We start from the raw sequence: 222,362 nt of genomic DNA, 5'->3' as shown, positions 1-222,362 counted from the left end.
AGCGAAAGACGAGGCTCGAACTCGCGACAACCAGCTTGGAAGGCTGGAGCTCTACCAACTGAGCTACTTTCGCATTACTGTGGTGCAAATATAAATAATAAATTGAGTTAAAAACAAGTTTTTTTCGAAAAAAAATGAGACAAATTTAACTTGCGAGCGTAACGGTTTTAGAACTAAATCATTACCCATAAACTTTTTTTTAGTCCTTATCTGCTGTTAGGCATAAAATAGCAGTCTTTACCGATCCAATCATAAAATTAAATGCGAATTTTAAATCACAAAGTAGCTTAAATACTCATATAAGATCAAAGTATTTTATAAACAACAAATAAAAACAGTTCGAAATTCAATTACTATTTGAAAATCTAGTGAAAAAAATCACTTTAAAGCAGTCCATTAAAAAAGCCAATCAAAATTTTGATTGGCTTTTTTAATACTTATAAATCGTGTTCTTTTTAAGAAACTAGTTTTGATGCTATTTTATAGTTATCTGAAGGGAAATAAATGAACAAACAAGACTTATCCTTAATTGTTTGAATGATTCCACTAGTTAACTCAAGAGGTATAGCCGGACAACCTAAGCTTCTACCTAATCTTTTGTTGCTTTTTATAAATGAATTGGAAACGTAATCAGCGCCATGAATGACTACTGCTCTTTCTCTTGCATTACTATTAATACCTTTCTCAAGTCCGTCTAGTTTTAAAGACTTGCCGTGTTTCCCAACATAGATTTCTCCAGTTGCATAAAAACCAAGGCTACTTTTAAATGAAGAAGAAACATTAGAAAAGCTAGTGGCAAATTCATTACCCGTATTTCTTCCGTGTGCCACTAATGTATTATACAATATAGTATTTGTAGCTAAATCAATAACCCACAACCTGTTAGTATTAGAAGACATACTAAAATCGATAACAGTCAGCACATCTTTACGTACTAACCCTTTCTCCTTTAGCAAATTAAAACCTTTCAAAGCTTCGCTAAAAACTTCTAATTTAGGTAATGGAAATTGATTGGAATTTAATTGATTGTAAACAGTTTCTTCATTTGTCTCTGTAGTTTTAGAAACAACTTCAACATATTCTTTTTTAGTAATGTTCTTTGATTCAGTATTAAAGTTGTTTGCATGGAACACTGACAACATTATTAAGATAACAGCAGGGATTGTCTTATAAATCATTGATTATAATTAAATTACATAAATAGATTAAGGGATTGCAAATTTATAAAAATTATATTTAATCTTGTAACATCCAAGTTAAAAATAGGTTAATACTTCATTTTGTAAATATTGTATTACAATAAAAATAACATTGTATTTGCTTTTTGTGTTAATTATCTTATTTTTGCTTAATTGTATTCTTAATTTATGAAGAAATCCTACTGTTTATACGCTCTAACCTTTATTTTTTTCAACGTTTCTGCATATTGTCAGAAAAAAGTACTATTTGCTAAGCCAATTACCCAAGGACTTACTATAGATGCAAAATTAAATGAAGACCAATGGAAAAACGATTCTGAAATCGCAACAGATTTTGTGATGTTTGAACCAGATAACGGAAAACCCATTAGCGAAGATAAAAAGACAGAAGTAAAAGTTTTATATGATAATGACGCTATTTACATCTCTGCCGTGTTATACGATAACGAACCAAGCAAGATTCAACGAGAAATTACGAACCGTGATGTTTTTGGTGTTTCTGATCATTTCTCCGTTTCGATAAATGGATTCAATGACGGTCAGCAAGACTTTCGTTTTTATGTAAGCGCCGCTGGCGTGCAAATGGATTGCTTATCTACAGAGGGTGGAGATGATTATTCTTGGGATGCCATTTGGGACAGTGAAGTAGCCATTACTGACTATGGATGGGTAGTCGAAATGAAAATTCCTTACGCTGCATTACGTTTTTCTAATGCACAAAAACAAACTTGGGGAATAAATTTTAAAAGAGAAATAAAAAGAGACGTACAAACGTATACATGGAATCATGTTGATACAAAGATTGGTGCTGTAATTACTCAGGCGGGAATCCTTGAAGGTATAGAGAATATAAAAACACCTACTCGATTATTTTTTATACCGTACACATCAGCATATTACCAAGAAGATGATTTTGCATCAGACAGAACTTTTAAAGCTGGTTTAGACATTAAGTACGGAATTAATGATTCCTTTACTCTGGACGCAATTTTAGTACCTGACTTTGGGCAAACAAAATTTGACAATGCTATATTGTACTTAGATCCTTTTGAACAGAAACTGGAAGAAAACCGTCCGTTTTTTACTGAGGGAACTAATTTATTTAATATTGGTAATCTATTTTATTCGCGACGTATTGGAGGTTTTCCTTCAAGAGAACCAATACCCGAAGCAAATGAAGAAATTACCGAGTACCCTAGTACCGTAAATTTATTAAACGCAGTAAAAGTTTCTGGTCGAACGGAGAAAGGTCTAGGAATAGGGTTCTTGAATGCGGTTACCAAAAAAACATTTGCTACTATTGAAAAAACCACTCTAAACGACGATGACGAAGAAGTAATAGAAACACGCAGAGAGGTCATTGAACCTTTAACAAACTACAACATGCTTGTTCTTGACCAACGCTTCAATGGAAATTCTTCTGTTTCATTTGTTAATGCTAATACTACACGAAATGGTGATTTTAGAGATGCAAATGCCTCTGCCTTAGTTTTTGATTTAAGCACTAAAGCAAACACTTATAATCTATATGGAGACTTTAAGTACAGTACCGTAAACGATATCCAAAATTACGACGGCTTTAAAACATCGTTAAACTTTGCTAAAACCAGCGGTCAATACCGTTACACAGTCTCTGGAAAATATATTTCAAGCGATTATGACATTAATGATCTTGGTTTAGTTTTCTACACTAATTATCATAATGCCTATGTTAATGGAAGTTACAGAATTCTTAATCCTATTAAATACTTCAACACTTTCAAGGTCGAGCAAGAGCTGAATTTAGAATTGCAAAACACCACTGGAAAAATGCAAGAAGGTTGGTACAAAACGCTCATTAAAGCACGCACCAAGAAAAATCATTATATGGAATTTGCATTGGTTATAAACCCGTTTGAAACCTATGATTTTTATGAACCTCGTGTAGCTGGTAGGTATTTAGAAATTCCTAAGAGAGTTACTTCTTATTTTGGAGTAGAATTTAACCGCAATAATGCCTTTACATTTGATTTCACACCTAGCATTGCGGTGTATGATCAAGATAAAAGAGTAAGCTACGGTTTAGCACTAGGACCTAAATACCGTTTTAACGACAAATTCTCTCTTTACTTTGTGATGGATTATACAAAAAAGATCAATGATCGAGGATGGGTCGCTTTTGATAATTCAGATATTATTATTGGGCAACGTGATAGAGAAATACTGCAAAATGACTTGACAGGGAAATATGCTATCAACAATAAAATGACTCTTAATTTAACTGCACGTTACTATTGGTCATACTCTGACAATAAAAAATTCTTGACTTTACAAGACGACGGTACCGTTATTGACAACACTGCCTTCAATTTGAATAAAAACAGAAATTTCAATTCCTGGAATTTAGATCTTTCTTATTCATGGTGGTTTGCTCCTGGCAGTGAGCTGTCCATTCTATATCGTAACTATTCTCAAGAAAGCACTAGAGTTGTAGAGAGAAATTTAGGTCAAAATTTAAAAAATGTTTTCGATAGTAATATGACCAATATTCTATCGATAAGTGTTCGTTATTTTATTGATTACAACAGAGTGAAAAATAAATTCTAAAGTTTATACGTTAAAGTGTAACAATCTATTTTAAAGATAGTCTATTAATAGGAAGCTATTAATTCACAAAATAGGATGACTATTTTGTGATAAAAGGCATCTAAAACAATTGATATACCATTACATTTTCATTCATGAAGAACTCCTTTTTGCTAGCATTCTTTTTTTTTCTAAGCTTATTTGGCTACAGCCAAAAAAAAGTATTACAGACTAAATCAACAACTGAAAACATCACTATTGATGGGAAGTTAGATGAGAAGATTTGGGAATCTACTCCTGAGGCTAAAGACTTCGTGATGTTTAGACCTGATAATGGAAAACCAATCCCTGATAATAAAAAAACTACCGTTAAAGTAATCTACGATAATGACGCCGTGTATATTGCAGCATTAATGTATGATGACGAACCTAATAAAATTTTAAAAGAAATTTCTCAAAGAGATAATTTTGGAACTTCTGATTTGTTTGGTGTTTTTATCAACGGTTTTAATGATGGTCAACAAGATTTTCAATTTTATGTTTGTGCATCAGATGGCCAAGCAGATTGTATTACTACAGACGCCAATGGAGAAGATTACTCTTGGGATGCCGTTTGGAAAAGTAAAGCGTTAATAACCGACTTTGGTTGGACTGTAGAAATGAGAATACCATATGCCGCCTTGCGCTTCTCTGGTGAGAAAAAGCAAACCTGGGGACTAAATTTCTTTAGAGAAATAAGAAGAGACCGTCAAAAATATACTTGGAATTTTATCGATTCAAAGTTAGGTACGTTCACACAACAGTCTGGAGTTTTAGAAGGAATTGAAAACATCAAACCTCCTACTCGCTTGTTCCTTTTACCCTATTCTTCTTTTTATGTAAATGCTAATTCACGCCAAAAAACATACGGAACCCTTAAAGGAGGGCTAGATATTAAATACGGAATTAACGATGCCTTTACTCTAGACGCAATTTTAATCCCTGATTTTGGACAAACAAAATACGACGATCAAATATTAAACTTAGGCCCTTTCGAACAGCAATTCAATGAGAACCGATCTTTTTTTACAGAAGGAACTGACCTTTTTAGTAAAGGAGACTTATTATACTCTAGAAGAATTGGCGGAAGCCCTTCAGTATACCCAACAGCTTTAACAAATGAGGAAGTCATAGAAAACCCCTCTACAGTAAATTTAATTAATGCTTTAAAGGTTTCTGGAAGAACAAAAGGTGGATTAGGAATTGGCGTTTTAAATGCGGTAACCGAAAAAACTTACGCAACCATTCAAGATACCATCACACAAGAAAGCAGAAGAGAATTAGTGGAACCCTTAACAAATTATAATGTATTAGTTCTTGACCAGCGTTTTAGAAAAAATTCCTCTATATCTTTCATAAATACTAATGTCACTAGAAACTCTAATTTTCGTGATGCGAATGTATCTGCTTTGGTTTGGGATTTAAACACTAAAAAAAATACTTACAATTTATCTGGGAACTTCAAGTACAGCTATATCAATGCTCTAGAAGATAAAAAAGGTATTTACACTACCTTAAATTTTGCAGAGACGAGTGGAAAATACAGATACAGTTTTGGTGCTGACCTAGTTTCTAAAGATTACGACAATAACGACTTGGGAATTAACTTTGAGACCAATTATTATAGTATCTATGGAAATGCCAATTATAGAATTTTAAACCCCACAAAACTGTTTAATACTTTTAGATTAAACTACAATATGTATACACAGTTTCATAAAGAAACGGGAAAAATTCAAGGAAACAACATCAATATTAATGTAAACCTGGACACTAAAAAAAATCATTATGTTGGTTTTGGCGTCAATATCAATCCTATTGAATCTTATGATTTCTACGAAGCGAGAGTTGACAATAGGTACGTAATACTACCACAACGATACAATGCTTGGTTGTACATTTCTACCAATTACAATAATCAATTCGCCTTTGATTTCAATCCTTCTTACTCCATTTTTAACGAAACAGAAAGAAGTACTTATGAGTTCTCTTTAGGTCCAAGATACCGTTTTAACGACAAGTTTTCATTAAGTTATAATTTTGATTTTCAAAGAAGAAATAACAATAAAGGTTTTGTTGACAGTATTGATGAAGACTTAAACAACGCAACACCAGAAACTATTATTTTTGCTAATCGAAACGTTGTTACTTATGCAAATAGCATCTCTGGAAAATATTCTGTCAGCAGCAAAATGAATTTCAATTTAGCGGTGCGTCAGTACTGGTCATATGCCGAAAATAAAAATTACCTATCATTAGAACAAAACGGTAGATTAGCTAATTACAGTTCTTATACAACTAATAAAAATTCGAGTTTCTACTCTTGGAATTTTGATTTATCATACTCTTGGTGGTTTGCGCCCGGAAGTCAAGTATCTGTCCTTTATAGAAATAATGCAGCCGATTTTGAAAACCTGATTAACAAGAAGTTTGAAAAAAACATTACGAGCTTACTAAATAATGAAGCACTTAGTCACACTTTTTCAATCAGTGTAAAATATTTTATTGACTACAATAGCTTAAAAAGCAAATCTTAAAGTGCATAAATTTTAAAAAAACACGGCATACACAATTAAATTACTATTATTTTAAAGGGTTCTCTCCTGAATGTATAATAGTAACTTTGTTGACTCAGAAGATTTTATAAATACTTTATCTTTGTTTAAAATATATTAAAATGAACAAGAAAGTTATACTAATGATTTTGGACGGCTGGGGTAAATCTCCCGACCCGAAAGTATCTGCAATCGACAATGCTAATGTCCCTTTTATAAACAGCCTTTATACTAAATACCCTAGTGCACAATTACGCACTGACGGTCTCCATGTTGGTCTTCCAGAGGGACAAATGGGAAATAGTGAAGTAGGTCATATGAATCTGGGTGCTGGAAGGATTGTATACCAAGATTTAGCCAAAATTAATTTGGCTGTAGCCAATAAAACTTTAGCACAGGAACAAGTATTGAAAGATGCCTTTCAATATGCAAAAGACAATCATAGAAAAGTACATTTTTTAGGATTAGTATCTGATGGAGGTGTTCACTCCCATACCTCTCACCTGCGCGGACTGATTGATGCTACTCAAGACTACGGACTTCAGGATGTATTTGTTCACGCTTTTACGGATGGCCGTGATGTAGATCCTAAATCTGGTAAAAAATACATTCAAGATTTAGAAAATTATATCGCTAACACTTCGGTAAAATTAGCTTCCATCATTGGTCGCTACTATGCGATGGATAGAGACAAACGTTGGGAGCGCGTTAAATTAGCTTACGATTTACTAGTAAATGGAAAAGGAACTCCTTCAAAAAATGCTATTGTTAGTATCGAAAAAAGCTACCAAGATGAGGTAACGGATGAATTTATTAATCCAATTGTTATGGTTGATAATTTTGATATTCCCGTAGCAACAATACAAGAGGATGATGTTGTGATTTTCTTTAACTTTAGAACCGACAGAGGAAGAGAGTTAACCGAAGCCTTATCACAACAAGATTTCCATGAACAAAACATGCATAAATTGAACTTGTACTTCGTCACGCTCACTAATTATGACGAAACCTACAGAAATGTAAAAGTGGTCTATAACAAAGACAACATCACAGAAACATTAGGTGAAGTATTAGAAAAAAACAACAAAACCCAGATTAGAATTGCTGAAACTGAGAAATATCCTCATGTTACTTTCTTCTTTTCAGGTGGTAGAGAAATTCCTTTTAGAGGCGAACACCGCATTTTAAGAAATTCTCCGAAGGTGGCAACTTATGATTTAAAGCCAGAAATGAGCGCCTTTGAACTTACAAGCGCATTAATTCCCGAATTAGAAAAAGAAAATGTAGATTTTGTATGTTTGAATTTTGCTAATGGCGATATGGTAGGACATACTGGTATAATGACAGCCGCTATAAAAGCCTGCGAAGCTGTTGATCAATGTGTCGAACAAGTAATCACTACAGCACTTGCTCATAACTACACAACCATCGTCATTGCTGATCATGGAAATTGTGAAACAATGATTAATCCTGATGGTAGCCCTAATACGGCACATACTACAAATCCAGTTCCTTTTATCTTAGTAGACAAAGACATTAAAGTAATACACGATGGTGTACTTGGAGATATTGCTCCTACTATTTTAGAATTAATGGGCATAGAAAAGCCGGCAGTTATGACACGTCATTCTCTATTATAGTTATCCTATAATTCTTTCAAATTTTAAAGGTTGTCTTATCAAGACAGCCTTTTTTTATAAAATACATTGTTTTTAATAGTAATACTATTATATTTGCATTAAATAATATTAATTATGAAAGACTTAATTGCAACAATCAAAATACAAGTCAATGATAAAATCTTTGTAAAAGATCCTGAAACTTCAAAACTGGGCAAGAAAATCATTCAAGAAAGTATATTGTTGATAGATGCAATAGGCTTTGACAACTTTACTTTTAAAAAATTAGGCGAAAAAATAGGTTCTAATGAAAGTTCTATTTATCGTTATTTTGAAAATAAACATAAGTTATTAGTTTACCTTTCTTCATGGTATTGGAGCTGGATGGAGTACAAATTATTTTTTGCCACAAACAATATAGCAGACCCGTTTGACAAACTCAAAAAGGCAATTACTATAGTGACTGAAAAAATTGAAGATGATGAAGCCACTGAACATATTAATGAGGCGATTTTAAATAAAATAATAATTTCTGAGTTTACAAAAACACTGCACACTAAAGAAGTAGATGAAGAAAACAAAATAGGCTTTTTTCTAATATACAAAAGAGTAATTAACAGGATAATAGCATTAATTAGTGAGGTAAATCCTGACTATCCTTTTGCAAAAAGTCTTGCGTCGAATATAATTGAAGGTGCCTTGCATCAGCAATTTTTAAGAGAGCACCTAACCACCATCACTAACTGCAATAAGGAAATAAGTCCTACTGATTTTTATATCCATCTGATTACAATAGTCTTAAAAAAATAGAAAAATATGACTCCATTAAAGCGTTTTTACAATTTATTAGCTCTTGATAAAAAAGACATTACTCAACTATTCTTTTATGCCATATTTGCTGGACTAATTAGTTTATCACTTCCTCTAGGGATTCAAGCGATTATCAATTTCATACAATCGGGACGTGTGAGTGTATCTTGGATAGTATTAATCTTTCTGGTTGTGATGGGCGTTGCCTTAGTGGGTATTTTATCATTAATGCAGCTGCGAATAACAGAAAATTTACAACAAAAGATTTTTGTGCGTTCCTCCTTTGAATTTGCAGCACGATTACCCAAAATAAAGTTTGAAGAATTATACAATAGTTATCCTCCTGAACTGGCCAACCGATTTTTTGATACCATCACGATTCAAAAGGGTACCTCAAAGTTACTAATTGACTTTTCAGCTGCCTTACTGCAAATAATATTTGGGATAATTTTATTGTCGCTTTATCATCCCTATTTTATTGTATTTGGTATCATGCTGATTATATTGCTTTACTTCATTTTTAAATTATCATACAAACCTGGTTTAGAGACTAGTTTGAAGGAATCAAAAAATAAATATAAAGTAGCCAGATGGTTGCAGGAAATGGCGCGTAATAATTTCAGTTTTAGAAACCAGCTGAATTTTGATTTTGGTCTTCAAAAAAACGATCAATTAGTAAGTGACTATTTAAATTACCGTGAAAAACATTTCAATGTTATTAAAAGACAATTTACGCAGCTGATCATTTTTAAAATCATTATTACAGCAAGTTTGCTTTCGATAGGAGGCTTTCTAGTAGTTTCACAACAAATGAATATTGGACAATTCGTTGCAGCGGAAATCATTATTTTATTAGTAATTAATTCCGTAGAAAAAATAATCTTAGGGATGGAAACCTTTTATGATGTGTTGACTTCTGTAGAAAAAATAGGTCAAGTTGCCGACTTAAGTCTTGAAGAAGAATTTGATACTGAAAACACCAATTTTTGTTATGCCGATATCACATTGGAAACAGAAAAAGTAAAATTCAAATTTCCTGATTCTAAAAATGCGATTCTAAACGATATTTCTTTAAAAATTGATCAAGGCGAACGTATTATCATCACAGGAGAAAATGGTGCTGGAAAAACAACATTAATCCGAATTTTATCAGGTTTAATAAAACCAACATCGGGAAGTTTTTATATCAACGATGATACTTTTAAAAAGATAGATTTAAAACAGTACCGCTCGCAAATAGGTAGTGTAATTTATGGCGAAACCCCATTTGAAGGAACAATTTATGAAAACATTACTTATAATGATCACGCTATTAGTCAAGAGGATTTAAAATGGGCACTTGACGGCCTGCAGTTAACATCCTATATTAAATCATTAGCTGAAAGCTTAGAAACTAAAATTTTTCCAGAAGGGAGACAATTATCTTCATCGAATGCTCAAAAAATACTTTTAGCCAGAAGTATTATTCACAAACCCAGAATTCTATTTTATGAAGACCCAACAGACACTATGGATGAAAAAGTAGCAAATGAAATTATTGACTTTATTACTGCTAAAGAAAATAAATGGACCATAATTGTATCTTCTAAAAATCCATATTGGAAAACGAAATGCAACAGAGAAATCAACATGCACGAAGGACGTATTCAACTAGACTCAAAAAATTTATAAGCTATGCTAAATATATCTGACAATAATAAAACAAACTTACCCAGCTTAAAAAACTTTGAAACCATAAAAAAGCTGAATTCAGATTCGAGCTATAAGATTTTGAACAAGATCATTCTATTCTTTTTTGTTTTGGGAGTGCTTATTCTCTTTTTACCTTGGACACAAAACATATCAGGTTCTGGATCTGTAACCACTTTAAAACCCAATCAAAGACCACAATCAATACAAAGTGTTATATCTGGTCGAATAGAAAACTGGTACGTTCAGGAAGGCGATTTTGTAAATAAAGGAGATACCATCCTTTTTATATCAGAAATCAAAGAGGATTATATGGATCCAAATCTTGTTGCCAATACTCAAAAGCAGGTCAATGCAAAAAAACTTTCTCTTGAATCCTATGGCTCAAAAGTAAAAACAATGACTGGGCAAATTCAGAACATTGAAAGTGAAAAACGACTTAAATTAGAACAAGCACAAAACAAAATTAAACAGGCACTATTAAAAATTAAAAGTGACAGTATGGATCTCGTTGCCGTAAAAACGCAGTTGAAAATTGCCAATACACAGTTTGATCGCGCTGTACAGTTAAACAGTGAAGGCCTTAAACCCTTAACTGACGTAGAAGATAAAAGGTTAAAACTACAGGAAGTTGAAGCCAAAATAATTACGCAAGAAAACAAGTTTCTTACAAGTAAAAATGAATTTATCAATGCCAAAGTAGAAACAGGTAGAATTACATCAGAGTATGCTGAAAAAGTATCAAAAGCTCAAAGCGACCAATATACTGCGATGAGCAATCAATTTGATACGGAAGCACAAGTCAATAAGTTGGAAAATCAGTACGCAAATTATAGTATAAGAAACGGAATGTACTACATCAAAGCACCACAAAGTGGTTATGTAAACAGAGTGTTGCAAGCTGGAATTGGTCAAACTGTAAAAGAAGGAACTCCAATCGTTACCATAATGCCTGCTCAATATGACATTGCTGTAGAAACCTACGTAGATCCCATTGATTTGCCACTTATCAACAAAGGCGAAAAAGTTAGAATATGGTTTGATGGATGGCCTACAATCGTTTTCTCAGGATGGCCTGATGTTTCTTATGGAACTTTTGGCGGAAGGATTGTTGCTATAGAAAACTTTATTAGTGACAACGGAAAATACCGTATACTAATAGCGCCAGACAAAGAAGAAGCTGCTTGGCCTAAAAAAATTAGTATTGGTTCTGGTGCCGAAACAATTGCTTTATTAGACACCGTACCCATATGGTTTGAGGTATGGCGTATTTTAAATGGGTTTCCGCCAAATTATTACAAAACAGATGCAAAATCAGTAAAAGAGAAAAAATAATGAAACAAATTCTTATCCTTTTTCTATTCTTCGGTTGTATAGCTTTTGGGCAAGTTCCCTTGCCTAATGCTTCCAAGGAATTTACTTATAACGAATTTTTGGGCTATGTGAAAAAATACCATCCTTTAGTTAAAAATGCTAATTTAGAAATCAATAAAGCGCAGGCAAATTTGATGATGGCTCGCGGTGGATTTGATCCAAAAATTGAAGTCGATTTTAAAGAAAAGCAATTCAAAGACAAAGAATATTATTCGATACTTAATAGCAGCTTTAAAATTCCTACCTGGTACGGAATCGAAATTAAAGCGGGTTTTGACAATAATGACGGTATTTATTTAAACCCTGAAAACACCGTTCCTAATCAAGGTCTGACTTCGTTAGGAATTACAGTGCCGCTAGGACAAGGCTTGTTTATCAATCAAAGAATGGCCGATGTGCGCAAGGCAAAAATTCAGTTGAATCTGAGCCAGGCGGAACGTAAACTACAAGCCATTGCGGTTTTATACGATGCCTCATTAGCTTACTTTAATTGGAAAAAAACCTTTAACGAAGTAAAACTATACGAAACTTATAATAACAATGCGCAAATACGATTCAAAGGAATTAAATCTTTAATTAAATCGGGAGATAAACGTGCTATTGATAGTATTGAAGCAGGAATTAGCGTAAAAAATAGAATCCTAAACCTAGAAGATTCTAAATTGAAATTAAATAAAGCAAAGCTTGAATTGTCTAATTTTCTTTGGTTAGAAAACACTATCCCACTGGAATTAGCCGACAATGTTATTCCAGAAACCGATATAGAGCACAGTATACAAGAGACTTTAAAGACCAATGATTTGGTAAATGCTGATTTCTCGCTGGAAAATCATCCAAAAATGAATGCCCTTACAAGCAAAATGGATATATTGACGATAGAGAAAAAATTAAAAGCAAACATGTTATTACCTAAAGTGGACATCGGTTATTCTTATATTGCTGAACCTAGCTATTTCGATAATTATCAATTAGAAAATTATAAAGTGGGTGTTAATTTTTATTTTCCTTTGTTTTTACGAAAAGAACGCGGGAGCTTAAAACTGGCCCAATACAAAATTCAAGAATTAGAGTTCACAATGAATCTAGAACGCGTGCAGCTCTCGAATAAAATTAGCGCCCAAAAAACAGAAATCCAGTCTTTAGAAAAGCAAAATAAAATTATAAAATCACTAGCCGAAGATTATGCAGTAATGTTAAAATCAGAGGAGCGGCTATTTACATTTGGCGAAAGCTCGCTATTTTTAATAAACAGTAGAGAAAATAGTTTGATTAGTGCACAGCTTGCTTCCATAGCTTTAGAAAACAGATATTTCAATGCTAATGCTGAACTTTTTAAAATTTTGGCCAACCCTGATTAAATAATTTAAAAATCGTACTTTTGCCAACTGAAAAAAAGACAACATGATTATAGTTAAATCCCGTGAAGAAATAGAATTAATGCGCGAAAGTGCATTAATAGTATCGAAAACATTAGGAATGATTGCTTCTGAAATTAAAGAAGGAGTGACTACATTACATTTAGACAAATTAGCTGAAGAATTTATCCGTGACCATGGAGCGGTTCCAAGTTTCCTAGGTTTATACGGTTTTCCAAACTCATTGTGTATGAGTCCGAATTCTCAAGTAGTACACGGTATACCTAATAATACCCCGCTTCAAAGTGGTGATGTAATATCTGTTGACTGTGGTGCGTTTAAAAATGGCTATCATGGAGATCATGCTTATTCTTTTGAAATAGGTGAGGTAGCGCCTGAAACAAAAAAATTGTTACAAGTTACTAAGGAATCTTTGTACGTAGGTATCCGCGAATTTAAAGCTGGAAATCGCGTAGAAGATGTAGGTAATGCGATTCAAAAATATACAGAAGCTCACGGTTACGGTGTGGTTCGCGAATTAGTAGGGCACGGTTTAGGGCAAAAGATGCACGAAGATCCAGAAATGCCTAATTACGGAAAACGCGGTCGTGGAAAACTTTTTGTAGAAGGAATGGTGGTTGCTATTGAACCAATGATCAATCTTGGAACAAGAAATATTAAACAACACAAAGACGGCTGGACTATCACAACCGCTGATAACAAACCAAGTGCTCACTTTGAACATGATGTTGCTCTTGTTGATGGAAAACCAGAGATACTTTCGACATTTGCCTATGTATATCAGGCATTAGGAATAGTTAGCAATGAAGAAGATGAATTTAGAAAAGTTCCTTTAGTTTTATAATTATTTTTTGAGAAAGCAGAAAGTTAGAACTGAATCTCAAAGAAATAATAGTAAATGATTTATTAATTCAAATACAGAAATCTAAAAAATCTCTGCAAAATCTTAGCGAATCTCTGTGTAACTCATTATGAAAAAACTTTTCAAACTCGTACTTAATACCATTCCTCGTCCCATACTTATTCGTTTAAGTTATGTCGCGAGACCAGTTTTGGCTTTAGCTTTAAAAGGGACGACTTTTACTGATCCTATTGACGGGAAAAGCTTTAAAAGCTTCTTACCTTATGGATATGGAACGCAACGTAACAACGTGCTTTCACCAAGTACACTTTCGCTAGAAAGACACCGTTTGCTGTGGTTATACCTCAACGAAAAGACCGATTTTTTTAAACCTGAACCCGTTTCCGATTCCTCTGTTACAAATACAAACAGAATTAAATTACGAGGTACTGAAATAAATTCAGCATTAAAAGTATTGCACTTTGCTCCAGAACAAGCTTTTTATAAATTGTTTAGAAATCAGAAAAATCTAGATTACACTACAACCGATTTGTTTTCGCCACTGGCTGATGTAAAAGCAGATATTTGCAACCTGCCGTTTGAGGACAATCAATATGATGTTATTTTGTGCAATCACGTTCTAGAACACATTCCTGATGACACTAAAGCCATGCAAGAATTGTATCGGGTTTTAAAACCAGGCGGAATGGCAATTTTACAAATTCCTCAAGACCTCAATCGCGCAGTTACTTTTGCTGATGATACTATTACAGATCAGAAAAAACGCGCCGAGATATTTGGGCAGTACGATCATGTACGTATTTATGGTCGTGATTATTTTGACAAATTAAGAAGCATTGGCTTTACAGTACTCGAAGAAGATTACACCAATAAAATCGCACCCGAACTGGTTGAGAAATACTGTTTAGCAAAAGGAGAAATTATTCCCGTTTGCTTTAAATAAAACACAAACAAATAAAAAGCCCGCTAAATTAGATTTAGCGGGCTTTTTTTAATTTGATTACGTTAGCTTAGCTCTTAACCTCTGGCATAAGCATTGCAATAACTTTATCTTTAGTAAGGTATTTTTTAGCGACTGCTTGAATATCTTTAGCCGTAATTTTATTGATAGCTTCCTCCGTTTGAAGTACCTTATCAGGACTAGTTCCATCAATAAATGACTTAGTAAAATTACTCAACCAAAATCTATTGTCTTTAATGTCCTTCTTGTAATCTAAAAGTTCAGCTTCCTTAAATTTAGCTACATCCTTTTCATCAGGTCCATTATCGATAATTTTTTGCAGTTCTTTTAAAGCGGATGCTGTTAGTCTCTCTGCATTATCTGGTCCACAAGGAAATCCAATATTAAAACTGTAAGAACCAGTAGGAACTTTTGTCATATTCCCTCTCGCACTAATACCATAAACACCACTTTCATTTTCTCTCAGTTCTTCTATTAGCTTTATTGTTAGTACTTCGCCTAAGGCTTGCATAGCTAAATCCTCTTTTTCAGAGTAAACCGCGTCCCCATAATACATAATTGCTACTGTACTTTTAGGGTCCTTTCCTTTATTAACTACTTTTTTCAAGTCCCCTTTTAACATTTTGTAACCTAAATCAATGGCTTTTTCTTTAGTTTTAGTAGAAGGTAGAGAAGCGATGTATTTAGCAGAAAACGCTTCGATTACTTTTTCATCCACATTTCCAACAAAGAAAAACTCAAAATCTGCAGCATTAGCAAAACGTTCTTTGTACTTTTTATAAGCCAATTCATAGTCAGTTTGCGCCCAAGATTTCTCATTCGGAATCAATCCGTTGAATCTAGGATTTTCTTTCATCAGATAAGCATACAGTTCTTGTTGGAAATAAAAAGAAGGTTGAGAAGCCATATTATTATAAAAAGCAGATTGTTTTTGCTTAAATCCTTCGAATGCTTCTTTGTCTAAATTCAAATCGGTAAAATAAGCATGAACACTTTGAAATAAATATTCTAAATCCTTTGGCGTAGCAGTACCTCTAAGTCCTTCGGTAACTGCACCAATATAAGGATTCACTGAAGCTATCTTACCCGACATAAATTTATCAATATCGTTGATTTTTAGCCCTGAAAAACCTGCTTGAGCTAATGCTCCATTTGCAAACTGTGTCTTTATAGCCTCCTCATTAGAGTAGGTGTTCGTTCCTCCAAAACTAACCCCTTCCATCCTAATTTCGTCATTTTTAAAGTCAGTTTTCTTGTAAGTTACTTTTGCTCCATTAGAAAGGAATAGTGTAGTAGCACCAATTTTAGTATCAGTTTCTTTTTTTACAATAGTACCTGATTTAATTTCGTTTCTCAGTAAAGAAGTAACCGCTTTAGAATCTTCGTAAGGAGTAACTTCATCAGAATTAATATTTAAAGCATCTAAAACTTGCTTTTCTGTTACTTTTACTAAACCTTCTTTTTCAGGACCAGTAATAACCACAACGCGGTTATCTTCTTTAACTAATCCTTTAATATAACCATTTACATCAGCTAAAGTCACTTGTGGCAACAGTTGTTTAGTAGTCTTAAATTCCCATTCAATTCCAGGAGCAGGAACTTGTTCTAGAAATTGTGATTGATACTGTGCTACAAAATTATCTGAATCAGTTTTATCTTTATCGTTAAACTGTTTTTCATAACGGGCAATTATTTCAGATTTTGCACGATCTAATTCGTTTTGAGTAAAACCATATTTCTTTGCTCTTTCATTTTCTGTCGCTAATACTTTAAGTGCAGATAGTTGTTTGTCTTCTTGCACTACAGCAAAGGATTGATAAGCTTCTTTTGATCTTGCATACGTTCCTCCGTGATAAGAATACCCATATGTAAAAGGTGGCGTCGGTGAGTTAACTAACTCTCCTAACCTATTATTAAGCATTGTCGTAAACAAACCTTCTACAAGGTTGTTTCTGTAATCCTCAATAGTTTTCATTTTCTTTGGTGCACCATAATCTTTATAGATCAATTGCACTTGCGTATAAGGGGCTTCTTTATCACTTTCAATAGCTACAAATGTTTCTTTATGATTAGGTACTTCATAAATTGTTCTATCCTTCTCATTAACTGGATTTTTATACTGCGAGAAATGATCTTTGATTTTTTTCTCCATTGCAGCTACATCAATATCACCCACAACGATGACGCTAATTAGATCTGGACGGTACCAATCTTTATAAAAACTTGTAATCTTATCATATTTGAAACTTTCTAGAATTTCTTTTTCACCTATTGGTAATCGTTCAGCATAGTGAGAATTATACATCATTTTAGGCAAATAACGACTCAACATCCTTTTATTAGCCCCAAGACCGATTCTGTATTCTTCTAAAACTACACCTCTCTCTTTCTCAATTTCTTCAGCTGTCAAATCAGCATTAAAGGCCCAGTCTTCAATAATATTAAAGCCGTTTTCAAGTTTTTCTGGACTGTCTGAAGGGATGGGTAAAAAATAAACCGTTTCATCAAAACTAGTATAAGCATTTAGATGCTGTCCAAATTTGACACCGATACTTTGCAAGTAATCCACCAATTTATTTTTAGGAAAACGTTTGGTACCATTAAAATTCATATGCTCCATGAAGTGAGCTAATCCTCTTTGATCGTCATTCTCAAGAATCGAACCTGCGTTAACTACTAAACGTAAGTCAACTTTATTCTCAGGTTTGGCATTTTTCTTGATGTAATAAGTTAATCCATTTTGAAGAACTCCTGTTTTTACGCTTGGATCTGTGGGGATTTTTTTAGATAAATCAATATCTTGTGCAAAAATTGCCGTTGAAAACAAAAATGCTCCCAAGGTAACTCTAGTAAATTGTTTCATGCTGTTTGGTTTATATTTTTAATAAAACTACTTATAAAACTAGTAATTACAATAAAAAAATACATTTTTTTTAACAAAATAATTAAATACCCTCAATAATATCACTAATATACTGTTGTAAGAATAAACAAACATAATCACTATATTTACCTTATTGTAAAAGAACACTACACTATTGCACTTCAAAAAAATGAAAAAAATTTTTAGCCTCTTCTTCTTACTAATTATAAACTATTTATTTTCTCAAGTCGAAAATGAAATTGCCCCACCTTACAATATCAAAACAATTTCATTCATTCAAAACAATCAGAACAGTATACCTGTTTTCCAGTTAGGGACTGGATTTCAAATGCAGTTTGATGACCTATTTGGCAATGAAGCCGATTATTACTACGAAATAAAGCATTGCAATTACAACTGGGAGCCATCAGGAATTCCGAAAAACGAATACTTATTAGGGTTAGACAATCAAAGAATTCAGGATTACAACAACTCCTTTAACAGCTTACAAACCTATTCTCACTATACCTTATCACTACCTAATCAATTTACCCAACGTTTAAAAATTAGCGGCAACTACATTGTTAGCATTTTAAATGATGCTAAAGAAGTAGTTTTTTCCAGAAAATTCATTCTTTATGAAGAGCTTGCAAATGTGCCTATCCAAGTTAAAAGAGCACGAACTGTAGACAACTTGCAATTCAAACATAATTTGGAATTTTCAATTAATTCCAAAACAATTAATTTTCAAAACCCTTTAAAGAATATCAAGGTATTATTATTCCAAAATGGAAAAATAGAGCAAGGTATTAAGAACATTAGCCCTCAATACACTATTGGAAATGAACTGATATACAAATATGATAAAGAAACCCAGTTCTGGGCAGGAAACGAATTCCTTTATTTTGAAAACAAAGAAATCAGAGTGCCCGCAAATAATATCGCCAGAGTAGATTCTAGTAGTGATATCTATAGTAGTTATTTATTCACTAATAATGCTAGAACTAATTTTCCATATTCCTTTACTCAAGACATTAATGGCAAGTATTTAGTACTCAATAGCAATGCTCAAAACAGTGAAATCGAAGCTGATTATGCTTGGGTCTACTTTAGCCTTTCTGCACCAACATTTAGACTCAATAAAGACATTTACATTACAGGTATGTTTAACAATTTTAAAATATCTGCCGAGAATAAAATGGATTATAACCCAAAGAAGGGTATCTATGAAAAAGCGCTCTTGATAAAACAGGGATTCACTAATTATGAATACACAGTTGTCGACAATAAAGGAATTATTGATTATGAAAATGCTGTTGATGGCAACTTTTACCAGACAGAAAATGATTATACAGCCTTAATCTATTATAGAGAGAACACAGGGCGATACGATAGAGTAATTGGGAGAGGAACAGCAAATTCTTTAAATATTATCAATTAAAAAATTACAACTAAAAGTAGTCATACAAATTCAAAATTTTGTACTTTTGTTGCTATAACACACTCACTTACCCTAATTTGTATGGTTTCTCAAATAACAAGAGGCATTAAAATATCAGTTTTGACTAGTTTTGAAGGTACTTACTTTAAGAACTACAAGATTCATTTTGCTTTTAGTTACGAGATAACAATTGAGAATCATAGTAAAGATTCAGTGCAACTTACTTCCCGTCACTGGGAAATTCATGATTCATTAAATGACGTGGAAATTGTAGACGGTGAAGGCATCATTGGTAAGAAACCCGTTTTAAAACCAGGAGAATTACATACCTATAGTTCTGGTTGCTTATTAGCATCTCCTTATGGGGCAATGAGGGGGTATTTTAATATGATTAATTTCACTTCTACTAAATGTTTTAAAGTGATTATTCCAACTTTTAGATTGTGCGCTCCATTTGCACTGAATTAAATTTCAGAAATCTAAACATATTTTATTATCTTATCTTTTATTTACCAAGTTTTTAAATTATCCTTTGTACTTTTGTTGTGCAGTAAATTATTCGCAATACTTTAGCGTAACCTATTTACTTTATTAATTGTCTAATCTTATCTGTAAACTAACAGATTAACAAATTACAATATCATGCTAAAAGGATTTTTTCACGTACCAAAAGCGGTAAACGAACCAGTAAAAGGGTATGCACCAAATTCACCTGAAAAAGCAGCCGTTCAAGCAGCTTACACTAAAATGTGGAATTCTAAAATTGACGTCCCATTATATATTGGAAGCGAAGAAATTAGAACTGGAAATACAAAAAACATGTCGGCTCCTCACGACCACAAACATATCGTTGGAACCTACCACCTTGCTGAAAAATCTCACGTAGAGAAAGCTATTGCAAATGCACTAGAATCTAGAACAGCATGGGCAAATATGGCTTGGGAACAACGTGCAGCTATTTTCTTGAAAGCAGCTGAATTAATAGCAGGACCATACAGAGCAAGAATCAATGCAGCAACAATGATTGCGCAATCAAAAAATATTCACCAAGCCGAAATTGATGCTTCATGTGAGCTAATTGACTTTTTACGTTTCAACGTAGAGTTTATGACGCAAATATATGGTGATCAACCAACGTCTACTTCAGATATGTGGAACCGTTTAGAATACAGACCGCTTGAAGGTTTTGTATACGCAATTACTCCATTTAACTTTACAGCAATTGCTGCCAATCTTCCAGCGAGTGCTGCGATGATGGGTAACGTTGTAGTGTGGAAACCAAGTGATAGCCAAGTATTCTCAGCACAAATCATTATTGAAGTTTTCAAAGAAGCAGGTGTTCCTGATGGAGTTATCAATGTTGTTTTTGGAGATGCACAAATGATTACAGATACAGTACTTGCAAGCCGCGATTTCTCTGGACTGCATTTTACTGGTTCTACTCATGTATTCAAAGACATTTGGGCAAAAATTGGAACTAACATCCACCACTATAAAACTTATCCAAGAATTGTTGGAGAAACAGGAGGGAAAGATTTTATCATCGCACACTCAAGCGCAAACGCAAAACAAGTTTCTACTGGAATTGTACGTGGAGCTTTTGAATTCCAAGGTCAAAAATGTTCAGCAGCCTCTAGAGCTTATGTTCCACAAAGTTTATGGCCAGCGATTAAAGAACAAATTATCACTGATGTTAAATCAATGAAAATGGGTTCACCAGAAGATTTTAGTAACTTCATTACAGCAGTTATACACGAAGGTTCATTTGATAAATTAGCTAGTTATATTGACCAAGCTAAAAAAGATAGTGATGCAGAAATTATCGTTGGAGGAAATTACGATAAATCAGTAGGATACTTTATTGAGCCTACAGTAATCGTAACAACAAACCCCCATTACTCAACAATGGAAACTGAATTATTCGGACCAGTAATGACTATTTTTGTTTACGAAGATGCGAAATGGGAAGAAACTCTTGAATTAGTAGACACTACTTCTGAGTATGCATTAACAGGAGCTGTTTTCAGTCAAGATCGTTATGCTATTGAAGTTGCTACAGTAAAATTACAAAATGCTGCTGGTAATTTCTATATCAATGACAAACCAACAGGTGCTGTTGTAGGTCAACAACCATTTGGTGGCGCAAGAGCTTCTGGAACTAATGATAAGGCAGGTTCTCCATTGAACTTGTTGCGTTGGGCTTCTCCTAGAACAATCAAAGAAACTTTTGTTACTCCTATAGATTACAGATACCCATTTTTGGGAGAATAAATAGCAAATTTAAAAGCCGAAAGAGCTTTTATAAATAATAAAACCCACAAGAAACATAGAGTTCTTGTGGGTTTTTATTTTAAATCAAGTAGACTTTTTTACCCGTTTCAGCAGCTTCATAAATAGCTTCTATAATTCGAACATCCTTTATACCTTCTTCTCCAGTAATATGACTAGGTAATTTTTTATTTGCCAATAATACCTTACTTATTTCATCAAGTTGCGTTTGTTGCTGATTTATTTCCGGAAAATTCAATTCTCCTTTACTCGTTCTACCTTTGAACGGCCCATAACTTATAGCTGGACTTAATTCAAAAAAACCATCATCCGCCGATGCAAACAACCTATCAACTCCACAATTATTAGTACTGGCAGAGTTACTTACTGCTCCACTTGGAAAATTCATTTGCCATGTAATCGATTCTTCAACCTCGGCATATTTAATCTTATTGGTAACGGGTCCAAATTGCGCCGTTACCGAAATTGGTTCTTCTCCCAATATATAGCGACTCGCTTGAATGCAATAAATTCCTAGATTAACTAGGGGTCCGCCTCCGGATAATACCTTTTTTTGTTGCCAATCAATCGAATCGCCCGTATTGTATCCTAAGGAAGTTTCTATCAATCTCACCTGACCAAAAACCTTTTCTTGCCCCAAACGTTTCATCTCTAAATTGTACGGTTCGTAATGCAAGCGGTAACCTATTGCTAATTGAACAGCTGCTTTCTCACAAGCGTCAATCATTTCTTGACAATCACTAGCCGTAATGGCCATAGGTTTCTCTACAATAACATGTTTCCCAGCCTTTGCGGCCCTAATCACATACTCCTTATGCATGCCATTAGGTAAAACTACATAGACCAAATCAATATCTTTGTTGTGTATTATTGTATCAAAATTTTGATAATTGTATTTATTTTTATCTGGAATATTGTATTTTTTTCCCCATTCTACAGCTTTTGAAGGTGTTCCTGTTACAATTCCTGCTAAGCGACAATATTTAGAAACTTGTAATCCCTCGGCTAGATACCCTGCATAACGCCCCAATCCACAAAGAGCAATATTCAGTTTCTTTCCGTCATGCATAGCCCTATTATTATCAGGCAAACTCATAAATGATGGCAATGATGCCATTACTGTTGTTGCCCCAACTCCAATACCAAAATTATGTACAAAAGTGCGTCTAGATATTTTTTTCATTGTTTTGCAGTTTTAATTATCAGCGAAATAGTAAGACAATAGAAACTTTAGAATGTTACAAGAATTGGATAAATATAAAAACCCTACAAAAACACAAAGTCTTTGCAGGGTTAGCTATTCCTATATTTAATTTTCGAATGTATTACACACTCATTGTATTATATCACAAACTTCAAAGGCAAATGCACTACTTTTTTAGTTTCAAAAAATTCATCTTCAAAAAAATCAGCCAAATTATATTCAGTAGCCTTTGGGAAATCCTTTAACTCTTCGGTTAAATCACCTCCTTTAAGGTATAAAATTCCGTTTCTCAAAGCGTGTTTCTGCTGTTTTTTAATTTTGGTTTTCACCCAAGAAACAAAATCTGGCATGTTTGTAACGGCACGACTGACAATGAAATCAAAATCCCCTTTTACATTCTCTGCCCGCAATTGCTCTGCTTTGACATTTTTTAATTCTAATGCATCTACAACTCCCTGAACCACTTTTATTTTCTTGGCAATAACATCAATCAAATAAAAACGGGTTTCTGGAAAAAGTATGGCTAACGGAATCCCAGGAAATCCACCACCTGTTCCTACATCAAGAACATAAGTGCCTGGTTCAAATTTCATCACTTTTGCAATCCCTAATGAATGTAAAATATGCTTAGTGTATAAAGCATCAATGTCTTTTCTAGAAATAACATTTATTTTTTCATTCCAGTCATGGTATAAAAAATCTAATTTTGCGAATTGCTCTTTTTGAATATCGGTCAAATTAGGAAAATACTTCAAAATCTCGTCCATCGTTCTATTTTTTTAACAAAAGTACTCTTTTTAGGCCTTAAATATTTAACTCAATTTGGCAGAGTTGAAAATTTTAATAATTATCTTTGGAACTTATTACAATTACCTATGATTAATACCGCACCTACATTTGCTAAGCAAGACAAAATGAAGTTTTTTAGAACCCTTAACTCTCGGGTGAACAATTACTTCAAAGAAAATAACATTAAAAAAACAGGAAACTGGAGGTTGTATTTAAAAACAATTATCCTATTTGCCGTTTTTTTAGCACCCTACTTTTTAATATTGACACTTGATATGCCTTTCTGGGCCCATTTATTATTGACCATTGTTATGGGAATAGGAATGGCCGGAGTGGGAATGAATGTAATGCATGATGGTAATCATGGTTCTTATTCTAACAAAAGCTGGGTCAATAAGTTTATGGGGGGAACAATTTATATATTAGCAGGAAATGTATATAACTGGCAAGTACAACACAATGTTTTACACCATACTTATACCAATATCCCAGGACATGATGAAGATCTTGATGCAGGTAGAATCATCCGTTTTACTAAAGATGCGAAATGGCATAACTTTCACCGTTTCCAACAATATTATTCTGTTTTCTTATATGGTTTACTAACCTTCAACTGGGCCATAACAACTGATTTCAAACAGATGAAAAGTTACTTGAAGAGAAAACTATCTTACGGAGAACCTAAAAGTCCTAAGATTCTTTGGACAACTTTAATTATCACTAAAGTAATTTATGTTTCAATTTGGATTGCATTGCCTATCATCATTGGTATTACCTGGTGGAAAGTATTGATAGGATTTTTCGTTATGCACTACACTGCTGGATTAATTTTAAGTGTTGTGTTTCAATTAGCACATGTTGTTGAAGAAACGACAAATCCATCGCCAAACGAATTAGGAGAAATGGACAATACTTGGGCCATTCACCAACTGTTTACCACCACAAACTTTGCACCAAGAAATGCAATTGTGAACTGGTATACTGGTGGTTTAAATCATCAAATAGAACACCATATTTTCCCAAATATTAGTCATGTACATTACGGAAAAATAGCTAAAATCGTTAAAGAGACTGCTTTAGAATGCAACCTTCCTTATTATGAGTACAAAACAATGCGTAGTGCAGTTATAGCTCACTTCAAGCATTTAAAAGAATTAGGAATGAAACCAGAGCTAGTATAATTACATAGATACAAATTTGTACAAGGAACATGGCCGTTACTTGACAATCAAAATAAACTAAAAACTAATCATTAACCTCCCAAATTTAGGGTAATCAACACTACTTTAATGAATCCACTTTCAGACAGAATTAACAATCTAGCGACTTCACAAACATTAGCAATGGCTGCGTTAGCTAGAGAATTAAAAGCACAAGGAAAAGACATCATCAGTTTAAGTTTAGGGGAACCTGACTTTAATACACCTGACTTCATCAAAGAAGCAGCTAAACAAGCAATAGACGATAATTACAGCACCTATTCACCAGTGGAAGGATACGGTGATTTGAAAGAAGCTATTTGTAGAAAATTTAAAAGAGACAATGATCTAGATTATAAACCCTCTCAAATCGTAGTTTCAACAGGAGCAAAACAATCGTTGTACAACATTGCTCAAGTAATGTTAAATGATGGTGACGAGGTTATTTTACCTGCACCATACTGGGTTTCTTACTTTGAAATCGTAAAATTATCCGGAGGAGTTCCTGTAGAAGTTCCCACTTCTATCGAAAGTGATTTTAAAATCACCCCTGCACAGTTAGAAGCAGCCATCACACCAAAAACTAAAATGATGTGGTTCTCTACACCGTGTAACCCATCAGGATCAGTTTATAATCGTGAGGAATTAACGGCGCTTGCTGCGGTTTTAGCGAAGCACCCTAATGTATATGTGGTAGCTGATGAGATATACGAGCACATTAACTTTTCAGGTACTTTTTGCAGTATTGCATCTATACCAGGAATGTTAGAAAAAACCATCACGGTAAACGGAGTAGCCAAAGCTTTTGCAATGACAGGATACCGCATTGGATATATAGGAGCACCAGAATTTATCGCTAAGGCATGTACGAAGATTCAAGGTCAAGTAACTTCTGGAGCTAATTCTATTGCACAACGTGCAACAATTACTGCCGTAGATGCTGATCCATCAGTATTGAAACATATGGTGGACGCATTCCATTCTCGTAGAGATTTAGTTGTGGGGTTATTGAAAGAAATCCCAGGAGTAAAAATCAACGTTCCTGAAGGAGCCTTTTATGTATTCCCTGATGTGTCTTCTTTCTTCGGAAAAACACTGAAAGGAACTGAAATCAAAAATGCGATGGATTTGTCCATGTATCTTTTGGCCGAAGCTAATGTAGCAACGGTAACAGGTGATGCATTTGGAAACCCAGATTGTATTCGTTTCTCGTATGCAACTAGCGACGACATTTTAAAAGAAGCTTTAAAAAGAATTAAAGACGCACTGGCACTATAGTCGAATGTCTTTAAGTCAAAATAACAATCTATATTTTACTACAAATACCTCAAGAATTATTCTTGAGGTATTTTTTTTTGATTGATTAGCAATGGCCAACTTTTATTATAACGCCAATATTTCCTGTTTAACAGATTCTATAACAACTATTTAAAACACGATTCCACAATATTATAATAAACCTTAATAATGTTGTAAGATAAAAACGCTATGATATTTCCATCTTTGTATTGTACAATTAATTAAAAATAAGAATCATGACAAATACAGACGACAAAAGAGAAAAAGTAGTTAGCACATTAGAAGGATTAATTCAAATCCTTGAAGACGGAAAATTAGGTTATACAAATGCTGCTGAACATGTAGAAGACGCACCAATTAAAAGTGATTTCACACAATTTGCTCGTGAACGTGCTCTATATATTGTTGAATTACAAGATGAAATTAATAGATTAGGAAAAACAACCGATGTTTCTGGTGGTGGAGCCCTAGGAGCAATACACAGAGCGTGGATTGACATAAAATCATCATTCACAAGTGGTGACACAGAATCTATCGTTAATGCGTGTATCACTGGGGAAGAGTCAGCGATAGAAAAATACGAATCTGCTCTAGATGTTGAAGAACTTGGTGCTGATCAAGTAGCTTTAATTTCAAAACAATTAAGCGGAATCAAAAGTGCTTTAATGACTATTAAAGCTAAAAAATTAAACTAATTCTTAACCGTTTTAGCCACATATATAAACTACTTAGACATCAACTAAGTAGTTTTTTTTTATACCTAATAGTAATATAGTACAATCTTCTGAATCCCCAACTTTAAAAAACCACACACTATATTTTTAGAATTATTAGTTGTGGGCGTGCCCTAAAGGTCGGGCTATTCGCTGTATCTTTTATTACACTCCGTTTCATAAAAGGATGTCGCTACTATCCCTCACGCGCATTAGAAACATCAGCTAGTTTAGAAGTAGCAGAAAGTCTTTTCTAATTAAATTTGGTTCTTCTTAATTGGAGCATAAATCCCATATTTAACACAAAATAATTGGCGAATTAACGGTCACAAAAAAGCAATTCAGTATTTTTACTGTCCATTAAGACAACATAATCATGAAGATATTATTGCTAGGTTCAGGGGAATTAGGAAAAGAATTTGTAATCGCAGCGCAACGCATTGGGCAAACCGTCATCGCAGTTGACAGTTATGAAAACGCACCCGCCATGCAAGTTGCGCATGGTTTTGAAGTCATCAATATGCTAGATGGCTTAGAACTTGATCGCATTGTTGCTAAACACAATCCTGATTTTATTGTTCCAGAAATTGAAGCCATTCGCACTGAGCGCTTTTATGATTATGAGAAACAGGGAATAACAGTAGTCCCCTCAGCCAAAGCGGCTAACTTTACCATGAATCGCAAGGCTATTCGTGATCTAGCCGCTAAAGAATTGGGACTAAAAACAGCCAATTACCGTTACGCAACTACTGCCGAAGAATTGCAAAAAGGAGTTGAAGCTGTAGGAATGCCCTGTGTGGTAAAACCATTAATGTCTTCATCAGGAAAAGGACAATCAACTATAAAAACAGTGGCTGATATTGACAAAGCTTGGCAATATGCTGTGGAAGGTTCTCGCGGTGATGTCGTAGAAGTAATTGTAGAGGCTTTTGTAAAATTCAATTCAGAGATCACCTTATTGACAGTTACTCAAAATAACAATCCCACCTTATTTTGCGCACCTATTGGGCACCGTCAAGAACGAGGTGATTATCAAGAAAGCTGGCAACCCGCCAAAATTTTAGACAAAGACTTATACGAGGCACAAGACATGGCTGAAAAAGTAACCGAAGCCCTAGGTGGTGCAGGCCTTTTTGGAGTAGAATTTTTCTTGGCAGATGATGGTGTTTATTTCTCTGAGCTTTCTCCCCGCCCACACGATACTGGAATGGTAACGTTAGCAGGCACCCAAAATTTTAATGAGTTTGAACTGCATTTACGCGCGATACTGAGTTTGCCTATTTCTGAAATCACCCTAGAGAAAGCGGGAGCCAGTGCGGTAATTTTAGCTTCAGAAAATAGTACAAATCCAACCTTTATAGGACTAGAAAAAATTGCAAGCCTAGCTAAAACTGATTTTAGACTTTTCGGAAAGCCTACTTCAAGACCGTACAGAAGAATGGGTGTCTCATTGACAAACGATACTTTAGAAACGCCTATTGAAGAGATTGTTGCGCGCGCAAAACAAGCAGCTGCGTTAGTAGAGGTACATTATTAAATTATTGCTTTGGAAATTGTAGTAATGGTTACCTTCAACAAAAGATTTTTACTCTTCTTATGGATGTATCTATTCAAAAATTATTCCATGTGAAAATTTATAGACTTGTAAAATAAACTGCTACCTTCGTAAGGTAAATTCAATTCTATGAAAAAAATAGCTGCAGTAATTTTATTCTTTTGTACAATCATACTAAGTGCCCAAGAGAAAAAAGAAGCTGTTAAACCGCAAATTGTCGAAGCTTCTTGTGGTCAATGCCAGTTTGGAATGCAAGGTTATGATTGTGAACTTGCTGTTCGTATTGACGGAAAATCCTATTTCGTTGATGGAACCTCTATTGATTCTCACGGAGATGCACATGCCAAAGACGGCTTTTGCGAAACAATTAAGAAAGCAGAAGTTACTGGCGAAATAGTGAATAATCGATTTGTAGCCACTTCCTTTAAAGTACTTGCTGAAGAAAAGAAATAATGTCATTATTATTAGAAAATATAGCCAAACACATAACACTCACAGCTGAAGAGGAGGAATTGCTGCTGTCAAAAACCGAAATAAGAGCATACAAAGCAAAAACAGTCTTGTTAAAAGAAAATGATATCTGTAAAGAGTCTTTCTTCGTACTGAACGGAATTGTACGCAGTTATACCATAGACGAAAATGGTGTCGAGCATTTAGTAACCTTCGCTTGTCCCAATTGGTGGATCGCTGATATGTATAGCTACATCTCTCAACAAAGAGGTCACCTATTTATTGAAGCTCTTGAAGACTCAGAAGTACTAGTGCTCAGCAAAGAAAATCAAGAAGTACTGTACCATAGGATCCCCAAGCTTGAACGCTATTTTAGAATCCTTATCGAAAACTCCTTAGTAGCTAATCAACAGCGCCTTATAGACAATATGAGTTTTACAGCGGAAGCCCGTTACGATAAATTCTGCGTAAAATATCCAGAACTAATTCATAATATTCCTCAAAAACAAATTGCTTCTTATATAGGAGTTACTCCAGAGTTCTTTAGTAAAATGAAATCAAAATTATTGAGAAATCAATAATTTAATAAATCATGGCACGCCCCTTACTTAGTTAGTTTACTTACTACAACCCAATACCGAGCATTTTTTTAGCTAACCATTTTTCCCTTTATAAAACCTAAAGCTAAAATACTAATTGCCATTTCTTAATCTAGGTTAAGTACTTGAACTCTACATTGTTTGTAAATTTGTGGTATTAAAATCAGTAAATTTATAGATCATGGAAAATATAGTTCTACATAAAGCAAATACTCGAGGTCATGCAGACCACGGTTGGTTAAAAGCAAATTTCAGTTTTAGTTTTGGAAGTTGGTACAATCCAGAAAGAGTACAATTTGGTGCACTACGCGTTTTAAACGATGATGTTATTGGTGAAGGAATGGGTTTTGGAACACATCCGCATGATAATATGGAAATAATCACGATTCCACTAGAAGGTGATTTAGCACACAAAGACAGCATGGGTAATGCTGCTACAATCAAAAATGGCGATGTACAAGTAATGAGTGCGGGAACAGGAATTCAGCACAGTGAGTTCAATCCTAATCCTGGTTTAAAAACCAAATCATTACAAATCTGGATCTTCCCAAACAAACGTGACGTAACACCTCGCTACCAACAAATTTCTTTAAACAAAGAAGATAGAAACAACAAATTACAACAAATTCTTTCTCCAAACCCAGATGATGACGGAGTGTGGATTCATCAAGACGCTTGGTTTCACATGGGGAAATTTGACGAGGGATTGTCAACAACTTATGATTTAAAAAAACAAGGTAATGGTGTATATGCTTTTCTGCTTTCTGGAAACGTTACAATTAACGGTCATGAATTAGCTACTCGTGACGCCTTAGGAATATGGGATTTTGAGCAATTAAATATCACCGCAAATACCGCATCCGAAATTTTATTGATGGAGGTTCCTATGAAATTTTAAGTTTAAATAAATAGACTATGGAGCAAGAGGTAAAACTAGAAGTAAATGATCAAAAAGGGCTTTTCTATATCGAAAAATCTGGAGAACTGCAGGCCAAAATGACCTTTGTATTTGCAGGAGATAATCAAATCATTATAGACCACACCGAAGTTAATGAGACCCAAAGCGGCAAAGGATTAGGCAAAATGATGATCAAAAGTGCTGTTTGTTATGCACGTGACAAAGGAATAAAGATTCTTCCTCTATGCCCGTATGCTAAACATGTATTTGATAAAGAGAAAACTTTAAACGACGTATTGTAATATGGAAAAGACATTAGACGAAGACATCACGGGACATATTGGTACTCAAAAATATTTGTGTACCATAAAATGGAGAAACGGACAGCTAATCATGGACGAACCAAAAAGTATTGAAGGAGGAGACTTAGGTCCAGATCCTTATTCTACACTACTCGCTTCATTAGCAGCATGTACTTTATCAACATTGCGCATGTATATTGACCGTAAAGGTTGGGATATTCCAGAAATCAATATCTCGTTGAATTTTTACCAAGAAAGCGAACCTATGTTTAGCACAACCATCCTTAGAGCTATTAGTTTCCCCACAGCTATAGATGAAGACATCAAAAAAAGGTTACTGATCATAGCCGAAAAGTGCCCCGTATCTAAACTATTAAAGAACAATATTGTAATTAATACAACACTGTAATTATGGATCCAGAAAACATTATAAAAGAATATACTAACGGCGAACTTACCGTGGTATGGCAGTCAGGAAAATGTATTCATTCTGGAAATTGTGTTCGCAACAACCCCGATGTGTTTCAACCCAAAGAAAAGCCTTGGATAAAAATTGAAGCATCAACCTCTGAAAAAATTATGGATACCATTCATAAATGCCCCTCGGGTGCATTAACTTATTATAAAAACAACATTTAAATACTATTATTATGGCAACTACTAAATGGGCTATTGACCCAACTCACTCAGAAATTGGTTTTAAAGTTAAACACATGATGTTTACAAATGTTAACGGTAATTTTGAAAAATACGAAGCCGCTGTCCTATCAGATGGGGACAATTTTGAAAATGCTGGTATTGAATTTTCGGCAGCAGTTGACTCTATTGACACAAAAAATGCGGATAGAGACAATCATTTAAAAAGCGCCGACTTTTTTGATGCTGAAAAATTTCCAAAATTAAGTTTTAAAGCCTCTTCATTCACTAAAAAAGAGGAAGGCATGTATGAATTAGGAGGCGACTTGAAGATTAAAGACGTTTCTAAATTTGTGAAATTTCCAGTTGAATTTAGCGGAATAATGAAAGATCCTTGGGGAAATGAAAAAGTAGGAATGAACATCTCAGGTAAAATAAACCGTAAAGACTGGGGACTTAACTGGAACTCTGCTTTAGAAACTGGCGGAGTGCTAGTGGGAGAAGATGTTATGTTAAACATTGGTTTACAATTAGTAAAAGAATAAATATCCGTTTCACAATTAATATACAACCCTATATTTCAAATGAAATATAGGGTTGTTTTGTTTTACGAAATAAGATTTACTAAAGTGTGTTTATAGCCCCGATTGAGCCGGCATCCTCGAAGCGCAGCGAAGAGATAAAGGGGAAAGCGGGACAACTGTTGTTAGTAGACTAAAAGTCCTGCTACTGAATCTCCTTATGCGAATTCTTAAAAAAAGTAGTATTTTTGCAGTCGGTTTTACATTCTTAATTCAGAATTTTCAACCTTAAACTCTAAACTAAAAACATGAAAGCATACGTATTTCCAGGTCAAGGAGCTCAATTTACAGGAATGGGAAAAGACTTATATGATAACTCCCCTTTAGCCAAAGAATTGTTTGAAAAAGCAAATGAAATTTTAGGTTTTCGCATTACAGACATCATGTTTGAAGGTACTGCTGAAGAATTGAAAGAAACTAAAGTGACACAGCCTGCTGTCTTTTTACACTCGGTTATTTTAGCAAAAACTTTAGGTGACGACTTCAAACCTGAAATGGTAGCGGGACATTCATTAGGCGAATTTTCTGCATTAGTTGCTAACGGTGCTTTATCATTTGAAGACGGATTAAAATTAGTTTCTCAAAGAGCCTTGGCAATGCAAAAAGCATGCGAAATCAAACCTTCAACAATGGCAGCTGTATTAGGACTCGCTGATCATATTGTAGAAGAAGTTTGTGCAAATATAGATGGCGTTGTTGTAGCCGCAAACTACAATTGCCCGGGACAATTGGTGATTTCTGGAGAGACTACAGCTGTTGAAGCAGCTTGTGTAGCAATGAAAGAAGCTGGTGCTAAAAGAGCTTTATTATTGCCAGTAGGTGGTGCTTTTCACTCACCTATGATGGAACCAGCTAGAGAAGAATTAGCAGCGGCTATTGAAGCAACTACATTCTCTACTCCTATTTGTCCAGTATATCAAAATGTGACCGCTACTGCTGTTGCTGACGCCAATGAAATCAAGAAAAACTTAATTATACAGTTGACCGCCCCAGTAAAATGGACACAATCTGTACAGCAGATGATCACTGACGGTGCTACTTTATTTACTGAGGTAGGACCCGGAAAAGTATTGGCTGGTTTAATTGGAAAAATTGACAAAGAAGCAGCTACTGCAAATGCATAAATAGCAATTACAATAGTTTACAACTCTAAAAAAATCCCAAACTATCATCACGATAATTTGGGATTTTTTCTATATTAAATTTTAAAGAGAATTTCTTAGTTGTTTCTCACTTTTTGTTCCCATTTCCAAGCGCTGGCCATCGCTTCTTCTAAGGTTGATTGTGCTTTCCATCCTAAAACTGTATTTGCTTTATCAGTATTCGCGTAAGCTTCAGTAATATCTCCTGCTCTACGGTCAACTAATTTGTAGGGCAATTTTTGTCCGCTTACCTTTTCAAAGGCATGAATCACTTCCAGCACAGAGCTTCCTGTACCTGTTCCTAAATTAAAAGTCTCTACTTTTTCTAAATTCTTTTTATTTAGCAGTCTTTGTAAAGCAATTACATGGGCTTTCGCAAGATCAACCACATGGATATAATCTCGTACCGCCGTTCCATCAGTAGTAGGATAGTCATTCCCATAAACAGAAAGTTCTTTCCTTAAACCCATTCCAGTTTGGGTAATGAAGGGCACTAAATTTTGTGGCACACCTAATGGCAATTCCCCTATTTCAGCCGAAGGATGCGAACCTATTGGGTTAAAATATCGCAACAATATTGCATTGATATTTGTCACCTTTGCTGTATCTGTTATGATTTCCTCTCCTATCTGTTTTGTATTTCCATAAGGAGACATGGCCGTTTGTACTGGAGCATTTTCAGTAATAGGCATTTGTTCAGCTTGGCCGTATACAGTACAAGAGGAACTAAAGATAAAACTTGCTTCGTCCTTTTTTTGTAACTCTTGTAATAGATAAACTAAGGTATTGATATTGTTTTCATAATACAATAATGGATTACCAACGCTTTCACCAACAGCTTTTGAAGCCGCAAAATGAATCACTCCTGAAATATCATGATGCCTATTGAAAAAAGCCTGAACCTTGTCCTTTTCTCTTAAATCTAATTTCTCAAACGCTGGCACTTTCCCAGTGATATTGCTAATTCCGTCTAATACAGCTAATGAGGTATTCGACAAATCATCCACGATTAACACATCAAAGCCCTGATTTTGCAATTCCACCACTGTATGTGAGCCTATAAATCCTAAACCTCCTGTTACAAGTATTTTCATTGATTACTATTTTAAATGACATGGCATTGACACCATATTGTATATTATAAAAAAGACGCGGTATACGCGTCTCCTCTTTTTTATTTCAAAAATTCTAAAACACTATCAGTAATGAACTCTATTTGTTCGTCATCTAACTCTGTATGCATTGGTAAAGACAATACCTCTGTAACTAATTGATTAGTCACTGGAAAGTCTTCTTCTTTATATCTTACATCTAAATACGCTTTTTGAGCATGCAATGGAATTGGGTAATATATGGCACATGGAATTCCTTTGTCTAATAAATGCTGCATTAATCCATTTCTATCTGCATTTACAATTCTTAAAGTATATTGATGAAACACATGGCTATCGCAGATATCAGAAATTAGTGGTGCAATAATATTCTCATGTCCTTCAAAAGCAGTAGAATATTTCCTTGCAGCATCTTGTCTTGCCTGATTGTACTGATCTAATAAAGGCAATTTAGCATTCAAAACAGCAGCTTGGATACTATCTAAACGAGAATTAACCCCTACAACATCATGGTGATATCGCTCATACATTCCGTGATTTACGATTCCGCGCAAAGTATGTGCTAACGCATCATCATTTGTAAATATCGCTCCACCATCCCCATAACAGCCTAAGTTTTTAGAAGGAAAAAAAGAAGTTGCTCCTACGTGACCAATGGTTCCTGCTTTCTTCTTAATTCCATCTACAGATTTACAATTAGCTCCAATTGCTTGTGCATTGTCTTCGATAACATACAAGTCATGTTGGGCTGCAATTTCCATAATCGCATCCATATTGGCTGCACGACCAAACAAATGAACGGGTACAATAGCTTTTGTTTTTGGGGTAATTGCTTTTTTAATAGCTTCCAAAGAGATATTCATATTATGCAAATCAACATCTACTAAAACGGGCGTTAATTGCAACAATGCAATAACTTCTACCGTCGCAGCAAAAGTAAAATCAGCAGTGATTACCTCATCACCCGGTTGCAAACCAAGTCCCATCATGGCTATCTGTAAAGCATCTGTTCCATTGGCACATGGAATAACATGTTTTACATCAAGATATTCTTCTAATTTTTTTTGAAATTTTTGTACTTCAGGTCCATTGATATAGGCATTTGTATCTAAAACTTCCTGGATAGAAACGTTTACCGTATCTTTTATTTTTTCGTATTGACTTTTTAAGTCAACCATTTGGATTTTTTTCATTCTATAAAAGTTATAAGCAACAAAATTAAGAATTAATAGCTAGAATAGATTGAGAATATCTTTTTATTTGAATTGTATTGAACAACAATTTTACAAACTTTTTAAATACATTTTAGAAAACTCCTACTAGTTTTGAAGCCCTTCCCTACTTGTTTGTTTTAGAAATACTAGCACAAAAAATTTCTTCTTGCCCAAGCAACTAAACCCAAATCAACTCACTACTAGTCGTCCATATTTTGAAATAAAAACCGTATTTTAGCCATCCAAAATTTAACTCATGTTTTTTCTCTACAACATCATCACTATTTTAGCATCAAAAGTTATTAGTTGCCTAGCACTTATTAGTCCAAAAATGAAACTGTTTGTCGAAGGTAGAAAATCTGTGTTTCAAACATTAGAACAAAAAATAAGCCCTTCTGACAAAACCATATGGTTTCATGCAGCCTCACTTGGCGAATACGAGCAAGGTTTACCTGTAATTGAAAGAATTAAAAAAAAATATCCAACTCATAAGATTGTACTGACTTTTTTCTCCCCTTCAGGTTACGAGGTTCGCAAAAATAATACTGTAGCTGATGCCACCGTTTACCTACCACTAGACACTAAAAAAAATGCTACAAAATTCCTAAAGTTAGTCCATCCTGACCTTGTGTTCTTTATCAAATATGAATATTGGCCGAATTATCTTAATCAGTTAAAAAAGCATCAAACACCTACTTACCTTATCTCTGGGATTTTAAGAGAAAACCAACTTTTTTTTAAATGGTATGGCGGATTTTATAGAAAAGCCTTGGAGAGCTTTGATTTTTTCTTTGTGCAAAATGAAGCTTCAAAAAAACTATTGCAAGGCATTGGCAAAACAAACGTAGCCGTTTCTGGTGATACCCGCTTTGATAGAGTTGCGACAATCTTAGAAAAAGACAATACATTAGCATTTATTGCTGACTTTAAAAACAACGAACCCACGATCGTAGTAGGAAGTTCTTGGCCTAAGGACGAAGATTTATTAGTATCCTACATTAACAACAGTGCTCATAAAGTTAAATTTATCATTGCTCCGCACAATATTAAAGGAGAACAAATCATTCAGCTGCAAAAAAGCATCCGTAAAAAGACGGTATTATACTCTGAGATGAAAGACAAAAACTTAGCAGATTATGACGTATTTATTATTGATACGATAGGGATTTTGACCAAAATATACAGTTACGCTGACATTGCCTATGTAGGCGGTGGATTTGGAAATCCCGGCATACACAATATTTTAGAGCCGGCAACCTTTGGCGTCCCAATTGTCATAGGACCTAACTATGCCCATTTTGCTGAAGCTGTCGCCTTAGTCAATTTAAATGGCTGTATTTCGGTTTCAAATCAAAGCGAACTAAACAATTGCTTTGACGATTTACTTCTCAATTATAGTCACCGTCATGAATTAGGGCATATTTGTAGCACATTTGTATCTATGAATAAGGGAGCCACAAACATGATTATGAAACGCATTGAAAACACTTTAAACAGCTAAGCGAAAAGAATCAGAAAAACGTTACTAATATTTAGTTTTAATCGCGTTGAGAAGCAGTAAAAAACTTCCTTTTTTAAAACGTGAAAGTAGGGCCGTTTTTCGCAATTTAAATAGCCGCTTTTAAGACTTGCTAAATTTTAAAAACACCATGCCTCTTATTTGTTTAGATTTTACAATCGTGTTATAATATATTTACTGTCAATTAATTAAAATAAAGCTTTATCACCAATCCTATATTACCATAGAAAAAGACCATCTAAAATAAAACTGTTTTCGCATTAAAAAAAAGCCTAGATTTGAGTCGGCATTTTTCGGCATTATAATTGCTTAAATATCCAAAGACAAAAAAGAAATATTATTTTTAAAAAAAAATTAAAAAAATAATTTACATATCAAAAATTTTATATCTTTGCGTCGAATTAATAATTAACCTTTATATTAAATTAAGATGAAAAAAGTATTTTTAAGTTTAGCTGCTGTTGCTGTATTAACTGTTGTATCATGTAAAAAAGCTGACGCTTCTGCTGAAGACGCTATGGCTGTTGATTCTGCTGCTGTTGTAGTTGATTCTGCTGCACAAGTTGTTGATTCTGCTGCGCAAGTAGTTGATTCTGCTGCTGCTGTTGCTACTGATGCTGCTGAAACTGCAACTGAAGCTGCTCACTAATTAGAATTAAATTCTGAAATCAAAGCCATCCGCGCAAGCGAGATGGCTTTTTTTATTTAGGGCAATTATGTACTCTATATAAGCCAGTAAAAAAAGGAGTTCTTTATATTACTTATAAAGAACTCCTTTTTTTATACTTAGTATATAATTCTATTATTCCGGAAAAACAAAGTTATTGTTTGAAAAATCCAAAATCTCTGCTTTAGACCCATACTTAATAATTTCATCGATTCCTTTTTGAACCATTAATTCCGTGCTGTACTTCCTGCTTGTAGCCATAACTACCCCATCAACAACAACCCTAAAGAAAAATTTCCCTTTAGATGTTTTGAACTTAACAAATGAGCACGTTTCAAAAACAGACCTCACATGCTCAGCAGCCGACTCGCAATCCATACGCAGCTCATAGGCAGTACTAGTAAAAATAGTTTTACCCTTTCTAGAAGTCAATTCAAACTTATAATCTCCACTAAAGCGTTTTGTAATTACAAAAGAAGCCATATATTTCTAGCTATAATTTTAAAAAAAATAAAGACAAGATGCACTTTATTTATACATTAACAAGATTGTTTTAAACAAAAAAAACCTCTTCAAAAGAAGAGGTTTTAGTACTCAGAGCGGGACTTGAACCCGCACGAACATTGCTGTTCACTGGATTTTAAGTCCAGCGTGTCTACCAATTTCACCATCCGAGCATTATTACTATTTGATTTTTATATCTAATTTTTTATAAAAATCAATTAAATACAACTACCATTCGAGTATTTTATGGTTTGGAGCGAAAAACGGGGCTCGAACCCGCGACCTCGACCTTGGCAAGGTCGCGCTCTACCAACTGAGCTATTTTCGCATTTTCAATTCTTAAAAAGAACAACAATACTTGTTCTGTATTGCGGATGCAAATTTAAGACATTTATTGAATTAAACAAGCACTTTTGAAATAAAATTTTTAAATATTTCCTAAACTTCTGATAACCTAAAACTTAAAAATTAAAAAATTTATTTTCTAGTTATCATCCTTTTAATTTCATTTAATTTCATCAAAGCTTCCACAGGAGTCACTGTATTTATATCTAAGTTTAAGATTTCTTCTTTAATTTCTTCTAACAAGGGATCGTCTAAATTAAAAAAGCTCATTTGCATTTCCTCTTGTTCTGATTTGATTCCGTTCAATACTTCACTAGAATGGTTTTTCTCTAATTTCTTTAAAATCTTTTGGGCTTTCGAAATAACAATCTGAGGCATTCCAGCCATTTTAGCCACATGTATTCCAAAGCTATGTGCACTACCCCCTTTAACCAACTTTCGAATAAAAAGCACATTATCTTTCAGTTCTTTAACAGCTACATTGTAATTCTGAATACGCGACATAGACTCTGTCATTTCATTCAACTCATGATAATGTGTAGCAAAAAGCGTTTTAGGTTTCGACGGATGTTCATGTAGAAATTCGGCAATGGCCCAAGCAATCGAAATTCCGTCATAAGTGCTTGTACCTCGACCAATTTCATCTAACAGCACCAGACTTCGATCAGAAATATTATTCAAGATAGAAGCTGTTTCATTCATTTCGACCATAAAAGTGGACTCTCCCATCGAAATATTATCTGAGGCACCTACCCTTGTAAATATTTTATCCACCACACCCATTCTAACACTGTCTGCAGGAACAAAACTCCCCATCTGAGCCAGAAGCACTATTAAAGCAGTTTGACGCAAAATTGCCGACTTACCTGACATATTGGGACCCGTAATCATAATTAACTGCTGTGTCTCCCGATCTAAGTAAACATCATTAGCAATGTACGGAGTTCCTACTGCCAATTGTTTTTCAATTACAGGATGCCTACCATTTTTGATTTCTAATTCAAATGTCTCATCTAATTCTGGGCAGGTGTATTTATTTTCTATCGCAAGCTGTGTAAAGGAACATAAGCAATCCAGTTGCGCCACTAAATTTGCATTTAGCTGCACAGGCTTAATATAAGTCGCAATCCAGGCCACTAATTGCTCAAATAACTCTACTTCTATTTTATGTATCTTCTCCTCGGCACCTAAAATCTTAACTTCGTATTCCTTTAGCTCCTCAGTTATGTATCGCTCTGCATTCACCAAGGTTTGTTTTCGAATCCATTCTGGCGGAACTTTATCTTTATGGGTATTTCGAACTTCGATATAATATCCAAAAACATTATTAAAAGAAATTTTTAAAGAACTTATCCCAGTACGTTGCGACTCTCTTGCTTCTATAGCTTCTAAAAATTCTTTACCCGAGGTAGAGATAGCACGCAGTTCATCCAGCTCTACATTAATCCCTTTTGCAATAGCATTTCCTTTAGCTACTGCTACTGGCGCATCTTGATTTAAGGTAGTCCTTATTTTTTCACGTAATAAATCACAGCTATGCAAACTATCACCAATGATTTTAACCGCCTCTTGCGGACTTTCTAAGGCCAATGTTTTTATAGGGATAATGGCATCCAAAGATTCTTTTAGATACACCACCTCACGTGGCGAAACTTTACCCGCAGCAATTTTAGAAATCAAACGTTCTAAATCAGAAATCTGTTTGATCTGGTATTGCATCTTTTGCAATACTTCTTGGTTTTCTTTAAGATAGCTAACCACTTGATGTCTACTCGCTATTTTACTACTATCTTTTAAAGGCAGTGCCAACCAGCGTTTTAATAAACGACCTCCCATTGGCGAAAGCGTTTTATCAATCACATCTAATAGCGTAACTGCATTAGGATTATAACTGTGGTACAATTCTAAATTTCGAATAGTAAAACGATCCATCCAAACATAAGCATCTTCAGCTATACGCTGAATAGCTGTAATGTGTTGCACTCTGTTGTGTTGTGTTTCTGACAAGTAGTACAAAATAGCACCAGAGGCAATAATCCCTTCTTTCAAATCTTCAATTCCAAATCCCTTTAACGAAATAGTCTGAAAGTGCTTGGTCAAGATTTCAAAAGCATAATCCTCTTTATAAATCCAATCTTCTAGATAAAAACTGTGGTAATCATCACCAAAATTTTCTTTGAAAGCACTTTTATTATTTTTTTGAATTAAAACCTCAGAGGGATTAAAATTCTGAAGTAACTTATCAATATACTCCGCATTTCCTTGCGCTGTCAAAAACTCACCAGTCGAAACATCTAAAAAAGAAATTCCTATAGACTTGTTAGCAAAATAAACAGAGGCCAAAAAATTATTAGTTTTAGACTGCAAAACTTCATCATTCATAGAAACTCCTGGAGTTACTAACTCAGTCACTCCACGCTTGACAATTGTTTTGGTCATTTTTGGATCTTCCAATTGATCACAAATAGCAACTCTCAATCCTGCTTTTACTAATTTTGGTAAATAGGTATTAATCGAATGATGCGGAAAACCAGCTAATGCAGTTTCTGTTGGTGAACCTGCACCTCTTTTAGTTAGAGTAATCCCTAAAATTTTTGCAGCCCTAACCGCGTCATCTCCAAATGTTTCGTAAAAATCGCCCACTCGAAACAATAGACAAGCATCCGGATATTTCCTTTTGATGTCATTATATTGTTTCATTAACGGTGTTTCCTTAACTACTTTATCTTTAGCTGCCAAATTATATACTATTTATAGGTGATTGTAACAGCAGCGAATTTATATATTTAATAGCGAAAAAGTAAACAGTTCAAAAAAAATTAAATTTTTTTATGTAAAATTTAAGATGTCTTTTCGATATTTTACATAGATTTGTTTTAAATATATTAAATTGATATAAAAATGAAGAAAATACTTACACTTGCAATGCTTGTGGTGCTAGGAATTACTACAACTACTGCTCAAGAAACAACAAAAAAAATAAAAGCAAAAGCTACTAAAACTGCAAAAGTGAATGGTGCAGGAATGGTATTCGTTAATGAAACTATTGATTACGGTACTGTCGCTTACAACTCTGACGGTCGACGCGAGTTTATATTCACTAATAATGGAAACAAACCCTTAATCATAACTAATGCTCAAGGTTCATGTGGTTGTACTGTACCAACATATCCAAAAGAGCCAATTGCTCCAGGTGCAAAAGGGGTAATTGGAGTAAAATATGATACTTCAAGAGCAGGACAAGCATTTACAAAAACGGTAACTTTGACGACTAATGCTGTAGGTCAAGCAACTAAAGTCCTTACTATTAAGGGTGTTGTACTTGCTGACGGTGCTTCAAAAAGCTAATATTAAATAAAATACTTGAAAAAGCTTCCCTTAACATCGGAAGCTTTTTTTTATTAGAATAAATTGGAATAGAATGAGAAAGCTAGAAAATAGTGAACTAGAAAGGAAAACGATAGAAGATTTTAAAAAGTCTGACAAAACACCGTTGATATTAATCCTTGATGATATTCGTAGTTTGCACAACATTGGATCTGTATTTAGAACTGCTGACGCTTTTTTAATCGAAAAAATATTTTTGTGTGGCATCACCGCCTCTCCGCCTAATAAGGAGATTCATAAAACTGCGCTTGGTGCAACTGAAACAGTGGTCTGGGAACACCAGACAAACGTACTGGATGTGATTCAAAAATTAAAAGAGGAAAAGGTAACTACCTTAGCTATAGAACAAGTTGAAAGTGCGATATTGCTTCAGGATTTCACCGTCGAAGAAGGAAAAAAATACGCCTTAGTTTTTGGAAATGAAGTACATGGTGTTTCACAAGAAGCGGTAGCATTATGTGATGGGTGTATAGAGATTCCGCAACTAGGGACAAAACATTCTCTAAACATTTCCGTTAGCGCAGGAATTGTAGTTTGGGATCTTTTTCAAAAATTAAATTGGCCAAAATAATCCGTAGCTAATATCTTTACAGAATGGGAAGCAAAAAAACATTTCAAATAATCATACTTTTTATAGCTCTTATCTCTCACCAGAGCTATGCTACAGATGGAAATCCAACATCAAAAAGTTATAGTGCATTATTTGCTAATGAACCTCCTGTGATCACTGCGTCTGGAAACCAAATTTATTGCGCCGGAACCAAATTAAAAATTGTTACTACCGTATCTATAACAGATCCAGATGATACTGGTACTGATGCCATTTATATTCAAATATCGTCAGGATATATAAAGGGACAGGACCGACTTGATCTTGATGACAACCATCCTACAATTACTACAGATTGGGATGAGCAAACGGGAAAGTTAAAATTATTTAGCCCAACTGGTATTTTAGTAAGCTACGATGACTTTATGAATGCAATCAAAGAAGTCACCTTTAGCAACTCTTCCAACTCTCCTTCAGGAACACGAACTTTTTCAATAAGCATTGGTCAAGCCAATTATTTACCCAGCAACGGCCATTATTATCAATATATTCAAAGTTTAGGTATTACATGGACAGACGCAAAAGCACAAGCAGAATCGAGTAGGTACTATGGCCTTCAAGGTTATCTTGCTACGATTACAGCAGCTGATGAAGCAAAATTATCTGGTGAGCAAGCCTCGGGCGCTGGATGGATTGGAGGTAGTGATGCTGAAACTGAAGGTGTATGGAAATGGGTAACTGGGCCTGAAAACGGGACCATTTTCTGGAATGGACAAGCGAATGGAAGTTCGCCTAATTACGCCAACTGGAACACTAATGAACCCAACCAATCTAGTAATGAAGATTATACACACATCACCGCACCCGGAGTAGGTCTTCCTGGATCTTGGAATGATTTATCAAATACTGGTGAACCAACAGGAAACTACCAACCGAAAGGCTATATTGTGGAATATGGCGGAACGACAGGAGATCCAGTCCTACAAATTTCTACAAGTACCTCTATTACTATTCCACTAATAACGAGTGTAACTCCCAATAGCCGTTGTGGATCAGGAACAGTCGACTTAAAAGCAACAGCTACAAATGGCACGATTAGATGGTTTGACAATGCTAATTCATTAGATCCACTAGCTACGGGAGAAAACTTCACAACCCCAATATTAAATAACAGCACAACTTACTATATAGATGCAGGTTCAGATTGTACTGCAACTAGAACAGCTGTTGTTGCTACAATAAATCAAATACCCTCTATCACCTCAACCAATTCTCCAGTGAGCAGATGTGGTTCAGGAACAGTGCTCTTGCAAGCCAATAGCGACATTGGAGTTATCAACTGGTATGATACGGAAACGGGAGGAACACCTCTTGCCACAGGAACTTCTTTTACAACTCCTGCCTTAAATGCTACAACTGCCTATTACATCGAAGCCATTAATAATGGTTGCAAAGAAAATACTAGAGCTGCTGTTATCGCCAGAATTTATCAAACACCAGAAGCAACTGATGAAGAAATATCATTTTGTAATCAGACTACACTTATTCTGGATGCCAAAGTTTCAGGAATGAGGTACTTATGGTCAACAGGTGAAACCACTCAAACCATAGCAATCACTGATGCAGAGACTTACACTGTTACCATCAGCAGTCCTGATCCTGAAAATTGCAGTACCACCAAGAAAATAACGGTTTCATCTTATGCTGCTCCTTCGATCACTTCTGTAGATGTTACTGAAGATACGGTTACTATAATTGTAGCTAATGATGAAGATTATTTTGAATACGCAATTGACGGCATTAATTATCAGACTTCTAATGTTTTTTACAATGTCCCTGGCGGACAACAGACAGCGTACGTAAGAGACAGACACCAATGCAATTACGACACCCAATCTTTTATAGTACTATCTGCTCCACAATTCTTTACACCAAATAATGATTCGTACCATGATTACTGGGAAATTAAAGGCTTAGCTTTCTATCCCCAAGCCGAAGTTAGCATTTTTGATCGGTATGGGAAATTAGTAGCAGTCTTAAATAGCGCTAAACTACAATGGGACGGCACCCTAAACAAAGTACCACTTCCCGCTTCAGATTATTGGTATGTCTTAAAATTGGATCAAAACAGTCCTGAAAAAAGAGGTCATTTTTCTTTGAAGCGTTAGTAGCAAATTTATTTTGCTATCTTCTTTTGAATCTCATCCAGTATAAAAAGGTAATCTTCTTGATTTTTCACAAAATCCCTATCTGACACGTCTATAATTAAAACGTTTAAATCGGTCTGCGATTTTATGTAATCTAAATAGCCACTATTGATTTTATCTAAATATTCTGCTGGAATGTTTTGTTCATAGCTTCTTCCTCTCTTTTTTATGTTTTGCAACAGTCGCTCTGAATTTTGGTAGAGGTAAATATACAAATCTGGCTTTGGCATTTCCCTATAGATAATATCAAATAAATTGCGATACAAACGATACTCATCATCTGCCAAAGTTATTTTAGCAAAGATTAGCGATTTAAAAATATGGTAATCTGCTACTAGAAAATCCTTAAATAAGTCAAATTGTGCCAAGTCATCAGAAAGCTGCTGGTAGCGATCCGCTAAAAATGACATCTCAAGTGGAAAGGCATAACGGTTTTGATCTTTGTAAAATTTAGGTAAAAAAGGATTGTCAGCAAAACGTTCTAAAACGGTTTTAGCATTGAAATCCTCGGCAATTTTTGTTGTCAATGTTGTTTTACCAGCTCCTATATTTCCTTCAAAAGCAATATAATTAAATTGGTCTAAGGGAATACTGGCCAAAGGATTTTCTAAATCCAGAACTACTTTACACTCACTTTGATCTGGGCAATCTGTTAGCAACTCTTTAACTGACTTCTTTAAAACTGGATGTTCCCAATATAGATTTAAATCTTTAATGGGTAGTAAAACGAACTTTCTATCTTGCATTAAAGGATGAGGAATCTGAAGTTTATCAGAATTGATAACTTCATCATCAAATGCAATTAAGTCGATATCAATAATACGGGACTGATACCCTAATTCTGAATTGCGGATACGTCCTAATTTTTTTTCGATTTTTAAAACTAGATTCAGCAATTTATGCGCTGAATTAAACGTATGCAAAACTAATGCGCAATTATAAAAAACGTCACTATTAAAACCCCAAGAGGGTGATTCATATAACTTAGAAACCTTGATTACAGTCCCTACTTTCTGATGGATTAAATCTATGCAGCGTTGCACGTTTTCAAGTCGGTTGCCCTGATTACTGCCTATAGATAAAATGACCTGATGTTGTACTTTCATATTAGGCACAAATTAACTAAAAGTATTTTAGAAATAGCAATATATTTGCACAAAGTGTTACGTTCTATAGCTAGAAAATATTACAGCAAAACTGTAACAAAAGAACACTTTTGACTACTTATTAAAAAAATATAATTATGAAGTTTTTAGGAAATGTACTAGCCACCATTATAGGTTTATTTGTCTTTTTTATGCTGTTCTTCTTTGGTGTTTTAATTATAGGAGCCGTTTTTGGAGGAGATTCAGAAACTGTCGCTGTAAAAAACAACTCGGTTATAGAACTTGATTTAAAAGATGTTCAATATGATTACGCAGGAAAATACGAAGATCCATGGATCAGCATTTTTTCTGATGATGCTAAAATTGGTGTAAGTGACATTATTATGGCTATCGAAGAGGCGAAGACAGATGACGACATCAAAGGCATCTCTATTTTGAATGATGAATCTTCTTTAGGTATGGCACAAAGTAAAGCGGTAAGAGATGCTTTAGAACAATTTAAAAAATCTGGAAAATTTGTAATGGCTTACGCCAATGTGTACTCTCAAAAAGAATATTATTTGAATTCGGTTGCTAATACGATCTACTTAAATCCCGTTGGAGACATGGATTTTAAAGGACTCGCTTCTGAAATCATGTTTTTTAAAGAGTTACAAGAGAAATCAGGTATTAAGATGGAAGTGATACGCCATGGAAAATACAAAAGTGCGGTAGAACCATTTCTTCAAAACGAAATGAGTGAAGCCAATAGAGAACAAATCACCGTTTTACTAAATTCTATTTGGAGTTCCATTACAGCAGACATTTCGAAAAGTAGAAACATTTCTGTCGCTAAACTTAATGAAATAGCTACTGGCTTACTGGCGAGAACTCCTGAAATGGCAAAACAACAAAAGCTAATTGATGTCATTGCTTACGAAGATGTGTATCATGATGCCATAAAAAAAGCTTTAAAAGTAGACAAAGACGAAGAATACAATAAGGTCTCTATAATGGATTACACTAAAAAAGTAACGACAACATCTAAAATAACAGACAGTAAAAATGACATTGCCATTATTTATGCACAAGGAGAGATTCAAGGTGGTGAAGGTGATGTAAATACTATTGGTGAAGGTTCCATGCGCAGATCATTACAAGAGGCTAGAAAAGATAAAAAAGTAAAAGCTATTGTATTGCGTATTGACAGTCCGGGAGGGAGCGCTTTAACTTCAGATTTAATCTGGAGAGAAATTGAGCTTACTAAAAAAGTAAAACCAGTCGTTGTTTCAATGGGAAATTATGCCGCATCAGGTGGTTATTACATTGCCTGTAATGCCGACAAGATTTTTGCTGAAAGCAATACAATAACAGGTTCTATAGGTGTATTTGGAATTTTACCAAATTTCAGTGAGCTAACAAAGCGCATTGGAATCCATGTAGAGCAAGTAAAAACTAATGAGAATGCGGCGAGATACAGCCCATTTGTTCCACTAGATGAAAAATTTAAAGAAGTAACTCTGGAAGGTGTTGAACATATTTACAAAACCTTTGTAACTCATGTTGCCGAAGGAAGGAACATGACCTTTGCGCAAGTTGATTCAATTGCACAAGGAAGAGTATGGGCGGGTTCAGAAGCTGTTAAAATTGGTCTTGTTGATAAAATTGGAGGTTTAAAGGATGCTATCAAAGAAGCGGCAAGCCTGGCTAAAATTAAAAAATACAGTACTCAAAACTATCCTGTTTACAAGAAAGATTTGAATGACCTTTTGGCAAACCTGCCTTTCGCAAAAACAAAAGCAGCTTTTATCAAAGAAGAGATTGGAGAAGAAAACTACAATTTAATGCAACGAGTTAAAAAAGTGCAAGAACAAAAAGGGGTGCAAGCCTCAATGCCATTTGAGATTACTATCCACTAAAATCCAAATAACATAAATAAAATCCGTTTGAGTTAATTCTTAAACGGATTTTTTTATTGTGTTTTTTTCTCATTACAAAATTGTTAATTCCTTTTTCAATAGAAACCAGCAATCACTAAAGAGTTATTTATGAAAACTTTAGAAGAGAAGTAAAGCATAATACACTATTTTTGTAACTAAAGTACGGCAATTATAGTACGTTATTTACTACGAACAAAAATAATTAAAGATATGATGAAGACCTTTTTAAAAATAATTTTAACAATCGTTATCCTATCGGTAACCGCTTTATTTGCTATCCCCTATTTTTTTAAAGATCAAATTGCTGCTAAAATTACAGCTGTCATTAATGAAAAGGTAGATGCAAAAGTGAGTTTTACTGATGCTAATTTGAGTTTGTTTAAAAACTTTCCAAATGCTAATCTTACTTTAGACAGCTTAACCATTATTAATAAAGCCCCGTTTGCAGGAGACACTTTAGTTTCTTTCGGTGAATTGGATCTAAAAATGTCGGTCAAAGAACTTTTTAAAGATAAAAGCGAGCCCATAATCATACAGGGAATTACTTCAAAGAATGGTTTAGTCAATATTCTATTTAACAAAGACGGAATTGGTAATTATGATATTGCGTTAAAAGATAAGACCGCCCAAAAAGACAGTCAGGGAAAAGGCATTAATTTGAATATCCAGAATTATGAAGTAGCAAACTTCAAATTCAAATATTACGATGAAAAATCAAAATTAAAAATGGTTATTGACAGTATTAATCACCAGGGAACCGGAGATTTTAGTGCTTCAAAACTAGATTTAGTAACGAAGTCCACGGCAAATATGACTTTGGACTTAGACAAGGTCAATTATATGCGAAATGTCGCCCTAACCTTAGATGCTGTTTTAGGAATTGATTTGGACCAAAATAAATACACTTTTAAACAAAATAAAGCACTTATTAATCAACTGCCATTAGAATTTGATGGATTTATCCAATTAGTTGAGGCAGGTCAAGAATATGATTTAAAATTTAAGACACCTACATCATCTTTCAAAAACTTCCTAGGAGTTATCCCCGCAGCTTACTCCGCTAGTCTGGACAATGTGAAAACTACTGGTGATTTTACTGTAGTTGGTTTTGCCAAAGGTTTGTATTCTGAAACCACTGTACCTAAATTCAATGTGGATATTGCATCGAATAACGCTTCTTTTAAATACCCTAACTTACCTAAGACTGTTCAAAACATTATTATTGATACTAAGATAATTAACGAAACTGGAATCTTAAATGACACTTATGTCAATCTAGACAAATTATCTTTTAGAATCGATCAAGATGTTTTTAATGCTAAGGCAAAAATCACCAACATTACACAAAATGCGTTGGTAGACGCCATGTTAAAAGGAACGATTAATTTAGCTAACCTTTCACAGGCTTATCCTATCAAATTAGACAAACCTTTATCAGGAATTTTAAAGGCAGATGTTACTACTAAATTTGACATGCAGTCTGTTGAGAAAAGTGAGTACCAAAATATAGATAATGCCGGAACCATGAATTTGTCTGGATTTAAATATGCCGATGTAAATGGAAAAACGATGAACATTAGCACAGCAATGATTCAGTTTAATCCAAGGCAAGTAAATTTAAAGCAATTTGATGCAACGACAGGAAAAAGTGATTTAAGCGTTACTGGAGTTTTAGAAAATTTCTATGGTTTTATCTTTAAAAATCAAGAGTTAAAAGGGAACTTTAATTTAACATCAAATCAACTTGCGGTAAGTGACTTCATGACCACTGAAACCGACACTAAAACTGCTGCCAAAAAAACGGAAGCGATGAAAATCCCCGCTTTTTTAAATTGTTCTCTAACAGCCAAAGCGAATGCGGTTTTGTATGATAATTTAACTTTAAAAGACGTATCTGGGAAGCTAATTGTAAAAGATGAGAAACTAACATTAGAGAATGTAAGAACGTCTATTTTTGGAGGAACAATTGGTCTTGATGGTGCCGTTTCGACCAAAGGAAGCACACCAACATTCCAGATGAATTTAGGATTAAATAAAGTTGATATTGCACAATCATTCACTCAATTAGACCTGCTTAAAAACATTGCTCCACTAGCAGGGATTATAAATGGGAAGCTTAATTCGACTATCAATCTAAATGGTAATTTAAATGCAAACACCATGAGTCCAGATCTTAAAACGCTTACTGGTAATTTATTAGGACAGTTATTATCTACTACAGTGAATGCTGACAATTCTACTTTGTTAACTGCCCTTAGCAGCAATTTAAAGTTTCTTAATTTAGATAAAATAAACCTTAATGATTTAAAGGCAGCCATTACCTTTAAAAACGGAATGGTAAATGTGAAACCTTTTGACATCAAGTACCAAGATATAAAAGCAACTATTGGTGGAACACACAGCTTTGATCAAAACATGAATTACAATATCAAGTTTGATGTTCCTGCAAAATACTTAGGTACGGAAGCCAATGCCCTGATTGCAAAACTATCGGCTACTGATGCAGCAAAAATGCAGAACATCCCAATAAACGCGACATTAACTGGGAATTTCAGTAGACCAAAAATCACTACTGACATCAAAACAGCAGTTACCAGCTTGACTAATCAATTAGTACAGCAACAAAAAGAACGTTTGCTTAATCAAGGTACATCGGCACTTAATGATTATATCACAAAGAATAAAAAACCTAGTGATACTACAAAAGCGGCTACTACCATTCCGCAGACCAAGGAACAGGTGAAGGAAAAAGCTAAAGAAGAAGTAAAAACAAAGGCAACGGACCTGCTAAATAATTTATTTAATAAAAAGAAAAAAGTAGTTGACACCACTAAGGTCAATTAATAGTTTTAAATTTTTATAGCATAAAAAAAGAGTAATCTCCATTAGATGAGATTACTCTTTTTTTGTAATTATATTTTCTTAAAACTATACCGCTATCCGCACGACATAACCTTCTGAACCTCTAATATTAAAAACGGTCCCATCTTCAAATAACAGGTACTGTCCTTTTATACCCGTTAGTTTTCCTTCAAAATGAGGTGTTTTATCTAAACTCAAACTTTTCACTTTAGTAGGATATTGCAAGACTGGGTAATGCATTTCATACAAGTCATTTTTATTTAAGAAGAAATATTCTTTTGCCTCATCAGGAATCAAGTTTTCTAACTTCAATCGTTCTTTCATTAGGTCCACATGTTCTACCGTGTTGGTCAACATTTTTCGCCAATTGGTCTTATCAGCATAATGATTTTTTAAAGCGACCTCTGTAATTCCTGCTAAATAACGATTAGGAACCTCAACAATAGCAATCGCCTCATTTGCTCCTTGATCAATCCATCGCGTAGGCATTTGAGTTTTACGTGTTACCCCTACTTTGACTTCACTGGACAAGGCTAAATAGACAATATGAGGTTGCAACTGCACTTTTTGTTCATACGCTAAATCCCTATCTTCTAGACCAAGGTGTGCAGTACTTAATTCTGGTTTCATAATCCAGTCTCCAACAGCGGCACTAGAATAAAAACAGTCATAGCAAAATCCCTGACGAAAAATCTTCTTTTTCTTTCCACAATTCAAACATTGGTAGCCCACAAAATCAATAGACAGACTCTTATCTAACAATTGGTTCATGTTCAAAAAACTGTCTTCAAAAACCAAATAATATTGAATTGGATTCCCAAATTCCGTTTGCATTTTGGTCAGTACACCTTCGTATTGCATTAAGTTTAAAGTTTAAAGTTTGATGTTTAACAAAATTTGTTATTTTTGGTAAAGTTATCATTCGTAACGCATAATTCATAACTCCTATTTTAAAAAATGCCATTAACTATCATCAATTCATTCGCTTCGTGGGTTTTAAAACAACGAATCCATCAGATCGAACTTTTCCTAAAATACCCGAATGAGGTACAGGAAGAGTTACTTACGAATTTGATTAGTGCTGCTAGAGACACTGTTATTGGTCAAGAGTATGATTTTGCATCGATAAAATCCTACGCAACCTTTGCCGAAAGGATTCCAATTGCTTGTTATGAGGATATTCATCCGTTAATTGAACGCACTCGTAGCGGCGAGCAAAACCTTTTTTGGGGAACACCCATAAAATGGTTTGCAAAATCCAGCGGAACCACAAACGCCAAAAGTAAATTCATCCCCGTTAGTAGTAGCGCGCTGGAAGACTGCCATTATAAAGGAAGTAAGGATTTGCTGTGTTTGTATTTGAATAACAATGAAAACTCAGAGCTTTTTAAAGGAAAGAGTCTGCGTCTGGGAGGAAGTTCTCAAATTTATGAAGACAACAATACTTTTTTTGGTGACTTGTCGGCTATTTTAATCGAAAACATGCCTATTTGGGCTGAATTCAGTAGTACGCCGAGTAGCAAAATTTCGCTAATGAGCGAATGGGAAACAAAGATGGCCGCTATTATCAGTGAAACCAAAAAAGAGAATGTGACGAGTTTTGCCGGTGTTCCTTCCTGGATGTTGGTTTTAATGAACCGCATGATCGAAGAAACAGGAAAAACCGACCTATTTGAGCTTTGGCCAAATTTAGAAGTATATTTCCATGGTGGTGTGAACTTTGAACCTTACCGCGAGCAATACCAAAAAATTCTTCCTAAAAAAGATTTTAAATACTACGAAATATACAACGCATCAGAAGGTTTCTTTGCGATCCAGGATTTGAACTATTCTAGCGATTTATTACTTATGTTGGATTACGGTATTTTCTATGAATTTATCCCAATGGATACTTATGGAACTCCAGATCAAAAAGTTGTTAGATTAGCTGATGTTGAATTGTTTAAAAACTACGCCATTGTCATTACCACTAATTCTGGTTTATGGCGTTACCTCATCGGTGATACAGTGCGTTTCACCTCATTGAGTCCCTATAGAATTAGAGTTACCGGTAGAACCAAGCATCACATTAATGTTTTTGGTGAAGAGTTGATGGTGGAGAATACAGACCAGGCGATTGCCAAAGCATGCAAACTAACCAATACCCAAGTGGTCGATTATACCGTTGCCCCTGTATTTATGGAAGGCAAGGAAAAAGGTGCCCATGAATGGATGATTGAATTTAAGAAAGTTCCGGATAATATTACTGCTTTTCAGCAAATACTGGATGAGACTTTACAATCATTAAATTCAGATTATGAAGCCAAGCGCAAGAACAACATGACGTTAAATCCTTTAATTATTAATGTTGCCAGAGAAAATTTATTTTATGAATGGTTAAAAGAGCGCGACAAACTCGGGGGCCAACATAAAATTCCTAGGTTGTCTAATCAAAGAGATTATCTAGAACAATTGAAAGCAATGCAAGTTAAAATAATAGTATAGAAAAATGCCTTAGCTCAAATCATGAACTAAGGCATTTTTGATATCAAATAAAGGCGATAAATTATTCCATCATCATATCGATATGCCTGTCGTGATAACCTAGAAGATACAAAACTCCATCTAATCCTAAACTAGAAATAGAAGTAGCTGCATTCTCTTTTACAGTAGGTTTAGCATGAAAAGCAATTCCTAAACCAGCCAAATTCAACATCGGTAAATCGTTTGCTCCATCACCCACTGCAATAGTTTGATTGATGTGTATGCCTTCTTTTTCGGCGATGGCTTTTAGTAGTTCTGCTTTCTTTTGCCCATCTACTATTTCTCCTATATAATTGCCTGTTAACTTCCCGTCAATGATTTCTAATTCATTAGCATGAACATAATCAATTCCTAATTCCTTTTGTAGGTACTTCCCAAAATAGGTAAAACCACCAGATAAAATGGCCGTTTTATATCCATAATATTTAAGCGCTTTCATTAAGCGGTGTGCCCCTTGTGTGATAGGCAAATTCACTGCTACAGTTTGCAACACCTCTTCACTCAGACCTTCCAGTAATGCCATGCGTTGTTTGAAACTCTCTTTAAAGTCGATCTCACCGTTCATAGCTGACTCGGTGATGGCTCGCACTTGTTCTCCTACTCCCGCTAAATCAGCAAGCTCATCAATAACCTCCGTTTGAATCAAGGTAGAGTCCATATCAAAGCAAACCAGACGCCTGTTTCTCCTATAAATGCTGTCTTCTTGAAAAGAAATATCTACATCTAAAGTTCTTGACACCTGCATGAACTTAGCTGTTATCAAACTCTTATTTAAAATTTCACCTGAAACTGACAGTTGAATACAAGAGCGTGGATACAGTCCTTTTTCAATAATAGAAACCCTCCCTGTAAGTCGCTTAATAGCATAAATATTTAAGTTGAGATCAGACATGATTTGGGTTACCGCTGACAGTTGTTCTGCTGCTAAGGTTTCTCCTAATATATTAATAATATACCTTTTTTTAGACTGCCCTTTTACCCAGTTTTCATAATCATCGATAGATATAGGAGTAAACTTCACTTTGATTTCTAGCTCATAGGCTTTGAACAACAAGTCCTTCAAAACAGGTGCTGATGAAGAACCTGCTTTGATTTCGAATAAAATACCTAAAGACAAGGTGTCATGAATATCGGCTTGACCAATATCTAAAATAATTGCTTCGTAATTAGCCAGTATGGAAGTCAAACCGGCAGTTACTCCAGGTTTATCTTGTCCAGAAACTTTTAATAAAATGACCTCTTTATCTTCCACTGCCATGATCTAAGTATTTGATTTTGTTGAACAAAAATCGGTAATCTAAAGGTGATATAAAAGGATAATGATTATTTTTTCAAACAATAACAAATAGTTCAAATTACCCATAAAAAAACCTGCTCAAATCAATGAACAGGTTTGTATTTTTGAGAAAAATGCAATTTTAAGATGCAATTTCTAATCGTTTCAACAAGTTTTTATTTAAGGTCTCTTGCGCATACTCTCTATCAATTGCTAATGTTTTATCATCAGAACTTGGTAACTCATACATCGCATCAGTTAGAATCGCCTCACATAAAGAACGCAATCCACGTGCCCCTAATTTATATTCTAATGCTTTATCAACAATAAAATCTAGCGCTTCATCAGTGATACTGAACTCCACCTCGTCCATTAAAAACAATTTCTGATATTGTTTGATTAATGCATTTTTAGGTTTCGTCAATATAGAACGTAACGTCTCTCTATCTAAAGGATCCATATGCGTTAATACTGGCAAACGACCGATGATTTCTGGAATCAATCCAAAATCTTTGATGTCCTTAGGAATAATATATTGCAACAAATTGTCTTTATCTATATTGTCTTCATTTTTAGAAGTCGAATACCCAACAGCTTGACGATTCAAACGTTTAGAAATGATTCTTTCGATTCCATCAAAAGCACCACCCGCTATAAACAAGATGTTTTGTGTATTTACCTCAACAAACTTTTGGTCTGGATGCTTACGACCTCCTTTTGGTGGTACGTTTACAACTGTTCCTTCTAATAATTTTAGTAAGGCTTGTTGCACTCCTTCACCAGATACATCACGAGTTATTGATGGATTATCACTCTTACGAGCGATTTTATCTATTTCATCAATAAATACGATTCCGCGTTCTGCTTTAGTGACGTCATAATCTGCCGCTTGTAACAAACGAGTTAAAATACTCTCTACATCTTCTCCTACATAACCTGCTTCAGTAAGAACCGTTGCATCTACAATAGCCAAAGGAACATCTAACATTTTAGCAATAGTTTTTGCTACTAATGTTTTTCCTGTTCCAGTTTGTCCTACCATGATGATATTACTTTTTTCAATCTCTACCTCATCATCTAATTGCTGTTGCATTAAACGTTTGTAGTGATTGTAAACCGCAACCGACATTACTTTTTTAGTTTGATCCTGACCAATAACATATTGATCTAAGAACGCTCTAATTTCTTTTGGTTTTTTCAAAATCAAATCCCCTACTAGCTTAGAGCTACCAGACGCTTTTAACTCTTCAAGAACAATTCCGTGTGCTTGCTCGATACATTTATCACAAATGTGTGCCTCAATTCCTGCTATTAATAAATTAGTTTCTGGCTTCTTCCTTCCACAAAACGAACATTCTAATTTTTCTTTCGCCATCTTTTTTTAGTTGCAAAGCTTCAAAGGTACAAAGCTTCAAAGGTCACTCAGCGTGCCTTTATACTTTGCTTTCTAAACTTTTTATTTTAATCTATTCCATAATTTTCAAAATTGCAAAGTAGCTGGCTTAGAAGCTTAGCTACTTTGCAACTCTGAAACTTAAAAAATTATCCTCTTCTCAACACCTCATCAATCATTCCGTATTCTTTTGCTTCATCAGCGATCATCCAGTAGTCACGTTCACTATCTGCATGTACTTTTTCAAAAGATTGTCCTGAATGTTGCGAAATGATTTTATACAATTCGTCTTTTAATTTTAACATTTCTCTCAAGTTGATTTCCATATCAGTTGCAACCCCTTGTGCTCCTCCTGATGGTTGGTGAATCATTACTCTTGAATGCGGCAATGCTGAACGTTTCCCTTCGGCACCTGCGCACAATAAAACTGCTCCCATAGAAGCCGCCATTCCTGTACATATAGTAGCCACATCTGGCTTGATGTATTGCATGGTATCATAAATTCCTAAACCTGCATAAACGCTTCCTCCTGGAGAGTTTAAGTAAATTTGGATGTCTTTAGAAGCATCAGCGCTTTCTAAAAACAATAATTGTGCTTGCACTATATTAGCTATTTGATCATCAATTCCTGTTCCTAGAAAAATAATTCTGTCCATCATCAATCTTGAGAAAACGTCTAATTGAGAGATATTCAACTGGCGCTCTTCGATGATATATGGAGTCATATTTGTAGGATTCATTGCTGCTACGATTTTATCGTAATACATTGCATTTACTCCTTGATGCTTTGTAGCAAATTTTTTAAATTCTTTACCGTAGTTCATTTTTATAAGTTTAAAAGTTTGAAAGTCTAAAGTCTGAAAGTTACATTATCCGTAAGTCAAAGTTCATACCCTAACTACAAATGATGTCAATTTGTCTTCTTTTCTAGCCCAGATAATAGTGTAAAGCTTTTTGAAAGCTATTTTCTATTTTTACTATTCTTGTAAAGCGACTGAAAGAAGCTCTTACAGGAATAAAGAAAAATGAAAACAGATGAAAAAACTTGCAACGGATAGCTGGATTAGCTTCTAAAATTGATTCAAACAAAAGAGCGTCAAAGAAAAAAATTCATTTGACGCTCAAATATACTTATTTTTTATTATTTAGTCTTTGTAATAAAATCATAATTTTTGACATTTGACTTTATGACTTTTGACTTTATAGACTAAAATTTATTCTCCGTAAGACGCAGCAATAAATTCATCGTAAGTTACTTCTTTAGTTGTAGGTTGTGCTTTTTCTTTAAACAATTCCAATAACTTCTCAGCAACTACTTGGTCAGAAAGTCTTTTTACTTCGTCTTGGTTAGACAAAACTCTCGCAACAATTCCTTGAACTTCTTCGTCCGTAGGATTTGCTTGTCCAAACTGTGCCATTTGTTGACGGATGTTTTTAGTAGTGAAAGCTTTCAAGTCTTCAAAAGTGATTTTGATGTCTGATTGAGCCATTGCTCTACCTTCGATCAATTGAAAACGCAATCCTTTTTCAGAACGTGCATATTCAACCTCAGCTTCTTCTGGAGATAATTTTTTCTCACCTACCGTTTGTAACCATTTTTTAAGGAATTCAGCTGGTAAATCAAATTTGGTGTTTTCGATTAAAAACTCCGTTACATCAGCTAATAATTTTTGATCTGCTTGTTGAGCAAATTGGTTTTCAGCATCTTCTTTGATCTTCGCTTTCAACTCATCAAGAGAAGCTACAGTTCCAGCTCCAAATAATTTGTCAAACAATTCTTGGTTCAATTCTGCTAATTCAGCTGTGTTGATCGCTTCGATAGTGAAGTTTACATCAACATCTAAACCGTGAACATCATCATGACTTACTTTCATTACGTCCATCAACTGGTGGTCGTCTTCAAATAAACCTTTAGTATTTACAGTAACTACGTCACCTACTTTTTTACCAATGAATTTATCAAAAGTAGCTTTGTCTTTAAAAAGATCAGCAGCAATTGTAGTCGCGTTGTTAATTCCTTTTTCTTCGTTTGTGAATGTTCCAGTAACATCAGAGTCAGCTGCAACAACATCTTGAGGAACTGCAGTACCAAATTGTTTTTGGATACGTGCTACCTGTCCGTCGATTAATTTATCATCAGCAGTAACTACATATTTTACGATATCGTTTTTAGCGTCTAAGTCTAACTCAAAGTTAGGAACTAAACCTATTTCGTATTCAAAAGTCAACTCTTCAGCATCCCAGTCAAAGTTTTCGTTCACTTTAGGAAGTGGTGTTCCTAGAAGGTTTAATCTTTCCGATTGTACAAAACGCTCTAAAGCTAAATCAACTACTTTTTGAACCTCTTCTTCTTTTATTTTTTTACCATATTGTTTTTCAACAAGATCTTTAGGAACCTGTCCTTTTCTAAATCCTTTTACAGTTGCCAAAGGCATTTTTTCGTTTATTCTTTTTGCTACTTGACCTTTATAATCCATATGAACAACTGTCATTACAATTGTTTCGTTTACAGCGTCTGTTGCTATTCTTTTGATATCCATCTTCTTCTTTAATTTACATGATAAAATTCGCCTGCAAAATTATAAAATTTTTCTACGCTAACCAAGCTTTTTTATCCGCTATACATTAGCCGAAAGACAGCATAAAATTTCTATCCCTTTTACACCCATAAAACATCGATTTTCTTAGGATTGTGGGCGTGCCCCTTCGTAAAAACTTCTGGTCAGGCTGTTTGTTCCCGCTTTTATTGTTCTGCCCTTTGGGGCAAAACAATAAAGAGCTCCACTTCCATCCTTCACGCAGTTCCTAGTCGAAAGTTAGAAAGCCGAAAGTCTTAAAGTCAACTCCAAGTTTCAAATCAAGACGATTCGAAAGAAAACAATTACAGTCCTTAAATAAAAAGCGGAAAAAGTTGTATATATTTGATGTTATAGGCAAGTTAGCGGTCATAGCTCAACTGCAGTCTTAAATTAACACTTATGGGAAATAAAACTTTTGATATTGAATTCAGAAACGAATGTGGAAAAATCTTAAATGAGTTGTATAATAATTCATTGAATATGGGTGAAACCAAACTGAAGAGAATTGTAATTAAGACCGAAAAGAGATATATTGATTATTTAGCTGAATTAAATTTGATAAGAGATTTAAAAACTGGCGGTGGCGGAGAATATGCAATACAATTGGAAAGGAAAGGTTTCGAAGTATTTGAAAAATTTAATGGATGGAATGACTATTTAGCGAAAGTAGTTGACCGTGATTTGAAAATTAGTAAGGCAAAAGAATTAGCCGTTCAATATTGGTGGATTCCAATTGGAATTTCAGTTCTTTCACTAACTATAGCAATAATCAGTTTGTGTAAAAAATAACTCAAGCTACGACCGCTAACAGCCGATTCTCGCAATTGCGAATTTTGTGGTAAGTTCACGTTCACGTTTCGCAAGAATTTTTATCTTTAACAGAAAATAATTCGTTCCGAAGTTCGCAACATAGCTAAGTGGCAAAACGCTGGGCGTCATTATAGCTCTGAGTAGTAAATAAGAAATGAAAAAATCAAACTATGGCAAATCCTAAAGACATTTTAGTAATAACAACTTCTTCCGCTGAAGGACTGAATATAAAAAAACATTTGAAACCAGTTTCTGCTCATATTGTAGCAGGAACAAATTTATTTAGTGATTTTTTAGGAGGATTAACAGATGTATTTGGAGGTCGTTCAAGTTCATATCAAAAACAGTTATCATCTCTCTATAATGAAGCCATTGAGAGAATAAAATACAATACGCACGAAATTGGAGGAAATTGTGTTATAGGTTTGAATATTGATATGGATGAAATTTCAGGAAAGGGAAAATCAATGTTTATGTTAACAGCTATAGGAACAGCAGTAATTATTGAAAAAGATGAAAAATTAAATTCATTATCAAATACAAATGAAAAGTTTGAAAATGTTGGCGTTGAAAGAATAAACAATTTAAGACAAAGAAAAAGTATTATTGAAAAAGCTGAAAAACGAGAATTATATTACGATGATCAAATTTGGAGTTTTATAACATCAAATCAAGTTGAAGAAGTTTTCCCAGCTTTATTAAGTAGACATTCTAGCGTAATTGAAAACTTTGAATCAATGCAAGATGCTTATAATGTATTCAATAAAAATTTTATAAATTATATTGATGCCCTAGAAGAAAACAAAAAAGTAAGTTTACTTTACGAAAAAATTGAAACCGAAACTAATCATCAAGTTGCTTTGTATTTATCTAAAATAATCAAAGAATTGAACTTATTTGATTACGAAAAAAATATGAGCTTACTTAAAAATTCAGATTTCAAAAAACAGAAAATTGGTTTAAGAATAGCGACCTATGACAAATCATTTTATGACAAAGAAGACATTAAAAACTTAAATCAGACCAAAATTTTTATTTCTGAAACTTTTAAAGAAAAAGCTGAAATATCAACAAAAAAACAACTTTTATCATCGAAAGAAAAAGAAGTTTGGAATTGCGAATGCGGAAATAAATCTGTTGAAATTGGAGAATATTGCGGAAGTTGTAAAAATGATATTTTTGGATTTAAAGAATCTGAAATGAAACCAATCGATATTGTAAGATACATTGACCAAAAAATTGAACTAATAAACGAGTATATAAAATAACGATGCCCAATAGCTTTTTTGAGCTAGCTGGAGTTTAGTGGTATTGCCGTTCCGCATCAAGTTTTCATTTAGCCCAAAATACTCGTTTTAAAAGATCCGCAACAGCCACAAGCGCGAGAACTTTAGCAACAATTATAAAACCAGCACTATGACAAACATTGGTTGTAAAACAATATTCAAAGCAAGAAATTTACTTTTAGTAGCGCTGTCACTTCAAATCTCAGCTTGCACAGGACAGCATAAAGAAAAACCTGTTACTGATACAATAGAAAATCTTGTAAACAGCCAACCAATCATTTTAAAACAAAGCACGACATTTCCTCAAATTCACACCAATTTAAATGGAATGGTAAGCCAGTTTGTAAGGACAATGTATCAGGACAGAAAAGGGAACTATTGGTTTGGAACAAATGGAGATGGAATTATACGCTATAACGGACAAGTACTTGAGAGACTCGCCATTGCTGGAATTAGTCGAAAATTTAGGGTTTTAGAGATTGTGGAAGATAAATTAGGTACTATTTGGTTTGGAACATCCGAAGGACTCCTAAAATATGATGGAGAAAATTTTAAAACATTTTCATTCAAAGAAGGACTGCCAGGTGTGAATGCGGAAATTTGGGGTTTAACAATTGACAAAAACAGACTTATTTGGGTTGGGGCGACAGGAGGAGTTTGTCATTTTAACGGTGAAAAGTTTACACCTTTTTCGTTGCCCGTTTCAAAAGTCGAAAATGCAAAACCAATGCTCTCTGACAAATTAGTTTTTAAAATCATAGAAGACAAGAATGGAACTATGTGGTTTGCTACTGATGGGAATGGGATTTTTAAATATAAAAACAGAGCGTTTATTCATTTAACAGCTAAAAATGAACTTACTGATAATAACGTTGCAGATATTTTAGAAGACAAACAAGGGAATATTTGGATTGGGACTTTTAATGGCGGTGTGAGCAAATTTGATGGTAAAAAATACACTAACTTCACAAAGGATGGAATTATTGCAGGTGAAGAAACTTATAATTTTTACGAAGACAGCCAAGGGAATATTTGGTTTACGGCTGAAGGTTATGGTGTTTACCGATATAATGGCAGTAATTTCAAACAATTCACAACTGAAGATGGCTTGACCTCCAATGTTACACAAAGTATATTTGAAGATAACAAAGGACAAGTTTGGTTTGGAAGCTGGCAAGGATTATGTATTTATGATGGAAAAATAATTAAGGATGCTAAAGACAAAGAAACTTGGACGAACTAAAAATCACTGTCGCTAATAGCCGTTTGGCAAAAGCTCCTAGCTGGCGCGAGCGTCCCGCTCGGTAACATCATAGGCACGATCGCGACGCTAGCGCTAGCGACAAATAATCCTAAAGCTTTCCAATATTCAGTACTTGTAACGGCCTTACTTCCATTTGCCCTAGTTTAAATAGTGATAACCAGAAAAATAAATATTAATTTAGTTTCAAATTATCAAAAAAAGCACGAGAGACGTTTGTAGGTCAGTTTAAAAATAAAGTAACAGTTCTAATCTTAAAAATGATAAAATGAAAAATTTAATTTACGTTACAAGTTTAATTTTAATAGGAATTTCTATTTTTCTTACCGTAGAATATCCTGATTCTGGCAGGATGGGTTTAATAGCAGGCGTACTGACCTTTTTAGGTTTTGCCTCAAACATTATCAGTTATGTGATGAAAAGCAAATAAATGGTGTCAAAACAAAAACAACAGCATTTCTCTCGACTGTTGTAATCGTAAATCCAGCTGCCCAATCCTCCTGACTTTGAGCTTATCTAAAAATCTACTTATAAATAAGAATCAGCATTACGTCTTCAGGATTTAAAATATTTATTATTGATTGCCCTCGGCAAATCTAAAGAATAACATACATTCGCAATCTGCCTTCATAATTTTTAAGAAAATGACTCAGTTTCCAGTAACTAGCTCCACACTTTCGGCTACCGCTCTACGACAAATGCTTATCGAGAAATATGGCTTGAGCCAAAACTGCACTTGCCAACTGTATCGAACTGGAATGAATCATACCTATTTCATTACTAACAATGAAGCCAAGTATGTGCTACGAGTGTATTGCCATAGCTGGCGTTCTAAGACTGAGATTGTAGAGGAAATCCAATTATTACAACAGTTAAAGGCAAAACAACTGAGCGTCTCCTATCCTATAGCCGATACTAAGGGTGCATTTATTCAAGAGCTCAACGCTCCCGAAGGAATTAGATACGCAGTGCTATTCTCTTTTGCCGAAGGGGGGAAAATGAGATTCATGGACACTACAACCTGCTTTGAAATAGGGGTTCTTATGGCAAACATTCACAATATCACCATTCATCAAAGTAGTAATAGGATTCATTATAATGTAGAATCACTGTTAGAAAAACCGTATCAGTATGCTCTTAATCACTTTCCAGAGTCTAATATAGCAATGCAGTACATAAAAGGCCAGATTGAAAAAATCAGCCATACTTTTGAAAAAATAGATTACAGAAAGGTTCCTGAGGGAATTGTTCATTTGGATATTTGGTACGACAATATGAGTGTTACAGAACAAAACGAAATTACCTTTTTTGATTTTGATTTTTGTGGAACTGGTATATTGGTTTTGGATGTGGCTTATTTTTGCAAACAACTGTTCCATATTGAAAGTAACAAAGCAGATTATGAGGTTAAAAAAGAGGAATTCTTAAAAGGCTATCAAAGTAGCAGATTGCTGTCTCAGGAGGAAATTAAGTTGATTCCAGAAGCTGCAGCGGCGATCTGGGTTTTCTATCTCGGAGTGCAATCGCAACGTTTTGATTGGTCTAACATCTTTTTGACCGAAAATTATTTGACAATGTATGTGGGTAGAATGCAGGCGTGGCTAGATTACAATATATCATTTACAGTTTAAGCACTAAAAAGAACTATTATTGAAAACATAGGAAGACTCGTAACGGAAGTTCAAAATAATTATATTTTGGCAAAAATATTAGTGTAATATTTATTTCCTGTATCTGGATCTTCAGTAATTGCAATTCCAAAATGAGTGTAATTACCCTCTATATTATCTTTATGTCCTGGACTTGCTAACCAGGCAGCCAAAGCAGATTGAGGAGTACTGTAATTATAAGCTATATTTTCTCCTACAACCGTTGCTGACAATACCTTCTTTATACTTTCAGAACGGGAAATAAAACCATCGTGAGAAACTACTTCATTAGCAATCATATAACTATTGTGTTCCTCTGATTTTTTGGACAAATAATTAATTTTTTCTAATTTGTCTAAGCCTTTGTTAAGCCTGTGAGCGTTAATTAACTCTAAGGCTGTATATTCATGACTGTCGTAGCTATAAACAACTACATCTTTAATAAATGACTTGCTCGTTTCTACATTTTGAAGTTCTGCGTGGTCTGAGGAGCACGAATATAATGTTGAAAGTAAAGTAATAATGACTATAGTGTGAAGTAATAATTTCATGGTACAAATTTTAAATTTCGAAAGATTGACCTTTAGAAATGATTAGTATTCCTTTTCACAGTATGCTAAAACTGTTAAACAAATTTACCACGCATACCGACTAATAGTCGAAATAATCGACGAATGGCACTTTTCTGTATTTAAACCATCTTATAAAGTACTTTAATCAGAATTTAAATAAAAACAATGTTTTATTACAGTGGATCTAATATTATACAATAGAAATGCTATCTTTTTTTAAGCTAAATCATTAAATTAAAAAGTATACTAAATAATGGTTCCTTACTATAAAAGAAAACCACATCAATTAGAACTCTTTAAAATGATAACACATACAAAAATCACTATGCAATCTGTGCAAATTTAACGGAGGAGCAAATTAATCACTAAAATAAAAGCAACAAAAAAAGCCTCGAAAACTAAAGTTCTCGAGGCTTGTTCTTATGTATTTAGGAAATTAATTGAAATTAATTTACACTGTCAAGTTTGTGAATTTAATATTCGAAAAAATGAAGTGCAACAGCTAGAATATTGTAGCCCGTAGCGGAATCGAACCGCTCTTACATGGATGAAAACCATGCGTCCTAACCGATAGACGAACGGGCCTTAATTTTCTATTGCGGGTGCAAAATTAGCACTATTTTTGAGATGTGCAAAGGCAAATTCACAAAGCTGAGTCTCAAAATACCATTTTTTTTATTTCCAAAATATAATTAATTCATTCTTAGTACTTACAAGAAAGTTGCTGCGGTAAATTTTTTTTAAATTTTTTCAGCCTTTTGGTAAAACACACTAGATTGTTGCCCAAAAAACAGCTTAATAATTCAAATTCACTCCAAAACCGACTCCCATATCACTGTCATAATGTGTAGTGATTCCCACATTTTTTCCAACGATATATTTGAAACCGGCCATGTATTCTTTATCCGTATTGACCATGAAAGCCATACGTAGTCTTTTTGATAATGGAATATCTTCTCGCATTAATTGAAAACGAACATTCCCATCATGGAAAACTTCTGCTTGCGCAATAAGTAAAAGTGGCAATGTATAATTAACCCCTAAACTCACTACAGCACGATTGTCTTTAGTACTCGATTGTCCAAATACATTTTTCTCCACTTCATTTATTCCAAATTTTCGATAACGCCAGTCAAAACCTATAAAAGGCATCAACCATTGATTTTTACCAATATAACGACCAATATGCATTTCGGTTTCATAGCCATGCTCATCATGGTAGCCTAAACGCCACTCGGTTCCAAAACTCCATCTGGCATTTTGCAACATTGCCTGCCCATCGTTCCCATTAGTAGCAAAATCATTTTCGGCCATAAAATGAAGTCCGTTGCTCTCACTTTGTAATTTTTTATATGCCCAGTCTTTATTCGGTAAAAGCGGATTTGGTGCCGAGTTTTCATAACTAAAAACCCTGTTCATTCCCGCCATCATATGGTACAAAATATGACAATGAAAAAACCAATCACCATCTGCATTAGCATTAAACTCAATAGTATCTGTCTCCATTGGCATAATATCCAACACGTTTTTCAGTGGTGCGTACTCCCCTTGTCCATTCAACACTCTAAAATCGTGACCGTGCAAATGCATTGGGTGACGCATCATAGAATTGTTGTACAGCACAATGCGCACGTTTTCTCCTTTTTTGATTAAAATTTTGTCAGTTTCAGACAGGACTTTGTTGTCCATACTCCACAAATAGCGGTTCATATTCCCAGTCAATTCAAAACGCAGCTCTCTCACTGGAGAATCCTTAGGAAGTGTAGTAATCTGTGGCGCTTTTAACATGCCATAATTTAAAGTTACAATTTCTGAGGGACTGGAATTCATCGTGTGCATGGAATGATCCATTTTAGAATGATCCATTTTTGGCTCTTCCTTGTCTGCATCATCTGACTTCATATCCATTTTCATAGCTGATTCCCCTGTTATTTCTGGATACATCACCGTATTCATATCCATCTTCTGCAAACTCATCTGCATACCCATATCATTCATGCTGCCGTCCATATTCATCATATCATTCATCATCTTCATCCCTTCAAAATAATTTAATTTTGGCAAAGGAGAAGCTAACTGTTTGATGCCGCTTCCTATATAAAGCGAGGCTGATTTAGTTCGATCTTCAGGAGTGGCTAAAAATTCATAAGCGGTATTATCAGCAGGAATGGTGACTACTACATCATAAGTTTCTGAAACACCTATAATTAATCGATCAACAACTACAGGTTCAACATCGTTGCCATCATTAGCAACCACAGTGATTTTTCCTCCGGCGTACGTCAACCAAAAATAAGAAGAGGCTCCTGCATTAGAAATGCGCAAACGCACTTTATCTCCGGCTTTGAATTTACTTAAGCCTTTTGCAACCGATTCATTTTGTCCGTTAATTAAAAATTTATCATAGTAAACATCACTCACATCCATGGCTAACATTCGTTTCCACTCGTTGTTGAATTTTGTTTTAAAATGTCCGCTTCTTATCGCTTCGGCATAACTCTGTGTGGTTCCTTTTTTAATCGCAAACCAATCTGAGGCATTATGCAGCAATCGATGTACATTTTTAGGATTGTAATCTGTCCATTCACTTAACACAACAGGAAGCGCTGGCAAATCATCTATCCCTTTTCTAAAGGTAGGATCATTGTCTTTTTTCTTCAATATAAGCGCACCATACATCCCTATTTGTTCTTGCATTCCGGAGTGACTGTGGTACCAATGGGTTCCACTTTGCACAATAGGAAAACTATATTTATGAGTGGTATGAGGAGCAATAGGCATTTGTGTAAGGTAAGGAACGCCATCTTCTTTGTTAGGCACAAATAAGCCGTGCCAATGCAAAGAAGTACCTTCTTCTCTTTCATTATGGACATAAATTTCGGCAATATCTCCTTCAGTAAAGGTTAGTGTAGGCATCGGAATTTGTCCATTGACCGCAATGGCTTTCTTTTCTTTACCCGAAAAATTGACTAAAGTGTCTCTTACATATAAATCATAACGCACCACTTTTTGAGCAGTTACAGTAAGAGCGAAAAATAGGAGAAATAGACTGTATTTAATTTTCATTTTATTATTGATATTTACTATTCTAAATTAAACTTACAACTGATCAATTGCATTTTTCAATCGGTCCCTGATTTCGGCAGCAATTTCGGCAAGTTCTGTATTATCGACTGCCTGCATTGAAGCCGCTGGATCTACTGCAGCAATTTCAATTTGTCCTGCAATTTTTTCTTGAACAATTACATTGCAGGGTAACATTGTCCCTATCTTATCTTCGGCTAATAATGCTTTGTATGCAAAGGGTGGGTTACAAGCACCTAAAATAGTGTAGTTATAAAAATCCACATCGAGTTTCTTTTTTAAGGTAGCTTTTAAATCAATTTCGGTTAATATTCCAAACCCTTCTTCTTTCAGCCCTTTTGTTACTTTTTCTATCGCATTTTCAAAGCTATCTGTAATTGTTTTACTAAAATAATATTCCATGATTATTGTTTTTTTAATTAAAATTATTTCCTTCTTCTATACCGGTGCGCTATTACTAATAACAACAATGCAAAAACGAGTATTGACACCCACCAAAAATAATGCATTCCCATAAACGAGTATCCTTCCATGTGCATTCCATTGTCTCCATCATCTAACATATCTTTAATTTTTTAGGGTTAATAAAATTCTATTGACTAATTTATAATTTCAGGTTTCGCAATCGCAACGCATTACCAATTACAGAAACAGAACTAAAACTCATTGCCAGAGCCGCAATCATAGGTGATAATAACAGTCCAAAAAACGGATATAGTACGCCAGCGGCTATAGGAATTCCAATCACATTATAGAAGAAGGCAAAAAACAAGTTCTGATTGATATTCTTCATCACGCCATGACTTAATTTTTTGGCTTTCACAATGCCTTGCAAGTCGCCTTTTACGAGTGTTATTTTAGCACTTTCAATGGCTACATCAGTTCCTGTGCCCATGGCTATTCCTACATTGGCTTGAGCCAAAGCCGGTGCATCATTGATTCCATCACCTGCCATTGCCACTATTTTACCTTCCGCTTGCAAACGTTTAATTTCTTTGAGTTTATCTTCGGGCAAACAGCCTGCAATAAATGAAGTCAATTGCAACTCATCAGCAACTGCTTTTGCTGTATTTTTATTATCTCCTGTTAACATGATCACTTCAACACCTTGAGACATCAACTCTTTTATTGCATCAGCACTGGTGGTTTTGATGGCATCTGTAATGGTGACAAATCCCACAGCTACGCCATCAACAGTGACATAAGATACAGTTTTCCCCAGCTTTTGTTCACTGATTATTTTATTTTCTAATTCCTCAGAAAGGGAAGCATTTACTTGCTCCAATAATTTTTTATTCCCTAGCGCTACTTTTTTATTGGCTACTGTCCCAATAACTCCTTTTCCAGTTACTGACTTAAAATCATCTACTGTACTTAATACCGTTTCTTTCGCTTTCGCAAAATCAACTACGGCTTGTGCTAAAGGGTGTTCACTATACTGGTTCAATGAAGCGATCATTTGCAACAAATCACCTTCATTATCATGTGTAGCAAATACTTTCTCAACAGAAGGTTTCCCCTGTGTAATCGTTCCCGTTTTATCAGTAATTAAGACATTGACTTTATTCATCACCTCTAAAGCTTCGGCATTTTTTATTAGAACTCCTGATTGCGCTCCTTTTCCAACACCCACCATAACTGACATGGGTGTTGCTAAACCCAGCGCGCAGGGACAAGCAATAATTAAAACCGCAATCGCATTAATAAACCCATATACTAAAGCAGGTTCAGGTCCAAAACTTGCCCAAACAAAAAAGGTAATTATGGAAACTCCCACAACGATAGGCACAAAATATTTAGCTATTCGATCCGCTACTTTTTGAATAGGTGCTCTAGAGCGACTAGCATCTGTCACCATTTGTACAATTTGCGAAAGCAAGGTTTCTGAACCAATTTTCTCTGCAACCATTACAAAAGATTGGGTTCCATTGATCGTTCCTGATACGACGGCATCATCCACTGCTTTATCAACAGGAATAGGCTCGCCCGAAATCATCGATTCATCAATAGTACTTTCCCCTTGCGTTATTGTTCCATCCACTGGAATTTTTTCTCCAGGTTTTACTCTCAGTAAATCTCCTTTTTTAATATCGTGAATAGAAATTACTTTATCAACTCCGTCAACTACTAAGGTCGCTTCAGTAGGGGCTAATTTTAATAATTCTTTAATTGCACCACTGGTTCTACTATGCGCCCTTGCTTCTAACAATTGCCCTAATAATACAAGAGTTAAAATAACGGTAGTGGCTTCAAAGTACAAATGGACGGTCCCGGCAACCGTTTTAAATTCAGCTGGAAAAAGGCTAGGGAATAATAATCCAAACACACTAAACAAGAAAGCCACTCCAGATCCAATCCCGATAAGCGTAAACATATTTAAGTTCCAAGTCACCAATGATTTCCATGCACGAACAAAAAACATACTGCAAGCATAGAATACTACTGGAAGTGATAATGCAAATTGTACCCAATTCCACTTTTCCACATCCATGATTTTCATCAAAGGATTATTCGGAATCATATCTGACATCGCAATGATGAATATAGGGAGTGTAAAAGCCACTGCGATTTTCATTTTTCGCATTAGTTCATTATAAGTCTTATTTTCCTCAGTGGCTGTTGGTTCCATGGGGACTAAATCCATCCCGCATATAGGACAAGAACCTGGTCCGTCCTGTATGATCTCTGGATGCATCGGACAAGTATACTGCTGTCTTTGATTAAGTATGGGTTGTTGCACTAAGTCCATACCACATACCGGACAGTCTCCCGCTTTATCATAAACCTTGTCCCCTTCACAAAACATAGGACAATAGTATTTTCCAGGAGCTGTTGCATGCGTGTGCATTGCTTTTGAATCATGCGAAGTAGTAGTACTACAACATGATTTTACGGGAGTCGCTGCAGACGCATCATTATCAGTAGGAGTTTCCATTGCAATGGTATAATTACCTGCTACAGATATAGCATCTTGTAACACGGAGGTTTTTATGTGCTGCTCCATATTAATAGTCGCAACTGCGGGCTCTAAAGTTACTGTTGCCTGAATTCCATCTATCGCATTTAAAGTTTTTTCTACCTTAGTTCGACAGCCATTACAAGACATTCCTGTTATTATATAATTGTGTGTCATGTATGTTTTATTAAAAAAGCGCAGTCTAATTTCTAGACTGCGCTTTAGTTATATTATTATTTTATGGTTTCTGTTACGCCACCACATCTTAGCATTTGGTTTCCATAATATGGATTTTTAATTGCTTTTTCCTTACTTAACCAGCTAGCACCTTTTCCTCCGTTGGCCATAGGGCAAAACTGAGCGTACACGGGTTGACTATAATTAGATGATTTTAATAAAAGTTGCATATTGCCTGATAGCGATACAAAAACCGCTCTTTGCGTTTTTATATTTTGAGTGGTCCCCATTTTTTGAGCATCTGCTTGGACTTTTTTATAAACTTTCATCCAAACTAGATGTTCGCTTTTAGACAGCGTTGTCATCTTAACAGCATTAACAGCTGCTACTAATTCTTTGGCCTTGATAGCGGCTTGTTTCCCATCAGTTTTAACCAAGGCATCTTTAATAGAAAAATAATGATCAAATACGGTGGTCAATGTGCTTCCATCTGTATTTTCCTGACTATTAATTGTAGTTGTGGCCTGTGCCATGGTAACGGATAAAAACAAGCTAAGAGCAAGAAATAATGTTATTTTTGATTTCATGATATTTTTTATTTAGGTATTCAATTAATACATTACAAATTTCGGTAATACCCCTTTGTGATCTGTTGTATAATTTTAAATACTATTTGTATGATTATAGATTGTCTATTTGTTTTCTACTATTCGTTTTTAAATTTTTAAAAGCGGTGGGTGTATAACCCGTCACTTTTTTAAATTGATTGCTTAAATGAGCAACATCTGTAAAATGCAATTTGTAGGCAATTTCACTTAAAGACAATTCTTTGTACCGCAACAATTCTTTTACCCTCTCAATACGATGTAAAATATAAAACTGTTCGATTGTTGTCCCTTCTTGTTCAGAAAACTGCTGACTCAAACTAATGTAGTCTTGTGCTAGTTCTTGAGTAAGATATTGTGACAAATTGACTTTTAATTCGGCTTCCTGATGATGTACTAAATGAATTATAGCACTTTTTACTTTCTCTACTGTTTTAGCCTTCGTATCGTCTAATAATTCAAATCCTAATGACACTAGTTTATTAGCAAATTTCTCTTTAACGTTGCCATTTAAAGCAGATTCTAATGCTACTTCGCCCAGCGTTATTGCTTTGTACTTAATAGCTAATTGATCCAGTTCTGACTTTACCACCATTATACAACGGTCGCAAACCATATTCTTTATATATAGTGTCATTCTTATTTTATCGTATCTACCGTACTACCACAGCTTAACATTTTAGCCCCATAGTAAGGGTTTTGAATCGATTTGTTTTGAGACAGCCATTTTGCACCTTCTCCTTTATTATACATAGGGCAGTTGTTGTAGTACACTGGCACTGCTGTAGAAGACACTTTCATTAAATCATACATTCTTGTAGAAAGCGTGGCATAATGATCTCTTTGATGTTTTATATCTTGGGTTTCTGAAATATGCTCAGCATCTTCTTTTAAATTTTTCACTACTTTCATCCAGACCATGTGCTCTTTCATAGGTAAGGCTTCCATTTTAACCGCATTAAGCGCTGTTAATAAGTCAGCTGCTAGGGTTGCCGCTTTTTTACTGTCTGACTTTACTAATGTTTCAGTTAATAAAAAATAAGTATCAAAAACTGGACTTAATCCTTGCTCTTGATTTGCTTCCGCAGTATCAGATTTTTTCATAGGCATGTCATGACCTTGCTTCATTTCCATCTTCATATCCATCTTCATCTCTTTTGCAGCTGCAACTTTAAAAGTTCTATCATATTGACAACATCCTGGAAGTTTAGCGTAAGCGGCTTCAGGAGCTAGAAAACTTTCACTATCATAACCTGCTAATGCGATTCGCTTTAAAATTTCGGATTGATTTGTTTTACTACTGTCAAAGGTTAAAGTAGCCATTTTTGTGTCTTTGTTCCACACCACTTCTGCTACTTTATTCTTATTACCAGCTGTTTCAATGGTTGTTTTACACATCCCGCAATTACCTAAAATTGTAACTGTTTCAGTGGCAGCATTTTTAACTTGGCCATTAGCCAAAGTAATGGATAGTAAAAAACAAATACCTATCGCGATTTTATATATTGGATTTTTCATTTTTAGATTTTTTTAAAAAGAAATTAAATTGCCACAGTCTCTGTATCTTGAGCTGCAATATATTTTCCTTTTCTTAATTATTGGGCGCACTACTTTAACTTACTCTAATAGAGAAGGTAGCACTATAAATTTACGAATTTTAATTGGTATAAACAGGAAGTTGATTTCCAGCTAAGAATGCTTGGAAAAAGACCCATTTATGGCTGTCAAAAATAGTTTTTAACCTATTTTAGGAATTAGCCACAGGGAGTAATAAATAGCCGAAGGGAAGATTTCAGCATAGTGACTTTTTTGTCTTTTAGTTTGATAATCAAAGTTAGAAAGATTTACTTTATATACCTCTGACAAAGTTATACCAGAATGGGTAGAGGAAACACTGCACAAGCTGTGGCCACATTTACCATTACAGTTACTTGATTTTGAATGCGGCGTATCACCACAACATGTCTTTTTGTGTGTTTTTACAACAAGTTCTTTAGTACATTTTTCTTTTTTTGCTACTTTACCACAAGCCATAGCGGTTACAGGCATCAAAAAGAAGCCTAGTAAAATCACTATAAAAAGATAACATTTTCTCATATGTACTATAAATCAGTCCAAAAATAAAGGATTCCCATTATTTTCATCTATAATGATTTGTTAAAATAAATCTAACAATAAGCAAAACAGCAATTTTATTATTTAGTTTCTCCAAAAATCGAATACATAAGCGACTGCGAAACCGATAAAATAATACTAAACAACAAGGCTGTAAAAAAAGAATCTACACTGAACCCGCCTACTATATTATCACACAATAAAATAATGATAGCATTGATTACTAACAAAAACAAGCCTAAAGTAATGAATGTAATGGGTAAAGTTAACAGAACTAATATTGGTTTTATAAAAATATTTAAAAGTCCTAGTACCACCGCTACGATTAATGCTGTCGTGAATCCGGCAACATGTACTCCTGTCATCAAGTGAGAAAGTACCACAACTAATGCCGATGTAATCAGAATTCTAAAAAGTAGTTTCATGTTTTCTATTTTTATTTAAAAGTACAAATTTTAAATTAATTCCTCTTTTTCTAAGAACGCACTTGCTAGCTGATGAAAAAGTTTTGGATTTTCGGCATGAAGCCAATGTCCTGCATTCGGGATGGTTTCAAATTGGGCTTTCGGAAAATGTTTTTTAATTTCGTCAAAATCACTATCCAAAATATAATTAGAATTCCCTCCTCTAATAAAGAGCGTTGGTTTAGAATACAAGGCATCTTCTGGCAAAGCAACTCCTATTTCATCCATCTTTTTATTAAAAACAGCTAAGTTAAAACGGAAAGCTAATTGTCCTGGCTCTTGCCAATACAAACTCTTCATTAAAAATTGTCGGGTACCAAAATCAGTAATGTACTCTTCTAAAGTTGCTTCAACATCAGAACGGCTGGGCTTCTTAGCAAAGTCAACTGCGTTTAGTCCAGCAAGAATCGTTTGATGGTGTTGTGGATAAAATTTAGGACCTATATCTGCAATTATTAATTTATCCATCATTTCAGGATACTTAGTAGCAAATAACATCGCCGTTTTTCCACCCATCGAATGTCCAATAACAGATACTTTTTCTAAATTATTTTCCTTGCAGTACTCATACACGTCTTGTGCCATCGCTTCATAAGTAAATTCATCAGACTGAAAACTGCGTCCATGATTTCGTAAATCGAGTAAATGTACATGATAACCTTCTGTCGATAATTGTACTCCAATAGTTTTCCAATTGTCTGACATTCCTAAAAATCCGTGCAGTATTAAAAGTGGCTTTCCTTCGCCTTCTATTTTTGAATATAGCATTTGACTGTTGTTTTATTTTTGATTTTGCGTGAGATTTGAAATTAAGAGGAGGAAAGCCAGTGGCTGTCAGATACTTTAAAAAAATCCTCTTTCAAAATGTGGCACGACCAAATTATATTATTTTAATTTTTGCAAATACATGTTAACTACATTTTCAAGACCTAAATATAAAGCCTCGGAAATTAATGCATGCCCGATGGATACTTCTAGTAAACCTGGAATATTTTGTTTGAAAAACTGAATATTATCTAAGCTTAAATCATGTCCTGCATTGATGCCAAGACCGAGTTCATTTGCTAAAATTGCCGATTTTACGTAAGGATCAATTCCGTGTTCATTACCTAGACTGTATTGGTGTGCAAAAGCTTCGGTGTACAATTCGATTCTATCGGTACCTGTTTTTTTAGCTCCTTCAATAATTTCTAAAACAGGATCAACGAAAATCGAAGTTCGTATGCCGTTACGTTGAAATTCCTTGATCATTTCAGTCAGATACGCTTGGTTTTTAATAGTGTCCCAGCCCGCAGAAGAGGTAATTGCTCCGATGGCATCAGGAACCAAAGTCACTTGATCTGGTTTGCATTCTAAAACCAAATCGATAAAATTATGTTGAGGATTTCCTTCTATATTATATTCAGTATATACAATCGCTTTTAAATCGCGAGCATCTTGATAACGAATGTGGCGCTCATCTGGACGCGGGTGAATGGTGATTCCTTCAGCACCAAATTTTTGAATATCGGTGGCTACTTTTAGCAAATCAGGCACGTTACCTCCTCGGGCATTACGTAAAGTAGCTATTTTGTTGATATTTACACTTAACTTTGTCATTGGAATACTTTTTGATTATGAAATAACAGATTAATGGATACAAAAATACAAAGTAAAAGGTAGGAGTTTTTGCCTTTTTTTGATTATTTTGCATAAAAATTGAGGATTTACTAAAGATGGAAATTACAAACTACATAACCACTGACTTTAAAGCCATTGACAGCCAAGAGACTATTGCGACTGTCAAAGATTTTTTTGATGATTTGAACTTCTCTCACTTTCCTGTTGTTGAAGAAGGAGTTTACATAGGTAGTATCTCAGCTGAGGACATTGAAACTTTTGAAGAGGATAAAACAGTGACTGATTACAAATATACTTTGGAAGCTTTTTTTACCAGAACAGATGCTTTATGGCTAGAAGTTCTGGAAGTCTTCGCCAAAAATCACTCCAATTTGATTCCGGTTTTAGATGAAAGTAACAAGTATGTTGGCTATTATGAAATTGATGACATTATGAGCTTTTTTCATCAGACTCCTTTTCTTAAAGAACAAGGTCGCATTATAAAAGTTAAAAAAGGTGTTATAGATTATTCAATGAGTCAAATCACTCAAATTGTAGAAAGTAACAATGGAAAACTCTTAGGATTATTCATTTCCGAATCTGATGTGGATACCATTGAAGTTACTATGAAAATAAGTTTAGGTGCTATTAATGAGATCATTCAAACTTTTAGAAGATACAATTATGAGATCACCTCAGAACATCATGAGGATGATTACATCAACAACTTAAAAGAACGATCAGACTATTTAGACAGGTACCTTAATATATAATTGTTTATTCGGTTATTTGTTTAGCCGCTTTAGCCTACCAGTACAATTACAAACAAAACGATTAAGCAAGAAAATGAAAGTAGCCATTTACGGTCAATATTATCAAAATAGTACAGAACCCATTATAAGAGACATTTTCGTTTTTTTTAATAAAAATAATGTAGAATTAATCATAGAGTCTAATTTCCTAGAAATGCTTTATGACAAGAAAATTGTTCAAAAAGACTACAACACTTTCTCATCTCACACTGAGCTAGACTCCTCTATTGATATGTTAATCAGTATTGGTGGTGATGGTACTATCCTGCGAGCTGCTACTTTAGTGCGCGATTCCGGAATCCCTATTTTAGGAATAAATGCTGGTAGACTTGGTTTTTTGGCCACTGTACAAAAAGAGAACATTGACGAATTTTTACAGATTGTCATTGATAAAAAATACACACTTTCCAAAAGAACTTTATTGAGTTTGTCTTGCACGCCTGCTAACGAAGCTTTGCAGGACATCAATTTTGCGATGAATGAGATTTCAGTAAGTAGAAAGGATACTACGTCGATGATTACAATAGACACCTATTTAAACAGTGAGTTTTTAAACTCTTACTGGGCTGATGGTTTGATTATCTCTACACCCACAGGATCTACTGGCTATTCACTTAGTTGTGGCGGACCTATATTAACTCCCGATGTAAAAAGTTTAGTCATTACTCCCATAGCTCCGCATAATCTTAATGCAAGGCCATTAGTAATCCCTGATGAAACAGAGATTGAACTAAAAGTATCTGGAAGAGAAGACAATTACTTAGTTTCATTAGATTCCAGAATTACCTCTGTAGCCAATGAATCTATTTTAACCATAAAGAAAACACCTTTCCAAATTAATATGGTCGAAATTCCCGATGAAACTTTCTTAAAAACACTGCGAACGAAATTACTTTGGGGAGAAGACAAAAGGAATTAACCCCTTTTTAATGTTATCTCTATACGAATACACCCTATTTTTCCGTTTCGTTTTTAACATCCTGCTGTTTTGAACTAAATAAAGTGCTTATTCCTAAATTTATAAGCACATTTAACGTTCTGGGTATTGATTCGTATTGATAATTATTATATTTGCACGCAATTTTTAATTAAATGAATAAATTTTTTGGTATTCTATTCAGCTTATTCCTGAGCCTATCCATGTATTCTCAAATACATGAAGTAGGTGTATTTGTGGGTGGAAGCAATTATATTGGCGAGATAGGACCTACTACCTATGTTGCCCCCAATAAATTGGCATTTGGAGTGTTGTACAAATGGAACAAAAGCACGAGACATGCTTACCGACTTTCTTACACACAATCAGAAATAACCTCTAATGACTTTGACTCTAAGGAACCTAGCAGAAACCAAAGAGGATATCGTTTTGACAATAACATAAAAGAAGTATCTTTAGGCCTTGAATTTAACTTTTTTGAATTCAATCTGCATGAACTTGGGAGACAGTTCACGCCTTATGTATACAGCGGAATTAATTACACACAATACAACGGTCTATTTTATGTAGACGGTGAAACAAAATACGACTCAGATCATGGAGCAATAGCAATCCCAATGACTGTAGGACTAAAAACAAACTTAAACAGCCGCTTTATATTAGCATTAGAAGTTGGAGCAAGATACACGCTTGCAGATGATATTGACGGGAGCAATCCTACAAATGAAAACTTGAAGCAACTAAGATTTGGAAATTTAAATAATAATGATTGGTATGTTTTCTCAGGAGTAACTTTGACGTATACTTTTGGGCAAAAACCATGTTATTGTGCAGACTAAAAAAATGGATTTACTAGAAAATATAGATAAGAATAATTTACCAAGTCATTTAGCCATCATCATGGATGGAAATGGTCGATGGGCAAAACAACAAGGTTTCTTACGTGCTTTTGGTCATGAAAATGGCACAAAATCAGTAAAAATAATAATAAAAGAATGTGCTAAAATTGGAATAAAACACCTCACCCTTTATGCCTTCTCTACTGAAAATTGGAACAGACCCAAACTTGAAGTAGATACTCTAATGAAGATTTTAATCAAATCATTAAAAAAAGAACTACCTACTCTTATTAACAATAACATCAAATTGAACACGATTGGCAATTTAGAAAAAATGCCCCAATCAGCTCAAAAAGAACTACTTGATGTTATGGAAAAAACCAAGAACAATACACACATGACCCTAACATTAGCGTTAAGTTATGGTTCTAGAGAGGAATTAGTAAATGCTGTAAAAAACATCAGTAATAAAGTTAAAAATAATATAATTTCAATAGACTCTATTGACGATTCAATTATAAATGAGCATCTTTACACGCAAAATTTACCAGATGTAGATTTATTAATAAGAACAAGTGGAGAACATAGGATAAGTAATTTTTTGTTGTGGCAAATAGCCTATGCAGAACTATATTTTACGGATGTATTGTGGCCAGACTTTAAAGAACAAAATTTATATGAGGCTATTATTAGTTATCAAAAAAGAGAACGTAGATTTGGAAAAACAAGTGAACAAATTAAATAAATTTTTAGTGTTGAATAAAAGTATAAAAGCAGTCCTTACCCTAGTTTTACTAGGAAGTTTTTCACAAATTAAAGCTCAAGATAGAATTCCTTTTGATCAAGGGAAAAAATACATATTAGCCGATGTTAATGTTACGAGTCAAATAAGTTTTAACGAACAAACTGTAGTTACTTTTGCTGGACTTACTAAAGGACAAGAGATCACCGTTCCTGGAGAAGAAATTAGTGGCGCTATTAAAAAACTAGGAAAACTAGGTCTTTTTGATGAAATATCTTTTTACATCAATCGAATTGAAAACGACAGTATCTACTTAGATTTAGACATTAAAGAACTTCCAAAATTAGGAGAAGTTAAGTTTGTAGGTATTAAGAAAAACAAGACTGAAGCCTTAATTAAAGACAACAGTTTAACTAAGGGAAAAGTGGTTAATGAAAACTTGATTACCACTACTAAAAACTACATCGAAAACAAATACAAAAAAGACGGGTACTACAATACTAAAGTTAACATCAACACGGTTAAAGACACTGCTACTGTTAATCAAGTTAACATGCTTGTTACCATAGACAAAGGTGAGAAGGTTAAAATTCAAAATATAGACTTTGTTGGTAATGAAAAATTATCTGACAACACGCTTCGTAAAGCGATGAAAGACACGAAGCAAAAGAAGTTCTTCCGCATCTTAAAAGCGTCAAAATTTATAAAAGAAAAATACAAAACAGACCTAGAAAAAGTTATTGCTGCTTACAAAGAAAAGGGATATAGAGATGCTCGAATTGTATCAGACTCTGTAACTTTCCTAAAAGATAAAAATGCCTTAGCGATTAAAATTAATGTAGAAGAAGGGAATAAATATTATTTTGGAGACATTAAATTTTTAGGAAATACGGTTTATTCTGATCAATTCTTAAGTAGAATCTTAGGAGTTAAAAAAGGCGAAACATATAATGGAGTCCTTTTAGAAAAAAGAATTGCCGATAAGTCAAAACCGGACGGAGAAGACATTACCAACTTATATCAAAACAACGGATATTTATTTTCAAATATCAATGCTGTAGAGGTAAAAACGGCTAATGATACGATTGACTTTGAGATTAGAGTTACTGAAGGTCCTTTGGCTTACTTTAACAAAATAACCGTTACTGGAAATGACAAAACAAATGACCGTGTTATTTATAGAGAGTTAAGAACAAAACCAGGTCAAAAATACAGTAAAGAAGAATTAGTGAGAACTATTCGTGAGATTGGTCAGCTAGGATTCTTCGATCCTGAAGCAATCAATCCTGCCTTTAAAAACGTAGATGCTTCTGCTGGAACTGTAGATATAGAATACCAATTAGTAGAAAAAGGATCAAGCCAAATTGAACTACAAGGTGGTTATGGTGGTGGTGGATTCATAGGTACATTAGGGTTGTCTTTTAATAACTTCTCTGCTAGAAATCTATTAAATAAAGATGCTTACAAACCGTTACCAATGGGTGATGGACAAAAAGTGTCATTACGTTTACAAGGGAGTACGTATTTCCAAACGTATAGTGTATCTTTCTCTGAACCATGGTTTGGACAAAAGAAACCAGTACAATTTAGCTCTTCTATTTCTTACAGTAAGCAGTTTTCAAACAATTACCAAACTCAAAAAGCGGATAAGACTAAAAGTTTTAACATCTTAACCTTATCTGTAGGATTAGCCAAAAGATTAACTGTGCCAGATGACTTTTTTGTATTATCTCAGTCTATTAGCTACCAACATTACGACTTGAATAATTACAATACTGGTCTGTTTACTTTTGGAGACGGAACCTCAAGAAACTTAGCATATACTATTGGATTATCAAGAAGTAATAAAGGGACAAACCCTATCTTTCCAACGTACGGTTCAGAGTTTAGTATTTCTGCTAAAGTAACCCCTCCTTACTCTTTAATCAATGGAATCGATTATGCGACTCTAGACGATCAAAAAGAATACAAGTACAAACACACTGGAGCTTCTTATGTAGGAACTAACGGTATCATTGTAAACGAAGGAGATTATGTAGAAGCCATACCTAATGCTGCTAACACTAGTCCAAACAAAGTAACTAACATTGAAGATGCAGCTGCTGATCCAGCAATTGTAGATCAAAAGAAATTTAATTGGTTAGAATACTATAAAATTAAATTTAAAGCAGACTGGTATACTAAAGTTTACGGTAAATTAGTTTTGAGAACATTAACTGAATTTGGATTCTTAGGAGCTTATAACCAAGATAGAGGTGTTGTACCATTTGAACGTTTTTATGTAGGAGGAGATGGACTTGCAAATTACTCCATGGATGGTAGAGAAACAATTCAGTTGAGAGGATATCCTAACAACTCACTAACACCTATTAATAGCTTAGGAGAACAAATTGGTGCAACAGTGTACAATAAATTCTCACTAGAATTACGTTATCCTATTACATTGAAATCTTCTGCATCGATATATGCCTTGGGATTCTTAGAAGCTGGATCATCATATGAGAATTTCAAAAGCTATAATCCATTTGCTTTAAGTCGTTCTGCAGGTGTTGGACTACGTGTATTTATGCCAGCATTTGGTTTACTAGGAATTGATTTCGGACATGGGTTTGATGCATTGCCAGGACAAACAAAACCAAATGGATGGGAAACCCATTTCATTATTGGACAACAATTCTAGAAATTGACATCCGATTTTCTAATACTATAAAGTTATGAGAAAACAATTTTTATTTTTATTTTTAGCCGCTATTGTAGTGAATACAATGCATTCGCAAATAAGAGGTACTAAAGTAGGTTATATAGACATGGAATACATTTTACAAAATGTACCCAACTATATCGAAGCTAACAACCAATTAGAGCAAAAAGCTCAAAAATGGAAACAAGAAATTGAAGCAAAAAGAATCGAGATTGATAAAATAAAAGAAGCTTTACAAGCCGAAAAAGCATTATTAACTAAAGGCTTAATTGAAGAAAGAGAAACTGAAATCAAATTTCTGGAAACAGTAATGTTAGATTTCCAACAAAAGAGATTTGGTGCGAATGGGGATTTGATGATTCAAAAATCAATGCTAGTAAAACCAATACAAGATCAAATTTTTACAGCAGTGCAAGATATTGCAGAAGATAAAAAATATGATTTTATCTTTGATAAATCATCTGACCTAACCATGCTTTTTGCAGCCAAAAGATTTGATATAAGCGACCAAGTATTACGTGTTCTAACAAGAGCAGATAAAAGAGAGCAGTTGACAAAAAAACAACTTGCGGATCAAGAAGCTAAGGAAAGTAAAGAAGACGCGATTCAAGATAATCCTTTCTTAGCCGAAAGACAAAAAGCTTTAGAAGAAAAGAAGGCAGCAAGAGATCAAGCAATTGAAGATAGAAGAGCAGCACAAGCGCTAAAGAAAAAAGAATACGAAGAGAGAAGGCAAAAAATACTAGATGATAGAGCGGCCAAAAAAAATGGCACGGTTTCTGCCTCTACCAATAAAGGAGATAGTAACACAAAAGTTACCAGCGATGATAGCTCGAAAGATGCCGCAAAATTAGCTGCTGAAGAAATTCGTAAAAATCAAGAAGCAGCTAAAGCAAAAACAATTGAAACGCGAAATAAAATAATTGAAGATCGCAAAAAAGCATTAGAAGAAAAAAGGATTAAAACCTTACAACAAAGAGATTCTATTAAAAAAGCCCGAGAGGAAAAAATTAACCTAAAACAATAAATTAATTACTTAATATTTTAAAAACGATGAAACAAATCAAAACTTTACTAATTGCTGCATTATTCATATTAGGAGCAAGTCAAACAATGAATGCACAAGCAAAAACAGCTCATGTAGATGTAAGTGAAATTATGGCAAAAATGCCGGCTATGCTTGATGCTCAAAAACAATTAGAAAAATTAAGCTCGACTTACGATGCTGATTATAAAAAAATGGTTGAAGAATACCAAGCAAAATTAAAAAAATACGAAGCAGAATCTGCTACTGTGACTGACGCCGTTAATGGTGACCGTTCTAAAGAAGTTCAAGACATGCAAAAGAGAATTGTTGACTTTAGAGATAATGCTCAAAAAGAATTGCAGCAAAAAGAATCTGATATCGTTAAACCATTAATGGAGAAAGTAAGAAACTCTATCCAAAAAGTAGGTAAAGCTAAAGGATTCCAATACGTATTAGACGGATCTACTTTACTACTTGCAGATGGTACTAACTTAACTGCAGATGTAAAAAAAGACTTAGGTTTCTAGTAGAAATCAAATTAAAATCTAAAAGCCGCTCATCCTTATTTAGGAATGAGCGGCTTTTTTTTTTAAATATATAAATTTTAGGAAAATTAAGCAGTAGCACTTAACTTTGTTTTGATGAACAACAATCAACCAATAGGGATATTCGACTCAGGCATAGGAGGCACTTCTATATGGAAGGAGATACACCAGCTCCTTCCGCAGGAAAAAACGATATATTTAGCTGACAGTAAAAATGCCCCTTATGGTCAAAAATCAAAGGTTGAAATCATTGCTTTAAGTATCAAAAACACAGAGATATTATTGGAAATGAATTGTAAGCTAATTGTTGTAGCTTGCAATACTGCCACTACAAATGCAATTAAGGAATTAAGAGAGAAATACGATGTTCCTTTTATAGGTATTGAACCCGCAATCAAGCCAGCAGCAACCAACTCTAAAACACAAACTATCGGCATACTGGCTACGCAAGGAACGCTAAGTAGCGAATTATTTTATACCACAGCCCAAAAATTCCAAAGCACTAAAATTGTAGAGCAAGTGGGTCACGGATTAGTACAACTCATTGAAGATGGCAAAATCAACTCGCCTGAAATGGATCAGTTACTACACTCCTACCTCACACCCATGATTGAAGCCAATATTGACTATTTAGTTTTAGGCTGTAGTCATTACCCTTACCTAATACCGCAGATACGAAAAATTTTACCTAATAACATTCAGATTATTGATTCAGGTGAAGCGGTTGCAAGGCAAACACTAAACCTTCTTAAAGATCAGGTAGGATTTACAACTGAAACGAGTAACAACCCTATATTTTACACGAATACTGAAGCAGCAGTTTTAAAATCGATTATTGGGGACCAATATGAAGTTATTCAAAAAGAATTTTAAAGACTAATTAATTTTTCCTTTTAAAAGTGAATTTTATCAGTTCTATAGGGAAAGCTTCTTTATTACTAAAAGTAGCTAAAAACCATCTTAAAACACATTATTATAGCAAGCTAATTACAGATGTAAAGAAGCTTTATCCAAGTATAACAACTAAAGAACAAGGTATCTAATTATTGTTACTCTTCTTTAAACCAACTAGAATACATTACATAATTATCAGAAATGCGGGCAATCTCTCCGGCAAAATCTGACTGATTAATTTCTTTTACTTTTTTAGCAGGAACACCCGCCCATATGGATCCCGATACTACAACTGTGTTTTGTGTTAAGACCGCGCCTGCCGCTATTATAGAATTACTTTCTACTACACAGTTATCCATAACTATAGCTCCCATTCCTATCAGGACATTATCATGAATTACACAACCATGTACTATAGCATTATGACCTATAGATACATTGTTACCAATTATTGTAGGGTGTTTTTTATAAGTGCAATGAATAACCGCACCATCTTGGATATTTACTTTATTTCCAATTTTAATGTAATTGACATCTCCCCTTATAACAGCATTGAACCAAACACTACAGGAAGTTCCAAATGAAACTTCTCCAACAATAGTAGCATTTTCGGCCACATAACAATCATCAGGAATGATTGGGGTTTTTCCGTTTACAGATTTTATTAACATTGAAAACTAATTTTAATTAATGGCAGGGCAATTGCATTCGTATTTCACCGGTTTGCAAAACAAATCCATTCCAAGAGTAATTTGATGGTAACCACCATTATCAAATTTTACAGGCCCAGACACATGAGAATAAGTATAAGCAAACATAAATTTATTAAAATTCACCCCTACTATCGGAGTAATGTATTGTAATTTTTGTGATGATACACCGCTTCCATCAGTATATTCTGCTCCGTCCAAGCTTCTTCTATAAGACAAACCTCCCCAAATACTACCAAAATCCATGTTTTTGTAAGCTTTCATATTCAAGTCAAACGATTTCTCTTTTGTTTGATCTACTAATTGAAACAATATGGAGGGCTCCCACAAAATGCCATATTTATTTCCAAAAACATAACCAGCACTCAACAAGTACTTTCTTAGATTATCGCTTTCGTATTCTGTATAAATATCGCGTCGTGTTTCAATGGCATTTTTGACGGTTCCATGAACATAAAAATCCAAATAATTATAAGAAGCCCCAATGTCAAAGTTAACATAAGAGTCCTTTTGCACAACAGTTCCATCAATTATTGGATCAAAATCACCCGATTGTAAAAAACTAGTTTCGTCTAATTGACTCTCAATCAATCCTGCACTTATTCCAAATGACAATTGATTCAAATCTATTTCATCCCTGGAAAACATAAGATGATATGCATATGTTAGCTTAACTCCTTTTTGAGAATGGTAACCATTTTTGTCATTAAATATAATAATACCTGCCCCCGCTTTCTCTCCAACCCTACCGTTAAAACTAAGCGTTTGAAGTTCTGGTGCCTCATCTTGACTAAACCACTGCTTGCGACCTGTAAGTCTTATTTTAGCACAATTAGCAGCTCCCGCCATCGAAGGGTGTATTAAGTAATAATTATCTGAAAGATAATCAGAATATACTGCTATTCCTTCTTGAGAAAATGAGTAAGAAGTAGCTAATAAAAATAATAAAACTATTTTAATTCTGATATACATTGAAATAAGATTAACAAAAATGAATACTACTTAATTAATTTAAATGAACTGAATACCACCTCAATAACTAAAATAAAGTTAATTTATTCATTTATATATCAAATATAGGTATTCATAGAAAATAACTTTACTAAATTTGTAAAAATTTACAAAAAGTCATGACACAAATAACAATAAAGGAAACACAAAACCCTACTATACTTAAATTTGAATTTGAAGAATTTATCACTCAAAATGAAAGTTTTGAATTTAAAAACATAGACGAAGCGAAATCTTCACCACTAGCTCAACAACTTTTCTATCTTCCATTTGTAAAAACAGTTTATATTTCAGGTAATTTTATTGCAATTGAAAAATATAGCATCGTTGAATGGGAGGATGTAAAAGACGCTGTTGCTGAACAAATAGTTAGCTTTGTAGATAACGGAGGTACTATTATTACCATTGAGGAAAATAAAACTAAGAAACAACCCATTACCGTTTACGGAGAAACAACGCCAAATCCATCGGCTTTAAAGTTTGTAGTTAGTAGAATGCTAACTAAAAATGCTATTGAGTTTAAAAACATTGATCAAACAGCGCCTTCACCACTAGCAAAAGAACTATTCAAATTTCCTTATGTAAAAGAAATTTTTATTGACGAAAACTACATCTCTGTAACAAAATATGAAGTGAATAATTGGGACGAAATTACGTTAGAATTAAGAAGCTTTATCAAACAGTACATTGAAAATGGCGGTACAGTTTTAGACGAAAGTCTTATCCAAACTATTGAGAAAGATGAACAGACTAAAGACGCCACCTTTGATTCACTAGACGAAACTTCTCAAAAAATCATTAATATTCTTGAAGAATATGTAAAACCGGCTGTAGCTGCTGATGGAGGAAATATTGCTTTTGACTCTTACGATGAAAACAGTAAAACAGTTAAAGTTATCCTTCAAGGTGCATGTAGTGGATGTCCTTCTTCTACATTTACCTTGAAAAGCGGTATCGAAAACATGTTAAAAAGTATGCTGAACGACGAGAAAATTAATGTTGAAGCATTGAACGCTTAACTGCAAGAAACACAATAAACAGCTGATTTCTATTTATTTACAAAACTAAGTCGGTTTTTTTTAACCTATTCGAAAAAAAATCAATAACTTTAGTTCTTAACCAAAAAAATAGAAATTATGTCAGTATTAAAAGTTATTGAAGTACTTTCCAGCTCTAATACTAGTTGGGAAGAAGCCACGCAAAATGCAGTTACTAAAGCATCCAAATCGGTTAAAAACATACGCTCTGTTTATGTTCATGAACAAAGTGCCACTGTTAAAGATGGAAAGGTATCAGAGTTTAGAGTCAATTTAAAAATAACATTTGAATTAGAATAATTCATGTTAAAATTTAAAAAAAGCGTTTCTTTTGAAGCGCTTTTTTTATTTAATAGCATTTATAAAATTTACTATTGGCCATTAGAATTCGTTTTCTTACTTAAAGCTATACTTAGATATAACAGCATAATGTAAATAGAATTCTTGAACATTTTTAATTTAAAATATTGATTACCAATAAAATATTAATATTCAAATAATCTTTAACTTCCAAAAAATGCTTACTATTGTATCCTAATCAAATAAAAATACCATGGGAGTAACTTCATTTTTAAAAAATTTATTTGGCTCAGCCAAAGAATCAACAGCAGCTTTAACAGACAAAGCGGAAAATGCCTTAGCAGAATCAAAGGAAGCAGCTGCTCCTTACTTAGAAAAAGCAGAACTTTTTAAGGATGAAGCTATAGAAAAGGTGAAAGAAGTAAGTGACGAACTAGCCGAGAAAGCCGAAACTGCTTTTGATGATGTTAAAGAATCTGTAGCTCCTTTACTAGATAAGGCTGACAGTTATACGGATCAAGCTAAAGAAACGATCAGTGAATTCTCAGATAAAACTGCTGATTTATTAGAAAAAACCATCGATAGTATCAAAGAAAATGCTGAAGAAGCAATAGAAAAAGTGGAGGATTTTGCTCAAGATGCTAAAGCAACAATAGAAGAAAAGATAGACACTTTTACCGAAAGAAATGCAAGTTCAGAAATAGCATCACCTAAAGAATAAGAAGTACAAATACACTTATAAAAACCATTTAATTTGTATTTTTGTACAATAAACTTCAACCTTCTCTTCCGAGAAGGTTTTTTATTAGAATAAAAATGACAGTAAATATTGATGCAGCGGCAAGCTATGCCAACCTATATATTAAAGAATTTCTTTCTTATTCTCCAAAGTTGATATCAGCTTTTATCATTTTGTTTATTGGTTTATATGCCATTCGTATTATTAATAGGCTCATTAGAAAAATAATGATTAAACGAGACTTGGACCCTACTTTAACCAAGTTCTTAGCTGACATATTACTATGGATTTTGAGAGTATTGTTATTTGTAACCTTCATATCTAAGTTAGGTATAGAAACATCGTCTTTTGTTGCCATCCTCGGTGCCATGGGTTTAGCAGTTGGATTATCTCTACAAGGATCGCTATCCAATTTTGCAGGAGGAATGCTTATTATACTGTTCAAACCATTTAAAGTAGGTCATACAATAGAAGCACAAGGCGTTTTAGCTACTGTGTGTGAAATACAGATTTTTGTAACCAAATTAATCACTGCAAATAATCAGACGATCTTTATACCTAATGGAATCCTCTCTAATGGGACAATTACAAATTACTCTTTACAGCCTACGCGTCGTGCTGATTTAACATTTTCAATATCTTATGATTCTGATATTAAGAAAGCCAAAGAAATAATTATAGCTATTTTAAACAACAACCCTAAAGTATTACAAACGCCAAAGCCTGAAGTTTTTGTCAGGAATCTTACAGATAGTGCAATTGAATTAGCAGTAAGACCGTGGGCTAAGAATGAAGATTTTGGGGTCGTTTTTACAGAAACATTAGAGAATTGTAAAATTGCTTTTGACCAAGCAGGCATCGCCATTCAGCCCTTTGTGAAAGAAATGTCTAAAACAGACGGGTAAAATCACTTTGCGTTCAACATTATTTCTTTGAAGCAGTAATCAAAAAGTCTTTTAAATAAAAGGGCTCAAAGTAAGCTACATCAACAGTGTCTTTATTTTGAAACTTCTGATAACTTAATATTCCCATTTCATTAGAGGAAGGATATACAAGCGTATCTAAAAACACAAAATTAGGTTTATTCATCACCGTTTTGCATTTTTCAGCACAATCTCCTACAAAGTAAACAGTTCCCTCTAATTCATTAAAAGAATCTTCAGATATAATCTCTGCCATAGTTGCTCTTTTCTGCTTTAAATCTGCCGTAAAGACCGCGCTATACACTTCCATTCGTCTAGCATCAATCATTGGAACAATTAAACCATCACTGATCTTAGCTTGAGCAGCTAGCGCCTGCAGAGTATCTACTGCAATTAAAGGGATTGATAGAGCATAACATAATCCTTTAGCTGCTGAAACACCAATACGTAATCCTGTATACGATCCTGGACCTTGACTCACGGCTACTGCAGATAAATCCTGGTACGTGATTCCGATATCTTGTAAGCATTTCTCGATAAAGAGATGCAAACGCTCAGCATGAGAATAACCTTCTTCTGAAATTTCATTACAAACCATAGTTGTCCCATCTTTTGCAATAGATACCGAACAGTTTTTTGTAGCCGTTTCAATATTGAGGATATACGCCATTTTTTAAATATAAGTTAGAATACGATTAGTATAATTGCTGGTTACAAAGGAAGTCAAAACGCTTTAAAAAAACAATTCTGAAACCAAAAACAAAAGCTGCTTAATAGAATCTACTAAGCAGCTTTTGTTAATGAATTGTAGCATTAAAGCACTACATATTATAAAGTAAGAAAACTATTTTTTAGCATCTTTATCAGTGGTCTTAACTGTTATCTTATCCCCAGAGTTCAGTTCTTTAGTAACGGTTGTATACGGTCCTGTAATTACTACATCTCCTTTTTGAAGTCCGCTCATAACTTCAATATTAGTATCATCTTGAATACCTGTTTTAATAACACGGATTTTTGCTTTATCTCCCACTTTTACAAAAACACACTCAAACTTTTTATCACTTTTTGGAGCTGCATTTTTATCTTCTGGTGTCTCTACCATTTGTACACCTTTGGTAGCTGCAGTATCAGACTTGATTACTATAGCACTAATAGGCACATTAATTACATTCTTTTTAGTCTTTGTAATAATATCAACAGTAGCAGTCATTCCTGGTCTAAACGGTGAATAAGCCGCAGGTTTTCCTTCTAATAAATCTTGGTAAGACTCTTTAACAATTCGTACTTTAACCTTAAAGTTGGTCACCTGATCTGAAGTTAATGTACTGCTAGCAGAATTAGAAATACTCGTCACCACACCTTTGAATTTCTTTTTTAAATAAGCGTCTACTTCAACATTTGCCTCATCACCTACTTTAATTTTTACGATGTCATTTTCATTCACATCTACTTCAACTTCCATGTTGTTTAGGTTGGCTACCCTTAAAAGTTCAGTACCGGTCATTTGTTGTGTCCCTAAAACTCGTTCTCCCAGTTCTACGTTTAACATCGAAATCGTTCCGTCTGCTGGCGCGTAGATGATTGTACGTCCTAAATTATCCTTAGCTTCACTCACAGATGCAGAAGCACTTTGCACATTAAAATAAGCTGTTTGTTTTGTAGCTTTTGCTACTTCATAAGTTGCTATCGCTTTATCCCAGTCTGACTTAGAGATTATCCCTTTTTGGAACAACGTCTTATTCCTATCATAACTTGATTTAGCTTCATTAAATTGAGCATCTGCCTGTGTTAAACCAGCTTTTGAACCAGATAATCCCGCAATAGTTCTGTTTAAACTAGAAGTATATAAATCAGGGTTTATTTTTACCAATAATTCACCTTTTCTAACTACTTGACCTTCTTTAACAGGCAATGAAATGATTTCACCAGAAACCATTGATGATATTTTTACTTCAATCTCAGGTTGAATTTTTCCTGTTGCAGAAACGGTTTCAATAATAGTTGAAGTAGTAACAGGATTAATTTCAACTTCTACACCATGGTCTTTATTCCCGATTACCCCTGCTTTTGAAAGTGCAATTAATGCTACTATAAGTACAGCTGCTCCACCAACTATATAATAAATTGTTTTTTTTGACATAATGAATTAGTTTTTAATGATAGGGATTCCGAAATAGAATTCTAATATTTTAATTTTAAAGATATAATCGTATTTGCTTCTTAATACTTCAGACTGTGCATTAGAAAGTAATGTTTGTGATTGATTTAAATCGAAAGAATTCATCAAGCCTACATTGAACTTTTCTTTAGCATAATTGTAAGACTCTTGACGCGACTCTAATGCAATAAGAGCTGACTCATGCGAGTTCAATGCGCCTTTAGCATCCGTAAAAGCGGTATATACGTTTCTTTCTAAATCCAGATCTTGTTGCTCAAGTGCAAGCTTGGATTTTTCTAAACTAACCTTAGATCTTTCTACATTATTTTTAGCTGAAAACCCATTAAAAATAGGAATATTCAATTGCGCACCGTAGGATTGCCCCTTGTTATCATTGAACTGATCAAAAAATGGTGGCGCTGACTGAACTCCGATTACGGCACCATTACCATCTCGCAATGCTACATCAGCATATGATATTCTTGTATTGAAGTTATAAAACCCTCTTAAAGTAGGTTGCAATCCTCCTTTGGCAATGGCCAAATTCTTTTCAGCAATTTCTAAATTGGCTTGCGCTATCTTAAGCTCAGTTCTTTGCTCTTTAGCTTTGTCATAAATCGCGGTAGGATTTTGAGCAAGAATAGCATTTTCATCTTTCATCATGCCATCATCAACAACATCAAAATTTTGAAAATCATCGAGCTGTAATAATTGCGCTAGACTTAATTTAGAAATTAGCAAATTATTTTCGGCTGCAATTACGTTTTGATTATCTGTTGCCAAAGTAGCTCTAATATCCAATAAATCCCCTCTAGGTATAGTTCCAGCATTGACTAGCTCTTGGGAACGAGCCAGTTGTTTTTGATTTATTCCCATTTGTTCCTTTTGAACTTTGAGATTTTCTTTATTAAATAAAACTTGTAAAAAAGCATTCGCTACATTAAGTGCAATATCTTCTTGCATTTTTACCAGTTGGTATTTTGCCAGCACCATCGAAAGTTTTGCTCTTCTAAGTGTATTTTGATTTTGTAATCCATTGTAAATATCGATTCCCACACTTGCTCCTGCAGAGGTAAATTGGGTGGTTTTATTTTGCAAAAGACCAGTGGTAATATCTTGATTCAATCCAATATTCCATGAATGAGAAGCAGAAGCATTTGCCGTGGGTAAGAAATTCCCTAAAGCATCTTTTTTATCAATTAATGCCGACTTTGAATCTAATTCGGTCTGCTTAATCGAAATGTTGTTATCTAGGGCATATCGCACACATTCTTCTAGTGTCCAAGTTTTAGTTTGTGCATTGGATGACAAACTAGCGAACAACAACAGCAGTAAACTAAAATATTTTTTATTTCCCATATTTATTTAATAAAATGTAGTGTCACTACTACACAAATTTAACTTTTTCTTATAAAGATGTCATGCTAATCTGTAAATAGTTCACAGCTTTTGCAACAGCTATAAAAACTATTAGACTTTTAATAATTGCTTTTGTTACAAAAAATCAAAAAAATATATTTATTTAGTAATTTCGCATTTCAAACGTTCTCAAATGTCAAAAACTATTTCAGCCGTTATACTTTCTTGCATGCTGTTACTAAGCTGTTCAACTTCTAAAAAAATTGACACACTGAAACCCGAGCCAGATGACGCCAGTCCGTTAGTATATGAAGTAGCGCCGTCTTTTATCAATTTGCCTATCAATATAAAATTAAAGGATATTGAAAAGCAGACAAACAATCTTTTGAATGGGCTAATCTATGAGGATAATGATATCGAGGATGATGACATAGAAATGAAAATATGGAAATTAGCACCCATAACTATTCAAAATGATGCTGCTAGCACTTCAGATAAAATAAAAACAGTGCTACCTCTAAAAGCAGTAGTGAAATATCGTATAGGTACCAGAACGATGGGGGTTGACTTATACAATACCAAAGAGTTTAATCTAAATGGAATCGTAACACTGACTAGTGATGTAAGTCTGAATAATTGGAAATTAAAAACAAAGACAGAACTCCAATCCTTAGACTGGAATGAAAGTCCGACAATGGTTGTCATGGGTAAAAATCTTCCAGTAACGTATTTAATTAATCCAGCAGTAAAGCTATTTAAATCTAAAATTGAAAGCAAAATAGATGAAGTGATTGAAAAATCCATGGATTTCAAACCCAATGTTTTAGCAGCATTAGAAAAACTATGTACTCCTTTTCAAATGAATGAGGCTTATGAAAGTTGGCTAAGAATTAAACCGCTAGAAATTTACTCTTCGGCAGCAAAGCTAAAAAATGATTCTTTTACACTTCAGATGGGCATGAAATGCAATATGGAAACGCTAATTGGTCAGGAGCCTGAAACAAAATTTGATGCCAATAAAATTATTTTAAAAGCAGTTACAAAAATCCCAAATCAAGTGAGCACTTCTATTGTGGCGGTTTCTTCCTATGCAGATGCGTCTAAAATTATTAGAAAGAACTTTATTGGTCAGGAATTTGGCGAAGGAAACAAAAAAGTAAAAGTACAAAACGTCGCTATCTGGCATAAAGACTCAAAAATGGTTGTCGCTCTGGATTTGTCAGGAAGTGTTAACGGTACCATCTACCTTGCAGGTTTTCCAAAATACAATGACACTACTAAAGAAATATATTTTGACCAATTAGATTATGTTTTGGACACAAAAAACAAATTGATGCGAACAGCTAATTGGTTAGCTCAAGGTGTTATCCTTAAAAAAATTCAAGAAAATTGCAGATATTCTATTCAGGCCAACTTAGACGAAGGAAAAAAAACAATGATGAGTTACCTTAGTAATTATTCACCGATGCCTGGAGTGTTTATCAATGGAAAAATGGAAGACATTCAATTTCAAAAAATCCAACTTACTAAAAATGCTATTATAGCTTTTATCAAAGTAAACGCTGAAGTTAACGTAACCGTTGATGGTCTTAAATAGGAATAGACTTTCGATTATTCCGTTTTTTTCTTTCTATATAATCGGTACACAGCATAACCTATAACACCAACTAATAGATAAGGAATTGCCATCAAATAAACAATACCATCATTAACAGCCTGAGCTTGAGCATTATTTCCCTCACCTCCTAATGCCGCACGACACATGGCGCATTGAGCACTAGCCGCATTAGCAACTAATAGAAATAAGACTACAGCAATTAGATGAAAGCTATTTTTTTTATACATAATACGGAGAAATCATTAAATAAACTACAACGCCAGTAACCGCAACATACAACCAAATAGGAAAAGTAATCTTAGCAATTTTCTTATGTTTATCAAAAACCCCCGCTAAAGCCCTAACATACGTTATTAATATTAGTGGTATGATAATTACAGACAATATAATATGCGTGCCTAAAATAAAGTAATACACATATTTAATTATGCCTTCACCCCCAAATTTAGTAGAATCAGAAGTCATGTGATAAGCTACATACATACCAAGGAAAGCTATGGAACAACCAATAGCCATTTTCATCAGATTTTCGTGCCACTTCCTATTCCCGTTTTTAATTGCAATAACAGCGGCAACTAACAATACTGCAGTTAAACCATTAATTCCAGCATAAATGGGCGGTAAAAAAGATAGAGGAGCCACATCAAATCCCATCTTCCTTAGATTGACACTAAAGAGGATAACTACTACAAGAGGAATTGCAACAGACAAAATAACAATCCACTTTTTATATTTTTGTTCTAAATTTTGATCATTCATAACTACTATTCTTCTAATAACAAACTAATGTCTTGTTGTATATCTCGTACTCCTTTTTTCTCTAAACCGTCATAATAAAGAATAGGGTTCCCGAATTCATCTCTCCTACATCGAATATTTCCGTCTTTATCAATTAAAGCAAACAAACCGGAATGCTCAAATCCACCGGCTACTTTACTGTTTTCGGCAGCATAAAGATTGAAACCTTTATTAGCCAAACCTAGAATAGTTTCTTTATCCCCTGTCAAAAAGTTCCAGTTCGCCGATTTAACTCCGAGCAAGGCAGCGTGTTCCTTCAAAACCTTAGGATTGTCATGACTTGGATCTATTGTAATAGAAACAATACCAAAATTAGGATTACCAAAAAATTTCTTTTCGATAAGCAACATACTCTGGTTCATCTTTGGGCAAATAGAAGGACAAGTAGTAAAGAAAAATTCTAAAACATACACTTTCCCTTTATAGGTTTCATTAGTAATTGTTTCATTGTCCTGGTTAACCAAAGAGAATTTTGGAGCTGGGCCTATTTTTACTAATTTCCCATCTTTTGATGAAGCAGTAGCAACGCTATCCAAACGATCTGCCTTCACAACTTCACCATTCTGTATTCTACTTATTATTTTAGGTATGGCATAAATTCCAAAAACTAAAATAATAAAGGATATCCCTATGTAAGCTTTATTTTTAAACATATCAATCTTTTAAAAGTTCTTTTGTTGCATTGTGGTTTTTCTTAAGCGCAGCACGATATTCGTAAAGAATAACTTTAAAATCATCTAACATCTCATTACTCAACTCTGAAGGATGAAAAGTATTGTACCCTTCCTTATATTCTTTTTGATCTTTTCTTCCTCTTAAATTTCTTTCTTTATCGACAATGTAAACATTAGGTGTACCAGCATATTGATCTAAGGTACCTTCTAAGTGCAATTGCGCATAATAAGCATTGATTTGCTCTGGTGTAGTAAATACAAAGTGCCATTGAGAGACATCAGTAAACTCATCAAGGGCATCTAAAATGCTTCTTATATCATTTTCAGTTCCAAGTGGACATACCATAACAAATTGAAGGTCTTTGAAAGTGTGGTAACGCTGGTAAATTTTCTCATTAAGATTAAAAAGATTTCCTCTGTTTTTTAAAACTTCAGAACCAGAAAAACCTAAAATGGTCACTTTATTATTTAGCGTTACTTGTTCTTTATTTAGAGATTCCCATTTCCCAAAGTCAGGAATTTTAGAAGTAATAACAGGTAGTTTTGTAAAACTATTGACACCCGAGGCAAAAAAAAGATACGCGACTATAGGTAAAATAAAGAGGATAAAAAGAACGATATTTTTTTTCATTACAATGCAGAGTTTGAAGTGCAAAAATAAAAAAAGGTACGCAATTGCGTACCTTTTTTGTGAATTAATATAGTGTTAAAAATTCCATTTAATCGTTGAATCTTTAAAAACCCCATAAATATAATTCCCTTCAGTCAAAAGAATGAAAAGTAAATATAATATTAAGAATACTACAGGTAAAACAATAGCCCATCTAAGACTACTTTTTTCGCCTCCTAAGTGCATGAATTCCCATACAATGTAATATGCTTTAAAAATGGTCAAAATATAAAATATCCAGTTTAACAAGTTCATTCCAAGGAAATAATTCAAGTGTAAAAAATCTGGCTTAAGTATTCCTAAAAATACCTCTATAATAGTAACAGCTGATAAAATTGCGAAAACTTTCCAGATTCCAGCTGTATTTGATACATGTTCGTGTGACATAATAATAATTTTTGAAAATTAAACTAGATAGAATACTGTAAATACAAACACCCAAACTAAATCGACAAAGTGCCAGTACAACCCAACTTTCTCTACCATTTCATAGCTTCCTCTTCTTTCATAAGTTCCTAACAGAACATTGAAAAAGATGATGATGTTAATAATCACACCCGAGAAAACGTGAAATCCGTGAAATCCTGTGATAAAGAAAAAGAAATCAGCAAATAATTTACTACCGTATTCATTTCTGATTAAGTTAGCTCCCTCTACAACATGAGTAGCTTGACTTAATCTTAACAAAGACTCTTCCCTTGTTAAAACTGTTTTATGTTTAAACTTGCTTAACTCATGGTTAATTTTAGTATCAACTTTAGTTTCTGGAGTTGCTTCATAAAGAACTTCTGTTCTAATTAAAAGATCAGGATGCGCTTTAAAACCAGCTTGTACTTCAGCAATTGAATAAGTAGGCAAAGCATCTTCACTTACAAACCAGCTTCCTGTGCTTCTAGTATGCTGCACTCTATCTTCATGTAATGTTGCTGCAAAATCAGCCAAAGCTACACGATTACCTTCTTTATCCACAAATTGAAGTAAACTACCTCCTGTTGTTTCAATAGCACCATATTCACCCTTAATGAAATTTTTCCATTCCCAAGCTTGTGATCCAACAAAGATCAAACCACCGATAATGGTTAAAAACATATAAACAACAACTTTATTTTTTTTCATTTGATGACCAGCATCAACAGCCAAAACCATTGTTACAGATGAAAAAATCAAAATAAAAGTCATTAATGCCACGTAGTACATTGGTGCAGATACACCATGCATAAATGGAAAGTGTGTAAACACTTCATCGGCTAAAGGCCAAGTTTCAATAAATTTAAATCTAGAAAAACCGTAAGCAGCTAAAAATCCAGAGAACGTTAAGGCATCAGACATGATAAAAAACCACATCATTAATTTACCGTAACTAGATCCCATTGGCTCATTGCCACCTCCCCAAGTTTTTTCTACACTATTTGCAGTAGTAACTGTCGCTTCCATAAAAGTTATTCGTTAAAAAGTTCCCAAATTTACGTTTTTTTCTTATTTAAAGAAATATAAAAATACAAATAAATAAATCCACAAGAAATCAAGAAAGTGCCAGTACATCGCACCTAGTTCTATTCCAAGAGTTTGACTAGAATTGTATTTTTGTTTAAAATGATTATAAATTATAATTAGCAGCGAAATCAAACCTCCTGCTAGGTGAATCAAATGCACAACCGTAACAATATAAAGAAATGTAGTGGTTATTGAACTCTCACTTCCCGTGAAATAATATCCATTCTCAACTATTTGTCCAAAACCTACAAATTGTAAAATTACAAATAGTACTCCAAGTGCTAAAGTAGCCAAAAGAAATGTAGTAGTAGCACTTTTATTGTCTTTTTGAATGGCTTTTTTTGCTAAATGAATCGCAATACTGCATCCTATAATTACAACCGTACTATAATAAAATGCCGTTGGCAATTCAAAATCCTTTAACCAGTCAACTCTAGACTTACTTACCACAAAGGCACTCGTAAGCCCTGCAAACATCATAATCATACTGACCATAGCAAAGATCAAGATCAACTTGTATGACCTTGCTGTTCTTAACTTATGTTCTTCTGTTGTCATTGTCATTTCCATAACTATCTTAAAAATTTATCAAATATATAAACTAACTGTAATAATGTGATATACGATACGCTCACTAACATCAATGTTCTTGCGGCCTTAGGTGTTCTTAATTTATACAATCTCACCGCATAAAAAAGCATCCACATTCCTAACAAAAATACAGCTACTGCTGCTATAGGAGAAATAAATAATTTTCCAGTATACCCTAAAGATGGCAAAAGAGACGCAATTATCAGCCACACTGTATACAATATTACCTGTAACGCTGTACCCTTATCCTTTTTCCCTGTAGGCAGCATAAAAAAACCAGCTTTTTCGTAATCCTCATATAAAAACCAACCAATTGCCCAAAAATGCGGAAACTGCCAGAAAAATTGAATTAAAAACAAGGTTCCCGCCTCGATACCAAAATCCCCTGTTGCAGCAACCCATCCTAACATAAATGGTATAGCTCCCGGAAAAGCACCCACGAATACGGATAATGAAGTAACCGTTTTTAACGGTGTATAAACACTTGTATATAAGAATATAGAAATCGCACCAAACATGGCTGATTTAGGATTAATCATATATAGCAATGAAATTCCAATTATTGTTAGTAAACTAGCTACTATCAAAGCGGTACGAGGAGACATTCTGCCCGAAGGTACTGGACGATTTTTAGTGCGATCCATCAAAATATCCAAATCCTTCTCAATTACCTGATTGTATGCATTAGACGCACCAACCATGCAATACCCACCCACTATCAGCATCAATAAAACCGACCACTGAAATGGATTTTGATCATTAATTCCCAAAAAATACCCAGCTATAGAAGAAAACAAAACACTAATTGCAAGTCCTGCTTTCGTGATTTCTTTAAAGTCTAAAAAAATCGATTTAACGGAAAAAGTTTTTGTTGAAGAATTCAATGCGGTTTTCATTAGATTTTTTAAAACTGCTGCAAAGGTACAAATTAGATGGAGAATTAGGTTTGAAGAATTTACATTTTTTTCAAAGCCATCTTCTAATAAGAATCAGCAGCAAAAATTCATAATAAATACACTTTAGTAACGAATATTAATAGTCAAAATACCAGTTAAAAATATCTGCTCTTAAACCTAAAGTAAACCAACTGGTACTTTCTTTGAATGTGGTTTCCGTATTCTTGGTAGGGTCAAAATTCCTATATATATAACTACCAAAAAGTTTCAAATTAGTTGTTGGATTAATTAAATATCCTCCCTGGATATCAGCAATGAAAATTGCTGTTCTATTCCCCTGCCCTACTTTTACTCCACTATCATATGGCCTGTTCTCATCATAATCCTTGTAAATATTTCCGCCATAATTAAAACCATCTTCGGTGGTATCAAAATCAAAACCGCGAGTTCCCGCTGTTACTTTTGCATCAGCAAAATAACGTCCTTTATGATAACGAGCTATAGCGATAAATTCTCTAAAATTACCTCCCCATTGATGCCCTATGCTTTGATTATTATGAGCATAATTAGTAATTGGTACACTATGAGAATATACATATGGACGCACATGATTATACTCTAACTGTAGTAATAAATTATCTACATGAAATGCATTGTAATATTTAGCTCCTAATTGGTAACCAAATTTATTTTTCCAACTATTATCAGCACTTTTTATATCCCCCAAAGAAAATTCATCTAATAAAAACTGCCCGTAAAAATTAAGCTGATTGCTCCATTTATATTTATAGCTGAATCCTAAAAGAGCATTTCCTGTTCTTGCCGATGAAGCAAACTCAACCGATCTATAGAAAATTATAGGATTGACAAAACTAGCATCAAATCCTCTATCATTTGTATTGGTCCAAATTACAGATTCAAAAAAACCAAGGTTTAACCTATTCGAAACATTCCAACTCAAGTAATGATTTGCCATAAATTTAGTAGCATAGGTACGTTCTAAGGTCACTTCTGGCCGAACATCCTTGAGCCACATAAAAGTATTTGTGTATTTAATTTTCCAGAAATTAGTGTTTATTTTAAAGTAAGGATAAGGACTGGCGCCGTCACTCTCTAATAAAGATCGGTATCCATCACCTATAAAATTGCGACCATAACCCAGTTGCAAATCAATGTGCTTACTCGCTGTAAAGGTGATATTGGCTTCCGCCAAAGGAAAGTCATAGGAGTCTGTTTTGAACTCTTTTGAAATTCCTATTCCAGGAATAATCGCAGGATTACCTCCCGCCGGCTTAATAGACTCTGCATAACGATTAAAGTAATCGGCAAAACGTCCTTGGCTTTCAAAAACGGTAGTACTAAAGTTTAAATTTTTACCCAGACCTCCTCTAAAATTGATCGCGCGGGTATTAACATAGGTATAGGATACATCACTATTACTTGCTTTCCCCAATTGCAAATCGACAATAGGATTAAGAGTCAACCAGTATCCATCGCCTTGAATAGCTACCATATTTTCATTCCACAATTTTTTGGCCGACCAGCCCGAAGCCTCTTTTTTAAGAGATTCGTTTACGGATTTGGTATCATAGTATTTAGCTACCTCTGCATAAGTATAAGGCTTAGATGCAGTGTGATTGTTGCTTCCTACTTTATTTAGTGCACCGTCAAACTGTGCGTAATAACTGTGAGAAAAAGGAATATTTAAATGACTGTCGTACTCCGGATTATTGTATTTAGCATAAGTAATACTATCTAACTCTGTCAACGGACTACTATCCTCTTTAACAATTGTATCATTAGCTAGAGCTTCAGACGCTGCTGCCTCTGTACTTCTTAAAGGAATTGCTATAGTGATATTAAATTGAGCATAAACAGGTTTACCATTATAAGTAGCAGCTGTAATTTTAGGGAATTTAGCAAAAACTCTTTTAGTTTCTATAATCAGTTTCTCATCAACAGCATTAACATAAATTACTTTAAATTTACCTGAAGCGTCTACTTCAAAAAGAACCTTAACATTATCCCTAAAACCATTTTGCATAAGTTGCTCTGGAACCACAAAATTTTCAAATACAAAGTCTTGAACTTCGGTGTAAAAACAGTTTTCTAAAGCTTTCGCTTCTAAATTTGCACAATTAGAAAAAACAGGAAAGCGTTCTGGAGCGGCATTTGCTCTTGAAGCATTACTTGGATCCGTTTGGCCGTAATTAAAAAAAGAAAAGAATGATAACAATAAAGTTAATAAACCTTTTTTCATATTATTTTTTGAGATTTGATTTAATATTCTTGCTTTGAATCCTCCCCATTAGCTATTGCTTTAGCTCCGGAAGTCCCTATGCGTTTTACCCCTAGCTGAATCATTTGCACTGCCTCTTCATACGTTCTCACACCACCTGCTGCTTTAATAGGTAAAGGAGATGCATTCTCAAGCATCATGATAATGCTTTCTCTTGTAGCACCATTTGGCAAATCGTTTTCGGTTTTATAAAAACCAGTAGACGATTTAACAAACACCGAATTATAACTTGATTCTGGAAAATTTGAAATAACAACCTTCTTAATCAACGAAGAAAGCTGAACGATTTCCTTATCATTTAAAGCTGCCACTTCAATAATCCACTTCACTACCTTGTTGTGATCTAAACCTAGTTTTGTTCCTTGATACAACTCTTCTTTTAGTAAATCTATTTCGCCATTTTTAAAAGCTTCGTAATTACAAACAAAATCCAGATCATCAGCGCCATCCAAAATAGCTTGGTTTGCTTCTTGAAGTTTGCTTTCTATAGTAGATTTCCCTTCGGGAAAATCAATCACGGTTCCTATTTGAACAGCTGAATTTGCCGCCACTATCATTTCTTTTGCCAAAGAAACCATTTCAGGTCTAATCATGATTAGTTTGAAATTCTCATCAATAGCTTCTTTAATAAATTTCTCTACTACCTTGATGTTTTCATTTTCATCAAGTCCAGCTTGTCTTGCTGTTTTTAAGTAAGTTGAATCTAAGTAGTGTCTAATATTCATAGTGCTAATGATTTGAATTTTATTATTACCGTACTCGGCAAAAATACATTTTATATTCAAAACGCGTTCGCTATACTAGATTACTTTTTCTCAGCAATTGCAATATTTAAAATCAAAACATCGAAAATCATTTTAAAGAGTAAACTACCACTGCTAATAATTTAAAAACAAGACATAAAAAAACCCACCGGAGTGGGTTTTAAATTATTTACTATTTGAATGCTTATACCTGTCATAAAATAAAACAAGAAATGCTGCTAACGTAGCTCCTGATATATTTGCCAAAACATCAAAAGTATCAGCGCTTCTAGTAGTTGTAAATTGTTGCTGTAATAATTCAATTATAATTCCCAAAACAACGGAAAGCATAAATGAGACAAATAATGGCTTGTACTTATTTGCATTTTTCACCTGTGTTTTAAAAAATAAAATCCAAAGTGAGGTAAATACAAAGTGCAAAAATGCGTGTATGTATTTGTCTAAATTGACTACATTAATAACGGGCAATTCATCAGATTGAACAAGGCACAAAAATAAAATTATTACTGTCCAAGCTAAAGCCGCCAAAAACAATATTTTTTTAGGCACCAATCAATTCTTTATAAGCTTCACTTGAAAGCAAAGAATCAAAATCGGCAACATCTGAAACTTTTATTTTTATCATCCAGCCTGCGCCATAAGGGTCAGAATTTACTGTCTCTGGATTACTTTCTAAATCATCATTAAATGCAATTATTTCTCCTGCTAAAGGAAGGAAAAGATCAGAAACTGTTTTTACAGCTTCAACAGTACCAAAAACCTCATCTTTTTCAAGAGTTTGATCTAAAGTTTCTACTTCAACATAAACGATATCTCCTAATTCTTTTTGAGCAAAATGTGTAATCCCTACAGTGGCAACATCACCTTCTAAACTTACCCACTCGTGGTCTTTAGTGTACTTTAAATTTGCTGGTATATTCATATAAATACTAATTGATAATTGATAATTTATTTTTTGTTACGCAAATGTAACAATCTTCTATTCAAATCTTGTTTAGATTTTCAAAATTAATTCCCAAAATTATAACGCAGTGTAAATCCTGAACGAATATTTGTCAAAGGAAATGAAGTTGATATCACAGCCTTAGAGAAAGAATGGTCGTAATAAAAGATAGCGGTTAGGTTTTTACTGAACGCATAATCAGCAGTCAATTTTATAGCCCAAATATTTTGTCCTCCTGCTAATTGATTGTTATCATAATCTAAATAACGCACAATTGTCTGATTATTTCGGTACGAGAAGTCAGCTTTCATATTGATATCTCCTTTTATTATTCCAGATGGATTGTCAGCTAAACGAGAAGAAAAAATAACATCTTTAAATCGGTAACCCAATCCTACAACATACTCAATACCCTTAACTTCTGTTAATAAATTATTATCAAAACTCATCGACAAAGCGCGATCTTTCTTGATTTCAGTTAGTACTTTTAAAGAACTCTTTAGTTCAAAATCCATTCGAATTAATGGACTAAATTGTTCCACTAAATTGATATTAGACATGATTGTCTTATTATAAAAATTACCACTGTCATCTACTCCATCAGGATTTTCATCATAATTAAAGTTAGAACGGTACTGATTAATCGTGTACGATGCTCTATAGTTGTGCTGCAATGAAAAACGCTTGAAGTTTCTTTTAAACATGTCATAGCGCATCAAACCGTTGTACTTTACAGCCCAGTTAGGGATAGGGAAACTTCTAAAGATACCAAGTGACGTATTAGCAGCATCAGTCCCTGAATAAGCTGCTAGAAAAGCAGGCAGTAATACCGCTTGATTATTTTTACCGTACCCTAATGGATAACCGTCTTCATCGAGATTAGCGGGATTATTCACATCAATTCCTCGTTGTGTAGCTAATCGATTAGCTATTGTAAGTCTGTTTAATCTAAAATCATCAAAGGCTGCAGATCTGTTTTCATCACTAGCGGAAAACGATGTTTTAATTAACACCGTAGATATGGAGAATAAACCATAAGTATAAGGTGATCGTGAATTATACTGTCCATTAGTAACATCATATTGTTCAGAATAATTTTCTGAATAAGATCTATCAGAGTTTAAATCAATCTTCAAATCAGGCAGCAAATCTACATTTGCAGTAGCTTTAAACATTTTATTAGTCACCTGACTGTAGTTTTGATTGAACTCTTGATAATTTGTCAACCAACCGTTTCTAGCCGCTTCATATCGCACATCGTCTTGACTTCCAAAAATAAACCCTAACGATGGTCGAGAAGAACCTAAGAAACCGATACTTGGTGTATAACCAGGCAAGACTGTTCCACTGTTTTCGGTGTAGTTTAACTGTACATTTTTAATGCTCGTTAAAACTCCTTTTATACCAGATAAAAACTCATTGTTTTGCGCTTCTGGCTTATTGTTAGTGTTGAGTACTTTCTCTCCTGGCTTAGGCGCAATAACCTTAGCTTTTGGAGTTGACTTAGCGGCGTTTTTAGACACTCCTAAGTATTTATATAGCATTTCCATATTAAAACTAGCGTTCAAAGTATTAGAACGTGCGTTTTGAATTGTATTTCCTAAATTATAATTATCTCCATCTATCACAATTTCTGACAAAGCATTAGAAGCGCGCTGCCAGCTATAATCGCCAGTATAACTATAATTTGCTTTTACAAAACTAAATAGCGGGATTTTATTAATTGGAATTTCATAGTTCACCAACAGTTGTTGCATGTGCTGGTTGGGATCTCCAATGTTCCAATAGCTATCCCATATTGTAAAACTGTCAATAGGTTCATTGTCTTCATTCAAATAATTTTTTACAATATTACTTGACGAAGCAGTATAAGTTAGTTTTAAAGATTTGGTCAAATTGTAATTGAAACCATATTGATAATTAAAGGAGAAATTTCTTCTATACAAAGGATCTAATCCAATTCCTTCAACTTCAACTTGCCTAAATTGTTGGCGGTTGTACTGTCTATTAATATTGGTGTTAAACGAAATATTAGAAGGCAAATAATTAAAGTTGAAATCGCTCAGCATTTTCCAATAATTGCTCTTCTTTAAAAACTGCGTTTTCTTGAACGGCTCAATAGGTTTAGATTCAAAACTGTATGCATAATCTACAGAAGTATTCAATTGTTGATCGACATAATCTTCAATCTCATAATCATGACGCTCCACCTTGTTATATGATTGTGAAAAAGTAAAGTTCTCAGGGTCATAAACGTGCTGTTTTTGTTCTGGGCTTCTTTGTTTTCTAACTCCAATAAAATTAATACTGCTGCGTCTGGTGTAGTCTATTGCTCTACTATTTAAATTGTCTCTTTCGGCACCATCAGCTGTGTTGTCTAAAAGTTGTTTTAACTTAATATCTTGATTGAAAGGATCGTATTCAGGCGTGATTACTTCTTCACCAATGGCATAGTTAAATGGTAAATTGATCCCCCATTTATTAGGCAATAATTTCCCAAGATTTACATTAGTTACAATATTATATTGCTGTATATCTTCACGGCTTCTTTCATTAGGACCTTGCTCTAAAGCACCAAAACCAACAGTGCTTTTTCTTCCTGTTGCTGAAACAGTAGCAAAATCAGCAAAATTTGTATCCACGTTTAGGATCGCAGCCATCCCTCCTTGATTGTCCATTTCTGCCAATCGCAATTCGTTAAACCAAACTTCTCCTTTAATATCTTGGGTAGCATCATTATTTTTGACACCAACCATTAAAGTACGTACCATACCAAAATTAGGATTTCCTTTAATTCCCAGTCGTAACTTATTTACCTTATTAGCTAAAGCAGGGTTCAATTCATCTTCATTTTGATAATAAATACCGTCTAAAGGAAGTGTACTTAGATCCACACTCATAGCCTGAATTTTCAGTTGTGTCAATAAAGCTAAAGTAAGATCAATCTCATTGGCTTCTGGCCAAACTACTTCTGCACTTAAAGGCGAACAATTTGTTCCCGAACTTAACGTAGGAACTGTCACTTTTAAAGGCACTTCAATTTGATAGAAATTTTGAGTAAAATCGTTTCCAAAACGAATAAAACCAACCATCTGATCATCTCGCAAAGCAACTTCTCCTGGCAAGGACTCTGCATGTAAAAACATCTTCAATTTATTAAACTGACGCATGTCAATACTCACGTTCTTAAATACTGCTCTGGAATCTTGTGGCTCTAAACCATCACCGGAAACCCTTAAAGATAAGGATTGCTCATTTTGATTGATAATTGTATTGTTATTATACAACTGCTCCCTTTGAACTCCTGGAGGAATTATATAATTAACTGGGCAGCGCTCATTATTTTCTTGAACATTTACTGCTAAGACATCTAGATCAGTACCGTCATCAGCAACATTTGTATCATTAAAATCTAGCGTGTTTGTATATCTTCTCCATTCGCCTCGCACTAAATCTAAGGATCCAAAACGCATGGTTACTGGCTCACTAAAGCCAGTCATGAACATTCTCATAAATCGAATTGATCTGAAATCAGAAATATTACCTATAGTGTTTTCTGGCTGAGAAACGGGAATTTTAAATTGGATCCATCTGGCATCAGTAACTTGTCCATTAGGTAAAGTAACTTGTGTGTTTCTAATATCTGTAATGTAATTTTGCCCGATAGCCATGTTAGGTTGAATATCAATACTGTATTCATAATACGCATTAATAGTATTCATCGTATTATCCCTATTGATATCTTCCACATCTGGAACCGTTGTAGAGCCCCTATTCGGATCATTTATATCTACCGCTGAATTTCCATCAACTCCATTATAGTTTTTATAGCGTTGTACAATATCTCCTGATGCATTTAAATAATAGGTGTAATCATCTGCCGCAGGATCTGGATCAGATGCAAAATTAGAGTACACTTCTCCTTCTTTACTATTATTTAAACCATCTAAACCCAGATCTTGATTTGCTCTATTATTTGGGTTTGCATCAAAGGCATAAATTAATGATTGTGATGCGGGAACATCTCCCCATAGAGGCCTTGGGTTAACAAGAATTTGATCAGGCCCTAATCCGTTTTCATATTGTTTACGACCATCCTTCAGAACATCTTCTGAAACTTCTCCTAAGTTAAAATAGATTTTACCTGTATTGCTTTTTGCTACTTCCCCTTTTCCAACATAAGGATCTAGTGCCCAAAACTGAATATACTCTACATTCCCTTGTTCAAAATTAGTAGAATTAATCGATCGCATGATTCCTCCAAAATTATCTTGGGGACTCGACTGGAAATTTGGATTATTATTATACGGTCCTCTATCTGAAGGATAGTAGCTTAAATTCAATGTATTAACAACTTGAGACTGTCCTTGAGCAATATCTGTTAAAGGATACAACTCTTCACTATAAATTCGTCTAGTGGTATTTAAAGAAAGGTCGTCATTAGTTATACCCGATGGTTTTGAGGTATAAAAAACAGGGTCAATAGAATACCATGCTAGCTTGGCTCTTTTAAAACCATAACTCAAATCATTAGCATTAGCATTAAAATCATACGCACTTCTAACATTCCTATCTGGAGTTGATGACAAACTCCAAGCATAAGCAGAACGCATATCTATTGTTGACTGAGACCCTTCAAAATCATCTACATATATTGTTGACTCTCCCTGAAAGTCTGAGGCTTTAGGAGCATTCGGTTTTAAGAAAGCAATTTCTCCTCTCACAGATAAACTAGAGGGTACATCAGTGTCTAAATTAGGTAATTTATTAACTAATCTTGTAAAGAATGGCACTTCTGTAGCATAGTTTGTATTGAATCCAAAGATTGTATTATTGACAGATTCCTGACCGTAAGTCGATTTTTGTGTAAACGGTCTTTCACTCATTTTTAAGAAGGTCGCTCCTACTAAAAATTTATCTGAAATTTTATGCTCTACATTCACCCCCATGAATCTTCGGGTTTGTTGCCCGAAAAAGGAATTATTTTCTAACGAAATTTCAATAGGCGTATTTGAAGCTTGAAGAGAAGGATCTAATATTTGCACCATTCCCAGTTGGTAATTGACACTATAATCTATTCCTTCAACTAACACACGTCCACCTGCAGTTACAACAACTGACCCTTGCGGAACATTAAAGCCACCTATAGGAATACCATTACTAGCTGTTGATTTGTATTTACCTCTTAATAAAAACTTGTTCTTGTCACTGTCTTGTAAAGCTCCCGACTGTGTATTGCGATACATGCTTCTAAACACGTACTTTTTCTGATTTTCATTGTAAGTAGCTGGATCGTTATAATTCTCAGAAGTACCCGTATTAGATAATTTAGAAAACAACAGTTCTCCAAAAGGCTCTTTGGTTGTGAAAATAATTCGGCCATTTTGCGAATCAATCGTTACCCCAGGCATGTAATCAAAAAATCCGTCACCACCAGTTTGTGGATCGTTATTATAATTTAGTTTATCTAAATTGAATACTTTTAATAAAGGCGTTTCTTGTACTCTATTATCTGGCGATGGATTAGCAGGAAAAGGCACTGGATTACCCGCTATATCCTTGGCTTCAGTAATATAATTAATGGGCGAAGGATCAGTATAAAGTATATTGAATCTAAAGTCTTCTTGCTTTAGTTGATACCCTCCTTGAATTTGATAAATGTTCTTCATCATCAAATTCCATATAGGATTTTTTACATTTGTTAAATTACTTTTCAGCATTTTCAGTATCAAACTTTGCGTGATAATAGCTTGATTAGAATTATTATTTCCTGTAACCACTGTAGCATCTACGCCGTCATTACCAAATTCTCCTACTTGGTATACCTTGTCACCAATAGTATATTCATAAGCAACGGCAAGAACCTCATCATTACCCAGTCTTTGCTGCAAGGAAACATATCCTAACTGAGAATTGTAAGTGTATTCATTTGCATTTAACTTTCGAGCATTTTCTAATTTCGAATAATCTTGCCCTTCACTCACCGTAACATTAAAGCCAGAACTAGCAGTTACAATTTCGCGAATATTTGCATTCAACAGTCCTGTCCCACTTTGTATTTGTGCAGGATCATAGTCATTGTTACTGTTATCTGAAGGTGAATTGACTGGGTTATTAAACATTCCGGTTGAAGGATCTAAAACGACCACTTGATTATCTGGGATTCCTGACAATTGTCCTTCTCCTAAATCCTGAAGCGCAATAATATTTCTTAAATTATTAGAATTTGTGTTAACACGAGTTTGCTTATTGGTAACCCACACTTCAATTCTTGTAATTTGGACCCTACTATCTATGAAAGGATAATTTTTTAACGAAGCATCATATTTATTTCTGAAATATTGTGATAAGAAGAAGTGCCTATCATTATCATAGTCTAAAGCATACATGTCAAAATCCTGGATAGTTCCACCACCTTCGGCAACAACACTTTTAGTTTGTGATTTTTGTTCGGAGAATACACCTGTCACTGTAGTTTTACCAAATTGCAATTGGGCTTTTACTCCAAATAAACTTTGAGCACCACGAATAAGCGAACTATTTAGCGGCATGCTTACATTTCCTACTTCAATTTTCTGAATGATATCATCTTCGGTAGGCGTGTATTCCAGCTTAATTAAATTTTGAAATGCAAATGTTGATTGTGTGTCATAGTTAGCATTTACATTTAATCTTGTACCTACTTTTCCCATCAAACTCATGCTAATTCTTTGATCAAAGTCAAATGATAAATTAGACCTATTTCTAGGTGAAAATGAGGGATTATCTTGTTTAGTATAACGAGCGCCTAAGTCCATTTCTACAGATCCTGTAGGCTTTACATCGATGGTATTACTACCAAAAATAGATTCAAAAAGTCCCGAATTGACATAATATTTCGGTAGTAGATCTTTCTTATCGTCTTCGCTTCCTTCTTTTTTACCATCTATCGCATCTGATTTTTTCTTAAAATAATTGCGCATTGATTCTTTTAAAACCAATTTTTCATACTCGCTAGGAGTCAATATAATAGGGTAATTAATAGAAAACCCGTCCACTTTATTGGTATAAATATACCGATCAGTTACGGGGTCATAAGTGTAAGCCGAAACAATACTTTTAGGGTCTTTTATTTGGATTTTTCCTTGAGAGAAACCAGTTTTAGTCGTATCCTGTGTCTCTTCGTTTACCTGTGCTTTGGATACAAAGCCACTGAATAAAACCAACAAAAAAATACAAATTTTTTGCATATAAATCTTTGTTTTACGAACCTTCTATAAGGCTTTTAATGCTTTTTTAATAATTGTTTCTACTGAAGCATCTGGATCTTCCTTGACAATCTTTTCAATGATTTTTTCAGAAGTTTTGCGTACAAAGCCTAAAACTTCTAAAGCAGATAACGCCTCATCTCTATTTGTATTGCTTTGAGACATTGAAACTTCGTCTAAATCGTACAATTTGAGCATTTTTTCTTTAAGGTCTAAAATCACCCTTTGAGCAGTTTTACTACCAATTCCTTTTATTGATTGAATTGTTCCTACATCAGCAGAAGCGATGGCATGTATAATTTGTTTAGGTTCTAATGACGATAGCATTGTTCTGGCTATGCTGGCACCAATCCCTGAAACAGATAATAACATTTTAAAAATTTCCCTTTCTGACTTCTCTACAAACCCAAACAAAGTATGTGAATCCTCTTTAATTTGATGATAGGTAAATAGTTTAATAAAATCAGTTGATGGGAGTAATGAATAGGTATGCAAAGAAATATTTACTTCATAGCCTACACCGGCACAATCAATTACCACTTGGGTAGGTGTTTTTTCAACTAGTTTTCCTTGTAAATGTGCTATCATTAGCTTTTGAGTTTATACCAAAAAAAATTGCTTACCATAATACAGAATTATGATAAGCAATATAGTATATTATTTAATTGTTTGTTCTTTTGTCTTCTTATTTTGCTTTTCTTGAGCATCGATAACAGCAATAGCAGCCATATTTACCATTTCTTCAACACTAGCTCCTAATTGAAAAATGTGAACTGGCTTGCCCATTCCCAACATAATGGGTCCAATAGAATCCACTTTATTTAACTCTTTCAAAAGTTTGTAAGTAATGTTAGCTGAGTCAAGATTTGGGAATATTAAGGTATTTACTTTTTTTCCTGCTAATTTAGAAAAAGGAAATTTCTCTTTCAACATTTCTGGATTTAAAGCAAAATCAGCCTGAACCTCTCCATCAATAATCAAATCTGGATAATGCTCATGTAAATAAGAAACCGCTGCTCTAACTTTAGTAGCACTTTCATTAGTTGAAGAACCAAAGTTAGAGTAAGAAACCATAGCAATAACGGGCTCCACTCCAAACATTCTTGCTGTTTTAGCTGTCATGATTGCAATCTTTGCTAACTCGTCTGCTGTTGGATTAATATTTATAGCCGTATCTGATAAAAACATAGGCCCACGAGCCGTCATCATCATATTAGTTGTCGCGATAATTGATGCTCCAGGCGCTTTATCAACTAGCTGCAACATCGGTTTAACTACAGAAGAATAACTTCTAGAATGTCCTGTTACTAATCCATCAGCTTCTCCTTCGTTCACCATCATCGCAGCGAAGTAATTGCGTTCACGCATTAACTTTTGCGCATCATATAAGGAGATTCCTTTTCTTTTGCGAGATTCCCAATATATAGTGGCAAACCTATTGCGTCTCTCGTCTTCTTCTTTAATTTTAGGGTCAATAATTTCCAAATCAGCATCAAAGCCTAATTCTTCTTTTAACTCTAAAATAATTTCTTTATTTCCTAATAAAATAGGATGACCAATTCCTTCTTCTAAAACAATTTGTGCCGCTTTTAAAACGTCTAAATGATCTGCCTCAGCAAAAACGATCTTTTTAGGATCCATTTTAGCTCTATTGGTAATCAATCGTACCATTTTATTATCGTTTCCTAGACGATCAAGTAATCCTTCTTCATATTTATCCCAATCCGTGATTGGATTCAAAGCAACACCAGATTCCATTGCCGCTTTTGCCACAGCAGGAGCAACAATGCTAATTAATCTTGGATCAAAAGGCTTTGGAATAATATACTCTCTACCAAAAACCAACTTAGTGGCACCGTACGCAATATTTACCTGTTCTGGCACAGACTCTTTGGCTAATAATGCTAACGCTTTTACTGCAGCCATCTTCATCGCCTCATTAATTTTAGTCGCACGAACATCTAGCGCACCTCTAAAAATATATGGGAATCCAAGAACATTATTCACTTGGTTAGGATGGTCAGACCTTCCTGTTGCCATGATGATGTCCTTACGTGTTTCAATAGCTAAATTGTAGTCAATCTCTGGATCTGGATTAGCCATAGCAAATACGATAGGATTATCAGCCATTCCTAATAACATTTGTGGTGTCATGATATTTCCTGAGGACAAACCTAGGAAAATATCAGCTCCAACTAATGCTTCTTCAAGAGTTAATGGTTCTATATCTTTAGCATACTTCAATTGCATTGCTGACAATGACGGATTGTTTTTAGTTAGCAATCCTTTACTATTAAACATTAAAATGTTTTCCATTTTAACACCTAATAATATATATAAATCAGCACAAGCTAATGCTGCTGACCCTGCTCCAGAAACAACCATTTTTACATCTTCAGCTTTCTTATCTGCTAATTCTAGTGCATTTATTAAAGCCGCAGAAGATATAATTGCTGTTCCATGTTGATCATCGTGCATTACTGGAATATTTAATTCCTCAACTAAACGACGTTCAATCTCAAAAGATTCAGGAGCTTTAATATCTTCTAAATTAATTCCACCAAAAGTGGGTGCTATATTTTTGACGGTTTGGATAAATTCCTCAATATCCTTTGTCCCTATTTCAATATCAAAAACATCGATGTCAGCAAAGATTTTAAACAATAAACCTTTCCCTTCCATTACTGGTTTTGAGGCTTCTGGACCTATGTCACCAAGTCCTAGTACCGCAGTACCATTTGTAATTACAGCTACTAAGTTTCCTTTGGCCGTATATTTATAGACATTATCAACATCTTTTGCAATTTCTAAACAAGGTTCAGCTACACCTGGTGAATATGCTAATGACAAATCTCTTTGTGTGGCATACTTCTTAGTAGGTACTACTTGAATTTTTCCTGGAGTTGGCTTTGCGTGATACAACAAGGCCTCTCTTCTTTTGCTATTTTTATTCATTTTTTTACATTTTATTGTAGCTTACAAAGATAGAAGTCTTGATTTAAAAAGCAGGTATTTATATTATTCTTTTGTAAAAAACCAGTCCTATTGTGTTGTAAAAAAAACAGCCACAATGATTGTGGCTATTTATAAATGCTATATCTATTTGCTTTTAAGCTTTAGTTCCGCTGATGTAAGAATCTAAATGCTGAATGGTTTCTTTCTGGATTTCAATAATGGATTTTACAACATCACCTATAGAAATCACTCCCATAACAGCATCATTTTCTAACACTGGTAAATGTCGTACTCTTTTAGAACTCATTAGCCCCATACAATAATCTAAATCATCGGTAGGTTTAACGGTAATCACATCACGTTCCATAATCTCATGAACAAGGGTATCCTTGGAAGCTTTATTTTTCAAAACTATTTTTCGCGCATAGTCTCTTTCAGACAATACACCTTTGAGTAAATTATCTTCAATTACTAATACTGCACCTACATTTTTCTCCCCCATTACTTTTAAGGCTTCATAAACCGTGATGGTGGATACTATCGAATGTACTTCGCTACCTTTAATGCTTAATATTTGATTTACAGTCATATCGGAAAATTTTAGTGGACTATAAAGTTAAAAAAATTAGCCTATAAACAACTATTATTTTGTCAAAAACTATCTATTAAATATTTCGTCTGGCAAAGTGAGTTTGTTTAATTCTGATTTAAAATTCTCATTTAAAATTTGCAATCCATATTGATACGAAGCATTAACCCAACCAAATCCTTCTTTAGAAATGTAATCAAACTTAGTTCCTACATTTCCATATTCAGCAAAGACTTTATGCGAACTGGTTTCTAAATTAAATTTTTCAGGAATCGTTCCATTGTATTCCACAGCATTTTTTGTAATTAACCAAAGCCATCTATAAACCATTTCCTGAGCCTTGTCCAGATATCCATAATTCAGCAGTCCTTCCCAAAGCAGCATTTGATGTGGTGCCCATCCAAAAGGATAATCCCATTGCCTTTGTGGTGCATCTTCAGGATAATCAGCAACACTCGCTTGGGTGCTTCCTGTAATCCCCCCCTGTCTTATAAATTGTGGTAAAGCAATCTCGACCAGCTTTTTAGCTTGTTCTTTTGAACACAAGCCTGCCCATAGTGGGAAAAATGTTGTAGCGGCTTCAAAAGGCAATTGTTCTTTATGTATAAAATCATAATCAAAGTACATGCTTGCCTCTTTATTCCAACAAAGTAGATCAATTTTACCTTTTCGAAATTCAGCTTTAAGTTCCCAATCAGCAGAAGAATAAGTAGTACCCTCTGCTTGAAAAGCATCATCAAAATACGTTTTTATCAAATATGCGATATCCTTTTCGTATTTATAAAGAAAGCTATTTACATCAACTGAGTTGAGATTAGCACAAGTATTTATTAATCGATTAGTGGTGTCGTGTCCACTTTCTCTTAAACTCCGATCATGGACAAAATAAGTGTCTAGCTCTGGATCAACTAGTGTTCTATTTAAATATTGTTTTTCAAACTCTCTAATGGGCAGGTCATACTTCTTTGCATAGGGCGCAAGAACATCATCAAAATGACCAGGCTCAACTTCAAACGGCATTCCCACACCTCCAGATTTATATCTATTTAAACCCGTTTCTGTTAATCTGTTCCCTTGCACCATCCATACAGTCTGGTATTCTAAAATCACGGTTTCGAGATGTTTTCTTAACCATTCATTATCGACCTTAGCCCCTTTTACAATATTTATTAATAAAGAAGAATATAATGGCGGTTGCGTCCTGGTTAAATAATAGCTTCTATTGGCATTTAATATTTTACCATAATGTATAATTTGGTATCTGAAATTATCAGCGATAGCCATCGTCTTTTCTAACTGCTTATCGATTAATAAACCTACTCCAATAAAATAACTATCCCAGCCATACATTTCATTGAATCTCCCTCCTGGCACTACAAAAGGAACTCCTTGTAAACTGTATAGCTTTTGCTCCAAAGCCAAAGCTAATATTCCTGGTTTTTTATTTAAAGTGGCTACATATTCTTCAGTATAATTTTCAGGTAAAACTTCTACTTTGAAATTTTTTAATTCGCGCTCTAATTCTTGAAAATAGTGTACTCCTTGACTGTCTTTAGCAGAAACATAAAGAGTTGCTATTTCGTTGGTCGTTTTTTCATCTTCTAAGATTTGAACCAGTCCTTTTTTATCGATGGTCCTAGTAAGTTCATTCCAGTAATCGTCCCTTATTTTTCTTGAGATCCTTTGCACTGGCAATTCTTCTACATGTGCCAAATCTAATTCAGTTACAACACTACTTGTTTCTTTCAATAGCGCAAGCTCCTGAAGAAGATTTGATAAATGATAGGTCCCATTAATTATTTTCTCCTCTTTAGAGTTTTCATCTATAAGAACAAAACGTTTTGGACCATTATCCTCCTTGGTGATTTTTTTATCTTGATCAGTATCTTCCTGAACCAGCAGTTCTTGAAATACTTTATCTATGTTTAGAACTATTTTCATGATTTAGCTGTAAGTTTTTTTAGTATAAAAAATGAAACTAATAACAATGCCATGGGAATCAACGTATAATAAAAGGCATTTTCTGGCCCTTCATTTTTAAATAAATACCCTATAATTCGGGATCCTAATGTACCGCCCAAAGCTGAAAAAACGACTATTAAGCCTGTCATGGAACTATGTAGTTTTTTTGGCAAAGCACTTAAAACTACCGAGTTCAAAAGTGGGTATATAGGAGCGATAAACAACCCTACTAATGGGAAAGCAAATCCAATCAATGGGATATCACTGAGGGAATTAATGTTTCGCACTTCTAAACCTACTGTTTTTGGCAATACAAAAACAACAAGCAGCATGGCCATAACAATGCAAAAAGAAAGCACCCAGATCCAGTTTATTGATTTAGTAATAACACCAGCAAGAAGTCTTCCTGCGGCTAAAGAAATTGCCAATATGCTAGCCATCATAATGCTAATATTTTCAGGCAAGTGCAATACCTTATCATTAAAGGTAGGCAGCCAGGTCATGATTCCCTGTTCAATCATTACAAATAAGAAAGCACTGATTACAAAAACAATCGTCACTAACTTAGCAAACAATTTAAACATTTGCTTAAAATCATCCACTAAATCTACTCCTGGAATTTCCTTTTGATTTTCAAATTTGGTGAAAAATAAAAATCCAAATGAAAGCATAGAAATTCCCGCTAATAACCAGTATACATTTAACCATGCGTCAGGATTTGTCTCTGAATTAAAAGCAGGAAATAAAAAATAAGCTAAAGCGATTCCTATCATAAAAACACCCTCTATACTACTCATTAAACTGTTGTGCTCTTTTTGATTTTCAGTAACAGTTCCTATAAGAGAATATACTGATACTTTTATTAAAGCAAATGACACACCAACAGTAGCAAAAAGAATTTTAGCGGCACTGAATGAATTCCCAAAATACATGGTAACACAGGCTGCCGAAACTAATGCGAGTCCTATTAACATGGCTTTTTTATAGCCAATTCTTGGCAAAAAAGAAGCAATTAGAAAGGATACGATAGCAATAGGCAAATCTTTAAAAGCCTCTAGAATACTTGCCTGCAACTCATCTACCCCATAGTTTTTTTGAGATTTGAGTATAACTATTCCTACACTATTGAGTAGAATAGCGAAGACGAAGTAATTAAGGTACATTGCTAATTTAATTGTGCTTTTTTTCATGTGTGAGTAGTGTTTACTTTTAAATAATTAATCAATATTTAAATATTCTTGAATATTTATTGTTTCGGGTAATCTACCTAGGTATTGAAGTTTTAAGCCTGCTAATCTTTGGGCTATAGTAATGGTTTCTTCTAAATTTTTGCCCATTAATTGCGCATACAAGAAACCTGTCCAAAAGGCATCACCAGCACCAGTTGTATCTTTTATATCTTCAATAAGCTTGGCTTTTTGACGAAACATACCGTGTTGTACACTTGACAAAACTACACCGTCTTTCCCCTTGGTTAAACATATTGTTGACGCTCCCAATCCATGAAAATAGTCGAAAATATAATCTTCAGTTTTTGCTTCCGCAAAAAGTCGGAAACAGTCATCTTCACTGAGTTTAACAAAAGGATCTGTAGCCAAATATTCTTTTAAAACCTCTTTAGCCTCTTCTCGATCAGGCCAAATTCTTTCCGAGAAATTAATGTCAATACTTGTTTGTAATCCTATAGCCTTTGCCTTTTTGGCCCCCTCTAAGATAGTTCTTCTAGCCGGATTTTTACTTAAAGCAAAGCATGTAGTATGAAAAATTTTAGCACTTTCGAGCAGTTGTTTTGGAAGCTGCACTGGGTTAATTTGACAATCAGCCTCTCTAAAAGCAATAAAATCAGGTGTGCTTGTTGATTTAGAAACTAATATTATTGATGTAGGTTCTATTTCTGATTTTCGCACATAAGTAGTGATCACAGCATTTCTCTTTAATTTCCTGATAATATAATCCCCTAAACCGTCTTGACCACAAGTGGCTACTAAAACCGATTTCAGTCCTAATCTCGCTGCATTAACCGCTACATTTGTAGGTGATCCTCCCAGAAATCGATGGTAATCTTTAGTTTTAGTAATTGATGTGTTGACTTCATGACCTATAAAATCAATGAGCACTTCTCCTACACATAATATATCTATTGCTTTCTCCACGTTACACTAAAAATTTAAAATTATTATTGATACTTTGATGCAACATCACTGTCGCTGCTGCACTCCAAGCACAAAACGGTACTCCGTTTGGCTCTTTTGTTTGGCTATTAAAGTTTTCATAAAAACTATAATGGGCAATAGCATTTGCATTGTTTATAGCTTCCAAAACTGATATTGCCTCATCTCTTTTATTCTTTGCAAGCAAGGCTAGTCCGTAAAATCCATTAACCATAGACCAACTTCCACCATTGTGGAATTCATAAGGAAAATTCCTAAACTCATATTTACAATTGTTCTTTAAAAGATTCCAATCGATATCAATTTCCATGATTGGTGGCCAAAAAGCAGGTAACAATTTTAATGGCATCTCGTCTTTAAGTGAGTTTGAATATGCTACTATCTTATTTTGAAAATCATCAGAACCTATATTTAAAAACAAAGTCAGTGAGTTCGCAAAAGCATCAAACTGCGTTTTATATCCCGCAGGAGAAAATGAGCACGGCATATATGCCTTAATACTAGCTTCATTGTACGCTCTTTCATGGTATTTTTCACCTACTGCATCAGGAGTAAAATTAATTTCAATTTGCTGAATTATATGTTGAATTTTGGCCTGAAGAGGGTCTTCATTCACAAAATGATTGTAACTTTTTAAGGCCCAAATACGAAGTAATTGATCGTAGAGCACATAGCCATCTGTGATATACTCATCAGCCCAGTTTCCAGAAAGAGGAACATAAACTAAATGTTTGTTATTAAATTCCCAAGCTTCTAAAAGCGTTAGACATTTTTGAATTTTACTATTGTGCTTCGCAATGAATGCCAAATCGTTTTTATAATGAGCATATTGACAAATCCCTATAACAAACCAAGTAACAGCGTCGACTCTTCCTGCTAATCCACCATAACTTACTTCCACTTCATGTCCATTAGTCATCACATTCGACGGAATTGTTCCGTTCACATGCTGATGTGCCGCCAAGGTTTCCAAAGTACTTTTAAATGTTTCAATTAACGCATTATCCCCAGAAGCTAATGCAGCTAAACCACAAATCACACCATCACGTGCCCAAACTCTTTTATAGTTGGAGATGTTTTGTGCGCTGGCTAAGAATCCTTGTGTTGAAGAAACTTGCTGCAACAGTTCAATTGCCTTATTGTATGCTGTGTAATTCACTTAATTTAACTTTTTTTGTTTTAATAAATAAGGTACATATTGCACCAATAAACAGTAATACTCCTGCAAAAGTGATTGCTAAACGAGGGTCATTATTTAAAAAATGTTTTAAAATAAATCCAAATGATATGTTTTGAATAATCATAGGTATCACAATCATCATATTTATAATTCCCATATACACGCCATAACGTTCTTTAGGGATATTAGAAACTACCATTAGATAAGGAATCCCCATCATACTAGCCCACGCAATACCATATCCGATAATTATTAGAAAAAACAAGTATTGATTGTGCAACACTGGAAAGAATAAAAAAGAAACGGAGCCTAGTAACAAACAAACAAAATGAACTGTTTTGGCACTGTGCTTCCGCGCTAATTTAGCCAAATAAAAGGCTATCGAAAAGGTAACAATAAATCCAAATGCACCTACTAATCCATTCCATCGCACTGCTTCTCCATATCCAGCCTTGTCAGAGGGCGTCGTGTTCCAAACAGATAAAGCTATACTTTTTGAATTATTTTGCCAATAACACATCATCGCATACCACTGAAAAAGATAAACTAGAAATAGTTGCCACATCACTTTTGGCATTTCTAAAACTGCTTTATAAATATCTATGAAAGGAGAAAATATATTTAAGGGGTTGGCTTTTATAAAAGCAATTTCTTCATCAGTTGGTGGAACCTCAGCTGTTTTCTTCATACTCCACCAAATAGAACTAATAGATAGCACAGCACCTATAAAAAAAGAGGCATACATCCAATTGGGTAATTCTCCTGTATGACCAACAATTATTAATGGAAAAATCCCAATGGATATATATGCTAAGAATTGACCAAACCCTGTAAAAAAACTTTGTGCCTGAAACCCCATAGGTTGCTGTTCTTCATCTAAGGTGTCTGCAATAAAAGCTCGATATGGCTCCATAGCAGTGTTGTTTCCTATGTCTAAAATCCATAGTAAGCCTGCGGCCATCCATAACGAACTACTAAATGGAAAAAGAAATAAAGCGATACTGCAAATTAAAGCTCCTATAAAGAAATACGGCTTACGCCTTCCCCATTTTGGATGCCAAGTTTTATCACTCATTGCTCCAATAATTGGCTGAATCAGTAAACCCGTTAATGGTCCCGCAAGATTTAGAATAGGAATTTCATCTGGGCTTGCATGTAAAAAATCATAAATAGGATTTACGGCACTTTGCTGTAAGCCAAAACTATATTGAATACCAAAAAAACCGACATTCATATTTATGATCTGCCAGAAACTAAGTTTTATTTTTAATGACATTTGCGGTTTTATTAGTTAATTCGTTTTATTCCTGGTTATATTTTCTAAATTTAATTTTAAAAAAGCCAAATAATTGAATTATTAAAACAAAAACGTTTTCGAGAGCACCGAAAACGTTTTCGAATTCCTAAATTTTTACCGATAGGGTTTAATGTTAATTACCTTATAGGGATAATCACTTTTGTTTCCCAAGTGCGTTCATCTCCTCCATTAAAAGGATTGGCCAAGAAGTGTTCTAAAGGCTGAAGAGTTAAGTCGTAGCCTTGCTTTTGTGCATAGTCTAATAACGCAAACCAAGCTCTGTCTGAGGTTCTGAAATTTCCGTAATAAGTTGCTTGCAATCCTTTAGTAGATTTTAGTGTTTTGAATTTTACGAGGTCATTCTCAATATAATTCGTCCCTTTGTCAATAGGAAAACAGTAATCAAATTCAAGTGTCTCTTTCTCTAAATCCCAATTCTGAATTTTTACAAATGGCTTACCAATAATTTTAATATTATTTAGCTGCAAGTAGCCCGTGATAAATGCATCGTTTGCAATCATTGTTTGCGCTTTTTCCTGCATCACGCTTTTTAAACTGATGTAAGCTACAAAGGTTTCCTCAGAAGTTTTCACTCCATCAATTTCAACTTTAAAATTCTCTAAATGTTGGTTTAAACCATTTCTAAAGTCCGTGATCTTTTTTATTTGTTCTTTTTTAAAATAGGTATCCATAAAGGGAACAGTTATTCTATTGTAGATACTGTTCTTTAGATCTTTAACACAAACATTCACTTGAGTTACAGAATCATTTATAGAGTTCATTTCCCACTGATATTCCATCTTGATTTTATCTTTAGTCATTGACTGTTTAATAAAACTAAAATTTTTCTTTTCGAGAATACGGTATGATTCCTTGTGGGTCAACTGCCGCACTGTTGACCATTCTTGCACACCTTGAAAGACGGTGCCTGTAGCAGTTTTTACTTTAAATGAAATGCAGTAATCACTTTTTTTAATAAATAAATACCAAGTTAAAGAAAGGGTAATAATAACCACTAGCACTAATAGCAATTTATTTTTAGTCATTTTTATTTGGTCATTTTTAATTTAGTGATTACAAAACTCGCAATTTCATTTCCTTGATCCATTCCGTTCTCAATAGCTGCTCTATAGTGTATTCCTCCATAAAAACGACTCATCGCAGCTTCTTTAGAAGCAGCTTTAAATGACTTAAAAGACCTGTTAGGCAAACCAAATGGCAATTCTGAATTATCTACAAAAGCAAAGTTATCACCAAACACAGAGGTTAAAATAGAGGCACAAACAGTTGAAACTACGGAATGGCCACTAGTATATTCAGGAAACGGAGGAGTTTGCAAAGCTGGCTTCCAGTTTTCATCGATTTCTTGATTAATCACCGTTTCTGGTCTTATGACATTACTTCTAAACTTCTCATCCCAACAGCTGATGAAAGCTTCAAACATACCTATTGAAGTTTTAGTGTAAACGAAGACGGTTTTCTCAAAATCTGCATTAGATTTTTTACAAGCTATTTTAGTTATTCCCATCCAATGCGCGCCTGGGGTTATTTTCTTTTTAGCAAACATCATATGACCTTGGCTCACGGAAACATATGGATTACAATCCCAAAACTGAGCCATTTTAACCTCATCACAGCCATCTCCTTTTTTTCTCATATCCATACTAATATCATACACTTCTTGAACTTCCTTAAAAAAAGGAGATTTTCTATCCAATGAAAAAGCAAGTGCAGGAACTGGTTTAAATTGAGAAGCCGAATCTAATACTAAGGTTCTAATTTCGGCCCAATGCGGCTCTATGGCATCCATATAGGCTGGAGGAGTAGGTTGCCATCTTCCTGCAACATTTGACAAAACAGAAAATTTTGACATCGTTCTCGTTTGCTTATAATTGTCTTTATCCATCCATTTCTTAATATGTTCTGCTACTTTGAGACCATATTCTTTTGAAACCTCAAATTCTTTTTCATTTGTCTCTTCCCATTTATGATAAAGGCTATCTCTAAATTTCTCTACTAATTCTTCTGAAAAAACCAGTTGCTTACTTACCTCCATGTGAGCTACTAATGCAGCCACCTCAACATTTACGCGGCTTTTGGGATCTAACTTAGGAGTGGTCCCTAACCCGTTTAGCTGTTTTTCGAGCGTCAAATACCCACTATTACTTTGAGCAATTACCTCATAAGCAGCAATGTTAGGGTAAACAAAAATCCTACTAGCAACTGGTGGAGAAAAAATATCGTGAATCATAATTTCAGTCACATTTTCTATAGCGGCATGGTATTCGTCAGTAGTAACTTCAATAGATTTATCTTTTTCACAGGATATAAACAAAGCCCCAACAGCGACTATAAAATATTTTTTTAATCTCATTTTTCTTTTTATTTAAATTAAAACATACTATTGCGATTGTGCTCCCTACTTTATCATCGGAAGTTCATATACCTCAGCCTTACTGTTGTTTATGGTTACTAGTAAATACTTTTTACCCTTACTATTAATCATGTCTAGATGCATAACTGCTTTTTGAGACAAGTCTATCCCTATCGTATTACCCATGACAATATTTTTAAAATCTTTTATTAAGGCTCCTGAAAAACCATCAAACCGACTGTGATAAGGCGAAACCCCAAAATAGTTCCCGGCTGCAAAAACGGACTCTTTAGTGTCAGAATCAAAATTTGACTTCACAAAACTAGTGATTGGCGCTACTTGTAATTCATTCGAAAAAGCTACAAAAGTAAATTTGCCATTTTGATTTTTAAGATAACCTGATTTTAAATTATGAACTTCAAAATGTTTTGCATCTGAAAGCATTTTTGGACTAAAAACCTCTTCAACTGTTTTTCCAGCAAACATCCTGTAACTTTTGAATTTCTTCTTGATCATACCGCTAAATTGTTCGGCTAAATCATCTAGACCAAGTGTGGTATAATAACGCCCATTTTTTTCTATCGCGACAATGGTTTCATAAGAACCATTTTTATCAAAATCATCATAATACATTTTCATAGGAAACTTTTGAGACGCTTTGAACTTGGAATTCAACCCCCAATTCCCAACAATGTAGTCTATATCACCGTCATTGTCAATATCAAAGGGAATAATAGATTGCCATAAACCATTGCTTGCCTCTGGGAGAACTGTTGGTGTTACATTCTTAAATTTGCCATTTAGATTAGCAAAAAACGTAGGTTTCATCCACTCTCCTATTACAATTAAATCGGTCACACCGTCTTTATTAAAGTCTGAAAAAACAGCATCAGTTACCATCCCAACAGCTGAGAATGTTTTGTTTTGAACAATACTAAAGATCCCGTTTATATTGTTTAACAAATAGCAGTCGGGCATGCTGCCAAAACGATTATTAACTGAATTATTTCCTACAAACACATCTAAATCTCCATCATTGTCATAATCAAACATTTTGATTACCGCTGCATTTTGAGTTAACTCTATTAAATTAGATTTTACAAATTCTTTGTTTTGCATAAAGTACAGGCGATCTTGCAAGTTTGAAGCATTTTCTCCTCCGCCTGAAACGACAAACAAATCATTTAATTTATCATTATTAAAATCTCCAATAACTGCTGAGCCATCCTCATAGATGGAGTCGCTCTCAATTGCTGGGAAAGCTTTTTTAATAAATCCGTTAGCATTTTGAATAAAAAATGCTGCTTTTTTATTTTTGGCTCCGCCAAAGAAAACATCCTCCTTACCGTCGTTATTTAAATCTCCAACTGCTGTTGCTGGTCCACGATCAGACCGTTGATAGGGTATCATTTTTTGGAAGATAAAATCAACATACTCATTTTCCTGATGTACAAAATCAATTCCTAAATTGTTTGGAATCTTTTTAAAAACTGCAGAACGCGTAGGATGTAAATTTCGATAATCAAAATATTTTCTGTTCTTCGCAACTTTAACAACCAGACTTTGATTGACCTTAATGTTTTTTATAGTTTGATAGGTTTTGTCTGGCCAAATCACAACTAAGGAATCAACCAAATTACTCTTTCCATAACCAAAATGTACGATTGGTTCTGAGGAAGACTGAAAACCCCTGGTTGTTTGTAGTTCCTTAAATTGTCTTTTCCCTTTGACATAAGAAATAACTTTTGTTCCTATCCCAAAACTATTTTTCCCCTGAAATTGCAGTTTCAATTTTAAATAATTAGAGGCGGTATCAGTATGATTGATATATACTGATGCAATACTATTGAGGTTATTTGTAATAATATCTAAGTCGCCATCATTATCAAGATCAGCATATGCACTACCGTTAGAAATAATGGAATCATTTTGTAACCAGTCTTTAGATCTGTTTTTGAAATGCAAATCAGTTGAGCCTTGAAAAATATAGTTAGTTGTATTACCTTTTGGCATTTTATTCAAAGCTTCTTTGTCTAATAACTTGGTTGCTGTGATCTTACTTTTGATTTGGTCATTTGAATAATATTTTACATAATCTAAGTCATTGGGACGCTTTGGAATACCATTACCCACAAAAAGGTCTTGTTCTCCATCTTGATCATAATCTGCAAATAGAGCACTCCAACTCCAATCAGTAGCTGCAATACCATTTAGCAAAGCAGTTTCGGTAAAATTATTTCTAGCATTATTAAGCTGCAACATGTTTCTGGTGTACTGATAATGATAACCTAGCTTTTCTGTCCTTAATTTCAACATTTGAACATTATCATCACCCAATGAAGATTTCAGCACCTTTTCATTCTCAGGTAGCATGTCTAACGTTAGAATATCAGGGAATCCATCGTGATTGATATCTGCGACATCCACTCCCATTGAAAACCGACTGGTATGTCCAAAATGTTGCTTCAAGCTCTCTGTAAAAGTACCGTCACCATTGTTTAGGTAATAATAATCGTCTTCATGGAAGTCATTACCTACATAAATATCAGGATAACCGTCAAGATTAAAGTCGGAAACAGCTAAACCTAATCCATAACCATTTGCTCCCCCAAAAATTCCAGCTTGTTCACTTACATCGACAAATTTTCCATTGTCATTACGAAAAAGCTTATCACCACATTCATAACTTCTCTTATTTCTAACCTCAGCATTTCCAAAAGATTCTTCAGAGTGCACCGCATGATTTAACAGATACATGTCTAGGTCACCATCTAAATCATAGTCAAAAAACGCCGCAGAAGAACTGTAATTATCTAAATCTAATCCATATTGTGCCGCACTCTCAGTAAACGTATTATCCTTGTTGTTGATGAATAACTCATTATGCCCTTCAAATCCATTGATTCCTACAACAGCACATACATAGATATCTAGATAGCCATCGCCATTTACATCAGCCATAACGGTCCCTGCATTCCAATCACTTTGTCCCTCAACAGCTGCTTTTACACTGATGTCTTCAAATTTATTTTTTCCCTTATTTAAATATAATTTATTTTTTCCTTGATTTGAAGTGAAGTAAATATCCACTAAACCATCATTATTAATGTCTCCTAATGACACTCCGCCTCCATTATAATAATAAAGGTAATCTAGAATGGAAATATTTTTAGATTCAAGTAATTGATTACTGAACGTTATATTACTTTGATTAGAATCTAGCTTTTCAAATAAATGATGTTCTTTTTTAGAGCAACTTACAATTACTAAAGAAAGCAGTGCTATTCGAAAAAAATTATTCATTACTATTAAATATTTTAGGTGTGTTATCATTAATCACGGCTATAATCGAAAATGCTTTTGCTTTATTTTTAATCTTAGCAAGGTGTTTGACTTCTCCTTTCATATAAAATCCAGACTGTGCATAGGGAACCCAAGTATAAGCACCGTTTTTATTTCCTAAAAGAACACTGCCATAACTAGAATCTAGTCTAGAAAACTGTGGCTTAAACTCATATTGATTTCCTCCCAAAATGAGATCTAAAATCCCATCTTTGTTGATATCAGCAGTACAAATAGAATTGACACAGGAAAATTGCACCTCTTTGGGTAATGTTTTAATTTCAAATGTTCCATTACCCTTATTTATGGCAACAATACTTTCTTGAGTAGTGGCTGTTTTTTGAATCGAATTGTTTGTTACCTCTGGCGAAAACAACTCTTGAAATGTTTTCTTCGCATAATCAGCATAGCTAAGATTCTTCTTTTTTATTAACGGAATTTGTTTTGCCACATCTTGTTTTAGATTTAAAGGCATGTCCTTGCCGTTTATAGAACGGGTAGCAATTTGCTCAATAGTACCATTGTTATCAAAATCATTTACAAATAATCGCATTGGGTTTTTAGCACTCGCCTTATACGTCGTATTCGTCCCTTTATTACCAAATACCAAATCTTTTTTGCCGTCATTATTTAAATCCACACAGCTTACCGCATTCCAGAATCCTGATAATTCTGTTAAATTCGACTTATATTCTACCAGTCTACGTCCTGTGTTTTTGAAAATTTTTGGAGCCATCCAGTCCCCTACAATTATAAGATCTTTCTTCGAGTCATTATCAATGTCTTCCCAAACCGCATCTGTAATCATGCCTACATCATTAAGTTTGAAAGCTTTTTTATCCGTGCTATTCGCAAAATTCCCTTTGCCATCGTTTTCTAAAAGTAGGTGTTTAGGATCAATGCCATAGACACCAGGAACACTCCGACTGCCTATAAACACATCGATATCACCATCATTGTCAAAATCATTTGCAACCATCACAGCTACATTATTATTTGTAGTAGGAATCGTGGTTTTACTCTTAATAAATTGGCCTTTACCATTATTTAAATAGAGGCGGTTTTTATAATTACTTTGATCTGCTTTTTCATTTCCTCCAGAACCAACTAATAAATCAATGTCCCCATCATTGTCAGCATCAAAAAAACTGGCTGCTGTATCTTCATAACTAGCATCTAGATTTAAATCATTTTGATTAGTGATTGTATAAGTATTATTTCCCTTATTCAAATAAATTTTTCCCGAAACTCCTTTGGCCCCACCAATAAAAAGGTCATCATTTCCATCACCATTTATATCAGCAACAGCTAACGAAGGCCCTTCTTGCGACAACTCTTTTGAAATTAAACCTTCGTAATCAAAATCAATATAATCATTCTCTTTATGAGCTAATAATGAACTCACTTGTTCTTTAAACAATGGCTTCAGCTTTTCATTCTTAGGGATATAATTCAATTTTGCATCAGTGATTTTTAAATTAAGTGTACTGTTATTTACAATATTTTTAATCGTCTGAAATTTCCCATTAGGCCAAATAACCTGTAATGAATCAATTTTTTTTGTCCCAATTCCGAATGTCATTACATAATCAATTGAAGATTGAAAACCTCTGGAAGGAATTAATTCTTGTCTCAAAATCTCAGTTCCCGAAAACAATTCAACGACACTTCCTACTGCAAAACTATTTTGATTCTCTCCTTTAAGTTTCACTTTAACAAAATGATTGTCTTTCTTCTTTTCGGAATTATTTTGGTAAACAAAAGCTTCCATGTTGACATTGTTCACCACTAAGTCTAGATCCCCATCATTATCTAAATCAGCATAAGCAGCTCCATTTGAAAAACTAGGAGTATCTAACCCCCAGTTTTGAGCTTCGTTAGTGAAGGTTAAATTCTTATTGTTTTTAAACGCATAATTAGGAATAGGTGAACTAGGCATGCGATTAATTATCGTCTCAATTTGTTCTTTTTTGCCCGTTACGACCATCTTTTGCATAAATTCATTAGCGAAGAAATCTACAAAATCTTGATTAGTCAAATCGTGAAAAATCCCGTTACAAACATAGATGTCTTTGTATCCGTCATTATCCATATCAAATAGCAAAGCGCCCCAACTCCAATCAGTTTTAGAAACGCCAGCATAATGGGCAATTTCAGAAAATTGATTGTTCCCATTATTAACTTGCAAGGTATTCTGCATGTATTGATTGAAAAAATCGAGATTTATTTTTCTCATAAACAAATCATAGTTTTCAAAACTAGTTGTGTTTTTTAATCGCTCATCTTCTTCTGGCAACATGTCTGTTACAAATACATCGGCCTTACCGTCATTATTAACATCAGCCATATCTGCTCCCATTGAAGACTGGCTAATATGTGAAGCCCAATCTTGAATTTGTTCACTAAATGTTCCGTTTTTATTGTTGATGTACAAATAATCTCTTTCGTAAAAGTCATTAGAAATATAAATATCCGGATATAAATCACCATTAACATCCCCTACAGTTACCCCGAGACCAAAACCAATTAAACTACCATAGATACCAGCTTCTTTACTCACATCAACAAATTTACCATTATCATTGCGGAGTAAACGATCGCCTCCTCCTTTTAAAATAGAAGCTACATCCCAGTCTTTGTCACGTAAATCTCTTTTATTAGAATAGTTAAGACTGCTTACAGGAATAAAACTATTATTAAGAATATAAGCATCTAGATCGCCATCTTTATCATAATCAAAGAATGCGGTATGAGTAGTAATTCCAGTATCTGCTAGATTATAATCTTCTGCTTTTTCAGTGAAACTTAGATTTCCATTATTGATAAAGAGTTCATTATTTTGATTTTCCCCTGTACTATTTCCTGCATTACAAACATAGATATCGAGTAATCCATCCCCATTAATATCAACCATGACTACGCCTGTAGACCACGCTTTTGAACCTTCTACACCCGCTTTTTTTGAAATATCTTCAAATTGAAAGTTACCCTTATTTAAATATAACTTATTTGCACCCAAGTTAGAAGTGAAATAAATATCTGATAATCCATCATTATTGATATCTGCAATTGCTACTCCGCCTCCATTATAAAAGTTTCTATATTTAAAAACATTCATATCTGCTCCATTTTTCACCTCATTTTTGAAGTTAATTCCAGTAGTTGAAGCATCTAATTTAGAAAATAAAGCATCTTTATTTTCGGCGTTTTCTTTAGAACAATTAGCGAATAGAAGGATAAAAATCGAAAAGAAAAAGTAACGATTTAACATGTTATAAGAAGTATTTGGTTAGGTCAGTTGTAGCGAATTGATTTGCCTAATTTATATAATATTCATTGAATAAAGTAACGAAATGTGTTAATAAATAAAGAGGGTAATAAATACCCTCTCTATAACTAACTCAAAACATAAAATTGTAAATATCTTTTAGTAACCTGGGTTTTGCTTGATATTTTTATTAAACAAAGCATCGGCAGGAATAGGAAATATTAAATATTTAGGATCTGAAACTCCAGGCTTTAGTTCTCTAGCTTCAAGAAATTTACCAAAGCGAATCATGTCATTTCTTCTCCATCCTTCAAACCATAATTCTCTACCTCTTTCAGCATAAATACTTTCAAGAGTAGCGGGTACAGCAGGAATTCCAGCTCTAGTTGCAATAACTGTCATTATAGCATCCGCGTTACCTGTAGCTCCTCTTTTAATTGCTTCCGCTTTCATTAATAATGCATCCGAGTAACGCATTAAAACGTAATCATTATCTGGATTATCTAGATTAGCTGGATCTGGCTCATACTTCTGAGTTCTAATTCCAGCAGTTTCTATAGCAGTAGCATCAGATATTACAAGAGTCAATGCAGGAGTAAACACTAATGGGTTACCATTTCTATCTTTTAAAGGTGTAACTCCTCCTGGTGCATACATCTGACCAATTTGAAAACCAATAGGATTACCAAAGTTTGCTATAATTGATGGTGACGTTTTGTTACGACGTTTATCAGATGCATCAAAACGATTGTAATATTCCGCAACAGTAGCAAAACCATTCCAACCACCTGGTGTTTGATTATAATGCATTCCCATTCTCCATCGAGATTGAATTCCCCCTCCTGTTCCTAAAATATTTTTAGATGTAAATAGTAATTCAGGTGAAGTATTATTTGTTGGAGTAAAGTTATCCCAATAATCCGGAGCTAATGTACTACTTATAGCATTTACGTAAGTAACTACTTTATTCATATCTGCAACATCAAAAGTATAAGGCCCTGCAACATCTGATGCATTAAAAACCCCTTTATTTAAGTACATTTTTGCTAATAGAAAATTAGCTGCATCCTTGTTGATAATACTTGGATCTCCCGCAGTACGAGCTGGTAATGTGCTTACGATAGCCTCCAATTCACTTATTACAAAAGTCGAAGCTTCAGCACGAGTCCACACTTTAGCATCACTATCAAGACTAGAACCAGCCTCTCTATAAGGCACTTGCCCAAATAGATCAATAACATTATAATAGTAAAATGCTCTAAGGAATCTTGCTTGTCTAACCTGGCTCGCATCAGTACTATTTTCAATCACTTGATTACAAGAATAAACATTTGATAATAAATCATTCCAAGCAACCACAATTTCTGTATTATCTGGCCCCCAAGTATGTACATGAAACTGTCTCCATTTAGCATTATCATCCCAGTCACCACCTCGAGTTGGTCCTACAAGTGCATCCGTAGACATTTCATCCATAGTAAACATCTCACCTTGCTCTTGAAACCTTCTCAAACCTTCAATAGCTGATTGCAATAAAGCCGTAGAGTTTACTGTACCTCCAGAACCAGAATCAGCGTTGTACCCGTCTAAAATTTCCTCATCTAAATTAGTACAACTCATTCCAAGGAGTACTGTACTAGAAAATAAGATGGTTTTTATTATATTATTTTTTTTCATTTTTCTTCAATTAAAATGTTACGTTAAGTCCTACAGATATACTCTTAGATTTAGGATAAGATAAATAGTCCATTCCCGCAGAAGGAACACCTCCTAAAGTTTTATCAGTATCAACCTCTGGATCAAACCCTGAATAATTCGTAATTACAAACAAATTATCAGCATTTACATAAAAACGAGCTGATTTCATTTTCAATCTTTCTATTACACTTCCTTTAACAGTATATCCTAATGTTAAATTACCCAAACGTAAAAAATCACCTTTTTCTAAAAATTTAGTTGACGGAGAATTTGGATCTGCTTGTGCCTGTGCTGAAGTCGCAATATCAGGAGTCACATTTCTACCCCCTAATAAAGCTCCTTTAAAGAAATACGCATTTGCCGTATTATTATAAATATAATGTCCAAATGCGCCATAGAATGAAGCCGTTAAATCAAGATTCTTATAAGCTAGATTTGTCGAGAAACCCAAATTCATTTTTGGTAAAGGTTGTTTATCTAAATAATGTCTAGAAGCTAATCCTAAACCAACTTCATTGCCTTCCGCATCAGTATATAGGGAATTTCCTGAAGCATCATAACCTTTAAATTCATACATATAATAAGTATAAATTGGGTATCCGCTTTTGATAACTTCTGCATAAGCTCCTGACAGACCTTGTCCGTTTACTCCACCTGCATTCACATCTACTGGAAAATCTTTAAGTTCATTACTTAAGAATGAAGCGTTAGCAGATACATTCCACTGCAAATCATCGGTATCTATTACTTTATAATTTAAAGCAACTTCAAGCCCTTTGTTAATTAAATTTCCTTCTAAATTCAAAAATTTGTTAGAGTTTGGACCTGGCTGAGTAGCTGCTGGACGTAGTGGAAAAATTAAATCTTTGGTATCTCTTTGGAAATAATCTAATGATCCTGTCAATCTATTGTTTAACAATTCAAAATCTACACCAACACCATAAGATTTAGTAGTTTCCCATTTCAAATCTTTATTTTGATTTATCTGCTCTGCACCGTTGTTTGACCCACCAGCTTGATAAGATTGCTTCGCTAAAGCTGAGTTTGGAGCAAACTCCTGATTACCAGTTCTACCAATATTACCTCTAATTTTAAAGTCATTTAAGAATCCTTCTTCACTTTCAATTAATTTGTAAGCAATACCTCCAGCATAGAAAGTATCATATTTATTATTAGAACCTAATTTTGAAGAACCGTCCCTACGAATAGTTCCATTTAAAATTAGTTTTTTGTACAAAGTAGCTTCAGCTCTAGCAAAGTAAGACTGTAGCTCTACCTTATTTCTTGCTGATGAAGCTTGAAATTTGGCTGCGATACCACCTTCTATATTATCAATTAGATTTGTTTGATTGATACTGTAACCCACTCCTGAAGAATTGTTTCCTTCATAATTATAGTCATAGTATGAAAATCCTAAAATTGCATTCAAATTAAAATTATCACTAAAACCTTTATTAAAAGTTAAATTATGCTCAAACGTTTTATTGAATTTTGCTAGATCAGAAATATTTGCATATCCATATTTATCTACTCCACCGTTTACGTCATCAACTGCATGAAGAGCGGCACTCCTAATTTTTAGGGTTGGTAAAAATTGGCGTTTTCTACTTGAATTAGATTGCTCGATACCAAATAAGAAATTGTACTTTAATGTATTGCTAAGCTTAATTGTAGTGTTAATACTTGCAATTAATTTCTGTGTATTTGTATAATCTTTATAAGCATTTAGAAGCTCTACAGGATTTAAATAATCATCTCCTACAAAAGTGTAAGAACCATCCGGTTGATAAACTGGTAATGTAGGATTCCAATATAATGCACTACCGATTAAACTACCAATATAACCAGCATTATTAGTTACTAAAGTTGTTTGATCTTTTAACGCAGCATACATCAGTCTTGATTCAATTTTTAATATACCATCAAAGAACTCATTTGAATTATAAAATGATGCAGTATATTTATCTATACCTGTATTTTTAACAATTCCATCTGTAGAAGTAGCTCCAAATGACAGCCTCGTATTTGACGATTCAGTTGAGCTACTAAATGATAAATCATGATTTGTTGAGAATCCGTTCTGCAAAATTGCATCCTCCCAGTCATATGATCTTGATCCTTTATCTTGTCCAGGTGCTGCAAGAGCAAATTCATCAGGACTTAATAATTTAAAATCGCCTGATCTTTTACTAAACTGAACAGAGGTACTGTATGAAAGTTGAGGAACACCAGATTTTCCTTTTTTAGTCGTAATAATAATTACTCCATTCGCTCCGCGTGAACCATAAATAGCTGTTGATGACGCATCTTTCAAGATACTCATACTTTCTATATCATTTTGATTAATGAAATTTAGTGGATTTCTTGCAGATGAAGATCCAATATCAGTAATATCTCCTCCATCAGAAGAAACATTCCCTCCATCCATAGGCACACCATCAATAACTATTAAAGGTCCATTTCCAGAACGGATAGATGAGTTACCTCTAATACGGATAGAAACCCCAGCTCCAGGTTCACCACTTGTAGCAGTAACTTGTACACCTGAAACTTTACCTCTTAATAATTCTCCTGGTGAAGTAGCAGATACATTATCAAAGTCTTTGGAACTAATTTGATCAACAGCCCCTGTTGCATCCTTCTTCTTTACTGTACCGTAACCAATTACGATTACTTCTTGCAGTTCAGCCGAATCTTCCTTCAATACCACATTTATAGTAGTTTTTCCAGCCACATTTACTTCTTGTTGTTTAAGACCAATGTAAGTGAAAATTAATACTGCATTTGCTCCCACATTTCTAATGGTGTATTTTCCATCAATATCTGTTTGTGCTCCAATCGTTGTTCCTTTAACTAATATCGAAGCCCCTGGAAGTGGACCGCTGGCGTCAGATACTGTACCCGACACATCTTGTGAATGCATCAAACTTGTACATAGCATCGTTAGAAACACCATCAAGCCCTTGAGTAGACTATTTTTCATACGTAATAAATAAGTTGGTTAATAAATTGTTTGAATGGTTTTGTTTTATTTAAATCAAACTTAGTTAAAATTTATGAAAATTTTAAGAAAATCAACAACTACATCGTTTTCGTTGTACCGAAAACGTTTTCGATTTTAAAATTAATCCTTTAAAAAATTAATATAAAAAATACATAAAACATAAAAATACAGGTAAATTAAAATAATAATGATATAATTTCGATAATTACATAGGAGAAACATTGCTTTACCAACAATAAAACTTCTCCTATTTAAAAAACGTTGCTAAATAATCATTTTTTAATCAATATTATTAAATATTTATCAGTTTATAAGTTTTGGTTATTTTTTGAATTCCTGTTATGGTGCAAGTAAAAAGTAAAAGCCTGAACGCCATTTGTTATAAACGGAATTCAGGCTTTAAAAGAAAAATGTAGTATCTAGCTATTTTTCCACTATTATAGTCTTATTTTCTGGACCTAAACCTATTATTTTTAATGATTTCCATTGTTTAGGCAAAATTCCTTTGTTGTATTTCAAACCATTGTCGGATTGTTCTACACCACCAAAACCGTAGATAATTGCTTGCAACATAGCACCTGCTCCAGTGGCAAAATAAGGATTACTGCTATTAGCTGATTCTGAGAAAACACCAAAGGGCGGACGACTATTTGGCAACCATGATTTTACAAAATAGTCATATGCTTTATCGCTATTCCCTAAACGTGCGTACAAAACAGACAAGACACCAGATGCCATTGCGGGCCCATCTTTTGGGTCAATTTTGGCAGCATAATATTCTAAATCTTTTTCTATTTGTTTTCTATCAGTGATCACGTGTAATGGGTAAGCCAATAAATTCACATCAGCTTGCTTTATCATCTGACCTTCATAGCCTTTGTAGTTTTGGGTAATACCGTTTTTACTATGGATAACTAATTTATCAGCCACTTCCTTCCATTTTGGATTAATTGGTTCATTTAAAATGACTGCTGCTTTAATGGTGTTTTTAAGAGATTCTATAGCTGAAGCATTGGTAAAGGCATTATCATCTACATGCTGTGCATACTCATCAGCACCCACAACATTGTGTATAGAATAAGACCCATCTTCATTTAAAGCAACTCTGCTTACCCAGAAATCAGCAGTTTCTTTTAAAACATTCCACTCTTTTTTTAGCCATATCTTATCTTGTGTATACGTGTAGTAATTCCAAAAAGCGATCGAAATATCTGCTGTTATATGTTGTTCAAAAATCCCTGTTAAAGCCCATGTAGGAGTTGCTTCTTCACCAGTATCATCAGATTCCCAAGGAAACATGGCTCCTTTATAACCATAAACAGTCGCTTTCTGCTTGGCTTTTTGCAAACGATCAGAGCGATAATCTAAGGTGGACTTTGCCATATCAGGTTGCAGAGCCAAAAGCGTTGGATACATCCAAAGCTCTGAATCCCAAAATATATGTCCATTGTATCCCTGAGAAGACAAGCCCATAGGGGCAATGCTCTGTCTCGTCTCTGGACGGATGTAGGAATATAAATTATACAAAGCAAATCGCACGCGTTGTTGCGCATCTAAATCACCTTCGATCTGAATATCTCCCGTGTTCCATAATTCTGCCCAAGCTTTTTTATGTTTGTCTAATAGTTTATCAATTCCTTCTTGTAAGGCATATATAGGCTGTCTCTCCGATTCATTTAGAGGATCTGTAAAATCTTTAGAGGTACAAATACCCCCTGCAATTGCAAAGCGATATTTTTTGCCCTTCAAAAGCTTTTTCGAAAAACCAACTTCATCCCCCATTTGTTTTAAAGTTTCGCTTTGGCCATCGAATAAAAAGGTGGTCGATGCAGAAACTGTATGTTTACCAAATAAAGTTTTTGCAGTGGTTCCAAAGACAGGCATCCTATATTGATTGTCTTTTAAAACTCGGAATTGCCTCTTAGCTTCTTTTAGTTCATCCGGAACTACCATGTAATTATTAGCAACTATTTCTACATCTCTATTAGGAGTAATTTCAACAATAGCCATAGCCGAATAAGGTATAGCTCTATTTGCTAAAATAGTATAATCAACAGAAACCAAATCTTTAAAAGTAAACGAAGTAGTACTGAGTCCTTCCTTCATGGAAATTTTCTGACTCCAATTGCTTATATTATCTGATTTTATTTCTTGCCCATTGACGTTCAAATGAAGGTTAAGAAATTCAATCCCCCTAACAATTCTACTAATTCCATTTTCAGGGCTGGCCTCATAGACACCATTTAAAATAATTTCTTTCGTCTTCAATGGCGTATCATCTGTGACAATTCCTATCTGGCCATTTGCCATGGCTACTCCAAAATAGTTTTCACGTGATGTAGCATATAAATTCCAAGCGTCTGATCTTGATTGACTAAAAAGAGTTGTGGTTACAAAAAATAAGAATAAAATTAATTTCGAATTTGAGTTCATAATAACTTTAGTTTATATAATAGTTTCAAACATATATATTATTTTGATTAAATAAATTAAATCATCAAAAAACAGCAACTATAAAATACCGATAACGTTTTCGGTAATTTGTAAAAATGAACAGACTAATTATAAAATACAATTATCCTCATTAGCTTAACATTTACATAAAACCTCTTTAATTCCTTTGTTACCGTTTAAAAAATAACTCATCTAAAAAGTACTTTTCGAAGCTGGGCAAATAGAGGAAGCTAACATCCTTTCGGGTGGCATTTATAAAAAATGCCCTTTAGCAATCACATTTTGAAAACTGATTTACGATAATTTAATTGTAAGTTTGTTTACAGTCAAACAGTCGTTATTTAAAACTTAGGATAATTCAAATATGAAAGACGCTACACTAAAACAAATAGCTACACAATTAGGTGTCTCAATAACTACCGTGTCCAAGGCCTTAAAAAATTATCCTGACGTTAGTCCAAAAACTAAAAAAGCGGTAGTAGATCTAGCCACTAAGTTAAATTATACTCCAAACAGTTTTGCTGTAAACTTAAGAACTAAGGAATCAAAGATTATTGGGCTGATTATCCCTACAGTCGACTATAATTTTTTTTCAAAAGTATTTGAAGGAGTTTTAAAAGAAGCAGAAAAAAGAAAATACCTGGTTATAATTTTACGCTCAAATGAAAAATTGGAAGTAGAGAAAAAACAAATTGAGTTGCTTCTCAAAAAAAGAGTAGACGGCATCTTGATGTCATTATCGAATGAAACTGGTGATTTTGACCATATAAATAACATCCTACAAAACAAAACTCCGTTAGTCCTTTTTGATAAAATCGCTAAATTAGTGAACTGCTCAAAAGTCGCAATCAATGATAGGAAAGCAGCCTATGATGCAGTGACTTATTTGATAAAGAAAGGGCACAAAAAAATTGCTCATTTTAGAGGATCTTATATGCCTCAAAATTCTATTGATCGTTTTCTAGGGTATAAAAAAGCGCTGGAAGATCACAATATTATTTATGACCCAAGTTTAGTGTATATGTGCGATAATAATACGGACTTCGAAGATGGCTTTAACAATGCTAAAAAAATAGTTATCGACCATCCCGATGTCGATGCAATCTTTGCTATTACTGATTTAGTTGCCGTAGGTGCTATTAAGTATTTAAATGATGTAGGTATCAAAATGCCTGATCAAATTGCTATTTTTGGATTTTGCAATTCTTTTATGTCAGAAATAATCACTCCTAAACTGACAACGATTGACCAGCCAGGTTTTGAAATTGGAAAAAGAGCGGCATCTATTTTGTTTGACGAAATTGAATTGAAAAGAGATAATAGCACAATCAGCTTTCAATCAGTCGAATTAGCAACAACTATTATTGAAAGAGATTCAGCCTAAACACTTTTAATCGAAGAATATACACTCTTTTTCACCATAATTAGTTACTTAGAAGGACAATTATTAGAGTATTTTGATAAAAAGTACGTTAAATTGTCAATTTGTTATTTAATCAAAGACCGCAATTCTTATGATAAAAATTGATACCTTGGTAATCATATTTTAGATTAGAGAAATAATTTTACATTTAATAGTAAGGGGATTAAAAGCTCTTTAAAATTTGAATGTAAATATATTTCTACAAAGTAAACCAATAGAAATATATTTCATGAAGGACATCACGCTTAAGGAAATTGCACAAAAATTAGGTATCTCTATAACTACAGTATCTAAAGCATTAAAAAACTATCCAGATGTCAGTGAAAAAACAAAGCAAGCTGTTATTGAGTTAGCTCAAAAATTACATTACACACCGAACAGTTTTGCCGTAAACTTAAGAACCAAAGAATCCAAAACCATTGGTTTAATAATTCCTGAAGTAATGCACCACTTCTTTTCTAATATCATTAATGCCATTATTGATGAAGCAGAAAAAAATGGTTACCTTGTTATTACGTTACAATCAAATGAATCATTAGTTCTTGAAAAAAAACAGGTGGAGCTCTTAATCAATAAACGGGTGGATGGGATTTTAATGTCCCTTTCTAATGAGTCAAATAACGATGACCATATTAAGGACATAATCAACAGAAATATTCCCTTTGTAATGTTTGATAAAATATCAAAGTTATGCAATTGTTCTAAAGTTATTATTGATGATCAGAAAGCGGCATTTAATGCAGTACAACATTTAATCGATAATGGTTATCGTAAAATTGCCCATATTAGAGGCCCTTTAAACCCTCAAAATGCTATTGATCGCTTCATTGGTTACAAAAAAGCTTTAGAAAAAAATAACATTCCGTTTGACCCTTCATTAGTTTATACTTGTGAAAATGTTACCTTCCAAGAAGGTATTGATTTTGCAAAACAAATAATTGAGGACCATCCTGATGTAGAAGGAATATTTGCTATTACTGATTTGGTTGCGGTAGGCGTTCTCTCCTATTTTAATGATAAAGGGATAAAAATTCCAGAACAGGTTGCGGTTATTGGATTTAGCAATTGGTTTATGTCTCAGGTACTTACTCCAAAATTAAGCACAGTTGACCAACCTAGTCATCAAATGGGTATAGAATCCTTTAATTTATTATTAGAACAAATGAATTGCCATAAAGAAGACAAACCATTTAAACCTAGAATAATAGAATTAGAAACAGTTGTTATTGCCAGAGATTCGACTTTAAAAAAATCACTACTTTAAAAAATCAATGTTGCGTTTTAAACCATTAAACTTACTCCGTTTGATTGGTGAATCTTTAAAAACAACTTTGAACGTTTCCTCGGTTATTTCCTCCCAGTCTTTTTTTGACATGGATAAAACATCAGGATTTGCATGCAATAAAGGTTCGTTGTGTGGTTTTGAAAATTTGTTCCAAGGGCAAACATCTTGACAGACATCACAACCAAAGGCCCACTCATCAAATTTCCCCTTCATTTCTGCGGGGATATTGTCTTTTAATTCAATTGTAAAATAGGAAATACATTTACTCCCATCTACTACATAAGGTGCAACTATAGCCTGTGTAGGACAAGCATCTAAACAGGCGGTACAACTGCCACAATGATCTGTTGTAGCGTTGTCATAATCTAGGTCTAAATCAATAATTAATTCAGCAATGAAATAAAAGGAACCTACTTTTTGAGTTAGTAAATTACTGTTTTTACCAATCCAACCTAAGCCACTCTTAGCTGCCCAGGCCTTGTCTAGGACTGGAGCTGAATCTACAAAGGCGCGACCCGATACTTCACCTATATTTTCTTGAATAGAAGCTAATAACTCGTTTAGCTTTTCTTTAATAACAAAATGGTAATCTTTTCCGTACGCATATTTAGAAATCTTATACGAATTTGCCTCTTGTAAAGTATCTGGATAATAATTCAGCAGTAAGGAGATAACACTTTTAGCATCGTCAACTAGCAAAGTTGGATCTAAGCGTTTATCAAAATGATTTTCCATATAGGACATTTGTCCATTATGATTCTTATTTAACCAATTTTCTAACCTAGGGGCTTCTTGTTCTAAAAAACCAGCTTTGGATATACCACAAGCAAGAAATCCGAGACGCTTGGCTTCGGATTTGATGAATGCTGTATATCTTGCTTTTGATTTAATAACTTTTTGTATTGCGGTTATTGTAGCCCTGATGGCAGCGGCATCCTTTACTTGCTTTCTTTAAGCAAGTAAAGATATAGCGAACAGCAGGATAATGCTTCTAAACCTCTTAAAATAAGCCACCCTGTATATTCGAATTAATTTTACCTAAATGTTTATAAGCCTTATCAGTAACTTCCCTACCTCTAGGTGTTCTCATTATAAAACCTTCTTGAATCAGGAATGGTTCATACACTTCTTCAATAGTTTCACTACTTTCTGAAACAGCTGTAGCTAATGTAGTAAGTCCCACAGGACCACCTTTAAATTTATCAATTATAGTATTTAAAATTTTATTATCCATCTCATCTAAACCATGAGCATCCACATTAAGCGCTCTTAGGGCATAACGTGCTATTTCAATATCGATAGTTCCATTACCTTTAATTTGCGCAAAATCCCTCACTCTACGTAGTAATGCATTAGCAATACGCGGTGTTCCCCTACTTCTACCTGCAATTTCTATTGCCGCTTCCATCGAAATTGGCATTTTAAAGATACTGGCAGATCTTTCCACGATAGAAGTCAGTAACTCTGTGGTGTAATATTGCAAACGAGAGGCAATTCCAAAACGAGCTCTCATTGGTGCTGTTAACAAACCTGATCGAGTAGTGGCACCTATTAATGTAAATGGATTTAAGTTGATTTGAACCGTTCTAGCATTTGGCCCCGATTCGATCATAATATCAATTTTGAAATCCTCCATTGCAGAATATAAATATTCCTCAACTATGGGACTCAAACGATGAATCTCATCAATAAATAGGACGTCTCTTTCTTCTAGATTTGTTAGAAGTCCTGCTAAATCACCTGGCTTATCTAATACAGGCCCAGAGGTGATTTTTATCCCAACATTTAACTCATTTGCAAGAATATTAGCTAAGGTAGTTTTACCTAAACCTGGAGGACCATGAAATAAAGTATGATCTAATGCTTCATTTCTTTGATTAGCAGCTTGAACAAAAACTTTTAAATTCTCCAATATCTGATCTTGTCCTGAGAAATCATCAAAGGATAAAGGTCTAAGTTTTTTTTCAATATCTAATTCCTCTGAATTATAACCGTTTGCTGTAGGGTCTAAATTTTCATTCATGTAACAAAGATACTATAAAGTTATATGTAAATAAAAATGCCTTTCTAAAATAGAAAGGCATTTTTAATACTATTTAAATACTAGTGATGTAATATTTCTTCACCAGGTTTCAAAGGTACATTTTGAGGTACAAAATCTACATCATGACCAGGATTACTATAATCATAAGGCCATCTGTGTACTTCTGGAATCTCTCCTGGCCAGTTACCATGCATATGTTCAACTGGTGTAGTCCATTCAAGTGTATTTGATTTCCATGGGTTTTGAACCGCTTTCTTACCGTAAAAAATACTGCTAAAGAAGTTGTATAAGAAAACCAATTGGAAAGCCCCTCCGATTAAAGCAAAAGTTGTAATTAATACGTTTACGTTTTGCAAGTCATCAAATAATGGGAAATTTGTGTTTGTATAATAACGTCTTGGTAAACCAGCTAATCCAATAAAGTGCATTGGGAAGAATACTCCATAAGCACAGATAGCAGTTACCCAAAAGTGAACGTATCCTAAATTTTTGTTTAACATTCTTCCGAACATTTTAGGGAACCAGTGGTAAATTCCAGCAAACATTCCATAAAGCGCAGATATACCCATTACTAGGTGAAAGTGAGCTACAACAAAATATGTATCGTGAACATTAATATCTAAAGTACTGTCTCCAAGAATAATTCCTGTTAAACCTCCAGTGATGAAAGTAGAAACTAAACCAATAGAAAACAACATTGCTGGATTCAATTGCAAGTTACCTTTCCATAAAGTAGTAATATAGTTAAATGCTTTTACTGCTGATGGGATTGCAATTAAAAGGGTAGTAAATGTAAATACTGATCCTAAGAATGGATTCATTCCCGAGATAAACATGTGGTGACCCCAAACAATTGTAGATAAAAATGCGATAGCAAGAATAGACATAATCATCGCTCTATATCCAAAAATTGGTTTACGAGAGTTGGTTGCAATAATTTCAGAAGTTATCCCTAATGCTGGCAATAATACAATATAAACCTCTGGGTGACCTAAGAACCAAAATAGGTGCTCAAACAATACTGGAGAACCACCTTGGTAGTGTAAAACCTCTCCTGCAATATAAATATCAGAAAGGAAGAATGACGTACCAAAACTTCTATCAAAGATCAATAATAAAGCTGCTGATAATAAAACTGGGAATGAAACTACTCCAATAATAGCAGTAACAAAGAATGCCCAAATTGTAAGTGGCAATCTTGTCATTGACATTCCTTTTGTTCTTAAGTTAATAACAGTAACAATGTAATTTAAAGATCCCATTAAAGAAGAAGCAATAAATATAGCCATTGAGATTAACCAAAGTGTCATACCCATTCCTGAACCAGGAATAGCCTGTGGCAATGCACTTAAAGGTGGATAAATTGTCCAACCAGCAGATGCAGGTCCAGCTTCAACAAATAAAGATGAAATCATGATTACACTTGATAAAAAGAATAGCCAATACGAAATCATATTCATAAATCCAGATGCCATATCTCGAGCACCAATTTGAAGCGGTATTAATAAGTTACTAAATGTTCCACTTAATCCAGCAGTTAGTACAAAGAACACCATTATAGTTCCGTGTATTGTTACTAAAGCCAAATAGATATCATTTGCCATAACTCCATCAGGAGCAAATTTATCACCTAGTAAAAAATTAAAGATCTTAAAAGATTCTTCAGGCCATGCCAATTGCATTCTAAAAAGCATTGACATACCTACACCAATAACTCCCATAATAATACCTGTAATTAGGTACTGCTTAGCAATCATTTTATGATCAATACTAAAAATATATTTAGTAATGAATGTGTCTTTATGATGATGTTCGTGTTCGTGATCGTGTCCGTGATCGTGACCTACTGCTGACATATATGTTTACTTTAAATTTTCTTAAATATTTATTTTTTAGCGATTACAGAAACTGCCATAGTATCTAGTAATTTAACTGAATCATTACTCATTTGACCTTCAACAGTAGCTGGGGCAGTAGCCTCTTTCACTTGTTGAGCTAAGATAGCTTGCTCTGACAACCATTTTTTATAATCTTCTGGAGTGTCAACAACAATTTTCATTTGCATATTGTAATGAGAAGCACCACAGATTTTGTTACAAAGAAGTAAATAATCGAAAGTATAAGGATCTAAAGCAGTTCCTCCTTTAGCTACTAAATCGATACTTTTCTTAGCTCTTAAATCATTAATATGTGAAACTTTTTCTACCATATATGGCAACTCTCTATATTCAGCTGTCGTATATACAGGTTCAAAAGCAAATTCAGTTACCATTCCAGGAACACAGTTCATCTGCGCTCTAAAATGAGGCATATAAGCAGAGTGCAATACATCCTGAGATCTCATTTTGAAATGCACCTTTTTCCCTTTAGGGATATGCAATTCAGAAACAACAATATCATCTTGTGCATAAGGATCTGATAAATCAACACCCAATGTATTAATTCCTTCAATATATCTCACATTAGCTTTACCTAACACATTATCATCTCCAGCATACCTTGCTGTCCACTTAAATTGTTGTGCATATAATTCAACAACAATAGTATCTTCTTCTTCGTCGATGAACATAATATTTGTCCAAGCGTACAATCCGTATAGAATTAAACCAGCCAAAACCACTGCAGGAATAATACTCCAAATTGCTTCTAATTTATTATTATCAGCAAAATACAATGCTTTTTGTTCTTTTTTACCTCTATATTTAAAAGCAAAATAGTGTAATAAAACTTGTGTTATTGCTTGAACTGTAAACAAAAGAATCCAAGAAATATTCATTAAATTATCAACTTGAGCACCATGTGCAGAAGCCGGAGTATGTAAAACTAAACCACCCCATGTAATCAAACCATATATTGAGAAGATGTAGATGAAGGCAAGAAAACCAAACATCATATATCCCTGAACATTATTATCATTATCATTTGCTACTTCAGAACTGTCCGAACGAGATCCTACTTGAGTAAGATCAAATATTTTCGTCAATTGCCATAAAGCAACAGCCAATAAAACTAAAACTATAATTACCAACAAACTTGTCATCTGTTTATCTCTTTAAATATTAATAATGAAAATGTTTACTTTCTTCTATAAATGGATTTCTTTTTGGCAACAAAGGAGCTTTAGTTAATGCAGTAAACACTGTAAAAATAAATAATCCAAGGAAGAAAAGAACAGATGAAATCTCAGGTACTCCAATAAACCATCTGTCACCAACTGTACCAGGCATAATCATATTGAAAAAATCAATATAGTGACCTGCTAGTATAACAACACCTGCCATAACAAGTATCCAAGTGATTCTTTTAAAATCAGTGTTTATTAAAATCAATAATGGGAATACAAAATTCATAACGATAGCTCCAAAGAAAGGCAAATTATATAATTGTATTCTTGTTATGAAATAAGTAATCTCTTCAGGAATATTTGCATACCAAATCAACATGAATTGAGAGAACCATAAATACGTCCAAAAAACACTAATACCAAACATGAATTTAGCTAAATCATGGATATGACTTGTATTAACATATTCTAAGAAACCTCTCGATTTTAAGTATAAAGTTACCATCGTAATCATCGTAATACCACTTACAAAGAAACTAGCAAAAACATACCATCCAAAAAGAGTACTAAACCAGTGTGGGTCGATAGACATAATCCAGTCCCATGACATAATAGATTCTGTTACTATAAAGAATACTAAAAATCCAGCAGTCATCTTAAAATTTTTCTTGTAGTAAGTATTGTCGTTAGATTCATCTTGAGCAATACAGTTTTTAGCAGAATAGTATCTATAAAGATTCCATCCAATTAAAAATATAGCAGCTCTAACAATCCAAAAAGGAAAGTTTAAATAACCTGCTTTGTTAGCAATAAGTTCATCATGAGCTACAACTTCAGGATCTAACCAGATAAATAAATGATTAAAATGTAGTCCGCACAATACTAATATTATAAAAAATATTGCAGAACCCCAAGGCAAGTAAGCCGTTATTCCTTGCATAACTCTAAACAAAACAGGAGACCATCCCGCTTGAGCCACTTGTTGAATTGCATAAAAAGCTAAAACACCCATTGCAATCAACATAAAGAAGATACAAGCAACATAAAGCGCTGCCCAAGGCTTGTTTTGCAATTGGTGCAATACATGAGTTAAATGTTCATTATGTTCAACTGCTTCTTTTGCTTCATTAGAATTAGCATGAGTAGTTGTAGTAGCGTGAGCTTCATTAGTAGTACTATGAGAAGTTCCATGAGCTTCGTCAGTAGAAGTCATTTCTTCATGACTAGCTTCTCCATGTCCACCATGGATTTCTGCTGCAAGAAGACTTTCTACTTCTTGAATATCTTTTGGTGCACTTAAAAAACCATACCCTATTCCTAATAGACCTACAGCCATTAAGATGAAAGAAAAAGTTTTTAATTTACTTGAAAATGTATACATATCTATTACGATCAGTTTGTTCAACAATTATAATTGGCTTTTTAGTTTTAGAACATAGTCAGCAACTAACCAACGTTCGTGTACGCTTAATTGATTCGCATGAGAACCCATTGCGTTTAAACCATAAGTTTCTACGAAAAAAATACTTCCTTCTGTAATTACCCTGTCTTTATAACTAGGAACTCCAAGAAACTTTTCTCTTTCAACTAATTTACCTTTTCCGTTTCCAGTTGCACCATGACAACTAATACAGTATATATCAAAAAGATCTTTTCCTTTATCAGAATTTCTATCTAATGAATCTAAAGGTGAAACAAGATTAGCTTTAGCCAGCTCATAACCTCCAGTAGTATTTTCGTAATCGAAAGGTTCAAAACCTCTGTTAATCGATCCAGGAGCAGGAAGTTGACCTTCTTGTCCATTCTTAAATGCATCCGACTCTGAATAGGTTTCATATCCTACAGATTCATACATATTAGGAAAGTACTGATAATTTGGTGCTTTATTATTATGGCATGATGCTACTAACATAGTAATACCAAATAATAGTGTTATTTTATATACGGTTTTCATATCTAAATTAATTCTTTTCAATTACTTTAACTTCTACAGCTCCTGTATTTTGGAAAAAAGAAACTAACTCTTCTTCATTATTATTAATGGAAACTTCCATTAAGAAGTGATCATCTGTAGTTCTAACATCTGGGTTTTCAGCTTGTTTGAATGGCCACAATTTACTTCTCATATAAAAAGTAACAACCATTAAATGCGCTGCAAAAAACACAGTCATCTCAAACATAATTGGCACAAACGCAGGCATATTTTGAATAAAACTGAAACTTGGCTTACCTCCAATATCTTGAGGCCAGTCTTGAATCATTATAAAATTCATCATAGTCGTTGCAACTGTGATACCAACGCAACCATACAAGAAAGCACATATAGCTAATCTTGTAGGGGCAATTCCCATAGCTTTATCCAATCCGTGAACCGGGAATGGTGTAAAAACCTCTTCAATATGATGATGAGCTGCTCTAGTTTTCTTAACCGCATCCATCAATATATCATCGTCATTATAAATGGCGTATATTACTTTATTATTCATGATGTGAATCTTTATTTGCTTCTCTCTCTCTTTTGTAATTATCTCCAGTTCCTTTCAATATTGTTTTTACTTCTGCTTGTGCTATTACAGGGAATGTTCTAGAATACAACAAAAATAATACAAAGAAGAAACCAATTGTTCCAATGAAAATTCCAATATCAACAAATGTTGGTGAAAACATCGTCCATGAAGATGGTAAATAATCTCTATGTAAAGAAGTAACAATAATTACGAATCTTTCAAACCACATACCAATGTTTACCACTATCGAAATGATAAATGAAAACATAATACTTGTTCTTAATTTTTTAGACCACATGAATTGTGGAGAAAACACATTACAAGTCATCATTGACCAGTAAGCCCACCAGTAAGGTCCTGTAGCTCTATTTAAGAAAGCATATTGTTCGTACTCTACTCCAGAATACCAAGCAATAAATAACTCCGTAATATAAGCAACACCGACTATAGAACCAGTAATCATGATTACAATGTTCATTAACTCAATATGCTGAATAGTAATATAAGCCTCTAGGTTAGATACTTTTCTCATAATGATAAGCAAAGTGTTCACCATTGCAAATCCAGAGAAAACTGCTCCTGCCACAAAATACGGAGGGAATATAGTCGTATGCCATCCTGGTATAACAGAGGTAGCAAAGTCCATCGATACAATAGTATGTACAGAAAGTACAAGAGGTGTAGCTAAACCAGCTAGAACTAAAGATACTTCTTCAAAACGTTGCCAATCTTTTGCTCTTCCACTCCATCCAAAACTTAATATTGAATAAACTCTTTTGTTAAATGGAGTTATCGCTCTATCTCTTAACATTGCAAAGTCAGGTAATAAACCAGTCCACCAGAAAACTAATGATACTGATAAATATGTTGAAATGGCAAATACATCCCATAATAACGGTGAGTTAAAATTCACCCATAGAGATCCAAATTGATTTGGTATTGGGAGAACCCAATATGCCAACCAAGGACGACCCATATGTATAATTGGAAATAAACCTGCTTGAACAACAGAGAAAATTGTCATGGCTTCAGCAGAACGGTTAATTGCCATTCTCCATCGCTGACGGAATAATAATAGTACTGCAGAAATTAATGTACCTGCGTGACCAATACCAACCCACCAAACGAAGTTTGTGATATCCCAGGCCCATCCAACAGTTTTGTTTAATCCCCATGTTCCAATACCTGTAGATACAGTGTATATAATACAACCTATTCCCCAAAGGAAAGCGGCTAGTGCGATTGAAAATACAATCCACCAATGCTTATTAGCTTTACCTTCAACAGGTGCAGCAATATCTACTGTTACGTCGTGATAAGATTTATCACCTATAACTAAAGGTTTTCTAATGGTTGCTTCGTAGTGAGACGACATAATCCTTTATATTGTTTCTTAATTAATAATTTTTTTTACTAGGTATTTCTAACTTTAACGTGATATATAACATTAGGTTTGGTTCCTACATGCTCTAACAAATGATACATTCTATCATCTGCAGCCAATTTAGTAACTTCACTTTCGGTATCGTTAACATCTCCAAAAATCATTGCTCCAGTAGAACAAGCATTTGAACATGCTGTTTGAAATTCACCATCAACAATTGCTCTTCCTTCTCTTTTTGCTTTAAGAATTGTTGCTTGTGTCATTTGAATACACATAGAACATTTTTCCATTACTCCACGAGAACGAACATTAACATCAGGATTCAATACCATACGTCCTAAATCATCATTCATATGATAATCGAATTCACTGTTTTTGTTGTACAAGAACCAGTTGAAACGACGTACTTTATAAGGACAGTTGTTAGCGCAGTAACGCGTACCAACACATCTGTTATAAGCCATATGATTTTGACCTTGACGGCTATGAGATGTTGCAGCAACAGGACAAACAGTCTCACAAGGAGCGTGATTACAATGTTGACACATTACAGGTTGGAAAGAAACCTGAGGATTATCTCCTGCTTTTTCCATTTCATTGAAAGTTGACAATGAGCTAGACAAACCAGCTATATTTTCTTTTCTTTCATTATCTCCTGCGAATGTACTTTCAGATGAATAATACCTGTCAATACGCAACCAGTGCATATCACGGCTTCTTCTTACCTCTGACTTACCTACAACAGGAACATTATTTTCGGCGTGGCAAGCAATAACACAAGCACCACAACCAGTACACGCATTTAAGTCAATTGACAGATTAAAATGATGTCCTACTGAACGATCAAATGAATCCCATAAATCAACTGTAGTAGCTTCCACTTCTTCATGGTTTAAAGACACCATAGGAACTTCGTTCCATACTTTAGCATCTTTTGTATTGAATATCTCCAAAGTAGTTTCCTTGATGATATCTCCACGACCCATTAATGTTTTTTGACCTTGAACACAAGCAAACTCATGCTCTCCTCCAGCTTTTTCTAAAGTAACTGATTGTACTTCATTAAAACCTTTATATAGTGTGTAAGCATTAACACCTACTTGCATTTCTTCTTTAAGCGACTCTTTACGACCGTAACCAAAAGCTAAACCGATAGTACCAACTGCTTGTCCTGGTTGAACAATAACGGGTACATTTTCTAACTTTAATCCATCAGCAGTAGTAATAGTAGCATAACTTCCATTCAAACCACCGTTAGCAACAATCTCATTAGTCATACCCATTTCTTTTGCATCAGCATTAGAAACAGTAACATAATTATCCCAAGATACTCTAGTAATAGGATCAGGGAATTCTTGTAACCAAGGGTTATTAGCTTGTTGTCCATCCCCCATTCCAGTTTTTGTATACAATACCAACTCTAAACCTTGCGAAGCCTTAGATTTTGACAAAGCATTAGCGGCAGCTGCATAATCAGCGCTTCCACCAGAAACTGAAGAAGATTCAGAAACATAAACACCATCATGCAACACCTTGTTCCAAGTAGTACCTGAAAGCATTGTTGATGAAGTTCCTTTTATATAATCATAATAAGTACCAGTCATACCGTTTAACGACATCAAAACATCTTGAAATTGTTTTGTATCAAATAACGGACGAATTGTAGGCTGAGTTAAACTGTAAGTCCCTTTAGTAAGACTTAAATCTCCCCATGATTCTAAATAATGAGGTACAGCTGCAGTAACAGTACTTAAAAGGGCAGTTTCATCTTCTTTCAAAGAGAAAGCTACTGATGTAGTTACCTTTTTCAATCCTGCTACAAAATTAGCTGAATCAGCTAAAGTATAAACTGGATTAACACCGCTCATTAATAAAGTATGAACGCTACCTGCCTTCATATCTTTAATCAACTCAGCAACCTTTTCATTAGAACCCTTACGGATTTGTCTAACTCCAGAAGTTGAAAAAGCTTCACTAGCTAAAAATTGATTTACTGCTAAAACCAATAATTGCGCATTTTTATCTTGAATACCAGAAACTAAAACACCTTGTGAACCAGCCATTTTTAATTGCTGAGCTGCTTTAGTAACTTCTGCTTTAAATTTAGGATCTAAATTCACAGCAACAGAAGCGCCAGTAATAATATTATAAATAAGAACTAAGGCTTGTTTTTGATTCGCAACAGACATTGGGAAACGTTTATCAGCAGCAGCACCAGACAAAGTCATATTAGCTTCTAACTGAAAATGACGTGACATTTTTCCGTTTTTAGGAATTCTTCCTTGCGCATAACCTGAATCATAACCACCACCTTGCCAATCACCAAGGAAATCAGCTCCAACAGAAACAATCAGAGAAGCTTTTGAGAAATCATAATCAACTAATGCTCTTTCTCCATAAGCAGCCTCAAACGCATCCAAAGCTTCAGAAGAAGAAACTGCATCATAAACCACATGCTTAGCAGCAGGATTCAATGCAATAAACTCATTAATTAATTTCTCAGTAGAAGGACTCGCCAAAGTATTCGTTAACAATACTACTTGACCACCTTTTGCTTTAGCATCAACTAAACTTGCTTTAATCTTAGCATCAACTGCTGACCAAGTCGCATCTTTACCATCAACTTTAGGTTGTTTCAAACGCATATTATCATACAATCCTAATATAGAAGCATGAATCCTAGCATTAGCAGCAAATTTTGCTCCAGAAATAGTATTATTATCTATCTTAATAGGACGCCCTTCACGTGTTTTAACAAGAAGATTTGCAAAATCAAAACCATCAAAAACAGAAGTAGCATAATAATCAGCTACCCCAGGAATGATTTGTTCTGGTTGTAATACATAAGGTATCGACTTGTTCACAGGACCCTCACAAGCTGCTAGCGTTGCCGCTGCAGTACTGAATCCCACGTACTTTAGAAAATCACGACGTGAAGTTGAAGAAGATGACATTGCACCATCGTTTCCTAAAAACTCATCAGTAGGAATTGCTTCAACAAATTCGTTATTTCTAAGCGCCTCAACAATAGAACCATTTTCAAGTTCCTCAACACTTTTCCAGTATTTTTTGTTTGATGACATTGTATATAAATATTAAAATCTTAATAATTTGATTAATAGTGGCATTTACCGCATTCTAAACCTCCCATTTGCGCTGCAGTCAATTTGTCTACACCGTATTTCTTAGAAAGTTCTTCGTGAATTTTAGTATAATACTCATTCCCTTCCATCTTAACATCAGTTTTTCTATGGCAATTTACACACCATCCCATTGTTAAAGGAGCGAATTGTTTTTGTATTTCATAAGTTTCAACAGGACCGTGACAAGTTTGACATTCAATACCCGCAACAGTAACGTGTTGTGAGTGATTAAAGTAAACAAAATCAGGTAAATTATGAATACGAACCCATTTTACAGGTTGCGTTTTTCCAGTATACGATTGTGTTGCTTTATCCCACCCAACAGCAGTATATAACTTCTGGATTTGCTCATCATAAAATGCCTTGCTGTACTCAGGAGTCGCTGTAGATTCAGCTACTTCAGATATGTTCTTATGACAGTTCATACAAACATTCAAAGAAGGAATTCCTGAATTTTTACTAACTCTAGCTGCAGAGTGACAATACTTACAATTGATTTCATTATCACCAGCATGTATTCTATGAGAATAATGAATTGGCTGAATCGGCTCGTAGTTTTGATCAACACCTACCTGCATTAAGAAGCCATAAACAAAATAAGCACTAGCCAACAATAAAAATATTGAAGTAACCAATACTAAAAATTGATTTCTAGCAAATGCTTTCCATATTGGAGTAGTTTTAGCCTTAGGCGCTACTTCAATACCGTTTGCTTTTGCCACTTTCGTTAAAACATTGTTTACTAAAAACAACATCACAACAAGCATCAACATAACAAGAGCCAAAGCACCTAAGATGATATTATTTGATACACCACTTTGATCAGCAGTTCCAGCAACAGCAGTTCCAGGAGCTGGAGCAGGAGCCTCAGCCTTTACTTCTGAGGTATAAGCAATAATGTTATCTATATCCGCTTCTGATAATTGAGGAAAAGCGGTCATTACTGACTTGTTATTCTCTTCAAAAAGCTTAACAGCAACAGGATCACCAGATTTAATCATATCAGAACTGTTATGAACCCACTTATAAATCCAAGCCATTTCATGTTTACCCGCAACACCTCTAAGAGCTGGTCCGGTTGATTTAGCATCTAGCTTATGACATGCAGCACAGTTTGAATTAAAAAGTTCCTTCCCCTTAACCGGGTCAGCACCTTGTGCGGCTGCAGGAGCCTCAGTTGCCTCCGCTGGAGCAGCATCTTGCGCAAAAGAAGTTAAGGAAAAAGACAGCATTAAAGTAAAGCTGAACAATAGTTTCCTTGAGATCGAATTATGGTTACCCACCTTTTTCATAAAATATAATGATTATCTACTAAAAATTGGCACAGTTTTCTCTATATGTTACCACAGAGAAACCGTTCCTTTATTTTAAACTTCGACAAAAATACGACTTATGAACTATTCTCAAAACCTTAAAATAGTCTTAATTTCAATTTATATTAATTCTAAATAATAATTATCTTTTACATTCATTCATTAAATAGTATTTTTGCTTAAAAACCATCACGTTATGAGAATTTTAACAATTAAAAAAATCTTCTTTTTATCCTTGATACTCAGTATCACTTCAATTACATTGCAAGCACAAGACCGAAATCTTAATGTTCGCCAAGATGCTAAATTCGAACAGCTATTAAACGAAAAAAGAAAAATAAACGCCTCAATCGCTGTAAATGAGCGTTATAAAATTCAGATTTTTAGTGGCGATAGTGAAAAAGCAAAAAAAGCATTAATGGACTGCAAACAGCAGTTTAGCGAGTTAGACGGAACTATCGTGTTCAACACACCTAATTACAAAGTTTGGATAGGAAATTTCAGAACAAGGATTGAAGCAGAACGCAACCTCATTGAACTTAGAAAGAAATACGATAATGTATTCTTAATAAAGCCACAGAAATAACTCGAAGCTTTAAAAATAAAAGAGCCACTCTTGCTAGAGTGGCTCTTTTATTTTTAACCAAAATTGAACAGTTGGAAATTTTAAAGCGACATTGACCAGAACGTCTTTAGCTAAAGTACTCTTATATTATTATAGAAAGCCTAATAAAATAATTAGTACTTATAATACCCCGTAATACTTATATAAAATACTTTTAATTTCTTCATTTGTTTTCTTTCCATCCTTATACTCTTTAAGAAGTTCAGGATAGGGTGCCAACATCGTTTTCAATGTTCCATTTGACAAGAATACAGGTTCGCCAGAATAGCAATCAATTAGCATAGGAATTGAAGCTTGACTTGTTGCTGAAGCGATTGCTACTCCAACGAGTCCAAACATGGCACCCATTGTGATTGTATTGTTTGGATTATAAATCACATTTTCAATAAAGAATTTGTTTCCTATAATTTCAGTTCTAGAATAATGTTTATGACTCGCATATCTAGAAACGTTAATATAAAAATATTCACCATCACTAAATCCATAATAATTAGATTCTTCTACATTATTTCTCTTATTCAATAAGTAAAAATCATTACGTTTATTTGTCAGCTCGTAATTTTCAAATGAAAATGGTCTGTCTTTTAAAACATCTAAATAAGTTAAATAAACACCCTTGGATGGCAGAGTCATCACTTCCCTTAGATTAATTGGTTGTAACTCATCAAAAACGATCAAAGTTTTAGTATCTACATTGGTTTTCACATATTGTGTCAAACAGTCTTGCAAAACCTTCTTTATCCTTTCATCATGCTTTTTAGTGACGTCCATACCATTACTTTCTGTTTCTGCAGAATATGTTCCTACTATATAGGATACGCCATCTATTTCTTTTATAACATCCATCACTAAAGTAGCATAACCCGTTTCAGACATTGCCCTAGTTAGCTCAGAAACATACAAATCCGTAATACGTATGTCAATTTTTTCTTTAGCTTCTTCCTTTGGACAAACCACACTCAAATAATCTGAAAATTCTTCAGTCAAAGAGTTTTGAAAATTAGCAAGAACCTTACTATTGAAAGCTCCTTTTTGAACAGTTCCAATATTCTCTTTAAACTGTCGACCATCATACACTTTATCAACATAAAAATTAAAACCTAAAGCAATATCTTTTTTATCTTTTAAAGATATATTATGGTACCCAATATTCTTTTGAGCAAAAGAAAGGCTAGAAACGGTAAACGCAACCAGCAGTAGAAGTCTTTTCATATAAGTTAGTTTAATTAAGGTATAAATATAAAAAAATCCCGACGAATCGGGATTTTAAAATTATATATGTAAAGAAATTTTATTTCAATTTCTTTTTGATTGCTACCTCATGGTATGCCTCAATAACATCTCTTTCTTCAATATCATTGTATCCTTTAATTTGAATACCACAATCATATCCTTTAGCAACTTCTTTCACATCGTCTTTGAAACGTTTTAATGCAATTAATTCACCTGCGTGAACAACAACACCGTCTCTAATAACTCTGATCTTAGCGTTACGAGAAATTTTACCATCCATAACCATACAACCTGCAATTGATCCAACCTTAGAGATTTTGAATATCTCTCTAATCTCAGCAGTACCCAGAATTTCTTCTTTCATTTCAGGAGCTAACATTCCTTCCATTGCATCTTTCAAGTCATCAATAGCTGCATAGATAATAGAGTAGTAACGGATATCGATTTCCTCTTTATCAGCCAATTGTCGTGCATTTCCAGCAGGACGAACATTAAATCCAATAATAATCGCATCAGAAGCAGAAGCCAACATAACGTCCGTTTCAGTAATTGCTCCAACACCTTTATGGATAATATTAATTTGGATTTCCTCAGTTGAAAGTTTAGAGAACGAATCAGATAATGCTTCTACAGAACCATCAACATCTCCTTTAAGGATCACGTTCAATTCTTTAAATTGACCTAAAGCAATACGACGACCAATTTCATCCAATGTAATATGACGTTGTGTACGTACAGATTGTTCACGCATTAATTGAGAACGTTTAGCAGCAATTTGCTTAGCTTCTTTTTCATCTTCAAAAATATTGAACTTATCACCTGCAGTTGCTGCACCATCAAGACCTAACACAGATACTGGTGTAGATGGACCTGCTTCAGCAACAGAATTCCCTCTTTCATCATGCATCGCTTTGATCTTACCGTGATGCTTACCTGCTAACATGTAATCACCAATTCTCAACGTACCATGTTGTACTAATATCGTAGATACATATCCTTTACCTTTATCAAGGAAAGCCTCAACTACAGTTCCCTGAGCCGCTTTATCCGGATTAGATTTTAAATCTAAAACTTCAGCTTCAAGTAATACTTTTTCTAATAATTCTTTAACACCTGTTCCAATTTTTGCAGAGATATCGTGAGATTGGAATTTTCCACCCCAGTCTTCTACAAGTAAATTCATACTTGCTAATTTCTCTTTAATTTTCTCAGGATTCGCATTAGGCTTATCTACCTTATTGATTGCAAATATAATTGGCACACCAGCTGCTTGCGCATGGCTAATTGCTTCCTTAGTTTGTGGCATGATATCATCATCCGCTGCAATTACAATAATAGCTATATCCGTAACTTGAGCTCCACGGGCACGCATCGCTGTAAAAGCTTCGTGACCAGGTGTATCAAGGAATGCGATTTTTTGTCCGTTATCCAAAGTCACTCCGTAAGCACCAATATGCTGTGTAATTCCTCCAGACTCTCCTGCAATAACATTTTCTTTACGAATATAATCTAGTAAAGAGGTCTTACCGTGATCGACGTGACCCATTACTGTAACGATAGGCGCTCTGAAAACTAAATCTTCTTCTTTATCTTCAACAACTTCAATTGCTTCTTCAATGTCTACGGTAATAAATTCTACTTCATAACCAAATTCATCAGCAACAATAGTTAATGTTTCTGCATCAAGACGTTGATTCATGGTTACCATGATTCCAAGTGACATACAAGTACCAATAACTTTAGTAATTGGAACATCCATCATGATTGCAATTTCACCAACAGTAACAAATTCAGTAACCTTAATAGTTTTACTTCCTTCGTCTAATGCTCTTTGTTCTTCATCCGATTTTTGACGGTGCGTATCTCTTTTGTCTCTTCTGTATTTAGCCGCTTTAGATTTACCACCTTTTTTACCTTGTAGTTTCTCTAAAGTTTCACGAATTTGGTTTTTAACTTCCTCTTCCGTAGGCTCCACTTTTGCAACAATAGCAGGTCTATTCCCTTTAACAAAACCAGGTCTAGAACTTCTATTAGCATTATAACCACCACCTCCAGTATTTGGAGTAATCTTATTAGGATTTGGTGCACCAGGAACTCCAGGAGGTCTAGGTGTGCCCGGTTTCGGAGCAATTCTTTTTCTTTTATTTTTGTTTGCACTATTTGCTCCAGCAGCACCAGGCTTGTTAGGAGTAATTTTAGGCTCTTCTTTTTTCTTTTTTGGTTTGTTGAATTGAGACAAATCAATTGTTTGACCAGTCAACTTAGTACCAGATAATTTTTGATACTGCGTAGTTATAGCTTCTTCAACAGGAGCTTCATCTGATTTAGGAGCAGCTTTTGCATCTGGAGTAGCAGCCGCAGCTGGAGCCTCTTTAGCAACTTCTTTTTTATCCTCTTTTTTAGACTCTTTAACTTCAACAGCAGGTTTTACCTCTTTTTTGTCTGAAACAGATTTCTCTTGTGCTGGTTCTTTTTTAGCTGGTTTTTCAACTGGAGCTGACTCCTTAACAGCCTCAACTGGTTTTTCAACCTCCGCTTTAGCTGGAGCAGCTGCGGCTTTTTTTGGATTTAGATCGATTTTCCCTACTTGAACAGGACCAGTTACAACCGCTCTCGCTTTTATAACTTCTTGTTGTTGTTTAAGAATCTCTTCATCATGCTTGCGTTTATCTTCAATTTCTTTTTCTCGCTCCACACGCAAAGCTTCCTTCTCTTTTCTTTTCTCTTCTCCTACTTCTTTTGAAGCCTCTTTTTTCCCTCTGTCACCTGCAAATTGACCGCACAAGACATTGTATACATCATTAGAAATTTTTGTGTTTGGATTTGCCTCAATAGCAATTCCTTTATCTTTTAGATAATCCACAGCTCTTTCCAAAGAAATATTCAATTCCCTTAAAACTTTGTTTATTCTAATAATTCTCTCTTCAGACATAAAACCTTTTTATTATTACCTTTTTCGTTGTGTTGTTAGAAGCATAGTGTTAACTATCAAACTCTTCCTTCAATATTCTCATTACATCTAGAATAGTTTCCTCTTCTAGGTCCGTTCTTCTTACTAAATCCTCCACATCTTGTTTCAAAATACTTTTTGCAGTATCCAATCCAATTTTTGCGAATTCTTCAATTACCCATTCTTCTATTTCATCAGAAAACTCTGTTAATTCAACATCGTCTTCGTCAGCAGTTGCACCAGCAACATCTCCTTCACGAATAACATCTAACTCATAACCAGTCAAAAGACCCGCTAATCTAATGTTGTGTCCACCTCTACCAATCGCTTTTGAAACCTCTTCTAGTTTCAAGAAAACCTCAGCTCTTTTAGTTTCTTCATTTATCTTAATCGAAGATACTTTTGCCGGGCTCAAAGCTCTAGTTATAAACAATTGAATATTACTAGTAAAATTAATAACATCAATATTTTCATTTCCTAATTCACGTACAATCCCGTGAATACGTGATCCCTTCATACCTACACAAGCACCAACAGGATCAATTCTGTCGTCATAAGAATCTACAGCTACTTTTGCTTTTTCACCTGGAATTCTTACTACATTTTTAACCATAATTAAACCGTCAAAAACTTCTGGAATTTCTTGCTCAAACAATTTCTCTAAAAACTTCTCAGAAGTTCTAGACATAATAATTTGAGGTTTATTTCCTTTTAATTCAACGCTTTCAATAATTCCACGTACATTATCTCCTTTACGGAAAAAGTCAGATGGAATTTGCTTTTCTTTTGGTAAAACGATTTCGTTTCCTTCATCGTCAACCAAAATTACAACTCTTGGACGAACATGATGTACTTCAGCTGTGTATATCTCCCCAATTAAATCTTTAAATTGTTTGTAAAGATTCGTATTGTCGTGTTCATGTATTTTAGATATTAGGTTTTGACGCAAAGCTAAAATCGCTCTTCTTCCTAAATCAATTAATTTTACTTCTTCAGAAACTTCTTCTCCAATTTCAAAATCCGCTTCGATTTTTCTAGCTTCAGTAAGTGTAATTTCTTCGTTTTCAAAATCTAAATCTTCGTCAGCAACAATTACTCTTCTTCTCCAAATTTCCATATCTCCTTTATCAGGATTAATAATGATATCGAAATTATCGTCTGATCCGTATTTTTTCTTCAATGCATTTCTAAATACATCTTCCAAAATTGCCATAAGCGTTACACGATCAATAAGTTTATCATCTTTAAACTCTGAGAATGAATCGATTAATGCTAAATTTTCCATGCGAATTCTTTAATTAAAATGTTACTGTAACAATTGCTTCTTTTATATCTGCGTAAGGAATTTCAAGTCTTTTTTGAACTGTTTCTTTACCCTTACCAATCTTTTTCGGTTCTCTAGCTTTCCAAGACAAAATTACAAAATCATCATTAGCTTCCACTAATTCTGCTTCTAAATTTTCTGTAGCTGTTTTTACAATCAGTGTTCTACCTACATTTTTCTTGTATTGTCTGACTAATTTTAAAGGCGATCCTACTCCTACTGATGCTACTTCTAAAGAGAAATCTTGTTCTTCTCTATCTAAGTTATTCTCTACTACACGGCTAAGATCAATACAGTCTTGCAAAGCAACACCTTCATCCCCATCAATAGTCACAATAACTTTAAAAGCATCTGTAATCGTAAGATCAATCAAGAAAAGCGATGGCTTATCTGAAAGTCCTTCTGTCAACAATGTATTTACTTTTTCTTTAAATGTCATATTTTTATAAAAAGAGGGGACATTTAGTCCCCTCATTATCTAGATTTTAATAAATAACGGTGCAAATATAGTGTTTTTTTTATAAATCGAAATGATTGAATGCTGTTAAAATATTTCTTATCTTTATAGAAGCGAAAAAATAACGGTTTTTCCCATAATTTAACTCTTATAATTATGAAACAAATTCTAGTTCCTACTGATTTTTCTGACCATGCTGAAAATGCGTTAAAAATTGCCGCAGAAATAGCCAAAAAAAACAATTCTGAGATTTTCCTACTACATATGTTAGAAATACCAAATCAGATGAATGACGCTATATCTGGCGCTGCGAGTATACCGGAAGTGATGTTATTCATAGAAAAGGCGCAAGAAAAGCTTCATGAACTCAAAAACAACAGTTATCTAGAAGGTATCCAAATTACTGAAAGCATCCAATTTGAAAGAGCATTTGAAGGAATCCTTTCTTTTACAAAAAAAAGAGCTGTAGATCTAATCGTAATGGGATCTCACGGAGTTTCAGGTATTGAAGAAATACTGGTTGGATCTAACACAGAGAAAATTGTTCGTTTGTCCGACACCCCCGTTTTAGTTATCAAAAAAGGAACAAAAGAATTTCATGGAACAAATTTCGTTTTCGCTTCTGATTTTTCGAAAGAAATAAAAAAACCTTTTTTAAAAATGCTAGAATTTACCAAATTATTCGACGCAAAACTACATTTAGTAATGATATGCACCCCAAATAGTTTTAAAACTACTGCTGTCTCCAATCAAATTATCAATGATTTCATAGCAAATTACGATATCACAAATTACTCGACCCATGTTTACAATGATGTGAATATTGAAAAAGGGATTCTTAATTTTTCTAAATCTATAAACGCAGATCTAATTGGACTGTGCACTCATGGCCGTACAGGACTTGCCCACTTTTTTACCGGAAGCATCAGCGAAGATTTAGTTAACCACGCTAGAAAACCGATCATAACTTTTAAAATCTAAAGAACACACTCTTAAAAAAAAGCATAAAAAAAAAGCCTCTCAATATCTTGAGAGGCTTTCGTTGGTCTACAAGGACTCGAACCTTGAACGACTGCACCAAAAACAGTTGTGTTACCATTACACCATAGACCAGCTTAATTGCGTTAGCAGCGTTATTGCTTAGCGAGTGCAAATTTATACTAAAATTTAGTTTGCGCAAACTTTTTTTGCCTTTTTATTAAAAAAAATTGAAAAAAATTTCATCCATGCTTGTCATAAATATTAAATTCATTTAAAACCAATTAGTTACCAAAAGCAATGAGATTGATAGAATTTTTTGTTAATGCCTATCTCTTTAAATAAAAAAACATTTTCTTTGTAACTTAAAATATAACTAAATTTTAATACATGAATAAGGCGACATTCAATTTTAATAAATGGAATACAATTTTAGGCTGGATAACATTTGGAATCGCATTACTAACTTATACTCTTACAGTCGAACCCACAATGAGTTTTTGGGATTGTGGAGAATACATCGCTACAGCTGCTAAACTTGAGGTAGGACATCCTCCTGGAGCTCCATTATTTCAAATGATTGGTGCTTTCTTCGCCATGTTTGCATCAGATGATCAGCATATTGCTTTAATGGTAAATATGACCTCCGTATTTTCAAGTGCTTTTACCATTTTATTTTTGTTCTGGTCTTCATCCATGATACTGAGAAAATTAGTCGCTTATACCTCCGAACTAAACAAAAACAATGAAATTGTTATATTAGGAAGTTCATTTGTAGGGGCATTAGCATTCACTTATTCTGACAGTTTTTGGTTTAACGCTGTTGAAGCTGAAGTTTATGCAATGGCTTCATTATTAATTGCTCTACTATTATGGCTAGGCCTACGATGGGAGCAAGAAATGAACACTGCAAGAGGTGATAGATGGTTGTTGATTATTTCGCTTGTAGTAGGACTTTCTTTTGGAGTTCACTTTATGGCCTTGCTGACTATTCCAGCTATTGGGTTTTTATACTTCTTTAAAAATTACAAAACGGTAACCATTAAAAATTTCATCATCGCGAATGTTGTTGTAATTTCTATACTATTATTTATTTTTAAATTATTACTTCCGTTAACGATGGCTTTCTTTGGTAAAACAGAAATATTCATGGTGAATAGCTTTGGACTACCATTTAATTCAGGAACCATATTTGTTACCTTAGTATTGATTGCTTTCTTTTATTTTGGCTTACGCTATACTCGTAACAAAGGAATGATTCAGTACAACACCTTATTATTGTGCATTTTGTTTATCTTAATTGGTTTTTCAACCTGGATGATGCTTCCTATTAGAGCCAATGCCAACACGGTTATTAACGAAAATAAACCTTCAGATGCCGCCGAAGTTCTTGCCTATTACAATAGAGAACAATACGGAGTCAATCCTTTATTCTATGGACCACAATACACTGAAACATTTGCTGGTTTAGACAAAGAAAATCCTTATCTAGACAAGGCACCTAACTATGAGAGGGATTATAAAACAGGAAAGTATGTTATTGTAAATAACTTTAAAAATGCTGAACAAAATAGTGATGATAGTCAAAAAACTATTTTGCCTAGAATGTGGAGTGCTGATCATATAGAGAATTATATGAACTTTACTAATGCGCCAGAATTTAGACTGAACCCTAACTACCCTTATGAACAGGATTTAGCTCAATACGGAATTGATGTTAGCAAACTTTCTGAAGAAGATTACAACAAAGCTATTGCACAGCTTAAAAACGAAATTCAAAAAACTGTCAATGAGTTTAGACAAGCGTATGCTCAAAAACAGATTGACAATGAAGGTTATATGAAGTTTTTAAAGAGCTACAGCGATTATTTGATCATTGAGAAGCCTACAACTATAGACAACTTGAGCTTTATGTTTGAATATCAATTTGGATATATGTACTGGAGGTACTTAATGTGGAATTTTGTTGGTCGTCAAAACGATATCCAAGGAAGATACTCTAATCAAGATGGAAATTGGATTAGCGGAATCAAATTTATAGATAACCTACACCTAGGTTCTCAAGACAACTTACCATCAGATGTTCTAAATAATAAAGGACGCAATGTTTACTTCTTCTTGCCTTTTATACTTGGTTTAATAGGACTAATGTATCACGCTAGTAAAGACAGAAAGAGTTTTTATGTGTTATTATCCTTATTTTTATTCACTGGTATTGCTTTAAAAATATACTTAAATGAGAGGCCATTTGAGCCTAGAGAAAGAGATTATGCACTCGTAGGTTCTTTCTATGTGTTTGCTATATGGATAGGATTTGGAGTGTACGCACTTTATGAAACAGCCAAAAATTATCTTGCACCAAAAATTGCTGGACCCATAATCATCACTGCTAGTTTACTTGCTGCTCCTATATTAATGGGGTATCAAAACTGGGATGACCATGACCGTTCAGGAAAATATACTGCAACAGCAATGGCAAAAGCCTATTTAGAATCTTGTGATCCTAACGCCATCTTATTTACTATTGGTGACAATGACACTTTTCCGCTTTGGTATGCTCAGGAAATCGAAAAAATAAGAACCGATGTCAAAATTGTAAATACTAGTCTGTTCATGACTGACTGGTATATCGACCAAATGAAAACTAAAACATACGAGTCTGAAGCGCTTCCTATCTCCTTTTCACACAGTGAATATGTGGGAGACAAATTAGACTATGTGGTTCATATCCCAAAAACAGAAAGCAGATGGGAAATTAAAGACTTCTTAGCTTTCATTAAAAATCCAAAATCGACTGTAGGCATGCAAAATGGACAAACAATCCATTTTTACCCTACAAATAAGGTTAGGATTCCAGTAGATAAAAACACTATTATAAAGAATAAGGTAGTATCACCTAAGTACAATGACTCTATTGTTCCTTATATCGACATTGACATCAAAGGAAATGCTCTATATAAAAACCGTTTGATGATGCTTGATATTGTTGCCAATAACAACTGGAAACGACCAATATATTTTAGTGGTGGAGCCTTTGATAATGAAGATTACTTATGGATGAAGGATTATCTTCAACTTGATGGTTTAGTTTACAAACTTGTTCCCGTAAGGACAGCTATTCCTAAAAATGGAAGTCCGTTAGATATGGGGCAAATTGACACTGATAAGATGTATGCTAACATTATGAAATGGGATTGGGGAAATAGTGATAGCGATAAAATTTATCATGATCCAGAAACCAGAAGAGAAAGCATTACTTACAGGACAAATTTAGCTCGATTAATGGAGCAATTAATCAAGGAAGATAAAGAAGCTAAGGCCAAAGAAATTATCAATTTAGCGATGACAAAAATGCCAATCGATAAATTTTATTACTACTCTTTACTTGAGCCATTTGCTGATGGTTATTACAAAGTAGGTGAAAAAGCAAAAGCACAAGATTTATTAAATAAACTAATGCAGAAGTACAAAGAAAATCTAAATTACTACAAAACTTTAGATTCCTCAGAACAAAGTAGTCTTGCCATTGATATTATCACTGACATAGAGCGCTACAGAGGCTTACTTGATGTAATGAAAACAAATGCCGATTTAGATTTCTACAATAAAAACAAAACAGTCTTTAATACGTACATCGAAATGTTCAAGCGTTTTGGAAGGGAAAGAGAATAAAATATAATCCTATTTAACTTTATTAAAATGTAGCGTTATCTCTTATGATTTCGCTACATTTTTTTTAACTTTAAATTTTTTTTTACAGTGTAACATATGAGCTTTTACTGGATAAAAACAAATCGACTTATCAAATGGATATTTCCTAATTATATCTGGGATATACCCAGCCAAACCAACCAAATATACTTAACATTTGATGATGGCCCCATTCCTCAAATAACTGATTGGGTTTTGACGGAGTTAGAGAAACATAATGCTAAGGCTACCTTTTTTTGTATTGGAAAAAACATTGAAGCACATCCTTATATTTTTGACAATATAGTTAAGGGAGGTCATGCCATAGGAAATCACACCTACAATCATCTGAACGGGTGGAAAACAACAACCACGGATTATCTACAAAATATTGAACTATGTCAAGAGGTAATCGAAAAGTATATAAACAGTACAACTAACTATTCTAAAACATCTTATTTTAGGCCACCTTATGGCAAAATAAAATCATCCCAGGCTAAGGAATTGGAAAAACTAGGCTATAAAATTATTATGTGGGATGTGTTGAGTGCTGACTTTGACCAGTCAATCTCAAAAGAGAAATGCTTAAAAAATGTGCTTTCAAATATTGAAGCAGGAAGTATAATTGTGTTTCACGACAGTGCAAAAGCATTTAAAAACTTAAAATACACCTTGCCGAAAGTTTTAGCCTATCTCGACCAAAACCATTTTACTTACGAAACGCTACGTTAGCAGCAAGAGCTATAAAATGCTGTTATAGCTGCTCTTGAACTAAGCTAATTATAGTATTTGCATCAAGTTCTCCTGATTGCCTCCAAATCATTTGTCCTGCTTTATAAATCATTAAAGTAGGAAGTCCTTTGATTCTTAGTGCATCAGCAAGTTCTTGGTTTTTATCCACATCAATCTTAATAACCTTAGCCTTGTCACCAAGGGCTGCAGCTACATCTCTAATAACAGGATGCATTGAAATGGAAGATTCATTCCAATCTGTGTAAAAATCAATTAGCACAGGTACTTGTGTACTTATAAGTTCTCCGAATTTTGACATAAAACCAAAAATTTAATATTTAAATCTACTAAAAAAATAGATATTAATTTACAAATGTAGCATTTTTAACGAATTAAGCCACGTTCTTCCCTTTTTTTAGCTCGATGACAGTAATTTCAGGCATTATCCCTACTCTACCCGGGTACGCATGAAAACCAAAGCCTCTGTTTACATAAACATATCTTCCTAAGTTTTCATACAATCCTGCCCACTGTGCATATACATATTGAGCTAAACTCCATTTAAAATAACCCGGAATTTCAATCCCAAATTGCATACCATGAGTATGTCCCGACAAGGTTAAGTGAAAGTTCTTTTCGTGGTTTTTAATTTCATAATCCCAATGACTTGGATCGTGACTCATTAATATTTTAAAATCCTTTTGATCAACCAGATGAGAAGCTTTATTGATATCACCTGCTTTCTTAAAATTGTGTCCCCAATTCTCGACTCCAATTAAGGCAATTTTATCACTACCTTTTTCAATATAGGTATGTTCATTGAGCAGTAACTTAAAATCAATTTGACCGTATAAATTCTTAATGGCTTGGAAATTATTTTCTTTATCTTTTTCAGTAGGCCAGGTGACATATTCGCCATAATCATGATTTCCCAGAACTGAAAATTTACCATATTTATGCTTTTTAATCTTATTAAACGTATCTATCCAGGGCAGCATTTCTTTTGCATCTGTATTTACAATATCGCCGGTAAATAAAATCATGTCAGAATCCTGCTCGTTGACTAAATCAATTGCATATTCAATTTTTTCTGGGTTATCAAAACTGCCACTGTGAACATCTGAGATTTGAGTGATTTTAAATCCATCAAAAGCATCTGGTAAATCCGGAAAAAAGATGCGTTGCTTAATCACTTTATAATTGTACTTACCCACGGTAATCCCATAAATTAAAGACATAAAGGGAATAGCTGCTAATCCTAAACCTATTTGACTAACAAATTTACGCCTTGCTCCAAGGAATTCCGCATTACTGCTATCTACTAGGTACCTTGCTGATCCAGCACCCACCCTAAAGATATCTTCTCCTAACAATAATAAGGTAAGAATCATTTTGGGCACATATACAATTAATAGCAACCCCATGGTAAACATAGTTTGCTGTGTTTGTCCTACAGAACGATCAAACTGGGTAAAAGAGTACACTATAAAAACCAAAACAAGCGCACTGACTACTTGGTATGAAAGCAAAACCCATTTTAATTTCACTAAAGTCTTTAATGCTTGGAAAGCATAAAGTTCAATTATGATTAGAAATAGACTAAGCAACAGTATTCGAAAAACCATTATAAAATATTTTTTGACAAAATAACAAATTAAGAAATCAGTACGGCTTGATATTAATCAATATTTAACTAAAATTACACCTCTTTATCCTATCATACTAATTTAACAGAAAAAGTCAGCATAAAAATACTGACTTATTGAGATTGTATTAAAGAGGAATGCTGCTAATTAGAACAGAAACAAACCCTATTATTTAAAAGAATTAGCCTAGTCTACGGATAAATTAAGTGAAACCGTCAACATATTTCCTGTCCCTGAGAAACGCTCTGCCCAAACTTCTATATAATCATTTGGCGCTAATTCCACTGTTGAAACTAAAGGTATTGCTACAATGTCGCTTGAGGAATTAGAACTTATATATACTTTTGATTGATTTACAATTGTACCATTCTTAGCTACATAAATGATATATACCGTCGTATTTGCAGTTGATTGAAAAGAAAGCGCACCTTTTACAGTGAAAAATCTTTTTTTCCCACCCATGTATTTCAAACGATTATTTTGAGAATCTGTTGTAAATCTAAAAAGATTATTACTTGTCGTATTGCCTCCTAACTTTGACTTAGCTCCCGTACCTGAGAAAGTAGTTGAAGCTCCCGACCCAACAGGATAATCAAAATTAACATCTCCAGTTGCCGCTTGATCACTTTCTATAGGAATACCTGGGCAATTGACAGCCCATTTGTTATTAAAACTAAAACCTGGATAACTGCCAGTTGTATATCCATTAATATATTTTCCAGAAGTTACCGCACCAGTGAATACTACTTCTCTTAAAACAGCATCATTATTAATTACGGGATTTGCTCCCACACTAAACCCAATACTATTACCAACTACTTCACTGAATCCACCAATTTTCCCCACTAAACCAAAAGTTCCTTGCAAAGATTCATAGGTCCCTGAGTTATTGCCAAACCAACCCGCATTGTTAACCAAAAGTTTATTAATATCCTTATATACAACTCCATTTACATTGGACACATACTGCACAATACTCACAAATACTAGCCCAAAATTCTCAATTTTTCCCACGTTAGACGAGTTTGAGATAATACCATCTCTTAAAATGAAACTTTGAGATTGCGTACCCGCTCCTATTGACCCCGTTCCTGTTAGATTAAAAACATTTCCAGATGATGCTGATAATGTTAAGACTCTAATTGATCCCCCTGTAGCTCCTACAAATAAGTCACCAGTTGATTTAATCAGCTTATCATCACTTGAATCTAAACCTATTACATAGGCATTATTCAACTCAATAGGCAAATCTACATTTACCGTTCCGTTGATCTCATATAAAGTTTGAGAATCCAATAAGTACCTCGTATTTCCTCCAGCCGTCTTTTCAGCTGCAAGCACAGTTGACAAAACATCGGTTGATTTGATTCGTTTAAATTTTAACCTGTCATTTGCTGCATTATTAATGGTAGACCAGGAAGAAGTGGTCGAGAGGTAATAAATAATAGAATTTAAGTCAGTATCAAAAACCATTAGTCCATTAGCGGGACTCGGGATGGCATTACGTTGCGCGGTAGTCATTCTTGGTATCAACATCCCTTGAGTTGTAGAAGACACATCTAATACAGAGCTTGGATCAGGTGAGGTTGTACCCACTCCTACCTGAGCATGAAGTCCGAAAGCAATAAACATGAAAAAGAAAAAAAAGAAGCTATGTACTTTTTTATAAAATGTAATTTTTTTCATGGTACGAGGTTTTAAATTAAATAATTAAACACAAAGCAGTTTCGCAATGGTCTACCAAATATAATTAGATAATCGATTAAATACATTTTTTATCGATTAAAAACACATTAATTTAATTGTTTCGCACTAATTAAATAAATTTATAATCTATCTATTACATTTTTAAAAGGATTTCTTGCTATTTGATTTCTAAATTTATTAAAATAAATGGACAAATCAAATAGGCTTTCATCAATCTATTTGAATGAATGATAGCGTATATTAAAGCCCGCGCTACAAATGTGTTCATCTACTACTACAATATCTTCTAAGTTTTGTACTTTTGAATTCTTTACAAAATCACAATCATGTCTCAACAAAAACGCCTTTTCCTTCTCGACGCTTATGCATTAATCTTTCGTGGTTATTATGCTTTTATAAAAAATCCCAGAATAAACTCCAAAGGAATGGACACCTCTGCAATAATGGGTTTCATGAATTCTTTAATGGATGTCATAAAAAGGGAGAAACCAGATCATTTAGCTGTGGCTTTTGATAATGGAGGAAGTAATTTGAGAAACGAAATATTTCCAGAGTATAAAGCGCATCGTGACGCAACACCTGAAGCTATTAAAATCGCCATTCCTTATATACAAGATCTTTTGCGCGCGATGCACATTCCTATTATTGAGGTAAAGGGTTATGAAGCAGATGATTTAATTGGCACAATTGCTAAACAAGCCGAAAAAGAGAATTACAAAGTTTTCATGGTTACCCCTGATAAAGATTTTGCACAATTAGTATCAGAAAATATTTTCATGTACAAACCAGCTCGAATGGGCAATGGTATAGAAATTTGGGGAATTCCTGAAGTTCTTGAAAAATTCCAAGTAGAAAGACCTGAGCAAGTAATTGATTTTCTTGGAATGATGGGTGATGCAGCTGACAATATCCCAGGTTTACCAGGTGTGGGAGAAGTAACTGCTAAGAAATTCTTAAAAGAGTATGGGACCATGGAAAACCTTTTAGCCAATACTGACAAGCTAAAAGGAAAAATGAAAGAAAACATCGAAGCGAATAAGGATAAAGGACTTTTATCTAAAACATTAGCCACGATACTATTAGACTGCCCTGTAATTTTTGACGAAACTGATTATGAATTATCAACGCCAGATGTCGAAAAAACAGATGCATTATTTAATGAGTTAGAGTTTAGAAGAATGGCAGAACAATTTGATGCCATTTTCAAAAAAGATAGTACGGCGTCATCTAACAGCACAGCAGATGACACAAAATTATACAAAAAGCCTCAGGCAAAAAACGAAGAACAATTTGATCTTTTTGCTAGTGCAATTCCAGGTGATGCTACGACAGATGCACATCACCAGTTTTACAGCACTTTAGAAAACACACCCCATTCTTACCAGATCGTTCAGGGGGAACTTGGCATTAAATTACTATTACAAAATTTACAAAAACAGTCTTCTGTCTGTTTTGATACTGAAACTACTGGTTTAGATGCTTTACATGCTGAATTAGTAGGCATATCATTTTCTTACGAAAAAGGAAAAGGTTTTTACGTTCCTTTCCCAGAAAATCAAGAAGAAGCGAAAGCATTAGCTGAAAAATTTACTCCTTTTTTCGAAAATAAAGAAATCGAAAAGATTGGGCAAAATTTAAAATATGATTTAAAGATTCTTTCGAATTACAATATCAATGTCGAAGGAAAATTGTTTGATACAATGATCGCTCATTATCTGATCAATCCAGATATGCGCCACAATATGGATATTTTATCAGAAACTTATTTAAAGTATTCACCCAAATCTATTGAAACACTCATTGGTAAAAAAGGTAAAAATCAAAAATCAATGCGTGACGTTCCTTTAGAAGAAATAAAAGAATATGCTGCTGAAGATGCTGATGTAACCTTCCAATTAAAAGAGTTATTTGCTGTAGAATTAGAAAAAACAGCAACTAAAAAACTATTTGAAGATATTGAAATACCACTAGTAAAGGTATTAGCTGACATGGAAAAAGAAGGTATTCGCTTAGATACTGACTTTTTAAAATCGCTTTCTCATGATTTAGACAATGATATCAAAAAGCTGGAAACTACTATTTATGAAGTCGCAGGAGAGCAATTTAATTTAGCCTCACCAAAACAACTCGGTGACATCTTATTTGACAAGTTAAAAATTGGCGGAGCAAAACAAAAGAAAACTAAAACAGGACAATATGCAACGGGTGAAGAAGTTTTGAGCTACCTTGCAAACGAACATCAAATAGTTAAAGACATACTAGATTGGCGACAATTAGTCAAATTAAAAAACACTTACGTTGATGCTTTACCTAATCAGGTTGACCCAAAAACACTAAGAGTTCATACTGACTATATGCAAACTGTTGCTGCAACAGGAAGATTAAGTTCGAATAATCCCAACTTGCAAAACATTCCTATTCGTACCGAAAGAGGAAGACAAATTAGAAAAGCATTTGTGGCTCGTGATGACAATTACACCTTAATTTCTGCGGATTATTCTCAAATTGAACTTCGCGTGATTGCGGCATTGAGTGGTGAGGAAAACATGATTAAGGCTTTTAAAAATAATGAAGACATTCACAAATCGACTGCATCAAAAGTGTTTGATGTACCCTTAGAAGAAGTCACAAGAGAACAACGTAGTCATGCAAAAACAGTAAACTTCGGAATTATATACGGAGTATCTGCATTTGGTTTAAGCAATCAAACAAACCTTTCTCGATCAGAAAGTGCTGCTCTAATTGAAGCGTATTACAAAACCTATCCCAGATTAAAAACTTATATTCAAGAACAGGTTGAATTTGCTCGAGAAAACGGCTATGTTCAAACAGTACTGGGACGACGTCGATATTTAAAAGACATTAATTCGCAAAACGCCATTGTTCGTGGTGGTGCAGAACGAAATGCAGTAAATGCACCAATACAAGGAAGCGCTGCTGACATTATTAAAATTGCAATGATCAACATTCACAACAAACTTATTGCAGAAAATTGGAAAAGCAAGATGCTACTGCAGGTACATGATGAACTTGTTTTTGATGTTCATAATTCAGAACTAGAAAAAATCCAACCAATGATCAAAGAAGAGATGGAAAACGCTTTTAAACTTGATGTTCCCTTGATTGTGGATCTAGGAATAGGTAAGGACTGGTTAGAAGCACATTAATCAAACCATTTTTACAGATAAAAAGACATAAAAAAAATCCATTTGTTATACACAAATGGATTTTTTTATTTTCTAGTATTATAATGATTAGCCTTTTCTAGAAGACTCTCTTTCCTTAAGTTTCGTTTTAATAACCACGGTTTCATAAGGAATATTTTCTTCCTTAGATTCTAATCTATCAATTAATAATTTTGCAGCCACCTCACCTATTTCTACTCCATGTTGACTAATGGTGGTTAAACTTGGCGTCAACCTTCTTGAGGCTAAAATTCCATCAGCAAAACCAATGATCGAAAGTTCCTCTGGAATCTTATACCCTTTCTTTAAACCAATTTTTAAAGCAGCTACTGAATCATTTTCATCTAAAGCAAAAACTCCATCAATAATATTGTTATCAAAAATAGCTTCAATTTTACTTTTCAAATCATCTTCTGAATCGGTACGAAGAATTATATTTTCGTTAACGGAGATATTATTATCTTTTAATGCTTGTAAGTATCCATCAGCTCTAAGTTTTCCGACACTTAAATTATCTACAGAGGAAAGTAAAGCAATGTTTTTACAACCCAAATCAATTAATCGTTGTGTAGAATGCAAGGCAGAATTATAATCATCTACAATAACTTTATCACATTCTACCTCTTCAGCGATACGATCAAACATGACTATAGGAGTACCGTCATTAATAATTTCTTTGAAGTGGGAATAATCTTGAAGTTTTTGCGCCTCTTCAGAAACAGATAATATGAAACCATCAATAGTTCCATTGCTTAACATTTCTAAAGTATTAATTTCTTTTACTATAGATTCGTTTGATATACAGGTTATAACATTATAGCCATTTTCATCAGCTACTTTTTCAATACCACTAAATACTTTGGCAAAAAAAGAATTCAAAATATTAGGAATGATTACTCCAATGGTTTTTGTTTTCCTGTTTTTTAAATTCAAACCAATGACATTAGGTTTGTAATTTTTAAGTTTAGCATATTCCTTAATCTTAACTTTGGTTTGATCGCTTATTTCAGGGCTATCATTAAGTGCTTTAGAAACAGTAGAAACAGATACATTAAGTTCTTTGGCAATTTGCTTAAGAGTTGCTTTAACTTTCATAATTATTATATTTATTAACTGTATTGGAAACGGAGTGGATACAAGAGATTTAATTCATAAACTAAAAGTCTGTTTTAAGTATCAAAAATAACTGTTTTTTACTTCATAAATTACGTAGCAAGATTGCAAGATAAAAATTTTATTTTTGATAACAAAAGTAAGCCAAAAATTGAAAGTCTCCCTAGTCTTAAATTATAAATAAGATACAATAAAGACATTCTTAAATATACGATTGATAATCAGGGCAAAAACACAAATAAAATATTCTTTTCAGGTATTTGTATTTAAAATAATTAATTGTACTTTTGCATCCCCTTTAATGGGGATGGAATGTTTAATTAAAAAATTATTATGGACGCATTAAGCTACAAGACACAATCAGCAAGCAAAGCCACTGTTACAAAAGAGTGGATCGTTGTAGATGCTGAAGGTCATAACTTAGGACGTCTTGCTTCAAAAGTCGCTATGATTTTAAGAGGTAAGTACAAGCCAAGTTACACACCGCACGTTGACTGTGGAGATAACGTAATTGTTATCAACTCAGAAAAAATTAACCTTACAGGTAACAAAATGGACGAAAAGATTTACATGCGTCACACAGGTTACCCAGGAGGACAAAGAACTTTAACTGCTAAAGTATTGCAATCGAAAAACCCTGCATTATTAGTAGAAAAAGCGGTAAAAGGAATGTTACCAAAAAACAAAATTGGTGCTGAACTTTTCAGAAATTTAAATGTTGTTGTTGGTTCTGAGCACAAACAAGGTGCACAAAAGCCGAGAACAGTTAACCTTAACGATCTTAAGTAATGGGAGTTATTCACAAAATCGGTAGAAGAAAAACCGCTGTTGCACGTGTTTATGTTTCGGAAGGAACAGGAGTAATCACTGTAAACAAAAAAGAATTCGCAACTTACTTCCCAACAGCTACTTTACAGTACAAAGTTATGCAACCTATGTCTATGACAGAAAATGCTACTAACTTTGACGTAAAAGTAAACGTTTATGGAGGTGGTTCAACTGGTCAAGCAGAAGCTGTAAGAATGGCATTAGCTCGCGCAATGTGCGAAGTAAACGCTGAAAACAGATTAGTTTTGAAACCAGAAGGTTTATTGACAAGAGATCCAAGAATGGTTGAACGTAAGAAATTCGGTCAGAAGAAAGCTCGTAAGAAATTTCAATTCTCGAAACGTTAATATTGCCTGTCTTGAATACCTTTATTCAAGACTTATTGAATTTATTATTGAATTTAAAACAATGTTGTTGTTGCCTACTGAGGTAGGAATTAGTTTAGCATCTAAATGTATTTAGCCGAGCAATCGCCATTCATACATTGCTAATCAACAGAACGTAAACTAGTACAAAAAATGTCAAACAAAGTAGAAGTAAAAGAATTACTAGAAGCAGGTGTTCACTTTGGACACATGACTAGAAAATGGGATCCAAACATGGCTCCGTACATTTATATGGAACGTAATGGTATACACATTATCAATCTATATAAAACTGCAGCAAAAATTGAAGAGGCTAATGAAGCTTTGAAAAAAATCGCTGCATCAGGTAGAAAAATATTATTTGTTGCTACCAAAAAACAAGCAAAAGACATCGTTGCTGAAAAAGCAAAAGCTGCAAACATGCCTTACATCACTGAAAGATGGCCTGGTGGAATGCTAACTAACTTCGTAACTATCCGTAAAGCTGTTAAAAAAATGGCTACTATTGATAAAATGAAGAAAGATGGTACTTTCATGACACTTTCAAAGAAAGAGCGTTTACAAGTTGATCGTCTTCGTGCTAAATTAGAGAAAAATTTAGGTTCAATTTCTGATATGTCAAGATTACCAGCTGCATTATTTGTAGTAGACATCAAAGCTGAACACATCGCAATAAAAGAAGCTCAAAAATTAAACATTCCAGTTTTTGCAATGGTTGATACTAACTCTGATCCACGTGAAGTAGAGTATGTTATTCCATCAAATGATGATGCTTCTAAATCAATCGACAAAATTTTAACTTTAGTTACAGCTGCAATCACTGAAGGACTTTCTGATAGAGGATCTGACAAAGAAGCTGAAGCAACTGAAAAAGCAGCTCCTGCTGCTGAGAAAGTAGCTCCTGCTGCAACTGAAAAAGCGGCTCCTGCTGCTGAACCAGCTGCACCAGCAACTGAAGAATAATAAAAATAAATTTGAAGATTGAAAGATTTAAAGATTACTTAAAGTGTTGATTTAATTTTAACATTATTTTTAATCTTTAAATTCTTCAATCTTTTAATCTTTAAATAAAAAAAACATGGCAACAATAACAGCTGCAGACGTAAATAAATTAAGAACAGCTACTGGTGCAGGAATGATGGACTGCAAAAAAGCATTAGTTGAAGCAGAAGGAGATTTCGATTTAGCAATTGAAAACTTACGTAAAAAAGGACAAAAAGTAGCTGCAAATCGTTCTGATAGAGAATCTACAGAAGGTGCTGCAATTGCTGTTGTAAATGCTGACAAAACCGCTGGTGTAGTAATCACTTTAAACTGTGAAACTGACTTTGTAGGAATGAACGAAAGCTTTGTGAAAATGGCTACTGAAATGGCTAACCAAGCATTGAACTACGATTCTAAAGAAGCATTTTTAGCATCTGATTTCAACGGAATTACTATTGCTGATAAATTAATCGAGCAAACTGGAGTTATCGGTGAAAAATTAGAAATTAGAACTTTTGAGAAATTAGAAGGTGCATTCGTAGGATCTTACATCCACTCTGGTAACAAAATTGCTACTTTAGTTGCTTTATCTGCAAATGTAGAAGGTGCTGAAGAGGTTGCAAGAAACGTAGCGATGCAAGCAGCAGCTATGTCTCCTATCGCGTTAAACGAAGAAGGTGTTGATGCTGAAACTATCGAAAAAGAAATCGAAATCGCTAAAGACTTACTTCGTCAAGAAGGAAAACCAGAAGCTATGTTAGATAATATCGCTAAAGGTAAATTAGCTCGTTTCTTTAAAGATAACACTTTGGTTAACCAAGATTATATTAAAGACAACAAATTAAGTGTTGCTAACTACGTAAAATCTTTAGATAAAGATCTTATCGTTACAGGATTTAAAAGAGCTGCTTTAGGTTAATCCTAATTCACTTGAACATATAAAAAGAGCGATTTGAAATTCAAATCGCTCTTTTTTATTTTATACTAAATCCGTATTTGTTATTTAACAACTTCTTTATAAGAGTCAAAACCTCTTGCTTTCATTAAAGCATCCGTTTTAGGATCACGTCCTCTAAAACTTCTATAAGCCTCTTCTTGGTCTGTAGTATTACCAACGCTAAATACACTATCGTAAAGACGCTTAGCCACTTCTTTATCATAAGGTCCTTTTCCCTCGGTAAAAGCTTCAAATGCATCTGTGCTAATTACATCAGCCCACAAATAACTATAATATCCTGCAGCATAGCCATCGCTAGAAAATATATGTCCAAATTGTGGTATTCTATGACGCATTACAATTTCTTCTGGCATATTTAACTCCTTCAATGTCTCACGTTCAAACACAGTTGGATCTATCAACGTTTCTCCAGCAAGATGTAGCTTCATATCAATTAACGAACTCGCAATGGTCTCCACTGTTGAAAATCCCTCATTAAATGTTGACGCTTTCTCTATACGATCCACCAACACCATCGGAATAGGTTCATTTGTTTTGTAGTGCAACGCAAACTTGTTTAAAACTTCAGGTGTAGCTAACCAACGCTCCAAAATTTGGGATGGAAACTCTACATAATCTCTAGCCACTGCTGTTCCTGCCAAAGTAGGATAAGTAACATTAGAACACAGTCCGTGCAATGCATGTCCAAACTCATGAAACAAAGTTGTTGCATCAGTCCACGAAATCAATATAGGTTCCTTAGAAGCTCCTTTAATGAAGTTACAGTTGTTAGATACAATAGTCAAAACTTCGTCGTCCATTCTTTCCTGATTTCTATATGCATTCATCCATGCACCAGAACGTTTTCCTTTACGAGCATAGGGATCAAAATACCAAAGTCCAACAATCTTACCAGTCTTTTTATTAGAAACTTCCCAAACGCGCACATCAGGATGATAAACAGGAACATTAGAGATTTGTTTGAAATCTAAATCAAATAGCTCCCCAGCAACCCAAAACATGCCTTCTCTTAATTTTTCTAATTGTAAATATTCCTTAACCACATTTTGATCTAAGTCATATTTTTCTTTACGTACTTTCTCAGCATAGTAGCGGTAATCCCAAGGTGAAATTTTAAAACCCCCACCTTCAGCATCTACAATTTTTTGCATCGCCGCTACATCTTTGTGCACTTGCGCAACAGCTGGCTCCCATACAGACATCATTAAATCCATCGTACGCTGAGGCGTTTTTGCCATTTTATTACTTAAATTCCAATGCGCAAATGTTGGAAAGCCTAATAATTTAGCCTTCTTAGCTCTGAGTTGTAAAATATTTACAAGAGTAGTCTTATTATCGTACTCATTGTCATTGTCTCCTCGACTCACGTACATTTTCCAAACCTTAGCACGCAAATCTCTATTAGTAGAAAAAGTTAAAAAGGGTTCTACAAAAGATCTTGTATTACCAATACAACCCAAAACATTTAGATTTCTTTCTTTGGCTTGAGCCATAGCCGCTTTTTTCAATCCGTCTGGCAGTCCATCAAAATCTCCGTTATTTACCAAAGAAACGTACTGATTATTTTCTTCGGCCAATAAATTTTGACTAAACTTAGAAAAATAAGTAGCCAGTTCTGTATTGATCTTAGCCACTTTTTCTTTTGCAGTAGCATCTAAATTAGCTCCTTCTTTAACGAAATTGGTATAGTTTAACCAAATCAAACGTTGCTGCTCTTTTGTTAATTTTGATTTGTCTGGACTATTATACAACGCCTCAATCCTTTCAAATAATTTTTTATTTTGGTATATTTTACTTGATAATGACGCTAATACTGGCCCCATCTCTCTTTCGATAGGTTCAAATTCTGGGGTACTAATATTAGAAGAATAGATTCCATAAACAGTAACAATTCGTTTAAAAGCTTTACCAGAACGCTCCATTGCAGCAATCGTGTTTTCAAAAGTAGGTGCCTTTGTATTATTTGCAATAGCGTCAACCTCTTTTAATCGTTCCTGAATAGCAACATCAAAGGCAGGTTTAAAATCGGTTATTTGGTACTCTGTAAAAGCCGGTACACCCCCGTAAGGTCCGGTCCATTTTTTTAGCAATGGATTGTCTTGCTTTTGAGCAGTAAGTAAGGAAGTAGTCATAATCAAAATAGTAACAATTTTTTTCATAAAAAGATAATTATATATGGTTGTTTACTCCTAAAAGTAAGACTCAAATATAAATAATAAAAACGGCAAATAAATTGAAAGGCCTGCTTAAACACGAACTTTAACAACTAATGTATTAAAAGTAAAAAATCAAAATAATACAGTAAATTTGAGTTTTAAAATTGATTCATGTTTAAAACCAAAAAAGACACTGTTTACATTGTATTAGCGGGAATATTCATTACGAATGCAATTGTTGCTGAATTGATTGGCGGGAAATTAATCCATGTTGGCTCTAATTTAATGAGTATTGGCATTCTGCCATGGCCTATCGTTTTTGTTACGACAGATTTGATTAATGAATATTTTGGTGAAAAAGGAGTGAAGAAACTTTCCTTGATCACTGCAGGCCTCATTGCCTATACTTTTATAATTATATATTTCGCCATGCAAATACCCGCTGTAAATGGCGATCATCTTGTGAGTGACAGTCAATTTAACGGAGTATTCGGCCAAAGTCTGTGGATAATCATTGGAAGCATTACTGCCTTTATTGTTTCGCAATTAATAGACGTTAGCATCTTTCATTTTCTTAAAAACAAGACAGGAAATAAAATGATTTGGTTGAGAAGCACAGGATCTACTGTTATATCCCAATTATTTGACAGCTTTATCGTACTGGGAATCGCCTTTTGGATGACTGGTAAAATGACAACCGAAGTTTTTATTTACTCCGCTTTTACAGGTTATTTTGTAAAATTGATTATCGCTATCGCTTTGACTCCATTAATCTATTTGGGACGATCATTAATTGAAAAATACATTCATAATAATTAAAAATTATGCAAGAAAAGATAAGATGTGGCTGGTGTTTATCCAGTGACTTATACAAAGAATACCACGATCAAGAATGGGGCACTCCCGTTTATGACGATGCTACTTTATTTGAATTTTTAATTCTAGAAACATTTCAAGCTGGATTAAGTTGGATTACCATTCTCAATAAAAGAGAAAATTTCCGCAAAGCTTTTGATCAATTTGACTATCGAAAAATTGCACAATACAGCGATGACAAAATACAGGAGTTATTGCAAGATGCAGGAATTATTCGCAATAAACTAAAAGTATACTCAGCAGTTACCAATGCACAGGCTTTCATAAAAATTCAGGATGAGTTTGGTTCTTTTTCAAAATACATTTGGGGATTTACTAATGGCAAACCCATTATTAATAATCCAAAATCTTTAAAAGATGTTCCCGCAACCACTCCACTGTCTGATGCTATTAGCAAGGACTTAAAAAAAAGAGGTTTTAAGTTTGTAGGGTCAACAGTCATATACGCACACATGCAAGCTACTGGAATGGTTAACGATCATGTTGAAGACTGCTGGACAAGAAAGCAGTAATAACTCCTTTATTTCTTGTTAAGAATAGCCATGAAGTCTGATCTTTCAATTTCTCTGCATCCTAAACTTTCAAGATGTGGATTATAAACTTGGCAGTCTAATAGTTTATAATTTTCTTTTTCCAGCTGTTTTACAAGTGTGATGAAAGCAACTTTAGAAGCATTAGACACTTTAGAAAACATGCTTTCTCCACAAAAAACGTGTCCCAAATCGATGCCATACAACCCCCCAACTAACTGACCATCTTGCCAAACCTCAACGGATTTAGCCACACCCAATTCATGAAGATGACAATAAGCTTCTATCATGTCATTAGTGATCCAAGTACCATTTTGTCCATCCCGCTTAATTTGCTGACAATTAGAGATAACTTCTCTAAAATTTTGATTGAATGTAACTGTAAAACTATTTCTATTGAGGATATTTCGCATGCTTTTAGTCACGATCAATTCGTCAAGAAATAAAACCATTCTTGGATTTGGTGACCACCAGGTAATGGGTTCTCCATCTTCAAACCAAGTGAAAATGCCGCTTTTGTAAGCTAATTGCAACCTTTGCGGAGATAAATCACCACCCAAAGCAATAATTCCGGATGAATGCGTTAAATTAACATCAGGAAAAAATAAATCTTGAGATAAATAATACATATTTTCTAATCTATAAGTAAAGCATAAAGGCTTAATTTTGATAAAAGTAAGCAAGTACAAAACTGCTTATTCTAATTTTTAATACAACAGCACAATGAAAAAAATAGCTATCTCGCTCGTTTTTATGCTTATGATAGCACAAATGTATGGACAAAAAGCGGATAGTTTAGCTCTGTCAAAAAAACTTAGTTATAAGTCCTTTATTGTCCCTGCTGCATTTATTACCACTGGCGCCTTACTATTAAATTCCAAATTTAATAATGACATCCAAACTAAATCGAATGCTATTTTTGGCAGTAGTTTCAGATCAGGTGCCGATAATCTTTTTCCGCTGATTCCTATGGGCCAAATATACACAGGGAGTCTTTTAGGTCTCAATCCTAAAAATGATATTAGAAATCAAACCGTAAACGTTCTACTGGCAAATACCGCTACTCTGATAGTTGTAGAAATCACTAAACATATAGCCAAAAGAGATCGACCAGATTTATCTAATAATTTAAGCTTCCCATCAGGCCACACCGCTATTGCTTTTACCAATGCCTCATTATTGTATTATGAATATAAAGACGCTAATTTTTGGTACGCCAGTAGTGGTTTTCTCTTTGCGGGAGTTACTGCGGCTTTTAGAGTAGCGAATAATAAACATTATGCGTCAGATGTAATCACAGGAGCAGGAATAGGTCTAGCATCAGGTATTCTCTTCTCTCACATTAGCCCAATGCAGTCCTTTCGACTATCAAAAAAGAAAAAACTTTCTGCTTTAATCTACCCACAACTAAATAATCAAATAGGAATGGGGGCAATTATAAGACCTGATTTTTAGTCATAAAAAAAGCCTTGAAATTTCAAGGCTTTTTTATTTTTTATCTTTAATTAAAAAGGAAGATCGTCTGGCTCATCTTCATTTAAATTTGTCGCTGGAGCAAATGCTTGTGCTGCAGGCATAGGAGCAGAAGCTGTAGGAGCATCAGCCACTAATTTTTCAATTCTCCATCCTTGGATACTATTAAAATATCTGGTTTCTCCTTGTGGATTAACCCATTCTCTACCTCTTAAGTTGATTGAAACTTTAACAGGCTCTCCAACACTATAGTTGTTTAATAAATCACATTTATCCTGTGTAAACTCAATCATAATATGTTGAGGATATTGCTCTTCTGTAGTTACAACAAGCTCTCTTTTTTTGAATGATGCACTAACTTGTTGCTCTGGGTTAACAACTTTAATTTTTCCTGTAACTTCCATCTTCGTTATTTTAATTGTTATTTACGATTATTTTTTTGCTAAAAGTACTTTCCATGCCGAAAGAACATCATTATCATTTAAGTATTTTTTAGCCTCTAAATGTACTTTTTCTTTATCATCGGCGCTCAAAATGCCTTTGATAGAAAAGTTATCTTTTACAAAGATACTAACTTCTTCTGTGGTAGGCAAGGCTTCAATGTTGCCTAATTTACCTAAATCGTTTCCATCAAAAACGACACTGTCTTTAATATGAGCTGGTATGGCATCCACACCAATACCAAGTGTTGTTAATGGCTTGGCCACCTCAAACAATCCTTGATTGGATCGAGAATACCAGTTTCCTCCTAATCTACTCACTAGATCAATTTTAAACTGGTCAATGGCGCCATTTTCATCTAAAACAGCTTCATCTATATGTATTTTGATTACTTCGCATAAGATTAAATTACCCGCGCCACCTTCACTACCCAAAGCAATAATCTGAGTAACCTTACATTCAAATTGCACTGGAGATTCTTTAACTCTAAACGGCTTGACCAAATCAGAAGGGACAGCAGTTAAACCGGCTTTGATGAACTCATCAACACCATCTGCATACTCCGTACTCGCAAGAGAAGTTTGTTGAACTAAATCATAATTCACCACATTAACAACTACTTCTTTAGTTGCTTCACAATTGATTAGTGTGTGTTTTATAGAATTATCTCGCACACGCCTCGCTGGAGAAAAAACAAGAATGGGAGGATTAGCACTAAACACATTAAAGAAACTAAAAGGAGATAAGTTAGGATTTCCATCCTTGTCAACTGTACTGGCAAAAGCAATAGGTCTAGGCCCTACAGAACCTTGTAAATACCCTTGCAACTTTGCTGTCTCTATTTTCTTAGGATCTATGCTAATCATATCTATTTATTTATACTCAATTAAAACTTCTTTCTACACAAAAGTAAGGAAATGGATTAAGTATAGAAAGACTCCGGAACGATTTAATAATTATAAACCATATATACCTCTAATTTATAGCTTTGTAATAATAACTAAAATAATACGACGGAAATTTCGTTATATTTATACCTCAAAATCTCATTTATGCAGTTTTCTGAAAGACGAAACACAAGCCGATGGCTGATAATCTTTACTTCCTTTTTTATCATTGCATTGATACTTTGGAACACCTATACCTTTTTTCAAATTTTTAAAAACGAAGAGCGCTTAAAAATGAATCTTTGGGCAAAAGCACAAAAATCATTAATTAATGCCGATGAGAATAGTGACGTAGAATTACCTTTACAAATATTTAGCAACAATACCTCCATTCCTATAATTCTCACCGAAAATGATAGCATTATCAATACGGTAAACATCAAGGAAGAAATTGTTAAGGACAGCATACGGGCTTCACATTTCCTATTTGATTTAAAAAGCGAGAATATCCCCATTGTTATCGAATATGTCCCAGGTAAATTCCAAAAACTGTACTACGGTAATTCGGCACTTTTAAATAAACTCAAATACTATCCCATCGCACTGTTGCTGATCATGGTGCTGTTTATTGCGCTGATTTATTATTTTTATCGAAGCACTAAGACAGCTACTCAAAACAAACTTTGGGCTGGAATGGCCAAAGAAACAGCGCATCAAATAGGAACTCCACTGTCATCATTAATTGGTTGGGTCGAAATTCTAAAAACCGAGAATATTGAAGAGTCGATGATTGCTGAAATTGAAAAAGATATCGAGCGACTACAAACCATCACGGATCGTTTTTCTAAAATAGGATCAGAACCAGTCTTAGAAAAAAGAGACATCATTACAGAAACTTTAGAATCCTACAATTACCTACAATCTCGTTTTTCAAAACAGGTGGTTTTCAGTTTTAAAGGTCCTGATAAACCTATCTATGTAATGCTCAACCCAACACTTCATAGCTGGACCATTGAGAATCTAGTAAAAAATGCTATTGACGCAATGAAAGGTAGAGGACAGCTATCTTTAGACATTCATCAAGACAACCACACTGTAAAAATTAATGTAACTGATAGCGGAAATGGCATACAAAAGAATCAATTCAAATCAGTATTTGAACCCGGTTACACTACTAAAAAAAGGGGTTGGGGCCTAGGACTTTCTTTAACTAAAAGAATTGTAGAGGAATACCATAAAGGAACGATAAAAGTTCTTACTTCAGAGGTTGGTCGAGGAACAACTATGCAGATTTCCTATAAAGTGAAATAATTAATTTCTAATTTTTAAATTGCTTAGCATTAATTTCCTACCTAAAGAATTTTTACTCAAGTACTCTGTCAAAAATTGCTCTTGTTCCTCTGTCTGCATTAGTGCCGTAGCTATAGCTTTTTTTAAATTAGATAAACTCCCAGTATTTTCAGTCCCTACGATTCCGATATTGTAAACATCAGTCTCACATTGTTTGAATTTACTCTTAACATTCTGAATCCATTTTTTCATTTCTTCATCAGACTGAGTGGGTTTAAATTTTTTAAAGCGGTAAATAATAAAATCATTAAGGAAAAAGATATTTTCATTAAAACTACTGTACAATGCATTTAATTTCTCAATGTTTTTATTTTGAGTATAGACCCTAAATGCTTCTTTTTTGTATTTGTATTGTTCAATGACTAAAGCATTGACCAGTCCATTTTTCTCAATCCTTTCCGATGATTCGAATGCTTTGTCATTATCTGACAGTGAATCGTATCTTTTTATTTCTCCATCAAAATCATATTTTGCTTTTCCAACAGTCGATGGCTTTTTAGCTTCTAAAAACTCTCTATTTGTAAAAGGATAATTTAGAAATTGCCACATATAATCAAAGGGCATATGCGTCGCAATGAGTTCGCTAGGATTAACCATAAAATAACTATTGTTTATTTTTTTGAAAAACTTCCCATTATTTACGTACCCTGCTCCCCAAGTAGGATCAAATAGAAACCATTTATTATCTATTTTAGCAGCACACCAGGCATGAGAAACGTTAGCAACTTTTCCATTCTGTTTCGTAAAGCCTTCAATGACATAACATTTAATCCCCAACTTATTAGAAACTGCATTGAAAACTTCAGCATAATGCATGCACACCCCTTTTTTAGTTTTTAAGGTATTATCAATTTTATCCTGAGTGCTTTCATTAAGATTTGGCGCCAGCATTTTCGGTACATCATAACTAATATTAGAAACAGTCCAGTAAAATAATGCGCGGATTTTTTCCGACTCTGTTGTGAAATTGGATGAAATAAAACTTGCTAAAGCAGTTGCCGAAGTACTATTTTCAACTGGCATTTTATCCATTCTATTATCAACTGTCGCAAAATTACTCTTCGTTTGAGAAAAGCTAGAAAGCGACAATAATAAGCTCAGTAACAAAAAAATAGTTCTCATTTAATTTAAAATTTTTCATAAAAAAAACACGAAGATCGTGTTTTTTTTTATGGATAATATATGTTGCTTATAAATTCAATTGTATGCTTTGTGCCAAGCTTTCAAATTCCTCTTTCGACAGCGTTACTTTATTATGAAATCGCATTTCGTCCATTTCATTAAGCGGAATCAAATGCACATGTGCATGAGGAACTTCAAGCCCTACCACAGCCATTCCTACTCTTTTGCAAGACACTGTTTTTTCTAAGGCTATTGCTATCTTCCTAGAGAAATGCATCAATCCTAAATAATGCGCTTCATCCATATCAAAAATCTTATCCACTTCATACTTTGGAATACAAAGTGTATGTCCTTTTGCATTTGGGTTCACATCTAAAAATGCCAAATAATTTTCATCTTCAGCAATTTTATAGCATGGAATTTCGCCTTTTACAATTTTAGTGAATATCGAACTCATTACAGGTTTGTTTAATTAATGAATAAAATTAGTCCCTTGAAATTTCCAAAATTTCAAATTTCAAAACGCCATTAGGTACCGTAATTTCGGCAACTTCGCCTACTGACTTTCCTAATAATCCTTTCCCTATTGGTGAAGTCACTGATATTTTCCCTGTCTTCAAATCGGCTTCACTCTCAGCCACTAATCGGTAGGTTAACTCCATACCATTGGATTGGTTTTTAATCTTTACATTAGACAAGACCAATACTTTAGAAACATCTAGATGCGTCTCATCAATCAATCGTGCATTAGCATGAATTTCTTCAAGCTTAGCAATTCGCATCTCTAACATTCCTTGTGCCTCTTTAGCTGCATCGTATTCTGCATTTTCAGACAAATCGCCTTTGTCTCTTGCTTCGGCTATATCTGCAGAAGCCTTTGGACGCATCACACTTTTTAAGTGATCTAATTCTTCTCTTAATTTCTTTAATCCTTCTGCGGTGTAATAAGATATTGCGCTCATAATTTTTAAATGTATTATTTTTATATTTATTATATAAGGCTCTCAATAATTTGCCCGTAGTTATCCCTTATGAGGTTTAACTCGCTTTTCATCGCTTATATAAATAGAAAAAATCCCATCAGGACGGGATTTCTTTCCACAAAGATACTATTATTTTTTTCTAGTCTATAATTATATGTTAATCATATCTAATTCAAAGTTAAATAATTTAAATTTGTTTCACTACTACTTTTAAAATATTATTAAATAATGAAAAAATATATTTTCCTAACCCTAGTATCAATGCTATTTATAAGCTGCAGTAATAGTGATTTCAATAACAAAAACCCTTATATCCCTAACTATTCTTTCACGGTAGACCTCAATATGAATTTGCCCGCATACTCTAATCTTAAGTATGCTAGCAATGCCGTTTTTTACGCAGGCGTTGGTGCTAAGGGAATTTATGTTTTCAATACTGGAAGTGGCTATAATGCATTTGATGCTGCTTGTCCTAATCAAGTAATTAGCAGTTGCTCTACAATGACATTAAAAGGCATTAATGTAGTTTGTCCATGTGATGATACCGAATACAGTTTGTTCACTGGTCAAGGGAAATTACAATATCCTTTAAAACAATACCGTGTTGAAGTAAATGGAAATGTATTAAGAGTTTATAATTAAAAAAAGCCCGAAAGTAAAACTTTCGGGCTTTTTCAACTTGTTAGTTTTTAACTTTTTAAAACTTCAATGTTAATCCTACTAAGAAATTAATTCCTGCTTGCGGATAGTATCCTGCTCCCTCAATTGTTGTAACAGCTGGAGGATTAGAATAATCATCGTCATAAGTATAGAAATAGCCATTTGAAATGTATTTGTAATCAAAGATATTATTTACTAATCCTGTTAGTAAAATGGATTTGAAAACTGACTTCGGTTTAAATTCATAAGAAACATTTAGGTCGTTGACAAAGTATGATTTCAATTTAGACCCTTCTGAATCTATATTACCCATATATTGCTCTCCAACAAACTTCGATAGAAATGAAACTTGAAAATTAGTGGTTGGTAAAAAAGTAATAATATTTCCTGCAATAAAATCAGGGGAGTAAGCGATGTCTGTATTCCCTAGAGATGTTAATACTCCGTCTCTAGTGAAATAGAAATCCTTATTTTTATTCGTGCTAACTGTCATGTTAGGTCTAATGATTAAATTATCTAATACTGCAATTGTAGCATCTAACTCTAACCCTAAACGATAACTATCTCCACTATTTTTACGAATAGGAGCACCTACATCATCTAACTCTCCTGTTAAAATTAGTTGGTCTTTATATGCCATGTAGTACACATTAGCATTCAACTTTAATTTTTCAGAATTATGACGCAATCCCAATTCAAAATCATTTAGCTTTTCGGGTTTTGGACTTCCGTTTTCATAATCCGTTCTATTCGGTTCACGATTAGCTCTAGCATATGACGCATACAACTGATTTTTGTCATTGATTTCTAAATTCATTCCCGCTTTTGGATTGAAAAAATTAAAATTATCATCAACTAAACCTGTCTCTTCCGCATTGGCTTTATAATGCACATTACGCATTTGCAAATCACCAAAAAGACTCAATTTCTCTGTTACTTGGTAGTTTGCTTTAGCAAAAATATTCCCGTCCGTTTTTGTAGCTGAATCATCATAAAAACGATCTCCTAATTCACTTTGTGACGCATATCGAGCCCAAATTACCTTTCCAAAATGACTGCCTTCGTATTTATTGTATCCTCCGCCTAGTATTACATCCAGCTTCTCATTCTTATAAGTCGCCGAAAATGTTGTCCCGTAAAAATCATTATCCAACCATTTTTGACGCACTAAGTCGGTTCTATTAATTGTTGTTCCACCAATAACTATTGGAGTCAATCCATAGCTAGAGAACTTTGCATTCTCCTTATAATTCTCATAATAGCCTTTCCCTTTCGAATAAAAAACAGCTAGATTCGTATTCCAGTTGTTAGACAATTTTTCGTTCCAATGCAGTTGAAAATGATCTTGTTGGTAATTATCCGTTTCGTTATCATAAAAACGAGTATTCCCTGCTTCATCAGTAAACATTCCAGCGGTATTAAATGTTCTGTCGTTTTTTAATTTATCCAAATCTTCTAAGCCATTCCAAGATTGGTATGTTTTTTCATTACCACCAAAAACCAACGCTTTAATTAAAGTAGTCTTACCAACATAGGTCCCTTGCAAGAAATACGATTTCAAGTCAGAACTTGCACGATCAATATATCCATCAGATTTCAAAGCAGACAGCCTTCCTGCTAGTTCAAAATGATCATTCATCAATCCTGTACTGAATTTTACCGTATGTTTTTGAGTATTGAAACTTCCAATAGAATTTGAAATCTCACCGTTACTCTCTTTTGCATAGCTATCTGTAAGCATGTTTAGGCTTGCACCAAAAGCTCCAGAACCATTTGTAGACGTACCTACACCACGTTGCAGTTGTAGACTTTCAACAGAGGAAGCAAAATCAGGCATGTTGACCCAATACGTTCCATGACTCTCCGAGTCGTTGTATGGTATTCCGTTGATGGTAACATTAACACGTGTAGCATCACTACCACGCACACGGATACCAGTGTAGCCTACACCATTTCCTGCATCAGAAGTTGTGACAACCGAAGGAAGGTAATTCATCAAAATAGGAATATCTTGTCCTAAATTTCGGAATTTAATCTCTTTCTTGTCTAAGTTACTAAAACTAACTGGCGTTTTGGTTGTAACTCGTATTGCAGAAACCAATACCTCATCGAGTTGATTCACCGTAGTTGTATCTTTAACTTGGGAAAATGAAGTAAGAGAATAGAAAAAAGAAATTAGTAAAAATAAAAATGTGTTGAGATTTGCACTTTTTTGCAATTGTAAAAATTTGCAACTTTGCGACTTTGCGACTTTGTAATCAATAAAAGTATTCATCCGTAAATAAGATTACGAATAAAAGGGGGAATTATTCTTCTTGTTAAATTAATAAATGATTGTTTCCTATGACAAATAGATAGCGTGCACTCTATTGTATTTTGTCATTTTTTCCCTTAGCAACATTACTCGCTCAGGTTCGTTGGGTATAATCTCAGCTCGTTATTTAGAGCACCCCTTTGAGACGAGGCAAATGTAAACTTAAAACTTATAAAATCAAATAAGATATTTTAAAATTTGCAGTTTCGCGACAAAGTCCTATTATTCAACATCGGGTCTTCTCCTGTTTTGTTTCAATTTAGAAACATTTTTCTTATTATTAATCCTTTTCCTAATTGCTGATTTTGGTATTTTAGTAGCTTTTCTTTCTTTAGGTACGATCAGTCCTTTTCTAATTAATTCGAGAAAGCGTTTGGTAACGATCTCTTTATTTTTCAGTTGACTTCTATCTTCATCACAGTTCAAAATTAGTATCGAATCAGCAGTTAGTCTAGTAGCAAGATTTATTTCTAACAGCCCCTTTTCTTCTTCTGATAGAGCTTGAGAATTTTTCAAATCAAAAGAAAGCACCACTTTAGAGGAAACCTTATTTACATTTTGACCGCCAGCACCACTACTTCTAACGGCCTTATAATTTAGTTCAGTGATGATTTTATGAATCTCCATCTAGGTTCTATTTGTAATTACATTATTGAAGCTGATGTGCCCCGTTGAGTAAGTCATTTACTGTCTTAACAGGGTTAAACGTAACTAACGGTACTTGCACAAAAACCGTTAACCAATTTGCCATTGCTCCATTCCAAAGACCAGGCAGTTCATATGCTTTAATATCTTTCCCAGCAATACTTTTCTCGACAATAAAACCTCGTTCATGATCTACAAACTGGTTTAAATCAAATTTAACTCCCTTATAGTTTTTAATCCCGCATACCAAGTCCACTGGGTTAAAATGAGTAGATGCTGTTAAAATGTTTTCTTGACCTTTATTAGACAAATCTACCTCAGAGGATTCTACTATTTGCATAGATAACGTACCGTTGCTATTTACTGTCCAAAATGGACCACCTCCTGGTTCCCCTTCGTTAATCACCATTCCACAAACCCGAATAGGTCTGTCTAACAACTCAACAACTCTCTTTAATTTACTATCAAAACCAAGTGCATCAAATTCATTAGGTAGAATAGTATTAAATTTCTCTTTGATAAAGTCAATAATCTCATTTAGTAAATTCTCATTAACGCTAGAGACTTCAAGTATTTCTAAATAATTAAATACCTGCTGCTGCAATTCAATTAACACCCCTCCCAACACTTTTTTATAAAAAGTTACCGTATCAACGTCATTCAAACTTACATTGTCAATGTTTTTAACGAATATAATATCTGCATCTAAATTAGTAAGATTTTCAATTAAAGCTCCATGACCTCCTGGCCTGAAGACAAGTTTATCCTCTTCATTTCTATAGACACTATTATCAGTATTTACCGCAATGGTATCTGTGCTTTTTTTCTGAAATGAATAATTTACATTTATTCTGATATTCGCTTCCGCTTCTATCCTTGGCTTAATCGTGTCAATTATCGATTTAAACTGCGATAAATGCTCCTCTGAAACAGTAAAGTGTAAGTTGGAAACCCCATTAGAACAAGAATACCTTGAACACTCATATAAGTGTTCTTCAATAGGAGTAGCTATATGCGTTTTATATTTATGAAAAGGCAATACAGCTTTTGGCTTATTTGCATAATCAAAATAATCAGCAGATAACAGCAATTTGATAAAGTAATAAAATTTCAAGTTTCTGTGAAGAGAATCAAAACTTAAAATTTCTTCTCTTAGTTTCTTATCAACCAATTCATAAAAAGGAAACTTCTCTATACCTACTTCAAAGAAGGGGATTTTATTATTTTTTTTCCTATTTACATAGGCTTTAATACTTTCATTGGTAACACTAAATTCCTTTAAAAAAGTTATTAAAAATTTAAACATCCTACTTGCAGCTCCTGAGGCAGGTACAAATTTGAGTAAATCATAATTATCTTTATTCTTATCAAAAAAGGAAGCTTTTTCTAGCGCTTCTTCGTCAGTAAGTTTTAAAATTCCGTTATGTAAGGTAGCTGGCTCAATTAATTCTGTTTTAGAAATCCCTTTTTCAAATATTTCTAATTGCCTTTTGATATTGTCTAAAGAGATGCCATATTCGTAAATTTGAACAAAATCAAGTGAAGATAATCCCATTTCTTTGGCTTTAGCCAAATCATCTATAATAGCAATCGCCTTTTTAAGACGGAGATCCTTATCTCCGGAAAGAGTGATAAAAGGTTTGTTATTTTCTATCAACGATTTCTTAAAAACAGTAAAAACAGACTCTCTCCCTTGAGGTCTATCCCTTAAATCGTCTTTCTCCCAAGGAACGTCTATATCAGTAAGAAAAAACAAATCATAATCGTGCTCTTGAGCCGCCTTGTTAAGTAATGGATCACAGTAATCATAATATACTTCAGAAAAAACTTTTGTAACCATTAAGTTCGTATCACAAAAGAGATACTTATTAGCGATTAAAAGCTTTTCATTTTCTAAAGTTGTTTGACCATAAGAAATTGGTAGCATATCATCAACAGTACAAATTTGCTGTTTTTGATCCCATTTTTTTTGCAGGTAATCCCTGGCAAATTCAGGAACCCATGCGGTTTTATAATGATCTGCTAATTGTATTGCTAATGTAGTTTTTCCAGTGCTTTCTGGCCCAAACATCGCAATTTTTATGATATCAGCTTGTTGCTGTTTAAGATTTTCCTCCATTCTATATAAGCGTAAATAGCTAAAATTGTAAAGATTAAATATTGTAATGATAACATTCCCAAGCCGCGATAAGCGTACAAAGGCGTTACTATTATATCCCCAATAATCCAAAGGGTCCAGTTTTCTATTTTTTTATTAGCCATATACCACATTCCGGTAAAGAAGATACCAGAAGCTACTATGTCAAAATAATTTGCAGGATGAATTTCGTAGTCAAATAGATTATAAATGCCATAAACTAACACAATAGTAATGAAAAATAATCCCAAACCAATTAATTTTTCTTTTGAGTTTGTTCTTGTAATGGGCAGATTATCATTATCCTTAACTTTCTTAGACCATTTGTACCATCCATAAATACTCATAATGGAGAAATAGCCGTTGATAATCATATCTCCTAGATAGCCTGCAATAAAAAGTAAATATACCGAAATTATTGTAGCAATTAAGCCAGTGGGATAAACTAAGATATTTTCCTTTCGAGCATACCAAACGCTTAAAATACCAAACACAAAGGCAATAAACTCTAATGTTATTTGAGTCATGCTTGCTTCTTTATAAGCATTAAGAAAAAAATCAATCATTTCTATTTTTTGTATTATTTGTTTATAGCGTCAAAAAAATCATAATTTTTTTCAAAAGCCGTTCCTATAACCACTAAATCAGCACCTGAAACATACGCTTTTTCTATGGACTGTAAATCTACAATTCCCCCTCCAACTATTAAAGGAATTTTGATATTTTGAGCAACTAATTCAATCGTTTGTGATGAAACTGCCTGTTTAGCACCACTGCCAGCCTCAAGATAAATAAACAGATTGCCCATCATTTCTCCTGCTAGCGCAGTGGCTAGCACCAAATCTAAGTTATCCCTGTCTATGGGAGTTGTCTTACTCACTCTTGCCACAGCTGTTGTATTACCACTTTCTATTAATATATATCCAGTGGGAATAACCTCTAACTTCATTTTTTTTAAAATGGGCGCTGCCTTAACTTGATGTGCTATCAAATAATCAGGATTTCTTCCAGAAAGCAAGGACAGAAACAAGATAGCATCTGCTTCATTTGAAATCTGAGAAGGATCGCCAGGAAAAAGCACTATAGGTAAATTAACAGTATGTTTTAATCGTTTAATTAATTCATCCATTCTGTCGCATGTAACATGGCTTCCTCCTATGAATATATGTGTAGCAGGCGATTGGTTTATTTTAATCAGTACATAATGTAAATCCTCCCAAACAATCTTGTCTGGATCCAGCAGGATAGCCAGAAGTTTCTGAGATTCTTTTTTTGACTGAACAATTTTATTGTAAATATTTACCATGAAGAACTGAAAATGAAACGTTTTTATTTGAAATTAAGAAAGGAACTACTCCTGTTCAAAAGCATATACAAGTCCGAAGTTTTCTATTTCCTCATACCTGACGCTAAAACTTTTATGCAAACCATTAAAAGTAAGATTAGCTGTCGTTTCATTTTGGCTGAGATCAAATGATTGAACTTTGATATGCTCTTTAAAGCTAATCCCTTTTTCGTTGCGTATTTTAAAAATCGCTTCTTTAGCCCCCCAGATAACAGTTAGTTTTTGAATGTATAGGGCAACATTATTTTTATCCAGATAACAGAATTCTTCATCGGCAAATTTATCAGCGATACGCATGATTTTTTCTCGTTGCAGTTCAATATCAATTCCCACGGTTTGATCACTAATAATTATGGCTGAAAAATGATGGGAATGCGTAATTGAGATGTATTTATCATCTGTAAGATGTGGTTTTCCAAAATCGTCATAATACAAATCCAGATCACTATATCCTGCTTCTTGCAGCAGTTTTCTAACACTCAAGAAACCACGTTGGTGCAACTCAGATTTCATGCCGTTCAACCGATTTCGGTTTTTCATATTGAGAACCACTTCACTAAATAGTTCGTCAAATGTTTCGGTTATTTTCCAAACTAAGATTGTAGTCTTTGCATTGAAATGTATGGTCTTATATAACGGCATCGTATTAAAATAGTGATTTTTAGCCCCGATGGCAACGGCATCCTTTTATGGCATCCCGATAGCTATCGGGAGCCATAAAAGATACAGTGAACAGCGGGATTAGCTCCTGATAATGAAGCTAAAGGTCTTAATTAGTATTATTTTACTGATTTTTAAAAGATTACAATATTAAACAATTCATAAATATAACTGAATCCTTTTTAAATCATAAGTTATTACGTAAATTTGCAAAAAATTTATAATTACAAATATACTATAAATGAGTACTACAACTATGCCTTTTGTGGCTTTCAAAGTAAAAGACATTTCTCTAGCGGCCTGGGGAAGAAAAGAAATTGAATTAGCTGAAGCTGAAATGCCTGGTTTAATGGCACTTCGTTCTGAATATAAAAACGAGCAACCACTTAAAGGTTCTCGTATTGCAGGATGTTTACACATGACCATCCAAACTGCTGTTTTAATCGAGACTTTAATTGCTCTTGGAGCTGAGGTTACTTGGTCTTCTTGCAACATTTTCTCTACTCAAGATCAAGCTGCTGCTGCAATTGCCGCTGCTGGGATTCAAGTTTATGCTTGGAAAGGATTAAATGAAGAGGATTTTGACTGGTGTATTGAGCAAACATTATTCTTTGGTGAAGATAGAAAACCATTGAACATGATTCTTGATGATGGTGGAGATTTAACTAACATGGTTATTGATCGTTACCCAGAATTAGTTGCTGGAATTAAAGGATTATCTGAGGAGACTACAACTGGAGTTCACAGATTATACGAAAGAATGAAAGCTGGAACTTTGCCAATGCCTGCTATCAATGTAAATGACTCAGTTACTAAATCTAAATTTGATAATAAATACGGATGTAAAGAATCTGCTGTTGATGCTGTTCGTCGTGCAACTGATATTATGCTTGCTGGTAAAAGAGTAGTTGTATGTGGATACGGTGACGTAGGAAAAGGTACTGCTGCTTCTTTTAGAGGTGCTGGATCTATTGTTACCGTTACTGAAATCGATCCTATTTGTGCTTTACAAGCTGCAATGGATGGATTTGAAGTTAAAAAATTAGACACTGTTGTTGGAAATGCTGATATCATCATCACCACTACAGGAAATAAAGATATCGTTCTAGGAAGTCACTTCGAGCAAATGAAAGATAAAACTATCGTTTGTAACATTGGACACTTTGATAACGAAATTGCAGTTGCTTGGTTGAACACAAACCACGGAGCTTCTAAAGTTGAAATCAAACCTCAGGTTGATAAATATACAATCAACGGTAAAGACATCATCCTTTTGGCTGAAGGTCGCTTAGTAAACCTTGGTTGCGCTACGGGTCACCCAAGTTTTGTAATGAGTAACTCATTTACAAATCAAACTTTGGCTCAAATTGAATTATGGAAAAACAGTGCTTCTTACAAAAATGAAGTTTACATGTTACCAAAACATTTAGATGAGAAAGTAGCGATGTTGCACCTGGCTAAGCTTGGAGTTGAATTAGAGACTTTACGTGAAGATCAAGCTGCTTACATTGGTGTTGAAGTTGAAGGTCCATTCAAACCAGAGTACTACAGATACTAAATAATTACAAATTAGCGATTGCTGATTTTAGATTTATAGAAACCCTTGCAAGAAACTGAACTAAATTCAGTTTGATTGCGAGGGTTTTTTGTTTTTGGGCGAGTCCCTGCGGGTCGGGCTATACACTAAATCTTTTATTGCGCTGCGCTACATAAAAGAATATCGTTACTATCCCTCTCGCTAGCTTCATCTAAAAACAAGTTCTTTTCAAACAGCAGGATTATTTTTCACACTGATCACCAAAAGAGAATCTAGCGCCTTTCTACAATCATAAGCTATTTCAATATATACAATTAGTACAAACCAACAATCAATACAGTCTATTTCCAGCACAACCTTCCTCTCCTTTTAATAGCACTAAAATAGAGGCCATAAAAAAACCCAATCTTTTCAGATTGGGTTTTTATAAGTAATTGAGAAATCAATTATGCTTCAACTTCAAATGGAAGTATAGAAACGTATGATTTGTTATCTCTTTTCTTTTGGAAGTGTACAACTCCATCTACTCTTGCGTGTAGGGTGTGATCTTTACTGATGTAAACATTTTCACCTGGATTGTGTTTTGAACCTCTTTGTCTTACGATGATGTTCCCTGCAATAGCAGCTTGTCCACCAAAAATCTTAACACCTAAACGTTTTGATTCTGATTCTCTACCATTCTTGGAACTACCGACACCTTTCTTGTGAGCCATGACGTATTAGTTTAATATTGTTATTATTCTTTAGTATCTTCTTTTTTAGCTTTAGGAGCTTTTTTTACTTTAGGAGCTGGTGCTTCTTCCGTAGTTGCTTCTGCTGTAGCTTTTTTAGTTGCTGCCTTTTTTGGAGCTTCTAAACCAGTAATACCTTCAATTACAATTTGAGTAAGATATTGTCTGTGACCATTTCTCTTTTTGTATCCTTTTCTTCTTTTCTTTTTGAAAACGATAACTTTATCTCCTTTTAAGTGTTGTAACACTTTAGCTTCTACTGAAGCACCTTCTATAGCTGGGGCGCCTAAAGTGATTGTTCCATTGTCATCTAATAAAAGAACTTTGTCAAAAGAAATTTTTGAACCTTCTTCATTAGCTAAACGGTGAACATAAACCTTTAAGTCTTTGCTTACTTTAAATTGTTGCCCTGCTATCTCTACGATTGCATACATATCAAATTGATTTATTGATTTTTAAGGTTGCAAATATACGATTTAATTTCTACCATGCAATTACTTCCTCAAAAAAAATATTTTCTTTGCTTTATCCCCTATTTTCAACAACTTACACCAGCTCTAATCCCAAGAGTTTAAGGATAAAAACAAACTTTTGCCCATTGATGATGAAAAAAAGGTATTTTTGAAGTAACAATAATTTTGTTTCTATACTTATTGTAAATACCACTTTTATTAATCTTTATGAAAAAAACAATAATGGGATTAACTACTGCCCTAATGCTTGGCGGAGTCGCATCTGCACAAAAAATAGCTTTTGAAGAATACAATCTTGATAATGGCATGCACGTTATTCTACACCACGACCCTACTGCTCCTGTTGTTGTCACTTCGGTGATGTATCATGTAGGATCAAAAGATGAGAATCCTGAGAAAACGGGTTTTGCTCATTTTTTTGAACATTTATTATTCGAGGGAACTGAAAACATTAAAAGAGGAGAATGGTTTAAAATTGTTTCTTCAAATGGAGGTGTAAACAATGCTAACACTTCTGACGACCGTACCTATTATTATGAGGTATTCCCATCTAATAATTTAGAATTAGCGTTATGGATGGAATCCGAAAGGTTGATGCATCCTGTTATCAATCAAATAGGGATTGACACGCAAAACGGAGTAATTAAAGAAGAAAAAAGTTCGCGCTATGATAATCGTCCTTATGGAAAGATAATCAATGCCGTGAAAAAAAACCTATTTATAAATCACCCTTATAAATGGTCCACTATTGGTTCTATGGAACATTTAGACACAGCAACGTTAGAGGACTTTAAAGCTTTTAATAAAAAGTTCTACTCTCCTAACAACGCAGTATTAGTGGTGGCTGGTGATTTTGATAAAAAGAAGGCTAAAGGGTGGATTCAGCAGTATTTTGGATCAATTCCAAAAGGAGAAAAAATCACCAAGCAGGTTTTTATAGAAGAACCGATTACAGAAACTATTAGAGCAACTCATCAGGATCCAAACATCCAGATTCCAATGATAATTGCATCTTATAGAACACCATCAATGAAAACGAGAGATGCTCGTGTCTTAAATTTAATTTCGTCCTATTTAAGCGATGGTAAAAGTTCTAAATTGTATAAAAACATAGTAGACGATAAAAAAATTGCACTCCAAATTGGAGCTGTTGGCTTAAGCCAAGAAGACTACGGTATGTATGTTATATATGGATTACCAATGGGAGGACATACTACCGTTGATTTATTAAAAGCAATTGACGAAGAAATCGTTAAAATACAAACAGATTTAATTTCAGAGAAAGATTATCAAAAACTACAAAACCAGTTTGAAAACCAATACGTTAACAACAATTCTAGTATTGAAGGAATTACTGAGAACTTAGCAAAGTATTACCTATTATATGGAGACATTAATTTGATAAATAAAGAAACTAAAATCTATCAATCAATTACTAGAGAAGAAATCAGAGCCGTAGCCCAAAAATATTTGAATCCAAATCAACGATTGCTATTGGACTACATCCCTACTATTGAAACAGCTCAGAAATAAGACCGTCATACTTATGAAAAAAACAACTATTCTATTCATTCTTTTATTTATAGCAGGAATCATGCAAGCACAAGTTCGACCCCAACCTAAACCAGGAAAGCCACCTGTTGTTAATATTAACAAACCACAAACCTTCGTTTTAGATAACGGCTTAAAGGTTATGGTTGTTGAAAATCATAAATTACCTAAAGTAACATTTAACCTATCAATAGATAATCCTCCTTTTGCAGAAGCAAGAATAAAAGGAGTGGATGATTTATGCAGTAATTTAATAGGCAGCGGAAACATGAAAATCACTAAAGATGATTTCAATGAGGAAGTGGATTTTCTTGGTGCCAATATCGGTTTCAATTCTCATGGCGCCTATGCTAGTTCTCTATCTAAATATTCGGGACGCATCCTTCAATTATTGTCTTACGGAGCACTTTATCCTAACTTCACACAAGAAGAGTTTGACAAAGAAAAAGCCAAATTACTGGAAGCCATCAAATCCCAAGAAAAAAGCGCTTCAGCAATTGCTAACCGCGTAGTACATGCCTTAGCATTTGGCGTCGATCACCCTTCTGGCGAATACATGACAGAAGAAACGATTAATAACATTACGCTTGACGACGTTAAAGCTAATTACAATGCGCACTTTGCTCCAGATAACGCCTATTTAGTCATCATTGGAGACATTAAGTTTAATGAGGTAAAACCCATCGTAGAAAAACTTTTTGGTTCTTGGAAAAAAATGAATACGCCAGAACCTACTTATCCAGATCCAAAAAATGTAGCTTTTACACAAATTAACTTTGTTGATGTACCCAATGCTGCCCAGTCAGAAGTCTCCTTAGTTAGCACATTGCGTTTAAAAATGAGCGACAAAGATTTCTTTCCCGCGGTTATAGCTACCTATATATTAGGTGGAGACTATAGCAGTTATCTAAACATGAATTTAAGAGAAGCTCATGGATGGACCTATGGCGCTAACGCTATTATAGGTGCAGGAAAATATGTGACCAAATTAAGAGCAGCATCTTCAGTAAGAACAATGGCTACAGATAGCGCGGTAGTAGAATTTATTAAAGAAATAAAAAGAATTAGAACAGAAAAAGTAGCCGAAGACGTTCTTAATAACGTAAAAGCTGGCTACATAGGTCGGTTTGTAATGAAGGTTGAAAAACCAGAAACAATTGCGCGTCATGCCCTAAACATTGAAACTGAAGACCTTCCTAAAGATTTTTATGAAAATTACATCAAAATTATTAGCGCCGTTACCGCAGAGGATGTATTAAAGGCAGCCAATAAATATTTCCTAATTGACAACATGCGTATTGTCATTGCTGGAAAAGGCTCAGAAGTACTGCCTGGTTTAGAAAAATTAAACATACCCCTTTATCAATTTGACAAATGGGGAAATCCTATTGAAAAAAAGATTAGCACAGAATAATATTTGACAACAACTCATAAAAAGCTTTTCTCATTAGAGGGAAGCTTTTTATTTTTTAGCCGATAAATAAACACCTATCAAAATAATAAATGCTCCAAAAAACTGAACAGTAGTCAACATTTCATTATCTAACAATCCCCAGAAGAAAGCCACAACAGGAATCAAATATGTGACAGATGTAGCAAAGACCGGTGATGAAATTTGAATTAATTTAAAAAATAAGATATTCGCTATTCCCGTACCAACCACACCTAAAACCATAATAAACATTACCGCATGCTGCACTTTCTCTACATGAATAACAGCACCAAAACCGGAGAAGTAAAGAATTGCCAAAGCGGGAAAAATTAGAAACAAGAAATTTCCAGTTGTTATACTCACTGCTGTTAAATCTGAGAGAAAACGCTTGATTAAATTCACATTGATTGCATAACATACAGAGGCAATTATTACCAAGATTGCATAATAATAATTTTGATCAGGATGATTCATCGCACCATTAAAAACTAACAACAAACTACCTACTAAACCTATAAACACACCCCAGACCTGCCTTTTCTGGAAGCTTACCCCAAAAACTAAGGCTCCTAAAACTAAAGTATTCAATGGTGTCAGTGAGTTTAAAATAGAACTTACAGAGCTATCGATTTCTGTTTGCGCAATCGCAAAAAGAAAAGCAGGAATAAAAGTCCCAAAAAGTGAGGTTAGTGCAATGTATTTCCATTTTTCTTTAGGGATTTTTGACAAACTTTTGAATCCAATTATCAGCAAAAAAAGCGCAGCAAAAATAATACGTAGCGACCCCACTTGTATAGCCGTAAGGCCTAGCAATCCTTTTTTAATCAGAATAAAAGAGCTGCCCCACACTAGAGACAGCACTAACAAATAACCCCATTTTAATTGTTTTGATTCCATTAATTTAATTTTGAACCAAAATTCTAATAATTTTATGACTTAGACGCTGTTTTTTAAGTAATTTTGCAACAAAATTTAGCTTAGTCAAATCACTTAAAATAAAATCATTATGAAAATTACCAAATCAATAGCTGCAATCGCTTTAGCGAGTCTTTTATTCATAAGCTGTAAAAAAACAGATAGCGAAGCGACGACTGAAACTACTGTAGCTGCGACAGAAACAGCTACAACTAAAAAAGACATTGCTCCAGAAAATTTACAAACTGCCAGTTTTTCTATAGAAGGAATGACCTGCGCTGTGGGTTGTGCTAAAACAATTCAAGAAGAATTAACTGACCTAGAAGGTGTTCAAACAGCAACTGTAGATTTTGACAAAAAATTAGCTACAGTAACTTTTGACAAAACAGTTCAAAATCCTGAAAGCTTAACTAAAGTGGTTCAAGCAACTGGAGACGGTAAAACATACACAGTTTCAAACATGAAATCATAAACTGTGTTTAATCCATAAAAAAAAGCTTCTCAAATGAGAAGCTTTTTTTATGATCATTTATTTCCACTTTAGCGTTTCCATCAGCCGCTGCATGTCATTTTTAATATAACTAGCTGCTGGCATAATAGAATCAAAATTAGGCTTAGCATAAAAATAAACAGAGCCTGTCACAAAATGCTTTGTACTATCAGTTACATAAAACTGTGAGTTAGTCGCCGCGTTTCCATCCACTTGATAAAACATACCATATACTTTCTTGGTTGGATTCAAATAAGGCTGTTCCAATATATCATCTGCTTTAATCACGTGCTCATACGTTAACTTCTGAGCGTCTTTCAACAGCATATTAATATTATTTTGAACCGGCTTATAGGTGAGATAAATAGTCGCTTTCATTTTTGGATAAGATATGGTAAAACCACAATCTTTTTCTCCTTTAATCACTGCATCAGCATTCATTTCGAAAGTAAACGGACACTCATTTTCAAAATTAGAGTACTTAGCAACGGGATAATCCAAACGCAAATAGGCCGATGGTTTAGGCAAAACATCGTCTTTACAAGACGTAAAGAGGGTTAACCCTAAAAAAAATCCTGTAATCAATAAAAATTTGCTTTGTATTTTAGTTCGTCTCAAATTAAGCATCAATAGTAACTTTTATCTGTTTTATACGTTTCTTATCCACTGTTTCAATAGTAAAAAGACAATTTTCATAGGATATTTTTTGTCCTTTACTTGGGAAGTTACCTGAAATTTCAAGGATAAAACCTGCTAGCGTTTCCGCTTCCCCTTTTTTAACTTCAAAAAGATCCTCATCAACTTCTATAATTCTATAAAAATCTTTTAAGTTAATCTTCCCTTCAAAAATATAGTTCTTATCATCAATTTGAGAGAAATTAATATCCTCATCATCAAATTCATCGCTAATATCTCCTACAATTTCTTCGATTACGTCTTCAAGAGAAACTAATCCAGAGGTCCCACCATATTCATCCACTACAATCGCTAAGTGACTTTTCATGTTCTGAAAATCCTTAAGCAAATTATCGAGTTTTTTATTTTCAGGAACAAAAAAGGGCTCTCTTATTAAAGTAGGCCAATCAAAATTATTAGTGTTTATGTGAGGCAATAAATCTTTCACAAACAACACCCCTTCAATCTGGTCAACATTATCTCTATAAACTGGAATTCTAGAATACCCTTTTTCGATAATTTTAGAATAAATTTCTTTAAACGTCTCCGTGATTTCTAATGCAAAAATATCAATCCTAGGACTCATCACTTGCTTTGTGTCTGTATTTCCAAAAGACACAATTCCTTCTAGAATTTTTTGCTCTTCAGATGAAGTATCATCAGATGAAGTAAGTTCTAAAGCTTGTGAAAGCTGGTCTACCGAAAAATTTGTTTTCTGCTTACCCAATTTGTTATGCAAATAAACTGTGATCTGGCGCATAGGAATACTAATAGGCGACAGCAATTTATCTAGTACCACAATGGGATACAGAACAAACTTTGCAAATTTCAAATTATTTCTACTAGCATATACCTTTGGTAAAACTTCACCAAACAGCAATAATAGAAAAGTCACTACAATTACTTCTAGAACAAATTTTAAGATTGGATTGCTTACGGCTGCAAATAAATTACTCCCCACAAAAGAGAACAAGATAACCACACCAATATTTATGAAATTGTTAGCAACAAGCAATGTCGCTAAAAGTTTTTTAGGTCGGTCTAATAGATCGGCAAGTATTTTACCTTTGGAATCATTCCCTTGAATGGCTTCATCAATGTCTTTTGAGGTCAAAGAAAACAAAGCAACTTCGGCACCCGAAACTAATGCAGAACATACAAGTAAGACTGCAATTCCGAGGAAACCAAATATTAGATCGGTATCTAATATGGATGAAAAATCTAAACTGGGCTCTGGGTCCAAATTAAAAAAGATTAGTTAAACAATCAAAATGGCAAATCATTGATTGGCAAGCCATTATTTTGTGGGTCAAAGTTAGTGTTTTTTGGTGATTCTGAACTGTGAATTTGTTTGTTGTTTTCAGTATCTCTTTTTGTTGATAAAAAAGTAAACTCTGTCACCTGAATTTCTGAGGTATGTTTTGTTGAACCATCCTCTGCTTGCCATTGACGAGATTTAATGCGTCCTTCTACATATATCTTATCCCCTTTGGACAAATGCTTTTCACAAATCTCAGCTGCTTTATTGCGCACTACTAAATTATGCCACTCCGTAGAAGTGATCTTTTCATTAGTAGTCTTATTAATATAGACTTCATTAGTGGCTAATTGAAATCTTCCTATACAATTACCTCCATCAAAATAATGCATTTTAACAGCATCACCTAGGTAACCAATTAGCATTACTTTATTTAACGTTCCGTTCATATTATATATTATGGTGTTTGTATCAAAGATACATTTTTTTAAAATCTAATGTTATTCCCTTTCGATAAAATTGTGAATAACGATGGGAAACGGATAGCTTTTTAATTCTTCATTACTGATTCCGTTTTCAATTCTTCCCTCTAATTTTATTTCCCAAAATTTGATATGTAGGTGTTGATGAGATAATTTATGAACGATGCTCTTCTCATTGTACGCACCAATACTTAGCACTTCATTAGACGGAAAAAAATCGGCTTGTATTATAGGTGTAATAAATTCAAAATCCACTTCTTGTTCTGATTCAATTAATGGGAACTCATATAAGTTATGCCAAATCCCTTTAGCTGTTCGTTTTTGAATTAGCGTTTTTTGCTGTGCATCAGTAGTCACTAGATAATTAAAGTAGCGATTACGAACTTTTAGCTTTTTAGATTTAACGGGTAACTGGTCGACTTTCTTTTTTTGTAACGCTAGACAACTCGCATTAAAAACACAAACACTACAATCGGGATTTCGAGGCACGCATTGCAAAGCGCCGAATTCCATTATAGCCTGATTAAAGGTAGCAGGATTAAAATCGCTCATCTCATCTCCGCTTTTAGTGTCTTTTGGCATCAACTCAAAAGCCAAAGCAGCAAATTCTTTTTTGGCGGAAGCCAATGCAATGTCGGTTTCAATATCAAAATAACGCGATAAGACTCTAAACACATTCCCATCAACAACTGCTACCGCCTCACCATAAGAAAAAGATGCAATGGCAGCAGCGGTATATTCCCCAACACCTTTCAATTTTAATAGATCATTATAGTTATCTGGAAAGATACCTTCTAAATCGAAGGCAATATGTTGTGCCGTCTTATGTAAGTTGCGAGCTCGGGAATAATAACCCAGTCCTTGCCACAGTTTTAGCACCTGTTCTTCATCTGCTTTAGCGAGGTCAAAAACAGTGGGAAAAGCGGTAGTAAATGACAAAAAATAGGGCGTTCCTTGAGCAACTCGCGTTTGTTGTAACATTATTTCTGACAGCCAAATATGATACGGATTAGTGGTATTTCTCCATGGCAAATCACGTTTATTTGATAAATACCACAGAATTAGTAAGTTAGAAAAACTCATTTTTAATTATTTGTTTGCAAAAGTAAAAGTTTATGTGATTAAAATTTAATGAATTAGCTTGAATATTTGTTTTTTAAATTCATATATTTGCACACTCAAAAAAATTATTACAATATAATAAATAAGGAAAGAAAATGACGAAAGCAGATATCGTAGCAAAAATTTCAGAAAAACTAGGTCTTGAAAAAGGTGATGTTCAGGCAACAGTTGAGACGTTTATGAATGAAGTAAAAAATTCATTAGAAACTGGAGACAATGTTTATTTAAGAGGTTTTGGAAGTTTTATCGTAAAAACTAGAGCTGAGAAGACTGGTAGAAATATTTCTAAAAATACCACAATAAAAATTCCTGCACACAACATTCCTGCTTTCAAACCTGCAAAAGTTTTTGTAGAAGGAGTAAAAATAAATAACGAAGCAAAATAATATTAATTAATCATAAAATCAACTCGATATGCCAAGTGGTAAAAAAAGAAAGAGACATAAGGTAGCAACGCACAAACGTAAAAAAAGAGCGAGAGCTAACCGTCACAAGAAGAAAAAGTAGTTTTAAACTACTTTTTTCTTTTTAACCGTTCATTGAAATCGAAAATTAGTACCCAGTCTCCAGTTTTTAGTCTGCAGTTAGCTGCTCACTTAAACCTGCTTGCTGCCTGCTAGTTTTCCCCGGGTTCAATACCTGTTAAAATTATTGTTTAATCCATCCTTACAATTAGCTATTAGTCGTAAGCCATCAGCTATTAGCACTGTCACATTTGCTAAATGCTATTAGCTAAAAACTATAAGCCAAAAAGTTCGGATAAAAATTTACAAATGAATAAAGAATTAATCATTAGATCTAGTTCTGATTTCGTAGATTTTGCCTTATTAAAAGATGGAAAACTAATTGAATTACACAAGGAAGAAGAAAAAAGCAACTTTCAAGTAGGTGATATTTTTATTGCCAAAATTAGAAAACCTGTTGCTGGACTTAATGCTGCTTTTGTAAATGTAGGCTTCGAAAAAGATGCCTTTTTACATTATCACGATTTAGGACCTAATTTATCTTCCCAACTGAAATTCATAAAACTTGTAAGCGCAGGTAAAATAAAAGATTTCTCCCTAAAAAACTTTCAGTTTGAAAAAGAGATTGATAAAGATGGAACTATTACTGACGTAATAAATGCCAATCAATCTATTCTTGTACAAGTTGTAAAAGAACCAATATCTACTAAAGGACCAAGAATTAGCGCTGAGCTATCTCTTGCTGGACGATTTATTGTTTTGGTTCCTTTTTCTGATCGTGTTTCTATTTCTCAAAAAATAGAAGACAAAAAAGAAAAAGACAGACTAAAAAAACTTGTACAGTCCATCAAACCAAAAGGATTTGGTGTTATTGTTCGTACAGTAGCCGAAGGCAAAAATACAGCCGAATTAGAAAAAGATTTGCAGAACCTGCTAGGCAGATGGACTGCAATGTGTAAAAAATTACCAACTGCTCATCATCCGTCAAAAGTATTAGGAGAACTCAATAGAGCTTCCTCTATATTAAGAGACGTATTTAACGATACCTTTAGTGGTATTCAAATAGATGATGAAGAGTTGTACAACCAAACAAAGGATTATTTGCAAGAAATTGCACCATCCAAACAATCTATTGTTAAGTTTTATCAATCAAATGATACACCCATTTTTGAGAAATACAACATAGAGAGACAAATCAAGACTTCATTTGGGAAAACAGTTTCCATGAGTAAAGGAGCTTACCTTATTATTGAACATACTGAAGCCTTACACGTCATCGATGTGAACAGCGGAAACCGTTCTAATAAAGCTACTAATCAAGAAGACACCGCTCTAGAAGTAAATATGATTGCAGCCGCCGAAATCGCTAGACAATTGCGTCTACGTGATATGGGAGGTATTATTGTAATTGATTTTATCGATATGTCTAATCCTGAAAATCGTAAAGTTTTGTTCGACTTCTTGAGGGAAGAAATGAGCGATGATAAAGCGAAACACAAGATCTTACCTCCTAGTAAATTTGGATTAGTTCAAATTACCAGACAAAGGGTAAGACCAGAAGTAAACATTAAGACTAGAGAAGAAGATCCTAACGACTTGAAAGGCGAAATTGAAGCGCCAATCTTAATAATCGACAGAATCAATGCTGATCTAGAAAGAATATTAAAATCACACAAAGACGTTGTACTTAATGTACATCCATTTGTGGCCGCATACCTTACCAAAGGTTTTCCATCATTACGTTCAAAATGGTTTTTTGAACATAAAAAATGGGTAAAAATCATACCACGTGACGCTTACACGTATTTAGAATATCATTTCTTTGACAAAAAAGGAAATGCTATAAAAGACTAAACAAAAAACCGCCTTTCGCAAGATTGCTTTCAGCCATTACGGCCACAAGCGTCCTCGAGTAGGCGGTTTTTTTGTGTCTTTTTGTAAAAAATGCTTACAAACAATTTGGAGCTGTTTCCAGCTATTAGCTATATCTTTTGCTGGCTAAAGAAGCCAGAAAAAGGATGCCGCTGCTATCGGGGCTAGGGCATTAGATTTTCAAAGTTCATTCTTCACTTATAAACAAGAAAAAACCGCTTATCTAATGACAAACGCTTTTATAAAAGATTCAGTTTAGTAATTAATTTTTAGATGCTCTGTAGTTTCAATACCCGGCGTTTTCTCTGAAGAAAAACAAATGTAAAGCTAGCGCCAGAAAGTGCCATTATCACACCTACTAAATTAGGAGCCGCATAGTTAAATCCCGCTACAAGTGGCAGTCCACCAAGAAATGCGCCCAAAGCATTACCTACATTAAAAGCCGCCTGTATTGCTGCTGACGCGATCATCTCAGCACCTACAGCAGTTTTAATCATCAGCATTTGAATGGGTGCACCGATAGAGAAAGAAATGCAACCTGTAGTAAATACTAATAACAAACTAACATATTGGTAAGAAGAAAAGAAATACACTAACATCAAATCAACAGACAATAATAATAGAATAGCTATAATTGTTATTTCAGGTGAAAATCGATCTGTCAATTTCCCTCCGATTAAATTCCCAATAACCATCCCAAGACCCGCCAAAACCAGTATATAAGATACATCCGCTGCTTGGAATTGTGACACTTCTGTAAGTAAAGGAGCAATATAACTAATCCAACAAAATAATCCTCCGGTTCCTATTGCTGTAATTAAAATTACCAACCACGCTTCTGGTTTCTTAAAAAACTGCAACTGACTTTTCACTGTTTCTTTTGCTTTAGCCTCTAAATTTGGCATCCAAAAATAAAGAGCTGCAAATGTAATCATACCAATAAATGCAATTATAATAAAAGTATACCGCCAAGCGAAATTATGTCCAATATAAGTTCCAATAGGCACACCAGCTAGATTGGCGACTGTTAAACCTGAAAACATAATAGATATGGCTTGTGCTTCTTTTCCCTTGTCAGCAAGTCGAGTAGCAACCACCGCACCCACACCAAAAAAGGCACCATGCGGCAATCCCGAAAGCAAACGCGATATAAATAATAAATTATAAGATGGCGCAATAATCGATAACGAATTGAAAAATGCCAGCATTGCTGCTAAAATCAGTAAGATCTTTTTGGGTGCTGCATTTCTAGCTATAATGACAATTAGAGGAGCACCTATGACCACACCTAGCGCATAGGCTGAGATTAAATAACCCGCTACTGGAATAGAAATTTTTAAATCAGAAGCAATATCTGGCAATAGCCCCATCATTACAAATTCGGTTATTCCTATTGTTAAACCACCTAACATTAGCGAAAGAAGACTTTTTTTCATTTAAAAAATTAATAGTTTGTATTTATAGCTTTAAAAATTAGCTGCTTTTAAGAGGGCAAATTTATTTATAAAGTAGCGCAATAAATTGTAGATTTACGCTATAAAGTTGCAACTATACCACATGAAAAAATTAAATCAGTTTGAATCATTAGTGATAGATGAATTTGAAGAAGAAAAATTTCATCTTCCCACGCATAGCCACACCTATTATGAAATTATCTACATCTTAAAAGGGAGCGGAATACATCATCTGAACAAAAATTTACTTTCGTATAAAGCGGGCGACCTCTTTGTAATTTCCCCTGATGACGAACATTATTTTGACATTAAAAAGCTCACGCGTTTTGTGTTTATAAAATTCACAGACAGTTACTTTAATTCAAATAAGAAACTATCCTGTGATGCCTTTCTTTTAAGTACGCCCGAAAAAATTATGCGCCAGCAGTTTCTCAAAGAAAATATACTGAGACTTAATGAGCCATGCAAAACTATTTTAAAAAACACCATAGACAATATCATTAAATACAATTGTCAAACAAACATATCCAGTTCGCCAATTATATTTTATCAGATCCTCTCTATTTTTGGGTTGATTAAAGAAGTTTTGCAGGACATGAATTTTAAAATAGCGGGAAAAGGAATCGATAACGACCAAATTTTATCTTACATTCATCAAAACATTTACAGTCCGAAGCTTGTTCAAATCAAGACAATTGCCAATCATTTTACAATTTCAACAAGTTATTTCGGAACCTATTTTAAAAGAAATTTTCATATCAGCTACCGAGATTACACTAACAAATTGAGAACACAGTTAATAGAAAAAAGGCTTTTTAACAATCAAATGCCTATCAAACAAATTGCTTATGAATTTGGTTTTACTGATGAAAGTCACCTCTCAAATTACTTTAAGAAACAGCGTAATATCAAGCCAAGTGCTATTAAACACAAGGAGTTCATTTAAATAAATGCAATCTGAAATTCATCGCCCATTTTTGATTTGACCTCAAAACAGTACGGCTACCATTATTGTATGGCTGCAAATTTGGATGTTTAAAAATTGAACTCTTTTATAGGGATATTTCTTATATTCGTTGTCTAACTTTATTTAAATTAGTACAACAAGGACAAGATTTAAAGCAATTCTATGAACTATTTTATATTTTTTTCAGGACTCATCCTTCTATTGGTAACGGCAAACGATTTAATTAACACCTCTTTATCTGTGCGTGGGGCTGGTTTTATTACAAAACGATTGTCTAAATTTATATGGAGCGTACTTTTACTAATCAATAAGAAAACAGCGGGTAGAAAAGTTCTAAGAATTGGAGGGGCTCTTATTTTAGTATCTATTCTTATAAATTGGTTGTTACTCATATGGACTTCTGCAACACTATTGTTCATTAGCCAACCAGATTCGTTAATGAATGTGGAAACTAATACCCCCACAACAGTACTTAATAAAATATTTTACACTGGTTATACACTATCTACTCTGGGTTTAGGAGATATGGAACCTGCTGGTGATTTTTGGGACATTTTGACTGCGGTATTATCATTTACTGGCTTAACACTAATATCTATTGCCATCACCTATTTAATCCCTGTAGTTTCAGCCGAAATCATGAAGAGAAAGATTAGTGTCTATATCAATACACTAGGTGGCTCAGTAGAAGAAATTTTATCCAATTATTGGAACGGAAAAGATTTCAAGGAATTAGAGCAGCCCTTTACTAGCCTTATTGATTCTATTATTTTACATGCGCAAAATCATAAGGCCTATTCCATTTTACATTTTTTCCATTCGACTGATAAAAAGGAAGCTTTTGTACTCAATCTTACCAATCTTGATGAGGTTCTTACAGTTCTATTTTACAATATTCCAGAAGAGCAGCGCCCTTCGTTTAGCATACTCATAAGGCTCAGAAAAGCAATCTCTAGCTATCTCATTACACTCCCTGAAACCTTTATTATTCCGGGAAAAGAAACACCGCCCGTTTTAAATTTTGCTACACTTGAGAATAAAGGAATACAAATTATTTCTGGCGAAATGGTGGATTTAGAATATGATAAATTAGCAACTAGACGTAGATTATTGCTATCTCTACTTAGAGATGATGGCTGGGAATGGGCAGACCTAACATCTGGAAGTTACAATCATGAAATAAACATGAATGAGACGTACTAAATTTCCAGTCTTAGTCATTTTAAGTTATACAACTTAGAATTACAAGACAAGTTACCTCCTTCTTTTTTCGAAAAATTGTTTCATTAACTGTGACGACTCTTCGGCAAGAACACCACGAACAACAGTAGTTTTGGGATGCAATTGTGTACCCATTTTTTCATAACCGCGATGAGGATCACTCGCCCCAAAAACTATTTTAGAAATCTGACTCCAATACAAAGCCCCCGCACACATCTGGCAAGGCTCTAATGTAACATACAGCGTACAGTCTTTAAGATACTTACCACCAAGGTAGTTTGCAGCAGCAGTTATTGATTGCATTTCGGCATGCGCGGTTACATCATTTAGCATTTCAGTTAGGTTGTGACTTCTGGCAATTATTGTATTATTAATAACAATCACGGCTCCAACAGGAATTTCATCTCGATTATAAGCCATTTCAGCTTCGTTCAAGGCTTTTTTCATGAAGTATTCGTCGGTATAAATCGTATTCATTAAACAAAAATACTGTTTTTGATATTATTATTCCTTACATTTATTATGAGCAACTGAATTTTATGGAATCTAAATACAAAATCAACATACCAGAACCTTGTAGTGAGGAATGGGACAAAATGACAGCAACCGACAACGGAAAGTTTTGTAGTAGCTGCGCTAAAAATGTAGTGGATTTTACGGCAATGATGCCCGACGAAATTCAATATTATTTTCAGCAACACTCTAACATTTGTGGGAGGTTCAAAAAATCACAGTTGGACTCTTTGATAATTCAAATTCCAAATCGTGTTTTATATACTCAAACTCAATATCGTAAAATGATTTTACTAGCCCTATTTATCACAATGGGAACTACTTTATTTAGTTGTGCTGACAAAAACGGTAACAAATTAAAAATCGACAAGGTTGAAATAGTTGCTGATTCTGTAGAAACGGAAAATATAATTCTTGGGATGCGACTACCACCCAAAAAAGACACAAATAATCGTTTACAAAATAAAATTCCTCCAGCACCTACACCAAGTAAGGATCAAGTAAAATTTGTAAAACCCAAAACAATGCAGTGTGTTGAGAAAAGAAATGAAAAAACACAGACTGCAACCAACAATAAGATTGTTCAAGAGGAAGAAATTTACAATGGTGGAATTGAATTTTACTTAGATCCTGAATACAAGGGTGGCATGGAAAAATTCAAAGAATACGTTCAACAAAATTATACTTTCCCTAAAAAAGCAAAGTCGCTAAACGGGGTTGTTACAGCTACCTTTGTTATAGAGAAAGATGGTAGTTTAAGTAACTTTAAATTTCTAAAAGATATAGGAGAGGACTCTAGAACATCATTAGTAAGGGTTTTAGAAAAATCTGAAAAATGGACTCCTGGTTCTCAGAACGGAAAACTGACTCGTAGTCAATTTAAAATATCATTGATTATAAAAACAGATACACTAAAAAAGTCTTTTTTCAAGAATAGATTCAATCAAAGAATTGACTCCATTATAATTAAACATTAAACTATTTGATTGAACAAAATTTCCACTATAAAACTGTAAATTTGCTTCATGTTAGATAATTTACTCTCAACTATTAATTACCCATCGGATCTACGCCAATTAAATGAAGTACAACTTCCTCAACTGGCCAAAGAATTACGCGATTTTATTATCGATATTGTGGCTGTAAAAGAAGGGCATCTCGGCGCAAGCCTTGGAGTTGTAGAATTGACCATTGCGTTGCATTATGTTTTTGACACCCCAAATGATTTATTGATTTGGGACGTAGGCCATCAAGCTTACGGACATAAAATACTTACTGGTCGTAGAGAAAACTTCGACACTAACAGGCAGCTGGGAGGCATTTCTGGTTTTCCAAAAAGAAGTGAAAGTAATTACGATGCTTTTGGCGTAGGCCACTCCTCTACTTCTATTTCTGCAGCCTTAGGAATGGCCATTGCCTCTAACTTACAAGGCGAGACAGAAAGACAACACATAGCAGTTATTGGCGATGCTTCTATTGCATCAGGGATGGCTTTTGAAGGATTAAATCATGCTGGAGTTACTGATGCTAATTTATTAGTGATTCTTAATGACAATGCTATCGGTATTGACCCTAGTGTGGGCGCATTAAAAAACTACTTAACTTCAGTAAAAAACGGAAGGAATTCAAGACATAACAATATGATTAAGTCTTTGAATATTGATTATTCAGGACCTATTGACGGGCATGACATTGCTGCGGTTATCAAAGAATTAAAACGATTACAAAAAATAAAGGGACCTAAATTCCTTCACATTATTACCACCAAAGGCAAAGGACTCAAACAAGCAGAGGAGGATCAAGTGAAGTACCACGCTCCAGGAAAGTTTGATGCAAAATCTGGTGAAATTCATTTAAAATCTGAAGAAAACCTTCCTCCAAAATACCAGGATGTTTTTGGATTGACGGTACTCGATTTGGCTAGAAAGAATGAAAAAATCATAGGTATTACACCAGCTATGCCATCTGGAAGCTCTTTAAAGTATATGATGGAAGCTATTCCTGAACGTGCTTTTGACGTAGGAATTGCAGAGCAGCATGCGGTTACATTATCAGCTGGGATGGCGACTCAAGGAATGGTTGTTTTTTGTAATATCTACTCTACTTTTTTACAGCGTGCATACGATCAAGTGATTCATGATGTAGCGTTGCAAAACCTGCCCGTGGTATTTTGTTTGGATCGTGCAGGTTTAGTAGGTGAAGATGGTGCAACACATCACGGAGTTTTTGATCTGGCTTATCTGAGATGTATCCCTAACTTGATTATATATGCTCCTTTAAACGAAATTGCATTACAAAATATCATGTACACTGCCCAACTCGGTTTAGAAAACCCAATTGCCATTCGTTATCCTCGTGGCCGTGGCGTTATCACGGACTGGCAATCCCAATATTTTGGAAAGTATCAAAAAATCAAAATTGGTAAAGCACATTGTTTGGTAGATGGAACTGAAACTGCTGTATTAAGCAATGGAGCCATTGGAAAAAACGTAAGCCTAGCTTTAGTCAATATCGGGAATCCAGAGTCTATTGCGCACTATGACTTTGCTTTTGTAAAACCTTTAGACGAGAACGAATTACATCATATATTTAAAAAATTCAAAACAATCATTACAATTGAAGACAGTACAGTAGTAGGTGGCTTTGGAAGTGCTGTTCTTGAATTTGCTGCCCACCATAATTATAGCTCTAAAATCAAGGTATTAGGTGTGCCAGATCAATTTATTGAACAAGGAACGGTTACTGAATTACAACAAATGTGTACTATTGACGTTAAAAGTTTAGAATTCATTTTTTCAAGTAAATGAAAATAATTATTTTGCGCCCTCTAACTAATTAACCTATGTTGAAACTTTTATCTTCTCTGTGCTTACTTTTTCTTTTTTCAATAAACAGCTTTTCTCAGAAGATAATAACTACTCGGCAGCAACCTAAAGCAGTGGTCAGCAACGACTCTCTCAGTCACTGGGAGAATAAAAACAAAATAGGTTTTGACATCTCAGAGATTGCTTTTGTGAACTGGAATGCTGGGGGAACCAGCTCTATATCAGGTTTATTAAAAACAAAATTTAATAGAGTGTATACCAAAGACAATTACAATTGGTCTAATGAGTTAGTCATGCGTTATGGTTTGAATAAGCAAGATGGTATTGAATTAAGAAAAACAGAAGATGCTTTTCAATTCAATTCCGCTTTTGGGTATAGAAATGATACCATTTCTAATTGGTACCACACAGCTAAATTCAATTTTAACACTCAGTTTACAAATGGTTACTCTTATCCCAATAAAGAAATATCCGTTTCCAAACCTTTTGCTCCAGCCTATATTTTCTTAGGTCTTGGTGCTGAATATGCCACTAAAAAGAAAGACAAGTTACTTTACATCTCTCCTTTTACTTCTAAAATGACTTTTGTCCTTGATCAAAGACTGGCAAATCAAGGGGCGTTTGGTGTAGTCAAAGCGGTATATGATGCTGATGGACTTTTAATCAGTCCCGGAGAAAGGTCAAAAATAGAACTCGGATTTTTAATTACGGGTTTGTACAAGCAAGAAATCGTTAAGAACATCACTTTGGAAAACAGAATCAGTTTGTACTCTGATTACATCAATCGTTTTGGCAATGTTGATATTGACAACGACCTTGTATTAGATTTAGTCGTTAACGAACACATTAGAACCAACATAGGTGCGCATATTGTTTATGATGATGATATTAAAGCCAAAGAAGAAGTAGAAGGCAAACAAATTACCGTGGGCCCAAAACTGCAGTTAAAACAAGTGTTGGGTGTGGGTATTGTTTATCTTTTTTAGCTGCATTAATCCTTTTTTCTTCCGTTGATTGTTTCGTACAATTCTAATGCATTACCATCTGTTAACAATGATATGTAATGGCAAATATGCAATAACCTTTCGTATAGGTTTTCCTTTTCTAAATGATGTTTTTCTGGCAACAATTTTAAAATCAACTTGTCATAATTAGAATCGGTTCCATTGAACTTATTATTATAGGCGGTAATAAATTTATCTAATAAGGTTTGGATAATTTGGTAGCCCACAATTTCTTTTTCAATCACTTCACGGCTTTGATAGATGTTATTTACACTGATCTTTATAATATCATCCATCTGTGCTTTGTATTTGCTCTTATCCGTTAGCGCAAATGGGAAATTGCCTTTTAAAATAGCTTCCTCATTATCTACAAAAACTTTTACAGCATCATTAATTAAGCTACCTATAGCCAGTGCACGCAAATAACTAATGCGATCTTCTTTAGTTTCTAAAGTTTTGTATTTTGAAGTATCAATACTATCTTTTACTAATTTAATCAAGTATTCTAAAGCAAAATCCTCAGAAACTAATCCCAAGTTAATTCCGTCTTCAAAGTCAATTATCGTATAACAAATATCATCTGCAGCTTCGACTAAATAAGCTAGTGGATGCCTTTCGAATCCTATATCATCACCTGACTTATTTGGAATCATCCCCATATCTTTGGCTGCTTCCACAAAAAACTTTTTATCGGTTTGAAAGAAACCGTATTTTTTATCTGCAATATTTTTTGTTGGTTTTTTCGGTAAACTCTCTTTTGGGTATTTCATAAAAGCCCCTAGCGTAGCATATGAAATACGAAGTCCACCTTCAATTCCTGGACGGCTAGCCGTAAGAACTGAAAAACCGTTTGCATTCCCTTCAAAATCAATTAAATCTTGCCATTCTTTATTAGAGAGTTGGTCTTTATACTGTCTCCCATTTCCAATAGAAAAATACTCACCTATGGCTTTCTCACCAGAATGACCAAAAGGAGGATTTCCAATATCATGTGCTAATGATGCCGCAGCTACAATAGCTCCAAAATCATTCATATGGTAACCGTGCACCTCTTTTAAATGTGGGTATTTTTCAATAATCTTTTTACCTACTAAACGCCCTAAAGACCGGCCTACTACAGAAACCTCTAAACTATGAGTTAGTCTAGTATGTACAAAATCAGTTTTAGAAAGGGGAATCACCTGTGTTTTATCTTGCAGACTTCTAAAAGCTGCCGAAAAAATAATACGGTCATAATCAACTTCAAAACCCAAACGGGTGTCATCTTGTTCAATACGTAATCTTTTGCTTGTGTCGCCTTGACGTTTTAGTGATAAAAGTTGTTCCCAGTTCATTTTGTTTATTTACGAAGTTTGCATTACAACGGTTAATGTAGACCCAAAGATAAAGAAATAGATGTGTTTAAAAGAAATGTAAAGGCGGGTTTACGCTAATTAATTTATACAAAATAAAAGACAGCACTTAAGCCTCGAAAAAAAGTATCAGTAATAGCTTTTTAAATTAAGGAGAGCAATACAATAATTATTATTTTTTAATGCAATGTTTATTTAGGGAACAAGAAAAATTGAAGTTGGCCTACTAAAAACAAACCACCTATAATAGTACAGGTAAATTTCGAATAACCGTTTAAATTAAAGTTTGAAACCTAAAATTTCAAATGTAGTTTACATACTGCTATACATGGAATTCAAAAAATAAACAAGGTTATCTTTTTTTAATTTTCAGCCTTTCCAAACTCTTCTGGATGTTTAAAGTAATGCAGACTTTTGGCTAGTTTTTTTTTCTTAACCACATAAGTTCCAGAAATGGCATCATGCCAACCTCTAGAAACTGATCCTAAATAGGACAAAGCTTCAAAAGGAATAAACCGAGCTACCGTTCTGATCAAAATCATTTTGATCGTAGGTTTTGTACCATCGCTTTTAACGACTACAGTTCGTGTAACTAATTTAGCCAGAGTTCTAGCAAAATAAACCTCTGTTAAAAAGTAGTATAAAAACAATACCAGCATTCCATAAAAAATAATTTCCAAAACGGTCAAAGTTTCAACCCAGCTTGAGACCGCAAAGCTATGAGTAGCTTCTGCGACTAATATAATTGTGGTTCCCGCACTTAAAATAAGAATATAAATAAAGAGCGCATCTAGTAAACCGTTGATAAAACGTTGCCCTTGTGAAGCGAGTACATTGTCAGTGATAGTAAAAACTTTGTTTCTCATAAGAAGTGTTTTGAAATTTGTACTACTCTCTATAAATAGCATTAACCTACTCAAATATAGTGAATTATTATACAGGATAAAACTACAATTATCAGTATTGCATTACCAGTTACATAATTTTATTGCCGTTTCAATTATATAAAAAACAGACATTCAGTGAAGGAAGCTAACTACAAATGATTTCCCTTCTTATATAAAAAAGTACAATAGGACTATTTTATAGCAACTAAAATACAAGTACAAAAAAACAGCTGCCTAAACGGACAGCGGTTCTCATCATTTATTTATATATAGGTCAACTAATGAATCAAAATGTAATGATTATTAGCATCAAGAATTTTCATTTGTTTGTGGCTAGTAGTATTACAAATACTTTTTAAATACATTCATTAAAAGGCTATCTGCAATAAAATGGCGATTGCATTCTATTAAAAAAGCTAGAATAAATATTTCAATATTACTCGCTTGCTTTGAATAAACGATTAAATCGTTAGTACAAGTAGAGTATATTAAATGTATAATTTTTTTACTTATTGTCTTGGTGTGTTCTATTGCTCTCATATCATCGTCATTTGATATTACAAATATACTACCGCTATAGTCCTGAACTTTTACAGGATTTTTAGATAGTGTTATGAAATTCTAGTACACAGTATTAGAAGCGTTTACGCAACAAGGAATTTTTGTAAGCTAATTCAATTTAAAAATGACTTCTTTCAATTAGCAATTATAGCAGACATAGAGAATTGTTTGAAAAACCCATATAACAAAAAACAGCTACCAAAATTGATAGCTGTTTTTTAATTGTATTTTAAAACCTAATAGTTTTATTAAGAACCACACATTTCACAATCATCAGGACCTGCATTTTTAGCCAGTTCAATCATTGCTTTGTATTCATCGGCTGTCATTTCCACTGCAGCAGCTACTGGAGCTGGAGCTGGTTTTGACTGTATCTCGATAGGCTCAACTTTTTTGTCATTGTTTAATGTAAATTTAATCGCATCAACCGCAGCTTTAGTTCTCAAATAATACATACCTGTTTTCAATCCTGATTGCCAAGCATAAAAATGCATCGATGTTAATTTAGAATAATTAGCATTTTGCATGAATAAGTTCAACGATTGTGATTGGTCTACAAAATACCCACGCTGACGAGACATATCAATAATATCTTTCATTGACATTTCCCAAACTGTTTTATACAACTCTTTTAATTCCTGCGGAATGTCCAAGTCTTGTACAGATCCGTTGTTACGCATCAATTCTTGTTTCAATGTCTCATTCCATAATCCTAGCTCTACTAAGTCATGTAATAAATGTTTATTTACTACGATAAACTCTCCTGACAATACACGACGTGTATAAATATTAGAAGTGTAAGGTTCGAACGCTTCGTTATTTCCTAAAATTTGTGAAGTAGAAGCTGTAGGCATAGGCGCTACTAATAAAGAGTTACGTACACCGTGCTCCATTACTTCTTTTCTTAATGAAGCCCAATCCCAACGTCCTGATAATTCTTCATCTTTCATTCCCCACATATTGTGTTGGAACTCCCCTTGAGACATTGGTGAACCTTTAAAAGTCGAGTAAGGACCTTCCTCTTTAGCCATTTCCATAGAAGCGGTTACGGCAGCAAAATATAAGGTTTCAAAAATTTCTTGATTCAGTTTTTTAGCTTCATCTGATGTAAAAGGCAAACGCAACATGATAAAAGCATCTGCTAAACCTTGTACTCCAAGACCAATTGGTCTGTGACGCATATTAGAATTTTTAGCCTCTTCAACAGGATAGTAATTTCTATCAATTACTTTGTTCAAGTTTCTTGTTACACGTTTTGTTACGTTATACAACGCTTCATGATCAAACTTCCCACCATCAACAAACATTGGTAATGAAAGTGAAGCTAAGTTACAAACGGCAACCTCATCTGGAGAGGTGTACTCCATGATCTCCGTACACAAGTTTGACGAACGAATAGTTCCCAAGTTTTTTTGGTTTGACTTACGGTTAGCCGCGTCTTTGTATAACATATAAGGAGTTCCAGTCTCAATTTGAGATTCTAGAATTTTCTCCCACAATTCATGTGCTTTAATAGTTTTTCTCCCTTTTCCAGCTTTCTCATAGCTTACATACAATGCTTCAAATTCGTCTCCATAAACATCATACAATCCCGGACATTCGTTAGGACACATTAAAGTCCAGTTTCCGTCTTCTTGTACACGTTTCATGAATAAATCAGATGTCCACATCGCAAAGAATAAATCTCTAGCACGCATCTCTTCTTTTCCTGTATTCTTTTTCAAGTCTAAGAAATCAAAGATATCGGCATGCCAAGTTTCGATATAAATAGCAAAACTCCCTTTACGTTTTCCTCCTCCTTGATCGACATAACGAGCTGTATCATTAAAGACACGTAACATCGGAACGATACCGTTAGAGGTACCATTTGTTCCACGAATGTAAGAACCTGTAGCACGTACATTGTGAATCGCTAATCCTATTCCTCCTGCTGATTGTGAGATTTTTGCTGTTTGTTTCAACGTATCATAAATTCCATCAATACTATCATCTTGCATAGATAAAAGGAAGCAAGAAGACATTTGAGGTTTTGGCGTACCAGCGTTGAATAATGTTGGGGTTGCATGCGTAAAGAATTTCTTAGACATCAAGTCATAAGTCTCTAAAACTGAATCTAAATCATCTAAGTGAATCCCTACAGAAACACGCATTAACATATGTTGAGGTCTTTCAACAATTTTTCCGTTTATCTTTAATAGATAAGAACGTTCTAATGTTTTAAAACCGAAATAATCGTAATTAAAATCTCTATTGTAAATGATATGCGAGTCTAAAAACTCTGCATTATCTTGAATAACTTTGTACACATCATCAGCTACTAATGGAGCATATTGTCCATTTCTTGGATTGATGTAGTTATACATTTCTGTCATCGTTTCTGAGAACGACTTGGTTGTGTTGGAATGCAAATTCGAAATGGCAATTCTTGCAGCCAGTTGTGCATAATCAGGATGCGCAATGGTCATAGAAGCTGCTGTTTCGGCTGCTAAATTATCTAATTCTGACGTAGAAACTCCATCATAAAGCCCTTCAATTACACGCATCGCCACTTTTACGGCATCTACTAAATCATTCAAACCATAGCATAGTTTTTTAATTCTATCTGTGATTTTGTCGAACATTACCGGCTCTTTGCGCCCATCTCTTTTAACTACGTACATACTTTTTTTTTTTTTTTAAAACAGAAAATCCCTTCGCTGTTTTTCGTTATTTGTAATATATTTTTGGAGCTATTTCCTGCTATTCGCTACAATCCACACTAAAAAAAGTGTGGGATTTTCACTGCTATCAGGGCTAAGCAATCCAGCACTGGTGTTCCTAAAAACCGTAGTTCTTAGTAAACACCAATAAAAGGCATTCCTTAAAATTTGATTTAAATACTGATATTAAAAATCAGCGTCAAATGTTATTTTTTGAGCATCACCATCAGTGTTCATCACACCTGACTTTTGGTATTCAGCTACTTTCTTTTCAAAGAAATTGGTTTTTCCTTGCAGTGAAATCATGTCCATGAAATCAAAAGGATTCGTTGTATTGTATTCTCTTTCGCAACCTAGTTCTACTAACAGTCGATCAGCAACAAACTCTAGGTATTGTGTCATTAACACTGCGTTCATTCCTATTAAACTCACCGGAAGAGACTCAGTAATAAACTCTCTTTCAATATTTAAAGCATCAACAATAATACTTCTAATTCTTTCTTTTGGTACTTTATTTACTAAGTGGTGGTTGTGTAAGTGTACTGCAAAATCACAGTGAACACCTTCATCACGAGAAATCAATTCATTAGAAAAAGTAAGTCCTGGCATTAAACCTCTTTTCTTTAACCAGTAAATAGAACAAAATGCTCCAGAGAAAAAGATTCCTTCTACTGCAGCAAAAGCGATTAATCTTTCAGCAAATGAATCTGATTCTATCCATTGTAAAGCCCAGTCAGCTTTTTTCTTAATTGCTGGAAAAACTTCTAATGCATTAAACAACTCATCTTTTTCATCTTCATCTTTTACATAGGTATCGATCAATAGTGAATAAGTCTCACTATGGATGTTTTCCATCATGATTTGGAAACCATAAAAGAATTTCGCCTCAGCATATTGTACTTCGTTAACAAAGTTCTCCGCTAGGTTTTCATTTACAATTCCGTCTGATGCAGCAAAAAAAGCAAGAATGTGTTTTACAAAATAACGTTCATCATCAGAAAGTTTATTATTCCAGTCATTTAAGTCTTGAGACAAATCAATTTCTTCAGCTGTCCAAAAACTAGCCTCCATTGATTTATAAAACTCCCATATATCATGGTGCTTGATTGGAAAAATTACGAATCGGTTTTTATTCTCTTGTAAAATTGGTTCGACTTGTGACATTATAGTTGTGTGTTTTTTTGAAATTTTAACTAAAAATTAAGTATTCTGTGGATTACAAAGATTGTAAAATATTGCCGGAATTAAAAGCCAAACTTATTCACAATCCCTTGGAGTTTTTAACAAATACGAAAAACGCAATAAAACAGGCCTTGTTTTTCAATATATTGAATTTCAGTTTATTAAAAAACAATAAACCGTGGGAAACACCGTAAAATATAAGATTATTAAAATAGGGAACAAGAAAAAATTACAGAATTTTAAATTTATTTTTTCATGTCTTGAGCCACCTTTTCTAGCTCAGCATACCAGTCTTCACCAAACTTCCTGATTAAGGCTTCTTTGACAAATTTATACACCGGCACTTCTAACTCTTGACCTAAAGAACAGGCCGCATCGCAGATATCCCATTTATCATAATTAACCGCAGCAAATTCAGTAAAATCTTTTACTCGAATAGGATACAGGTGACAAGAAACCGGTTTTTTCCAGTCAATTAGCCCTTGATTGTATGCTTGTTCAATACCACAAAGTGCTGTTTGCCCATCAAAAATCACATAGGCGCAATCTTTATCATCAATAAGTGGGGTTTCTAAATCATCATCGGTTCCAGTTACCCAAGTTCCTTGTGCTTCTATAGCTGCAATTCCCTGTTTTCGTAAAAAAGGCTTCACCTTAGGGTAAATTTCTTCCAGAATTCGGGTTTCTTCAAGACTCAACGGAGCTCCAGCATCACCATCTACACAACATGCCCCTTTACAAGCAGACAAATTGCATACAAAATCTTTATCTAAAATATCTTCTGAGACGATGGTTTTTCCTAATTGAAACATGGTAGTGCGGTACTGTGATTATTAAGTGCAAATATAGGCAAACAAAGACAAAAAGGGGCTGTTAAATAATGCCTTTTTTAGTTTTACAAAAAGAACTACACCACTATAAAATGCGCTCATAATCACAAAATTTTTTAATTACCTAAAGCGTTTTTCAGGAGAAAAAAAGAATATAGCTTGTAATTAGTAATTCTACTCCATTTTTGTCAAAAAATTATCAAAATGCGTACCTTCGCAAAATAAAAATAAACACTATGCAACTAGATTTTAGAGAAATTATTACTGTAGGAATGGTACTCTTTGCAGTAATAGATATCATTGGATCCATCCCTATCATCATCGATTTGAAAGCTAAATTCGGAAAATTAGAATCCGAAAAAGCGTCGATTACTTCAGGTGTTATCATGATCGTTTTTCTATTTGTAGGAGAAGAAATTTTAAAACTGATAGGAATTGATGTACACTCCTTTGCAGTAGCCGGTTCCTTTGTCTTGTTTTTTCTAGCACTAGAAATGATTTTAGGCATCCGTATTTATAAGGATGAGGAGGCCAGTTCCGCTTCGATTGTGCCATTGGCATTCCCATTAATTGCTGGAGCAGGTACAATGACCACCTTATTATCATTAAAATCTCAATTTCACACAATCAATATTATCATTGCCATCATCTTAAATATCATTGTCGTTTTTGTAGTATTGAAATCATCATCAAAGATTGAAAGAATGCTCGGAGAAAACGGCCTAGGAGTGATAAGAAAGACTTTTGGCGTGGTATTACTAGCTATTGCTGTTAAATTATTTGCAGCTAATGTTAAAGGTTTGTTTGTCTAACCATTTTTTTTATAAATTTACCCCCTAATATAAAGTGTACTTTAATCCTGATTTAGCTAAAACGGGAAATCTATAAGCTAACGACGGTTAAAATACTGTTTTTTACATAGTGCACTTAAAAATACCATATTATGAAAATCTTTACCAATATCTTAGTGTTTCTTGCAGTAGCACTTATTGTTTTCAACATTACCTTACTTGATTTCAAACATCCTTTTCAAGGAGACAGCGTGGTAGCATTCATTGGTATAGCTGCTTCTTTTTGTGCTGTTTTGATTCTTTTGATTTTTAGAATGTCAAAAATAATCGAAGAAAAAACTAACGATAAATTATAACAACTATAATTTACGTTTACTACTACAATTAAATTACTGTAACGGTATTCAATGAAATGACCTAAAGGACTTTCTTTAATTCTTTACACCCCGACATTTTACATTGTACACATAGCCTTCCCTTAATTAGCTGTACACCGTACATATTTGTTTTTAAAATAATTATGCTATATTGAGCCCTTTAAACTCAATACATGTTATCTTTTCTATTAAGTACTACAAGGCTAATCCTTTTTATAATTTTTGTTTCTTTTTTTGCTATACTATTTTATCTTGCTAGTTTCTTTTGGAGCGAGCAAACAGCATTACGTAAAGCAATGTTACTAAGAAACTTTTTGATTAAAGGTTTGAATATCATCTTAGGGATTCGCCCAATAATTTATGGTGATAGACCAGCCGATCATGGCTTGATGGTTGCCAATCACCGCT

Annotated in this window: 184 protein-coding genes and 5 tRNA genes (1 of these 189 cut by a window edge); 80 read left to right on the top strand and 109 right to left on the bottom strand. The window is 34.1% G+C overall.

The genetic code is table 11. The annotated features are described in order from the left end of the window. A tRNA-Gly gene (locus ACEN2K_RS03555) sits at positions 1 to 73 on the bottom strand. 382 nt (positions 74 to 455) lie between these two features. Then, entirely contained in the window at positions 456 to 1,178 is a 723-nt protein-coding gene (locus tag ACEN2K_RS03550; protein WP_441757930.1) for a murein L,D-transpeptidase catalytic domain family protein, read from the bottom strand. 189 nt (positions 1,179 to 1,367) lie between these two features. Between ACEN2K_RS03550 and ACEN2K_RS03545 the strand changes: the two genes are divergently transcribed. From ACEN2K_RS03545 to ACEN2K_RS03505, 9 genes are all read left to right on the top strand, one after another. Beyond that, positions 1,368 to 3,785, top strand: coding sequence for a DUF5916 domain-containing protein (locus tag ACEN2K_RS03545; protein WP_441757929.1), 2,418 nt, complete (start codon positions 1,368 to 1,370; stop codon positions 3,783 to 3,785). Positions 3,786 to 3,919: 134 nt separating this feature from the next. Continuing rightward, complete coding sequence (locus tag ACEN2K_RS03540; RefSeq protein WP_441757928.1) at positions 3,920 to 6,340, top strand: DUF5916 domain-containing protein; 2,421 nt, start codon at positions 3,920 to 3,922, stop codon at positions 6,338 to 6,340. Between the two features lie 140 nt (positions 6,341 to 6,480). Next, on the top strand, positions 6,481 to 7,998 hold the full coding sequence (gpmI, locus tag ACEN2K_RS03535) for a 2,3-bisphosphoglycerate-independent phosphoglycerate mutase (RefSeq protein WP_441757927.1): 1,518 nt from the start codon (positions 6,481 to 6,483) through the stop codon (positions 7,996 to 7,998). Positions 7,999 to 8,112: 114 nt separating this feature from the next. Further along, positions 8,113 to 8,787 (top strand): TetR/AcrR family transcriptional regulator, encoded by a 675-nt coding sequence (locus ACEN2K_RS03530; RefSeq protein ID WP_441757926.1) that lies wholly within the window; start codon positions 8,113 to 8,115, stop codon positions 8,785 to 8,787. 6 nt (positions 8,788 to 8,793) lie between these two features. After that, entirely contained in the window at positions 8,794 to 10,458 is a 1,665-nt protein-coding gene (locus ACEN2K_RS03525; protein ID WP_441757925.1) for a peptidase domain-containing ABC transporter, read from the top strand. Between the two features lie 3 nt (positions 10,459 to 10,461). Continuing rightward, on the top strand, positions 10,462 to 11,811 hold the full coding sequence (locus ACEN2K_RS03520) for an HlyD family secretion protein (protein ID WP_441757924.1): 1,350 nt from the start codon (positions 10,462 to 10,464) through the stop codon (positions 11,809 to 11,811). After that, positions 11,811 to 13,208, top strand: a complete 1,398-nt coding sequence (locus tag ACEN2K_RS03515) for a TolC family protein (protein ID WP_441757923.1) — start codon at positions 11,811 to 11,813, stop codon at positions 13,206 to 13,208. Before ACEN2K_RS03520 ends, ACEN2K_RS03515 begins: the two co-directional genes overlap by 1 nt. Positions 13,209 to 13,251: 43 nt before the next feature. Then, positions 13,252 to 14,070 (top strand): type I methionyl aminopeptidase, encoded by an 819-nt coding sequence (gene map, locus ACEN2K_RS03510; RefSeq protein WP_441757922.1) that lies wholly within the window; start codon positions 13,252 to 13,254, stop codon positions 14,068 to 14,070. Between the two features lie 127 nt (positions 14,071 to 14,197). Next, positions 14,198 to 15,031 (top strand): class I SAM-dependent methyltransferase, encoded by an 834-nt coding sequence (locus tag ACEN2K_RS03505; RefSeq protein ID WP_441757921.1) that lies wholly within the window; start codon positions 14,198 to 14,200, stop codon positions 15,029 to 15,031. A gap of 67 nt (positions 15,032 to 15,098) precedes the next feature. On the opposite strand, the gene ACEN2K_RS03500 is transcribed toward ACEN2K_RS03505, so the two are convergent. Then, positions 15,099 to 17,912, bottom strand: a complete 2,814-nt coding sequence (locus tag ACEN2K_RS03500; protein ID WP_441757920.1) for a M16 family metallopeptidase — start codon at positions 17,910 to 17,912, stop codon at positions 15,099 to 15,101. 190 nt (positions 17,913 to 18,102) lie between these two features. Between ACEN2K_RS03500 and ACEN2K_RS03495 the strand changes: the two genes are divergently transcribed. From ACEN2K_RS03495 to pruA, 3 genes are all read left to right on the top strand, one after another. Beyond that, positions 18,103 to 19,353 (top strand): DUF5103 domain-containing protein, encoded by a 1,251-nt coding sequence (locus ACEN2K_RS03495; protein ID WP_441757919.1) that lies wholly within the window; start codon positions 18,103 to 18,105, stop codon positions 19,351 to 19,353. Between the two features lie 81 nt (positions 19,354 to 19,434). Then, positions 19,435 to 19,821 (top strand): Co2+/Mg2+ efflux protein ApaG, encoded by a 387-nt coding sequence (gene apaG / locus ACEN2K_RS03490; protein WP_441757918.1) that lies wholly within the window; start codon positions 19,435 to 19,437, stop codon positions 19,819 to 19,821. Positions 19,822 to 19,995: 174 nt separating this feature from the next. Continuing rightward, a complete protein-coding gene (pruA, locus tag ACEN2K_RS03485; protein ID WP_441757917.1) occupies positions 19,996 to 21,624 on the top strand; it encodes an L-glutamate gamma-semialdehyde dehydrogenase in 1,629 nt (542 codons plus the stop codon). Positions 21,625 to 21,703: 79 nt separating this feature from the next. On the opposite strand, the gene ACEN2K_RS03480 is transcribed toward pruA, so the two are convergent. Next, positions 21,704 to 22,825 (bottom strand): Gfo/Idh/MocA family protein, encoded by a 1,122-nt coding sequence (locus tag ACEN2K_RS03480; RefSeq protein ID WP_441757916.1) that lies wholly within the window; start codon positions 22,823 to 22,825, stop codon positions 21,704 to 21,706. A 158-nt stretch (positions 22,826 to 22,983) separates the two neighbouring features. After that, positions 22,984 to 23,613, bottom strand: coding sequence for a 16S rRNA (guanine(527)-N(7))-methyltransferase RsmG (gene rsmG / locus ACEN2K_RS03475; RefSeq protein ID WP_441757915.1), 630 nt, complete (start codon positions 23,611 to 23,613; stop codon positions 22,984 to 22,986). 108 nt (positions 23,614 to 23,721) lie between these two features. Here rsmG and ACEN2K_RS03470 point away from each other — a divergent pair, with 108 nt between their 5' ends. From ACEN2K_RS03470 to fabD, 12 genes are all read left to right on the top strand, one after another. After that, the gene (locus ACEN2K_RS03470; RefSeq protein ID WP_441757914.1) at positions 23,722 to 24,816 is read left to right on the top strand and encodes a fatty acid desaturase family protein; all 1,095 of its coding nucleotides are present in this window, start codon (positions 23,722 to 23,724) and stop codon (positions 24,814 to 24,816) included. A 108-nt stretch (positions 24,817 to 24,924) separates the two neighbouring features. After that, the gene (locus ACEN2K_RS03465) at positions 24,925 to 26,112 is read left to right on the top strand and encodes a pyridoxal phosphate-dependent aminotransferase (protein ID WP_441757913.1); all 1,188 of its coding nucleotides are present in this window, start codon (positions 24,925 to 24,927) and stop codon (positions 26,110 to 26,112) included. A gap of 257 nt (positions 26,113 to 26,369) precedes the next feature. Further along, positions 26,370 to 26,828 (top strand): ferritin-like domain-containing protein, encoded by a 459-nt coding sequence (locus ACEN2K_RS03460; protein WP_441757912.1) that lies wholly within the window; start codon positions 26,370 to 26,372, stop codon positions 26,826 to 26,828. Between the two features lie 394 nt (positions 26,829 to 27,222). Then, complete coding sequence (purT, locus tag ACEN2K_RS03455; protein ID WP_441757911.1) at positions 27,223 to 28,383, top strand: formate-dependent phosphoribosylglycinamide formyltransferase; 1,161 nt, start codon at positions 27,223 to 27,225, stop codon at positions 28,381 to 28,383. A gap of 147 nt (positions 28,384 to 28,530) precedes the next feature. Then, positions 28,531 to 28,854 carry a DUF6370 family protein gene (locus ACEN2K_RS03450; RefSeq protein ID WP_441757910.1) on the top strand — a complete coding sequence of 108 codons (324 nt, stop codon included), beginning with the start codon at positions 28,531 to 28,533 and terminating at the stop codon, positions 28,852 to 28,854. Then, positions 28,854 to 29,432, top strand: a complete 579-nt coding sequence (locus tag ACEN2K_RS03445; RefSeq protein ID WP_441757909.1) for a Crp/Fnr family transcriptional regulator — start codon at positions 28,854 to 28,856, stop codon at positions 29,430 to 29,432. Before ACEN2K_RS03450 ends, ACEN2K_RS03445 begins: the two co-directional genes overlap by 1 nt. Before the next feature lie 199 nt (positions 29,433 to 29,631). Then, a complete protein-coding gene (locus ACEN2K_RS03440; RefSeq protein WP_441757908.1) occupies positions 29,632 to 30,348 on the top strand; it encodes a pirin family protein in 717 nt (238 codons plus the stop codon). 17 nt (positions 30,349 to 30,365) lie between these two features. Continuing rightward, complete coding sequence (locus tag ACEN2K_RS03435) at positions 30,366 to 30,650, top strand: GNAT family N-acetyltransferase (protein WP_441757907.1); 285 nt, start codon at positions 30,366 to 30,368, stop codon at positions 30,648 to 30,650. A 1-nt stretch (position 30,651) separates the two neighbouring features. Then, positions 30,652 to 31,059, top strand: coding sequence for an OsmC family protein (locus tag ACEN2K_RS03430; RefSeq protein WP_441757906.1), 408 nt, complete (start codon positions 30,652 to 30,654; stop codon positions 31,057 to 31,059). Positions 31,060 to 31,061: 2 nt separating this feature from the next. Further along, positions 31,062 to 31,289, top strand: coding sequence for a (4Fe-4S)-binding protein (locus ACEN2K_RS03425; RefSeq protein ID WP_441757905.1), 228 nt, complete (start codon positions 31,062 to 31,064; stop codon positions 31,287 to 31,289). An 11-nt stretch (positions 31,290 to 31,300) separates the two neighbouring features. Next, the gene (locus ACEN2K_RS03420) at positions 31,301 to 31,831 is read left to right on the top strand and encodes a YceI family protein (protein WP_441757904.1); all 531 of its coding nucleotides are present in this window, start codon (positions 31,301 to 31,303) and stop codon (positions 31,829 to 31,831) included. Between the two features lie 284 nt (positions 31,832 to 32,115). After that, on the top strand, positions 32,116 to 32,991 hold the full coding sequence (fabD, locus tag ACEN2K_RS03415) for an ACP S-malonyltransferase (RefSeq protein WP_441757903.1): 876 nt from the start codon (positions 32,116 to 32,118) through the stop codon (positions 32,989 to 32,991). 95 nt (positions 32,992 to 33,086) lie between these two features. Here fabD and galE read toward each other — a convergent pair whose 3' ends face one another. Together galE and ACEN2K_RS03405 are read right to left on the bottom strand one after the other, a co-directional pair. Continuing rightward, positions 33,087 to 34,103: a UDP-glucose 4-epimerase GalE gene (gene galE, locus ACEN2K_RS03410; protein WP_441757902.1), complete on the bottom strand. Its 1,017-nt coding sequence runs from the start codon at positions 34,101 to 34,103 to the stop codon at positions 33,087 to 33,089. 80 nt (positions 34,104 to 34,183) lie between these two features. After that, a complete protein-coding gene (locus tag ACEN2K_RS03405) occupies positions 34,184 to 35,314 on the bottom strand; it encodes a DegT/DnrJ/EryC1/StrS family aminotransferase (protein WP_441757901.1) in 1,131 nt (376 codons plus the stop codon). Between the two features lie 277 nt (positions 35,315 to 35,591). Between ACEN2K_RS03405 and ACEN2K_RS03400 the strand changes: the two genes are divergently transcribed. Both ACEN2K_RS03400 and ACEN2K_RS03395 read left to right on the top strand, forming a co-directional pair. Continuing rightward, on the top strand, positions 35,592 to 36,836 hold the full coding sequence (locus ACEN2K_RS03400; RefSeq protein WP_441757900.1) for a 3-deoxy-D-manno-octulosonic acid transferase: 1,245 nt from the start codon (positions 35,592 to 35,594) through the stop codon (positions 36,834 to 36,836). A gap of 448 nt (positions 36,837 to 37,284) precedes the next feature. After that, positions 37,285 to 37,503: a PG1828 family lipoprotein gene (locus ACEN2K_RS03395; RefSeq protein ID WP_441757899.1), complete on the top strand. Its 219-nt coding sequence runs from the start codon at positions 37,285 to 37,287 to the stop codon at positions 37,501 to 37,503. 153 nt (positions 37,504 to 37,656) lie between these two features. Here the strand turns inward: ACEN2K_RS03395 and ACEN2K_RS03390 are convergent, their stop codons facing one another. The 4 genes from ACEN2K_RS03390 to mutS all read right to left on the bottom strand — a co-directional run bounded on the left by ACEN2K_RS03390 (position 37,657) and on the right by mutS (position 41,109). After that, on the bottom strand, positions 37,657 to 38,004 hold the full coding sequence (locus ACEN2K_RS03390; RefSeq protein WP_441757898.1) for a DUF1508 domain-containing protein: 348 nt from the start codon (positions 38,002 to 38,004) through the stop codon (positions 37,657 to 37,659). A gap of 108 nt (positions 38,005 to 38,112) precedes the next feature. Beyond that, positions 38,113 to 38,198, bottom strand: a tRNA-Leu gene (locus tag ACEN2K_RS03385). Positions 38,199 to 38,277: 79 nt separating this feature from the next. Then, a tRNA-Gly gene (locus tag ACEN2K_RS03380) sits at positions 38,278 to 38,353 on the bottom strand. A gap of 149 nt (positions 38,354 to 38,502) precedes the next feature. Beyond that, positions 38,503 to 41,109 (bottom strand): DNA mismatch repair protein MutS, encoded by a 2,607-nt coding sequence (gene mutS, locus ACEN2K_RS03375; RefSeq protein WP_441757897.1) that lies wholly within the window; start codon positions 41,107 to 41,109, stop codon positions 38,503 to 38,505. Between the two features lie 162 nt (positions 41,110 to 41,271). Between mutS and ACEN2K_RS03370 the strand changes: the two genes are divergently transcribed. The 3 genes from ACEN2K_RS03370 to ACEN2K_RS03360 all read left to right on the top strand — a co-directional run bounded on the left by ACEN2K_RS03370 (position 41,272) and on the right by ACEN2K_RS03360 (position 44,475). After that, entirely contained in the window at positions 41,272 to 41,718 is a 447-nt protein-coding gene (locus ACEN2K_RS03370) for a DUF1573 domain-containing protein (RefSeq protein ID WP_441757896.1), read from the top strand. Between the two features lie 73 nt (positions 41,719 to 41,791). After that, on the top strand, positions 41,792 to 42,328 hold the full coding sequence (locus tag ACEN2K_RS03365) for an RNA methyltransferase (protein WP_441757895.1): 537 nt from the start codon (positions 41,792 to 41,794) through the stop codon (positions 42,326 to 42,328). 23 nt (positions 42,329 to 42,351) lie between these two features. Then, positions 42,352 to 44,475, top strand: a complete 2,124-nt coding sequence (locus ACEN2K_RS03360; protein ID WP_441757894.1) for a T9SS type B sorting domain-containing protein — start codon at positions 42,352 to 42,354, stop codon at positions 44,473 to 44,475. An 8-nt stretch (positions 44,476 to 44,483) separates the two neighbouring features. Here the strand turns inward: ACEN2K_RS03360 and folK are convergent, their stop codons facing one another. After that, positions 44,484 to 45,620 carry a 2-amino-4-hydroxy-6-hydroxymethyldihydropteridine diphosphokinase gene (gene folK / locus ACEN2K_RS03355; RefSeq protein WP_441757893.1) on the bottom strand — a complete coding sequence of 379 codons (1,137 nt, stop codon included), beginning with the start codon at positions 45,618 to 45,620 and terminating at the stop codon, positions 44,484 to 44,486. A 137-nt stretch (positions 45,621 to 45,757) separates the two neighbouring features. On the opposite strand from folK, the gene sppA reads away from it, so the two are divergent. Further along, the gene (gene sppA, locus ACEN2K_RS03350; RefSeq protein ID WP_441757892.1) at positions 45,758 to 47,518 is read left to right on the top strand and encodes a signal peptide peptidase SppA; all 1,761 of its coding nucleotides are present in this window, start codon (positions 45,758 to 45,760) and stop codon (positions 47,516 to 47,518) included. A 231-nt stretch (positions 47,519 to 47,749) separates the two neighbouring features. Next, a complete protein-coding gene (locus ACEN2K_RS03345) occupies positions 47,750 to 50,383 on the top strand; it encodes an AsmA family protein (protein ID WP_441757891.1) in 2,634 nt (877 codons plus the stop codon). Positions 50,384 to 50,467: 84 nt separating this feature from the next. On the opposite strand, the gene ACEN2K_RS03340 is transcribed toward ACEN2K_RS03345, so the two are convergent. Continuing rightward, a complete protein-coding gene (locus ACEN2K_RS03340) occupies positions 50,468 to 51,262 on the bottom strand; it encodes a DUF2797 domain-containing protein (protein WP_441757890.1) in 795 nt (264 codons plus the stop codon). 96 nt (positions 51,263 to 51,358) lie between these two features. On the opposite strand from ACEN2K_RS03340, the gene ACEN2K_RS03335 reads away from it, so the two are divergent. Next, complete coding sequence (locus ACEN2K_RS03335) at positions 51,359 to 52,885, top strand: GH3 auxin-responsive promoter family protein (protein WP_441757889.1); 1,527 nt, start codon at positions 51,359 to 51,361, stop codon at positions 52,883 to 52,885. Positions 52,886 to 52,946: 61 nt separating this feature from the next. On the opposite strand, the gene serB is transcribed toward ACEN2K_RS03335, so the two are convergent. The 4 genes from serB to ACEN2K_RS03315 all read right to left on the bottom strand — a co-directional run bounded on the left by serB (position 52,947) and on the right by ACEN2K_RS03315 (position 58,133). Further along, positions 52,947 to 54,182 carry a phosphoserine phosphatase SerB gene (gene serB / locus ACEN2K_RS03330; protein ID WP_441757888.1) on the bottom strand — a complete coding sequence of 412 codons (1,236 nt, stop codon included), beginning with the start codon at positions 54,180 to 54,182 and terminating at the stop codon, positions 52,947 to 52,949. 160 nt (positions 54,183 to 54,342) lie between these two features. After that, the gene (clpX, locus tag ACEN2K_RS03325; RefSeq protein ID WP_441757887.1) at positions 54,343 to 55,575 is read right to left on the bottom strand and encodes an ATP-dependent Clp protease ATP-binding subunit ClpX; all 1,233 of its coding nucleotides are present in this window, start codon (positions 55,573 to 55,575) and stop codon (positions 54,343 to 54,345) included. A 167-nt stretch (positions 55,576 to 55,742) separates the two neighbouring features. Continuing rightward, positions 55,743 to 56,417 carry an ATP-dependent Clp endopeptidase proteolytic subunit ClpP gene (gene clpP / locus ACEN2K_RS03320; protein ID WP_441757886.1) on the bottom strand — a complete coding sequence of 225 codons (675 nt, stop codon included), beginning with the start codon at positions 56,415 to 56,417 and terminating at the stop codon, positions 55,743 to 55,745. 390 nt (positions 56,418 to 56,807) lie between these two features. Next, positions 56,808 to 58,133, bottom strand: coding sequence for a trigger factor (locus ACEN2K_RS03315; RefSeq protein WP_441757885.1), 1,326 nt, complete (start codon positions 58,131 to 58,133; stop codon positions 56,808 to 56,810). Between the two features lie 438 nt (positions 58,134 to 58,571). On the opposite strand from ACEN2K_RS03315, the gene ACEN2K_RS03310 reads away from it, so the two are divergent. From ACEN2K_RS03310 to ACEN2K_RS03290, 5 genes are all read left to right on the top strand, one after another. Then, complete coding sequence (locus tag ACEN2K_RS03310; protein ID WP_441757884.1) at positions 58,572 to 58,961, top strand: hypothetical protein; 390 nt, start codon at positions 58,572 to 58,574, stop codon at positions 58,959 to 58,961. 191 nt (positions 58,962 to 59,152) lie between these two features. Then, the gene (locus ACEN2K_RS03305) at positions 59,153 to 60,250 is read left to right on the top strand and encodes a YbjQ family protein (protein ID WP_441757883.1); all 1,098 of its coding nucleotides are present in this window, start codon (positions 59,153 to 59,155) and stop codon (positions 60,248 to 60,250) included. Between the two features lie 148 nt (positions 60,251 to 60,398). Further along, positions 60,399 to 61,511, top strand: coding sequence for a ligand-binding sensor domain-containing protein (locus ACEN2K_RS03300; protein ID WP_441757882.1), 1,113 nt, complete (start codon positions 60,399 to 60,401; stop codon positions 61,509 to 61,511). 286 nt (positions 61,512 to 61,797) lie between these two features. Then, the gene (locus tag ACEN2K_RS03295; protein WP_441757881.1) at positions 61,798 to 61,959 is read left to right on the top strand and encodes a hypothetical protein; all 162 of its coding nucleotides are present in this window, start codon (positions 61,798 to 61,800) and stop codon (positions 61,957 to 61,959) included. A gap of 214 nt (positions 61,960 to 62,173) precedes the next feature. Then, positions 62,174 to 63,160 carry a phosphotransferase gene (locus ACEN2K_RS03290; RefSeq protein ID WP_441757880.1) on the top strand — a complete coding sequence of 329 codons (987 nt, stop codon included), beginning with the start codon at positions 62,174 to 62,176 and terminating at the stop codon, positions 63,158 to 63,160. A 59-nt stretch (positions 63,161 to 63,219) separates the two neighbouring features. On the opposite strand, the gene ACEN2K_RS03285 is transcribed toward ACEN2K_RS03290, so the two are convergent. The 13 genes from ACEN2K_RS03285 to ACEN2K_RS03225 all read right to left on the bottom strand — a co-directional run bounded on the left by ACEN2K_RS03285 (position 63,220) and on the right by ACEN2K_RS03225 (position 74,750). Beyond that, positions 63,220 to 63,729: a CAP domain-containing protein gene (locus tag ACEN2K_RS03285; RefSeq protein WP_441757879.1), complete on the bottom strand. Its 510-nt coding sequence runs from the start codon at positions 63,727 to 63,729 to the stop codon at positions 63,220 to 63,222. A 534-nt stretch (positions 63,730 to 64,263) separates the two neighbouring features. Further along, positions 64,264 to 64,335 (bottom strand) — tRNA-Glu (locus tag ACEN2K_RS03280). Between the two features lie 210 nt (positions 64,336 to 64,545). Further along, positions 64,546 to 66,816: a multicopper oxidase domain-containing protein gene (locus ACEN2K_RS03275; RefSeq protein WP_441757878.1), complete on the bottom strand. Its 2,271-nt coding sequence runs from the start codon at positions 66,814 to 66,816 to the stop codon at positions 64,546 to 64,548. 33 nt (positions 66,817 to 66,849) lie between these two features. Beyond that, positions 66,850 to 67,236, bottom strand: coding sequence for a DUF302 domain-containing protein (locus ACEN2K_RS03270; protein WP_441757877.1), 387 nt, complete (start codon positions 67,234 to 67,236; stop codon positions 66,850 to 66,852). Positions 67,237 to 67,259: 23 nt separating this feature from the next. Continuing rightward, positions 67,260 to 67,397, bottom strand: a complete 138-nt coding sequence (locus ACEN2K_RS03265; protein WP_441757876.1) for a hypothetical protein — start codon at positions 67,395 to 67,397, stop codon at positions 67,260 to 67,262. A 41-nt stretch (positions 67,398 to 67,438) separates the two neighbouring features. Then, positions 67,439 to 69,967, bottom strand: coding sequence for a heavy metal translocating P-type ATPase (locus ACEN2K_RS03260; RefSeq protein ID WP_441757875.1), 2,529 nt, complete (start codon positions 69,965 to 69,967; stop codon positions 67,439 to 67,441). 56 nt (positions 69,968 to 70,023) lie between these two features. Further along, entirely contained in the window at positions 70,024 to 70,554 is a 531-nt protein-coding gene (locus tag ACEN2K_RS03255) for a DUF3347 domain-containing protein (RefSeq protein WP_441757874.1), read from the bottom strand. A 94-nt stretch (positions 70,555 to 70,648) separates the two neighbouring features. Then, positions 70,649 to 71,209, bottom strand: a complete 561-nt coding sequence (locus ACEN2K_RS03250) for a helix-turn-helix domain-containing protein (protein WP_441757873.1) — start codon at positions 71,207 to 71,209, stop codon at positions 70,649 to 70,651. Positions 71,210 to 71,211: 2 nt separating this feature from the next. Next, positions 71,212 to 72,090: a DUF3347 domain-containing protein gene (locus ACEN2K_RS03245; protein ID WP_441757872.1), complete on the bottom strand. Its 879-nt coding sequence runs from the start codon at positions 72,088 to 72,090 to the stop codon at positions 71,212 to 71,214. Between the two features lie 219 nt (positions 72,091 to 72,309). Beyond that, positions 72,310 to 72,669, bottom strand: coding sequence for a hypothetical protein (locus tag ACEN2K_RS03240; RefSeq protein WP_441757871.1), 360 nt, complete (start codon positions 72,667 to 72,669; stop codon positions 72,310 to 72,312). 98 nt (positions 72,670 to 72,767) lie between these two features. Next, the gene (locus tag ACEN2K_RS03235) at positions 72,768 to 73,112 is read right to left on the bottom strand and encodes a phage holin family protein (protein WP_441757870.1); all 345 of its coding nucleotides are present in this window, start codon (positions 73,110 to 73,112) and stop codon (positions 72,768 to 72,770) included. Positions 73,113 to 73,142: 30 nt separating this feature from the next. After that, positions 73,143 to 73,919 carry an alpha/beta fold hydrolase gene (locus tag ACEN2K_RS03230; RefSeq protein WP_441757869.1) on the bottom strand — a complete coding sequence of 259 codons (777 nt, stop codon included), beginning with the start codon at positions 73,917 to 73,919 and terminating at the stop codon, positions 73,143 to 73,145. A 117-nt stretch (positions 73,920 to 74,036) separates the two neighbouring features. Beyond that, positions 74,037 to 74,750 (bottom strand): pyridoxine 5'-phosphate synthase, encoded by a 714-nt coding sequence (locus ACEN2K_RS03225; RefSeq protein ID WP_441757868.1) that lies wholly within the window; start codon positions 74,748 to 74,750, stop codon positions 74,037 to 74,039. Positions 74,751 to 74,866: 116 nt separating this feature from the next. On the opposite strand from ACEN2K_RS03225, the gene ACEN2K_RS03220 reads away from it, so the two are divergent. The 8 genes from ACEN2K_RS03220 to murI all read left to right on the top strand — a co-directional run bounded on the left by ACEN2K_RS03220 (position 74,867) and on the right by murI (position 83,226). Then, a complete protein-coding gene (locus ACEN2K_RS03220) occupies positions 74,867 to 75,523 on the top strand; it encodes a CBS domain-containing protein (protein ID WP_441757867.1) in 657 nt (218 codons plus the stop codon). Positions 75,524 to 75,596: 73 nt separating this feature from the next. Beyond that, complete coding sequence (locus tag ACEN2K_RS03215) at positions 75,597 to 76,481, top strand: NAD kinase (RefSeq protein ID WP_441757866.1); 885 nt, start codon at positions 75,597 to 75,599, stop codon at positions 76,479 to 76,481. 173 nt (positions 76,482 to 76,654) lie between these two features. Further along, entirely contained in the window at positions 76,655 to 77,338 is a 684-nt protein-coding gene (locus ACEN2K_RS03210; protein ID WP_441757865.1) for a DUF6089 family protein, read from the top strand. Positions 77,339 to 77,342: 4 nt separating this feature from the next. Further along, positions 77,343 to 78,083, top strand: coding sequence for an isoprenyl transferase (locus tag ACEN2K_RS03205; RefSeq protein WP_441757864.1), 741 nt, complete (start codon positions 77,343 to 77,345; stop codon positions 78,081 to 78,083). Continuing rightward, a complete protein-coding gene (locus tag ACEN2K_RS03200) occupies positions 78,016 to 80,760 on the top strand; it encodes a BamA/OMP85 family outer membrane protein (protein ID WP_441757863.1) in 2,745 nt (914 codons plus the stop codon). The genes ACEN2K_RS03205 and ACEN2K_RS03200 overlap by 68 nt, the downstream gene beginning before the upstream one ends. A gap of 34 nt (positions 80,761 to 80,794) precedes the next feature. Then, complete coding sequence (locus ACEN2K_RS03195) at positions 80,795 to 81,808, top strand: OmpH family outer membrane protein (protein WP_441757862.1); 1,014 nt, start codon at positions 80,795 to 80,797, stop codon at positions 81,806 to 81,808. Positions 81,809 to 81,834: 26 nt separating this feature from the next. After that, positions 81,835 to 82,335 (top strand): OmpH family outer membrane protein, encoded by a 501-nt coding sequence (locus ACEN2K_RS03190; RefSeq protein ID WP_441757861.1) that lies wholly within the window; start codon positions 81,835 to 81,837, stop codon positions 82,333 to 82,335. A 114-nt stretch (positions 82,336 to 82,449) separates the two neighbouring features. After that, complete coding sequence (gene murI / locus ACEN2K_RS03185) at positions 82,450 to 83,226, top strand: glutamate racemase (protein WP_441757860.1); 777 nt, start codon at positions 82,450 to 82,452, stop codon at positions 83,224 to 83,226. Between the two features lie 176 nt (positions 83,227 to 83,402). On the opposite strand, the gene ACEN2K_RS03180 is transcribed toward murI, so the two are convergent. Beyond that, positions 83,403 to 83,918 carry a gamma carbonic anhydrase family protein gene (locus tag ACEN2K_RS03180; protein WP_441757859.1) on the bottom strand — a complete coding sequence of 172 codons (516 nt, stop codon included), beginning with the start codon at positions 83,916 to 83,918 and terminating at the stop codon, positions 83,403 to 83,405. A gap of 12 nt (positions 83,919 to 83,930) precedes the next feature. Next, complete coding sequence (locus ACEN2K_RS03175; RefSeq protein WP_441757858.1) at positions 83,931 to 84,929, bottom strand: PorP/SprF family type IX secretion system membrane protein; 999 nt, start codon at positions 84,927 to 84,929, stop codon at positions 83,931 to 83,933. 158 nt (positions 84,930 to 85,087) lie between these two features. Here ACEN2K_RS03175 and ACEN2K_RS03170 point away from each other — a divergent pair, with 158 nt between their 5' ends. From ACEN2K_RS03170 to ACEN2K_RS03155, 4 genes are all read left to right on the top strand, one after another. Beyond that, the gene (locus ACEN2K_RS03170; RefSeq protein WP_441757857.1) at positions 85,088 to 85,987 is read left to right on the top strand and encodes a NifU family protein; all 900 of its coding nucleotides are present in this window, start codon (positions 85,088 to 85,090) and stop codon (positions 85,985 to 85,987) included. 117 nt (positions 85,988 to 86,104) lie between these two features. Further along, on the top strand, positions 86,105 to 86,305 hold the full coding sequence (locus ACEN2K_RS03165) for a dodecin family protein (protein WP_441757856.1): 201 nt from the start codon (positions 86,105 to 86,107) through the stop codon (positions 86,303 to 86,305). A 253-nt stretch (positions 86,306 to 86,558) separates the two neighbouring features. After that, positions 86,559 to 87,026, top strand: coding sequence for a YtxH domain-containing protein (locus ACEN2K_RS03160; RefSeq protein WP_441757855.1), 468 nt, complete (start codon positions 86,559 to 86,561; stop codon positions 87,024 to 87,026). Positions 87,027 to 87,121: 95 nt separating this feature from the next. After that, entirely contained in the window at positions 87,122 to 87,949 is an 828-nt protein-coding gene (locus tag ACEN2K_RS03155; protein WP_441757854.1) for a mechanosensitive ion channel family protein, read from the top strand. Positions 87,950 to 87,968: 19 nt separating this feature from the next. On the opposite strand, the gene tsaB is transcribed toward ACEN2K_RS03155, so the two are convergent. The 3 genes from tsaB to ACEN2K_RS03140 all read right to left on the bottom strand — a co-directional run bounded on the left by tsaB (position 87,969) and on the right by ACEN2K_RS03140 (position 91,484). Continuing rightward, positions 87,969 to 88,637 (bottom strand): tRNA (adenosine(37)-N6)-threonylcarbamoyltransferase complex dimerization subunit type 1 TsaB, encoded by a 669-nt coding sequence (gene tsaB, locus ACEN2K_RS03150; protein WP_441757853.1) that lies wholly within the window; start codon positions 88,635 to 88,637, stop codon positions 87,969 to 87,971. Positions 88,638 to 88,811: 174 nt separating this feature from the next. After that, positions 88,812 to 90,107 carry an efflux RND transporter periplasmic adaptor subunit gene (locus tag ACEN2K_RS03145; RefSeq protein WP_441757852.1) on the bottom strand — a complete coding sequence of 432 codons (1,296 nt, stop codon included), beginning with the start codon at positions 90,105 to 90,107 and terminating at the stop codon, positions 88,812 to 88,814. 6 nt (positions 90,108 to 90,113) lie between these two features. Beyond that, positions 90,114 to 91,484: a TolC family protein gene (locus tag ACEN2K_RS03140; RefSeq protein WP_441757851.1), complete on the bottom strand. Its 1,371-nt coding sequence runs from the start codon at positions 91,482 to 91,484 to the stop codon at positions 90,114 to 90,116. Between the two features lie 193 nt (positions 91,485 to 91,677). Between ACEN2K_RS03140 and ACEN2K_RS03135 the strand changes: the two genes are divergently transcribed. Beyond that, positions 91,678 to 93,081: a DUF4403 family protein gene (locus ACEN2K_RS03135; RefSeq protein ID WP_441757850.1), complete on the top strand. Its 1,404-nt coding sequence runs from the start codon at positions 91,678 to 91,680 to the stop codon at positions 93,079 to 93,081. Between the two features lie 14 nt (positions 93,082 to 93,095). Here the strand turns inward: ACEN2K_RS03135 and ACEN2K_RS03130 are convergent, their stop codons facing one another. The 28 genes from ACEN2K_RS03130 to ACEN2K_RS02995 all read right to left on the bottom strand — a co-directional run bounded on the left by ACEN2K_RS03130 (position 93,096) and on the right by ACEN2K_RS02995 (position 135,751). Next, positions 93,096 to 93,329: a hypothetical protein gene (locus tag ACEN2K_RS03130; protein ID WP_441757849.1), complete on the bottom strand. Its 234-nt coding sequence runs from the start codon at positions 93,327 to 93,329 to the stop codon at positions 93,096 to 93,098. Further along, on the bottom strand, positions 93,322 to 93,861 hold the full coding sequence (locus ACEN2K_RS03125; RefSeq protein WP_441757848.1) for a DUF420 domain-containing protein: 540 nt from the start codon (positions 93,859 to 93,861) through the stop codon (positions 93,322 to 93,324). The genes ACEN2K_RS03130 and ACEN2K_RS03125 overlap by 8 nt, the downstream gene beginning before the upstream one ends. Before the next feature lie 5 nt (positions 93,862 to 93,866). Beyond that, on the bottom strand, positions 93,867 to 94,553 hold the full coding sequence (locus ACEN2K_RS03120) for an SCO family protein (RefSeq protein WP_441757847.1): 687 nt from the start codon (positions 94,551 to 94,553) through the stop codon (positions 93,867 to 93,869). Between the two features lies 1 nt (position 94,554). Further along, positions 94,555 to 95,205, bottom strand: a complete 651-nt coding sequence (locus tag ACEN2K_RS03115) for a hypothetical protein (protein ID WP_441757846.1) — start codon at positions 95,203 to 95,205, stop codon at positions 94,555 to 94,557. 75 nt (positions 95,206 to 95,280) lie between these two features. Further along, positions 95,281 to 95,631, bottom strand: coding sequence for a cytochrome C oxidase subunit IV family protein (locus tag ACEN2K_RS03110; protein ID WP_441757845.1), 351 nt, complete (start codon positions 95,629 to 95,631; stop codon positions 95,281 to 95,283). Positions 95,632 to 95,649: 18 nt separating this feature from the next. Next, on the bottom strand, positions 95,650 to 96,678 hold the full coding sequence (locus ACEN2K_RS03105) for a cytochrome c oxidase subunit 3 (RefSeq protein ID WP_441757844.1): 1,029 nt from the start codon (positions 96,676 to 96,678) through the stop codon (positions 95,650 to 95,652). A 42-nt stretch (positions 96,679 to 96,720) separates the two neighbouring features. Further along, complete coding sequence (locus ACEN2K_RS03100) at positions 96,721 to 97,308, bottom strand: cytochrome c oxidase subunit 3 (RefSeq protein WP_441757843.1); 588 nt, start codon at positions 97,306 to 97,308, stop codon at positions 96,721 to 96,723. Positions 97,309 to 97,310: 2 nt separating this feature from the next. After that, entirely contained in the window at positions 97,311 to 98,225 is a 915-nt protein-coding gene (gene cyoE / locus ACEN2K_RS03095; protein WP_441757842.1) for a heme o synthase, read from the bottom strand. 136 nt (positions 98,226 to 98,361) lie between these two features. Next, a complete protein-coding gene (locus tag ACEN2K_RS03090; protein WP_441757841.1) occupies positions 98,362 to 100,485 on the bottom strand; it encodes a gliding motility protein RemB in 2,124 nt (707 codons plus the stop codon). A gap of 20 nt (positions 100,486 to 100,505) precedes the next feature. After that, entirely contained in the window at positions 100,506 to 101,249 is a 744-nt protein-coding gene (gene deoC, locus ACEN2K_RS03085) for a deoxyribose-phosphate aldolase (protein WP_441757840.1), read from the bottom strand. Positions 101,250 to 101,453: 204 nt separating this feature from the next. Next, positions 101,454 to 101,837: a VanZ family protein gene (locus ACEN2K_RS03080; protein WP_441757839.1), complete on the bottom strand. Its 384-nt coding sequence runs from the start codon at positions 101,835 to 101,837 to the stop codon at positions 101,454 to 101,456. After that, positions 101,830 to 102,210, bottom strand: coding sequence for a glycine cleavage system protein GcvH (gene gcvH, locus ACEN2K_RS03075; protein WP_441757838.1), 381 nt, complete (start codon positions 102,208 to 102,210; stop codon positions 101,830 to 101,832). Before gcvH ends, ACEN2K_RS03080 begins: the two co-directional genes overlap by 8 nt. An 86-nt stretch (positions 102,211 to 102,296) precedes the next feature. Then, on the bottom strand, positions 102,297 to 109,460 hold the full coding sequence (gene sprA, locus ACEN2K_RS03070; RefSeq protein WP_441757837.1) for a cell surface protein SprA: 7,164 nt from the start codon (positions 109,458 to 109,460) through the stop codon (positions 102,297 to 102,299). Between the two features lie 24 nt (positions 109,461 to 109,484). Next, positions 109,485 to 110,066, bottom strand: a complete 582-nt coding sequence (ruvA, locus tag ACEN2K_RS03065; RefSeq protein ID WP_441757836.1) for a Holliday junction branch migration protein RuvA — start codon at positions 110,064 to 110,066, stop codon at positions 109,485 to 109,487. Between the two features lie 69 nt (positions 110,067 to 110,135). Beyond that, positions 110,136 to 112,433, bottom strand: coding sequence for an NADP-dependent malic enzyme (locus ACEN2K_RS03060; protein ID WP_441757835.1), 2,298 nt, complete (start codon positions 112,431 to 112,433; stop codon positions 110,136 to 110,138). A 154-nt stretch (positions 112,434 to 112,587) separates the two neighbouring features. After that, positions 112,588 to 113,022 (bottom strand): CBS domain-containing protein, encoded by a 435-nt coding sequence (locus ACEN2K_RS03055; RefSeq protein ID WP_441757834.1) that lies wholly within the window; start codon positions 113,020 to 113,022, stop codon positions 112,588 to 112,590. 69 nt (positions 113,023 to 113,091) lie between these two features. Next, positions 113,092 to 114,963 (bottom strand): trehalase family glycosidase, encoded by a 1,872-nt coding sequence (locus ACEN2K_RS03050; protein ID WP_441757833.1) that lies wholly within the window; start codon positions 114,961 to 114,963, stop codon positions 113,092 to 113,094. Further along, positions 114,960 to 116,174: an MFS transporter gene (locus ACEN2K_RS03045; protein WP_441757832.1), complete on the bottom strand. Its 1,215-nt coding sequence runs from the start codon at positions 116,172 to 116,174 to the stop codon at positions 114,960 to 114,962. Before ACEN2K_RS03045 ends, ACEN2K_RS03050 begins: the two co-directional genes overlap by 4 nt. A gap of 27 nt (positions 116,175 to 116,201) precedes the next feature. Next, a complete protein-coding gene (locus tag ACEN2K_RS03040; RefSeq protein WP_441757831.1) occupies positions 116,202 to 117,137 on the bottom strand; it encodes a carbohydrate kinase family protein in 936 nt (311 codons plus the stop codon). Between the two features lies 1 nt (position 117,138). Beyond that, positions 117,139 to 118,314 carry a glycoside hydrolase 100 family protein gene (locus ACEN2K_RS03035; RefSeq protein ID WP_441757830.1) on the bottom strand — a complete coding sequence of 392 codons (1,176 nt, stop codon included), beginning with the start codon at positions 118,312 to 118,314 and terminating at the stop codon, positions 117,139 to 117,141. After that, a complete protein-coding gene (locus tag ACEN2K_RS03030; protein ID WP_441757829.1) occupies positions 118,292 to 119,611 on the bottom strand; it encodes an MFS transporter in 1,320 nt (439 codons plus the stop codon). Before ACEN2K_RS03030 ends, ACEN2K_RS03035 begins: the two co-directional genes overlap by 23 nt. A 158-nt stretch (positions 119,612 to 119,769) precedes the next feature. After that, positions 119,770 to 120,678 (bottom strand): hypothetical protein, encoded by a 909-nt coding sequence (locus tag ACEN2K_RS03025; RefSeq protein WP_441757828.1) that lies wholly within the window; start codon positions 120,676 to 120,678, stop codon positions 119,770 to 119,772. A 2-nt stretch (positions 120,679 to 120,680) separates the two neighbouring features. Beyond that, the gene (locus tag ACEN2K_RS03020) at positions 120,681 to 122,006 is read right to left on the bottom strand and encodes a vanadium-dependent haloperoxidase (protein WP_441757827.1); all 1,326 of its coding nucleotides are present in this window, start codon (positions 122,004 to 122,006) and stop codon (positions 120,681 to 120,683) included. A gap of 45 nt (positions 122,007 to 122,051) precedes the next feature. Further along, the gene (locus ACEN2K_RS03015) at positions 122,052 to 125,309 is read right to left on the bottom strand and encodes a VCBS repeat-containing protein (RefSeq protein WP_441757826.1); all 3,258 of its coding nucleotides are present in this window, start codon (positions 125,307 to 125,309) and stop codon (positions 122,052 to 122,054) included. After that, positions 125,302 to 128,619 (bottom strand): VCBS repeat-containing protein, encoded by a 3,318-nt coding sequence (locus tag ACEN2K_RS03010; RefSeq protein ID WP_441757825.1) that lies wholly within the window; start codon positions 128,617 to 128,619, stop codon positions 125,302 to 125,304. Before ACEN2K_RS03010 ends, ACEN2K_RS03015 begins: the two co-directional genes overlap by 8 nt. 156 nt (positions 128,620 to 128,775) lie before the next feature. After that, complete coding sequence (locus ACEN2K_RS03005) at positions 128,776 to 130,293, bottom strand: RagB/SusD family nutrient uptake outer membrane protein (protein WP_441757824.1); 1,518 nt, start codon at positions 130,291 to 130,293, stop codon at positions 128,776 to 128,778. 10 nt (positions 130,294 to 130,303) lie between these two features. Continuing rightward, complete coding sequence (locus tag ACEN2K_RS03000; RefSeq protein ID WP_441757823.1) at positions 130,304 to 133,297, bottom strand: SusC/RagA family TonB-linked outer membrane protein; 2,994 nt, start codon at positions 133,295 to 133,297, stop codon at positions 130,304 to 130,306. 444 nt (positions 133,298 to 133,741) lie between these two features. After that, a complete protein-coding gene (locus tag ACEN2K_RS02995; protein ID WP_441757822.1) occupies positions 133,742 to 135,751 on the bottom strand; it encodes a glycosyl hydrolase family 95 catalytic domain-containing protein in 2,010 nt (669 codons plus the stop codon). Positions 135,752 to 136,136: 385 nt separating this feature from the next. Here ACEN2K_RS02995 and ACEN2K_RS02990 point away from each other — a divergent pair, with 385 nt between their 5' ends. Together ACEN2K_RS02990 and ACEN2K_RS02985 are read left to right on the top strand one after the other, a co-directional pair. Further along, positions 136,137 to 137,156, top strand: a complete 1,020-nt coding sequence (locus ACEN2K_RS02990; protein ID WP_441757821.1) for a LacI family DNA-binding transcriptional regulator — start codon at positions 136,137 to 136,139, stop codon at positions 137,154 to 137,156. 268 nt (positions 137,157 to 137,424) lie between these two features. Next, on the top strand, positions 137,425 to 138,459 hold the full coding sequence (locus ACEN2K_RS02985; RefSeq protein WP_441757820.1) for a LacI family DNA-binding transcriptional regulator: 1,035 nt from the start codon (positions 137,425 to 137,427) through the stop codon (positions 138,457 to 138,459). Here ACEN2K_RS02985 and queG read toward each other — a convergent pair. The 10 genes from queG to ACEN2K_RS02935 all read right to left on the bottom strand — a co-directional run bounded on the left by queG (position 138,451) and on the right by ACEN2K_RS02935 (position 151,914). Next, positions 138,451 to 139,371 carry a tRNA epoxyqueuosine(34) reductase QueG gene (queG, locus tag ACEN2K_RS02980; RefSeq protein ID WP_441757945.1) on the bottom strand — a complete coding sequence of 307 codons (921 nt, stop codon included), beginning with the start codon at positions 139,369 to 139,371 and terminating at the stop codon, positions 138,451 to 138,453. The genes ACEN2K_RS02985 and queG overlap by 9 nt on opposite strands. A 109-nt stretch (positions 139,372 to 139,480) precedes the next feature. After that, on the bottom strand, positions 139,481 to 140,503 hold the full coding sequence (ruvB, locus tag ACEN2K_RS02975; protein ID WP_441757819.1) for a Holliday junction branch migration DNA helicase RuvB: 1,023 nt from the start codon (positions 140,501 to 140,503) through the stop codon (positions 139,481 to 139,483). 80 nt (positions 140,504 to 140,583) lie between these two features. Next, positions 140,584 to 142,380 carry a cytochrome c oxidase subunit I gene (locus ACEN2K_RS02970; RefSeq protein WP_441757818.1) on the bottom strand — a complete coding sequence of 599 codons (1,797 nt, stop codon included), beginning with the start codon at positions 142,378 to 142,380 and terminating at the stop codon, positions 140,584 to 140,586. Between the two features lie 29 nt (positions 142,381 to 142,409). Further along, positions 142,410 to 143,564, bottom strand: coding sequence for a cytochrome c oxidase subunit II (locus ACEN2K_RS02965; protein ID WP_441757817.1), 1,155 nt, complete (start codon positions 143,562 to 143,564; stop codon positions 142,410 to 142,412). Between the two features lie 19 nt (positions 143,565 to 143,583). Then, positions 143,584 to 144,969, bottom strand: coding sequence for a quinol:cytochrome C oxidoreductase (locus ACEN2K_RS02960; protein ID WP_441757816.1), 1,386 nt, complete (start codon positions 144,967 to 144,969; stop codon positions 143,584 to 143,586). Between the two features lie 27 nt (positions 144,970 to 144,996). After that, positions 144,997 to 145,542, bottom strand: a complete 546-nt coding sequence (locus tag ACEN2K_RS02955) for a c-type cytochrome (protein ID WP_441757815.1) — start codon at positions 145,540 to 145,542, stop codon at positions 144,997 to 144,999. A gap of 7 nt (positions 145,543 to 145,549) precedes the next feature. Beyond that, the gene (locus ACEN2K_RS02950) at positions 145,550 to 146,074 is read right to left on the bottom strand and encodes a DUF3341 domain-containing protein (protein ID WP_441757814.1); all 525 of its coding nucleotides are present in this window, start codon (positions 146,072 to 146,074) and stop codon (positions 145,550 to 145,552) included. After that, a complete protein-coding gene (nrfD, locus tag ACEN2K_RS02945) occupies positions 146,067 to 147,470 on the bottom strand; it encodes an NrfD/PsrC family molybdoenzyme membrane anchor subunit (RefSeq protein ID WP_441757813.1) in 1,404 nt (467 codons plus the stop codon). Before nrfD ends, ACEN2K_RS02950 begins: the two co-directional genes overlap by 8 nt. 38 nt (positions 147,471 to 147,508) lie before the next feature. Beyond that, entirely contained in the window at positions 147,509 to 150,562 is a 3,054-nt protein-coding gene (locus tag ACEN2K_RS02940) for a TAT-variant-translocated molybdopterin oxidoreductase (RefSeq protein ID WP_441757812.1), read from the bottom strand. Positions 150,563 to 150,594: 32 nt separating this feature from the next. Beyond that, complete coding sequence (locus ACEN2K_RS02935) at positions 150,595 to 151,914, bottom strand: c-type cytochrome (protein WP_441757811.1); 1,320 nt, start codon at positions 151,912 to 151,914, stop codon at positions 150,595 to 150,597. Between the two features lie 217 nt (positions 151,915 to 152,131). Here ACEN2K_RS02935 and ACEN2K_RS02930 point away from each other — a divergent pair, with 217 nt between their 5' ends. Continuing rightward, positions 152,132 to 152,521: an SPOR domain-containing protein gene (locus tag ACEN2K_RS02930; RefSeq protein ID WP_441757810.1), complete on the top strand. Its 390-nt coding sequence runs from the start codon at positions 152,132 to 152,134 to the stop codon at positions 152,519 to 152,521. 159 nt (positions 152,522 to 152,680) lie between these two features. Here the strand turns inward: ACEN2K_RS02930 and ACEN2K_RS02925 are convergent, their stop codons facing one another. The 4 genes from ACEN2K_RS02925 to rimP all read right to left on the bottom strand — a co-directional run bounded on the left by ACEN2K_RS02925 (position 152,681) and on the right by rimP (position 158,506). After that, positions 152,681 to 153,772: a DUF6563 family protein gene (locus ACEN2K_RS02925; protein ID WP_441757809.1), complete on the bottom strand. Its 1,092-nt coding sequence runs from the start codon at positions 153,770 to 153,772 to the stop codon at positions 152,681 to 152,683. A gap of 79 nt (positions 153,773 to 153,851) precedes the next feature. After that, positions 153,852 to 156,725, bottom strand: a complete 2,874-nt coding sequence (infB, locus tag ACEN2K_RS02920; protein ID WP_441757808.1) for a translation initiation factor IF-2 — start codon at positions 156,723 to 156,725, stop codon at positions 153,852 to 153,854. Positions 156,726 to 156,774: 49 nt separating this feature from the next. Continuing rightward, a complete protein-coding gene (gene nusA, locus ACEN2K_RS02915) occupies positions 156,775 to 158,028 on the bottom strand; it encodes a transcription termination factor NusA (protein ID WP_441757807.1) in 1,254 nt (417 codons plus the stop codon). Between the two features lie 13 nt (positions 158,029 to 158,041). Next, positions 158,042 to 158,506 carry a ribosome assembly cofactor RimP gene (gene rimP / locus ACEN2K_RS02910; RefSeq protein WP_441757806.1) on the bottom strand — a complete coding sequence of 155 codons (465 nt, stop codon included), beginning with the start codon at positions 158,504 to 158,506 and terminating at the stop codon, positions 158,042 to 158,044. 174 nt (positions 158,507 to 158,680) lie between these two features. On the opposite strand from rimP, the gene ACEN2K_RS02905 reads away from it, so the two are divergent. Next, positions 158,681 to 159,505, top strand: coding sequence for a universal stress protein (locus ACEN2K_RS02905; protein ID WP_441757805.1), 825 nt, complete (start codon positions 158,681 to 158,683; stop codon positions 159,503 to 159,505). A gap of 61 nt (positions 159,506 to 159,566) precedes the next feature. On the opposite strand, the gene ACEN2K_RS02900 is transcribed toward ACEN2K_RS02905, so the two are convergent. Beyond that, positions 159,567 to 159,637: transfer RNA gene (locus ACEN2K_RS02900), tRNA-Gln, on the bottom strand. A gap of 255 nt (positions 159,638 to 159,892) precedes the next feature. On the opposite strand from ACEN2K_RS02900, the gene ACEN2K_RS02895 reads away from it, so the two are divergent. Further along, positions 159,893 to 163,174 (top strand): glycosyltransferase family 117 protein, encoded by a 3,282-nt coding sequence (locus ACEN2K_RS02895; RefSeq protein ID WP_441757804.1) that lies wholly within the window; start codon positions 159,893 to 159,895, stop codon positions 163,172 to 163,174. A 96-nt stretch (positions 163,175 to 163,270) separates the two neighbouring features. Further along, a complete protein-coding gene (locus tag ACEN2K_RS02890; protein ID WP_441757803.1) occupies positions 163,271 to 163,924 on the top strand; it encodes a polysaccharide deacetylase family protein in 654 nt (217 codons plus the stop codon). Positions 163,925 to 163,946: 22 nt separating this feature from the next. Here the strand turns inward: ACEN2K_RS02890 and ACEN2K_RS02885 are convergent, their stop codons facing one another. The 3 genes from ACEN2K_RS02885 to ACEN2K_RS02875 form a co-directional block, all read right to left on the bottom strand. After that, a complete protein-coding gene (locus ACEN2K_RS02885; protein WP_441757802.1) occupies positions 163,947 to 164,243 on the bottom strand; it encodes a thioredoxin family protein in 297 nt (98 codons plus the stop codon). Positions 164,244 to 164,316: 73 nt separating this feature from the next. Then, positions 164,317 to 165,549: a metallophosphoesterase gene (locus tag ACEN2K_RS02880; protein WP_441757801.1), complete on the bottom strand. Its 1,233-nt coding sequence runs from the start codon at positions 165,547 to 165,549 to the stop codon at positions 164,317 to 164,319. Between the two features lie 207 nt (positions 165,550 to 165,756). Beyond that, positions 165,757 to 167,256 carry a hypothetical protein gene (locus ACEN2K_RS02875; RefSeq protein ID WP_441757800.1) on the bottom strand — a complete coding sequence of 500 codons (1,500 nt, stop codon included), beginning with the start codon at positions 167,254 to 167,256 and terminating at the stop codon, positions 165,757 to 165,759. A gap of 347 nt (positions 167,257 to 167,603) precedes the next feature. Between ACEN2K_RS02875 and polA the strand changes: the two genes are divergently transcribed. Further along, positions 167,604 to 170,444, top strand: coding sequence for a DNA polymerase I (polA, locus tag ACEN2K_RS02870; protein WP_441757799.1), 2,841 nt, complete (start codon positions 167,604 to 167,606; stop codon positions 170,442 to 170,444). A gap of 87 nt (positions 170,445 to 170,531) precedes the next feature. On the opposite strand, the gene ACEN2K_RS02865 is transcribed toward polA, so the two are convergent. Then, positions 170,532 to 171,557 (bottom strand): LacI family DNA-binding transcriptional regulator, encoded by a 1,026-nt coding sequence (locus ACEN2K_RS02865; RefSeq protein ID WP_441757798.1) that lies wholly within the window; start codon positions 171,555 to 171,557, stop codon positions 170,532 to 170,534. A gap of 351 nt (positions 171,558 to 171,908) precedes the next feature. On the opposite strand from ACEN2K_RS02865, the gene rplM reads away from it, so the two are divergent. The 4 genes from rplM to tsf all read left to right on the top strand — a co-directional run bounded on the left by rplM (position 171,909) and on the right by tsf (position 174,671). Further along, the gene (gene rplM / locus ACEN2K_RS02860) at positions 171,909 to 172,364 is read left to right on the top strand and encodes a 50S ribosomal protein L13 (RefSeq protein WP_367755447.1); all 456 of its coding nucleotides are present in this window, start codon (positions 171,909 to 171,911) and stop codon (positions 172,362 to 172,364) included. After that, complete coding sequence (rpsI, locus tag ACEN2K_RS02855) at positions 172,364 to 172,750, top strand: 30S ribosomal protein S9 (protein ID WP_132108702.1); 387 nt, start codon at positions 172,364 to 172,366, stop codon at positions 172,748 to 172,750. Before rplM ends, rpsI begins: the two co-directional genes overlap by 1 nt. 171 nt (positions 172,751 to 172,921) lie before the next feature. After that, on the top strand, positions 172,922 to 173,731 hold the full coding sequence (gene rpsB / locus ACEN2K_RS02850; protein WP_441757797.1) for a 30S ribosomal protein S2: 810 nt from the start codon (positions 172,922 to 172,924) through the stop codon (positions 173,729 to 173,731). 115 nt (positions 173,732 to 173,846) lie between these two features. Next, the gene (gene tsf / locus ACEN2K_RS02845) at positions 173,847 to 174,671 is read left to right on the top strand and encodes a translation elongation factor Ts (RefSeq protein ID WP_441757796.1); all 825 of its coding nucleotides are present in this window, start codon (positions 173,847 to 173,849) and stop codon (positions 174,669 to 174,671) included. An 80-nt stretch (positions 174,672 to 174,751) separates the two neighbouring features. Here tsf and ACEN2K_RS02840 read toward each other — a convergent pair whose 3' ends face one another. Then, complete coding sequence (locus ACEN2K_RS02840; protein ID WP_441757795.1) at positions 174,752 to 176,869, bottom strand: M3 family metallopeptidase; 2,118 nt, start codon at positions 176,867 to 176,869, stop codon at positions 174,752 to 174,754. Positions 176,870 to 177,037: 168 nt separating this feature from the next. Here ACEN2K_RS02840 and ACEN2K_RS02835 point away from each other — a divergent pair, with 168 nt between their 5' ends. Continuing rightward, the gene (locus tag ACEN2K_RS02835) at positions 177,038 to 177,685 is read left to right on the top strand and encodes a queuosine precursor transporter (RefSeq protein WP_441757794.1); all 648 of its coding nucleotides are present in this window, start codon (positions 177,038 to 177,040) and stop codon (positions 177,683 to 177,685) included. A 5-nt stretch (positions 177,686 to 177,690) separates the two neighbouring features. Further along, a complete protein-coding gene (locus ACEN2K_RS02830; protein ID WP_441757793.1) occupies positions 177,691 to 178,254 on the top strand; it encodes a DNA-3-methyladenine glycosylase I in 564 nt (187 codons plus the stop codon). 8 nt (positions 178,255 to 178,262) lie between these two features. On the opposite strand, the gene aat is transcribed toward ACEN2K_RS02830, so the two are convergent. Continuing rightward, positions 178,263 to 178,901 carry a leucyl/phenylalanyl-tRNA--protein transferase gene (aat, locus tag ACEN2K_RS02825; protein WP_441757792.1) on the bottom strand — a complete coding sequence of 213 codons (639 nt, stop codon included), beginning with the start codon at positions 178,899 to 178,901 and terminating at the stop codon, positions 178,263 to 178,265. Positions 178,902 to 178,995: 94 nt separating this feature from the next. Here aat and ACEN2K_RS02820 point away from each other — a divergent pair, with 94 nt between their 5' ends. Further along, positions 178,996 to 179,727 (top strand): phosphatase PAP2 family protein, encoded by a 732-nt coding sequence (locus ACEN2K_RS02820; protein WP_441757791.1) that lies wholly within the window; start codon positions 178,996 to 178,998, stop codon positions 179,725 to 179,727. 50 nt (positions 179,728 to 179,777) lie between these two features. On the opposite strand, the gene ACEN2K_RS02815 is transcribed toward ACEN2K_RS02820, so the two are convergent. Beyond that, on the bottom strand, positions 179,778 to 180,149 hold the full coding sequence (locus tag ACEN2K_RS02815; RefSeq protein WP_441757790.1) for a DUF3127 domain-containing protein: 372 nt from the start codon (positions 180,147 to 180,149) through the stop codon (positions 179,778 to 179,780). Positions 180,150 to 180,176: 27 nt separating this feature from the next. Then, a complete protein-coding gene (locus ACEN2K_RS02810; protein ID WP_441757789.1) occupies positions 180,177 to 181,052 on the bottom strand; it encodes a flavin reductase family protein in 876 nt (291 codons plus the stop codon). 186 nt (positions 181,053 to 181,238) lie between these two features. Here ACEN2K_RS02810 and ACEN2K_RS02805 point away from each other — a divergent pair, with 186 nt between their 5' ends. Beyond that, positions 181,239 to 182,384, top strand: coding sequence for a sensor histidine kinase (locus ACEN2K_RS02805; RefSeq protein WP_441757788.1), 1,146 nt, complete (start codon positions 181,239 to 181,241; stop codon positions 182,382 to 182,384). On the opposite strand, the gene ACEN2K_RS02800 is transcribed toward ACEN2K_RS02805, so the two are convergent. The 3 genes from ACEN2K_RS02800 to greA form a co-directional block, all read right to left on the bottom strand. Continuing rightward, positions 182,385 to 183,545: a transglutaminase domain-containing protein gene (locus ACEN2K_RS02800; RefSeq protein ID WP_441757787.1), complete on the bottom strand. Its 1,161-nt coding sequence runs from the start codon at positions 183,543 to 183,545 to the stop codon at positions 182,385 to 182,387. A gap of 67 nt (positions 183,546 to 183,612) precedes the next feature. Further along, positions 183,613 to 184,002, bottom strand: coding sequence for an HIT family protein (locus ACEN2K_RS02795; RefSeq protein WP_441757786.1), 390 nt, complete (start codon positions 184,000 to 184,002; stop codon positions 183,613 to 183,615). Positions 184,003 to 184,030: 28 nt separating this feature from the next. Next, complete coding sequence (gene greA / locus ACEN2K_RS02790) at positions 184,031 to 184,507, bottom strand: transcription elongation factor GreA (protein ID WP_441757785.1); 477 nt, start codon at positions 184,505 to 184,507, stop codon at positions 184,031 to 184,033. A 249-nt stretch (positions 184,508 to 184,756) separates the two neighbouring features. On the opposite strand from greA, the gene ACEN2K_RS02785 reads away from it, so the two are divergent. Next, a complete protein-coding gene (locus ACEN2K_RS02785) occupies positions 184,757 to 185,170 on the top strand; it encodes a Rieske (2Fe-2S) protein (RefSeq protein ID WP_441757784.1) in 414 nt (137 codons plus the stop codon). Between the two features lie 55 nt (positions 185,171 to 185,225). On the opposite strand, the gene ACEN2K_RS02780 is transcribed toward ACEN2K_RS02785, so the two are convergent. From ACEN2K_RS02780 to ACEN2K_RS02755, 6 genes are all read right to left on the bottom strand, one after another. Continuing rightward, positions 185,226 to 187,463, bottom strand: a complete 2,238-nt coding sequence (locus ACEN2K_RS02780; protein WP_441757783.1) for a TonB-dependent receptor — start codon at positions 187,461 to 187,463, stop codon at positions 185,226 to 185,228. A 261-nt stretch (positions 187,464 to 187,724) separates the two neighbouring features. After that, positions 187,725 to 188,129: an alternative ribosome rescue aminoacyl-tRNA hydrolase ArfB gene (gene arfB / locus ACEN2K_RS02775; RefSeq protein ID WP_441757782.1), complete on the bottom strand. Its 405-nt coding sequence runs from the start codon at positions 188,127 to 188,129 to the stop codon at positions 187,725 to 187,727. Between the two features lie 22 nt (positions 188,130 to 188,151). Continuing rightward, entirely contained in the window at positions 188,152 to 190,266 is a 2,115-nt protein-coding gene (locus ACEN2K_RS02770) for a DUF4301 family protein (RefSeq protein ID WP_441757781.1), read from the bottom strand. After that, complete coding sequence (pnuC, locus tag ACEN2K_RS02765; RefSeq protein WP_441757780.1) at positions 190,227 to 190,850, bottom strand: nicotinamide riboside transporter PnuC; 624 nt, start codon at positions 190,848 to 190,850, stop codon at positions 190,227 to 190,229. The genes ACEN2K_RS02770 and pnuC overlap by 40 nt, the downstream gene beginning before the upstream one ends. Positions 190,851 to 190,864: 14 nt before the next feature. Continuing rightward, positions 190,865 to 191,590 (bottom strand): geranylgeranylglyceryl/heptaprenylglyceryl phosphate synthase, encoded by a 726-nt coding sequence (locus tag ACEN2K_RS02760; RefSeq protein WP_441757779.1) that lies wholly within the window; start codon positions 191,588 to 191,590, stop codon positions 190,865 to 190,867. A 45-nt stretch (positions 191,591 to 191,635) separates the two neighbouring features. After that, complete coding sequence (locus tag ACEN2K_RS02755; RefSeq protein WP_441757778.1) at positions 191,636 to 192,271, bottom strand: 4'-phosphopantetheinyl transferase family protein; 636 nt, start codon at positions 192,269 to 192,271, stop codon at positions 191,636 to 191,638. 259 nt (positions 192,272 to 192,530) lie between these two features. Between ACEN2K_RS02755 and ahcY the strand changes: the two genes are divergently transcribed. Beyond that, the gene (gene ahcY, locus ACEN2K_RS02750) at positions 192,531 to 193,847 is read left to right on the top strand and encodes an adenosylhomocysteinase (protein WP_441757777.1); all 1,317 of its coding nucleotides are present in this window, start codon (positions 192,531 to 192,533) and stop codon (positions 193,845 to 193,847) included. A 425-nt stretch (positions 193,848 to 194,272) separates the two neighbouring features. Here ahcY and rpmA read toward each other — a convergent pair whose 3' ends face one another. Together rpmA and rplU are read right to left on the bottom strand one after the other, a co-directional pair. Beyond that, a complete protein-coding gene (gene rpmA, locus ACEN2K_RS02745) occupies positions 194,273 to 194,539 on the bottom strand; it encodes a 50S ribosomal protein L27 (protein WP_066333538.1) in 267 nt (88 codons plus the stop codon). A gap of 23 nt (positions 194,540 to 194,562) precedes the next feature. Beyond that, positions 194,563 to 194,991 carry a 50S ribosomal protein L21 gene (rplU, locus tag ACEN2K_RS02740; protein ID WP_441757776.1) on the bottom strand — a complete coding sequence of 143 codons (429 nt, stop codon included), beginning with the start codon at positions 194,989 to 194,991 and terminating at the stop codon, positions 194,563 to 194,565. Positions 194,992 to 195,237: 246 nt separating this feature from the next. Between rplU and ACEN2K_RS02735 the strand changes: the two genes are divergently transcribed. Then, positions 195,238 to 196,563, top strand: coding sequence for a M16 family metallopeptidase (locus tag ACEN2K_RS02735; protein ID WP_441757775.1), 1,326 nt, complete (start codon positions 195,238 to 195,240; stop codon positions 196,561 to 196,563). Positions 196,564 to 196,576: 13 nt separating this feature from the next. Continuing rightward, complete coding sequence (locus ACEN2K_RS02730; RefSeq protein ID WP_441757774.1) at positions 196,577 to 197,995, top strand: M16 family metallopeptidase; 1,419 nt, start codon at positions 196,577 to 196,579, stop codon at positions 197,993 to 197,995. Between the two features lie 48 nt (positions 197,996 to 198,043). Here the strand turns inward: ACEN2K_RS02730 and ACEN2K_RS02725 are convergent, their stop codons facing one another. Next, positions 198,044 to 198,910, bottom strand: coding sequence for a DMT family transporter (locus tag ACEN2K_RS02725; RefSeq protein WP_441757773.1), 867 nt, complete (start codon positions 198,908 to 198,910; stop codon positions 198,044 to 198,046). A 109-nt stretch (positions 198,911 to 199,019) separates the two neighbouring features. Here ACEN2K_RS02725 and ACEN2K_RS02720 point away from each other — a divergent pair, with 109 nt between their 5' ends. Beyond that, positions 199,020 to 199,400, top strand: coding sequence for a heavy-metal-associated domain-containing protein (locus tag ACEN2K_RS02720; protein WP_441757772.1), 381 nt, complete (start codon positions 199,020 to 199,022; stop codon positions 199,398 to 199,400). Positions 199,401 to 199,457: 57 nt separating this feature from the next. Here the strand turns inward: ACEN2K_RS02720 and gldD are convergent, their stop codons facing one another. From gldD to mutY, 4 genes are read right to left on the bottom strand one after another with little or no spacing between them, the layout of a single operon-like run. Continuing rightward, complete coding sequence (gene gldD / locus ACEN2K_RS02715; RefSeq protein ID WP_441757771.1) at positions 199,458 to 200,045, bottom strand: gliding motility lipoprotein GldD; 588 nt, start codon at positions 200,043 to 200,045, stop codon at positions 199,458 to 199,460. Next, positions 200,038 to 201,336: a gliding motility-associated protein GldE gene (locus ACEN2K_RS02710; protein WP_441757770.1), complete on the bottom strand. Its 1,299-nt coding sequence runs from the start codon at positions 201,334 to 201,336 to the stop codon at positions 200,038 to 200,040. The genes gldD and ACEN2K_RS02710 overlap by 8 nt, the downstream gene beginning before the upstream one ends. Before the next feature lie 23 nt (positions 201,337 to 201,359). Then, a complete protein-coding gene (locus ACEN2K_RS02705; protein WP_441757769.1) occupies positions 201,360 to 201,800 on the bottom strand; it encodes a single-stranded DNA-binding protein in 441 nt (146 codons plus the stop codon). A gap of 51 nt (positions 201,801 to 201,851) precedes the next feature. Next, the gene (gene mutY, locus ACEN2K_RS02700; protein ID WP_441757768.1) at positions 201,852 to 202,916 is read right to left on the bottom strand and encodes an A/G-specific adenine glycosylase; all 1,065 of its coding nucleotides are present in this window, start codon (positions 202,914 to 202,916) and stop codon (positions 201,852 to 201,854) included. Positions 202,917 to 203,050: 134 nt separating this feature from the next. On the opposite strand from mutY, the gene ACEN2K_RS02695 reads away from it, so the two are divergent. After that, a complete protein-coding gene (locus ACEN2K_RS02695; RefSeq protein ID WP_016989051.1) occupies positions 203,051 to 203,341 on the top strand; it encodes an HU family DNA-binding protein in 291 nt (96 codons plus the stop codon). A 387-nt stretch (positions 203,342 to 203,728) separates the two neighbouring features. Further along, positions 203,729 to 205,273 carry an Rne/Rng family ribonuclease gene (locus ACEN2K_RS02690; RefSeq protein WP_441757767.1) on the top strand — a complete coding sequence of 515 codons (1,545 nt, stop codon included), beginning with the start codon at positions 203,729 to 203,731 and terminating at the stop codon, positions 205,271 to 205,273. Between the two features lie 287 nt (positions 205,274 to 205,560). Here ACEN2K_RS02690 and ACEN2K_RS02685 read toward each other — a convergent pair whose 3' ends face one another. Then, complete coding sequence (locus ACEN2K_RS02685; RefSeq protein ID WP_441757766.1) at positions 205,561 to 206,727, bottom strand: MFS transporter; 1,167 nt, start codon at positions 206,725 to 206,727, stop codon at positions 205,561 to 205,563. A 121-nt stretch (positions 206,728 to 206,848) separates the two neighbouring features. Between ACEN2K_RS02685 and ACEN2K_RS02680 the strand changes: the two genes are divergently transcribed. Together ACEN2K_RS02680 and ACEN2K_RS02675 are read left to right on the top strand one after the other, a co-directional pair. Further along, positions 206,849 to 207,691, top strand: a complete 843-nt coding sequence (locus ACEN2K_RS02680; RefSeq protein ID WP_441757765.1) for an AraC family transcriptional regulator — start codon at positions 206,849 to 206,851, stop codon at positions 207,689 to 207,691. A 183-nt stretch (positions 207,692 to 207,874) separates the two neighbouring features. Continuing rightward, positions 207,875 to 208,915 carry an ion channel gene (locus ACEN2K_RS02675; protein WP_441757764.1) on the top strand — a complete coding sequence of 347 codons (1,041 nt, stop codon included), beginning with the start codon at positions 207,875 to 207,877 and terminating at the stop codon, positions 208,913 to 208,915. A 51-nt stretch (positions 208,916 to 208,966) separates the two neighbouring features. On the opposite strand, the gene ACEN2K_RS02670 is transcribed toward ACEN2K_RS02675, so the two are convergent. Then, positions 208,967 to 209,410 carry a nucleoside deaminase gene (locus tag ACEN2K_RS02670; RefSeq protein WP_441757763.1) on the bottom strand — a complete coding sequence of 148 codons (444 nt, stop codon included), beginning with the start codon at positions 209,408 to 209,410 and terminating at the stop codon, positions 208,967 to 208,969. Positions 209,411 to 209,472: 62 nt separating this feature from the next. On the opposite strand from ACEN2K_RS02670, the gene ACEN2K_RS02665 reads away from it, so the two are divergent. Genes ACEN2K_RS02665 through ACEN2K_RS02655 form a run of 3 tightly spaced genes read left to right on the top strand, consistent with a single transcriptional unit; the run spans position 209,473 to position 213,257 of the window. Further along, positions 209,473 to 210,423 (top strand): energy transducer TonB, encoded by a 951-nt coding sequence (locus tag ACEN2K_RS02665; RefSeq protein WP_441757762.1) that lies wholly within the window; start codon positions 209,473 to 209,475, stop codon positions 210,421 to 210,423. Between the two features lie 48 nt (positions 210,424 to 210,471). Then, the gene (locus tag ACEN2K_RS02660; RefSeq protein ID WP_441757761.1) at positions 210,472 to 212,253 is read left to right on the top strand and encodes a 1-deoxy-D-xylulose-5-phosphate synthase; all 1,782 of its coding nucleotides are present in this window, start codon (positions 210,472 to 210,474) and stop codon (positions 212,251 to 212,253) included. Between the two features lie 35 nt (positions 212,254 to 212,288). Next, positions 212,289 to 213,257, top strand: coding sequence for a DUF3078 domain-containing protein (locus ACEN2K_RS02655; RefSeq protein WP_441757760.1), 969 nt, complete (start codon positions 212,289 to 212,291; stop codon positions 213,255 to 213,257). 5 nt (positions 213,258 to 213,262) lie between these two features. Here the strand turns inward: ACEN2K_RS02655 and ACEN2K_RS02650 are convergent, their stop codons facing one another. From ACEN2K_RS02650 to ACEN2K_RS02630, 5 genes are all read right to left on the bottom strand, one after another. Further along, positions 213,263 to 214,609, bottom strand: a complete 1,347-nt coding sequence (locus ACEN2K_RS02650; protein ID WP_441757759.1) for a deoxyguanosinetriphosphate triphosphohydrolase — start codon at positions 214,607 to 214,609, stop codon at positions 213,263 to 213,265. A 380-nt stretch (positions 214,610 to 214,989) separates the two neighbouring features. Beyond that, positions 214,990 to 215,493, bottom strand: a complete 504-nt coding sequence (locus ACEN2K_RS02645; RefSeq protein ID WP_441757758.1) for an RDD family protein — start codon at positions 215,491 to 215,493, stop codon at positions 214,990 to 214,992. Between the two features lie 830 nt (positions 215,494 to 216,323). Further along, positions 216,324 to 218,735: a ribonucleoside-diphosphate reductase subunit alpha gene (locus ACEN2K_RS02640; RefSeq protein WP_441757757.1), complete on the bottom strand. Its 2,412-nt coding sequence runs from the start codon at positions 218,733 to 218,735 to the stop codon at positions 216,324 to 216,326. 225 nt (positions 218,736 to 218,960) lie between these two features. Next, complete coding sequence (locus ACEN2K_RS02635) at positions 218,961 to 219,938, bottom strand: ribonucleotide-diphosphate reductase subunit beta (RefSeq protein ID WP_441757756.1); 978 nt, start codon at positions 219,936 to 219,938, stop codon at positions 218,961 to 218,963. Positions 219,939 to 220,201: 263 nt separating this feature from the next. Continuing rightward, positions 220,202 to 220,768: a DUF3109 family protein gene (locus tag ACEN2K_RS02630; RefSeq protein WP_441757755.1), complete on the bottom strand. Its 567-nt coding sequence runs from the start codon at positions 220,766 to 220,768 to the stop codon at positions 220,202 to 220,204. A gap of 254 nt (positions 220,769 to 221,022) precedes the next feature. Between ACEN2K_RS02630 and ACEN2K_RS02625 the strand changes: the two genes are divergently transcribed. The 3 genes from ACEN2K_RS02625 to ACEN2K_RS02615 form a co-directional block, all read left to right on the top strand. After that, on the top strand, positions 221,023 to 221,598 hold the full coding sequence (locus tag ACEN2K_RS02625; protein ID WP_441757754.1) for a MarC family protein: 576 nt from the start codon (positions 221,023 to 221,025) through the stop codon (positions 221,596 to 221,598). Positions 221,599 to 221,729: 131 nt separating this feature from the next. Next, entirely contained in the window at positions 221,730 to 221,933 is a 204-nt protein-coding gene (locus ACEN2K_RS02620) for a hypothetical protein (protein WP_441757753.1), read from the top strand. Positions 221,934 to 222,127: 194 nt separating this feature from the next. Continuing rightward, on the top strand, positions 222,128 to 222,362 hold the 5' end (the start) of the coding sequence (locus tag ACEN2K_RS02615; protein WP_441757752.1) for a lysophospholipid acyltransferase family protein. Its footprint extends 521 nt past the window's final position; 235 of the gene's 756 nt are visible here — the first part of the coding sequence; it begins with the start codon at positions 222,128 to 222,130; its stop codon lies beyond the right edge, outside the window.

This window comes from Flavobacterium sp. W21_SRS_FM3, assembly GCF_052113625.1.
GTDB lineage: Bacteria > Bacteroidota > Bacteroidia > Flavobacteriales > Flavobacteriaceae > Flavobacterium.
The sequence above is the reverse complement of the archived record's forward strand: the minus strand, read 5'-3'. Positions and strand labels throughout refer to the sequence as shown.

Bases quoted from the DNA above. Each gene is read 5' to 3' on its own strand.
- ACEN2K_RS03550 (WP_441757930.1), bottom strand. From the start codon at position 1,178: ATGATTTATAAGACAATCCCTGCTGTTATCTTAATAATGTTGTCAGTG.
- ACEN2K_RS03545 (WP_441757929.1), top strand. From the start codon at position 1,368: ATGAAGAAATCCTACTGTTTATACGCTCTAACCTTTATTTTTTTCAAC.
- ACEN2K_RS03540 (WP_441757928.1), top strand. From the start codon at position 3,920: ATGAAGAACTCCTTTTTGCTAGCATTCTTTTTTTTTCTAAGCTTATTT.
- gpmI (WP_441757927.1), top strand. From the start codon at position 6,481: ATGAACAAGAAAGTTATACTAATGATTTTGGACGGCTGGGGTAAATCT.
- ACEN2K_RS03530 (WP_441757926.1), top strand. From the start codon at position 8,113: ATGAAAGACTTAATTGCAACAATCAAAATACAAGTCAATGATAAAATC.
- ACEN2K_RS03525 (WP_441757925.1), top strand. From the start codon at position 8,794: ATGACTCCATTAAAGCGTTTTTACAATTTATTAGCTCTTGATAAAAAA.
- ACEN2K_RS03520 (WP_441757924.1), top strand. From the start codon at position 10,462: ATGCTAAATATATCTGACAATAATAAAACAAACTTACCCAGCTTAAAA.
- ACEN2K_RS03515 (WP_441757923.1), top strand. From the start codon at position 11,811: ATGAAACAAATTCTTATCCTTTTTCTATTCTTCGGTTGTATAGCTTTT.
- map (WP_441757922.1), top strand. From the start codon at position 13,252: ATGATTATAGTTAAATCCCGTGAAGAAATAGAATTAATGCGCGAAAGT.
- ACEN2K_RS03505 (WP_441757921.1), top strand. From the start codon at position 14,198: ATGAAAAAACTTTTCAAACTCGTACTTAATACCATTCCTCGTCCCATA.
- ACEN2K_RS03500 (WP_441757920.1), bottom strand. From the start codon at position 17,912: ATGAAACAATTTACTAGAGTTACCTTGGGAGCATTTTTGTTTTCAACG.
- ACEN2K_RS03495 (WP_441757919.1), top strand. From the start codon at position 18,103: ATGAAAAAAATTTTTAGCCTCTTCTTCTTACTAATTATAAACTATTTA.
- apaG (WP_441757918.1), top strand. From the start codon at position 19,435: ATGGTTTCTCAAATAACAAGAGGCATTAAAATATCAGTTTTGACTAGT.
- pruA (WP_441757917.1), top strand. From the start codon at position 19,996: ATGCTAAAAGGATTTTTTCACGTACCAAAAGCGGTAAACGAACCAGTA.
- ACEN2K_RS03480 (WP_441757916.1), bottom strand. From the start codon at position 22,825: ATGAAAAAAATATCTAGACGCACTTTTGTACATAATTTTGGTATTGGA.
- rsmG (WP_441757915.1), bottom strand. From the start codon at position 23,613: ATGGACGAGATTTTGAAGTATTTTCCTAATTTGACCGATATTCAAAAA.
- ACEN2K_RS03470 (WP_441757914.1), top strand. From the start codon at position 23,722: ATGATTAATACCGCACCTACATTTGCTAAGCAAGACAAAATGAAGTTT.
- ACEN2K_RS03465 (WP_441757913.1), top strand. From the start codon at position 24,925: ATGAATCCACTTTCAGACAGAATTAACAATCTAGCGACTTCACAAACA.
- ACEN2K_RS03460 (WP_441757912.1), top strand. From the start codon at position 26,370: ATGACAAATACAGACGACAAAAGAGAAAAAGTAGTTAGCACATTAGAA.
- purT (WP_441757911.1), top strand. From the start codon at position 27,223: ATGAAGATATTATTGCTAGGTTCAGGGGAATTAGGAAAAGAATTTGTA.
- ACEN2K_RS03450 (WP_441757910.1), top strand. From the start codon at position 28,531: ATGAAAAAAATAGCTGCAGTAATTTTATTCTTTTGTACAATCATACTA.
- ACEN2K_RS03445 (WP_441757909.1), top strand. From the start codon at position 28,854: ATGTCATTATTATTAGAAAATATAGCCAAACACATAACACTCACAGCT.
- ACEN2K_RS03440 (WP_441757908.1), top strand. From the start codon at position 29,632: ATGGAAAATATAGTTCTACATAAAGCAAATACTCGAGGTCATGCAGAC.
- ACEN2K_RS03435 (WP_441757907.1), top strand. From the start codon at position 30,366: ATGGAGCAAGAGGTAAAACTAGAAGTAAATGATCAAAAAGGGCTTTTC.
- ACEN2K_RS03430 (WP_441757906.1), top strand. From the start codon at position 30,652: ATGGAAAAGACATTAGACGAAGACATCACGGGACATATTGGTACTCAA.
- ACEN2K_RS03425 (WP_441757905.1), top strand. From the start codon at position 31,062: ATGGATCCAGAAAACATTATAAAAGAATATACTAACGGCGAACTTACC.
- ACEN2K_RS03420 (WP_441757904.1), top strand. From the start codon at position 31,301: ATGGCAACTACTAAATGGGCTATTGACCCAACTCACTCAGAAATTGGT.
- fabD (WP_441757903.1), top strand. From the start codon at position 32,116: ATGAAAGCATACGTATTTCCAGGTCAAGGAGCTCAATTTACAGGAATG.
- galE (WP_441757902.1), bottom strand. From the start codon at position 34,103: ATGAAAATACTTGTAACAGGAGGTTTAGGATTTATAGGCTCACATACA.
- ACEN2K_RS03405 (WP_441757901.1), bottom strand. From the start codon at position 35,314: ATGAAAAAAATCCAAATGGTTGACTTAAAAAGTCAATACGAAAAAATA.
- ACEN2K_RS03400 (WP_441757900.1), top strand. From the start codon at position 35,592: ATGTTTTTTCTCTACAACATCATCACTATTTTAGCATCAAAAGTTATT.
- ACEN2K_RS03395 (WP_441757899.1), top strand. From the start codon at position 37,285: ATGAAAAAAGTATTTTTAAGTTTAGCTGCTGTTGCTGTATTAACTGTT.
- ACEN2K_RS03390 (WP_441757898.1), bottom strand. From the start codon at position 38,004: ATGGCTTCTTTTGTAATTACAAAACGCTTTAGTGGAGATTATAAGTTT.
- ACEN2K_RS03370 (WP_441757896.1), top strand. From the start codon at position 41,272: ATGAAGAAAATACTTACACTTGCAATGCTTGTGGTGCTAGGAATTACT.
- ACEN2K_RS03365 (WP_441757895.1), top strand. From the start codon at position 41,792: ATGAGAAAGCTAGAAAATAGTGAACTAGAAAGGAAAACGATAGAAGAT.
- ACEN2K_RS03360 (WP_441757894.1), top strand. From the start codon at position 42,352: ATGGGAAGCAAAAAAACATTTCAAATAATCATACTTTTTATAGCTCTT.
- folK (WP_441757893.1), bottom strand. From the start codon at position 45,620: ATGAAAGTACAACATCAGGTCATTTTATCTATAGGCAGTAATCAGGGC.
- sppA (WP_441757892.1), top strand. From the start codon at position 45,758: ATGAAGTTTTTAGGAAATGTACTAGCCACCATTATAGGTTTATTTGTC.
- ACEN2K_RS03345 (WP_441757891.1), top strand. From the start codon at position 47,750: ATGATGAAGACCTTTTTAAAAATAATTTTAACAATCGTTATCCTATCG.
- ACEN2K_RS03340 (WP_441757890.1), bottom strand. From the start codon at position 51,262: ATGCAATACGAAGGTGTACTGACCAAAATGCAAACGGAATTTGGGAAT.
- ACEN2K_RS03335 (WP_441757889.1), top strand. From the start codon at position 51,359: ATGCCATTAACTATCATCAATTCATTCGCTTCGTGGGTTTTAAAACAA.
- serB (WP_441757888.1), bottom strand. From the start codon at position 54,182: ATGGCAGTGGAAGATAAAGAGGTCATTTTATTAAAAGTTTCTGGACAA.
- clpX (WP_441757887.1), bottom strand. From the start codon at position 55,575: ATGGCGAAAGAAAAATTAGAATGTTCGTTTTGTGGAAGGAAGAAGCCA.
- clpP (WP_441757886.1), bottom strand. From the start codon at position 56,417: ATGAACTACGGTAAAGAATTTAAAAAATTTGCTACAAAGCATCAAGGA.
- ACEN2K_RS03315 (WP_441757885.1), bottom strand. From the start codon at position 58,133: ATGGATATCAAAAGAATAGCAACAGACGCTGTAAACGAAACAATTGTA.
- ACEN2K_RS03310 (WP_441757884.1), top strand. From the start codon at position 58,572: ATGGGAAATAAAACTTTTGATATTGAATTCAGAAACGAATGTGGAAAA.
- ACEN2K_RS03305 (WP_441757883.1), top strand. From the start codon at position 59,153: ATGGCAAATCCTAAAGACATTTTAGTAATAACAACTTCTTCCGCTGAA.
- ACEN2K_RS03300 (WP_441757882.1), top strand. From the start codon at position 60,399: ATGACAAACATTGGTTGTAAAACAATATTCAAAGCAAGAAATTTACTT.
- ACEN2K_RS03295 (WP_441757881.1), top strand. From the start codon at position 61,798: ATGAAAAATTTAATTTACGTTACAAGTTTAATTTTAATAGGAATTTCT.
- ACEN2K_RS03290 (WP_441757880.1), top strand. From the start codon at position 62,174: ATGACTCAGTTTCCAGTAACTAGCTCCACACTTTCGGCTACCGCTCTA.
- ACEN2K_RS03285 (WP_441757879.1), bottom strand. From the start codon at position 63,729: ATGAAATTATTACTTCACACTATAGTCATTATTACTTTACTTTCAACA.
- ACEN2K_RS03275 (WP_441757878.1), bottom strand. From the start codon at position 66,816: ATGAAAATTAAATACAGTCTATTTCTCCTATTTTTCGCTCTTACTGTA.
- ACEN2K_RS03270 (WP_441757877.1), bottom strand. From the start codon at position 67,236: ATGGAATATTATTTTAGTAAAACAATTACAGATAGCTTTGAAAATGCG.
- ACEN2K_RS03265 (WP_441757876.1), bottom strand. From the start codon at position 67,397: ATGTTAGATGATGGAGACAATGGAATGCACATGGAAGGATACTCGTTT.
- ACEN2K_RS03260 (WP_441757875.1), bottom strand. From the start codon at position 69,967: ATGACACACAATTATATAATAACAGGAATGTCTTGTAATGGCTGTCGA.
- ACEN2K_RS03255 (WP_441757874.1), bottom strand. From the start codon at position 70,554: ATGAAATCAAAAATAACATTATTTCTTGCTCTTAGCTTGTTTTTATCC.
- ACEN2K_RS03250 (WP_441757873.1), bottom strand. From the start codon at position 71,209: ATGACACTATATATAAAGAATATGGTTTGCGACCGTTGTATAATGGTG.
- ACEN2K_RS03245 (WP_441757872.1), bottom strand. From the start codon at position 72,090: ATGAAAAATCCAATATATAAAATCGCGATAGGTATTTGTTTTTTACTA.
- ACEN2K_RS03240 (WP_441757871.1), bottom strand. From the start codon at position 72,669: ATGAGAAAATGTTATCTTTTTATAGTGATTTTACTAGGCTTCTTTTTG.
- ACEN2K_RS03235 (WP_441757870.1), bottom strand. From the start codon at position 73,112: ATGAAACTACTTTTTAGAATTCTGATTACATCGGCATTAGTTGTGGTA.
- ACEN2K_RS03230 (WP_441757869.1), bottom strand. From the start codon at position 73,919: ATGCTATATTCAAAAATAGAAGGCGAAGGAAAGCCACTTTTAATACTG.
- ACEN2K_RS03225 (WP_441757868.1), bottom strand. From the start codon at position 74,750: ATGACAAAGTTAAGTGTAAATATCAACAAAATAGCTACTTTACGTAAT.
- ACEN2K_RS03220 (WP_441757867.1), top strand. From the start codon at position 74,867: ATGGAAATTACAAACTACATAACCACTGACTTTAAAGCCATTGACAGC.
- ACEN2K_RS03215 (WP_441757866.1), top strand. From the start codon at position 75,597: ATGAAAGTAGCCATTTACGGTCAATATTATCAAAATAGTACAGAACCC.
- ACEN2K_RS03210 (WP_441757865.1), top strand. From the start codon at position 76,655: ATGAATAAATTTTTTGGTATTCTATTCAGCTTATTCCTGAGCCTATCC.
- ACEN2K_RS03205 (WP_441757864.1), top strand. From the start codon at position 77,343: ATGGATTTACTAGAAAATATAGATAAGAATAATTTACCAAGTCATTTA.
- ACEN2K_RS03200 (WP_441757863.1), top strand. From the start codon at position 78,016: ATGAGGCTATTATTAGTTATCAAAAAAGAGAACGTAGATTTGGAAAAA.
- ACEN2K_RS03195 (WP_441757862.1), top strand. From the start codon at position 80,795: ATGAGAAAACAATTTTTATTTTTATTTTTAGCCGCTATTGTAGTGAAT.
- ACEN2K_RS03190 (WP_441757861.1), top strand. From the start codon at position 81,835: ATGAAACAAATCAAAACTTTACTAATTGCTGCATTATTCATATTAGGA.
- murI (WP_441757860.1), top strand. From the start codon at position 82,450: ATGAACAACAATCAACCAATAGGGATATTCGACTCAGGCATAGGAGGC.
- ACEN2K_RS03180 (WP_441757859.1), bottom strand. From the start codon at position 83,918: ATGTTAATAAAATCTGTAAACGGAAAAACCCCAATCATTCCTGATGAT.
- ACEN2K_RS03175 (WP_441757858.1), bottom strand. From the start codon at position 84,929: ATGTATATCAGAATTAAAATAGTTTTATTATTTTTATTAGCTACTTCT.
- ACEN2K_RS03170 (WP_441757857.1), top strand. From the start codon at position 85,088: ATGACACAAATAACAATAAAGGAAACACAAAACCCTACTATACTTAAA.
- ACEN2K_RS03165 (WP_441757856.1), top strand. From the start codon at position 86,105: ATGTCAGTATTAAAAGTTATTGAAGTACTTTCCAGCTCTAATACTAGT.
- ACEN2K_RS03160 (WP_441757855.1), top strand. From the start codon at position 86,559: ATGGGAGTAACTTCATTTTTAAAAAATTTATTTGGCTCAGCCAAAGAA.
- ACEN2K_RS03155 (WP_441757854.1), top strand. From the start codon at position 87,122: ATGACAGTAAATATTGATGCAGCGGCAAGCTATGCCAACCTATATATT.
- tsaB (WP_441757853.1), bottom strand. From the start codon at position 88,637: ATGGCGTATATCCTCAATATTGAAACGGCTACAAAAAACTGTTCGGTA.
- ACEN2K_RS03145 (WP_441757852.1), bottom strand. From the start codon at position 90,107: ATGTCAAAAAAAACAATTTATTATATAGTTGGTGGAGCAGCTGTACTT.
- ACEN2K_RS03140 (WP_441757851.1), bottom strand. From the start codon at position 91,484: ATGGGAAATAAAAAATATTTTAGTTTACTGCTGTTGTTGTTCGCTAGT.
- ACEN2K_RS03135 (WP_441757850.1), top strand. From the start codon at position 91,678: ATGTCAAAAACTATTTCAGCCGTTATACTTTCTTGCATGCTGTTACTA.
- ACEN2K_RS03130 (WP_441757849.1), bottom strand. From the start codon at position 93,329: ATGTATAAAAAAAATAGCTTTCATCTAATTGCTGTAGTCTTATTTCTA.
- ACEN2K_RS03125 (WP_441757848.1), bottom strand. From the start codon at position 93,861: ATGAATGATCAAAATTTAGAACAAAAATATAAAAAGTGGATTGTTATT.
- ACEN2K_RS03120 (WP_441757847.1), bottom strand. From the start codon at position 94,553: ATGTTTAAAAATAAAGCTTACATAGGGATATCCTTTATTATTTTAGTT.
- ACEN2K_RS03115 (WP_441757846.1), bottom strand. From the start codon at position 95,205: ATGAAAAAAAATATCGTTCTTTTTATCCTCTTTATTTTACCTATAGTC.
- ACEN2K_RS03110 (WP_441757845.1), bottom strand. From the start codon at position 95,631: ATGTCACACGAACATGTATCAAATACAGCTGGAATCTGGAAAGTTTTC.
- ACEN2K_RS03105 (WP_441757844.1), bottom strand. From the start codon at position 96,678: ATGGAAGCGACAGTTACTACTGCAAATAGTGTAGAAAAAACTTGGGGA.
- ACEN2K_RS03100 (WP_441757843.1), bottom strand. From the start codon at position 97,308: ATGGAAATGACAATGACAACAGAAGAACATAAGTTAAGAACAGCAAGG.
- cyoE (WP_441757842.1), bottom strand. From the start codon at position 98,225: ATGAAAACCGCATTGAATTCTTCAACAAAAACTTTTTCCGTTAAATCG.
- ACEN2K_RS03090 (WP_441757841.1), bottom strand. From the start codon at position 100,485: ATGAAAAAAGGTTTATTAACTTTATTGTTATCATTCTTTTCTTTTTTT.
- deoC (WP_441757840.1), bottom strand. From the start codon at position 101,249: ATGAATATTAGACACTACTTAGATTCAACTTACTTAAAAACAGCAAGA.
- gcvH (WP_441757838.1), bottom strand. From the start codon at position 102,210: ATGAATATACCAGCAAATTTAAAGTACACTAAAGACCACGAGTGGGTA.
- sprA (WP_441757837.1), bottom strand. From the start codon at position 109,460: ATGCAAAAAATTTGTATTTTTTTGTTGGTTTTATTCAGTGGCTTTGTA.
- ruvA (WP_441757836.1), bottom strand. From the start codon at position 110,066: ATGATAGCACATTTACAAGGAAAACTAGTTGAAAAAACACCTACCCAA.
- ACEN2K_RS03060 (WP_441757835.1), bottom strand. From the start codon at position 112,433: ATGAATAAAAATAGCAAAAGAAGAGAGGCCTTGTTGTATCACGCAAAG.
- ACEN2K_RS03055 (WP_441757834.1), bottom strand. From the start codon at position 113,022: ATGACTGTAAATCAAATATTAAGCATTAAAGGTAGCGAAGTACATTCG.
- ACEN2K_RS03050 (WP_441757833.1), bottom strand. From the start codon at position 114,963: ATGAAAATAGTTCTAAACATAGATAAAGTATTTCAAGAACTGCTGGTT.
- ACEN2K_RS03045 (WP_441757832.1), bottom strand. From the start codon at position 116,174: ATGAAAAAAAGCACAATTAAATTAGCAATGTACCTTAATTACTTCGTC.
- ACEN2K_RS03030 (WP_441757829.1), bottom strand. From the start codon at position 119,611: ATGTCATTAAAAATAAAACTTAGTTTCTGGCAGATCATAAATATGAAT.
- ACEN2K_RS03025 (WP_441757828.1), bottom strand. From the start codon at position 120,678: ATGACTAAAAATAAATTGCTATTAGTGCTAGTGGTTATTATTACCCTT.
- ACEN2K_RS03020 (WP_441757827.1), bottom strand. From the start codon at position 122,006: ATGAGATTAAAAAAATATTTTATAGTCGCTGTTGGGGCTTTGTTTATA.
- ACEN2K_RS03015 (WP_441757826.1), bottom strand. From the start codon at position 125,309: ATGAATAATTTTTTTCGAATAGCACTGCTTTCTTTAGTAATTGTAAGT.
- ACEN2K_RS03010 (WP_441757825.1), bottom strand. From the start codon at position 128,619: ATGTTAAATCGTTACTTTTTCTTTTCGATTTTTATCCTTCTATTCGCT.
- ACEN2K_RS03005 (WP_441757824.1), bottom strand. From the start codon at position 130,293: ATGAAAAAAAATAATATAATAAAAACCATCTTATTTTCTAGTACAGTA.
- ACEN2K_RS03000 (WP_441757823.1), bottom strand. From the start codon at position 133,297: ATGAAAAATAGTCTACTCAAGGGCTTGATGGTGTTTCTAACGATGCTA.
- ACEN2K_RS02995 (WP_441757822.1), bottom strand. From the start codon at position 135,751: ATGAACTCAAATTCGAAATTAATTTTATTCTTATTTTTTGTAACCACA.
- ACEN2K_RS02990 (WP_441757821.1), top strand. From the start codon at position 136,137: ATGAAAGACGCTACACTAAAACAAATAGCTACACAATTAGGTGTCTCA.
- ACEN2K_RS02985 (WP_441757820.1), top strand. From the start codon at position 137,425: ATGAAGGACATCACGCTTAAGGAAATTGCACAAAAATTAGGTATCTCT.
- ruvB (WP_441757819.1), bottom strand. From the start codon at position 140,503: ATGAATGAAAATTTAGACCCTACAGCAAACGGTTATAATTCAGAGGAA.
- ACEN2K_RS02970 (WP_441757818.1), bottom strand. From the start codon at position 142,380: ATGTCAGCAGTAGGTCACGATCACGGACACGATCACGAACACGAACAT.
- ACEN2K_RS02965 (WP_441757817.1), bottom strand. From the start codon at position 143,564: ATGACAAGTTTGTTGGTAATTATAGTTTTAGTTTTATTGGCTGTTGCT.
- ACEN2K_RS02960 (WP_441757816.1), bottom strand. From the start codon at position 144,969: ATGTATACATTTTCAAGTAAATTAAAAACTTTTTCTTTCATCTTAATG.
- ACEN2K_RS02955 (WP_441757815.1), bottom strand. From the start codon at position 145,542: ATGAAAACCGTATATAAAATAACACTATTATTTGGTATTACTATGTTA.
- ACEN2K_RS02950 (WP_441757814.1), bottom strand. From the start codon at position 146,074: ATGAATAATAAAGTAATATACGCCATTTATAATGACGATGATATATTG.
- nrfD (WP_441757813.1), bottom strand. From the start codon at position 147,470: ATGTCGTCTCACTACGAAGCAACCATTAGAAAACCTTTAGTTATAGGT.
- ACEN2K_RS02940 (WP_441757812.1), bottom strand. From the start codon at position 150,562: ATGTCATCAAACAAAAAATACTGGAAAAGTGTTGAGGAACTTGAAAAT.
- ACEN2K_RS02935 (WP_441757811.1), bottom strand. From the start codon at position 151,914: ATGAAAAAGGTGGGTAACCATAATTCGATCTCAAGGAAACTATTGTTC.
- ACEN2K_RS02930 (WP_441757810.1), top strand. From the start codon at position 152,132: ATGAGAATTTTAACAATTAAAAAAATCTTCTTTTTATCCTTGATACTC.
- ACEN2K_RS02925 (WP_441757809.1), bottom strand. From the start codon at position 153,772: ATGAAAAGACTTCTACTGCTGGTTGCGTTTACCGTTTCTAGCCTTTCT.
- infB (WP_441757808.1), bottom strand. From the start codon at position 156,725: ATGTCTGAAGAGAGAATTATTAGAATAAACAAAGTTTTAAGGGAATTG.
- nusA (WP_441757807.1), bottom strand. From the start codon at position 158,028: ATGGAAAATTTAGCATTAATCGATTCATTCTCAGAGTTTAAAGATGAT.
- rimP (WP_441757806.1), bottom strand. From the start codon at position 158,506: ATGACATTTAAAGAAAAAGTAAATACATTGTTGACAGAAGGACTTTCA.
- ACEN2K_RS02905 (WP_441757805.1), top strand. From the start codon at position 158,681: ATGAAACAAATTCTAGTTCCTACTGATTTTTCTGACCATGCTGAAAAT.
- ACEN2K_RS02895 (WP_441757804.1), top strand. From the start codon at position 159,893: ATGAATAAGGCGACATTCAATTTTAATAAATGGAATACAATTTTAGGC.
- ACEN2K_RS02890 (WP_441757803.1), top strand. From the start codon at position 163,271: ATGAGCTTTTACTGGATAAAAACAAATCGACTTATCAAATGGATATTT.
- ACEN2K_RS02885 (WP_441757802.1), bottom strand. From the start codon at position 164,243: ATGTCAAAATTCGGAGAACTTATAAGTACACAAGTACCTGTGCTAATT.
- ACEN2K_RS02880 (WP_441757801.1), bottom strand. From the start codon at position 165,549: ATGGTTTTTCGAATACTGTTGCTTAGTCTATTTCTAATCATAATTGAA.
- ACEN2K_RS02875 (WP_441757800.1), bottom strand. From the start codon at position 167,256: ATGAAAAAAATTACATTTTATAAAAAAGTACATAGCTTCTTTTTTTTC.
- polA (WP_441757799.1), top strand. From the start codon at position 167,604: ATGTCTCAACAAAAACGCCTTTTCCTTCTCGACGCTTATGCATTAATC.
- ACEN2K_RS02865 (WP_441757798.1), bottom strand. From the start codon at position 171,557: ATGAAAGTTAAAGCAACTCTTAAGCAAATTGCCAAAGAACTTAATGTA.
- rplM (WP_367755447.1), top strand. From the start codon at position 171,909: ATGGACGCATTAAGCTACAAGACACAATCAGCAAGCAAAGCCACTGTT.
- rpsI (WP_132108702.1), top strand. From the start codon at position 172,364: ATGGGAGTTATTCACAAAATCGGTAGAAGAAAAACCGCTGTTGCACGT.
- rpsB (WP_441757797.1), top strand. From the start codon at position 172,922: ATGTCAAACAAAGTAGAAGTAAAAGAATTACTAGAAGCAGGTGTTCAC.
- tsf (WP_441757796.1), top strand. From the start codon at position 173,847: ATGGCAACAATAACAGCTGCAGACGTAAATAAATTAAGAACAGCTACT.
- ACEN2K_RS02840 (WP_441757795.1), bottom strand. From the start codon at position 176,869: ATGAAAAAAATTGTTACTATTTTGATTATGACTACTTCCTTACTTACT.
- ACEN2K_RS02835 (WP_441757794.1), top strand. From the start codon at position 177,038: ATGTTTAAAACCAAAAAAGACACTGTTTACATTGTATTAGCGGGAATA.
- ACEN2K_RS02830 (WP_441757793.1), top strand. From the start codon at position 177,691: ATGCAAGAAAAGATAAGATGTGGCTGGTGTTTATCCAGTGACTTATAC.
- aat (WP_441757792.1), bottom strand. From the start codon at position 178,901: ATGTATTATTTATCTCAAGATTTATTTTTTCCTGATGTTAATTTAACG.
- ACEN2K_RS02820 (WP_441757791.1), top strand. From the start codon at position 178,996: ATGAAAAAAATAGCTATCTCGCTCGTTTTTATGCTTATGATAGCACAA.
- ACEN2K_RS02815 (WP_441757790.1), bottom strand. From the start codon at position 180,149: ATGGAAGTTACAGGAAAAATTAAAGTTGTTAACCCAGAGCAACAAGTT.
- ACEN2K_RS02810 (WP_441757789.1), bottom strand. From the start codon at position 181,052: ATGATTAGCATAGATCCTAAGAAAATAGAGACAGCAAAGTTGCAAGGG.
- ACEN2K_RS02805 (WP_441757788.1), top strand. From the start codon at position 181,239: ATGCAGTTTTCTGAAAGACGAAACACAAGCCGATGGCTGATAATCTTT.
- ACEN2K_RS02800 (WP_441757787.1), bottom strand. From the start codon at position 183,545: ATGAGAACTATTTTTTTGTTACTGAGCTTATTATTGTCGCTTTCTAGC.
- ACEN2K_RS02795 (WP_441757786.1), bottom strand. From the start codon at position 184,002: ATGAGTTCGATATTCACTAAAATTGTAAAAGGCGAAATTCCATGCTAT.
- greA (WP_441757785.1), bottom strand. From the start codon at position 184,507: ATGAGCGCAATATCTTATTACACCGCAGAAGGATTAAAGAAATTAAGA.
- ACEN2K_RS02785 (WP_441757784.1), top strand. From the start codon at position 184,757: ATGAAAAAATATATTTTCCTAACCCTAGTATCAATGCTATTTATAAGC.
- ACEN2K_RS02780 (WP_441757783.1), bottom strand. From the start codon at position 187,463: ATGAATACTTTTATTGATTACAAAGTCGCAAAGTCGCAAAGTTGCAAA.
- arfB (WP_441757782.1), bottom strand. From the start codon at position 188,129: ATGGAGATTCATAAAATCATCACTGAACTAAATTATAAGGCCGTTAGA.
- ACEN2K_RS02770 (WP_441757781.1), bottom strand. From the start codon at position 190,266: ATGGAGGAAAATCTTAAACAGCAACAAGCTGATATCATAAAAATTGCG.
- pnuC (WP_441757780.1), bottom strand. From the start codon at position 190,850: ATGATTGATTTTTTTCTTAATGCTTATAAAGAAGCAAGCATGACTCAA.
- ACEN2K_RS02760 (WP_441757779.1), bottom strand. From the start codon at position 191,590: ATGGTAAATATTTACAATAAAATTGTTCAGTCAAAAAAAGAATCTCAG.
- ACEN2K_RS02755 (WP_441757778.1), bottom strand. From the start codon at position 192,271: ATGCCGTTATATAAGACCATACATTTCAATGCAAAGACTACAATCTTA.
- ahcY (WP_441757777.1), top strand. From the start codon at position 192,531: ATGAGTACTACAACTATGCCTTTTGTGGCTTTCAAAGTAAAAGACATT.
- rpmA (WP_066333538.1), bottom strand. From the start codon at position 194,539: ATGGCTCACAAGAAAGGTGTCGGTAGTTCCAAGAATGGTAGAGAATCA.
- rplU (WP_441757776.1), bottom strand. From the start codon at position 194,991: ATGTATGCAATCGTAGAGATAGCAGGGCAACAATTTAAAGTAAGCAAA.
- ACEN2K_RS02735 (WP_441757775.1), top strand. From the start codon at position 195,238: ATGAAAAAAACAATAATGGGATTAACTACTGCCCTAATGCTTGGCGGA.
- ACEN2K_RS02730 (WP_441757774.1), top strand. From the start codon at position 196,577: ATGAAAAAAACAACTATTCTATTCATTCTTTTATTTATAGCAGGAATC.
- ACEN2K_RS02725 (WP_441757773.1), bottom strand. From the start codon at position 198,910: ATGGAATCAAAACAATTAAAATGGGGTTATTTGTTAGTGCTGTCTCTA.
- ACEN2K_RS02720 (WP_441757772.1), top strand. From the start codon at position 199,020: ATGAAAATTACCAAATCAATAGCTGCAATCGCTTTAGCGAGTCTTTTA.
- gldD (WP_441757771.1), bottom strand. From the start codon at position 200,045: ATGCTTAATTTGAGACGAACTAAAATACAAAGCAAATTTTTATTGATT.
- ACEN2K_RS02705 (WP_441757769.1), bottom strand. From the start codon at position 201,800: ATGAACGGAACGTTAAATAAAGTAATGCTAATTGGTTACCTAGGTGAT.
- mutY (WP_441757768.1), bottom strand. From the start codon at position 202,916: ATGAGTTTTTCTAACTTACTAATTCTGTGGTATTTATCAAATAAACGT.
- ACEN2K_RS02695 (WP_016989051.1), top strand. From the start codon at position 203,051: ATGACGAAAGCAGATATCGTAGCAAAAATTTCAGAAAAACTAGGTCTT.
- ACEN2K_RS02690 (WP_441757767.1), top strand. From the start codon at position 203,729: ATGAATAAAGAATTAATCATTAGATCTAGTTCTGATTTCGTAGATTTT.
- ACEN2K_RS02685 (WP_441757766.1), bottom strand. From the start codon at position 206,727: ATGAAAAAAAGTCTTCTTTCGCTAATGTTAGGTGGTTTAACAATAGGA.
- ACEN2K_RS02680 (WP_441757765.1), top strand. From the start codon at position 206,849: ATGAAAAAATTAAATCAGTTTGAATCATTAGTGATAGATGAATTTGAA.
- ACEN2K_RS02675 (WP_441757764.1), top strand. From the start codon at position 207,875: ATGAACTATTTTATATTTTTTTCAGGACTCATCCTTCTATTGGTAACG.
- ACEN2K_RS02670 (WP_441757763.1), bottom strand. From the start codon at position 209,410: ATGAATACGATTTATACCGACGAATACTTCATGAAAAAAGCCTTGAAC.
- ACEN2K_RS02665 (WP_441757762.1), top strand. From the start codon at position 209,473: ATGGAATCTAAATACAAAATCAACATACCAGAACCTTGTAGTGAGGAA.
- ACEN2K_RS02660 (WP_441757761.1), top strand. From the start codon at position 210,472: ATGTTAGATAATTTACTCTCAACTATTAATTACCCATCGGATCTACGC.
- ACEN2K_RS02655 (WP_441757760.1), top strand. From the start codon at position 212,289: ATGTTGAAACTTTTATCTTCTCTGTGCTTACTTTTTCTTTTTTCAATA.
- ACEN2K_RS02650 (WP_441757759.1), bottom strand. From the start codon at position 214,609: ATGAACTGGGAACAACTTTTATCACTAAAACGTCAAGGCGACACAAGC.
- ACEN2K_RS02645 (WP_441757758.1), bottom strand. From the start codon at position 215,493: ATGAGAAACAAAGTTTTTACTATCACTGACAATGTACTCGCTTCACAA.
- ACEN2K_RS02640 (WP_441757757.1), bottom strand. From the start codon at position 218,735: ATGTACGTAGTTAAAAGAGATGGGCGCAAAGAGCCGGTAATGTTCGAC.
- ACEN2K_RS02635 (WP_441757756.1), bottom strand. From the start codon at position 219,938: ATGTCACAAGTCGAACCAATTTTACAAGAGAATAAAAACCGATTCGTA.
- ACEN2K_RS02630 (WP_441757755.1), bottom strand. From the start codon at position 220,768: ATGTTTCAATTAGGAAAAACCATCGTCTCAGAAGATATTTTAGATAAA.
- ACEN2K_RS02625 (WP_441757754.1), top strand. From the start codon at position 221,023: ATGCAACTAGATTTTAGAGAAATTATTACTGTAGGAATGGTACTCTTT.
- ACEN2K_RS02620 (WP_441757753.1), top strand. From the start codon at position 221,730: ATGAAAATCTTTACCAATATCTTAGTGTTTCTTGCAGTAGCACTTATT.